Raw genomic sequence first — 227,573 nt, 5'->3', positions numbered from 1 at the left:
GCAGAAATCGAAGCCGTAGACGTACTGCAGATGAGCAACGGCGAAACCCTCTACCGCCACTGCAGCTCCGATGCACACCACCACCACTTGGTGTGCATGCGCTGCGGCAAGACCGAAGAAATTGAAGGTGGCCCCGTCGAGCAGTGGGCCAAGGATGTCGCAGCCCAGCACGGCTACCAAATGACCGGCCACGACGCCGAAATCTACGGCCTATGCAAGCCGTGTGCGGAAAAAGAAGCCTAAAGCCAAAGCCTTCTTCTTTAGGCCACAGCCACCCCGAAGAGGTGACCGAGTCCGAAGGTCACACCCGCAGCCCCCAGCCCAATGGCGAGCTGGCGCAAGGCGCGCTTCAGGGGTGGCTTTCCGCTGAGAATTCCCGTGATCGCACCGGTGATCATCAACGTCAGCCCCACCGCCACCAAGGCAATCAACGATGCCACAAGCGTTGAGATATTGAAGAAGAAGGGGATGATCGGGATCAAGGCACCAGAGGCAAAGAAGCAGAAACTAGAAATAGCAGCCTGCCATGCCCCGCCCACGGTGGTGCGATCTGTGGCCTCGATACCAGAGACGAAAGACTTCGCGCTGGGGTGCTGCATGCGGGTAAACACCTGCTGGGCTTTGTGCTCGGCTTCCTGCTCGCTCATTCCCCGAGCACGGTAGACCAAGGCGAGCTCATTGGCATTCACATCAAGTTTCGGGATGGCCTGATCCGCCTCAGGGTGCGGCGTAGAGGCCTCAAGCAGCTCATCTTGGCTTTTTACCGAGATGTATTCGCCCGCACCCATCGACAAGGCACCGGCTAAAAGGCCAGAGACGCCGGTAATCAACACCACGCCAGGGCTGACCCCGGAGGCCATCACACCGAGCACCAGGGCCAAATTAGACACCAGGCCATCATTGGCGCCAAACACCGCGGCGCGGAAGCTGCCACTCATCTGTTCACGCCCGCGCGCGGCTAAACCTCGCACCACCTCAGCGTGGATCGCCTCATCGGCTTTCATCTGATCCGTAGCATCAGCATCTTGGGCATAAGGGCTGCGCTGTTCTGCTGTCTGCATCAATGCGAGCGTGAATACCGAGCCAAAATTCTTAGCCAAAAACGCCAACATCCGGGTAGAGAAATCCGGCTGCTTGGGCAAGCCCACATCTGCGCCTAAAAGGTTGCGCCAGTGTTCTTCATGGCGCGACTCAGCCTCGGCCACAGCGAGCAGAATCTCTCGCTCCTCACCCTGCTTGCGCTTGGCCAGCTCTCGATACACCGCTGCTTCTGCGCGTTCATTGGCAAGATACTGCCGCCAACGTCGAATCTGGGCTGGGGTGGGTGAGGTGCTCATTTTGTGCCCCCGAATCGCCTATCCCTGCGAGCGTATTCTTCCACCGCGGCAAAAAGGTCATCCGGGGTGTAGTCGGGAAAGAGCTTGTCCTGATACACCATCTCGGCATAGGCCGATTGCCAGAGCAAGAAATTTGAGGTGCGCTGTTCTCCCGAAGGGCGCAAGAACAAATCCACATCGGGCATGTCGGGCTCATCTAAAAACTGCGAGAAGCTCGACTCGGTAATCGCCTCGGGGCGCAACTTCCCCGCTGCCGCCTCGGCGGCGATCGCACGGGCGGCATCGACGATTTCCGCGCGGCCACCATAATTCACGCACATGGCCAAGGTCATGGCGGTGTTGTCCTTGGTCAATTCCTCCGCGGCCTCGAGCTCACGAATCACGCTGCGCCACAGCCGTGGCCTGCGCCCCACCCAGCGGATGCGCACATTGTGCTGGTGAAGATACTCGCGTTGGCGGCGCAGCACATCGCGATTAAAGCCCATCAAAAAGCGCACCTCATCGGTGGAACGACGCCAGTTTTCAGTAGAAAAGGCATAGGCCGAAAGATACGGCACCCCCATTGCCAGGCAGGCATCCACCATGGACAGCAGCACTTTCTCGCCGCGCTTGTGCCCCTCGGTGCGCTTTAAGCCGCGCTGCTGCGCCCATCGCCCATTGCCGTCCATGACTAAGGCAATGTGCTTGGGTAAAAACTCAGCAGGAATATCTGGCACGTTCATCGCTTCACTCACGTGGAGTATTGTGCCATTTTCACACTTCATCCAACACCTGCAGGCTCTTTAACCTGCGTTCAAGGTGGTATTGCAGATAGCTTTTGAGCAATTGGTGCCCCTGCGCACCACGTTGAGGCGTAAGCACCTGGCTTGGTGAATGCCCATGGGCTAAAAGCCACAGCAAATGCAGCGTTTCTGGATCCACCTCGCTCGATCCAGGCGGCCTGCAGTGCACGCACACCGCCCCGCCGGCTGCAGGATGAAAGGCATGATGCGGCCCACGCGCTGAACACTGGGCGCAATCAAAGAGGCTTGGCGCCCAACCGGCAAGCTCCATGGCCTGCAAGAAATAACCATCCAGGGCCACAATCGGATCGGGATCCTGGGCGATCTGTACGATCGCTTTGACGCTGAGATCGTATAACGCAGGGTCTTCGTGGGCCTGGGATAGGGACTCGGCTGCTTCCAATACTGTGCAGGCGGCGGTGAAGCGACGTGGGTCGTCGATAAGTCCTGAAGCAAAATAGGACACGGTATCGGCCTGGGTGATCAGGCTAAGGTTGCGGCCCGGGTAGAGCTGGACGTCTAATTCCACAAAGGGCTGCAGCCTGGAACCAAAGCGGCTTTTTGCACGCCTCACACCCTTGGCCACCGCACGGACAAGCCCTTCTTCACGGCTGAGCAATACGACGATGCGATCAGCCTCGCCAAAGTCATAGCTGCGCACCACCAGGGCGCGCAGCCTGCGTGCAGGTCTAGGCAAATCCCAAGCGCCCCAGCAACTTAGGATCCTGCTGCCAATTCTTCAGCACCTTCATGCGCAGATCCAAGTAGACGTTTTGGCCAAGCAGCTCAATAATCTGCGGGCGGGCCGCATGCACAATGCGCCCCATGCGCTTACCGTCACGCCCAGCGATGATGCGCTTTTGGCCTTCTCGTTCCACATAGATCAACGCGTGCACATCGAGCACGCCTTCGCGCTCTTCATTCGGAATGATCTCATCGACCTCCACTGCCACCGAGTGCGGCAGCTCATCGCGCAAACCCTGAAGGGCGGCCTCGCGGATCAACTCTGCGATTCGGGTGTTGGTGTCATCATCAGTGACGTGATCATCGGGATAAAACTTTGGCCCTTCAGGCAACAGATCCACAATCACATCTAGAAGCACATCGCGCTGCTCGCCGGTCACCGCCGATACTGGCACGACCTCCGATTCGCCACCGAGCATCTCGTGCACGGCCAATAATTGCGCGCCCACCTGGTCACGGGAGGCTGCATCTGCCTTGGTCACGATCCCCAGCACCGGAGTGTTCGGCGCAAGTTTGCGCACGGCATCAAGGATCCAGCGATCGCCAGGGCCGATCTTCTCATTTGCAGGGATGCACAGACCAATCAGGTCCATGTCCTGGTAGGTGTCTTTGACTACGTCGTTGAGACGCTCGCCAAGCAAGGTGCGAGGGCGGTGCAGACCAGGGGTATCCACCACGATCACCTGCGCATCAGGGCGGTGCACAATACCGCGAATTGGGTGGCGGGTGGTTTCTGGCTGATCGGCAGTAATGGCAATTTTTTGGCCAACCAGCGCATTGGTCAGGGTGGATTTGCCGGTATTTGGCCTGCCCACAAAGCTGATAAACCCAGACTTAAAGCCCTCAGGTGTGTCTTGGAAGCTCACGCGTCTCCTCGTTGTAGTTGGGGCGCTTAGCGGATTCGCTCGGCGCTAAAGGTTTGAGCAGGTGCAACGAAGGCCTCTTGGCCAGCAATAAGGGCAAGCTCGCTCTCCTGCTGTGTAAAGGTGTAATCAATCAAGTTGAATACGCTGGCGGTGGTGCGCTCCAAAGCCTCCTTGATGCTGCCAGTTTGCACCAGGTGCCCACTAAACAGCGCGGTGGTCACATCACCAGTACCAGTGAGCTTGGTGCCCACCCAAGGGGTCTGCACCATGTAGGCGGCTTCGCCATCAGCAGCGATCATCTCGATGGTGTTCTCCGGAGCCTCGGGCCGACGCACCGACGTCACCAGCACCACCTCAGGGCCCATGGCGCGTGCGGCGTCAATGGCCTCAAGGGTGCTTGCAATATCGCTTGCCTCAACGCCGGTGAGGTAGCCCAACTCGAATTGGTTCGGGGTGATGATATCGGCAACGGGCACGACCTTATCGCGCAACAGCGGCGGGATGGCGTCGTCGACAAAGCAGCCAGTGGTCTTCGAACCCATCACGGGATCGCAGGCATAGACGGCCTTGGGGTTGACCTTCTTAATCTCTGCCACTGCGTCGATAATGACCTGCGCAATTTCCTTGCCACCCTGGTAGCCAGAAACGATCGCATCAATCTGCTCGAATCCACCTCGACGCCCAATGCCCTCGATCACGCTGCGAATCTGATCGGCAGGGATGAGGTCGCCACCCCAGTCCCCATAACCGGTGTGGTTGGAAAAATTGACGGTGTACACAGGCCATACTTCAAGGCCGATGCGCTGCAAAGGAAACACTGCCGCCGAATTACCAACGTGGCCGAAGCTCACATGCGACTGGATGGAAAGGATACTCATAACTCCATCATGCGCGACTGCGCTGCACACAAACAACTTGGCACACCCAGCGCCTGAAGTTTATTGCTCCGGGTCTTCCTTGTGCTCGTGCACCCGAACGATCACCGAGCCAACGCGCACCCGGCCACGACGGTCGCGGCCTCCTTCGGCACGCAACTCCAGCCTGCCTACTCGTACCGTGGATCCGGGCAGGGGCACACGGCCCATCTCAAAGGCGAGCAGCCCGCCGACGGTATCAACCTGGTTTTCTACCTCTTCAGAAAAATCGAGGGTAATACCAAGGTCTTCTTCGACGCGCTCGCCAAGATCATCCAGGCTCAAACGCGCCACCACGCGGTAGGTGGAGGGTTGCTCAAGGGCCTCGATGGGGGCTACTTCGCGGGCGTCGTATTCATCTGCGATCTCGCCCACGATCTCTTCGAGGATGTCTTCAATGGAGATCAGGCCTGCGATGCCGCCGTATTCGTCGACAAGCATGGCAATGTGGTTGCGATCGCGCTGCATCTCGTGCAACAGGGCATCGAGGTTCTTGGAATCGGGAACGAAGGTGGCCTCACGCATCACATCATCGACGGCCACGCTACGGCCACCATCGGTGCTGTAGTAGGTCTGCTGCACTAAGTCTTTGAGGTAGACCACGCCGATGATGTCGTCGACCGTCTCGCCAATGACGGGGATGCGAGAAAACCCAGAACGCACACACAAGCTGGTGGCTTGGCCGGCCGTTTTTCCTGACTCGATCCACACCATCTCCGGGCGAGGCACCATCACCGAACGCGCGGTGGTGGAGGCAAGATCAAACACCGACTGGATCATGCGGCGCTCTTCTACCTCTACTACCCCACGTTCTTGGGCAATATCGACCATCTCGCGCAATTCCACCTCGGTGGAATAAGGGCCGTCTCTAAAACCAAGACCAGGGGCAAATAGGTTGCCCACGCGGATAAGCAAGCTGGAGATCGGGCCTAAGATTTTGGCCACGATATTCAGCAGCAGCGCGCTGCCCAAAGACACGCTATAGGGGTTCTTTTTACCCACAGTGCGCGAAAACACACCGACTACCGCGAAGGTCACCAGCGAGGTACCAATGATGGCGGCGGTAAGCGCCCAACCAACATGGTGGATCAGCTCCAAGCTGACCAGGCTGGCAAACACCGCAGCGGTAGCATCAAGCAGCGTTTTCAGCAGCACCAGTAAGTTGATGTACTCGGCGCGATGATCCAGCACGCGCAGAAGGCTGCGGGCATTGCGCTGCTCTTCTTCTTTGACCATGTGCTCCACCCGCGCGCGGGAAATGGAGCTTACTGCCGCCTCAACGGTGCCGATCAAACCGGACAGCAGCAGTGCTGCCACGGTAATCAGCCCGGCAAGTGCCATGCTCATGAAGGCTCACCAATTGCAGGGATGCCGCCGCCTGGAACTTCCTTATCCAAAGCCGCGCGCTGCTGCGGGGTGGGAAAAGCACCGGCATTCGAAGGCTTTGGTTGGTATTCAACCTCAAGCTGGGCGTACCAATCCTTGAGCAAAGCATTCTGAAGAGCGAACATCTTTTGTTCCTCTTCAGGCTCAATATGGTCATAGCCCAGCAGGTGCAAACAGCCATGGGTGGTAAGCAACGCAAGCTCATGGCCTAGATCATGGCCTGCCTTAATGGCCTGCTTTGCGGCGAATTCTGGGCAAATGATGATATCGCCAAGCATCTCCGGGCCAAAGGGCTGCGCATCGGGGCGCGGCTGGCCGGGGCTGAGCTCATCCATAGGAAAGCTCATCACATCAGTAGGGCCTTCAAGGTCCATCCAACGCAGGTGCAGATCGCTCATCGTCGGGGTATCCACCAAAGAGATGGTGGCCTCGGCGTCGCTATGGATATCCATGGCAGCTAGGACGAAGCTCGCGACGTCGACAAGCATCTCCTCGTTGACGCCATCGAAGGCTGATTCATTAATGATCTCGATGCTCACTGCTGCTCCTCGAATTCCTCATAGGCCTCCACGATGCGGCCGACGAGCTGGTGGCGCACCACATCTTCGGCGCCCAACTCGGCAAAGTGGATCCCTTCAACACCTTGCAAAATGTCTTTGACTACCCGCAGGCCAGAACGCTGACCACCCGGCAAATCCACCTGGGTCACATCCCCTGTCACCACCATCTTGGAACCAAAGCCCAAACGAGTTAAAAACATCTTCATCTGCGCAGGTGTGGTGTTTTGAGCCTCATCCAAAATGACAAAGGCATCGTTTAAGGTGCGCCCGCGCATATAGGCAAGCGGGGCGACCTCGACAATCCCAGACTCCATCAACTTAGGAATGATCTCTGGATCGACCATATCGCGCAGCGCATCATGCAGCGGGCGCAAATAGGGATCGATCTTCTCATTCAACGTGCCCGGCAAAAAGCCCAGCTTTTCTCCCGCCTCCACAGCAGGACGAGTCAAGATGATGCGGCTTACTTCCTTCGCGTGCAACGCCTGCACCGCCTTGGCCATAGCCAAATACGTCTTACCCGAACCTGCAGGGCCTAAACCAAACACGATGGTGTTTTCGTCAATAGCATCCACATAGCGCTTCTGACCATAAGTTTTTGGCCGAATCACCTTGCCGCGGCGGGCCAAAATATCGCTACCGACCATGGTGGCCACCGACTCGGGGGCCTCCACGCTGACCATGGTCACGGTGTGTTTGACGGTATCTGGAGTAATCACATGGCCGCGACGCGCGACCGACTGCAGTTCTTTTAAGACCCGCACCGCACGAGCCACCTCGTGTTCAGCGCCGGCAATAGACACCGCATCGCCGCGAGCAAAGATACTGACATCGAGTTGGTTTTCTAGGACCTTGAGGTTTTCATCATGAATCCCCATGATCGTTTGCAGGTGCTGGGCGTCCACCCCGACAGTGCGGGTGGTGGAGGCATGCTTTGCCAAATTGATCTACCTTCACAGAAGTTTGGGAACAGAAGCAGGATCGCTTTCGCGCCACACCTTACCAGCGCGAAGTCTTCATGCCGATTGCAGCAAGAGCCACCATGCCCGCAGTAGCCGTGCGCAACACCTCCGGCCCCAGCTTCAATGCGAGCGCTCCACGGGCTGAAAACGCCTCGAGTTCTTCGGGGCTAATGCCACCTTCAGGGCCAATAATTAACGCCAGCGACGCTGCGGCACCAAGCTCACAATCCTTGATGCCAACCGTGGCCGATTCATGCAGCACATACACCGCATCAAAGGCATCTAAGCGTGCGGCGACCTCTTGGGTGCTGTGAGGTTGTTCAATGCGCGGCAGCCTGGCCCTACGCGATTGTTTGGCGGCAGCACGCGCGGCCTGCTCCCACTTGGCCACAGCCTTGTCGCGCTTTGCGCCCTGCCACTTGGCCACGCAGCGCGAGGCTTGCCAGGGCACCACCACATCCACGCCTGCTTGGGTGAGCAAATCGACGGTGAGTTCAGAACGTTCTGATTTTGGCACTGCTTGGAAAACCGTCACCGAGGGCTTGGGCAAAGGTTCTGTGCCGCGCTCAAGCACACGCGCGATGAGGCGATCTTTGGCAGGAAGCTCGATGACTTCACAGATGGCGAAGGCACCGTTGGCGTCGACAAGCTTGATGTGCTCGCCCACGGCGGTGCGCTTGACCGTCACTGCGTGTTTGCCCTCGGGGCCATCCAGGCTGAGGGTGTCGCCCTCGAGGGAATCGGCGATAAAAACCTGAAGGGACATTAGCGGCGGAAGCGGTTTCTAAAACGTCCGAAAAAGCCGTCTTGCTGGCTGCGGCTGCGCACCTCGGCATGATCACCGTTGTGCTCACGCAACTGCTCGAGCAGGCTGCGGGTTTTTTGATCAAGCTGCGCCGGGGTGTGTACCTCGATGCTGGCTACGAGATCGCCGCGGCCGTCCTGGTTGATCTTTGGCATGCCCTTGCCGGCGATGATGACGCGCTCGCCAGGCTGGGTCCCTTCAGGAATTTCCACATCGATGGGCTGCTCGTCTAAGCCCATCACCTGCACGGTGGTGCCCAACGCGGCATCGGCCATGGGGGTATCGATCTGCACATGCAGATCATTGCCGTCGCGCTGGAATACGGCATGGGGTGCAAGGTGTACTTCCACATAGAGATCGCCTGCAGGGCCGCCGCCGTGGCCAACTTCGCCCTGGCCGGACATGCGCACGCGCATGCCATCGGCAATACCTGCGGGGATATTCACCGTGAGATCACGACGAGCCTTCACACGGCCTTCGCCGGCGCATTTTTCGCAAGGATCAGGCACGATCTCGCCCACACCACGGCACTTGGGGCAGGTGGAGGTGGTGAGCACATTGCCGAGGAAGGAACGCTGCACCTGCTGCACCTCGCCGGCACCGCCGCAGTTATCGCAGGTAATGGGCTTGGCCTTGGTTTGAGAGCCGCTTCCCTCGCAACGATCACACAAAATGGCCGTATCGATGGTCACCGGCTTTTTCACGCCATTGAATGCTTCTTCTAAGGTGAGCTCGGTGCGCAAAAGGGCGTCGTTGCCGGGCTGCACGCGCGAACGCGGCGGGCGACTTGCCCCACCACCTTGGCCAAAGAAGGCCTCGAAAATATCGCCCAAACCGCCGCCGAAGTTGGCGCCACCAAAACCACCGGCGCCACCGCCGCCTTGGGCCATTGGGTCGCCACCCATATCCACGATGCGACGCTTTTCTGCATCCAGCAGCACCTCCTGGGCCAGCGAAATCTCACTGAACTTCGCTGCTGCCTCCTCGGTGTCGTTGACATCCGGGTGGTATTTGCGGGCTAATTTGCGATACGCCTTTTTAATCTCGTTCTCGCTGGCGTCACGGTCGACGCCCAAAATGCCGTAATAGTCTCGAGCCATAAGTCTCTAGCGGTCCTAACACCTTGTGAATTGTCGCGTACATCAGCGAATTGGAAGCGAAACGATAATACTACTCGCCGCCTAAAACGCGGGATACGTAACTTGCAACAGCATGCACCTTGGACATTGTTCCCGAGTAATCCATAAAGGTAGGCCCAACCACAGCCAAACCACCCAACGTGGCTCCTTGGGCACCATATCCAGTGCTCACCACCGAAGCCCCGGGCAAGCCGGCCTCGGAATTTTCCTGGCCAATATGCACCTGCACCTGGCCTAATTCCTGCACATTTGCCAATAGGCGCAAGACCACCACTTGTTCCTCTAAGGCCTCAAGCAATTCATGGGAAAGGTGCTGCGTGGCCTTGGCCAACTGTGATGCCCCAGCCACGATGATCTTGTCATTCGGCTGCTCTACGAGCGTTTCGACGAGCACCGTAATGCACCGCAACGCAATCATCTGGATCTCTGGATCCAAGGGCATGGCAGTATCGGCAGGATCGGCCAGTTGGGTAAGGGAGACGGAGGCGTCGGCAAGCGTGCGCCCCTCTAAGGTCTTATTCAGCACATCGCGAAGCATGGCCACTTGCTCGGCATTACAGGGGCGATCGAGCTCCACATTCCTTTGATCCACCCGGCCGGTATCAGTGATGAGCACCAACAACAGGCGAAGCGGGGTCAACGCCACCACCTCTAAGTGCTTGACGCGCGCGACCGCCAAATTGGGCAACTGCACCACCGCGGCTTGGCGGGTGAGCTGGGAAAGCAGGCGCACGCTGCGATGCAGCACATCTTCGAGGTCTACTCCCCCTTCAAGAAAATTCAAGATGGCGGTGCGCTCTGCCTGGGATAGGGGCTTGACGTCGTGGATGGAATCGACGAATTCCCTATACGCCCGCTCAGTGGGGATGCGACCGGAACTAGCATGCTGCTGCACGATATAGCCCTCGGCCTCAAGCGCTGCCATGTCATTGCGGATCGTGGCAGAAGAAACATTGAGGTTGTGGCGTTCCAATAATGCCTTGGAGCCCACTGGATCTTGGCGCGCAATATAGTCGGCCACGATGGCATGCAACACCTTCGTGCGACGCTGACTCGTACTACTTGCCACCTGCGCTGCCCCTTTCCTTTTCTTGGCTACCTAGCGGTGAGGATATCGGCGATGATCCCATCTGCCAACAATCTGCCAGCCTTTCTCACACGCACCCGCTGCCCCACTTCTACCAAGTCCATCGCCTCATAGCGAGCAAGCACCTCACGCTCGGAGGCATTAAAAAGCTCAAGCGGCACACCTTCGCGGATACGAAGCCCCAGCATCACCCGTTCTTCATGGCGCTGCTCGGCACTTAAAAGCTCACGATCTTGAATGGGCAATGCGCCTTGGGCCAACTGCGCGGCATAGGTGGCGGGGTGTTTGACGTTAAAGAAGCGCTCATTGCCAATATGCGAGTGCGCACCAGGACCTGCGCCCCACCAATTGCCGTCGCGCCAATACAAAAGATTGTGTTCGCACTGCCCGCCCGGCTTGGCCCAGTTCGATACCTCGTACCACTCAAACCCTGCCTCTTGCAGGCGCGCATCGATCATGGCGTAGCGATCGGCATACACATCTTCATCCGGTGCATGCAGCTCCCCTTTGCGCACCTTCCTAGCCATGGCCGTGCCATCTTCCACGATCAGCGAATAGGCACTGACATGATCCACGCCAGTTTCCAGCACACGATCAAGTGTGTGGGCTACGTCCAGGTCGTGCTCATAAGGGGTGCCGTAGATCATGTCTAAATTCACATGCTCAAAGCCCGCAGCCTTCGCCTCGGTGGCCGCCTCAAAAGCCCTGCCAGGGGTATGGGCGCGGCCGAGAATTTCTAAGACACGACTGCTTGCAGATTGCATGCCTAAAGAAATGCGCGTGAAACCGGCCTCGCGGAGCTGCTGGAAAAACAGCGGCGAGGTGGATTCCGGGTTGGATTCGGTGGTGATTTCCGCCCCCGGCTGGATACCCACCTCACGCCTGATCATGCCCAAGATGCGCACCAACCCCTCCCAGCCAAGCATGGAAGGAGTACCACCGCCGATAAAAATGCTGCTCACAGGCTGGGTGTGGGCTAAGGCAAGTTCTTGTTCGAGCGCGTCAAGGTATTGCGCAGGTGAGGTGGCGCTGCCAAGCTCACCGGGGGTGTAGGTGTTGAAGTCGCAGTAGCCGCAACGCGTGGCACAAAAGGGCACGTGGATATACAGCCCGAAGGGTGGTTTATCCAACCGATGCTCCAGCGGCGTGGCGCTTGGCAGCTACTTTGGCTACCACAGCGTCAATGCGAGCGCGCTCGTTGAGAAACTGCGGCGGATTCGTCCCTCGCATGGTGCGCGCATAGCCGGGGTGCTCGAGTGCTACGGCTTCACGCCAGGCTTGGACGATGGCGCACACAATGTCGTGGCAGTGCGCATAGAGCCTGGATAGGTTGAGTACCTGCAAGTCGCGGGCACCGCGTTCAGTTTCTGCCAGTACCCACTCCACGCAGCCTTCGAGGGCGTCGATCACGGCCGCTGCGCGGGCGTCGAGCGAGGAGGTGAGCTCGCGAACCACCACCGGCTGCTGCTGAATGGGATAGGCCATGCGCAGTGCTGCTGCGTGGAAGAGTTTGGGTTCGGCTACGCGCTTGGCCGGTGCCGTTGTTGTTGCGATCCGGCCCGATGCCACCCCGGATACGAGGGCTTGGCGCAGCCCGAGGAGTTCTGCGCTGACGCTTCTTGCGTCATTGCGTGCGTCCTGGGCGATCTCTTCGAATTCGGCCACGCAGTCGTCGACAAGCTCAATATCCCAGTCGCGGATGGCCTCGATCAGATTCTCGATATAGGTGGCCATTTCATCGCCGATGTTAAAGAGCTCTTGAGTGAGCTCGCGGTGCCGCAAGGTGGCATCCGTAACCTGCATCCGCGTCGGCCTTTCCAATAGAGACTCGTATCAAACCTTCATGCGCGCCTTGAGGGAAGCGCTGCATGCAACCTTAAAACTTTCTGTGCCATTCCCGCGCGCGCCACGCCCGAGCAATACAAAACTCGCCCGAGCAAACCCGAAGATCTCCAGGTAAGCGCAGGCGAGCAGTGTTTTTTAGCTTATCGACGATACAAGCGGTCGATCGCATCCGAATAGCGTCGAGTGACGACGTTGCGCTTCACCTTCATCGTTGGGGTCAGCTCGTCATCTTCCTCGGTGAGATCGCGATCGAGGATGATGAACTTCTTAATGGACTCCGCATGAGAGACCATGGCATTAGCCGAGTTCACGGCGTCTTGGACCTCTGCCCTTAAGAAGGGATCATCGCTTAAATCGCGCACCGTCTTGGAGGCAGGAATGTTGCGGTTAAGCTTCCAGCGCTGCAAAGCCTCCTCATCCAAGGTGACCAACAAACCAATAAAGGGCTTGCCGTCGCCTACCACCATGGCCTGGCTGATCAGCGGGTGCGCGCGGATGGCGTCTTCCAAAGGCCCTGGCGAAACATTCTTGCCGCCTGCGGTAACGATGAGCTCTTTCTTTCGGCCCGTGATCATCAAATGGCCAGAATCGAGCAACTCGCCCAGGTCGCCGGTATTAAACCACTCGCCTTCCATCGACTCCTGGGTGGCCTCATCGTTTTTCCAGTAGCCATCGAACAAGATATTGCCCTTGACCAAGATCTCGCCGTTTTCATTGATCTTGATGCTGGTACCACCCACCGGCAAACCGACGGTGCCGATCTTCTGATTGTCATAGGACACCGTGGCAGCAGCACAAGTTTCTGTAAGCCCATAGCCCTCATACACCGGCACACCGATGCCCCGATAAAAGTGCAAAAGATCAGGGCCGATGGCAGAACCACCAGAGATGCAATACTTCACCGCCGAGCCCATAGCCGCGCGGATCTTCGAATACACCAGCTTGTCAAAGGTCTTGTGCTTGAGCTGCAAAGCACGAGACGGCCCCTCAGCAGTATCGAGCGCGCGAGAATACTCCTGCGCCACCTGCTCTGCCTGCTTAAACATCGCAGCCTTGAGCGGGCCGCCGGACTGGGCATTCGCCGCCGCAGAGTTGCGCACCTTTTCAAAAACGCGCGGCACACCCAAAATCATGTTCGGCCGAGCACGCTGGAACTCCATGGCAATGGTGGAAAAATCAGACCAGTGCGATTGGGTGGCGCCACCGATGGCCACCGCAAGCGCGACCGCGCGCGCCAGCACGTGCGCCATGGGCAAGAAAGTGAGCACGCGAGTACCGGGCACTGCGATATGGCCAATGGAGTTGGTCAGCAGCGCCTGGGCCTCGGAAAGCCAGTTGAAGTGCGTGAGCTTGCAGCCCTTAGGCCTGCCAGTAGTGCCTGAGGTGTACACCAAAGATGCAAGATCCTTGGAGTGGGTATTAGCGATGCGGGCATCAACCTCGGAAGAATCGACCGTGCGACCCTCAAACTTCAAGGTTTCAATGGCCGAGGCGTTGATCTCGAGGATGCGACGCAGCTTCGACTCGGACCCCTTCAAGGCCGGCTCGCCGTCTTCTTGCAGCACCAGGTGGCTCATCAGCTCAGTGTGATCGCGCGTTTCCGTGATGGCGAACACCGCACCTGAATCTTCAATGATCCACTCGATCTGCTTGAGCGAAGAAGAATCATAAATCGGCACGCTCACCGCACCGGCAGCCCAAATGGCAAAATCCAACAAGGCCCACTCATAGCGGGTAGAAGAAAGCAACGCGATGCGATCACCTTGCTCCACACCTGCATTAATAAAGCCCTTCGCTACCTCAAAGACCTCATTGATAAATTCCGCAGCCGTGACATTGACCCACTCGTAATTCTTCGGCCGAGTAAACATCACCCCATACGGCCGCGCCTTGGCGGTGCTCATCAGGGCAGTCAGGCAGGTGTCATGCTCACCTACCGTGTACTCGGCTTTCGTGCTCACTTCTTGCACGGCGCTTTACTCCTTCAAGGTCTTTTCAAAACAATCACTGCCCCACCAGGACCCACTCAACAATGCGCCCTCAGCGTTGCCACGCCTTGGCTATGAGTGCGCATCGGTTTTTGGTGCGCCTTTAAGCTCGATGCGCCTTTAAGCGTTGTTGGGCCTCCTGGCTGCCCCAAGGAAAAAACTTGAGGCAAAAAGCAGCGTTTTGTCCGAGGGTACCGCGTTTTAGTTTCGCATTGGTTTTGTCTTGGTTTGTGGCTTGGTTTCTGGCTTGGTTTCTGGCTTGGTTTGTACCTTGGTTTTGCTGCCAAAAAGCACCACCGTGTACGCACGCATTGAAGAAGTAGCCGTTTTTCACAGCCAATCGTGTGCTGCACTTCCGACACTTCCGGGCTGACATGGCACAATGTTGCCTTGTGACATACATGGATACGCTGCGAGCCCTGGCCGATGCCCACAACATTGCGTGGTCTTATCAAGACACCGCTGGCCAAACCGTGCACGTGAGTGAAGACACGCTGCTGAAAACCCTGCGCGCCTACGGTGTGCACTTTGGCAACGAGCCAGAAGGCTGGCAGGATTCGGTCTTTGCCGTAGAGGCGGAAAACCCCAGCCAAGAAGCCCTCGAGGCAGCACTTGCGCGGGTAGAGGCAGATCGTTTTAGCCGGCCGCTGCCCCCATGCGTGGTAGCCACCCATGGCTATCCCTATGTGGTGCATGTCCATGTCCATGATGGCGCGAGCGCCCGGGTGAACGTCACGCTCGAAGATGGCAGCGTATGCGAAGCAGAGCAGGTAGAAAACTGGACCCAGCCCCGCGAGATCGACGGCGTGGTGTGGGGCGAGGCCTCGTTCCGTTTGCCCGAGGATCTGCCCCTGGGTTGGCACACGCTGACCTTAGAATCCGACGACTTCACCTCCAGCGGCTTCCTTGTCGTTACCCCGCACCGGATTCCTACTTCAGATGCCTTTGTTGAGCGCCCGGCCGCCGGCGTGATGGCGCAACTGTATTCAGTCCGTTCCAAGCACTCCTGGGGCATGGGTGATTTCAGCGACCTTGGCAGGCTTGCCGCAACCGTGGCCGAGGATGGCTTCGACTTCCTGTTGATTAATCCCCTGCACGCAGCCGAGCCCTACCCGCCAGTAGAAGACTCACCCTATTTGCCTACGTCCAGGCGCTTTATCAACCCCATCTATATCGACATTGATCAGATTCCCGAGCTGCTCACCTTAGATGAGGCCACCCGCGAGGAGATTGAAGAAATCGGCGCGGATTTCCAAACCCTCAACACCACCGCGGCACAGATTCGCCGCGACGATATTTACGCCACGAAGCTTCAGGTGCTTCGAGAAATCTTCGCGGCCGGCCGCGAGCAGGCCCGCGAACAAGACTTCCGTGACTTTATCGCCCGCGAAGGCGAAGGGCTTCAGCACTTTGCCACCTGGTGCGCTAAGCGCGAAGCCGAAGAACTCGGTGTCGATGGCAATCACGCCCAAGCCCCAGACATTGATGAGCTGGCCGAGTTTTATATGTGGCTGCAGTGGATCTGCGAGCAACAACTTGGCGCCGCTCAATCAGCAGCCACCGACGCCGGCATGCGCATCGGCATCATGGCCGATCTTGCCGTGGGTATTCACCCCGGCGGTGCCGACGCCCACAATTTGGCAGATGTGCTCGTCCAACAGGCCTCGGTGGGTGCACCACCGGATGCCTATAACCACCAGGGACAAGACTGGTCCCAGCCACCATGGCACCCAGAAAAGCTGGCAGAAGCTGGCTATATTCCCTGGCGCGATTTGTTGCGCACAGTACTTAGGCACTCCGGTGGCATCCGTATTGACCACATCCTTGGGCTGTTCCGCCTCTTTTGGATCCCCCGCGGCCAAGCACCCACCACCGGCACCTATGTGCGCTACGACCACCAGGCGCTCATCGGTATTTTGGCCCTCGAAGCCGAGCGCGCAGGTGCTGTGGTTATTGGCGAAGATCTGGGCACCTTCGAGCCTTGGGTGCAGGAATACTTAGCAGACCGCGGCGTGATGGGCACCTCCATTGTGTGGTTTGAAAGCGACTGGGAGGGCAATCCGCTGCGCCAGGAGCACTATCGCCAGCTCGCCCTCACCTCCGTTAACACCCACGACCTGCCACCTACGGCTGGGTATCTCGGCGGCGAGCACATTGAGCTACGTCACCGCTTAGGCCTACTCGAATCCGATGTGGCAACCGAGCATGCCCAAGATCTGCACTGGCAGGCGCAAGTATTAGAGCGAGTAGCCGAACAAGGCGGCTTCCGAGCCGAAAACGCCGAAAACGCCGAGCATGCCGAAGATGCTGCTGCTCCGAGCGCTCAGGCAGGCCGGGTGCCCGAGCACTTCCATGGCCTTGAGCGCGAGCAACGCGGCGACCTCCACACCCTCATCGAGGGGCTCTACCGCTTTATCGCGCACACCCCATCCGCACTGAGCTGTGTGTCTTTGGTGGACATGGTTGGTGATACCAGGGCTCAAAATCAGCCCGGTACAACAAAAGACCAGTACCCCAACTGGTGCATTCCCCTATGCGATGGCGATGGCCAGGCGGTACTCATTGAAGATCTTCAAACCTACCCGCTGTACCAGCAGGTAGCGAGGGCTTCTCGTCGATAAGCAACCAACTTGGCCATTTCCTGCTACCTAATGCGGTAGCAGGGCGCTCGGGTGGTGTGGGGAGGCAACGTCGCACAGCCGCGCGCTGCCCCAGTCAAAGTTCACTGCCGGGGGTAAACCTTAAAAGGCAGTTACATTGCAGAGATAAGCCAGGCCAATATCATCAACGCAAGCAGCAGGTATAGGGCTTGGCGCACACGCGACTGTGGGTATTTGCGCTGGCCTTGTGCGCGCTTTTGATCCTGCTTGCGCAATTCCTCAGGGTTCGCCATGTTTAGCCGAGGCCACTCTTTCTGCATCGTTGCGAGTCATTCGATCCAGACTAACCTTAGCCTGTGCCCGCGCCCGTGCTCTAGCACCACCCCGTGCAAGCAAAGAGCCCACACGGTCTACCACTCGCAGCCACAGCAATGCCAACACCGCGCATAGGGGCACGGCCACGGCGATCACTAAGGTCACCTGCAACCACAGCGGAGAGGTTGTTAAAAACTGTGCGGTGCGATCGCCCAGGTCAGTGAGCCATTCCCACATAGCAACCTCCTTTAGATGCCTCGCTGTTACGCCCGCTTCTTCAATGCGTGCGCACGCTTTTGTGTATCTCGCTAGCTATCCTAGCGCCGCAAACGCTACCTGCCCGCGCGGTAGCATCGATGCCGTGAGCACCAATGCGAAACCTTGCCAATCACCAGGTACGAACGCCCGCGGCCAACGCTTTCATGGCTATATTGAGCCATCTCGCGATCAAGCCGAGGCGGATGTGGCCATTTTTGATCACATCGCCTACGCCAGCGTGGAGCAACCCTTTGATGCCCCCACGATGCGCACAGAGATCTCCCAACACGTTGGCAGGCCTGATCAATGCCCCTTGCTGTTGAGGGTGAGCATTCCGGCAGATGCCGAGCTTGGCGAGGATCTTCCCATCGTCGCCTTTATCCACGGCGGCGGTTTTGATTCCGGTTGGCGCAATGAGCACTGGTTTCATGGCGGCGGGCTCGCAGCGCAGCGGGTGATGATGGTGAGCATCGACTACCGCCTCGGCGTGTATGGCTTCGCGCGTTTTCCTGAAGATGAGCCCGATTCCTACCGGGGTATTAGCGACTGCCAGACTGCACTAGATTGGCTCCAGGGCAATGCCGAGGCCTTCGGCGGTGACCCCACCAATGTCACGCTCATTGGGCAGTCCGCCGGCGCCACCATCGCGTTGTGGCTGTGTAGGAAAGACCATTACAAAGGCACGTTTCGTCGCGCGATAGCGTTATCGCCTGCGTTTGCCCGCAAGAGCTTTGAGCAGCACAAACCCAGGCTGCGTTTCGCGCTTGGCCGCGCGATTACCCGCAAAAGTTTAAGTAAGCTTTCTGCCGATAAGTTAAGCCGCGGCTATCGCAAGTACAAGCGCTACGTTCCCACCGACCTGGCCATGGGACCTACTGGCCTTGATGGCGCAGAGCTGGCCGACGTGCCGCTGATTCTGAGCTGCACTGAGCAGGAGTGGTTTGCTTCTCGACGCACCGCTCGCATCGACGCGCGCCTGCCCAAAGCCTTACGCCCGCTCGTGGCGCGGCACTTTCACGCCAACGCCAATTACGTAGAGCACGAAGCAGAAGAAGCACGCTTCATGGCCAAGGTCGTTGGCGATTCAGCTATTCGACGCCAAGTTGACCACATCGCCGCTGCAGCCCAACCCCGTACCTGGGTGATCCATTACACGGGAAGCAATGAGCAACCCGCGGTGCATTGCTGCGATATTCCTTGGGTGCTGCAAAGCGAAGCCTATGTCGAACCTGGCACTGCAGAACATATTGAGCACCCAGCCGAGCACACCACCGCAAGAGTTGCCCAGATTGTGCAAGATTTTCTGCACGGCCACCTGCCCGATTGGCCAAGCTACCCAGAGCACCGCGAGACGCTCGCATTGAATGTGGCAACGGGCGCAGAGTCGATCAGCCGTGATCCTTTTGCCCATCTGCGCGCAGGCTTTAGCACCCCATGAGCAGCATACATATCGCCATCGGCAAGGCGCAGTGGGCGCTTCAAGCAGCACCTGGCTCAAAGCAGCACGCCCAATATGAACAAACGCTTCGCGCCGGGCAGCATGACTGTTTTCAGCAGCCCGCATACGTCCAGGGCTTGTTGCGTGCGTGGCGTGAGCACCCGGCGATACAGTTTCATGGCGATAGGCGGGTCGTCGACAAGGCAATGGAGCAGCTTGAGGCAATAAGCGGGCAGCAAACCAATGCCTCGCTGCATACCGCGGCGAGCATGTGGAAGTTTTATCGCAGTATTAGCCCAGGGGTGCATCCTGATGTGGAGATTCCTCAAGTAGTGCGCGCGCATGTGCCCGCCTACCAGGCGCATGTGAGCATCGAGATCGCAGGCCAAAACTACACACTGGCGGTGGCCACGCAATTTATCCCCAACGCCACCGATGCCTGGAGCCTTGGCACCTCACACAAACGCGCGCTGCTGCTCGATCACAGCGCAGACATGGGCCGCGCCCTCAAAGACATCCACCACGACCTCAGAACAAAGCTTCCCACCAGCACGGTGGCAGGGCGCGAACTTGCCCAACACATGCACGCCCGCGCCGAAGCACACATAGCCCAAGCCCCCGAGCTTCGCCCCTATGCCGAGCGCATACACGCAAGCTTCGATGCACTCGAAGGCAGCATCGCCACCCAACGCATCCACGGTGATTTACACCTTGGGCAGGTGCTCTGGGCCAATGGGTGGCATGTTGTGGACTTTGAAGGCGAGCCCGACCAAAGCCTCAGCCAACGCACCGCGCTGTTACCTGTGGCCTATGACCTGGCGGGGCTTATTCGATCCTTCCACTACGCCGGCCTGGATTATCCCAGCGAATTGCTCGCGGCGTACGGTCGCATTGACGAAATTCTCGTGCACGCCTGCGTGGTGGATCGCTTTGCCTATGAAGTGGCATACGAAAAACGGCACCGCCCCGATTGGGTGGCAGTGCCGTTACGTGATGCTGATGCGTTGTTTGCAGATGCGTTGTTCTAGTGCCTAGCGTTGCTGCTCGCTTTGGCTAAGAAGCGCTTGGCGAAGCTCTGCATGCCCGAGCTGTTCGACCATCCAGGGGCTAAAGGCGAAAGGTGTTGCGTCTACCGCTGCGATGAGTTGGGCTGGGCTTGTCCAGTGCAGCTCGGCTACTTCTTCGCGTTCGGGCGCCACGGTGGCGTTCGTGCGGGCGATGAACACGGGACAAATTTCCCACTCGACAATGCCGCTGGCGTCTACCGCTTTGTAGCGGAAGTCAGGAAGCACGCAGGTGACGTCGAAAAGCTGGCTTTGTGGGATTCCCAGCTCGAAGGGCACCCGGCGTGCCACGGCCTCGGCGGCGCTTTCTTGTGGCGCGAGGTGCCCGCAAGCGGAATTGGTCCACACCCCAGGCCAGGTCTTTTTGGCTAAGGCGCGGCGGGTGAGCAAAAGTTGCCCCTCGCCGTTGAGCACATAGCAGGAAAAAGCCAGGTGCAGGGGTGTTTCGGTGCTGTGGACGGTGGCTTTTAAGGCGGTGCCGGTGGGCTTGCCTTCAGAGTTAGCAAGTACGACCAATTCCTCTGCATGCATGCGAGGATCCTAACACCGCCTCGGCCGCGACGTTATTGGCGAACCCACGCCCCAATCGCCCGCGGCACCACCGGTTCCTGCTGCCCAAGCAGCATTTTCAGGTTGTGGTTCTTTTCCACCGCTTGAGTAATGCCTTTTACCTTGGTGTTCTTGCGCTCACGCCCACCTGGCTGCGCCCCCATCATCGGCGCAAGACCGCCAGTGCTTCCACGCATCGCGCTTGTCGACGCCCCACCGCCAGCACCCCCGGCGCCCGCAAGGCCATTGGGTGCGGTAGCAGCAGAAGGCCCTGCCATACCACGCATGCCACCAGCATTGCCGGCCGCACCGCCGGGATAGCCACCAGCGTGTGCCAAGCCTGAGCCACCAAGCCCGCCCATCCCCATCGCCGCCCCACCAGTAGCCAGGGCTCCCAAGGCGGCAGCGCCGGCGTGTTTCGCGCGACGCGAAGTGTGCGCGCCGCTCACACTGCCCTGCGAAGACGGCGCACCTGTTGCCAGCGATTGCTGATGCACCGGGGTGCCCAACCCCGCGATAGGGGCACCAGGACTGTGCGAAGAAGGCTGCGAGGCGGCCGAAAGTGGTGCTGGTTGCCCAGCGCCCGCACCGAGTTGCTGGGCGCTCGCCTGCGCAAATTGCCCAGGTGCTTGGGCAACGGAGGCTTGGGTGGTGGCGGCATCACCAAGCACCTGCGGACTCGCCTCACTTGCACCGGTAGCCACTGCCTCGAAACTGCCACCAGGCGTGTGCACCGACGCACGCAATGGCTCAGAAGGTGTACCCGTTGCGCCCAAACCTGCGGTATTGAGCTTTCCTTTCCCAGGAATCACCCCCATGCCCGTGCGAGCCAGGCCTCCACCAAGCCCCGCCACTGCGGGTGCCACCAAACTACGGATCATGGGCATACCAGTAGGAAGATCAGCAGCAATAGCTGGGTTGAGCTGCGCTAGGGCAGATTGTTCTGCGAGCATCTTGGCCCGAGGATCACTCGCTGCCTGCACCTGTGCCTGCGCAGCTAATACCTGGGGCAGGTGGCGTTGGTGGATGCCCACCATCGAGCTCACACTTGCAGCCATCACCTCACAGTTGGCCGCAAAGTTGCCTGCTGTTGCGGCCACCTCACTGATCTTTGCCGCAGCACGATCAAAGGCGATGCCTTCAGTCGTGGCCAGCAATTGGGCTGCGACCGACTCAAGCGATGTGGCCAGGCTTGCCGCGGCCGCACCGAGCTGCGTCCACTGCCTTGCCCCTTCAAGGCCGCCAGCCTCGTTCGTGGCGTTAAATTGTGCAACGAGCTGCTCAACACTCGTAGCTGGCACCATCACCGGAGGCGCGAAAGAAAAACCCGGAATGGTTGGGATAGGACGCATAGGAAAAAGGGCGGCCATGTCCCCCACATAGCCGCCCTCATCTGCAACGTCCATTGCGCGCTGAACGAAGTCATTTTGCATGCCCAGGCTACTTGCGGTTGCTTTAAGCGCCTCATATAGCCAGGCCACCTGGTGTGAAAGTGACTTAGCGACGCTCGCCGCGGAGCCCGGTGCTCCTGCCAACACCAGCGCATGCTGGGCACCAAGCTGATCAAGGCCAGACACAGGTGAGAACGTGGCGAGCGCCGGTGCGGCGCTTGAAATAGTGGTCGATAAAAATGATGATGCTGTGATTGTCTGAAGCGCCGCTGCGGTGGAAGCAAGCTGCGACGAACTGAATTGAACCTTCATTGGTCCCCCTTCGAGATGGCAATAATCTGGTGCAGGATTCCCGCATTCTGCCGGCATTGCTTTTCTAGCTCAGTATTGAAAATCCCATAACTTCCAGAAACTGCAATTCTCCCCCGCGAGGTATCAACAGATACTTCACACATCGATTCGAAGTCCACCGGATCTCCGAAATACCTGGCATCCGGAAGCGCATCATCATGGAACTGGAAGAACTCTTCCCTGGCAAAGGCCTCGCGAACTTCATTGCTTTGAAGCGTCGACATGAAGCTCAAAGTCCCAATAGGATCAGGCCCTGGTCCTCCCATGAAATAGCTACACATCGCCACTCCCCTGGCCGGGTTATGCGACGGGTGTTGCATTTCTTCTGGAGCCAACGTGAGCTTGTATTCCTGCAACAAGGACTCTGGCACCGCACTGCACACGTCAAAGAAGTCAGTCTCATTTACGTTGGGCGCAAAAACTTCCCCGAGATAAATTCTTTTACCATCAGCCGTAAATTCGCCTGCTTGCCCATCAGTACCGCCAGCACGATCATCGCCAACACCTTGCAGCCCCTTAGCGACACTGCCGCTTGAGGTTTCTGTTCCTGCTCCTCCTCCTGCACCCAAAGCGCAACTGGTGAGCATGAAAGCCAGGCAACCAAGACTCCATAAGCTTCGCCGGGCATAGAAGGCAGGTTGCGTGTTGCCGTTATGTAGACCCAATTTCTGCACGGGAGGTTTCCTTCCGTATTCAACAATGTCGGCAGGGCAGAAAACCCTGCTACTTCTGTTAGACGAAATTCCGGGCGAACGGTTCCCTCAAATCCAAAAGTTTTTCTAAAGCACTACCCCCGAGGGGCTAGCCAAGCAGTGACGTCATGATTGCCAACACAGCACCCACGAACAGCACACCTGCTGCATATCGGCGCTAAGAAGGGTGGATGGCAGAGGGGGTGGGTGCGGTGGCGTCGAAAAGCTAAAAACCTTGCCCCAAAAGGAAGCACGGCTGCGAACACCCCGCAGCGGCCCCGTCGAAAAGCCCCCTGCAGCTCCCCCAAGCTGCCCCACTTTTTCGACGCCCCCGAACCACCTGCCGTGAAGGCCTCGGTGGTCTCCTTGGGCTCAGGCTGCGGTTGCTTCAAGCGGTGTCGCAACCGTGCTCACTATATGTTTGACGTAAAAACGCAGCCCGAGGATCCCACCTCATTTCCTCGGCCCACCCCCGCGCCAGCACAGAATGACGCATTGATACAGCTCAAGGCATGCAAAAGCCCCGCCGCGAGCCACCCCCGCGACGGGACTGCAAAAGCTTAGATATTGGTGAAGTTGCCCTTGAACTTCAGGTTGCCGATCTGGAATTCAGCATCGCTTAAATTGCCGAAATTCACATCGAAAGCATAAGCGAGGTTGGTAGAAGCGTGAGCCTCAAGCGGAAGCTCAAGATCAACGGTGCCGTTTTCTACCCGATCGATGCTTTCCCCATTGACGGTCAAAGTGGGATCGGAGAATGCGTCGGCAGGCAGCGGGGCATCATTGTCGTTGGTGAGCAACACATAAATCACCGAGCCTCCACCCTGGCTGTTGTAATTCGCGCTCTGCAAACGAACGGTGGTGTTCAGGCCATCGTCGTGCTCAGCGTCGCGGGAAACATCAACCGTTGTAACGTCTACGTCCTTCGCCTCAAACTCCGGAGTAGCCGGCGCATTAGCGCTAATCGACGCCGCAGCGTCATCCGTCTCCGAACCACCGCAGGCAACTAAAGCCAACGACAGCAACGCCGCAGCGGACGTAGCTTTGAGCAACTGTGTGCTTTTCAAGACGTATTCCTCGCAGTTCTTCGCGTGCATCAACACCTGCAACTCTAGCGCCTGAATTGATTCGACAAACAATCCCAAAGTGCCATTTGCCGCAATTTGTGTAAAGATGAGCCGGTTTTCTAATCGTTCGCAGCGTTTGGGGCTGGCCGACGCCCTTGTGGTCGAGCGCAGTGTCAAAGCGAGCGTCCGCAACGTCAAAGCGAGCGCTACGGCGGCAGCGACTGGGCGAGGCAGCGACTGGGCGACCGCTACGGCGGCAGCAACCGCTACGACCGAGCGACCGCAACGTGCGGCGCTGCTTCTAAGAAGCCACAACCGAAACGCAACAGATACGCAACCGAAACACAACCGAAGGAGCCTCCTTATGCAAGCAATCGGCAAAATTTTGCGCTCTGCCTGGGTGCTCTGGCCTTTTTATCTTGGCGTGGTGCTCAATGCGGTGCTGGTTTCGGTGCTGGCGCTGCTTACTCCTTTCATCATTAAAAACGCCACGGATACTATCGTCGCTGCCACTACTGGCGAGGTTGATGCTTCTGATGTGAGCACTCATGTGATTTGGTTGGCGCTTGCGCTGTTGGCGGTGCAGTTTGCCAATACGTTGTTTAACAACATTGGTGGCTATATCGGTGATGTGATGGCTGCTCGTTTGCGGCAGATTCTTTCTACTCGCTACTTTGCCAAGCTGTTGGGCATGCCTCAGCGCTATTTTGATGATCAGGTCACTGGCACCATCATTGCTCGGCTTGATCGTTCGATCACTTCGATTACGCAGGCGCTGCAGGCGGTGGCGAATAATTTCTTCCCCATGATCATCACCATGGTGGCGGTGTTGGGTGTTTCGGCTAGTTACTATTGGCCGCTGGCTGTGTTGTTGGCAGTGATCATTCCGATTTATATGTGGCTGACTTCGCTGACTTCTAAGCGTTGGCAGAAGATCGAGGGGCAGAAAAACCGTCAGATCGACTTGGCGGGCGGTCGTTTTGCCGAGGTCGTCGGCCAGGTGAAGGTGGTCAAAAGTTTCGTTGCGGAGGTGCGCGAGCTCAGCAGCTTTGCTGGGCGTTTCCGTGAGACGGTCACTTTGACTAGGCGGCAGTCTTCTTGGTGGCATTTCATGGATACCTTGCGTGGGGCGTCGATGAATCTGATCTTCTTCGGCATTTATCTCACGCTGTTTCTTCGCACTTTGCACGGTTATTTCACCATCGGCGACATGGTGTTGCTGATCCAGTTGGTCAATATGGCTCGCATGCCCATGACCATGATGAGCTGGGTTGTTGATACCACTCAGCGCGCCATCGCCGGTTCGAAGGACTACTTCGAGGTCATGGATTTGGAACTCGAGGCCACGGTGAATCCCGAGATCGCCGCCGCTACCCATACCGATGATGTGCCCGAGCTTGTCGACGCCCACGTCGCTCCCCTTGCCCTGCCCTCATCGCCGCACAGCGAGGCCAAAGTCCCGGCGGTGCAATTCGATCACGTCTATTTTGAGTACTCCGAGGGCGAACCGGTGCTCAAAGACATTTCCCTGCGCGCAGCAGCAGGCGAGCGCATCGCCTTGGTGGGCGAATCCGGCGGCGGCAAAACCACCATGATTAATTTGCTGCTTGGCCTTTATCGCCCAACCCACGGCCACCTTTCTTTATGCGGCCGCGACATCAGCGAAGTCTCCGCCGAGCAATTGCGTGCCTCTGTTGGTGTGGTGTTCCAGGAATCCAGCCTCTTTTCGGGCACAATCCGCGAAAACATCGCGTACGCACGCCCCGATGCCAGCGATGAAGAAATCATCGCCGTGGCCAAGCGCGCCAACGCCCACGACTTCATCTCTGCATTCCCCGATGGTTACGACACCGTCATTGGCGAGCGTGGTTTGCGTCTTTCCGGTGGCCAAAAACAACGCGTTGCCGTTGCCCGCGCCATGCTCAAAGACGCCCCCGTGCTCGTGCTTGACGAGGCCACCTCAGCGCTCGACACCAAAAGCGAGCTCGCAGTCCAAGCCGGTTTGGATGAACTGATGCAAGGTCGCACCACCATCATCATCGCGCACCGCCTTTCCACCATCGCCGATGTAGACACCATTGTCACGCTGAAGAACGGCCGCATTGACGAAATTGGCGCCCCAGCCGATCTGGCCACCTCTGGTGGCATCTACGCCGAGCTGCTCGAACTGACCGCCAATAGCAACGAAGTATCTCGCGAACGCCTCAAGGCTTTCGGCTTCCAGGCCTGATCGCACGCCGGCTGCTTTGGCGCATCGCTGGCTCCACGGCCTGCACCTCACGGCTTGAACGAGCTAGTGAAACCTCTTGGGGTGGCTTTGGCTACCTTGGAGGGTATGGATTTTCCCGAATATGAACGTCTCCGTGCCCGCCACACCATGAAATGGACTCGCCACGACGAGGATGTGATCCCTTTGTGGGTGGCCGAATCTGACTTCGCCACCTGCCCTGAAATCCACCAGGCTTTGCGCACCGCTGTGGAAGAAGAACGCTTTGGCTATCCCCCATCGGCCGAGGGCTTGCAGCAGGCCTGCGCGCAGTTCTACCAGGATCGTTATGGTTTCCCTGCGCGCCCGGAGTGGATCTTCCCGCTGCCTGATGTGGTGCGCGGTTTGTATATCGGCATCCAGGAATTTAGCCAACCGGGCTCCAAGGTGGTCGTGCCCGTTCCCGCCTACCCGCCGTTCTTCCAGGTGCTCGACGCCACTGATCGCGAGGGCATTTTCTTGGATGTCAGCAACGGCCTTGACTTCGATGAACTCGAGCGCGCTTTCAAAGCGGCCGGTTCGATGCTGCTGTGCAACCCTTATAATCCGCTCGGTTTTACCTTCAGCCGCGAAGAGCTCGAGCGCATCGTGGAACTCGCCGCTGCCAATGATGTTCGTTTGCTTGTCGACGAAATCCACGCGCCCCTCGTCTACGAAGACACCCACATCGTTGCCGCCGGGATTTCCGAACTGGCAGCCAAGCAATGCATCACCATCACGGCTACCTCCAAGGCTTGGAATACCGCTGGCTTAAAGTGCGCCCAAATTATTTTCAGCAACCCTGAAGATGTGCAGCGCTGGGAGCAGCTCAGCCCTGTGACCAAAGATGGCGTTTCCACCCTCGGTTTGCTCGCCGCCGAAGTTGCCTATTCCAAGGGACGCGAATTCTTAGATGAAGAACTGGCGTATCTTCAAGCCAACCGCGACTTCCTTGTCCGCGAGATTCCGAAGCGCCTGCCCGGCGCGAAGGTTCGCAACATTGATGCCACCTACTTGCTGTGGATCGACTTCCGCGATTGTGGTCTAGAGCAGCCGGCGGCGTTCTTCCTCGAGCACGCTCGCGTAGCGCTCAACGAGGGCACCATGTTTGGCGAACTCGGCCGCGGCTACGCGCGCCTTAATTTCGCTACCTCTCGCGAGATTCTCGAAACTGCACTCGAGCGCATGGCCAAGGCTTTGGATCAGCGTTCATAGATCGCATGTTCTTCATCGAGGGCGGTGCTAGGTAGAACAGGCCGCCCTCTTTTTCAATGCGTGCGTTTAAAGAAACGAAAGAAGGACTCTTGTGCGACGTTCTGCTGGCGTGATCATTCCCACCGCGCTTACGTTATTTTCGATGTTCTTTGGTGCGGGCAATCTGATTTTCCCACCCATGCTCGGACAAGCCGCCGGTGAACATTTCCTCCCGGCGATGCTCGGGTTCTTATTGGGCGGCATCGGCTTACCTGTTTTAACCATCATCACCATGGCAATGACTGGCTCCGATGTGCGAAGCCTCGGTGCCCGCGCCGGCAAAGTATTCAATATCGCGTTCTGCGTGGTGGCCTACCTTTCCGTCGGTGCGATGTACGCCATCCCACGAACGGGCGCGGTGAGCTATTCGGCGGTCGTTGATCCGGTGCTCGAGCCAGTAGGCGAATCGAGCGCGATGGTGGCGCATGCTGGCTTTAATGCCTTGTTCTTCTCACTAGCGCTATTGCTTGCGCTGTATCCCGGAAAGATCGTGGCCAACCTAGGCAAGGTGCTCACCCCCATCCTGCTTGGTTTATTGCTTTTGTTGCTGGGGTTGGTGCTGAGCAATAAGTCCCATGTGCAGCCCCAAAGCCCGCAGCCGCCCTATGATCATGCGCCTTTAAGTGCGGGCTTTTTGCAGGGATACCTCACCATGGATTCCATTGCTGCGCTGGCTTTTGGCATCTTGGTCATTGCTGCGTTGCGTTCACAAGGCAAGCCCGCCGAGGCATCAGAAGGCGCTGGAAGTTCGATTGTGTCTCGAGCGGTGATCGTTAGTTTGATTGCCGGCGCGCTGCTTGCCACGGTGTATGTGGGGCTTGGTTTGATTGGTTTGCACACCACCGAACACTTTGACGATGGCGCCGTGATGCTCGCCCAAGCAGCCCATGAGGTTCTAGGCCCATACGGCCAACTTGCCTTCGGCCTGACCGTCCTGTTGGCATGCATGACCACAGCCGTTGGCCTTCTGGCTGCCACCAGTGAGTTTTTCCACCGACTCATCCCAGGGGTGAGCTACCGTGCATGGCTCTGCACGTTTAGCTTCATCTCATTTGCCATCGCAAGCCTTGGGCTTTCAGCCGTTTTGCAGATCGCTGCGCCAATTATCGCCTTTATCTACCCCATCGTGATCACCCTGGTCGTAGCCACGTTGGTCGGTCGCATCTTCAAAGCGAGCGCTCGCCTCAACGCTGATCCAACGCTGTGGGCGTTTCGTCTTTCGGCTTGGACCGCGGCTTTCTTCTCGGCCTGGGCGTTGTTGGAACAGCTTGGAGTAATCGATATTGGGCTTGGGGCGTGGCCCTTGGCGAGCCAGGAGTTGGCATGGGTACTGCCGGCCATTGGTGCTTACGCAGTAGGCTTGGCGGCCGATCTGATTCAACTTTCGAAGAAAGGTGGGCGCGTTCATGCGGTATAGGACTTCACTGCTGGAGTTCGCCAGCGTGTATGAGCAAGATTCTGCGGCTTTGGCGTTGCGTCGAATAGCTCAAACTGCGCAGATGGCCGAAGCGCTTGGCTATCACCGACTCTGGTTTACCGAACACCACAACATTCCCAGGGTGGCTGCTGCAACGCCTGCGGTGCTCATTGCGCATGCCGCGGCGCACACTGAGCGGATTCGGCTAGGTTCCGGCGGGGTGATGCTGCCGAATCACGCCCCGTATGTGGTGGCTGAGCAATTTGGCACGCTTGAGGCGCTGTATCCCGGTCGCATTGACGTAGGGATCGGTCGTGCACCGGGTACAGACCCGCTCACCTTGGGCCGCGCTTTGCGTCGTCAACCTGGGGCTGCGGGCTTTGACCAGGATGTAGAGGACTTACAGGGCTTTCTTGCCGGGCGTTCCCCAATCCCGGGCGTGACGTGTGTGCCGGGCGCTGGCAGCAATGTGCCTTTGTATTTGCTTGGTTCTTCGCTCTATAGCGCAGGGTTGGCTGCGAAGATGGGGCTGCCCTATGTATTTGCCTCGCATTTTGCCCCGGATCATTTGGATCAGGCTTTGAGCTTGTATCGGCAGCAGTTCCAGCCCAGTGCTCAATTGGATTCGCCCTATGTGATGGTGGCGATGAATGCGCTGTGCACCGAGCAGCCAAGCGATATTGAGAAGGTTCGCGAACAGCATGTGGCTGCCTTCGCAGGGCCTCATGCAACACCGATGGCGCGTGCGCGCGCATTGACGATGCTCGAGCATTTCGCCTGCGGTGATGCCCAGCAGGTACGCGAAAGCGCCGGTGCGTTTATGCAACGCACCGACGCTGATGAGCTCATGTTGGTTATGCGCGCCCCGGATGCAGAGACTGCGCAGCGCTCTTTGCGTGATTGTGCTGAGGCCTTGGCCGACTAATAAGCAATGCTGCCCTCGTCGCGATGTTTCGGTGCGGGGGCAGCATCGGTAGCTGTGGGGTTTAGGCGTGTGCCTTGATCTGTGCCACCAGCTCTTGTAGGCCTTCGCGCAGCAGCGCTTCAGGGATGGTGAGCGGAGGAAGCAGGCGGATGACGTTGCCGTCGAGGCCGCAGGTCAAGATGAGCACACCGTTTTGCTTGCAGGCGGCGGCTGCCTTTGCGGTGAGCTCGGCGTTGGGGGCGCCGGAGGCGTCGACAAGCTCAAGGGCCATCATGGCGCCGTGGCCGCGCAATTCGGCTACCACGTCCAATTCGAGCAGCTCGGCAAATTCTTCGCGAACGATCTGCTCGATTTCGAGTGCGCGCGCATTGAGGTCGAGGTCGCGCATCTGGTCGAGTGAGGCCAAGGCTGCGGCACAAGCCACGGGGTTGCCGCCGTAGGTGCCGCCGAGGCCACCGGGGACGGGAGCGTCCATGATTTCAGCGCGGCCGGTCACAAGCGACAGGGGCATGCCGCCGGCTACACCCTTGGCGATGCACACCAGGTCGGGTTCGATGCCGAAGTGCTCGCTGGCGAACCACTTGCCCGCACGGGTCAGGCCGGCTTGGATTTCGTCGGCAACAAAGACCACGTCGTTGGCTCGACACCAGTCCACGATGGCGGGCAGGAAGCCCTCGGCGGGGACGATGAAGCCGCCTTCGCCCTGGATGGGTTCGATGACGACGCAGGCGAGGTTTTCGGCGCCGACTTCCTGCTCGATCATCTTGATGGCGCGATCGGCTGCTTCTTTGCCGCTGAGGCCATCGCGAAGCGGGTAGCTCATGGGCGCGCGGTAGACATCGCCGGCGAATGGTCCAAAGCCGGTCTTATATGGCTTGTTCTTCGCGGTCATGGCCAAGGTGAGGTTGGTGCGCCCGTGGTAGCCATTGTCAAAGACCACCACGGCGTTTTTCTTGGTGTAGGCGCGGGCGATCTTCACGGCGTTTTCTACTGCCTCGGCACCGGAGTTGAGCAGCACGGACTTCTTATCGAAGTCGCCGGGGGTGAGTTCGTTGAGTCGCTCGGCTACAGCAACATAAGACTCGTAGGGAGAGACCATGAAGCTGGTGTGGGTGAAGTGGCGTGCAGATTCTGCAATGGCTTCAGCAACGTGCGGGTTGGAAGCGCCGACGGTGGTGACAGCGATGCCTGAAGCGAAGTCGATAAAGGAGTTGCCATCGGCGTCGACAAGCACTCCGCCATCAGCGTCGACGACAAACCCCGGCAGGCCAGGAGCCAAGGCTCGAGCGACGGCAGCTTGTCGACGTTCATCCAACGCCTTGCTTTGCTGACCGGGCAGCTCAGAGGCTACGCGACGCTCCTGCGCCAAGCGGTACTCCAGATCTTTCATTCCACGCCTTTCTTGGGTGTTTATGGTGCACAAACGGCACCACGGGTGAGGTGTCCTGATGAGTGTATAACTAAACACGCAAAAACCGTGACATAATCGTCAAAATTTGTTTTTCGTGCCCTACCCCATAGCCTCCGAGCGCCCCCACAAACCCCAAGGACCCCACCATGGACACACCCCGCACACTCACGGTCACCGCCGTCCAAGCCAACCCCCTGCTCATTGGCGAACCCCTCGAGCACTTCAAAGAACAAGCCCAAACAATCCTTGAACAACACCCCAAAACCGAGCTGCTCGTCTTTCCTGAACTGCACCTTTTTGGCGACGGCAACCCCGACCAAGCCCGACGCAGCGCACTCGAAGCAGCAGCCGAAGCACTCGACGGACCCCGGGTACAAGCGCTCAAAGCCATCGCAGCCGAACTCGGCATCTGGCTCGTACCCGGCAGCGTGTGCGAACGCGGAGCAAACGGCGAACTCTTTAACACCCAACTGGTGTTATCCCCTCAAGGGGAACTCGTTGCCAGCTACCGCAAAATTTTCCCCTGGCGCCCGCACGAACCCTACGACATCGGCGATACCTTCGTTACCGCCAAAGCCGCAAACACCACCCTCGGCCTGCATATCTGCTACGACTCCTGGTTCCCAGAAACCACACGCCACCTCGCGTGGATGGGAGCAGAAATCATCCTCAACGTAGTCAAAACCACCAGCGAGGATCGAGCCCAAGAACTCATCTTGGCCAGGGCGAATGCCATCGTAAACCAAGTGTTTTTCGTCAGCGTGAACGTCGCAGCGCCCACCGGCAAAGGCCACAGCATGATCGTCGCCCCCGATGGCGATGTCATTGCGAGCGCTCGGGGCGAAGGCCCAGAGGTGCTCAGCGCCACGTTGGATTTGGATGCGCTACGCCACATCCGCGACCACGGAACTGCGGGAGTAAATCGCCCCTGGGCTCAATTCCGCGACACCGACCCGGTGGTACCGCTGCCGCTTTACCAGGGAAGGATCGACCCGGCCACCTGGAATATTGAACCTGATGAGCCAGGTAAAACAACCGATTCCGAAGCAAACCCATCCTGAATTGCTTGGCGCATACCTCTAACCAAAGGCGACCCCAATGAGTGAAGAATCGTTTCAACTAAAAAGGACGCTCAAGACGAAGGCCTTGGTGCTTTTCGGCTTGGCGTATCTCACGCCGATGGTGGTGCTATCGATCTTCGGCGTGATTTCGGTAGCAACCCACGGTGCAGCCCCGGCGGCCTATCTGGTGGCGATGATTGCCATGCTCTTTACCGCCCATTCCTACGGGCGCATGGCCAAGGCGTACCCAGTTTCAGGCTCCGCCTACACCTATGTGCGAAAAACCATCCAACCGCACGCAGGCTTCATGGTGGGGTGGGCAGTGCTGTTGGATTACCTCTTTTTGCCCATGGTGATTTGGCTCATTGGCGCTTCCTACCTAGGTGCCCAATTCCCCGCCGTGCCCAAGCCTGTGTGGATTTTGTTATTCATCGCTTTGACCTCGGTGCTCAACATCGTGGGAATCCAAGTGGCAGAGCGCGCCAATACCCTGCTCATGGCGTTCCAGGGCCTGGTCATCTTCTTCTTTGCTGTGCTCAGCATCCGCTTTATCCTCCACAGCGACGCCACCGCCTTTAGCCTCGACCCTTTCATCAACGATCAGTCCGGGCCGGGCTACATCGTGGCAGGTGCCGCCATCGCCGCGTACTCATTTCTTGGTTTTGACGCAGTCACCACGCTGACTGAGGAAACGATTGAGCCAGAAAAGCGCATGCCCCGCGCAATCTTCTTAATCGCCCTGATTGGCGGGCTGATCTTTATTGCCCTGGCCTACCTGGCGCAGTTGGTTCACCCCGGTTTTAGCTTCCAGGACCCCGATTCCGCCGCCATGGATCTTGCGCTCAACATTGGTGGCACCGCCTTCGGTGCGGTGTTCCTTGCCGGGCTTGTGCTTGCTCAATTCGCCTCCGGCATCGCAGCACAGGCCAGCGCCTCGCGCCTGCTCTACGCCATGGGCCGCGACGGTGTGTTGCCCAAAGCGGTATTCGGGCGCCTTTCGCGTTTTTCCACCCCGGCGGTCAACGTGCTAATTTCCGCCGCCGTTGGCCTCATTGCGATCGTCATGAGCGTTTCTACCTCAACGTCTTTTGTAAACTTCGGCGGATTCGTCGCCTTCGCTTCTGTCAACCTTGGCGTGATCTTCTACTTCTTCCGCCAACGCGGCCAGGGCACCACACTCAACGTCTTTTCCTACGCCATCGCACCAGCTATCGGCGCAGTGGTGTGTATCGGATTGCTCACCCAACTCGACATTCACGCCAAGACCATCGGAGTGATCTGGTTAGGCATCGGCGTGGCCGTCCTCGCGGTCGTAACCAAGGGCTTCAAACGTCAGCCACCAGAAATGAGCGAGGTATAGCAAAAGCTCCCGGCCGCATTGACGATCCGGGAGCTTCAGTGATGTTTAGCTTTGCTTGTCGACGTCCCCCTGTACGCCAAGATCACCCTCAATCACCACATTGCCGGGGATGACGATATTGCCCTCAGCATCCTGCTCCAGAGCCACCACGGCGAGTTCGTTGCCTTCCTCGTCGTAGCCCGGAGCTGGCATTGCCTCATGTGCTTCCAGCTTCTCGGGAGTATCTGTCTTCTCCCAGCGGCGGGTCTTAATCGCGCGTTCTGCCGCAGAGTCGTCCATCATGCCCTTTACCAGCGAGTACATCATGATGAATTGGGTGATAAAGAAGGGGAAGGCAACGATGATCACCACTTCCTGGAGGGTCTTAATGCCCACACCAGGAGAGATGATGAGCAAGGCACCAGCCACCGCACCGATGGCAACCACCCACAGCACGCGATACCAGGTGGGGGTCACGGCCTCTTCGCCAGTGGCGAACATGTCGTTAATCATGCCGGCAGAGTCCATGGAGGTGACGAAGAAGATGATCACCACCACCAGCGCAAGCACACTTACAGCACCGGTCCAGGGATATTCCTGAAGGAAGCCGAACAGAGCGAAAGGCACGTCGCCTTCTTCAACCACCGGGATCGAGAGTTTGCCTGGATCGCTGAGCTCAATTTCTACGCCCGCACGGCCGAAGATGGCGAACCAGATCACCGAGAAGATCGCCGGCAACGCCAACACGCCACCGATGTACTCGCGCACAGTGCGCCCGCGCGAAATGCGGGCGACGAACATGCCCACGAAAGGCGACCAGCAGATGGTCCATGCCCAGTAGAACACCGTCCACTTGCCCTGCCAACCGGGGTTATCGCCGAAGGAGTCAGTCCAGAACATGATTTCTGGCAATTGATCCGCATAAATGCCGAAAGACTCAGCGGCAAAACGCAACAGCGTAAGGGTTGGGCCTGCGATCAACACGAAGATCATCAGCAGCACGGCAAGACCAATGTTGAGATTGGACAAGGTCTTAATGCCACGGTCTAAGCCCACGGCCACCGAAATGCAGGCCACGCCAGTGATAATCACGATGATCATCAACTGAGCCCAGCTCACCACCGGCACATCCCACAGCATGTTCAGGCCAGCATTGATTTGCAGCACACCCAAACCAACCGAGACTGCGATACCGAAGGTGGTGGCGATGATGGCCAGGACGTCGATAAGCTTGCCGGGAACGTCGTAGATCTTCGAACCCAGAATCGGGGCAAACACCGAGCTCACACGCGGCGGCAGCTTGCGCTTATAAATGAAATAGCCCAACGCAAGGCCCGGCAGCGCCAAAATGGCCCACATGTGAATGCCGAAGTGATAGAAGGTGTAGGCAAACGCCTCACGAATCGCAGCTTCGCTCATCGGATCCGCATCCTGACGAGGCACATTCACCGCGTGATTCAAAGGCTCAGCAACGCCCCAGAACATCAACACAGCACCCACGCCACCGGCGAAAAGCATGGAAAACCACGCCGGCAAACTGTACTCGGGCTCGCCGTCATCATCACCCAAGCGCAAACGGCCATAGCGAGAAACGAACACGGCGATCAAGAAAATGAAGATCACGCTCACGCCGGAGATATACAGCCAGCCGGTGGTGCGCATCAGCCCCTGCGCCACGGTGCTAAACGCATCGCGAGCGGTCGTGCCCAGCAGGATCGTCAGCAAGACGAAGACGACGATAAAACCCAAAGAAGCAAAAAAGATGAAGGGATCCGACTTCACACCCCTGCGCTTCTCCGACTGGCGCACACCAGCCGTATCACTCTTTTCAGACAAAATAATCAACTCAAATGGTTCAAACGGTCGGTTACGGTTGCTAAAGATTACGCCAAAACGTTCATCATTTCTTATCGAACCCCCAAAGGCACACCCCATCGACACCCCAGGTATGCGCGCTAATTTTGCCCACGAAGCAATTATTGGCTCAAGGTTTTCCACCGGCCTGGAGCGCAAGGGATTGGTGGGGTTTTGGGTGGGTTCTGGGGCGGGTTCTGGGGTGATTGTTGGGGTTGGGTTCTGGGGCTGGTTCTGGGGCGGCGATACCTCCATCTGAGGCACTCCCCACTCCCCTTTTCGCTGCCTGAAGGGCAAAGGGATATCCTCAAACGCATGCCTCAACTCCGCACAGCCGCAGCGGCACTGGCACTGACCTGCGGAATCGCAGCCTGCAGCGCTGGCGAAACCGCCACACAAACCAGCCAATACAGCGCCGATACCCCCGGCACCGTCGTCATTGGGCTTAGCACCGCACCCGCATCCCTCGACTTCACCACCACCGCGGGCGCGGCTATTCCTCAAGCACTCATGGACAACGTCTATGAAGGCCTCGTGCGCATCTCGCAGACCGGTCGCATTGAAGCAGCGCTCGCACAGCGGTGGGAAATTTCAGATGACGGAAAGACCTATACCTTCCACCTCCGCCAAGGAGTGACCTTCTCAAACGGTGAACCATTCGACGCGAATACCGCCAAGTTTTCCATCGACAGGGTGCGCTCCGATGCGTGGAGCAATGGCTTGAAGTCGAAGATGGATGTGGTGGACTCCACCCGGGTGATCGACAGCAACACGCTCGAAGTCACACTGAAACACCGATCCAATGACTGGCTTTGGAACATGGGCACCCTTGTGGGCGCGATGATGCACCCGGCGGGCGTCGACAAGCTTGAAAGTCAACCAATCGGCACCGGGCCTTATGAGGTGGAACGGTGGGCGGTTGGCGAGTCGCTCGCATTGAAGGCGCGGGCGGATTACTGGGGCGAACCTGCGGCCAATGAACGCGCGGTGCTGCGGTATTTTGGCGATGCCACGGCGCTGAGCAACGCGGTGCGCACCCACGATGTCAATGCGGTCGTAGGCTTGCAGTCGCCTGAGCTTCTCGACGCAATCCGCGCCGACGAATCGCTAAGCGTGGAAGTCGGCACGACCAACGGCGAAGTGCTGCTCAGCATGAACAACCAGCGCGCCCCCTTTGACGATGTGCGCGTGCGCCAAGCGGTGATGTACGGGGTGGATCGTCAAGCCATCATCGACACCACCTGGGAAGGCTATGGGGTCGATACCGGCGGCGTGCCCGCAGCACCGACGGATCCTTGGTACTACGAGTCGCAACGCTTTCCATACGACCGACAGCGTGCGCTCGCATTGATGAAAGAAGCGAACGCCATCGGCACCAGCATCACCATCTCCGTGCCCTCACTGCCCTATGCGCAAACAGCATCCGAGCTGCTGTACTCGCAACTCAGCGAGATCGGCTTCGACGTCCACATCGAATCCGTGGAATTTCCAGCCGTGTGGCTATCAAAGGTGTATCAAGGCAAAGACTACGACCTATCACTAGTCGCACACGTCGAAGCCCGCGACATCCCCACCATGTTCGGCACCGCCGAGTACTACCTCGGATTTAACGACGCAGAAGTACAACGCCTGCTCAACCAAGCCGACACCGCCGCCGAAGACGACTACATTCCAACGATGCAACAAGCCATCGAACGCATCGTGGACCAAGCAGGAGCAGACACCCTGTACAACCTGCCCAGCATCATCGTCACAAAAGACGTCAGCGGCCTTCCCGTCAATGCGGTCGGCGACGGACTCGAACTCGCCCAAGTACGCAAGGAGGATCGATGAAACTTCGCGCCGTGGCCAAGCACCTCTCGCGCTACGCCATCACCCTCATCATCGCCAGCGTGCTCATCTTCCTCGCGCTTCGCATCATCCCCGGCAACCCCGCCGAAATCGCACTCGGCGTCACCGCAACCGAAGAAAGCGTGGCCAAACTCGAAGCCGACATGGGCCTCGACCAACCCGCCTGGCAGCAATACCTGCACTGGGTCACCGGCATGCTCCAAGGAAACTTCGGACAATCCATCGTATCGGGCGCCGACATCTCATCAATGGTGCTCGACCGGCTTCAAGTCAGCCTGATCCTCGTCACCATCGCCATGGTGCTTGCCTTAATCATCGCAGTGCCCATGGGCATGTGGGCCGCGCAGCGGAGCGCTCGCATTGACGGCGTGCTCGTCAGCGCGCTCAGCCAAATCGGCATCGCCATACCCAGCTTCCTCACCGGCATCCTGCTCATCGCCCTATTTTCTGTGCACCTTGGCTGGCTGCCACCCAATGGCTGGGTGGTGCCACGAGAAGACCCAGGCGCCTTCCTCGCCCGCATCATCTTGCCGTGCGTAGCGCTTGGCCTGGTCCAAGCAGCAATCATGACCCGCTACGTGCGCACCGCGATTCTCGACATCCTCCACAACGACTACATGCGCACCGCCCGCGCCATCGGCCTAAGCCCCGTGCAAGCACTATTCCGACACGGCCTGCGCAACGCCGCCCTACCAGTGCTGACCGTCGCCGGCATGCAACTGACCTCGCTGCTCATTGGCGCCGTCGTCATTGAAAAAGTGTTCGTCATCCCCGGCCTGGGCTCAATGCTGCTGCAAGCAGTAAGCAACCGCGACCTGCCCACAGTCCAAACGACAGTCATGATGCTTGTCGTGCTCACCATCTTCGTCAACGCGCTTGTCGACGTCACCTACGCCCTCGTAGACCCACGCACCAAAAGGAGCAGCCGATGAAAAGCCTCAACGCCAACGCTAAGGCCGGTCTCTTCGTCATTGCGTGCGTACTGGCCGTCGCACTCCTCTCCATTTTTTGGACCCCCTACGACCCACTCCACGCCATCCCGAACGAACGCCTTGAAGGATCCAGCGCACAACATTGGATGGGAACCGACCGTTACGGCCGCGATGTGCTTTCTCAAATCATGGTCGGTTCGAGGATTTCACTGCTCGTGGGTGTCGTTGCCGTGACAGTGGCCGCAGTAATCGGTGTCCCGCTCGGAATCGCCGCTGGGATGAACCGCGGCGTGTGGGATGCAGTGATCATGCGCCTATCCGATGTGCTGCTTGCCTTCCCAGCGCTTCTGATGGCCATCGTTGCCACGGCAATGTTTGGTTCGAGCACCACCACTGCAATGGTGGCCATTGGCATTGCGAGCGTTCCGGCCTTCGCGCGAGTGACCCGAGCCTCAACCATGCGAATCATGTCTCAAGACTTCATCTTGGCCGCCAAAGACGCCCAGCGCAGCACCTTCTCCATCGCCATCCGCCATGTGCTGCCGAACATCCTCGGGGTGGCCATCGTCCAGGCTTCGATCGCGTTTGCCCTGGCCATCTTGGCCGAAGCGGGGCTCAGCTTCCTCGGGCTTGGCACTCCGCCACCAGAGCCATCATGGGGACGCATGCTCCAAAGCGCACAGTCTTCCTTATCGTCTGCCCCCTGGCTTGCGATTTGGCCCGGCGCTGCCATCGCGCTGACCGTCCTCGGCTTCAATTTGTTCGGCGATGGTCTGCGTGATCAAGTCGATCCCCGACACGAAACGAGCGTACGCGCATGAAGCTTCTCGACGTCCAGCGCTTATCAATTGCAGGCATCGTTAAAGACATAAGTTTCGTCGTCAAGCCTGGTGAACGCGTAGGAATCATCGGTGAGTCCGGTTCTGGAAAAACCTTGACAGCCCTCGCGATCATGCGACTGATGGATCCGGATGCCGGCAAAATTTCACTCGACGGCGCAGATTTGACCGCATTGAAGGAACCCGAGCTGTGTCGCGTGCGCGGGAAAGATATGGCAATGGTGTTCCAGGAGCCGATGACCGCGCTGGATCCGCTCATGCAGGTTGGGAAGCAAATTCGCGAGGCTGCGAAGGTGCATCAACGGCTCAGCAGGAAGGAAGCGAACGCACGAGTTGAACAAGCGCTCAAAGAAGTCGAGCTCGACGCCTCGATCGCGGGGCGGTATCCGCACGAGCTTTCTGGTGGTCAACGCCAAAGAATCTTGATCGCCATGGCGTTGATCAATAATCCTCGCCTGCTCATTTGCGACGAGCCCACAACAGCATTGGATGTGACGTCGCAAAGGGCCGTTGTGGAACTGATCTTGCGTTTGGCTCAAGACCGCGGCCTACTTTTCATTTCGCACGACCTCGGACTCATTGCCAACACCTGCGAGAAAATTCTGGTGATGCGCAAGGGAGAGATTGTCGAGCGCGGAACCACACAAGAAATTCTTCACAATCCGCAGCACGAGTACACGAAGATGCTGATCAGCGCCTCCACATTGCAGTCCGCGCGGCCGGCCAGATATCAAGACACGATCGTCACCGTGGATGGGGTGAATCGTCAATTCGGGCGTTCGACGGTAGTCAAGGACGTTTCGCTAGAAGTTCGCCGTGGTCAGAGACTCGGAATCGTCGGCGGGTCAGGCTCAGGTAAAACCACCCTCTTGAGGATGATCGGCGGTTTACTAGAACCAACTTCAGGTTCATTGCGCGTTCAAGGAAGCACCAGGACAGTATTCCAAGACCCGATGAGCTCGCTCGATCCGAAAATGACCATCGCCCAAATCCTGGCGGAGTCTGCACCCGAAGCTAGCACCGCTGAAATGCAGGAAGCCCTGGCCGAGGTCGGCATCGAACCGGACGCATTGACGAAGTTCCCGCATCAGTTTTCCGGCGGCCAACGGCAGCGAATATCTATTGCGCGCGCATTGATGGGGCGACCCGACATCCTTCTGGCTGATGAGCCCGTCTCAGCGTTGGATGTGTCAGTGCGCGCGAAGGTGTTGGGTCTGTTGGACCGTTTGGTGGAGAGTCACAACCTGACCATGGTGTTCGTGTCGCATGATTTATCGGTCGTGCGCGCGGTGTGCGATAGCGTCGCTGTCATGCACCAGGGTCGCCTGGTGGAATACGGGCCGACTGAGGAAATTTTCCAGTCGCCAGGGCATGCTTATACCAAGCAGCTACTCGAGGCGATTCCTCGACTGGATTAGGCGGCTGAGCGCCTCTTTTGCACTCGCTTGGCTTCGTGGCGCTGCCAGGATTGGCCGAACATCGGCGCTATTGCGGCTTCGCCTGCTGGGCGGGTTGTTTTGGTGTTGCCGTTGGGGAAATGCCATGTGGTTACGCGGTGTTCGTCCATGGAGTATTGGACGCGTCCTGAGGTTTTTTGCGTGTGGTGGAAGCGACATAAGCAGGCGAGGTTCGCTGCGGTCGTTTTGCCGCCTTCGTCGTAGTTGATCACGTGGTCGAGGTCGCACTGGTCTGCAGGAGTTGAGCAGCCCGGGTAGCGGCAGGTGCCGTCGAGAAGCTGGACGGCGGTGCGAATCTCAGGAGTTGGCCGGTATTGATCGGTCTCAGCGTTGTGGTTGATTGACCGTTGCTTGTCGGCTTCCAGTGCGCCTGCGAGCCCACCGGAAATAATATGCTGAACGCCTGTCGGGTCGGCGAAGGTATTGAGCGTGATGGAAGTGAGTGTTTTGCTTTCAAGCAGGCGCACAAAACCATCGGCGCTTGACTCATCATCGGCGCGTTCATGCTTGCGTATTCCCAGCTCAAGTCGCTTCGCCTCGGCGTCGCTCAGCGTTGCACTAAACCGCGTTAAACCGTTGTGGCAGCGCGTAAAACGCGCCCGACGTTTAGTTTCCTGCGGCTTCATTGCGGCCTCGGGGTCTAACGTGGCAATAAACGCCCGGAGATGTTTCGCCACAGTTTGAGCCTGCGCCAGCACCTCGTCGGCATGCTTTGGCGTGAAATATTCTGTTAAAAACTCATCTAATGCATCATGGAATTCTGGTTTTACCGCCATCACTTGCTTTTCGACGACCGCAAGCCTGTGAAAATTCACGTGATACCAAGCGCGCAAACAGGCTAAGAATTTAGGGAATCGGCGAAGCATCTCCCCAATTCTCAACGCCTGCCGCGCTTCACCTCGGCTGATATTCATCGACGTGGCGACGTCGGCAAGCTGGGTATGAAAATCCTGATCACCATGCGGCGGATGCTGGACCCAAAACTCGATGGTTTGCCGGTTGATCTCGCGCTGAAAATCCGCGAAATCCCCAGATTGCATGTGAACGTAATTCCCCTGCTGCATAGTGGTTCCCCCTCAATGACCACGAACATTGCCTTACAAAACCGAATACTAGAACAACTTTTCGATTCGCGCAATAGATAGACCAAAAAGGCATTTAAGCAGGTAAAAGGTGCGGAACGATCAACAAAACAGGCACAGACCAAGCCACATGAAACACCGCGCAGCCGACCACATTGTCAAAGCGACCGCGCAGAAAAGCCGCCAACAACCCCAACACCGCGGCAGCGAGCATGAGCACGAGCATGCCCGAAGCACTAACGACAGCAACGTACGTCACCGTGCTGCCCAAGATCGCCGCAGAGCGAGGGAACGCATCGAAAAGGGCGCCGCGGAAATAGAGCTCCTCCGCGATACCACCGACCGCAGCAATCAAAGCGAGCGTCCAAACGCTCGACCCAACCAATTGCGACACCAGCGCCACAACGCGAGATTCCAACCAAGGCAACAACGGCACAACAAGCGCGCCAACAACGGTGACGCACAGCAGAACCAACGCGGCAAGGATGTGCGGCAGCAACGCACGGACCTGAAAGTCCGAACGAGAAATCCGCACTGGGCGAATGGCCACACCGAGCAACCACACACCCGCCATACACAGCGCAGACACACTAAAGCGAAGTGAGCCGAAATCACTATGCAAAGCGATGCCGAGACAGATCGCTCCTGCGACAAGCACCAGTGCATGCATCAGTCCATGCATCAGTACCGAGAGGCGCAAATTGTGTTGTGGTGTCATTTTTCTGCCTACTTATTGTTGCTGCGGTCCGGTCGCATTGAATCAGTGGTCGGTCATAAGCGCCCGGAGTCGCGCGAAAATTGCTGCACCATCAGCGCGGATCCCGTCATGTTGATAGGTGTTGGTGATGTAGGGTCGCAAGTCTTTGTAGGTGCGTGCAGTCTCCATGGATTGCTCAAAGGGGACGAAAATGTCGTCGACGTAAATCGCCGCCGCCGAGGTTGCGGCGTGTTCTCTGATCGCCTCGGCGTCGTATGGGGATGCAGGCCATGGGTGTTCGGCCAGGGCTTGCGCGCTCGACTTGAAGGGGCGAAGTGCGGGGTCTTCTTCAAATTGCCAGGGGAAGATGTGCTCGCCGGTAAGGAAAAACGGTTCTTTTGCCTTGGGGTCTGCGTCCTCTTCAAAGCCTGGCATCGTGGCACGCACGCGGTGGGCTGCCCAGTTAGTCGGAGCGCCCGCATTGACGATGCCGCCGTAAATCGACTCATGGATCGCTGCATAAAGAGGCGCTCCAGCGAAGGACACTTGCTGACTTATTGCTTGCAAGAAGGCGGAGTCGAGGCGCTTTTCGCCTTTGCACACACTGAATGGTTGCTCGAAAAGGTAGGCCAGTGTGTGAAATCCGGTGCCTCGGCCGAGGTTGATGCCAAGGGTTCGCAGGCGTCGTGAAGATAGCCGCTCGCCGGTTGGGAGGCGTTCATCCGAGCAGTCGAGGTGGTGGCACACCTCACGAATCCGATTTTCGATCCACGGGTACTCGCGATAGAACTCCAGATGGCGTCGACGAAGCTTCTCGAAGGTCGTTTTATAAAGCTGATCAGCACTATCGAACAGCGCCGGCAAACCACCGGTGAGGTAGGCGTTTTCAATGGACTCAGGAAACAGTGATTGGTACGTGGTGATACAAAATCCACCGAAACTTTGGCCGTAGAGCGTCCACTGCTTCAATGCGAGCGCTTCGCGGAGCAGTTCAGCGTCGCGAACAATGAACTCCTGGCGCAACAGTGGCAGAAGATCCCCACGAAGGTTTCGATCATCGATCCTGGCCGAACGCCCGGTGCCGCGCTGATCCAACAAGATCACTCGGTAGTGCCGAAGCGCTTCGCCGATTAGACCTTGGATGCTCTCGGGTCGCGGCGCGGGAAAACCGGGGCCGCCCTGGAAGTACACCATCACTGGCAGGGTTTCGCCGCCGGCCGGGATGAGCTCGCGGGCGAATAAATCGAAGGTTTCGGAGGGATTGTCGTGGTCCCAGGGCACGCTGAGTCGGTGTTCTTTGATGGTCAGGCCGAGGTGGCGGGATGTGGTCGTGCGCAGAGTCATAACCTACGAGTCTAGGTTGAGCGATTCTTATGGCGTTTTAGACTTGCTTTGTGATCACTTTGGATGAAATTCGCAGGAATTACGAGGATGTGTGCGCTCGCATTGAAGATGCGAGCGCTCGCGCCGGCGCCAAGGAGGACGTTCGCCTTATCGCGGTGACCAAGACGCACCCCATCGAGCTTGTTCAACTCGCGCGCGAGGCGGGCATGCACACCTTCGGCGAGAATCGCCCCCAAGAGCTCGCCGCTAAGGCGCCGCAGCTTGTCGACGCCACGTGGTGCGCCATCGGCCAGCTTCAGAGGAATAAGGCCAAAGATATTGCCGCGCACGCTGATGAGTTTCACGCGCTTGATTCGCTAAAGGTTGCCGATGCTTTAGAGCGCAGGCTCGAGCGCACCTTGGATGTGTTCGTCCAGGTCAATGTTTCTGGCGAGCAGCAAAAGTCCGGCGTTGCTCCTGAAGATGCGGCGGAGTTTTTAGCGGCGCTTACTCACGAGCATCTGCGGGTGCGGGGCTTGATGACGATCGCTCGCAATGACGATGAGGCCGTAGTGAGGAAGAATTTCGCTGATTTGCGTGAGCTTCGCGATGCTTTGCTTCCGGATTTTCCTCAAGTACGCGAGCTGTCTATGGGGATGTCTGGGGACTTCGAGTGGGCGATTGAGGAGGGTGCTACCTCTGTTCGCGTTGGGAGTGCGCTCTTTGGGCGTCGACAAGCTATGTAAAGAATCCTTGACGGTTTGTAAAGTTTGGTTTACATTTTGGGTATGAGCGAATCCGGGAACAATGTCAAAGCTTCAAGGCGAGCGCTCGGCATGAGTCAACAGGCGCTCGCAGAGGCGGCCGGCGTGTCCAGACAAACGATCGCCAACATCGAACGCGGCAGCTACGCGCCCTCGGTGTACTTGGCACTCAGGATCGCCCGAACGCTCGCATTGACGGTGGAAACACTCTTCCCCATCAACGCCGACGAAGGAGACCCACAATGATCCAGCAAACAATCCGTGCGACAGAACGCGCATTGGGCGACGAGTTTCACATCCGCAAGTACCACGAAGCCAGCACCTACACGCTGACGCTGTCGATGTACCTAACCCTCATCGGCTGCATCGCCATCGCCGTGCTCGCAGACAACCCATGGCTTTCATTTATCCCCCTCGCAACAGTCGGCATCGCCAATAGCATCGGCACATCACGCATGCGCAAAGAAATTCCCGCGCCGGTGATTCCGAAACCTTTCAGCCCGGCGATGCGCAAACACACCATCGTCACGCTCATTTTGACCTTCATTTGGCTTTTGATCTTTAGCTGGAAGCTTGGCGGTGATTCATCCTTTATCATCGGCGGGATCGTCGGCGTTGTGGTCGTGCTGCTTATCGCGCCGGTTTATAGCCGCAAGCAACACAAGCGCGATACCGCTCGCATTGACGCTGAACTCGAGGACTAGCCGCCCGCGCCTCGCCCAACATCGCCCAACATCGTCCAACCTCGCCCAACCCCAACCCAAACCTCCGCCGCAGCCAGCAGGTTGCGGCTTTTCGCTAGCGTGGTACCGAGAGCAACATCAGAACGGAGCCCCGCATGAACACCGACGTGCTCGCCAATCTCGCGCGCCCCATCGTCCTCGCCCCCATGGCGGGTGGCCCGTCCACGCCCGAACTCTGCGCCGCGGTGTGCAACGCCGGCGGCTTCGGCTTCCTGGCCTCCGGTTATCACAGCCCCGACGAACTTTCCGCCCAGATCGCCCGTACGCGCGCATTGACTTCTCGACCGTTCGGCGTGAACCTGTTCGTGCCTGGAAAACGCCACGACGACACCGACGCATGGCTGCAATATCGCGAGCATCTTTCCCAGCTTGTCGACGCTCCCCTGCCCCAATCCCCAACGTGGTCGGACGATGATTACGAGAAGAAGGTCGCCGTCCTTGTCAATGCGAGCGTCCCCGTAGTCTCGTTTACCTTCGGCAATCCCACCCCCGAGGTCGCCGATCGCTTGCGTGAACAAGGCTCCTTGATCGCACTTAACGCCACCACGAGCGAGGAAGTCGCTGCTGCCGCCGAACTTGGCGATGTGATCATCGTCCAAGGCAAAGAAGCCGGCGGACACCGAGCATCACCGCTTGATGAGGCTCACGGAGCCAACTACAGCACCAAAGAACTACTAAACATGGCCACCGACTATGGCCTACCGGTGATTGCAGCAGGCGGGGTGGCCACCGCCCAAGACGTCCGAGCACTCATCAGGCTTGGAGCCAAAGCAGTGCAAGTTGGCACCCGATTTCTCACCGCCGAAGAAGCGGGAACAAAATCTACCCACCGCGCAGCACTGCTGAACTTGGAGCGCGAGACTGTGCTAACCCGGTCGTTTTCTGGCCGAACAGCTCGCGCCATTCGCAACGAGTGGACGGACGCATTGACGAAATTCTCGCCATCGCTGTACCCGGAGGTGCACTACCTCACGGCTGAGGCTCGCAAGCAAGCGAACGCACAAGGCAACTTTGAGCACCTGAATTTATGGGCCGGCACTGGATACCGTTCGTGCACACAAGCAAGCGCTGAAGAGATCGTGCAGGAGCTGTCCGCTGAGCTTTAGCAGCAAAAAGCCCCTTTCGCCGCGAAGCGAAAGGGGCTATAAAAGCGCGGAGGTAGGTTATGCCTCGTCGGTAGATAATGCCGCAACGAAGGCCTCCTGCGGCACTGCCACAGAACCAATCGACTTCATGCGCTTTTTGCCTTCCTTCTGCTTTTCCAGCAGCTTGCGCTTACGGGAAATATCGCCGCCGTAACACTTGGCCAGCACGTCCTTGCGCAGAGCGCGGATGTTCTCGCGGGAAATGATCTTGGCACCGATAGCTGCCTGGACGGGCACCTCGAATTGCTGGCGAGGAATAAGCTCTTTGAGCTTCTTGGTCATCTTGTTGCCGTACCACTGGGCATTGTCGCGGTGGACGATCGCACTGAAAGCATCGACGGGATCGCCCTGGAGCAAGATGTCCACCTTCACCAAATCTGCCAGTTGTTCGCCGGCTTCCTCGTAGTTGAGGGAGGCATAGCCCTTGGTGCGAGATTTCAGTTGGTCGAAGAAGTCAAAGATGATCTCGCCAAGCGGCATGGTGTAGCGCAGCTCGACGCGATCTTCGGAAAGGTAATCCATGCCGCCCATTTGGCCGCGCTTGGATTGGCACAATTCCATGGTGGAGCCGACGAATTCGCTCGGGACGATGATGGTGGTTTTCACGATCGGCTCGTATACCTCGCGAAGTTTGCCACCGGGCCAGTCGGAAGGATTGTGCACGCGCGTTTCTGTGCCATCTTCAGCAATCACGCGATAATTCACGCTCGGTGCGGTCGAAATGAGGTCGAGATCGAATTCGCGCTGCAGACGGTCACGGGTGATCTCCATGTGCAACAGGCCTAAGAAGCCACAACGGAAACCGAAACCAAGGGCAACAGAGGTTTCGGGCTCGAAGGTCAAAGACGCATCGTTGAGTTGCAGCTTCTCCAAAGCATCGCGCAGATCCGGGAAATCTGCCTGCGAAATTGGGAACAGACCCGAATACACCATCGGCTTGGGCTCCTCATAGCCCTGCAGTGGTTCTTCTGCACCGTGGTGCGCCCATGTGACCGTGTCGCCCACCTTTGATTGGCGCACGTCTTTCACACCGGTGATGAGGTAGCCGACTTCGCCCGGGCCAAGACCGTCGCACTTTTTGGGTGTGGGCGAAACGATGCCGATCTCGAGCAGTTCGTGTACCGCGCCGGTAGACATCATCTTGATCTTTTGGCGCGGCGTGAGCTTGCCATCGATCATGCGGATATAGGTGACGACGCCACGGTAGGTGTCGTACACCGAGTCGAAAATCATTGCGCGGGCGGGCGCATCGTCAGAGTGTGCGGTCGTCGGCGCGGGAACGAGCTCCACGACCTTATCTAGAAGCTCTGCCACGCCCTCGCCGGTTTTGCCGGAAACACGAAGGACTTCTTCAGGTTCGCAGCCGATGATGTGAGCGATTTCTTCGGAATACTTCTCTGGGTCTGCTGCGGGCAGGTCGATCTTGTTGAGCACCGGGATGATCTCAAGATCGTTCTCCATGGCCAGGTACAGGTTGGCTAGTGTTTGCGCCTCGATGCCTTGCGCGGCGTCGACAAGCAAAATGGCGCCCTCACACGCCTCGAGCGCACGGGAGACTTCGTAGGTGAAGTCGACGTGGCCGGGGGTGTCGATCATCTGCATGACGATTTGTTCGCCCTCGAAGGGGCCGGAGCGCGGGATCCAAGGTAAACGCACGTTTTGTGCCTTGATGGTGATGCCGCGTTCGCGCTCGATATCCATGTTGTCGAGGTATTGATCGCGCATGTCGCGCGCATCCACGACGTTGGAAAGCTGCAAGATGCGGTCGGCAAGGGTGGATTTGCCGTGGTCAATGTGGGCAATGATGCAGAAGTTGCGGATCTGCTTGGGATCCGTGAACGTCTTCTCCGCAAATTTCTCAGCCATCGTTTTTGATTCCACGCACCTTTCATCACACGTCACAAACACACTACCCGACGCACGCATTGACAAAGCACTCCGCCAAACCACAACCCCCGGCCGAGCCCACCGCCGCTGCGAGCGAACCCACAGCCGCTGCGACCGAACACGCCGCCGCTGCGAGCGGCCGCGAACCCGCAACCCCCAACCGAGCCCCGCAACCCCCAAATGGAAAACTTCACACATAGCGAAACATCACGGCTGCAAAGCTAGATAGACTTGAAAGAACAATCGCTTGGCACATAAGGGTGACACTATGAGGCACGCAGCACGCAAGAGGCCTTCGCTCATTCGGCGAATAAGCAGTTCGCTGCGCGCTCAGGACCCAATCGAAGACGGCCTCAATGCCTTATCCGAGCGGCTTGGGCTCTGCGAACATCAAGAGGCCAAACCCGATCACCTGGCATGCGAAGTGCACTCTGCAAGCGATATCCCAAGCAGCATCATTTACGCGCCCGATATGGACGGCCAAGTCGACCCCGGCGAGGTCGTGTGGTTTTGGGCGCCTTCAGACCATTCGCCCCAACACGTCGTTGAACGCTCGCTCGTAGTAGTCGCGCGCACCGCCGAGTCGATCTATGGCCTTCTCACCTCTCCTAACCCGGATCACGAGACTGATGACCACTGGATGGACATCGGTTCAGGCCCCTGGGATGCAAGTGGCCGCCAGTCCTGGGTGCGGGTAGACAAAATCGTCACCGTGCCCGAAACCCACATTCGACGCCAAGGCATCGTGATGCCGCAGCAGCGCTTCGAGAGGATCGCGAATCGTTTGAGGCAGGAATACGGCTGGCGCTAGTCGTCCCCTGCGCCCCTCCCACAAAACCCCGCCAATCCAAGCACCATCATTGGGAACGTGAAGCGCGGATTATCATTCCCACCTCACCACCTGCTAAGGTAGACAACCGCTGTCGATCAGATGCACCTAGTGCTGTTCTTATGGTGAACAAGACCTTGGGTTCACAACCGAACATCACTCCTTACAGCAGTTTCTGTATTGAGCGGGCGTAGATGATCATTCGAAAACGATCGAGAACCAAGAGGTACTCCCATGGCAAACATTAAGTCCAAGAAGAAGCGCATTCTGACCAACGAGAAGGCTCGTCTGCGCAACAAGTCCGTGCGTTCCGCTGTTCGCACCGAGATCCGCAAGTTCCACGAGGCTGTTGAGGCTGGCGACAAGGCTGCTGCCGAGACCCAGCTCCGCGTAGCTTCCCGCAAGCTCGACAAGTCCGTTTCCAAGGGCGTGCTGCACCGCAACAACGCAGCCAACAAGAAGTCCAACATGGCTCGCGCCCTGAACAAGATGGCCTAAGCCTTCTTAGCTTTTCGACGCCACGTCTCCCATCGGGACGTGGCGTTTTTTCATGCCCTCTGCCCTGCACCGTCCAGCGGCTCCATTTGAGCGCCCCCGGCCTCAGTCTGCTCGCACGAGCTCCTATTGAACTCAAATCCGTTTTAAACAACACTGAAGAGCACAGTGAAACGATGAGAGGAACCAAATGAGTCTGGGCATTGTCGAACTCGCGTTAATCGCGGTCTTAATCGCGATCCCCCTTGCAATAATCACTGCAGTGGTCATTTTTGGAGCAAAAATCTACAACACCTTAAAAAGCATCAACCACGAATTGAAGCTGGCAAGGCAACACCGATCAGGCGACGTAGAACACTGACCCTCTACTGCCGCGCTACCTCACGCGACCTTAAAGAATTCAAGTCGCAAGCTAATGCGACCTCAAAATCCAGCGGTGTTTAGGCAATGCCTTCGGTGAAGTCTCCAAAATGCACTTCAGTCAGCGCCTTCGAACTAGAGCAAAGGCTCGCATAGACCTTCGCCTTTCGACGCTCCCCTTCCCCACCGGGATCCACAACCCACGTGCAAGAACCGTTCGAGGTTAGCCAATTGAGTGCAATTGCGCGGCCTGAAAAACTGCAACATTAGAAGCCCAGGCGACCAGGGTGCTCAAAAATGGCCCTCAGTGCGTGAACGTTGTGTGTCCCCGCGAACGCGGGGAACACTGCATTTGGTGGTGGAATTTCGATGCCCTGACGGGCTCACCCCCGCCAACGCGGGGAACGCTAGTGCTGCATGACCCAAATCTCTGCGACGTTGGGCTCATCCCCGCCTTCGCGGGGAACACTTATTGGCTCACCCCTCCTCAACCACGGGGGTGGGCTCATCCCCGCCTTCGCGGGGAACACGCTGTCGAACGCATCTTGAACGAGCCGGGTGTGGGCTCATCCCCGCCTTCGCGGGGAACACTTCACAGCCGCGACCATTGCGCACACATCACCAGGCTCATCCCCGCCTTCGCGGGGAACACGATGTGGCCACCATGTCGCAGTTGAATGACAAGGGCTCATCCCCGCCTTCGCGGGGAACACTCCAACGACATCAAAATGTTCGGCGGCGGAACCGGCTCATCCCCGCCTTCGCGGGGAACACCCCGGTAGAGCTACCGCCCGAGCCCACCAAGGCGGCTCATCCCCGCCTTCGCGGGGAACACGATACTGACCCTGTCGAATGGGCATTGGGTCAGGGCTCATCCCCGCCTTTCGCGGGGAACACCCACGGCGCGGGCGTGGTGTCTTTGAGTAAGGCGGCTCATCCCCGCCTTCGCGGGGAACACGTCAATATCGTGGCCACCGGCCAAACGCTTAACGGCTCATCCCCGCCTTCGCGGGGAACACTCCGGCATGTATTGGTCGGCGGGTGGCAAATTCGGCTCATCCCCGCCTTCGCGGGAAACACTGCATTGATCAAGTTGGGCCTTCCGGTCCACTGGGCTCATCCCCGCCTTCGCGGGGAACACGCTGCACCTTCAAGGCCGTGGTAGCCTGGCAGCGGCTCATCCCCGCCTTCGCGGGGAACACAAAGCGAATTCCGGGGGCTACCGGCGGGGCGGGGGCTCATCCCCGCCTTCGCGGGGAACACATTTGCACCGCCCGGGGTGCCTACCCGCCTTCGCGGGGAACACGAGGGCGCGCTTCGTGGTGAGATCACGGCGTCGGGCTCATCCCCGCCTTCGCGGGGAACACCGGCAATGGCACGCACTGCCTCGGGTGCTAGAGGGCTCATCCCCGCCTTCGCGGGGAACACCACCGCGCCATGGCTTCAATTTGCTTCGGGTGCGGCTCATCCCCGCCTTCGCGGGGAACACGAAATGACTGATGATCCAGAGCGCTGCGACATGGGCTCATCCCCGCCTTCGCGGGGAACACGCAAAGTGCCCATGCGCAGGCCGAAGCTGTTCGGGCTCATCCCCGCCTTCGCGGGGAACACACGCCAGGGCACCCGATTCATTGTCGCTGACTAGGCTCATCCCCGCCTTCGCGGGGAACACAATGTGCAATCCACCTTGGATAAGGTTGATGCGGGCTCATCCCCGCCTTCGCGGGGAACACGTATGTGGGGTGCAAGAGGTAAACGACTATGTGGGCTCATCCCCGCCTTCGCGGGGAACACTTCTGCGTAGGCACAATGGCCTGCATCAGCGCGGGCTCATCCCCGCCTTCGCGGGGAACACGAGGTCAAAGCGGCCTTGTTGTGCGGTGCCGAGGGCTCATCCCCGCCTTCGCGGGGAACACAAACGCCCAGCAGCACTGATTTGGGTCATGACGGGCTCATCCCCGCCTTCGCGGGGAACACCAAAATGATCGAAGCAGGCCCCGTCACCGTCCAGGCTCATCCCCGCCTTCGCGGGGAACACTCCCTGTAATTACGGGCCGTTGTGCCGGATTTGGGCTCATCCCCGCCTTCGCGGGGAACACGTGGCGTTTTCCGACACGGGCATGCTGTCCAGCGGCTCATCCCCGCCTTCGCGGGGAACACTGGACGTCGGAGACGGAGACGCAGCCGTGGGTGGGCTCATCCCCGCCTTCGCGGGGAACACCGAGCCATGACATTCGCGCCGTGCAGCAACTCCGGCTCATCCCCGCCTTCGCGGGGAACACTTGAGGAAGTCGCATTCCCGCCCGGCACAAAGGGGCTCATCCCCGCCTTCGCGGGGAACACTTGCCCATGTAATCAGCGACATACTGATAGATGGGCTCATCCCCGCCTTCGCGGGGAACACCCGGCCGATAAGATGCCCACTTTCCCCTGGTCGGGCTCATCCCCGCCTTCGCGGGGAACACCATCCACATCGCAGGACGCGCATCAACGTAGCGGGCTCATCCCCGCCTTCGCGGGGAACACGCGTGGTCGTACACCGAGGACTCTGTGATGGAGGGCTCATCCCCGCCTTCGCGGGGAACACTCATCCAACGACGGCGCGGCTACCTCCATAAAGGGCTCATCCCCGCCTTCGCGGGGAACACCCCCCAACGGCAAGCCGACAGGCAGGCACCCCGGGCTCATCCCCGCCTTCGCGGGGAACACACCAGCGACTTCTTTCCCTTGGTACGTTTCTCGGGCTCATCCCCGCCTTCGCGGGGAACACGGGCGTTGGTGATGTCCTCGTTGATCTCGTTGGGGCTCATCCCCGCCTTCGCGGGGAACACGTAGCCAATTCGAGCGCTGCGCGCACGGGAGGGGGCTCATCCCCGCCTTCGCGGGGAACACACTTCACTACCAGCACGTTAGGTTGAGCCAGGCCCATTTTACATACAGCTTGGTTTCACTAATCACGCCTCCAATGGACTCGAGTGCGGTCTACTGGCTTCTTACTAAGCTCTTCAGTTAACACTTGCGAGGGAGAATCGGGCTCGGCTCCCATACTGCCCATCATCCAATGGCCATGCCTCACCGTCGCTGTTTTCTTCGTAGGTTACGTGCAGTGGACCATCCTGTTCTTCGCGGATTCTTTTCATGTTTCGAGCTTTTATCGGGCCGCATCATGAGTGTTATCCCGTCAAAGTCGACCGGTTCCCAGTCATGGCGGTGGGTTCGAAATTCCATTCCTTGCTCATTATTCGTTGAGAAAATGAGCAGCGCACGCCCGTCCTTGCATAGTTCAGTGGTGCGTTGCCAGAGCAAGTCGCGAATCCGCGCGGAGGGATTCCCGACGAAAACCCCTGGGGAAATCTCGGTCAGCCACTTCCCAAGGTCGCCACGCAAACCGGCAGGCACTGCGGTGACATTTAAAACCATCATTGGGCAACACTGTCCCCATCCGCCCAGTTCATTCCGGCGGCGATGACTTCCAGCTCACTCCATAAGAGAAGGTCAACATCCGTGTAGGTGTCTTCCTCAGGAATCTCCATGAGATTCTGCAGATCCTGGACCATCCTTTGCATGAGTTTTGTGCTCACTACTCGATCACGGATCCGTTTTCGAACATTGAGGTCATCTCCGCTTGGCAGTGCTGCGACGGCTTCAAAAGCCGCGGGGATTGAGATCTCAGCTTTATACAGATCCGCTACGTCGTAGACGAATGCCCTGTCGGTACCGGTGTGGATGATGCCAAGTGATGGAATGAAGCCCAGCCCAACGATGACGGCATGGGCGATGCCGTAGAGAGCGGCCGATCCTTCGGTGAGTGCCCGGTTAATTGGATCGCCAGACTCGAAATCATTCGGATCATAACTGCGCCTACTCCACGCAACACCAGTTCGTTGCGCTTCTTGGCTATACACTCGCTTCATCCTGGCACCCTCCCTGCCACGCAGTTGTGACATGGAGAGCCCGGATACATCTTCACCAGGAAAGCGCATCGCGTACATTTTCCGGGCACAGGCTAGGCGGGAACGTTGATTGGACCAGATTTTGGCATGCGCCTCGGCAAAGCGGGACGTTTTGGCTGGTGGGCGACCATGAGCGTAGTATCGTACACATTTTTCGCCCACCCAGACTACCGATGCGCCTGCGTCGCCAAGCAATGCCATAGCCGCATAGGTGACTTTGGTTCCAGGTCCAAGCAGCAGCACAGCCAACTGTGTGGCAGGAACGTGTGCGATTCCACGGACGTCTTGGATGGTCAAGGCATTGCCATCACGATGCACCACCGCCCGCTCCACATAAAGAAACGAAAGGCGATCCTCTAGCCGTGGCAATAACAGCCGGTCAAGTGGTGCACCCGATGGAGTCTCAGCCATGTTCTAACCCTTGATTTGCGCCAATGTGAGCAAACCGCAGCCGTAGCCTTTTGCTCGCCCTACCCCTTTTACTAGCGTCGCTTGGAGTTTTTCCGCATCCACAACCTCCAGCGTGCCTGCGTAGCGGGCTGTAACGATGTGGACTCGGGCTCCTTCACTGCCGTCTGCACGGGTTTTGCGAAAATCTAGCGTTTTGCGCTCGATGATCCTGGCGGTGCTATCGCCAAGATCACCAAAACTCACGCCCATTGTTTCGGCCTTCTTGTGCAACCACTTCATTTGCTCTGCGTTACTGAGGTGAGCCACCACCTTGCCACGTTTGTCTCGGCCCTGGTTAAGGGTTTTCGTTGGGTTGGCCAGCAGCTCAAAGTTCCACCTTTGGCCTTTTTTCAGTTGGGATAAAAAGCGGCCATAGTCAGCGGTTTGTTGTGGCCTTGTATCCCAGCCGGCTTCTTCGACAATGTGCGCGGCCGTAGGCTTTTCTGGCCCGACTATGTATAACGCATGCTCATGTCCGCGCTGGTCGAGGCGCCAAAGAATCCGCTGATCGTTTTGGTCCACGTCATCTGGAAAACAGTAACGGACCGCTGCATGGAGCGCATTTGGATTCAACAGATACTTGCGGCCTTTGCGGCGCTCAGGGTTGATGAGCACTTTTGTAAATGTGGTCATGAAGAAATCACCGCCTCGAAGAAGGGATCGTTGTTGGTGCCTAAGTCGTTTTCGATCGTCTTAGAACCTGCGTACACGACGGTTCTCCACCCATATTTCCTATGCTTTTGGTCATAAGAAATGGGAACGTCTTGGCGCCGATTTCCGTATTCGCCCGGTTTTCCATCCCGATAAATCGGCAACTCGACGTTTCGGGCGCGTTCTTTTTTGTGCACCGTGGTGGCATGCCAAGTGTCATAACCAAGAAGTGCCTCCACCACTGGAGCATCGAAAATTCCGAGGTCGAGATTGGCAGGTGCGGGGCAGGAACGCCGACCCAAAAACAGTGGATACGCCGGGGTCCGGAGGTTGCGTTGGAGTTCTTCTAAAAGTCCACGGTCATCCGAACCGATGGCGGCCACAAAGGCGGCATCTTCAAGAAAATACCGGGTTACCAGCTTCGCATCTGCGTGAGGATTTTTCTGCCACGGCTGCGCAGTCTGATAATCACGCAACAAAGATCCAGCCTGATCCACACGAACAGCAAACTCAAGATCAACCAGATCTTCAACGGGATCGCTACGCCGACGTCCCTGCGCCGCGGCCAACATGCCAATCACGCCCGATAACAGGGGCAATATCGGTGATCAACAAGTCGGCGTCAATATCCAAACTCTGTTCAGCAACTTGGGTTGCCACCACAATGCTTCGCCACGGGCGGCCCTTTCCCCTTCGCGCTGCTGGCCCCAAAGCCTCTCGCAGCGCATCTTCCTTTTCACTTCGTTGAACGGCAAGAAAAGCCGAGTGATGCAGTTCCACTTCTCCCGGATACTGCCGATCAAGAGCCGAAAAGGCTTCCTGAGCTCGCGCGATGGTATTGCAAATGATCAAAGCGATGCCACCCTCAGATAATTGCGAGCACACAGTCGAGCACAATGCATCGATCGAATCTTCAATGCGAGCGGTCGCAATCTCAACATCCGCAGCTCCGGCCTCTACTTCAATTGCCCGGATACCGCTGGCGTCTGCCACGCTAATCAATGGGTATCCAGGAAGATCGATGGCCTCTGCTGCTTGCTCCGGCTTATGGATCAACTGCGAGGCATAGGCTGCAGCCAAGCGCTTTCTCTGCTGGGGCGGCAGTGTTGCAGACATGAGGATCACGCTCGCCCTGTATCGCGCCAGCCATTCCAGGGTGAGGTACAGGTATTGAGACATGTAGGCGTCATACGCGTGCACCTCGTCAATGATGATGATCTTGCCCGCCAAGCCGGTATGGCGCAGCATGGAAAAGCGAGTTTGAAGCGCCATCATCAATACTTGGTCTACGGTGCCGACCACGAAATCCGACAAGATGCCTCGGTTGCGGCTCGATAACCATTGGGTAGCCACCACCTCTCCCCTTGCTGTGCGCGAATCGGAACCCGATGCGTGTTCGTCTTCTGCAATTGAGGAATACCGCAGCGCTTGATACTGCTTCGAAAGCTTATTTTTCGAATGAGCCAAGTACATCGAAGCAACTTCCCCGCCGCGGGAGCTGCGACGAGCCCACTGTGATGCACGTTCGAAAAGACCATTGGCCGTTGCCATCGTGGGTGCAGCCAGAAATACGCCCTGGGCACCAGATTTGGCACCAAGGATGTGTGCTGCTGCTAACCCAGCTTCTGTCTTTCCCTCACCCGTTGGAGCCTCGATGATCATCAATGTGGCGCCAGTAGCTGCGCGGGCGACCTCAGCCGCGGCGCGTTGGACGGGGCGCACGGAAAAATTATCCGGCCAGCCGAAGGTGTTTCGGAATAAGTCGTGTGCCCCTTCAGGAATTTCCACCGGTACCCAAGGCTTTGGAAGAGCGATATATTCCATCGCCTTAGCCAGCCGCTCTGGGGCTGGCTGTATCAGGTGGTAGCAAAAAGCATCCTCATTTGAAGCGATCCAGTCAGCCATGATGACCAAACCAGTGGTGATTTGGAGAGCATCAGCATCAGGCGAAGCGTTCCAAGCGAGTTCCTCCAAGACCTCGTGAACCTCGGTCAGTTCTGCCATCGAGTCCAATAGTTCGTAGGCAATATCATCGAAGATCGATGTCCTGCCCTCGGTCGCATCGGTGAGGTTTTTCACCATCATTGGATCGCTGGTGAATCCGTGGTGCGCATCGACAATTGAGGCCAGGGCGTTTCTTCTGAGTAAATCCAGCTCCGTTTTTTCTAGCCACCTTCGCAATAGCAAGGCCGAGGCCGTGCCGTGCGGAAACTTGGTTTCTGCACTTTCGCCCTGCGGCCATTCCAGTGAAATGCCGGCATCGATAAGCGGGCCAAGCAAATATTCAGATCCGCTTCGGTGCTCGACTAAGCGTTGAAATGACGCTGAAGCTTTGCCCACATCGTGGATTCCAGCCAGAAAACAGTAGAGCCTGGCTACTTCATCTTCTTCTAAGCCCCACAGCCGGCTCAGTTGAGCTTTGAGCGCATCGGATACCCAGTGCTCCCACAGCCATTCTGCAACTGACACGGCATCGGCCAAGTGCTGCACCAGGGTGAGGTATGCATCCTCGCGTCCGGATTTGGCCCACAGTGCGCACGCTTGAGCACTGCGCTCCTGCTTCCACGCATCAACCCGCTGGAAAATCACTTGTGCCTCTTTCCCCGGACGGCCCCATCGTCATTGCGAGCGCAGCATCTTCTCAAAACGCTCCCTGTACATCGGGGCCACGCAATCGGCCTCGAGCACAGCCGCCATGGCTTCGCGATCCCCCATATTCGCTGCGAAGAGCGTCCGCATTGTCAATGCGTGCGTTGGGGCGTCGAAAAGCTCGATGGAATCACCTGGTCGAATATCCCCAGGCTCGATCACGCGGAGGTAGGCGCCGCAATCGCCATGATCTGCAAAGCGTTTGACCCATCCGCGCTGCTCAAGCCATGAGGCGAAGGTTCGACAAGGCTGGCGCGAAATGGATACCTCAAGCACCGCGGTGCCGATGCGCATGCGTTGGTTGATCAGTTGCGCAGACCAATCCACGCCCGTGGTGGTGAGGTTTTCGCCGAACACCCCAGGGGGCAATTCGCGGCCGAGCAGCTCCTGCCAATAATCCAGCTCCTCGCGGGCGAAGGCGTACACCGCTTTTTCGGCGCCACCGTGATGCTTGGTATCGCCAATCACATCTGATTCCACACCCGAACCATCCCCGTAGGAAGGCCCGGGGGTAAACACGCGGATGCACTCGCGCGGCTTCTTATCAATGCCGCTCACACGATCCGCGCCACCAGGATCAGCTTGGGGCACGGCCACATTGGTGCTGAGGATCTTCATGCCCCTCATACTAATAACTCCAAAGGGCAGATCCTCCGCTTTATGCCCCGCTTTATCGCAGGGCACTACCGCAGGCTTCGTCGCAGGGCACTACCGCAGGGGCCGATCGCGAGTAGTTAGAAGAAACCGCGGATGCCGGCAATCATCAAGGCAATCGCGGCGAACACAAAGAATGCACCCGCAACGCCATCAATATATGGCCCGGCCTTGACCATCCGTTTGCGCAGGAATTTCGATCCCACCGCCAATGCGATCAGCCCGAAGCCGATAAGCGCGGTAAAGAGCAGCACGAAGATGAGCTCAACGCTGAGCCCCAAGCTCGGATTTGGCGGCAAAAACGGCGCGATCACAGCAGCGAAGTACAGCAGCGCTTTAGGGTTAGCCAAGTTGGTGAGCAGCCCCTGACGGTAGGAACGCCACGGTGATCCCAGCACGCCCTCGAGCTTTAAGTCAATGCGTGCGTCCGCTTTGAACTGTTCTCTGGCCTCGCGAAGCATTTGCACACCCATATACCCAATCCAGGCGCCGCCAAGCAGTTGAATGGCGCTCAGAATCGACGGGTAGGCAGTAAGCAGCGCTGAGGCGCCGGTGACGGTGAGCGTCACCCACACCGCGAGCCCGGTCACAATGCCTGCGACCGTGGCCAGACCATGTTTGCGCGATTTGGTGGCCACGCGCATCACCAGGAAAATATCGGGTCCGGGGCTGATCATCCCAGCCAGATATAAGGTGACGAGCGTGGCGATCTGGTTAAGCTCCATGGCCTTCGAGCCGTTGCACAAGCTCGTCTTGGCCAAACATACGCGCCGTTTCAATGGCGTTTGGCTGCCCCAGGGCAGGGTCAGCGCCGGCTTGAATGAGCTTTTCGACGACCCCCTGTTCCTTCTTAAAAATCGCCCCGGCCAGTGGCGACTGGCCTCGATCATTCAAAGCATCAACATCGGCGCCGCGTTGAATCAGCACCTCAAGTGCTTCCTCGTTGCCGCTATAGGCAGCCAACATCAGCAGGCTATTGCCCTCATGGTTTTTTAAGTTCGGATCAACACCGTGGTCGAGATATTCCGCCAGGTTGCGCGGATCTCCAGAACGCGCAAGCTGAAATAGCTTGTTGGCTAACGCTTGCACGTCTTCAGGTAGTTCGGATGACAGCATGCGTGACAGTTTAGCCAGCAAGTTGGGAAACGCGCCTCACCGCATCCTCAATAGCAAACTCAGGGTCGCCGCCTTGGCCTTTGACGGTGGCATCAAGTTCGGCCATGAGGATCACGGCCTTGCTCACCGCATCGCCTGACCAGCGTCTTGCCACCTTCGAGGTTTTTTCCACAATAAACGGCGCCATTCCTAACTCTCCGGCTAACTCACGAGAATTAATTCTCCAACTGCCATAGAGCCGCGCCACCGCACCCACCTTCATGCTCAGGGCGGTAGCCAGCGCCACCGGCGATACACCGAGCTGCAATGCGCGGCGCGTGCTGGCCACGGCGCGGGCGGTTTGTCCACTCACAGCGAGGTCTGCAATATCAAAGCCCGAAACTTCGGCAATGCCGTTATAAAACGCTCGCACTGTCGATGCGTCCACACCATCAGGGTTATCTGAAACGAGTTGAGACACGGCTGAAGCAAGCTCGCGCAGATCAGACCCCACGCCGTCGAGAAGCGCATGGATTACATCAGGGGTGGGGTTTACGCCGTGGTTTCTAAACTCCGCTGTGACCCATGCGGGGCGCTCGTTGGGTTTGAGTTTGGCCACCTCATGGACTTGCGCAAGCTTTTTCAGCTTCGGCACCATGGCCTTTTGGCGTCCGCCACCGGCGTGGCAAATGATCAGGTACATCCCGTCGATGGGGTTGCTTGCAGCTTCGAGCACGAGCTGCGCTGGTTCCTTGCCCGCATCTTCAAGGTGTTCGATCACAATGACGCGTTGCTCAGCAAAAAGTGAGGGGCTGAGCAGCTCTAAGAGCTCAGATTGTGTGATTTCGCCGGCGCGTACTCGGCTGACAGTTGCCTCGGAGTGTTCGGCAATGCTGCTCGTAATGGCGATGCGGGCGCGCTCGCGCAAGAATTCATCATCACCGAGGACGAGATGGACGGGGGCAATTGCTTGGCTCACGGCACTAATGGTGCCACACCTAGGCCAGCAACATGAGCACGCATCCGACGCTGAGGGACACGAGGATGATCACGGTTGGGCGTCGAGAAGCTAGGGCAAAAAGAATCCAGGCCACCGCCAGCACCATCCAGGCCAGCGTGAGCGGATCACTTTGGACGTTCACACGCGCAAAGGGCAGGCTGTAGCCATAGTAAGCAACCCTGGCAATCCAATTGGCCAAGGGAGTGATCGCGCGAATCACCACAGCACCTACCACGGTGGGTTCTAACAGCACAGCACATAACCCAGCCACAGTAATGATCGGCACCACCGGCGCCACCAGCACATTGGCCGGCACCGCCACCAAGGACACCCGCTGAGACATCGCCACCACCAGCGGCAAGGTGGCAAGCTCGGCAGCAAGCGCCACCGCCACCATGCGGCTGAGCACATCCGGCCAATAGGGCGTTGCAATGCTGCGGTAAATCAGCGGATAGGCGGCAATGATGCCCGCGGTGGCAAAGCTGGAAAGGCTCATGCCAAAGGACGTGGCCAAAGAGGGCTCATACAGCAATAACACCAGTATTGCGATGCTCAACCCATGAATCGGCGGAGCGCGCGTCTGCGCCATCATGGCCACAAGGGCGAGCGATCCCATCACTCCAGCGCGCAGCACCGAAGGCTCCGGGCCGACGATGAACACAAAAGCGCCCAGGCTCAACAGTGCCGCTGTCAATGCGAGCGCTCTGCTGGCACCGAGCAGCGTGGCAATGGCTAGTACCGCGGTGGTGAGCATGGCCACGTTGCCTCCGCTGACCGCACTTAAGTGCGCAAGCCCAGTGGCGGCGTAGCGTTGTTTGGCCTCTGTGTCTTGCAAGGAGGCATCGCCAAGGATCATCGCCGGCAATAAGCCGATGGCCTCGCCATTGGAGTGCTGCTGCACAAGTGCCTGAAAGCGCAGCTTGATCACCAAGGAAAGATGCTGAAGCCCACCTTGTGCACCGAGGTAGTGGATATCCTCTGCCACATACAGGGTTCTGCCGAGCCCTCCGCTGGGGCTTGCTTTGCCTTGAAGGATCAGCAAGTCGAATTGCTGGATCTTTGGTGCCTCAGTGGTGATCACGGGCAGTTCACCAGGAAACCCCGCCACTTTCGCGCGAAAGAACCACCCATGTTCCGTGCTGTGGGGCATGCTGGAGACTTCAGCGCGCAGCGGTTTGGAAAAATCGAAGCGATCCGCCGCACGCACACTGTGCCAAGTGCGAAGCGCACCCGCGATTGCCGCTGCACCCACGGCGATTGCTTGGGGCTTATGCCACAACGCCAGTGCCACCGCGAGACACAAAGCGAAGCCCAGCCCCAACGCCAGCGACCTGCTCCAAGTCACCACCACTGCAACACACCAAAGGCTCAGTGCCGCAGGTACTAGGCGAAGATCACTCATAACGCAACGTCTTCGGCTATGGCCGCATATTTTGCAGGACCGATCCCCTTGACCTCTTTGAGCTGCTCCACGCTTTGGAAACCACCATTGCTCTCGCGGTATTCAATGATGGCCGCCGCAGTCTTTTCTCCGACCCCCGAAAGAGAGGTGAGCTGCTCAAGGCTTGCGTGGTTCAGCGAGATTTTTCCACCAGCATCTGCTGCCACACCAGGGCTTTGGGGCGCCATGATTGCCTCCCCGATGCGTGGAAGGGTGATTTGTTGGCCGTCGACAAGCTTTTCAGCCAAATTCACCCCTGCCAATTCCGCATCGGGCTGCGGCTTGGCCTTTGCTAAAGCATCAGCGACCCGGGAGCCAGGCGCAAGGGTGAAAAGGCCCGGCTGCTCCACAGCGCCGACCACCGCAACAACCACCGGCTCGCTCGAAGGCTGCGTACTCGAGGCCTCGGGATGCGGGCGGGTATCCAGCGCGGCTTCTTGCATCAGTGGCTGACTCTGCGGGCGAAACAGCAAAAGGATTACCGCAGCCAGCACAACGGCAAGCACGATGGCCTGCTTCTTGCCTATACCCAGCCGCGGCTTTGGGTATTGCACTTTGAGCCGCTCGCTTTCCTCGGTGGTGCGCAGCAGCTCGTCCAGTCTTTGTGTAGCCCTCCCCATGCCCGCGAGGCTAAGAGCACCACGCCGGCCCGGCAAACAAGGACGCCATCAGGCTGTGGATAACGCGATGCCTAACGACAACGCTGTGGATAACCTAGTCACGTTGGTACACAACAGACACACCAATCGCACCAGGGCCTGCGTGCACCGCCGCCGTAGGTTCGAGCGGACAGCTAAGAAAACTCGAACCTGAAGCAAGCTGACGCTCCATCTGACGCTGCAGCTCCGCCGCCTCGTTCGCGGCATCGAAGTGCTGAATCATCACAAAAACCGGTGCCGAAGCAGCTCGTTGCCGAATCGCCTCCACCAGGCGCGCAAAGGCCTTCGACTGGGTTCGCGTTTTGAACGCCAATTCAAGGCGACCGTGCTCAACACGCATCAAAGGCTTCGTGGCCAGCGCCGAAGAAACAACGGCAGTAGCAGCCGAAATACGACCGGACTTCTTAATGGCATCTAAACGATGCAAATACAGCCACGTCTCGCTGCGACCCAGCACATCGCGGGCAACCTCAGCACAGGTATGAACATCAGCCCCCTCAGCAGCGACTTTTGCAGCAGCCATCGCTGCAGCACCCACAGCCATACCGATGGTTTGGGTATCGACCACATGCACCAAACCATCAAAAATAGCTGCGGCCTGGGTGGCAGCAGACCAAGTAGAGGAAAGCTCTTTAGAAAGGTGCAAGGCAACAACACCCGCATCGCCGCCGCGTTCGAGCTGGCGCGCATAGGCCGCTGTCAATTCGAGCGCACTTAAACCGGCAGTACTTTGCTCCCCGCTCGATTGCATCACATGCAAATCCACCACCGTGATGCCCAATTCTTGGGCAAGATCAACCGGCAACCCGGAAGATGAGTCGGTGACAATGCGAACAGCCATGGTTGAAGTTCTTTTCTTAACAAGTCATGCAATCGGCCGCGGAACACTCATGCGCAAGAGGCACACCGCGGGAAAAGGGGTTATATCTGCAACCCTAGCGTGCAGCGGGAAGGCTAGCGTGCAGCGGGAAGGCTAGCGCGCAGCGGGAAGGCTAGGACTTAAACCCAGCCCACCAAACCCGGCGCCCAAAGCCCGGCCCACCAAACCCGGCCCACCAAACCCGGCACACCGAACCCGGCACACCGAACCGGCACACCGAACCGGCGGCGCCCAAAGACCCAGCCCACCAAACCCGGCCCACCAAACCCGGCGTGCTAGAGCACTTGGTCAATATTCCAGCCTTCGACGTACCACTGCACGGCCTTATTGCCGTGTACGGGGTAGCCTTCTGGCACATCACGACCAACGATCTGCGCGAGCCGGGTGTTGCCGAGGTTCGAAAATAGCGGGTGCTTGGAATCTGCGAAGCCGAGCAGCGCGGAGGTCAGTGCGGAGATCGTGCCACCGTGGGCAACGAGGAGCACCGTGTTGCCCTCCCATTGTTCTTCTTGTTGCAGAAGATCTTCAACCACCGTGAAGGCTCGGGCGGCTACTTCTTGGCGAGTTTCAGCATTCGGTGGGGCCCAGGTGGCGTCGAAACGCCAGCGAGCACGCGCCCCTGGCAAGGCCTGGTCTACTTCCTCGTGGGTTTTGCCTTGCCAATCGCCAAGATCGGTTTCGCGCAGGCGTGGATCGAGGCTCACGGGAAGCTCTAGGCGATCAGCGATGACTTGGGCGGTATCTTTTGCCCGCCGCAAATCGGAGGCGACGATCTTGATAATCGGCTGGCCGCTGAGCATCTCTGCTGCGGCTTGGGCCTGCTGCCAACCCGTGTGCGAAAGCTCGGTATCGAGGTGTCCCTGCATGCGGCGGGTGGCGTTAAATTCAGTTTGGCCGTGCCGCAACAGTAAAAGACGTCGAGACATCGGCGCCTAGAACTCCTCTTCTGGCTGCGCTGCCAGCGGAATATCGTCTAAGGATTCCACGGTGCGGGTATCAACTTCGTCCATCTCGGGACGCTGTGGCAGCTCAATGCCTTCGACCTCGATCAGTGGGCAGTCGCGGTAGAGGCGGTCAAGGCCGTAGAAGTCGCGCTCGGTATTGCGCTGCACGTGGATGACTAACATGCCGTAATCGAGCAGCACCCAGCGATTCTCGCGGTTGCCTTCGCGGCGCTTTGGTTCTTCGCCGGCTTCGGTGAGGGCGTCTTCAATTTCTTCAACGATGGCGCGCACCTGGCGCTCATTGTCTGCCGAGGCCAGCAGGAATACCTCGCTAATTGCCATCACGTCAGAGACGTCAAGCACGGCGATATTGGTGGCGAGTTTCTCGTCGGCGGCTTTCGCGGCGATCTCCGCGAGGTGGATAGTGTCAGCGGTTGCTGTCATAAACTTTAGGTTTCCTTCGTGTGGGTTGGGTTGGAAGTTTAATTTGCTACTAGCAGTCTTCCACCCTCCTAACTTTTCGCAAAAATTAAGAGTGAAGCGCCACCCCCAACCAAAAACCCCAGCTACCCGGCACCAAACCCCGCGCCCCGTTCGTCCTGATCCCGCACAGATCCCGCAAACCCATCAATCGCCACCCGCAACGAATCCTGCTGATCCGGCAAGAAGTGCGCATAGGTCTGCATCACCATCGTGATATTGCCGTGCCCCATCAGGCGCGCCACCACCGGCACCGGCACCCCATCAGCCAGCAAGCTGCTCGCAAAAAAGTGCCGGTAGGCATGGAAACGCGGCGCCATGATCCCCGCCGCCGTGAGCACCTCCCTGTGCTGCCTCGCCAGCCACTCAGCAGACAACACCCGCCCACCAGGAGCAAGCACCGAATCACCACGATCCGCGCCACCACACCACTCAGACAATGCGAAGATTAGCCACTCAGCGACCGGCACTACCCGGCGCGATCCCGAGGTTTTCAGCCCCGCATAGCCGCCCAGCGCCGAAGAATATTGGCGCTCAATGTGCAGCTCGCGTCGAAGAAAATCAACATCACCCACCTGCAAGCCAGCGACCTCACCCACGCGAAGCCCACAAAACGCCGCCAACTCAACCCCAAGCGCCACCCCGGGGTGATCCGCGCGCAGCACCTCCACATTGCGCTGCACCTCTGCAACGCTAGGGATATCCGCCCGCGATAACGCACCACCGCGCCGGGTGGGCACCCGAACACCCTCAGCCGGGTTCTTGGAAATCAGCCCATCAATCACCGCTGTTTGCAGCACACCCCGAACCGCAGCAATCACCATACTGGCAGTCGAACCAGACAACGGCGCACCGCCCGCCCAAGGCCTCCCCGTAGTAAGCGTCGTGGCAAGTTCTTGCACCATTGACCGGCGCACCTTCACCACCGGAACATTGAGTAGTGGGTGGGCGTTATCGGCGGATCGTCGCCGTGACGCCCGCGTATTCGGCTTCTGAGCCCGCGCCACCCACTGATCCAACAACACCCCCAGCGTCACCGTAGTATCGCGGGGATCGACCCATTCGCCCCGACGTAGGGCGCGCTCTTGCTCCTGCACATGGGCTTTCGCTTCGCGTTGGGTGTCGAAGCTGCGTGAGTGCTCTTTGCCTGCCGCGTCCCTGTACCGTGCTACCCAGCGGGTTTTCCCGGCTTTGGTGGTACGTTTTTGAATCGCCATCGTGGTATCCTCACTGGTGCTGGCTGCTTTTGGTGGCTAGAAAAGTGCCCCGCGCTGAGATTGTGGTGAGCCCCGGCGCGGGGCTTTTGCTGTCAAATGACTATTTCATGTGCTCGACGCCGTACTGGGCTTGCTCTGGGGTGAAGCCGTCGAAGGTGAGCTGATTGATCAGCTCGTCATTGCTCATCGGCAACGTGTCGTTGTACTGCTCGGCCTTCTTCACGGCTTGCTCATTCCAGTCGGCATCCACATTTTCGACTGCGTAGGCCACGGCGTCAGCTGGGTAGCCGTCGAATTCGAGCTGCTTTGCTAGGCCATCCTTGGAAAACGGCATCGTTTTCAAGTACATTTCTGCTTTTTGTTTGGCGTTTTTCTGCTCGCGGGTCACCTCGCCTTCGGCTGCAGGGGCTGGGGCGTCCTGTGCCATGGTGGTTTCCTCGACGGTGGTGGTCTCGGTCTCCTCCTGGGTCGCTGTTGTCGTGGTGGTGGCTGTGGCGGATTCCGACGCGCCAGTGTTGGTGGTGTCGGTGTTGGAGCCGCATTGCGCTGCGAGTCCGAGCAGGATCACGGCTGCGATGCCGCCGATGATGATTTTCTTCTTTTTGCTGCTCTTTTTCTCTGGCTGGGGCTGCTGCGTGGGTTGGGCTGGGTATTGCTCGGTGGGCTGCTGGCCGTATGGGTTCTGTTGGTCTGTCATGGTATCTCCTATGCGTTGATGGGGAGGGATTGGAATACGAGGACGAGGTGTGCTGTCACGCCCAATTCGCGGCCCAGGAGCGCCGGGTGCGCCCCGTATTCCTGCTCGCACCGAGCGTATTCGCGGGGGTCAATGAGCAGGCGTGCGGCGAATCGGTCTGCGCGGGCCTCTTGGATGGTATCGGTGCCGTGGGTGTCTCCATGATGGAAATGGCCCATTTCGTGTGCGAAAGCACACAAGGTTTGGGCATCGTCCATGCCTTCGCGGATGCTGATCGTGTTGGTGGCTGGCATCCAGGCGGCCTTGGGTCCGCCTTTGTGCCAGGCCACGGTGATGCCGTTGTGCTCGGCTTGGGTGATGAGCCTGTTAATCAAATAGGTTTTCACCTCGTCTTTCGCGCTCGGCTTGCTCGTCTGGGCTACTGTCCGCTGCGTGGAGTGTGGTGTCATCCCATTCGCGGACGGTGCCATCGTAAGAGGGGACCTCCGAGCGGGTGCCCCCGTTTGTTCGACGGGACGCTAGCTCGTCGACGGGGGTGTCGAGTGCTCCGCCGTGTTCGACTCCGAGTTCCATTCGGCGTAGCACTTCGTCGGCGAGTTGTTTTTCGGTGACGGAGCGAAGGGCGCGGGCTGGGTCTACCTGCTCGGCCCATTTGGCGTCGAGGTATCCGGTGTCCACGAGTGCGCCGACGGGGTGGTGGTCGTAGGCCACGGCGATCGCGATGACGTTCTCCGGGGATATACGCCCCTTTTCCAATTGAGTCGCGAGGGTGCGTGGCGCTACGTCGATCTTTTTCGCAGCAGACCGTACGGAATCCTCGGTTATTTGCTGCATCCATTGAGCATGTTCCATGCCCATGATCTTACCCGACACGGCATGACTGGGCAACTTTTCGCACACTCTTGACCTGCAAAAACAAGAAAGTTTGCACAAAAGTTTGCAATATCTCGCTAATGTATGCTTAAATAAGCACAGGCAAGCGAAGAACCGCACACCAAGGAGGTGAACACGATGCGCCTAGACCCCGCCGTAATCAGGGAAGCGATGGACCGCACCGGATGCCGCTCCATCGATGAACTCGGATGGAAATTCCTCAACAAAACCGGCACCACCGTCCGAAACTACCGCGACGGCAAAAGCGTCCCCACAATCCCCACACTCATGATCCTCAAGCGAATCACCAACCGCCCCCTGGACACCATGATCCTCGAAGGCCAAGCCCAAGCCGCCTAAGGAGAATCCCAATGACTTGCGATGAACAGAAACTGCTCTCGATGAGAGTTGACAAGATCGTTATCGAAGCGCCGCGCGACGGCCAGTGGGTGACGCTCCGGGAGGAAAGCAGTCAGGACGACATGCTTGTAGTCCATGAGTGGCACCTCCCGAAGCTCATCGAAGCGCTCAAAACGGCCGCAGTGCTACTCGACTAGCCGAACTCGATGGAGAACGGAACCCCTTCAGAAAGATTCACCAGAATCCGGTTTCCGCTCTCGGTGGTCAGCTCCACGACACCGGGCAGCACCCCGGCGCGCAGAGAATCGAGAACCTCATCGTTGTCGAAAGAGTCGAGCAAGAAACTCTGACCAGCATAAACAAGCTTATCCATGGTAATCACCTCCTTCCCGGGGCCAGCTGCCCACGGGAATAAGGATACCGACCAACAGCATGAGAAAAGCCCCTGCTGGAACAGGGGCAAAACCAAAGAAACCTATGAAAGAGCATACATCATGAACAATCTGATTCCGATTCAACACCATGATAACGGCGTGCAAGCGGTGATGGGGCGCGACCTCCACGCTTTCCTCGAAGTGGGCGCCGAGTATCGGCATTGGTTCCCACGCATGGTCGCTTACGGCTTTGAAGAGGTCAAAGACTACGCGGTCAAAAATGACCGGGTACAAGACTCCCTCGGTCGACAGCGTGAAGCCCTAAACCACGTCATCTCATTGGATATGGCGAAAGAAATCTCCATGATCCAGCGCACCGACAAAGGTAAGCAAGCCCGCCAGTATTTCATCGAGTGCGAGAAGCGCGCCAAGGCATCACCGTTCGACCCGGCGACACTCACCCGCGCAGAGATTCTCCAGATCGCGCTCAACGCCGAAGAAGAACGCCTCGCCCTGGAAGCGAAAAACAAGGAGCTAGAACCGAAGGCTGAAGCCTACGACACATTCCTCGACGCCTCCGGCAAATACAGCGTAGGCGCGGTGGCGAAGATGCTCGGCAAAGGCCAGAACTGGCTATTCCGAGAGCTCCGCAACCGCGGGGTGCTCATCACCAAGGGCGCGATGCGTAACACGCCATACTCGCAGTACATGCATCATTTTGAGGTGCTACCGCACAACTACGAGCGCAAGGACGGAACGCAGGGCACGAGCTACACCACCTACGTCCAACCCAGTGGGATCGACTTCATCCGCAAGAAACTCGGCCTGCAAACCATCGACCCACTACCAACCAGCTACGCAGCATAAGGAGAAAAATCATGCATCTTTTCACCGGAACCGACAGTATTTGCGTCCGAACAGGCTCGGATTCAATCGTGATCGCGGAGCCAGACAGCAAAAAGGAAGTCTCGGTCGCTATTCACGATCTTGAGTTCTTGATTACCGCCTTGAACACGGTAAACAAGCTTGCCAGGGCGCACCGTTCCACTATCGCGCAGAAGGAATTTGCACAGCGGAACGGCCTCCCTGCGCTGCCTACTGAGACTGTGATTCAACCGTTCCCAGACGACGCTCCAGTGATGCAATAGCGCGCTCGGTAGCGAATCCAAGCTCGGCAACCACTGTGGCTAGTGATCGGTCGACGTTGGATTCACTCACAAATAGCGCAGCGTGCTTCCAAGCTTCAGACGCGGCCAACGCGAATGCTTTTGCCTCATCGCAACCATCAAGATTGCTCAAACCAATCTTGTGCGCTTCGGAAGCCTGCTGGCAGCTCTGGCTGATTGTTTCATCTTGTCCAAACATTTTCCTCACCTCCTTTCCTGGGCAAGTAGCCCACGGGAATGAGGATACCGACCAACAGCATGAGAAAAGCCCCTGCTGGAACAGGGGCAAAAACAAAACGTACAGAAAGCATAACAATGGACTTGCAAAAATTCGACTTTAAAGGGCACGGCGTCCGCGTGATCGCGGATGATCCCCATAACCCCCGCTGGGTAGCCAAGGATGTGGCCGTCGCCCTCGGGTATAAGAACCCCGCCGATGCCGTATCGCGCCACTGCCGTGGGGTCGCGAATCACGACCCCATCCAAGACAGGCTAGGACGGACTCAAAACGTCCGCACGATCACCGAGCCAGACCTATACCGCCTCATTGTGGGCAGTGACCTGGAAACCGCACAGGAATTCGAGCGGATGGTATTTGAGGAAGTCTTGCCCACTATCCGCAAGCATGGCACCTATGCCACCGACCAAGCGCTAGATGAGTGGCTGAATGATCCCGATTCGATGATCCAAGCCCTTACCGCCCTCAAAGACGAGCGCGAGAAGCGCCGGGTGTTGGAGCAGGAGGCCGTGGCCAACGCGCCAAAGGTTGAATACCACGACGCTTTTGTGGCCGATAGCGACCTGATGACCTTCCGGGATTTCGCTAATCGCGCCGGGGTGAGTGAAAAAGCACTGCGTGAGGTGCTGATGAAGCGCAAGTGGATCTACGCGCGCACATTTGAGCGCTGGTCAAACAAAAAGCGCGCCAAAATCCACGAGTACCAGTACCGCGCGTATGCCGATAAAAAGAACTATTTCCAATTAGTAACGCACCATGACGCCCCTCGCGTGAATGGTGAGCCGCGCCGAACTTTGAAGCTCACCCCTGCTGGTGCTGCTGCTGTGAACCGCCAACTGAAGATCTGGGGGCTGGTGTGATGGCAACGCTTGTTTTCCTGCTGGTGGTGTCGAATCTGCTGGTGCTCGCTCTTTGGGTGCGTGCGCATCGGCGTGCTGCTTATGCGGAAGATGACCGCGATGATTTGGTGCGGCTGCTGGCTGGTGTAGCTATCGGCGCGGTTGATCTGAAAGGTGCGCTTATCAAGTTGCGTGATTCGGAGATTGAAGAATCACCGTGACGAAAACGCACTGGTAAATGGCCTGAATGGTTTTGGGTGGGTTCGATTCCCACCGCAGGCGCAAAGCCCAACCTGATTGGTTGTGCGAAATGTTGTTTGAAAACTTGATAGTGAATTGTCGCCGCAGAAGATATTGGCCGGGGCGAGCGCTGGTGTGTAGATGCGCCATGACCCCCAACGGCAAGCCGACAGGCAGGCACCCCACTTCGGTGGGAGGGAACCACGAGGCGACGTAAAACACTGGATCGAAATAGCTACTCCCCGGGGTGCGAGTCCCCGGCGCGCCACCAGGGGTTGAGGGTTATGCGGGCTTTTCCCCTTTCGACGCTAAGCGCACCCCATGACCAGCCCATTCCCTTCGCTGTGAGGGTGTTGCTGCCCTCAACCCCCACCCCAAAACGGAAAAGCCCCGCGCTGCTTGCAGGCATGTGCGCGAGGCCAATCACTCCATAGGAGCACTTATGCAAACCCTATCAGAACCGGCGACCTATAGCGCCGTGCAAGTAGCCAGGATGCTGAATATCCCGCGCTCCACGATCTACTGGAAAGCCCAAACTGACACCGCGTTTCAAAAAGATTTTGGTGTGATCCGCGTAGGCGATCGCGTCCGCTTCAAGAAAACCACCGTCGATAAGCACATCTACTAAGGAACCAACATGCAAACAAGAACCCCCCATGACCGCGCCGTCCCCGGCGAAGTCGTACAAAAAATTGTTGATGACCAGCGCCATTTCATCGCCCTCACCGCCTTTGTGATGCTCATGCTGGGCATCGTCATCGGCGCAACCTTAAGCAATGTTCTAGCCGTGTGGTGGGTGGCATGAGCAACAAACTCATTCAAGGCCACATCTCCACAATCGCCAACAACATTCAAAAGGACGTAGCGAAACTCCGAAAGCTGCCGCTTACCGCTGGCATGCACCGTGATCTGACCACTATCAGCAGGGCTGCTCAAAACGTGGAACGCAAAGCTACGGTGAAGCCGAATCGCATACCGGAAAGCTACCGGCTCCAGGTCAATCAACTGCGGGTCGCGGATTACATCCGGGGCGAGACTATGGAGCTTTTGGAGTCGCCGTTGCTCACCGTGCCACTGCGAAACGCGGTCGCTAACCTGCACGAGATCGCCATCAAAGAAGTGGCGCGCTTGAAGCGGGTGCCCCTCAATGATTGAAGGGCGTGGCGCGGGGTGGTGGCGCGCCCAAGGCTTAGGGGATCACCGTGACCCTGCATAGCCGTTTCCTGCGCTTGAAGGAGCCACCCAGGATCATTTTCCAATTCCCGTATTGCAGCGCGTGCTGCATCAACCTCACAGATCTTGGGGAGGTGTGGGAGTGCCCCTCATGTGGGCACCAGTGGGGAGAAGAAGCAGAGCCGCTAGAGGTCGGGGTGATGCGCCACCCCGATACCGAATTGACCCGCAACCCAGTGCAGCACCTGGATGACATAGCCAAGCCAGGCACCACCCGCCGCAAAAACCTCATCAAAAAACTCAACAGGAGCCAACCATGAGCACCATTGTCAAAAACCCGCCCAAGCCGGGCACACCAGAATGGCAACAACTTATCACCGCCTCCAAGGTGCCCATCATCCTTGGCCTATCGCCACACCAAACACGGGGTGAGCTTTGGACGGTCATGTCCGGGCTTGCGGAACCCGCGCACCTGGAAGGTGATCACCTGGATTTTGGCCACGATATTGAAGATGGACTCGTCAATTCTTGGAAACGCAAAAACCCAGGGTGGCGAACCAACAGCACGGAAATTGCCTACAAAGATGAAACGCTGCCGTTCCCCAATCTGGTGACGCTGGATCGGCGCGCGGTGCGTGGCCGGGCATTTGCCATCATCGAATGCAAAGCCAGCTCAAGCAACGCCACCTGGGGCGCACAACAAAGCGAATACTCGCCGAATGACCTGCCCCCGGTGGTTGCAGCGCAGGTGCTCGCCCAGCAAGGCATCTCCGGCATACACCAGGCGCATGTGGTCGCCCTCGTGGGCTACGACAAGCCGTTATCGCCCCGCCACTATGAGGCAGCGTGGGACGCCGATTTGTGGGACGCCATCGTGCATGAGATCGATGTGTTCTACAAGTCTCTTGGGGACGCGGAGCCACCAGCACCATCACAAGACGTTATCGACGCCTTGCTGGCAGCACAGGGCAGCGTGGGCGAAGGCAAAACCGAAGCCCAGGCGGAACTAGCCACCCACTATTTCGCAGCCAAGGCCACATTTGAGCAAGCCAAGGCCGATCTGGATCAAGCACAGGCTGATCTTGTGGGCAGCATGGGTGACCTCAAGGCCTTGACCTGGGACGGCAAAACGCTCGTGTCCAAGCAGGCGGGGCGTTTCTCCCAATCCAACGTGCCCGAAGAGTACAGGCATCTGCTGAAAACCAATGATGTTTTGACCCCGAAATTCGACGCGAAGAAATTCAAGGCAAAACACCCCGACCTGTACCAAGCCGCCACCGGCGCACCAACAACCCGCTTCTACCAATAAGGAGAACCACCATGAGCCAAGAACTCGACACCACCACCAACAACCTTCCACCAGCCCCAGCCGTGGCGAACACCGGCCAAACGCTGATGCAGAAGGGCGTAGAAAAGCTCCGCCAACACGCCGAGCTCAAAGCAATGGCGATGGACTACGCTGACTTCATCACGCAGACCGGGAATTGCCCGGACATTTACCGTGGCAAGCCTGCCGATGCAGCAGCCGCCATTATTCGTGGCACCGCGCTGGGTTTTGACCCAGACGGGGCGCTAGAGGCCTTTTTCGTGATCAAAGGCAAGACCGGGATGTATGCGCGCGCCATGATCGCCGTGGCGGAAAACGTTGGATGCCGCGTGTGGGAACAAGAAGCAACCCAGGGTGAGGACGGCAAACCCAGGGTGACCTGGTGCGGTACGCGCCCCGGATCGAACAAAGTTGAGACAGTGACCTGGGACATGAAGCGCGCAGAAGCCGCCGGATATGCCACAAACGGACGCTACAAAACCAATGGCATCGAAATGCTTAGGGCGAAATGCCAGGCCGAGCTTGCTCGCATCATCGCCCCCGGCGCACTCATGGGCTTGTATTCCGAGCAGGAGCCAACCGCATTTGAGCGCCCGGAGCCAGTGAAGGCCACCGCAACCCGCCTGGACGCTGCACCAAAACAAGGTGGCCTGGATGGGGTGCGTGCTGCACTTGGGCAGAAGCAAGAGGAGCCGGTGATTGACCAGTCGGTTGTGCAGGGCTTTTTGCAGAAGATCGAAGATGCGAAAGACCGCGCCGAACTCAAGGCTGTTTCTACCGCTGCGAAAAAGGCCTTTGATGACGATGTGCCCAATGAAGTTTCCGAAGCAGCGAACAACCGCTGGAAGGCCTTGGGTGATCAGTAATGAATCCTGTGCAAACTTATGCCGGCAATCTCGTGGCGGAACCCGAGCTGCGCTACTCCCAAACCGGCAAGGCCGTGCTGAACATGCGCGTGGCTGTGAATGACTCCCGCAAAAACGATATGGGCGAATGGGAGAACAGCAACAATTTGTTTTTCAACGCGACGGTGTGGGGTGATCAGGCCGAACAGCTCGCAAATGTGCTGCACAAGGGCATGCGTGTGCTTGTGCAAGGCAAGCTCACCACACGCACCTACGAAAACAAATCTGGTGAAACACGCCTATCGGTGGACATGTCCGTTTTTGACGTGTGGTTGCAGCCCCACCGCCAACAACAGCAGCAGGGGCAGACGCCCTGGCAACAACAGCCCCAAAACAACACCAGCGGGGGGCGCGGAGGCTTCGGACAAGACCAAAATGAAGAACCACCATTCTGATCTCAAAGTGGGGAGCCTGTTCTCTGGCTATGGCGGACTCGACCTCGCTGTGGAGCACGTTTTCGGTGCCACCCCAGCGTGGTTCGTGGAATTCGATGAGGCTCCATCAAAAATCCTCGCGCACCACTGGCCAGACGTGCCAAACCTTGGAGACGTCACCAAAATCGACTGGTCAAAGGTGGAACCCGTAGACATCATCATTGGCGGCTCACCCTGCCAGGATCTTTCTGCAGCCGGTAAGCGAGCAGGTATGACCGAGGGAACCCGATCAAACCTCTGGGTAAACATGCGCCAAGCCATAGACCAACTCCGGCCACGGTATGTGATCTGGGAAAATGTACAAGGAGCATTAAGTGCAGCAGCCACAAGCGATAGCGACATGGAACCCGGATTCGGACAGGTGGGAGACAGGGGGGCACGATCTCTTCGGGCACTCGGTCGCGTATGTGGCGACCTGGCCGAAATCGGGTACGACACGCGGTGGACAACTCTACGAGTCTCCGACATCGGAGGATGCCATCACCGCGCCCGGATATTCCTCCTCGGAACACGCCAAGATGTTACCAACATCGGTAGCAGCCGAATGGAAACGAACTGATAGCCCAGGCGAATTTCGCCGTGACACTCCTGGGCTCTCAGCCGTCAGCATTCACTTCCCACAGGGGCAGCGTTACCTCCCGACACCGAATGCGCGTGATGGTGGGGGAGGTGGTGCACAGCACCCCGATATTCTGCGCGCCGGTGGCCACCAAGTACACCTCACCGATGTGGCTGTGGAACTGGGTACAAAGTGCCTTCCTACACCGAAAGCGAGTGATGGAGTGATGGGTAGGCCACGCACTAGCGGGAGGCCTATCGAGAAGTCCACTCACCTGGGCACCATCGTGACCCTGCTCCCAACGCCAAACACGATGGACAGCCTTCCCGTAAGGGAGGGCGAGGCCAGGAAGAAGCAACTGCATCGTGGCGACCTCAATTCGCCTAAACGCAGGTTCATGGGCAACCTCCGTGAGGACATTGTTCACGAAACCACAGCATCAACCTATGGAGTCTACGAGGCTGCTGTTCGCCGATGGGAGGAGGCTACCCGCCCCGCTCCACCACCAACAGTTCCAAATCGGAAGGGCAAACCCCACCTAAACGTGGCGTTTGCTGAGTGGATGATGGGGCTACCCGAGGGGTGGGTCACATCGCCAAAGATTGGACTCACCAGGGCGCAACAACTCAAGGCGATTGGCAATGGTGTGTGCCCACAGCAGGCAATCGCAGCCATCGGAACCCTGTTCCAAGACAACGCACTGTAAGGAGGTGAGTGTTTGAGTATCCGCGCTGTGGCGTGGGTGAGTGACGAAGTGGACGATATTTCGCCCACGGAACGGGCTGTGCTGTATTTCCTCGCTGACAAAGCCCGCGACCACAGCGGGACTCAGCAAGCATGGCCTTCAACCGTGTTCATGGCGGATCGTCTCGGAATGAACCGCAGCACCGTGCAAAGGAGCATCAAAAAGCTACGCGATTCTGGGCTGATTGTGCGTGGGGATCAGTCGCTTGTGGCGCGGCGTGGAGGTGGCCGACGCCCCGTCGTGTGGGCGCTAAATGTCCCGTCTAAACCCCAGGGCGAATGATGCACCCATGCACCATTTGCCCATTTTTGAATGGTGCACCCACGCATCATTCAATGGTGCACCCATGCACCATTCAATGGTGCACCCATGCACCATAAAGACAGTAAGTAACAGTAAGTGAACCACGAAGGGCGTGCCTTACTTTTCAGTAACCCACGCCCTTCTGTAACTGGGGCTAGCGCCCCAGACCCGAACCGGTAATGCTCCGCAATGTGGCATTCGCCAACATAGCGGCATCGGTCATCAATGCGAACTGATCGCCATTTCAACAACCACACCACTAGAGGGCACCACCAATGCTCATCATCAACCACATCAAAGCCCAACACCACAACACCGAACTCGCCGACATGCGTTTCGCGGCGGATGACACGGGGCGCACCCTGATCCGCAAAGTCGGGTGCTGGCACCTCGCACTCCCAGGACGCGCACCCCAACCCGTCGCCAATCCCCGCATCGCCATGCAACTCGCACAAGCACACGAAAGGAACCACATGACCACAACCGGCACCCTCATGCTCAAAGCCACCAGGGACGGTGTGCCCATCATCCGCAAAATCGGCGACCGCTGGGTGCTCGCACACCCAAACACCTCGACGCCGCACACACACACGAATTTCCAATCCGCGCTGCGCCAAGCCAACCGATTCAACCGAAAGGCCACGAAATGACCCCCATGCCCTACATCACCAACCGATACCCTCTCCGCAAAGCCCACGCGGATGATGCCGCCTACGACCTGCACAACACCGGCAAAATCACCACCATCCCACCCCACCACACCACAAAAATCCCCACTGGTATCCACGCCGCCATCCCACAAGGGCACGTCGGGATCATCAAAGACCGCTCCAGCATCGGAGCCAAAGGCCTCGCCGTGCGCGGCGGGGTGATCGACCCCGGCTACACCGGAGAAATCATCGTCCTCATCCAGAACAATTCCCCGCGCAGTCAGGTGATCCAGCCCGGCGACCGGGTAGCGCAGCTTTTGGTGATCCCCACCTCGCCGGTGACCCCCGTCGAGGTGAAAGTCCTCCAAGACACCCAGCGCGGCGATGGTGGATTCGGAAGCACAGGAGCCTAAACCATGGATCCGCAAAAATGGCGCGTCAAGCAACACGCCCCGGATGACCCGCAACGCCGGTGGGTGGTGTACCCACCCGGGGTGACCGACCGATTCGCACAGCAAGCCCAATGGCAAGCGAAGGGCGGGCGCGTATTCCGAGGCTTCTACGCACGCCGGAACGCCATGCGCTACGCCGAAGAGCAATACGCCAAGACACACCCACCACGAACCACCGTGGAGCTCGCGCACCGCATCGCCCACAACATCGACCGTGGTAAACCATGGGCGTTCACGAGAACCGATGCCCACACAGTGATCCGCGAACTCCACCGAAAAGGCCTCATCCCCAACAGGCAGGTGGGGAAACCATGATCATCATCACTGTGGAGGGCACACCCGCGCCCCAGGGCTCCAAAAAGCATGTGGGGCATGGCCGCATGGTCGAATCCTCTAAAAAGCTCCCAGCGTGGCGCACAGCGTTGATTCAGGCGTGCAGGGAGCAATACCACGGCCCGCCACTGGATTGCCCTGTGATGGTCACCGGCACCGTGTGGATGCCCCGCCCAAAACGCCCACGCTTCCAACACCCCGCCGTCATGCCCGATCTGGACAAAATCCAACGCGCCATCGGGGACGCACTCCAATACGGCGGCATCGTCAAAGACGATGCCCGCATCACCCACTGGAACATCCAAAAAACCTACGAAACCCCCACACACGCACCAGGTGCCCAACTCACCATCCAGGAGATCACATGACCATATTCGACCAGGCAATGGAACTCGCAGACCACATCGCCGAAACCGGCGGAGGCGAACGCGAACTCATCCGCCAACTCCACCGTGGCGGCATGCTCAAAGGCCCATCCCCGCTTGACATCACCCTCGGGCGCGACCAATCAGAACACCGCCCCACATGGGAATTCAACAGCGACCTATTCACCGCCGAAGTCACCGCAGGCAACACCCACCTGCACCTATCCGCCTGCGACACCACCACGCGACTTGCCCGCATCCGCATCAACGAAGCAGACACCCAAGCCCTGATCGACCTACTCGAATCCGCCCTGACCTACCTCAAGGAGCACAAAGCATGAGTGAACGCATCCTCGGCATCGTCCAAGCCCCCAAATCCGGCCACATCTGGCACCGCACCGAATTCCAAGACATGGCCACCGCCCAAGCCTGGGCAGCCCAAGCCCCAGCCTTCCGCCACATCACCACCCAAGAACAGGAGAACACCAAATGAATATCCGCGATGAAGTCCAGTACCGGATTGAGCGCGCTCTAGCCCCCTTCGGGCTTGACGGCTACGCCGATGGCGTGATGGACAGCCTCGATACCGTAATCGACGACTGGGAAGAAGAAGTTGGTGACTACCTTGCCTAAAACCCTGGCGGACATGACCCAAGAAGAACGCGACCAGTGCCGGGGCATGTGGTGCGACTTCGGCTACCTGAAAGGCCTGGATTGCCTCGCAATTTTTGCTGGCATGAGCAAACGGCACCACGGCTACGCGGACGTCATCTACGACGGCGAATGCGGGATGATAACCGTCCCCGGAACCCTCACCCCGCGCTTCGATCTGCCCCGCGCGTGGAATGCGGATGGAACACCACCCAAAATGAAAACCGAGTTCGCCCGCGTCGAGTGGGACTACATAGACAAATTCATATCCGTATTGCCAGACGGCGATGAGTGCATCGACGAAGAGAACTTCATTCACCCCAACCGCACCTACCGAGATGGCGAAGCGGTCGCAGCTCGCTTCTGCACTGAATGGGAACCGTACCAAGAACAGGAGCGCACTAAATGACCCTCATCGACCTATTCGCCCTGCTGCTCACCGATTCGGGTTTTGCTATCGGCTACCTCGGCGAAGCCCTCAATCACCTGGTGAACGGGGTGCCACTATGACCGGCCAACTCACCCTGTTTGGTGGCCGCTACCAGTGCCCAGCATGCGGTGTGCAAGAACCCAACGACTATGTATATGGCCTGAATCACAGCATCCCAACAGGCCAAGACCAATGCATCAGCCTGATACTCAAAGCCCGCCACCGCCAACACGACAAGGAACAAGCAGCATGATCACCAAGGAATACCTTGTGCAAGTACTCGAAACCCTGGGGTGGCGCATGAATACGGTTGCGCCCGCCTGCGAGGAAGAGATCTGGGTAAACCTAAACGAAGCCGGGCATATCCGAGTACCAATGCACGACGAAGATGACAACGACAAGCCAAGTGACTACCAGCACCGACTCGACGAGGCTGCACTCGAAGTCCTACGAACCCCGCGCAACCGAATGGTATGCGACCTCTACCTAGACATGGAAGGGCAGCGTGAATACACGGTACAGGTGTATGTTGCCGGGCGCTGGGCCTACTACAAGAGCATGGGGCACACCGGGGGCGTACTCACCACCGCATGCCCACATGCCGCCACCTGGTTCAAGACCAAAGAAGAAGCCGAAGAACATGCTGCCACCAGCGCCTACCCAACCGCCATCTTGGTGCGCACCGTACACCAGCCGGAACTCGTCGACGCCACCCGCGAGCAGAAGCCCCGGGCACTCGACTAACTACCCTGGAGATGGACGAATGATCACACCAGATAAAGCCCAAGCGTTGCTTAAAGGCGCCACCCCAGGGCCTTATGAACTCGAAGAGTCTGGGGAGCAGTGGGCTGACTGCCCACCCAGTCATAGCATGCAAATAACAAGCCGCGACGGACACGCACTAGTCCAGAAAGAGGTATCCGAAAGGGTTGCCGATGAGTGGCACGCCACATTTGAGCTCATGGCCACCGCCCCGGACATGGCCAAGCAGATCGCCAACATGCGCTGGGAATATGCGGTGGAGCTGCAATACGAGCCAGACCGCTGGGAGCTCTACAAACACACCAACCTGTTTGCCCTGATCACCACCGAAGTGCCCGCCAATGGCAGGTGGTTTGACACCATCAAGCAGGCACAGGAACACGCTAAGACCACGAAATACCCGACCCGCATCGTCCGCCGCCTAGCGTCCACCGAATTGGAGGTAATCGAATGATCCTCACCCACCTCACCGTGAAACAGCACCTTGAAGCGCTTGAGGACGTGCGCGCCCTGATCAAGCACATGCAGTTCGAATTCGCACCCCAGTACCGATGCGATGAGCCTTACAACGAATGGGTGTACATGCACCGCAACAGGTTCGCTATCACCACCGACCCCACCTACGCATCGTGGCATGTCGATCCGGAAGAAATTGCCGGCATCCTTGAGCGGTGGGAGCAGGAAGGCCTCCGCGTGCGCATCATGTGCCGCCTCGTCACAAAACCAGTCGAATACTAAAGGAGGCTGCGCATGCAGCTAAATGAGCAGGAAGCCCGCCAGCTCATCCGAACATCAATCGCCCTCCACCAAGAACTGGAGCACAAAAAACACAGCCCCCCACCCCAAAAAGAAAAGATCGGACACACCCCACCCCATCCAGGACCCAGAACCCCAGGTGGCCGCCTCACCGATATCAGCATCGATCTCGCAACCAACCTCGCGGAACTCATCCGCGACCTAGCCCACCGCGTCACCCCAGGCCGAGAACTCCCCGCCGAAGCCATCCCCCTACTCAGGTGGCTACAATTCAACCTCCAAGCCGCCATGCAGCAAGACTTCATTCAGGATGTACTGGATGAGATCGAACAGCAGCGCAAGCAACTCACCGGCCTGCTTCAACCAGCGGAACCGGCGACACAAAGCGCCAAGACTTTCAACACCGCAACCGCTGTGCTGCAGGTGCTGCAGATGCATGGCCACCTCAAAACAAGGGAGGATCTGAGGAATTGGGCGAACCGCGGCTACATCAGTCGAGTGAAAGACAGGCAAGGTCGCTCGCTGTATTGCGCAGCAGAAGCCATACAGCACATTGAGCATCAGCGATGCACTGCAAAACACTTGATAGACTGAACGGTCTAATGCTATAATCGACGTGGTGGTAAACCACACCCTCGATACACACTAGGTTGGTTTACAAAAAACAACCCCCGGCCTACCCGCTGGGGGTTTACCCGTATCTACACCAGGGGGTGCCCATGCTGCATATCGTCACCGGGCCACCAGCCGCAGGAAAATCCACCTACATACGCGAGCAGCGACACGATGGTGACGTGACCGTGGACTTCGATGACCTCGCCAACACCATCGCAGGTAAGACACCATCGAATCACGAGCATGTGCAGCACATTCGCGCGATCACAAAGGCGATGCGCAAAACACTCATCGATGCCGCGATCAAGCATGCGGGTGAGCATGATGTGTGGATCATTCACTCAACACCATCCGAAGCAACGCTCGACAAATACCGTGCGCATGGTGCGACGGTGCACGAGATTGACCCCGGCAAAGACGTGGTGATGAAGCGCATCAAGCAGGAGCGACCAGAAGCGATGCTGAAAGTCGCTGGCAAGTATTACAGCAATCAGAAAAGCGGTAAGCGGAAGCGCACCACAAAGGAGCGTGGCTATCATCACCAGCACCAAAAGATCCGTAAGGCGATGCTCACGAACATGACCCAAGGGCAGCCGTGCTGGTGGTGTGGAAAGCCCATGTACCGGGAAGCCGAGCGCAACCCGGATGGTAAGCCCCTGGCTGCTGATCACCTCCAAGCCGGGGGCGCTGGCCTCAACCAAGCAGCAGGACGGTTGTTGCATTTCAGTTGCAACTCGGCGCGCCAAGATGGAAAGCGTGACCACCTTCGGCCTGCGTTGGCGAAAAAGCCCGTCGAACAACCCCAAACGGAAACGGGTTTCAAGTGGGGATGAGGTGCCCCGCCCTGTGACCAGCGCGAACGCTTAATGAAACCGTCCCCCAATAATCTTAGATGGATGGCCACGCCCGACCCCCCTCGATTGCACAGTCTGGCCTTCTCTCTCCTCTGGATTATTTTCGGCTCTAAACCGCGTCCTAATGCGCGCTGTGAGCCTTTTAGGTGTGCGGTGTGGCCTAGTACTGGGTTTTGGGGTTGGTCGCCTTAGATGGGCTTAGATTGCGTGGTGCAGATCGCTTGTTTTGGGCGTGTAAAAGTGGCAAAAACAGTGTGTGACCTGCTAGAATGGATAAAAGTAAGGCCGTTGCGGAAGTGGAGTTCCCAACGGCGTGGTTGCTGAAAGAAAGGATTCAACAACATGACCGATTCTAGCAAGCTCGCCCGCGTTTTGAAGCGTGTCGCCAATGATGAGGGGTTGGAGCTATCCAATGCGATGGTGAAGCACCTTGCGGAGTCGCTGGCAGCGCACCCTGAGCCTGCGCATGCTCGCCCGGCGCGTAAGGCTCACGCCAGGTTCTCAAAGGCTGGTGTGGCTGCGCAGTCTATCGCGGGTTTTGATCACGGCATGGACGTGCTCGGTTTGACGTATGGGCAGTTCTCGCTGATTGATTTGGTGCAGGCCACCTTGGATATCACCGGCCCTGCTGATGTGACCATCGCAACCTGGTCTGCGGGTTTCTATGACTTGGAGGCCGCGAAGAATTTCCGGGATGATGGGCGCATCCGGTCGATTCGTTTCATCATGGACTCGGGTAGGCAGAAGAAAGGCCAAGCTGGGGTGCATGAGATCGATGCGCTGTTTGGCGAGGACGCGGTGATTACGATCCGGACTCACGCGAAGTTTGTGCTGATCCGCAATGAGGATTGGGATGTGTGCATCACTTCTTCAATGAACCTCAACAAGAACATTCGCTGCGAACAATTCGAGATGACGGACGATCCAGAGCGCTGCGATATGTTCGAGGATTTTGTTGGTGCCGCGTTTCGTGAAGCCCCTGAGTCAAGGTCGTTTGGTCGCGTGATGCCTGGGCTGCGGTCGGTTGATCCGGCAAGGCAGGTACTTTCGGTGTCTGGTGTTGCGCGCCATGTCGGTGCGGTGCAGGTTGGACAGGTGTCGCTTGCCCGCGAAGCCGGTTAAAGGAACAAACATGCTTGCCCCACATTGTGGGGCTTTTTTCATGCCCAAAAGGAGGTGATGGTGTTGTCTGCATTTGATGATGAGGTCGAGGCGCTCCGAGCCGGGCGGGATCTGAACCACTTTGACCTGGCAGCAGTGGAAACAGTCGCCGGGCTGATTCTCCGTGTCCGTGAAGCGCAGGAGGTGATCCAACGTGAAGGCACCATCGTGGACGATGGTAAGGGCTTTCCGGTGGAGCACCCCGCGTTGGTGATTGAGAAGCGGGCTTCGCAGGAGATTCGCGGGTGGGTGCAGCAGCGCCCTGATCTTTTTGGGCAGCAGAAGCAGTCACGGCGTGCGCGTGGCGGATCTGGCCTAAAGGCCGTCTAAACAGGGGGGGGTGATTGGTTGTGGAGTCGCAGTTGATTGGCTCGCGGTATCCGCGACTGGCACATATCCCCGAAGGTGACGCTTCTCGTGGTGATCGCGCTGTCGCGTTTGCCCGTGGTGCTGGCATGACGCTGTTTCCTTGGCAGGAAGATGTGCTGCGTGCCATGTGCATTACCGGCGATGATGGTAAATGGGCTGCGTCGGAGTCTGTGATTTCGGTGCCGCGCCAAAACGGCAAGGGCGAAATTCTGGTGGCCAGGGAGTTGGCCGGGATTTACCTGTTTGGCGAGTCGGAGATTCTGCATACGGCGCACTTTTTGGATACGGCTGTGGATGCTCGTGATCGTCTGTGGGATGTGATCGAGCACTGCGAAGATCTGATGTTTTGGTGGGAGGATGACCCCGAAACGCCTGGGGTGCCGCAACTGGTGCGCTCTAACGGTAAAGAGTCCATTGTGTTTCCGACTGGGCAGAAGGTGAAGTTTCGCACCAGGACGGATAAAACAGGCCGTGGTTTGTCCATTGATCTGCTGGTGTTTGATGAGTGCTTCAACCTGCCGAAGCAGACCCATTCGGCGATCTCCAAAACAACTCGTGCTAAGCAAAATGCCCACACGATTTATATTTCTTCGCCGGTGGACAAGTCGGAGCACATGCATGGTGCTACGTTTTCCGCGAAACGCTGGGCTGGCATTGATGGTGCGCCGGGGCTTTTGTTTATGGAATGGTCTGCTGATCCTGATCAAGTGGACATTTACTCGCGTGAGGCGTTGGTGCAGTCCAATCCGAGTTTGACGCTTGAAGGGCCTGGTGCCCAGTTTCGTGATGCGATGCAGGACGCGAATAGCGCCAAGGTGTCCGAAACCCTGCGTGATGCCTATTTGGTGGAGACGTTGGGCATTGGTAATTGGGTGCCGCGTGATGGTGAAGAAAGCGACTTCACGCCAATTATTGATTTCGATGTGTGGGGAGCATTGCAGGATGATGCCCCGGCTGTCACGAAGCTGCGCGAATCCGCGCTGGGTATTGACGTGAATGTCAATGGCGATGTGTGCGCAATGGTCGCTGCTGTGAAAACCCGCAAAGGTGTGCATTTGTCGCTGGCTGATCGTGTCGAATTTGATCGTGATGCGCTGCTCGCAGATCTGGGTAAAGCCGTGGAACTCAATGACCCGCTGGCTGCTGCGATTGATGTGCGTGGCCCCGCCTCAACGATTGAGCGCGGTATTAGTGATCTTGGGGTGGAGCCAACGATCATGCAGGCCAAAGACGTGGCCAAAGGCTACATGCTGCTCCAGCAGCTCATCCACGAAGGGGCATTAACTCATGATGGTGATCCGCGTTGGCTAGACGCCCTAGGAGTTGTTGAAGAACGTGAGATTAGTGGCATGGGGCGTGCTGTGAAGCGTGTCCGTGGCGAGGGTTGCCCCTTGGTGGCTGCGACGTTTGCGATTTTGGCGTTGGACAAAACCGGGCTGCAAGAGGTCGTGCCGATGCCGCGCCGTGGCGGTTTTACTCCGGTGGCTGTGCCGTCTGCTGGTGGTGGGCGTGCTGATTTTGATTTTTAGGAAGGTGGTGATTGGGCATGGCTGAGATTGGTCACGCATCACCGCGTGGTGTTACCGGGCTGGTTGCCGAAGATAATTGGCAGCTCACATTCCCGAATTCCACGCGGGTGTATTCCAAGATGCTCAGGCAAGATGCACAAGTGCAGTCCATCTTGAAGGCTGTGACGTTGCCTATTCGTCGATCCACCTGGCGGATTGATCCGAACGGCGCACCGGATGCTGTGGTGCAGCACATCGCTAGTGATTTGCGGCTGCCGGTGCTTGGGCAGGAGCGCGGTACGGTGCCGAGGCGTCGTGGCCGTGTGTCGTGGGATGCGCACCTGCAAAAAGCGTTGTTGGCGCTGCCGTATGGGCACATGTTCTTTGAGCAGGTCTACCAGGTGGGTGACGATGGGTTGGAGCATCTTGTGAAGCTCGCGCCCAGGTTGCCTGGCACGGTGTCGAAAATCAACGTTGCTGACGATGGCGGTTTGGAAAGCATTGAGCAGCATGCGCTTGGGCACGGTGGTAAGCCCCCCGTGATCCCGGTGTCGCGCCTGGTGGCTTATTGCTTCGAGCCGATGGATTCCACTTGGTTGGGGTCGAGTATTTTGCGCCCTGCCTATAAGCACTGGAAGTTGCGGGATCGGTATTTGCGCTTGGAGGCGCAGGTGCTGGAGCGCAATGGCATGGGTATCCCCACTTATGAGGCTTCGCCGATGCCGGAGGATGCGCGCCGTGAACTGCAGGATGGCCAGGCGATTGTGGAAGGCATCCGGTCTGGTGCTCATGCCGGCGTGAGTATTCCCAACGGTGCCCGTTTTGACCTTAAAGGCATTAGTGGGCAGGTGGCCTCGCCGCGTGAAGCGATTGATTATCACGATGCGATGATGGCCAAGGCCGTGCTTGCTCACGTCCTGAACTTAAGTGGCAAGGGCGGTAGCTACGCGCTCGCTGAAACACAAAATGATCTGTTTGTGCAGTCGTTGCAGTCCATTGCGGATTGGATCATCGACACCGCCAACCAACACATCGTTGAAGATCTTGTGGAACTGGCGTGGCCTGATTATGACGGCCCCGCGCCCCTGCTGATGGCTGACCCTATCGCCTCCAAGAAGGAACTCACTGCCGAAGCGCTCGCCCTTTTGGCAAACGCGAAGGTGCTGCTGATGGACCCGCCGACCGAGGCCGAGGTACGCAGGCGCTACCAACTGCCCGAGAAGGATCCGGATTACATTCCCGAACTCAAGAATGGAGGTGGCGACGATGCCGAAACATCAGAAGCGCCCGCTGGCACTGATTGATAGTGCTGATGGGCCGGTGCTGGAAATTTATGACGAGATTGGCAATTGGGGTGTGACTGCGCAGGCGGTTGCCCAGCAGCTCGCCGGTGTCGATGGTGACCTGACGGTTCGGTGCTCGTCGCCCGGTGGTGATGCCTTCGAGGGCGTGGCCATTATGAATCTGCTTCGAGCGCACCCCGGCCGGGTGACTGGTGTTGTGGAAGGCTATGCCGCTTCTGCAGCGTCGGTGCTGATGGTTGGTGGCTGTGACCACCTGATTATGCGTCCTTCGGCTGAGCTGATGGTGCATAACGCTTGGGCTTGGGTTGATGGTGGCGCGGATGATTTCCGTGAGCTGGCGGATTCCCTGGATCGCATGAATGACAAGATGGCCACGATTTACGCCGAAAAGTCCGGTGGCTCCCCCGAGTCGTTCCGTGAGGCTATGGCGCGGGAGACGTGGTACACGGCTGACGAGGCCGTGGCTGCTGGTCTGGCTGATGAAGTGCGTGATGGTCGTGAGGTGCCAGCCGCGCCGGAGCTGATGAGCGCCCGGCTGCGGGCTGCGTTCAAATATCGGGGGCGTGCTGATGCCCCCGCCCCTGATACACGAGGAGAAAACATGGATTTGCAGGCTTTTGCACGCCGTTTGGGGTGTGCTGATGATGCCGATGAGGCAACGATTTTAGCGGCGCTTGATGAGGCGCTGGCTGAGCAGGTCGCCGAGGGTGAGCCTGTGGAAGAAGCCCCTGCCAAGGAAGAAGATGAGGGTCAGTCGGAGCCGGTGGCGGATTCTGCCCCGGAGTCGGAAGAAACCCCTGAACATGAGCCGGAGTCGGAGTCGGTGGTTGAGGGTGAAGCTCCCGCTGATGATGAAGCCCCTGCTGATCATGAGCAGGAGCCGGTGGAGTCGGAAGAGGAGTCCGAACCGCTGGTGGTCACCATTGATGCGAAAGACCTTGAGGCGCTGCGTCGCCAAGCCGCGTATGGCATTGCTGCGAAGGCGCGTGACGATCACGCAGCACTTGAGGCGTCGGTTGATCAGGCGATCAAGGAGAACCGTATTTCTGCTGGTTCCCGTGAGCGTTGGATCAAGGCGATGGAGGCCGATCCGGAGGGCACCCGCGAAAAGCTGGGTCGTATCCCCAAGGATCTGATTCCGCGTGCTGAGGTGGGTCATAACTCCGCTTCGGTTGATCACACTGTTAAACCCCAAGCTGCACCTGGTTTCGGTGCTGTAAGCGTCTAAGGAGGCGTAAATGTCTAATCCCACTTTTGTGCAGGGGCCTGTGACTTGCAAGGTCAATGCCGAGAAGATCGAAAAGTACCGTTTGGTGAAGCTCACCTCGGATGGCATCGAATATGCGGGTGCTGATGCGCCGGTGTTTGGTGCTGTGACTGAGGCGGGTGCGAAGCCGGTGGAGCGTGAGCCGGGCGATCTGCGTGTTGGTCTGCCTGATGTTCTGGCTGTGCATACTGCCCCGTCTGTGGTGCCTGTTGCCTGCGATGCGCCTGAGTCTGTGAAGGCTGGTGCGCCGGTGTATGCCGCTGCTGAGGGCAAGGTGTCCAATGATGGTTCCGTTGTCGTGGGTGTTGCCCTGCGTGACGGCGCCGAAGGTGACGCTACCGTTCGTGTCCGTTTGCTCGCCCCGGTGGCGAAATAATCCGCTGGCCATACAGATAAGGAGCTTTGATTATGGCTAATACCCTTTCGTCCACCTACGACGGTGGCGCCCTGACCGTTTCGGACATTAAGAATGATCCGACTTTCTTACAGACCCGCATCACCGAAGAACTGGATGGCGCTTTCGTCGAAAACCTGCTTTTCCGCGATGGTGGCCAAAACGCCTCCGGTGTGGTCGCGTTCCGTGAAGCTGCATCGGCTGTGCTTGCTGATGCACCCGAGGACGTGGCGGAATTCGCCGAAATTCCCACCTCGGTGCTTGGCCTTGGTGCGCTGAAGTCTGCTCACGCCCGCAAGCGTGCCCTGGGTGTGCGTATCTCGTATGAGATGCTGCATGAAAACAAGCTTGATCTGCTTTCGCAGCAGGTCACCGCGCTGAACAAGACGATGGTGCGTGACTCTGTGCGTACCGCGCTGGCTGCGCTGAATGGTGCTGTGGCTGGCAATGAGCAGGCAGCTACCGGCGCCTGGGGTGGCGGTTCTGCTGACATCGTGAAGGACGTTTTTGACGCGATTGAGCGTGTGCAGGGTGCGCATGTGGATGGCAACCCCAACGAGTTGTACGGCTATGACCCTGACACCCTTTTGGTGCACCCTGCTGTGCTGTCGAAGCTGATGCGCAACGACAAGATCATGTCGGCGTATGTGGGCGATATTGCCCACGAGAACCCCGTCTACAAGGGACTCACCACCAACACGATCTTTGGTCTGAATGTGGCCACCTCGCGTTTCATGCCGCTGACTGAGGCGTGGGTGCTCGAGGCCGGAACCGTGGGCTTCTACTCGGACACGATCCCGCTGACTGTGACCGAAACCTACCCCGAGCGCGGTAACTCGTCCTTGGGTGGTTCCACGATGGCGTGGCGCACTGATGCGGTAATCAAGCGCGCCGTGGCTATTGACAACCCGAAGGCGGTCGCGAAGATCACCTCCATCGGCAGCTAAGGGAGGTCGTTGTGAAGATTCGCATGGTGCGTGGCACCTGGGATCAACGCATCGCGCCCTATGAGTATGTGACCCACCGTCCTGGTGATGTTGTGGAGGTGTCCGATGAGGATGGCCTGCGACTGATCCAGGGTGGTAGCGCGGTTGATGCTGATGCGGTGGTCGTGGAACAGGAGAAACCTAAGCCTGTGAAGCGTGCTGAGAAGCCCGCTGTGGTGAAGCAGGTGCCGAAGAAGCCTCGTCGTTCTGCCCCGAAGGCTGAATGGGAGAAGGTGGCCACGAAGATCGGTGTTGGTACGCAGCGTGCTGATGGTGAGCCGATGGAGAAAAACGAACTCATTGTGGCTGTTGAATCCCGCTTGGCTGAGTTGTCCGACTAGACCGTTAGGGGGTTGCTCATGTTGTTTTCGCTGAAAGACCTTGAGCCGCGTTTCCCCAGGGCACTGAGTGATCATGAGCGGTCGCGTAGCGTCGTGCTGCTGCGTGATGCCGAAGAAATGATCGTGGCGGAATTCCAGCGCGAAGGGCGCGATTTTTATGCCGAGGCCGAGGCCGAGTGGCTGCTGGTCAATGCGCGCCGTGTGGTGTTCGAGCTGGTGTCGGCTGCGCTTTTGACTGGTGATGCTGCTGGTAAGCGCCAGCACTCCATTACGGTGGGTGGTGTGACTGAGTCCTCTACTTGGGCTGATGTTCATGCTGCGCCGTGGGGTGTTTTGGCGTTGTCGGATGCGCAGCGTCGGTTGCTGGGGTTGTCGGTGGCTGTGGGGCCTCGTGGTCGGTGGCCTCGTCCTGGGCGTTGGCCTGAGAGGTGGTGCGACTGATGTGGGCATCTACATTGCGTGTGGTGAAGGCGGGGCGTGAGCCTGACCCGTATAAACCCCGTGGTGGCATGATCACGCTTGACCCGGCGCGGGGTGCCCAAGTCATGCCTGAGCGGTATCGCTGTGAGGTGCAGCCGGTGGAACTCGTCGAAGATGACGGCGGGGGCATCAGGGTGCATACTCGCACCTCGTGGCGCGTCATCACCATGCCGGGGTGTTTCATTGAGGGGCTTCGCGCTTCTGATGGTGTCCTGGTCGATGGGATCGACGGGGTGCTTGAAGTGGTTGGCGAGGTTGGCCAATGGCAGCACCCAACCCACGGTCATTCCGAATTCACGGTGAGGCGGTGGCAAGGCTAATGGCTCGTGCTGACTTTGATGCTGATGCCATCTTCCAGCAGGTCATGGCGCAACCCGCCGTCAAAGCAAAGCTCATGCAAAAAGCCTCGCGTATCGCCACGTTGGCGCGTAAAGACATGGTTCGAGCCAAGATTGATGGCAGCGTCACGATCAAGCAGCGGCATTTATCGACGGGGCGCGCGTCTCTGGATGTGCAGTGTTCGGTGAAGCCGGAGGATGAGCGTCGCGCCGGGCGGATTATGCGACGTGCAGGAAGGGGTGGACGATGATTCGTGTCCCTGACATGCTGAAATTCGTTATCGACTTCCTGGGCGAAGCGATGCCTGATGTGTGGGTTGCAGACGCGCTACCACCTGACGCTGAACTCGCCGATGCGTTGCCGTGCGTGGTCGTGGACATGCTGCCCGGCGAAGAACTGAAACACTCCTGGGGTGGCGAAGGATTCCCGGTGCGCCTCGATGGTGTGGCCTTGGACGTGGAAGTGTTCGCCGCGTCTCGTGGTCGCGCTGTGCCTGTGGCTGACCAACTCCGCGCCCTTATGCACCAACTGCCCCATATCGCCGGGTCGCAGGTGGTGTCGGTTTCGTGCCCTGCTTTTGGGTCGCGTGAGGATCTGAACCCGAGGGTGAAGGTGCTTGGAGGCGTGGTTGATTTGGCCACTCATTCCTAGAAAAGAACAAGAACAAACAGCCCCCCAACCTGGGGGCTTTTTCTATGCCTGTAGGAGGCAAAAATAATGGCTATTTCTGATGTGCTCACCGGCTTTAATGCCGGTGCTGCTCGCGTCGCCCTGACTGGTGCTGTGCGCACCGCGCCGATCGGTCTCGAGATGAAACCCATCGGCGAAAAATACGGCGACGAGTACACCAACCTGGGCTATATCTCCCCGGATGGTGTCGAAATTTCCTTCGACGAGGATAAGCAGGAATACATTCCTTGGCAGGAAGTGTCCGCGATCCGCACGGATATCACCAAGGCCGCGAAGGCGATCAAGTTCACCCTGTGGGAAACCGATCCCGCGAAGATCGCCATGTTCTTGGGTGTGCCCGCCGACCAGATTGAGGACATTGCATCCGAAGGTGGTGTGGCGTTCTGGGAAGAAGGTCTGCCTGTCTTTGAGCTGCAACAGCTCCATGTGGACATGGTCGATGGCGATAAGCACAATCGCGTGTCGTTCCCGTCCGCGAAGATCACCGAGCGTGGTGCGCTGGTGATGAAGAAGGATGACATTTTCGGTCTTGAGGTGACGTTCACGACGTTCCCGGCTGGTGCTGAGTATGAGGGCACTCCGGCGCGTGGCAAGACCGCGTATTGGCAGTTCAACAAGGCGTTCGCTGAGGCTGCTGATGTGTCCACGTCGGTGGATGGTGTCGCACCGCTGCGCGTGACCACCGAGTCCCTGCCCGCTGGCACCCAGTCCGAGGAGTACAGCGGCAAACTTGACGCGACTGGCGGAACCCCCGGTTACACCTGGACGGTGTCCGATGGCACCCTGCCGCAGGGTATCGAGCTGGATACGAACGGCACTCTGTCCGGCACCGTCGATTCGTCCGCCGAGACTCAAACCGTGACGTTCAAGGTGGAGGACTCCAAGAAGCTGCCCGCAACAAAGCAGCTCACCATCACCATCAACTAAGCAGCAACACCTTTGGGGTGGGTGCGGGTTTCCTTGGCAGGGCTCGCCCACACCCACCGTCGCTGCGTGCCGCTTCAATAGCCCTGCCAACCGTTCTTTCCAATAACTCCATAGATAAGGAGCCTTGCCATGACCGCTATTGATCTTGATGCAATTCTCGCCCAGCGCGCAGAAGCCACCGGCGCGGAAGAAGGCCGCATCCCATTCATCTTCAAGGGCGAAACGTTTACTTTCCGTGATCCCGTGACCCTGTCCGATGAAGATCAGGAAGAGCTTAATGAGCTTGGCGAAAGCCAGGATGCTCGATTCTCTGACGTCGCGGTGTTTTGGATGGGCGAAGAAGAATGGGAACGCTTCGAAGCCGCTGGTGGCACCGCGCTGATGTTCCGCTTCATCGTCGAAGAAAACGCACGCCGTGAGCAGGAAGTCAATGCGGCGGGAAAATCGTCTGCACGTATGAATCGCTCGCAGCGTCGTGCGGCGGGCCGGAAGCGCTAGAAGCAGCGTTGTGGCGCACCTATGGCTTTGATGCCGTGGGTGCGTTTTTCCGTGGCGATATCACCCTGCGAAAACTGCGTGTGCTCGCGGACGGCCTGCCGCAAGCAGGGCCACACACACGCCACACCACGAACGGCATCGAATACACCTATACCGATTCGCTTTTGTGGGCGCTGATGTGGGGTCTCATGCAAAACACCGTCACCACGGCGCAAGCCGCCGGGTCGAAGAAAGCGAAAATGCCCGCCGATCAAATGCCCCCATACCCGTGGGCACTGCAGGACAAAAAGCAGGCGCTCGGTGGGTCTTTGGGTGACCACACACAAGAGGAAGTCCTGGACTTCCTTGACAGTCTCTAGGAGGGGTTTTATGTCCGGTGTTTGGATTCCGGTGCTCGCGTCCATGAAAGGATTCATCGCCGAGGTGAACCGCGGGGCGGACACCGCCGCGAAATCGGCTGGGCAAAAACTCAACAAGGGATTGTCGGAGGCCACGAAGGATGGTGGCGCTGATGCTGCCGCGAAAGTGGCGAAGGCGGTTGAAGCCCAGACGGTGAAAATTTCGACGGCCAGGAAAGCGCAGGCGCAGGCCGCTGCTGATGTGCAGGTGGCCGAGCAGAAGCTCGCCAATTTGCGTGAGTCGGGCACGGCGAAGGCATCGCAGATCGCCAAGGCTGAATCGCAGCTGGAAACCGCGAAGGTCAAGCACAAGAATGCCACGGCGCAGTTGCAGCGTGGCGAGCAAGACCTAGAAACGGTGCGCAACGGTGGTGAAGCCACCGCTTCTTCGTTGGCGCGTGCCGAAGATGGGCTGGCCAGTGCGAAGGCTAAATCTGTGGCCAAGCAAGGCGAGCTGCGTACCGCTGAAACGCAACTCAATGAAGCCCGCGATAAGGCCAAGGGCGCTTCGGAGGCTGTGCAGCAAGCCGAATTAAACCTCATTAACGTTCGTGACCGCTACGGCGCGAACACCCGGGAAACCGCGTCTGCTGAAAAGCAGCTTGAAACCGCGAAGAAGCAAGCCGCCACGGCTGATAACCAGGTCGCTACGGCTGCTGGCAAGGTCACGAAGGCGCGTGCTGACGTGGCAAACGCCACCGATAATCTTCGCGCTAAGACGATGACCCATAAGGCTGCGCAGGAGCAGGTGGCGAGGTCGGAGCGGAAAGCCGGTGACGAAGCGGCTAGTGCTGGCAGGAAGATTCGTGGCATGGGCACCGATATGGAGTCCGCCAACCCCAAGGCCAAGAACCTGACCGGTTCGCTGATGGGTGTGGCCACGAAAGCCGGTGTGGCCGCTGGCGCGTTCCTTGGCGTGCAGGGTGTCACCTCGGTTCTTGGTGCTGGTTTTGATCGTCTGCAAAATATTGAGCGGGCGGAGATCGGCTTTAAGAACATTGGTCTGACGGCTGATGAGACGAAAGCCCAGATGGCGAAGCTGACAGAGCAAGTTACTGGCACGTCTGTGTCCTTGTCGGACGCTGCGAAATACAGCGCCATGTTTGCCCAGTCTGGTGTGCAGATGGGTAAGCCGATGGACGATACCGTAAAGGCGTTCACGAACTTGTCTGCGGCTGCTGCTGGTTCTGGTGTGGACGTTGGTAACGTCATGACCCAGATTTCGGCTGCCGGGCGTCTGCTCGGTGGTGACGCGATGCAGCTCCAGCAAGCCGGCATCAACATTTATCAGTACGTCGCTGATTACATGGGCAAATCCGTGGCCGAGGTCAAGAAGCTGGGCGAAGAAGGCAAGATCAGCTTCGAGGATGTTGTGGGTGCTGTGAATAAGGGCACCGGCGATTTGGCGAAGGACATGGGCGAGACGCTGTCGGCGAAGATGGCGAACATGAAAACCGCCTTGGCTTCGCTGGGTGCTGCGCTCATCGAGCCATTGATGGGGCCACTTACTACGGCTGTGACAGCGGTGACGGGGGCGCTGAAAGCGCTGATCGGCCCGTTGAAAGTCGTAGGCGGTTGGGCGTCGGAGCACCAAACCACCATGACGGTGCTCGGTGTGGCGTTTGGCTCCCTGGCTGCTGGTGTCGCCGCCTATAACGTGCAGGCCAAGATTGCTGCGGCTGGCGGGATCGTGAAAATGCTGACCGGCATGGCGAAGGCGTCGAAGCTGGCTGCTGTGGGTCAGTGGGCGTTAAATACCGCGATGTGGGCGAATCCGCTGACATGGGTTGTTGCCGCGATTGCTGCGGTGGTGGCCGGGTTGGCGCTGTTTTTCACAAAGACGGAAACCGGGCGGAAAGCCTGGGAGACTTTCACGAATTTTCTTTCGAGTGCTTGGCAGGCCACGGTTGATGCGCTGAAAGCAGCGTATGAGACTTTTGTGAAGCCTATTTGGGAAGGCCTCGTAAATGGCGCCCAGTGGGCAATGGAAACCCTCACCCCCGTGTGGGAAGGCATCAAGGCCGGGTTTAACGCGGTGAAGGATGCGTTTTCGACTGGTGTTGATTGGATCAAGTCGAAATGGGATGAGCTGGGCACGGGCCTTGGGCAGTTCAAGGCGACGTGGCTTGATCCTATTGGTGCTGCGATCCAGGCGTGGGTGAACACGATTGTTATGCCGGCGTTTGATTTGCTGGGGCAGGGCATCAAGCTGGTGTGGGATGTGCTGATTAAGCCGGTTTTTGACACGTTTATGTCGCTGGCGCAGTTGGTGGGCAACATTATCATGATCGTGGTGAACAACTTGATCATTCCCGCGTGGAACACCCTGGGGTCGATTATTTCGAGCGTGTGGAATGGCATTATCCAGCCGGTGTGGGAGCTGATTAAAACGGCTGCTGGCATCCTGGCGGATATCCTCACCGGCAATTTCGGCAACATCGGTGATCGCTTCTCGTCGATGGGTCAATCGATTAGCGACATTGTGCACGGTGTGATCAACACGGCGATGGAATTTTTTAAGGGCATTGTTGAGATGGTTGGCAATGCCTGGGAGACATTCCGGGACATTGTGGGCACGGTCGTGGATTTCGTGAAAGAACGAATCCAGAAGATGATCGATAACATCGGCGAGATCCCCGGCAAGGTTCAATCCTTGTTTGAGGATGCCGGGTCGTGGCTGGTGAATGCTGGTCGTGACATTATCAGTGGCCTGTGGAACGGCATGAAAGAGAAGTGGAATTCAGTCAAAAATTGGCTGTCTGATCACTTGTCGTTCTCGTCGATCGGTTCGCTGGTCGGTATGTCCGGTGGTGGCATCATTTCGTTTGCTGCGGGTGGTATCACAGAGGCCTATGTTCAGGGTGGTATCCGCCAGCTTGAGGCATACGCCAATGGTGGTGGTCGTGAGGATCACCGGGCGCAGATCGCCCCGGCTGGTGCTTGGCGCGTGTGGGCTGAGGACGAAACCGGTGGCGAGGCTTATATCCCGCTGGCATCGTCGAAGCGAGTGCGCTCCACCGCGATTTTGAATGAGGTCGCAACCCGCTTTGGATACCAACTCATAGATCGCAACGGCGCGCCTTACGCGGGTGGTTACAACGGCAACCTGGGGCCACAACACGTTACAGCGTTCGCTGATGGCGCGGTTGTAGGCCCCGATGCGCTGGTGAGCTTCGTGCATGGCCGTGGCGCATCACGCCCCCTGGAAGGCGCACCGTATATCTTCGGCGGTTCCAACTGGGGCGACTGCTCCGGCACACAATCCGCTGTTGCCGCGAAGGCCGTTGGCCTTGACCCGTTCCCCCGCAAATTCGCCACCATGAACGAAGGCTCGTGGCTGGCTGCTCATGGGTTTAAGCGTGGCCGTGGCGGATCTGGTGATCTGCGCATCGGCTACATGAACGGAGGCCCAGGCGGTGGTCATACTGCTGGCACGCTGCCTAACGGTGTGAACATCGAAATGGGCGGTGCCAGGGGTAATGGTCAATACGGTGGCCAGGCTGCGGGTGCTTGGGATTCGTATTTCACAGATTTCTACTACCTGCCAATGAAACCGGAGTTTGACAAGGTAGCGCTTGATGGGCTTGGGGATCTTGGTGATGATGATCTGACGATTTCCACCACCCCGATGGGTATCCCGGATACGCCTGGTGATGCTGCTGCCGCGTCTATGGGCGCGGATACCACTGGCAACACGGGCACGAATGAGAACACGATTTCTGGGATGGCTGGCAACCTCGCTAAGGAAGTTGTGTCCGGCCACGTGTCGGACATTTTGGGTGTGTTTGGTGTTCCTGACACGCTGCCGTCGTGGCTGACTGGTATGCGTGACCTGAAACAGGAATACGACAAAGCTCACTCGGATAACGCCACTGGCAACCCGCGTACCTCGCTGGCTGAGGATCACGCTGCGCAACTGCATGATGATGCTGTGACTAGCATGACGCCTGCGGAAATGAAGCGCGACCCGCAATTACGCGGCGCGGATACGTTCGATGTGGTGGAGCAACCAAAGGTGCCTGAATGGGGCCCGGAGTTTTTCGTGCATGAGATTGCGCGTCAAGCCAAGGCCATGAATTTGGGTGCTGATGGCGCGAAGATTGGTGTGGCTACGGCACTGGTTGAGTCCGGTGATCCGTTGCAAATGTATGCCAATAATTCGGTGCCTGAGTCGCTGAAATTCCGCCATGATGCGGTGGGCAGTGATTATGACTCGGTTGGCCTGTTCCAGCAGCGCAATAACGGTGCGTGGGGCACGGTCGCGGAGCGCATGGACCCGTTTAAATCGGCTGGCATGTTCTTCCGTGAGCTGGTGAAGTTTGATTGGCGGGGCATGCAGCCGGGTGATGCTGCCCAGAAGGTGCAGCGTTCGGCGTTCCCTGACCGCTACGCGGGGAAGATGGGGCGCGCCGAAGAATTGGTGAACAATGTTGGCTTGTTTGACCAGGGCGGGGTGCTGAAGGATAAATCTTTGGCACTCAACTTGTCTGGCAAGCCGGAGGCGGTGCTCACCAATGATCAGTGGGGCATGCTCAATGACCTCGGCGGGTCGCTGCCTTCCATCGTGGGTGGTTTGACGTCCTCGGCGGTTGGTAGCGCAGGCATGGCCGGTATCGCCGGTGTGAACTCTGTTGTGCCTGGTGCTGGTGCCGCGCTTGAACCGCTGGTGGGTGTTGCCGCTGACTATGCCGGTGGTGTCACCTCGGGTTGGGCACAGGCGTTTGTGACTGCCGCTAATCAAACGGCGGATATTGTCGCGGAGCCGGTGCGCGATACCGTTGGGGAGTTTGCGCAGCCGGTCGTGGACATGGCCAACCAGGTGCAGACCGGGGTGCGTGAGGTTGCTGGCAGGGCACAATCCACTGCCCAGCAGGTACAGGCGAAAACGCCTATCAACATCAATGTTCAAAACATGGAACAAGCCTACGAAGCAAAAAGGCGTCTTGAGGCGCGCGAATTGGCGGGTTTCATGTGATCCTGTGAGGAGGGGTCTTGTGCGGCGCGAAAAAGTAGACATCCGAATTTACGGTGTGGACGGTTCCCGTTGGCGAATCACCGGAAAAAAGGGTGGCGACCAAGGAGTGTGGATTGACCAGGGACAAGTCGGTCTTGTGGCCGATACCCCTGTGGAGACTATCTGGCAGTCTGGCGTTGGCCAGGTTGGTGGCACATTCCGAGGTATGAATTTCGCGCCGCGTGAAATTTCTCTTCCTGTGATGATTTTGGATCACGATGGCGAGTCTTGGGAGTCGATCGATTCTAGGTGGCGTCGCGCTTGGTCGTACACCGAGGACTCTGTGATGGAGTTGGAGGTTGAGGGGCAGGCGCGCCGGATTGGTGTGCGGTTGAAGGCCACCCCGGAGCAACATTTTGAGGAGTCATCGGGGCATGAGCGTGGCGCATCCAGGATGCTGATGCACCTGATCGCTGGTGATCCCCTTTGGACGTCGGAGACGGAGACGCAGCCGTGGGTGTTTGATGGTGTGCACTGGACGGGTAGTGTCACCGTGACGAATCCAACTGATATGCCGATGTGGCTTAAATGGACGGTGACGGGGCCTGCTTCGATCATTTTGCCGGATTTTTCGTTTGAGACTCGTGAGGGTTATCCGGGTTTTGAGCAGCAGCACCGAAAGATCGTGCTGCCTCACCTTCGTTATAAGTGGGATGCCTTGGTGGACTCTGATCCTACGCATGAGCAGTTGGCGGTGGTGGGTAAACCGAATTTCTGGATGCTGTTGGAAAAGCCGTTCCTGTACCCTGTTCCGCCTCACACCCCACCAACTCAACTCCCTATCGCCGTGAACCCCCTTCCCCTGTTGCCGGAGGTGTGGAAACGGCTGGATGTGCCGTTTGATATTCCGGTGGAGTTTTTGGTGAAGATGGCCGAAATCCTGGAGAAGATGCTGGTCGGTATTGGGCTGAAAACGCTGGAGCAGTTTTCGGCTGATCAGATCGCCGCGAAAACCCGCGAAGCGCTAGAGCAGGCAGCGGATTGGGCACGCGGTATCGGCTTGATTGGTGAGTGGCTGGGGCAACTGCTCGATAAGTTGTCGCGATCACGTTTGGCGGAGTTGATTGGTGATGCGTGGGGTCATACCTGGGGGCAGGCTTTTAATTTGCCTGGTGCTGGGGTGCAGGTGCGTATGGAGCGCCGGTGGACGAGGCCCTATGGGCTTGATTAGGGAGGTTTTGTGGCTACTGCAGCAGCGTTGAAGCGGCTCGATGCGCATTTGTCTGAGGTGTATGGGCGGGTTGATGCGGAGCGGAAGGCACGCGATGCACAACGCGCCTGGACGCCACTGGTGCGCTTGTGGGATGGTGATTGGAATCTGCGCGGCGTTGTGGGTGGCGCGCTGGATATGCAGTGCGAATGGAAGTACAACGAGGTTGGCGCTGCGTTTATCACCCTGCCCCATGACCATCATTTGGCGAAGTGGGCGTTGGATCATCGTGGCCGAAAGACGAAGAACATCCATGTGACGTTTGATCGTGCTCTTGATGGGCAGGATGCGCGTTGGGGTGGCCGGTGCCAGTCGGTCACGCTGGTGAAAAACAGCGATGGCACGCGTCATGTTGAGTTGAAGTTTTTGCATGACCTGAAAGAGCTGGAGCATGTGCTCGTGTGGCCGAACCCCTTTTTACCGGCTGGGGTGCAGTTCCCGAAGGCGTTTGCGCTCGCTGGGCCATTGCGCACGATTTTGAAAACCACATTGCTAGTGAACCTCATGCGCCTTCACGGCAACATGTGGCAACTCCCTGATGATCCGCTGAATCCGAAAACGTGGGGTGAGGGCTTCACCCCGTGGAATTGGTCGATCATCGTGGCGCCGGGGTCTATTCTGCTTGATGATTCGCAGTGGGGTGTGGTGTCCTCCCGCATGAAAAATTTCATGGAAGTGGCCGCCCCTTCCCTGGATGATGCTGGGCTGATGATCACTTGCCGCCGGTGGCTGCGGGGTGACCCGAAGCCCAAGGGCTGGCTGGGGCCTATGCGTCAAGGCCAACTCGTGGTGGATATTGAGGATAAGTCGGGTGTGTTTGAGCAGACCGCGATTGGTGGCACCATCTTTGGTGGCATGGTGCGCACGGTCACGAAAATGGCCGATAACGTGGTGGATGATGTGGTCACGGTGGTGGCGAATCCTACTGTCCCGGTTGAGCACGCCGTATCCCGTTTCCTAGGCACGCACCCGCGTTACCCCTGGGTGGTGTTCCGCGACGGTGAATTTACCCCGGTGGAATCTGGTTCGTGGACGTGGCAACCTGCGACGGTCGCCCAAATTACTGCTGGTGGTAGGTCTGCCCCTGGTGTGAATTCGGCTGTGTCGATGGTGACGCAGCTTGTGGGCAATTTGATCGGGTCGATCTTTTTGATGCCGTCTGCTGGTGGGATTGTGGATACCGCGCTGAAACCCCTCTATGAAGATGTTTTCCTTGCGTTTGGGTCGGTGAAGTCGCCGCTTCGCACAATGATGGCCGGGTGGTCGTACTACCACGAAGGTTGGGCTGAGGGTGGCGAAACCGCGTGGTCGTTTAGTGGCCTGGTGGCGATGCGCGAGGCCTTCTATAAGACCCGCGCGAAGGATTACGCCACGGTCGCTATCAGGGACGGGGCACCCTACATCATTGGTGACATGGGCCGTGGCCATATTTGGTTGGGTGACCGCGCCGGTGTGCTGCTTGAGGGCATGCCCGGCGGCTACTACCCGGTTTTACAGATGACGCAGGTGACGATGGTGTGCTCGCGTGATGAGCCGGTGAAGCTCACGGCTTCATTTGGTGACCCGCGCGCCGATCAATCCCCCTTGGCGCGCCTTTTTGGCCAGTCCAAACAATTTTTCGAAGTTCTGAAAGAGCTAGGAGTGTGGGCGTGATCCCAGTAGACCAGACCAAAGCAGACATGTCGGATCCGGAGCAGCATTTCGGGTGGGCGGTCGCGTCCATTCCCCCGGTGGGATACAACCCCGACCTGCCAAATATCGTGTTCCCGCTGCTGTACCTGCCGTGGCTGTCACAATTCCTGTGGGATTGCGGTTTCCGCCACCACCCGGAGCTGCAGGTGATTCGCCAGCGGGTCGATGAGTCCGCGCCGTTGCGGAATGCCGGTGTGCAGTGGGAGCGGATTCCCAATGGTGAGGCCGTGGCCACGCCGCAACCAACGGGTGTTGATCTCACCACCATGTCCGATGAGGACGCGCAGGCGCTCCTAGAAGCACTGAAAGCGAGGCTGAATCTATGACCGCGCCACATGGCTCAATGCCTGAGGGTTTTATTGGCATGGGTGGGCTGCAAGATTTGCAGCGCATGACTGAGGACGATGTGCGCCGCCGTCTGCGTGCCCCTGTGCAGCGCGCCGTGGACGATGCCCGCTCAAAATTCTTGGAGGGGTTGAAGCGGGATGTGTTCGCCCCGCTGATCAGCATTTTCAAAGGTGCCACCCCACCAGGGTTTGAGCGGGTGGCGGAGGCGTTTCAGGATGGGCAACTCGCGCTAAAAAACCGGCTCGACCTGCTCTCACCACTGCTGGATTACGGCAGCGCTTACATGAAGGAGCAGGGTGGCTTCCTGCAATTCGGCAATAACCACGGGCGCATGCGATTTGATCAGCAGCTCGGGCCGATGCGCGGCTGCGAACTGGTGGACGGTGGTATCCGTCTGCTGGATAAGGGCTTGTGGGATATTCGCGCCCAGTTGGCGTTTGGTGGCAATGCGCTCGGTTTGGGTGCGGGCTATGTGAAGTGGATGGTGCGTGTTTACCGGCCTGACGGCTCGCTGTTTTCGGAGCAGGTCGGTGTGGAGGACAACCAAAACACGATCACGTCCACGATCGTGTCGTCGGTGGTGGTGCCTGAGCCCGAGTACACGGTGATCGTGGAGGTCGCGTGGATTCACGGTTCAAGGCTGCTGCTTGGTGGCCCCTCCAATACGCGCCTGGTGGTGCAACACATCTCGCGCAAAACAGATGTTGGTGCCACGGGTGCCGAAAACTCAGATGAAATTGAAGGAGGAATCCAGCCATGACGATTTTGGTGTGTGATTTTCGGTCGATTGTGGGTGACCGCGCCCAGGGCACGGTGACGGTGGAGTCTGTGGTTGATCGTCCGGCTCATGGGATCCCGGGCGCGGTGATTCTGCCAATGCGGGAGACGTACAGGCTGGTCGATGGCCAGTGCGTGATTGATGGCATTGACCCAGGGCCGGTCGCGCTCGAGGTGCACGCCGGTGGTGTGTTCCGCCGCTGGGAGATCAACATCCCGGAGGATGGGCGGCATAATTTTTCGGAGATGTTGGAGCATCAGGTGCAGTGGTCGCCTGCGGTGGTGTCGCGTGTTGAGGAGTTGGTTGCTGAGGCTTCGAGGGTGGCTACGGCTGCTGGGAAGTCCGCGAGTGCTGCGAAGCAAGCCGAGGGCAGGGTGGCTGCTGTTGTGGCTGATGCGGAGGGCGCGTTGCGTGGTGAGATCACGGCGTCGTTGGAGGCGGTTGGGGCTGCGCGTGATGAAACGGTGGCTGCGAAGGATACGGCGGTTGAGGCGCGTGGCTTGGCGGAGTCTGCGCGTGATGCTGCCAGGGGTTTTCGTGATGAAGCCCAAGAAGCTAGGGATGTTGCCCAGGGTCATGCTGTAACGGCTGGTGAGCAGGCCGGGGTGGCTGAGGGGCATGTGACCACGGCGCGGGAGTGGGCTGAGAAGTCGGAGGCTGCGCGCGAGGCCGGTGTCGCCCTGATCGTGGAAGGGCGCTCGCTGTCGGAGCTGGGGCATGCTGACGCGGATCGTGCGGAGGCTGCGCGTGATGAGGCGGAGGCGAAAGCCCGTGAGGCTGGTGAGCATGCCACGGAGGCTGGAGAGTCCGCGAAGGCTGCCGCTCGGTCTGCGGAGTCTGCTGCGCAGGGTGCCCCGGAGGGTGGTTGGACGAAGGCACAGCTGCATGTGAACGTGCAATCACAGTTGGATAAGGTCGATAGCCTGCCTACGTCGCAGGCGGTGCAGTCGATGATCTCCGGCAAAGCAGATACTACGGCTTTGCAAGAAGGCCTTGCCCGCAAGCTGGACAGTATGCCCGTCTCTGAAAACGCCACACAATCCACCCTGGTGAAGCGCACTGGGGAGGGCAGGATCAAGGCCGCGAACGGGGTTGCGGGTGATGATGTAGCCACCATGTCACAGCTCAATGACAAGCTAAGCCTTGGGCACCAATGGAACTCCGTGTATGCGATGGATGACATTTCCGACACGATGATCCCGTATGGGGAGCCCGCGAAGCCGAACAGCATTCCGTTGCGTGGTGCGGGTGGTGTTTTGCAGGTTGGTGACCCCACGGCACCGGCGCACGCTGCGAACAAAAAATACGTTGATGCAGCCCAGTTACCGAAGGGGTGGCAAACACACCCGTGTGAGGTGTGGGACACCCAACGCATTAGGGTCGGGTCGAACGGCAAAGAATCGTTCCAATATTGCCGGGTTGGTGGCCAGATTTATCTGGTGGGTGAGATTGTGATCGGCTCGGAAGGCGCTATGGCTGGTGGTGGTGATGTGCTGGTGAAGAACCTCCCCGGCACCCCCAACTACCCGGCTGGTGCGCGCCTGTTTGGTGCTGGCGAAGCCTACATCGCCGGGGTGAACCGGTTCGCTATCACCCCCTACATGCTGGGTGACCAGATCAAATTCCTAGTGCCATACTCAATCAGCTCTGCCCAGACCGTGCCGTGGCGACTGTTTTGGAATAGCCAGGGTGGGTATCCGATTGAGTCGAAAATTTATGAGCAGCAGAAAGCGAATTATTTCCGCTTTTCGATCACCTACCCAGCCAACTAACCCCCGCAACATGCGGGGCTTTTCTTTTAGGAGGATGAATGACCATTTTCGGTGTTGATGTGTCCGAGCACCAATCAGGCATGAGCCTACGCAGGGCAAAAGGTGAGGGCATTGAGTTTGCGATCCTGCGCCTGTGTGATGGCACCTACCGCGATAAGGTGTTCCGCTCGCATTTGGCTGATGCTGAATCGGCGGGGCTGCTCGTGGCCACCTACTGGTATTTGCGCGCCCCTAGTGAGGGCACCACCATTGCGCAGCAGGTGGATGTGATCGATGCGCAAATGGGTGGGCGTCGTGACCTGCCGGTGTGGATTGATGTGGAATCTGTTGACGCCAGTGGCCGGAAGTTGCTTACGAAGGACGATGTGCATGCCGCGAAACGTGAGCTTGAGAAACGCGGCTACACCGTGGCCGGTGTGTATTCCGGTGCGTGGTATTGGGAGCAGATGCCAGGTGGTGAGCCGTCGATGCGTGGCCTGGGTGCCCTGTGGGTGTCGAATTATGGCAAGAATCGTACCCTGCCCTACAAGGACGCTTATCTAGCTGATGGTGCAGACAAGCATGCTGGCTGGGGTTATCCGTTGGGTGATCGTAAGCCGGATATTCTGCAATACGGCTCCAATGGCTTGGTGGCGGGCTTCAAGGTTGATGTGAACGCCTATAAGGGCACCCGCGAGCAACTAAAACAGCTTTTTACTGGGCGTGGTGACAAGCCAGCCCCACCCGTGGCACACACCATCACCACCGTGGAAAAAGTGCTCGAATACCCCCGAGACCAAGTAGTACAAGACACCTACTACTACTGCGGCCCAGCTTCGACACAAACTGTGGTGCGCGCGGCTACGGGGCATTTGATTGGTGAGCGTGACCTCGCGCGCCAAATGCAAACCACCACCAACGGCACCAACAGCATCTACAACATTTTGCCGGTGCTGCAGCGTCATGTGCCCGATGGTGCATGGAAGGCCGTGGAGATGCCGAATGACCCACCGACCAATGAGCAAAAAACCCGCCTGTGGCAGGACATTGTGCGCTCCATTGACGTGGGCAGGGGTGTGATTGCGAATATCGTTGCCCCGCCGTCGAACTATCCCCGCGCATCGTACAAATCCAACATTAACCCTGCGTATGGCGGTGGGGTCGTGTACCACTATGTGGCTGTGATGGGCTACGCGGTGGACAACACCGGCCAACGCCATGTGTGGGTGGCCGATAGCGGGTTCCGCCCTTATGGGTATTGGTGCACGCTTGACCAGCTCGCCACGCTGATCCCCCCGAAGGGCTATGTGGCAGCAACGAAGGGCATCACCCCGAAACAACAGCAGCAGCGGGAGGAGGTGAAGAAGTTGGCACAGTCGCTTGATGATGTGGTGAAAACCCTCGTTGATGGCAGTGATTTTAAGGACGCTCGCGGGAATTTCATTCTGCACGCTGATCGCAACGCGTTTTTGGCGATGAAGAATACCGAGCTGATCTTAAAAGCCTTGGAGCGTCTTGATGGGCGTGTGGCTGCTTTGGAGAAGCAGCTTGCAGCACCGAAGCAGTAAACCCCCAACCCCTATCCGTTTTCCCCGCCCGCTTGTGGCGGTTTTTATGCCCTTTAGGAGGCAATTCATGTTTGACCAGATCCGTAACACTATTCCCGCTTCGAGCCGTGGCACCCTCTACGCCGTGGTGGCAGCACTCGCCCCTGCCCTGATCGCCTGGGGTGTGCTGGGTGAAGAACAAGCCGCTGCTGTGGTGGGTGTCCTCACCGCCGTGGTCACCCTCGCTTTCGCTGTGGTGCACTCCACCAGCTCCGTGCGCACCGCCATCTATGGTGTGGTGGCTGCTGTGACCGCTGCGCTTGCCGTGTGGGGTTATGGTGACCCCGCCCAGTGGGACACCATCCTCGGTATTGTCGCCCCAGCACTTGGCATGGGCGTGGCTGCTGCTAACACCCCCGTGGTTGAGGAGGGGTGAGCCAATAATGCCGATTGAGCACCTGCCGATGCGTTGGCGTCCTGCTGCAAGGCGGGTGCGCCAATGGGCAATGACAGACAGCATGGCAGCACTCATACTCGGTGTTGGCATGCTGTTACGCGGCTGCTCGTATATTCCCGGTATTTTGGGTGCCCCACCCACCGGGGGTTCGCACCCTGCTGAGGGCACGTTGCCGATTAGTGCTTGGGGGTGGGTGTGGATCACCACCGGCACCGCGTGTGTTGTGTTGGCGTTTGTGCGCGCCCCCCGGTGTGAAGCAATTTTCCTCTCTATCGGTGTTGGCCTGCATGTGCTGTGGGCGTGCTCATTTTTGACCGCTGCGCTATCCGGCGAATCACCACGCGGCTGGGTGTCCAGCTTGTCCTACTTCATGGTGGCGTTTTTGGCGTTGTGGGCGATCTGGCGCGGTAAGCGCGGCGATGCACCGATGGAGCGTGACTACAAAGGGGGTGGGGAATGAGCGGATCACTCATTAATGTGCTGCTCGCTGCTGCTGTGCCGGGTGCGTTTTCTATCTGGGTGGCCTGGCTGAACCTTCGATCCAAGCAAAAATCAGACGCGCAATCAGCCCAAGGTGACTATTACCGGGGGTTGGAAACCCGCATTGACGCTTTGCAGTGCCGCATGGACGAACTGCAAGCCAAACTGGATGAAGAAATCGAGAAACGCCGCGTGGCGCAGGATCGAAACTTCATGCTCAAACGCGCTTTGCAGCAGTATGTGGCGTTTGCTCAGGCGATTCGGCAGTGGATTGACAATGGCAGTATCCCGCCCCCACCGGAAGCCCCGACGGCTAATATCTCTAAACTTTTGGAAGGATAACTACCTTGACTACCGTAATCTGTCGTTTTGTGGGTGTGGACTCCGCGCCGGGTGAGGGCACCGCCCGTATCCAGGTGAAAACTGCGCATCCTGGTGTGGATGGCATGGTGGTGCCATCCTGCATGGAAACCCCCATCGTGGATGGTGTCGCCAAGTTCGTGGGTGTGCAACCCGGACAGGCTGAAATCACCATCACCCCACCCACCTCCCAGCATTGCCACACCTACGCCTCGTGGCAGGTGACGATCCCCCAGGCGGAGGAAATCACCCTGGTGGAACTCACCTCCGGTGGGGATTGGGAACCACCCCAGGTAACCCAATTGCAGGCCTCGTTGGCTGAAGCGCGTGAGCTGCTCGCGAACCTGCCTGATGGTGACACCCTCGGCAACCAAATCAAGGCCGTGGAAGGGCGCGTAGACGCCTTGGAAAACAAGGTTGAGGAATACCTCAACACCCCCCCCCTCTGAACCAGTAGACGAATGGGAAGAATGGGAAACCAGCGACATTCTGGTGTATGTAAGCTACAACAATTTTGAGAAAGCCGACTTCTGCACCGGAACTCTCACCGTGAAATTCAACAGTCAACATGTGTACTACAAGTTGTCTGCGAAGATCACCGATGAGGAAGCCATGGAGGCCTACCGAAAAAAACAAGAAATGTCGAGCGATCGCGTTGATGGGCATATCGGTGTGTATGTCGATATGGGCGAGATCCTTGAAAAGGTTGGTAAAAACGCGCTGCCAATCCCGCTAAAGACGCCTTGGAACAGCCCCGGCTATGCGCTGATCGGTTTAGATGGTCGCCATGCTGTTTTCTACATGCCGTTGGCTGATGGTAATCACCAATTCCATGCGTACTACTCCCCGAACACCGAAGTGAGTTACGCCTAACCCCCGTGCCCTGCTGCCTCCGCTTGTGAGGTGGTGGGGCACCTTTTTGCGTTTAGGGGTCTAACACTAGGTCAAGTGGGTGGCAATCCAACGCCACGGCTGCGAGCCTCAGCAAGGTTTCATCATCTGGATTGGTGGGGATAAGCGCGATCATTTGGGCGCGTAACTGTTGTCTCGTGCCTTCCCAGGTGAAGCAGTCGGTGCTGATCTTCATGTGAGCATTGTGGCCTTCTTGGGGTGAAAGAAAACAGCCCCCTCATGCACGATCTTGCTGGCGCATGAGCCGGTGACTGTGTTTATGGCACCCACTCTAGCACCCGTGGGGTGGTGGGCGATCCCGCAAAAATCCCGCACCCCGCATTGGAGCCACTGGACTAGCTGGACTCACTGGACTAGCTGGACACCTGCGACCAGCACAAACACCAAAACCCCAGCACAGAAACCCCCAGTCCTAACTTTTCGCAAAAGTTAGGAGGGGGTGGGGTCTAAGTCATCGTCGGCGCCGCAAGGCGAATACAGCTTCCGCTTATTGATGTACTGCACCACCCCATCGGGCACGAGATACCACACTGGCATGCCGTTTTTGGCTCGTGCGCGGCAATCTGTGGATGAGATGGCCATTGCTGGCACTTCGATGAGTTCTACGCGGTGTTGGAAGCGTTGGGGAATATTGCTTTCTTCGAGTACGTATCCGGGTCTGGTGACGCCGACGAAGGTGGCGAGCTCAAACATTTTTTCCCAGTCTCGCCAGGATAGGATTTTGGCTAGTGCGTCGGCGCCGGTGATGAAGAATAGTTCTGCGTTTGGGTATTGGCTTTTGAGGTCGTTGAGGGTGTCGATGGTGTAGGTGGCGCCTTGGCGTTCGATGTCGACGCGCGAGACGGTGAATTGTGGGTTGCTTGCTGTGGCGATCACCGTCATGAGGTAGCGGTCTTCTGGTTCGCTTACTTCGCGGTCGGCTTTTTGCCAGGGTTGGCCGGTGGGGACGAATACGACGAGTTCGAGTCCGAAGCGTGCGGCCACTTCGCTTGCGGCTACGAGGTGGCCGTGGTGGATGGGGTCGAAGGTGCCACCCATGATGCCGATGCGTTTGCTCATGCGCGGGTGTGCCCTTGGCCTTCGAGGATCCATTTGCTTGTGGTGAGTTCGGGCAGTCCCATTGGTCCGCGTGCGTGGAGTTTTTGGGTGGAGATGCCGATTTCTGCGCCCATGCCGTATTGTTCGCCATCGGTAAAGGCGGTGGATGCGTTGATCATGACGGCTGCGGCGTCTACGCCTGCTGCGAAGGCTTGTGCGGTGGCGGTGTTGCGGGTTGCAATGGCCTCGGTGTGGCCGGAGCTGTAGCGCCTGATGTGTTCGATGGCGCCGTCGAGGTCTTCGACGATTTGGGCTGCGATGTCCATGCTGAGGTATTCCTCTTCCCAGTCGCTGGCTTCGGCCTGGATGATGTTTTCTGCACCGATTGCTTCTAGCTTGTCGACGTCCCCATGCACCTTCACCCCGGCGTCTTGGAGGGCGCGGATGATGCGCAATTGTTCGGTGGCTGGCAGGCCTGCGTCAATCAGCACTGTTTCTGTGGCATTACATACGGAGCATCGGCGAGTTTTGCCGTTGAGCAGCATGGCGATGGCTTCGTCCATATTGGCGTCGCGGTCGACATAGAAGTGGCAATTACCGGTGCCGGTTTCGATGGTGGGCACGGTAGCTCCTAGAACTACGGCCTCGATCAGCTTCGCACCTCCTCGAGGAATCACTACATCCACAAAACCGCGGGCGGTAATGAGCTCTTGGACGCTCTCGTGGTTTTCGCAGGGCAAAAGCTGCACGGTATCTGCGCTCAAGCCGTGTTCTTGCACCACTGCTTGGAGCAGCTCTACCAGCTTGGTGTTGGTGTGCACGGCTGATTTGGAGCCGCGCAGTAGCACCACATTGCCGGATTTTAAGGTCAGGCCAAAGGCATCCACGGTGACGTTGGGGCGGGCCTCATACACGATGCCCACGACCCCAAGTGGGACTCGGACTTGGCGCATGAGCATGCCGTTATACATCACGCCGCCACCGATGACTTCTCCAACGGGATCAGGCAGCCCTGCCACCAGGCGCAAACCACCGGCGATGCCGGCGATGCGCTCGTGGTCGAGGCGTAGACGATCTAAGAGGCCCTCGTTTAACCCGGCGTGCTCGCCTGCGCGCAGGTCTTGTTCATTGGCTTCTAAGATTGCCTCGCTGTGCTCAAGCAGGTACTCGGCTGCTCGTTCAAGCAGGGCGTTTTTCTCGCTGCTTGATAATGCTGCGAGCTTCGGTGCTGCTTTTTTGGCGGCTTTGGCGCGTTCTAATACCGTTGGCTGTTTCATACCGCCTTAAACTAGCAGCTAGTAGCCTTTCGCGGGTTCAACTTCGGTGAGCATCGTTTCACCTTGCGCGAATCGACGCGCGTTTTCTACAAACAGCGGGCCTAAAAGGTGCTGCATTCGCTCGCTGGTGTTGGCCACATGGGGTGTGATCAGCACATTGTCCATCTGCCACAAAGGGTGCCCATCGGGCAGCGGTTCGGGTTCGGTCACATCAAGGGCCGCACCACCGATTTGGCCTTGTTCCAGGGCAGCTACTAAATCCTCGGTGCACACCAGCCCGCCTCTGCCAACATTGATCAGCACCGCGTGGTTGGGCAGTTGTGCGAAGACGCTCGCATTGACCATGTGCTCGGTCGCCTCTGTCAGTGGCGCAAGGAGCACCACATAATCGGCCCTGGGCCAGACTTGCTCTACCTGCTCGATGCTGAAGGTTTCATCGGCGCCTTCGACGGGCTTGCCGCTGGTGTTCACGGCGATGGTGTGCAGTGGGAATCCGGACACAAACTCAAGCAGGCGGCCAGCGATACCGCCGGCGCCGATGATGGCGAGCGTTTTATCGTCGTAAAGCCAATTGGTGTGCTGATCTGGCAGGGGGCGAATGCCCCAAGACTTGGCGTTGATAATCGCCGGGTACTTATGCCCCACCGCAAGCAACATGGCAAGGGTGGATTCGGCCACCGTATCGGCATAAAGGCCTGCGGCATTGGCCCAGCGCACTCGGGCATCCAGCACGCCTTGTTTGCGCAGCGCATCCATGCCGGCGAAAGCGACCTGCACATATTGGATATTCTCCGGCAGCTCGGGAAAATCCTCGGTGCCGTTAAAGACGAGGAAGTCGGCTTGATCCAACTCAACTTCCTCGTGGCCGGCGTCGATCAAAGCTTGGGCTGGCATATCCCAGCGTTGTGGCATCATGGCAAATTTCATGGCAGCGCTCCTTAAGGTTTTTTAAAACGATCAGGCAACCCAACCAGGCCTTAGAACCGTGCAGCCTGGAAGGTGTTAGGCGCGCGAACCAGACAGGTAATCGGCGTGCACCACTGGTCGCTGCATGCCCTCAGGTAGGTCTGCGGATTGCTTGCCCACCATGCCAACGAGGGTATCGGAATCATAGGCCACCTCGCCGCGGCCGATGATCTGACCTTCAGGGCCTAGGATCTCCACAATCTCTCCTGAGTGGAAATCACCAATCACCTCGGTAATGCCCACCGCGAGTAGAGAGTTACCGCCTTGTTGGATCGCACGGACCGCGCCGGCATCAATTCTTAGGCCACCGCCTACATCGGCGGCGTATAAGGCCCAGAACTTCCAGGCAGAGAGCTTATTTTCCTCCGGGTAGAACACCGTGCCCACATCGGCGCGATCGAGCGCATCTTCAATGCGAGCGGTCGCCGTGAGCAATACCGGGATCCCTCCGCGGGCTGCCAGGCGCGCAGCAGATACCTTCGAGGCCATGCCTCCGGTGCCAACCACGCCCCCATCACCTGCCACCACACCTTCTAAGTCGCGTGCGTCTCGGACTTCGCTAATAAAGTGGGCGTTGGGGTCGCTGGGGTTGCGGTCGTAGAGGCCATCGACATCAGAAAGCAGCACGAGCGCATCGGCGGCGATGAGGTTGGCGGCGATGGCGGCCAGCCGGTCATTATCACCGAAGTGCATTTCGGAGGTGGCCACGGTGTCGTTTTCGTTAATGATGGGCACGCACCCTAATTGGCGCAGGCGGTCGATGGTGCGCTGGGCATTGCGGGCGCGTTCGCGCACGCCTGCGTCTGCGGCGGTGAGCAGCACCTGGCCGGTGGTGCGCCGATAGCGCGCGAAGGAGGCTCCCCAAGCGTTGGCCAGGTGGACTTGCCCAACACTGGCGGCGGCTTGTTTGGTGGCAAGATCTGCTGGGCGTCGGTGCAGGCCAAGGGGTTTGAGCCCGGCGGCGATGGCGCCGGAGGATACGACGATCACATCGGAGCCTTTGCCCATGCGTGTTTCCAACGCGTCGACGATGCGGTTGATCCGCTCGGGGCTCACGGCAAAGTCTTCGCCTGTTAGTGAGCTCGAACCAATTTTGACCACCACCCTTTTGGCAGCAGCAATGTGGTGGCGGAGGTCTTGGGGGTTTCCCGACGCTGCGAAAGTCATAAATTGAAATTCTAATCCAGGCGCTTTGGGGGCGTGGGGAGGCGTCGAAAAGCTTGAGCTGCAAAAAGGTTTTGCTTTTCCCTCCAATAGATTATTAAGATTTAGCAGACAAAATTTATAGTGTGCCAAAAGCAAACTACTAGCCCTTCCCCTCATCTGACCTCGCACTGGAGTTTTTTGCGCATGAAAGACACCGCCACACCCGCCCCCTCACGCAAGCGTGCACTGCTGATCCGATCGATCATCGTGACCGTCCTTGTGGCTCCACTGCTGGTCACAGCCGCTTTCATGTGGTCGCTTTGGGATCCCTCCCACTACCTCCAAAATGTGCGCATGGCCGTAGTTAATGAAGATGCCGGCGCCCAAAAAGATGGCCAGAAGGTCAATTTTGGCGACGACGTGGTCGAAGGCCTACTCGATACCAGCTACATGGACTTCACCGAACTATCTGCCGAGGACGCCAATGCGGGGCTGCGCGATGGCGACTTCATGGTGGTGCTGTCGATTCCAGAAGAATTTTCCCAGGAAGTAGCCAGCGTGATCGACGAGCACCCCAAGCAGCCCGAAGTGGTGATCTCTTTTAATGATCAATACGGCACCAACACCCCGCTGCTGACCTCCGGGCTTGTGCCGGGAATCCAAAAAGGTATTGCCAAAGGTATCGCCGAAGGCTACAGCTCCGAAATTCTCGGCGGCATGAATCGCCTAGGCGCTGGCCTGAAACAAGCCGCCGATGGCGCCAAACAACTCGACGATGGTGCCGCGCAATTAAAGGCCGGAACCGCACAAGGCCTCGATGGGGCACAGCAACTCAAAGATGGCTCCTCACAGCTTTCCGACGGAGCCACGCGACTCGACCAGGGCATGAGCCAATTGCTCGATGGCACCAATCAACTTGGCCAAGGTGCCGCCCAAATTGACGCCGGCGTAGGCCAGCTCACCGACAAAGTGATCCCCCTGCTCCAGCAAGCCGGCACCACCGTGGAGATGCTCAAGCCCATCGCCGATCAGCTCGACATGCTCGGCCTGCACGCCCAAGCACAACAAATCCGCGATCGAATCTCCGTGCTGGATACCTCCAACCCCGATGCGCTGGCGAACCAGCTAGCCAAGCTCAAAGACGGCACGGCGCAAATGAGCTACAACCTCAATGATCCCGCCGCGCCGTACCTCCAAGGTGCCCTCCAGCTCAAAGATGGCACCTCGCAGCTTGCCGACGGAGCCGCGCGCCTCGACGACGGCATGGGGCAGCTTCTCGACGGCACCCACCAACTCGACGCCGGCGTAGCCCAACTCAAAGACGGCACCGCACAGCTCGACGCGGGCCTAAGCGAAGGCGCGCAACAAGCACCAGAGATTAAAAATATCGAGGCATCCTCACACCAAATCGCCGTACCCGTGGCCTATGAGGAGGACTACCGCCACGCAGTACAAGAGCTCACCGACGAACACGACCCAACCTCCAAGGTGCTCTCCGGCGGCGTGACCATGATCCTCATCCTCGTCTTCGGTTACCTGCTCATGGCGCTGGTAAGCATGCTCGCCCCGCACATCTTGGGCACCCGCAAGCACACCTCCACCCTGGCCGCGGTACTGGCAGGGTTTGCCGTAGTAGGCGCCGGCAACACCGCCTTGCTGGGCCTGCTCACCGGCGCAGGCATGGCAGCCGGCTTCCACATCGCGCACATCGGTGCCTACTGCCTTGCCATGGTGCTCATTGCAGCCCACGGCACCAGCATCTTCCAATTCCTCCGCCTAGCCTTTGGCAGGCTCGCAGGCGGCGCACTGGCACTGGGCTTTTTCGCCTACGGTGTATTTGCCTTCGGTGGCGTCTGGCCCATCCAACTCACCCCGGCCCCCATGCGCGCCATGCACAGCCTGCACCCCATGACCTACGCCAAGGACGTCTTCGTGCGCACCGTGGACGGCAACTTCGATAGCACCTACTACATCGCAGTGGCAGTACTCGTGCTCAGCACCATCTTCTTTATCGCGCTTTCGGTGTTCGCACGCAATTACAAACTCCGCAAAGCCAGCGAAGATCAACAACAAGCAGAGCTCATCCACAGCTAACTTCGCCACGGCCGGTTCAACTACCAGCCCTACAAACCCCAACACCCACCGCCTAAAAAACCACCCCCAGTGGCCACAGGCGGTGGGTACACTAATGCTGCCTTCAAATAATCCTTTTCATTTCCCCCTCTAGAAGAAGGAGCCCTCCCGTGGCAGCCTCTCGCACCCGCATCGCCGCAGGTCTTCTCGGCGCAACACTCGGACTCAGCCTCGCAGTGCCAGCCAATGCCATCGACCTCGGCATCACCCAAGGCCTGACTCCCCTCACCGATGCGCTCAACTCCATCGAGCAACCAGCCGAAGACATCGCCCCCACCGTCCCAGCCCCGCTAGAAGAAATCGGGCTCACCGGCACCCGCATCACCGCACCCTATGAACAAGCGCCCGGAAAAATCCGCGAAACCTTCGGCGCACCCGGTTCGCACCCAGTCGCTTCTACCGTGCCCACCATCGACTGCGCCCCCATCTACGCGCTCTACAACCAAATCTTGCGCTTCAACCACGGCAACAACGTGCCACCGGAGTGCTACGGCGTTACCCCCGAAGGACCCAACCCCGCCATCGGCTTCCAATTCATCTACCCCACCGACCTCGCCCAAGGCCAACGCGCACCACTGATCGTGCTCTCACCCGGCATCGGATCCGAACCCGGCATGGTGCACCACCACGCCGAGTTCTACGCCTCCCACGGCTACGTCGTCGCACTCGGCTACAGCGTGGCCAACTGGTTTGGCGAGCAGATGAATATCGCCGCACTTGGCGCCAACCAAGCAGACCTCGACCCCCAAAGCCCCCTCTACCAACGCATCGACTTTTCCAAGATGTTGCTCGTCGGCCACTCCGCCGGCGGCGGATCAGCACTGCGCGAAGCCGGCATGATCGACAAATTGCTCCAATCGACCGGCCGCACTGAAGCAGCGGTCCTCGGCGCAGTGGGCATCAACCCCGGCCCCTCCGACTTCGGGCTCGCCTCTCCCCCATCACCAGTACCCACCCTGGTGCTAGCAGCCGAACACGAATCACTCGTGCCCTGGCCTTTATCCAAGATCGCCTATGACCGCGCCACCGGCCCGAAGTGGTGGGCAATCGTACGCGGCGCCGAACACGGCCTCTACCTGGACGCAAGCGACGTCAGCATCTACGACTCACTCGTAATCTCCTTCGCCGACTACACCATTCGCCACGATCCCGAGGCGGCGAAGGTGTATGTGGGGCCAGATAATTGGCTCTCGAAGGATTCCGAGCTTCGCGACGTCACCTCCTCCTAACTTTCTATAAAAGTTAGGAGGGGTTAGCCCTGCCAGCGTTCACGATCCGCCTCCTGGCCATCGCCAAAGTCGTACTCATCAATGAGTCCGCGGCGAGCCTGGGAGGCGCGTTTGCGTTCTGCGGCAGAAACGCGGGTATTGGGTGCCAGTCGGGGGTCGGTGCCACGGCCGGTCAGAGGCGTTTCGGCGCCTGCGCTCATGGTGGGTTCCCATTCGAATGACACTTCACCGATGGTGACGGTGCAGCCTGGGCGCGCGCCCGCTTTGAATAGGGCGTCTTCGACACCCATGCGTGCGAGCCTATCGGCGAGGTAGCCCACGGCTTCGTCATTTTCGAAGTCGGTTTGGATGATCCAGCGGGTTGGGCGCTCGCCAAGGACGATGTAGCCGTCCTCGATTTCTGGGTCTTCGATGATCTCGAAGTCTTGGCGTTGCTTCTTGGAACGCTTATCCACGGCCTCTGGTCTAAGGATTTGGCGAGGTTGCGCCTCTGGTGCCGGGCGTTGTGCGCGCGCTTGGGAGACTAATTCCATCAGCTTGTAGCGCAGTGGCTCCAGGCCTTGCTGGGCTACTGCGGAGATGATGAAGACGGGCCAGCCAAATTGTTGCTCGAGGTCTTCTTTAAGAAATTCGGCCAATTCGCGCGCTTCTGGGATATCGGCTTTGTTCAAGATGATGATGCGCGGACGTTCACGCAGATCCCCTAAGCCGGAATCTTGATCCAGGTCGGATTGGTAGGCAGCAAGTTCTGCTTCCAGCGCTTCAATATCAGAGGCCGGGTCGCGCCCCGGTTCTAAGGTGGCGGTATCCACGACGTGGGCAAGCACCGCGGTGCGTTCGATATGCCTTAAGAAGTCCAGGCCGAGGCCCTTGCCTTCGGAGGCGCCCGGGATCAGGCCTGGCACATCGGCGATGGTGAAAGATTCGTGGCCGACGTCCACCACGCCGAGGTTGGGCTGGAGGGTGGTGAAGGGATAATCGCCAATCTTGGGCTTGGCGGCAGACATCACCGAAATGAGCGAGGATTTACCCGCCGAGGGGAAGCCCACGAGCCCCACATCGGCCATGGACTTTAATTCCAGCACCACATCGTGCGCCTCGCCGGGCTCGCCTTTGAGCGCAAAGCCTGGTGCTTTGCGGGCAGCAGAAGCCAAGGCCGCGTTGCCGAGGCCGCCGTAGCCACCTTTGGCTGCGATGAATTCCATGCCCAGGGTGGTCATATCGGCCAGCACGTTGCCATCGGTGTCGAGCACCACGGTGCCTACTGGCACGTCCAAGATGAGGTCTTCGCCGCGGGCACCGTTGCGGTGATCGCCTGCGCCGTTGGCTCCACGCTTGGCGCGCAGGTGGGGGCGGTAGTGCAGTTCCAGGAGCGTGTGTACCTGGTCGGACACTTTGAGGATGATGTCGCCGCCGTGTCCGCCGTTGCCACCGTCTGGGCCGCCGAGGGGCTTGAATTTTTCGCGGTGGATGGAGGCACAGCCATGGCCGCCGTCGCCGGCCTCGAGGTGTAGCACTACGCGGTCGATGAATCGCGCCATGGTGTTTCCTTTCTTAACTTTGCTGAAAAGTTAGGAGAGCACCGACCCCCGGAAGGTGCGGTGCTCTCCTAAAAAGTGTTGCTTTGCGTGAAGCGTTTAGACCTCGACGGCCTCAACGATGTTCACGGTGCGACGGTTGCGCTTGGTGGCAAACTGCACGGAGCCTGCCTTGAGCGCGAACAAGGTGTCGTCGCCGCCACGGCCGACGTTCTCGCCGGGGTGGAACTTGGTACCGCGCTGACGAACGAGGATTTCACCTGCGTTCACGCGCTGGCCACCGAAGCGCTTGACGCCTAGGCGCTTTGCCTCGGAGTCACGGCCGTTGCTGGAGCTGGATGCACCCTTCTTGTGTGCCATGTGGTTTCCCTCCTAAAAAGGTCTTGCGTAAGGCCGTGTGGCTTACTTGATACCGGTGATCTTCAGCAGGGTCAGCTTTTGGCGGTGTCCCTGGCGCTTCTTATAACCGGTCTTGTTCTTGTACTTCAGGATCTTGATCTTCGGGCCTTTGACCTGCTCGACGATCTCAGCGTTGACGCTCACCTTAGCGAGCTCATCGGCCTTGGTGGTCACATCGGCGCCGTCGACGAGCATGATCGGGGTGAGTGCAACGGTCGAACCCTGCTCACCCTCGATCTTCTCGACCTTGACGAGGTCACCTTCGGCAACCTTGTACTGCTTGCCGCCGGTCTTGACGATCGCGTACATACGAGGGCTACCCCTTAATCTCTACTCGGCTCAGGCATCCGGTGATATTCCAGCCGCCTGAATGGTGTTTATTGGTTTCCTAAGCTGTTCAACGCGCAGGCACAAACCTGCGCAAAACAGCGACTGTCAAAGACTACCCTTTAGCACAGCCGATTGCCAAACTTGGCTTATCGACGTGCCCTGCGCGTCGCACGCCGACGGCCCCGCCGGGGGTGCTGCACCTGGGAAGTTTCGGGCTTTTCCTGCTCAGGGCTTTGCTGTTGCGGGCGCGCTGCCTGCTGGGGCTGGCTGCGTCGAATAGCGCGACGACGCCCCTTGCGCGAAACCACCTTCACCTCCGGGGTGTGCTCCTCCTGCGGAGTTGGGGCAGCAACCTTCGGCTCGGGGGTGTCCGGCTTAAAATCTTCAGGCTTTGGCTCGTGGTCTGAGCGGGAATTGCCACGCACGCGCCGCTTGCGCCTCGGGGAGGCTTCAAATTGCTGCTTCGCCTCCTCGTAGGTGCCAGGCAAATGATCGCGGCCTGAAGGCTCATCGGGCTCTTCTGCCTCGGCCTTATCCAAAGCGGCGTGAGCAATTTCCTCGGCGCTGGCCTTTGGAGCTTCGCTGCGCTGGGTGCGACGGTTGCCGCGGCGCTTGCGCTTGGAACGCTTCGTAGTTTGTTCCTCCTGCTCTGCGTCATCTTCTACCAGCACGACGGCGCTGGCGAGCTCTTCAAGGGTGGGCTTGTCTTCTTCTTCCTTGTGCATGGCCACCACGGCGGGGTGACGCTTGGGATCCTGGTGGCGCACGCCATGATCGTGCTTCTTGCGGGCCTTCTTCGGCTCTTCTACTTCCTCGATGGGGTCATCGTGGATGATCACGCCGCGGCCTTCGCAGTGCTCACATTCGGTAGTGAATGTTTCAAGCAGCCCGGTGCCCAAGCGCTTGCGGGTCATCTGCACCAAGCCGAGTGAGGTCACCTCGGAGATTTGGTGGCGGGTGCGGTCGCGCCCGAGGGCTTCGGTGAGCCTGCGCAGCACGAGGTCTTGGTTTTCAGGCAAGACCATATCGATGAAGTCCACCACGATCATGCCGCCGAGATCCCTCAAGCGCATTTGGCGCACGATCTCTTCTGCGGCTTCGAGGTTGTTGCGGGTAACCGTTTCTTCCAGATTGCCGCCAGCGCCGGTGAATTTGCCGGTGTTGACGTCGATCACTGTCATCGCTTCCGTGCGGTCGATCACCAGGGTGCCGCCGGATGGTAGCCATACCTTGCGCGAGAGCGCCTTTTTGATTTGCTCATCTACGCGGTATTCCTCGAATGCATCGCGACCATCATGTTCGCTGCGGTCGAAGTGCTCGAGGCGCTCCAGTAGTTCTGGTGCCACGGACTGCACATAGGCGTGCACGGTATTCCAGGAGCGTTTGCCATCCACGATGAGTTTGTGGAAGTCCTCGTTAAAGAGGTCACGAACCACCTTGACCAGCATGTTCGGCTCTTCATAGAGGGTGACAGGCTGCGAGGATTTGGCTTCGCGCTGCGTTTCGGCACGCTGGGAAAGCTGGTTCCACAGCGTATCCAGGCGCTTGACGTCGGCTGCGATTTGATCCTCATGCACGCCTTCGGCGGCGGTGCGGATAATGGCTCCACCATGTGCCGGCATGACTTCTTTGAGGATCTTCTTTAAACGCGAGCGCTCCCCTGCCGGCAGCTTGCGCGAAATGCCCGCAGAACGCCCACCGGGGACGTAGACGAGGTAGCGCCCGGCCAAGGAAACCTGCATGGTCAATCTCGCGCCTTTATGGCCCACTGGGTCCTTGGATACCTGCACCAGGACTTGATCGCCTGGGTGGAAGGCTTGTTCAATTCGGCGCCCGCGGCCACCAAGGCCTAGGGAACGCCAATTGACTTCACCGGCGTAGAGCACGGCGTTGCGCCCCTGGCCGATATCAATGAATGCGGCCTCCATCGAGGGCAGCACATTTTGCACGCGCCCGAGGTAGATATTGCCCACCATCGAGGCCTGCGTTTCGCTGGTAACGAAGTGCTCAACCAGCATGCCATCTTCTAGCACGCCCACCTGGGTCACCGTTCCTGGGTGATCTGTACGCTCGCGCTCGCGCACCACCATGGTGCGCTCTACGGATTCACGTCGCGCGAGGAACTCAGCTTCGGAAACGATATGGCGCTTCTTTCGCTGCTCGTCGCGCATCTCTGCGCGGCGGCGGCGCTGGGCTTCCAGGCGAGTAGAGCCCGCGATGGCTTTGGGCTCTTCAATCTGCTCGACTTCTTCGCTGCGCTCTTCTTGTTTACGCCCACGTCCGGTTCCGCGGCGGCCGCGGCGACGCTTCTTTGCTGCGGTGTCTTCGTCTTCTTCCTCGGCTTCTTCTACCACCTCAAGTGGCTGCGGCGGCATAAACACCGGGATGGCGGCAGCGACAGGGGCAGGCTTTTCCACCTCAGCCGGGGCAATGATCGGCGCCTGCTCCGGTGGGGTGACGACCTCTGCTTCGAGTTCGCGATCAACTTTTTGCTTGATCTGCTCGATTTCGTTTTCTACGTTCTTTTCCACGCGGTGACGCAATTTATCGTCATCGCCGGGTGTGTGCCCATCGCCTGCAAGGTGATCGAGCAAACGGGTTACTTCTGCCGGGGTGAGTGCTGCTTGGGCCACCTTGACAATGCCGATGGCGTGCAAAGCCTCAACCACATAGGGGGAGGTGGCATCAAGCTCGCGGGCCAAGGCCCAGACGCGAGTTTTTTCTTCGATGCCTTCACGATCGAATTGCTTGGCTTTTGCTGCAACTTGCTGTGGGTCTACCGCCTTGGGTTCAGGGCGAGTTCTTGGGCGACCTGGTTTACCTTGAGCCACGTGCCTTTAGCCTTCTTTCATCTCTTCGGCGTCCCGGGCGCTGAACGATGCACTGTGGTTGATCGCCGCCGCCGCGCAGGTGCCGTGTTGTTGTAGTTGTAATGGAAAAACTCAAGCGTGATGTTCTGCGATCTCGCCTGCGTACACACAACAGGTGGAGCGAAGCATCAAAGCTTTCCCCCGTATTCTTCCATACCCCCTGCCCAACAATGCCAAACGGCACCACCTTGAAAAATTGGTGGTGCCGTGGGGTGTGCAAAAAGATTGCTGCTTTAGAGGTTCGGGAACCAGATGCTGATCTCGCGGGCAGCGGATTCCTCGGAATCGGAGCCGTGGACCACATTGGAGGCCACCTCAAGGGCGAAGTCGCCGCGGATGGTGCCTGGGGTTGCCTTGGATACCGGGTCGGTGCCACCGGCAAGCTGGCGCCAAGCCTCGATGGCGCGAGGGCCTTCCACCACACCGGCGATCAGCGGCGCGGAGGTGATGAACTCCACGAGCTCACCAAAGAAGGGCTTATCGGCGTGCTCTGCGTAGTGCTTTTCTGCGGTTTCGCGGTCGGCCACGCGCAGATCCAAAGCGGCCAGTTTGAGGCCCTTGCGCTCAATGCGGGCGAGGATCTCGCCTACCAGACCGCGCTCAACACCATCGGGCTTAATCAGAATCAGGGTACGTTCAGTCATGTTCAGTTACTTTAGCCAAAGCAACCGAAACAAAGCTTCGGTGGCTACCCCCGAACGTCGAAAAGCGCAATAATGATGCCATGACCGCAATCGAGCGCATCACCTCACGCAAAGTCCCCCTCGGCGGACCACGCGCCATGACCGTCCACCGCACGCTGCCGCACAGGCAACGCCCCACCATCGGCGCCTGGTGCTTTGCCGATCACTACGGCCCCGATGAACTCACCATGGACGTGCCCCCACACCCACACACCGGGCTGCAAACGGTGAGCTGGCTTTTCGAAGGTGAAATTAAACACGATGATGCCGGCAATAACCACGCCATCGTCCACCCCGGCGACCTGGTAATCATGACCGCCGGCCACGGCATCTCACACTCCGAAGTATCCCAATCCACACGCCTGCACGGGGTGCAACTATGGACGGTGCTGCCAGAAGAACACCGCGACAGCAGCCGCCGCCTCGACGTGTACAAAGTGCCACGCACCGAACTCGACTGCGGCTACGCCCACGTATTCCTCGGCTCCCTACTAGGCCAAGAATCCCCAGTGCAGACCTTTACTCCCCTGCTCGGCGCCGAAATCGTGCTCAACCCAAAGGCCACACTCCGCCTCGAACTCAACCCAACATTCGAACACGGCGTGCTCGTTGATACCGGCCGCATTGACATTGAAGGCGAACACATCGCCCCCACCGAGCTGGCCTATATGGGCATTGGCGAAGATCACTGCACCATCAACAACACCGGCGATCACCAGGCGCGCATCGTCATCCTCGGCGGCGAACCCTTTGAAGAGCCCTTCGTCATGTGGTGGAACTTCATCGGCCGCAGCCACCAAGAAATCGCACGCTACCGCGAACAATGGCAGCACCAAGACCCCCGCTTTGGCAGCTTCGAGGGCTACCAGGGCAAAGGGCCTGCGTGGCTTCCCGCACCCGCCCTGCCCAACGCCGAGATGCGAGCGCGCGTGCCGAGCAAACCGCGAGCACAGGTAGAAAGGTAAGGCATGAAGGTTTTTGATTATGCAGAGGTTCAAGCAACGATCTCGCCCGCCCGCGCCCTTTCCCTCCTAACTTCCGCCCTAAAATCAGGAGTGGAACCGGCCGAGGATCCAGCGCGCAGCATCACCGCCGTGCCAGCCGGCCAAATCCTTTCCATGCCCGCCTCCATCCCCGGTTGGGCTGGCGCGAAAATCATTGGTTTGGCTCCCGGCAACACTGATTTGCCCAGGATCGATGGCACCTATGTGCTTTTCGACGGCCAAACGTTGCAGCTTCAAGCCATGATCGACGGTGTGGCGCTGACCAATATTCGCACGCCCGCCGTCAGTGCGCTCGCGGCCTCGAAGCTGCTGGCACCCGGCGCGGTGGACAAGCTGGTGGTGTTTGGCACCGGCCCGCAGGGGGTTGGCCATGCCCGTGCGCTGGCGGATTTGCGTGAGGTGCGCGAGTGCGTGCTGCTTGGCCGCGATGCACAAAAGGCGCAGGCTGCCGTGGAAGAGTTGGCGCAGATGGGCATTCAGGCGCGTGTTGGCGAGGTCTCCGATATTCGCGACGCCGATGTGATCGTGTGCGCTACTTCTGCTGGCTCTGCCCTGTTTGAGGCCGCAGATGTGCGCGATGATGTGTGCGTTTTGGCTATCGGTTCCCATGAGACTGATCGTCGTGAAGTACCGGCCGAATTGATGGGGCGTTCGCTCGTGGTGGTCGAAGATGTGACCACTGCCCTGCGCGAAGCCGGCGACGTGGTGATGGCGATTGAGGACGGTGCGTTGGCCGAATCTGAGCTTCGCACGTTGAAGGATTTGGTGCTCGGCGAGGTCGAGGTGGACTACACCAAGCCGCGCGTATTCAAAGGCACCGGCATGAGCTGGGAAGATTTGGCTGTTGCTGTGGGCATGATGAGCACGCAGTAGCGTTTCCACGAAGCGCAGCACCCTCAAAGGATCAGTGCGATCCTTTGAGGGTGCTTGCTATGGGCAGCTAGTGGCTGTATTTGTCGATGTCTACCTGCGGCGTTGGTTGCAATTGGCCTGCCGGGTCGTTGCTCACGGTGGGGTTGTGCATATCTACGTGGGTGTCATCGGGCATTTCCTCATAAGGAATCTTGCCGTCGAGCACGTCGTAGACGCGCTGGCGATCCACGGTGTGGGTCCACTTGCCTACCAGCAGGGTGGCAACGGCGTTGCCGGAGAAGTTGGTAAGCGCACGGGCCTCGGACATGAAGCGGTCGATGCCGACGATGATGCCCACGCCGTCGAGAAGCTCGGGGCGATGCGATTGCAGGCCGGCGGTCAGCGCAGCTAGGCCACCACCGGTCACACCTGCGGCACCCTTGGAGGCGATGATCATAAACAGCAGCAGTGCGATCTGCTCGCCCATGTCCATGGGCTTGTTCATGGCATCGGCAATGAAGATCGAGGCCATGGTGAGGTAGATGGCGGTGCCATCGAGGTTGAAGGAGTAGCCGGTGGGCACGACGATGCCGACGGTGGACTTGTCCACGCCCACGTGTTCCATCTTGCGCATCAAGTTAGGAAGGGCCGATTCAGATGAGGAGGTGGCCACGATCAGCAGGAATTCACGGGCTAGGTACTTGACCAGCTTGAAGATGTTAAAGCCGGCGAAGATCTTCAAGATCAGCCCCAACACCACGAACACAAACAAGAAGCAGGTGATGTAGAAGGCGACCATGAGGATGGCCATCTGCTTCACGGATTCAATACCCGTTTGGCCAACCACGCCGGCGATGGCACCAAAAGCGCCGATGGGGGCGAGCCAGAGGATCATGTTGAGGATCTTGAAGGAAAGCCGCTGCAGGTGTGCGATGGCACCGAGGATGGGCTCGCCACGCTTGCCCATGGACTGCACAGCAAAGCCGGTAAGCAAGGCCACGAAGAGCACCTGCAGGATATTGCCGCTGGTAAATGAGGAGAAGATCGTGGTGGGGATAATACCCAGCAGGAAGTCGATGGTGCCGTGGCTTTCGGCGGCATTCTTTGCCACGAGGGAATCGGCGGCTCCCCTAGAGGCCTCGATATTTAATCCGGAGCCGGGTTGGATGAGGTTGCCTACCACCAGGCCTACGGCAAGCGCGAAGGTGGACATGGTGATGAAGTAGGCAAGCGCCAAGCCGCCTGCTTTGCCCACGGTGGCTGCGGCGCGAACGGAGCCGATGCCGAGCACGATGGTGCAGAAAATCACCGCGGGGATCATCATGACGATCAGATGCACGAATGCGGTGCCGAGCACTTTGAAGCCCTTGGCGGCGTCCGGTGCCACGAGTCCGAAGATGATGCCTGCGATCACGGCGATGATTACGCCGATGTAGAGCCAGTGGGAGCGGTCTTTGTGGCCACCCTTTGGCTCTGGGATTTTGGGGGAACTGGAGATTTTTTCCATGCTTGTGCTTGTGCCTTTTCCCTTGAGATGTGGAGCACTCGGTTACACCCGCGCTCGGTTTCAGCGGGCTACCTCCACCGCCCAAAAGACTAAAGCTGGTTTAAGGCGCTGAAAAAACCGCTGTGCCTGCGAAAACCCCCTGGCGCATCGATGCGTATGAAACTGTTTGCAGGCGCTTGGGTTTTAGCAGCTTCTGACGTGGCGTTTTTCCGCCCACACACCTGCAAATCCAAACATTTACTAAAACGCAACATGTGTCTTTTGGGGTGAGCTAAAAGTTTGATATAGGCGAAAACGGCTGCTCCTAAAGTAAAAGCCTTCCTGCAATGAGGAAGGCTTCTACAGGCTTTATCAGCTACATGTGCTGGGTGGTAAGCAGGCCACGCTTCATGCGCTCAATTAAGTTCTTGCGCAAGTAGAACAAATACCACCACACGGCGATAAAGATGATGGCCATGATGCCCATGGAGACGTGCACAAAGAAGCCAAGCAGTGCAAAGACTTGGATGCCGATATTGGCCTTTACAGCCCAGGAAAAGCGCTGCATAAAGCTCAGCAGCAGCATTGCGGTGGCAACGGCGGTGACGTACACCCAGTTGAAGGTGGTCCAGTAGGCTCCGCCATCAACGCGCAGGATCACGGTGAGCACCAGATAAAAGGAGATCGACTCCATCATCATGGTGCCTGCCATGACCCCTCTCAGGCCTTTCATCGGGTCCTTGGCCGGAGCATGGCCTGGGCCTAGCGGGCCGTATTCGATGGGTTGCTCGGACTTGCTCATGCGGGGTCCTTTCCAAACAGCGTGCGGGCTTCCCCGGCGGTGACCACCGAGCCAGTAATGATCACACCGGCACCGGATTGAATATCGGTATCTTCGGCCAATTCCACCGCCAGCTCTACTGCACCGGGCAAGTAGGGCTCGACGTGGACGCGTTCTTCGCCAAAAACCTCGCGGGCATATTCGGCAAGTTCCTCGGCCTCTAAAGCCCGAGGCGAGGAGTTTTGGGTGCAGACCACCTCGGCAAGATAAGGCTCTAGGGCCTCGAGCACGCCGCGGGCATCTTTATCACCCAGCACGCCCACCACACCGACGAGCCTGGAAAACTCGAAGTCGCGGTCAAGGGCCTCTCCTAAAGCCTTGGCACCATGAGGATTGTGGGTGGCATCAACGAAGATGCTCGGGGTGGTGCGCACGCGCTCTAGGCGCCCTGGAGAAGAAACGGTGCCGAAACCTTCTTGGACGGTATTCAGATCCAGCGGCTTGCCTGGGGCTGCGCCAAAAAAGGCCTCCACGGCAGCCAGGGCCACGGCAGCGTTGCGCGCTTGGTGCGCACCGGATAGTGGCAAGAAGATATCTTCATAATCGCCGGCGAGGCCACGCAGCGTGAGCTGTTGGCCACCCACGGCAATCTGGGATTCAACGACCCCAAATTCTTGGCCGAGACGAGCCACGGCAGCGTCAACGGAGACGGCTTGTTCCAAAATCACGCGCATCGCAGCCGGATCCTGATCGGCCACGATGGCGATATTTTCCGGAGGCGTGAGCAGATCATCGGCATCCCAGCGCGACTTGATAATGCCCGCTTTTTCCGCCGCGATCTCCTCGATCGTCTCTCCTAAGTATTCGGTGTGATCAGTACCGATTGGGGTGATCACGGCAACATCGGCGGAGATCACGTTGGTGGCATCCCAACGCCCACCCATGCCCACTTCCACCACGGCCACATCGACGGGCGCGTCGGCAAAGGCTGCATAGGCCATGGCGCTAAGCACCTCGAATTTGCTCATCTTCGGCCCGCCTTCGGCCTCCGATTTGGCATCGATCATCTCCACATAGGGCTTGATCTCTTCCCAGGTGCGCACATAATCGCGCGGATGAATGGGTTGGCCATCAATGGCGATGCGCTCGGTTACAAGCTGCAGATGGGGGCTGGTGGTGCGCCCAGTGCGCCGGTGAAAGGCGCGCAGCAGCGACTCGATCATGCGCACCGTGGAGGTTTTGCCATTCGTACCGGCAATGTGGATTGCCGGGTAGGCGCGCTCGGGATTACCGAGTAAATCCATCAAGGCCTGGATGCGATCCAAGGTGGGGTCGATTTTTACTTCAGACCAGCGTTGATCAAGTTCGGCCTCCACTGCTGCAAGGGCCGCTAGATCTTCTTGCGTGATCTCTTCGCTGGGCACCTCGACGTGCTTATCGTTGACGTCGATAGGCAAGGAAAGCCCGGTGGCGTCGAGTTCAACTTCGCTCATGCAAGCTCCTTTAAGCGCGCGGAAATGCGCTCGACTTCATCCTGAGCCACCTTCGCACGCTGGCGAATCTTTTCCACCACGGCCTCAGGAGCCTTGGCCAGGAAGTTCTCATTACCGAGCTTCTTGGCGGTGGTATCGACTTCCTTTTCAGCTGCGGCAAGGTCTTTTTCTAGGCGCTTGCGCTCTGCTTGCTTGTCGACGGTCCCCGACGTATCCAACGCCACCTCAAGCGGGCCTTCTGCAAGGCGAACCTCGATGCTCGCGCTGGCAGCAAACCCATCCTCGGGCTCGTCCACGCGGGCAAGGGAGCGCACCAGGGCTGCCTGCTGCTCAAGGTCGGCGGCTGCGAAGTCAATGCGAGCGGGCACACGCTGAGAAGGCTTCACGCCCTGATCCGAACGGAAGCGGCGCAGCTCGGTGACGAGCTTTTGCACATCGTCCATGCGCTTGGCTGCACGCTCATCGCTGGCAGCTCCACCATTGGTGTGCTCTGCACCCGGCCACTGAGACACCACGAGGGATTCCTCACCAGTGAGGGCCTTCCACAGCACCTCGGTAACAAAAGGCATGGAGGGGTGCAGCAGACGCAAGATGGCGTCGAGGGCATTGCCCAACACGATCTTGGTGTTCTCGCCTTGGACGCTTTCACCCTCGCGCGGGATTTGCACCTTGGCAATTTCGAGATACCAGTCGCAGAATTCACCCCAGGTGAACTGGAAGAGCAGCTCATTAGCCTTGGCAAATTGATAGCGATCTAAGTAATCATCCACCTGCTGGCGCACCTGCTCGAGGCGATCGAGGATCCAGCGGTCGGCATCGCTTAAGTCCTCGCGTGCGGGCAGCTCACCGGTGCGAGCACCATTGAGCAGGGCGAACTTGGTGGCGTTAAAGAGCTTGGTGGCAAAGTTACGAGAGCTCTGCGCTGCGTCCTCGCCCACCGGCAAATCCACGCCGGGGTTCGCGCCACGCACGAGCGTAAAGCGCAAAGCATCGGCACCGTAGTCGCGCACCCAGTCCATGGGGTTAATGCCATTGCCAAGCGACTTGCTCATCTTGCGGCCATGCTCATCGCGAACCAGGCCGTGCAAGAAGAGATCGTGGAAAGGAATCTGAGGGCGGCCATCCTTGCCATCACCAAGCAGCTCGGGGGTGTTCAGGCCTGCGAAGGTGCCGAACATCATCATGCGAGCAACCCAGAAGAACAGGATGTCGTATGCGGTAACGAGCACCGAGGTGGGATAGAACTTCTCTAGCTCCGGGGTCTTATCCGGCCAGCCAAGGGTGCTAAAAGGCCACAGAGCTGAGGAGAACCAGGTGTCTAACACGTCCGGGTCTTGCTCGTAGCCAGCCGGGGGCTGCTCGTCTGGGCCGCAGCAGACCACTTCACCATCAGGGCCGTACCAGATGGGAATGCGGTGGCCCCACCACAACTGACGCGAAATGGTCCAGTCGTGCATATCGTCTACCCAGTCAAAGTAGCGAGGCTCAGAACTTGACGGGTGGATGGTGGTATCGCCCTCGCGCACAGCATCGCCGGCCATCTTGGCCAATTGCTCTACCTTGACAAACCACTGCAAGCTCAAGCGGGGCTCGATGGGCTCACCGGAGCGCTCCGAGTGACCAACGGCGTGCACATAGGGGCGCACCTCCTTAACAATGCGACCCTGCTTAGCCAAAGCCTCGCGGATTTTCACGCGAGCCTCAAAGCGATCCATGCCATCGAACTCAGTGCCGGTATCGGCGATGCGGCCCTTGGCATCCATCACGATGGGCATGTCCAGGTCGTGGCGCTGGCCCATGGCGTAGTCATTGGGGTCATGGGCCGGGGTGATCTTCACCGCACCGGTGCCGAATTCTGGATCGACATAGTCATCGGCGATGATCTTCAGCTCACGGCCTTCAATAAAGGGGTGTGGCAGGCTGGTACCGACCAGCTCGCGGTAGCGATCATCATCGGGGTGAACGGCCACGGCGACGTCGCCAAGCATCGTTTCTACGCGCGTAGTGGCAACGATGACGTGGGGTTGATCGTCGACAAGCGAACCATAGCGAATCGAGACCAACTCACCTTCAACGTCCTTGTGCACCACCTCAATATCCGAAACGGCAGTTTCAAGCACAGGAGACCAGTTAATCAAGCGATAATCGCGATAAATCAGGCCCTGATCAAACATCTGCTTGAAGATGGTCTGCACCGCACGAGACAAACCCTCATCTAAGGTGAAACGCTCACGCGACCAATCCACCGAATCGCCAATCGCACGCATCTGCTGACCAATCGTGCCACCATACTCGCGCTTCCAGGCCCACACATGCTCAATGAACTCCTCACGAGAATAATCCCAACGGGACTTACCCTCGCGCTCCTTCAACATCGCCTCAACCTTCGACTGCGTAGCAATGCCAGCATGATCCATACCCGGCAACCACAGCACCTCAAAGCCCTGCATACGCTTACGACGCACCATCGCGTCCATCAACGCATGATCCAAAGCATGACCCATGTGCAACTGGCCAGTCACATTCGGCGGCGGCAACACAATGGAAAACGCCGGCTTCGAACTGCTGGCGTCGGCGGTGAAATAACCCGCATCTACCCACGACTGATACAGATCAGCCTCGTGGTCTTGGGGCACCCAAGATTTTGGCAGGCGGGTAGCGGGGTCGGATGGATTCGAAGCATCAATGTTGGCAGTCACTCCCCTATCCTAACTTTTGCCAAAAGTTAGGAGAAAAGCGCCCGCAGGCACAGGCCCACGAGCGCTTGAGAAAGAAGGAAAGTTTTACTTCAGAAGCTCAGCCACAGCCTCGCGCTCTTCTTGCAATTCCTTCACATTGGCCGCGATGCGCTCACGCTGGAAATCGTTGAGCTCGAGGCCTTCAACGACCTCCCACTTGCCATCGCGAGCAACGGTGGGCAGACCGAAGATCAAGCCCTCCGGCACACCATAGGAGCCATCGGAAGGAATGGCCGCCGATGCCCAGCGCTCAGTGCCGTTGATCCAATCGTGCATGTGATCAACCGCAGCAGAGGCGGCCGAAGCGGCCGAAGACTTGCCGCGCACCTCAATGATCTCCGCGCCACGCTTAGCCACGCGCGGAATGAACTCATTGACGTACCAGTCATGCTCTAGCTTGTCGACGATCTTCTCGCCCCCAGCGGTGGCGTAGCTGATGTCTGGGAACTGCGTTGCAGAGTGGTTGCCCCACACGGCGAGGTGCTCGATCTCGGTGGTCTCCACTCCTAACTTTTGGCCAAGCTGAGAAAGGGCGCGGTTGTGATCCAAACGCATCATGGCGTTGAAGCGCTCCGCAGGGATGTCCTTGGCGGCGTGCTGGGCAATCAGCGCATTGGTGTTGGCGGGGTTGCCGACGACCAGGACGCGCACATCATCAGCGGCGTTATCGTTGAGCGCTTGGCCCTGGGGGCCGAAGATCTTGCCATTGGCGGCAAGAAGATCGGAGCGCTCCATGCCCTTGCCGCGCGGCTTCGCGCCGACGAGGAAAGCTGCGTTGGTGCCGTCGAAAGCCTTGTTGGCGTCATCGGTGACGGTGATGCCACGCAACAGCGGGAAGGCGGAGTCGAGCAGCTCCATGGCCACGCCCTCGGCAGCGGTGGCTGCTTCAGGAATTTCGAGCAACTGGAGGTGAATCGGGGTGTCCTTGCCGTACACATCGCCATTGGCAATGCGCCACAGTAGCGAGTAGGCGATTTGGCCAGCAGCGCCAGTAACGGCAACCTTTTTCACATCATTCATGTGTGCAACTCCTTCAAGAAGTATTGTTTGAGATTCGCAGCACCATCAACGCCGCGACAACCATCGCCCACCAGGGTAACGCGCAAAGCGATTGCATGCCCTAAAGATTCCGCTTCAGCGCAGGTCAAGCCCCTGCGGAATATCTCACACGTGACTGAACACACAAGCTCAATCCTGGCAGCAGCGCGGCGCAAACCACCCCCAAAAGGACATAAAAGCCAAGCTTCAGATGACTCACATGTCACAGTTGAGGACAATCGCACCCCACATCTTTAGGATCAATGAAGAGCAAACCTTGCAACTCTAACGATTGCAATGCGAAACGCGAGTACACAGGAGGCAAAAAGCAGTGACGGGCAACGGCGACAAGAAGAAAAACGCCAATCAGCAGGTACACAACGAAAATGTCACACCAGAAGACGTGCTCGACACCGCACTCGCAATGTTCTCCGCCAAGGGCTTCTCAGACGCCAAACTCGAAGCAATCGCCAAAACCTCCGGCATGTCCAAGCGCATGATTCACTACCACTTTGGTGACAAAAAAGGCCTCTACCGCCGCTGCCTCGAAACAGCCGTCCAAAGACTCCGCCCAAGCGCCGAAGAAATGCAACTCGAATCAGCCGTACCCGTCGACGGAGTAAAAAAAGTCGTCGACGCCGTCTACCGCACCTACGTGGCCAACCCCGAAGCAGTACGCATGCTCCAAATGGAAAACCTCCACCACTACGGCAAAATCGCCGAAGCCACACCCCTATCCGACCAATCAGCCATCACCCTGCAACTCGACAAACTCCTCATGCTCGGCCAAGACTCCGGAGCATTCCGCCCCGGCATCTCAGCCCAAGACGTATTCACCCTCATCGCCTCCCTCGCCGTCTTCCGCATCAACTCCCGCTCCACCACCATCAACCTCTACGGCATCGACATGATGGACGAAGAAAACACCCAAGGCATGAACCGCCTCGCCATCGACGCCGTCCTCGCCTTTTTAACCTCCACCCTCAAAACCACCTCCGCCACCAGCTACCTCAGCGGGGCCGAGCAGCGGGAGGACGAGGAAGCGGAGAAGTCCGGCGACTACGAAATCTCCTCCGACCTCTTCTCCTAACTTTCTAGGAAATTTAGGAGAAAGGGCCGTTGCAGCAATGCTGCAACGGCCCTGAGTCGTCTCTACGCCTTAGGCGGTTTTCTCTGCCTCGCCACGCTGGACAAGCTTCGGTTCGCTCTCGCCCCTCGCAGCCTCGGCGGTGATGATCACCGACTCCAAATCCTCGCGGTCCGGAATGTCGTACATGACGGGCACGAGAATTTCTTCCATGATTGCGCGCAAACCACGCGCACCCGTGCCACGTTCAACCGCCTTATGGGCGATCACTGCAAGTGCTTCTTCTTCGAATTCCAAGGAAACATCGTCAAGCTCGAAAAGGCGCTTGTACTGCTTGACCAAAGCATTCTTTGGTTCGGTGAGGACACGGATCAAGGCGGGCTCATCAAGATCACGCACCGTGGCCACCACAGGCAGACGACCAATGAATTCGGGGATCAGGCCAAACTTCACCAAATCCTCAGGGCGAACCTCCTGGAAATCCACCGCATCGGGATTGTGCTGGCCCTCTCCTAACTCAGCGCCAAAACCAATGCCGCGCTTGCCGCGTCGTTCAGCAATGACCTTTTCCAAACCAGCGAACGCACCAGCGACGATGAACAACACATTGGAAGTATCAACCTGGATGAAATCCTGGTTCGGATGCTTGCGGCCACCCTGTGGAGGGATGGATGCAACGGTGCCTTCGAGAATCTTCAACAGCGCCTGCTGCACACCCTCGCCAGAGACATCTCGAGTGATCGAGGGGTTGTCCGACTTGCGCGAAATCTTATCCACCTCATCGATGTAGATAATGCCGCGCTGGGCGCGCTGCACATCGAAGTCAGCAGCCTGCAAGAGCTTCAGCACGATATTTTCCACGTCCTCGCCAACGTAGCCGGCCTCGGTCAAGGAAGTGGCGTCAGCGATGGTAAACGGGACGTCGAGAAGCTTAGCGAGCGTCTGAGCCAAATACGTCTTACCCGTACCCGTAGGCCCCAACATCAAAATATTCGACTTCTGCAGCTCAGCATCGTCCTCATTCGGACGTCGCCCAGACTCCAACACACGCACACGCTTGTAGTGGTTGTAGACGGCCACAGCCAAAACACGCTTCGCCTCATCCTGGCCAACCACGTACTTATCCAAAAACGCCGAAATCTCAGAAGGACGCGGCAAACGATCATCCGAATCGCGCTGCTCACCAGCGCCGGAGGCCAACTCCTCCTCGATGATCTCATTGCACAACTCAATGCACTCATCGCAGATATACACACCGCCACCGGCGATCAGCTTCTTCACCTGCTTTTGGCTTTTGCCGCAAAAAGAGCACTTGAGCAAATCAGCGCTTTCCTGAATACGAGTCATAAAAAGAAGAAACTTCCAATCCGAAGGTCGAAGAAGCCGGGAGGTTTAAGAAACACTCTAGTGCTTACGTCAAATTTCCCCTCCTAACTTTCGAAGAAAGTTAGGAGGGGAAACAAACGCCAAGGAAAATCCCTAGCCGTTCATCTTGCGATAATCAAAAACCTGATCAACGATGCCATACTCCACTGCCTCTTCAGCGGTGAGAATCTTATCGCGATCGGTATCTTCGCGGATCTGCTCCGCGCTACGGCCGGTGTGGCGCGCCAGCGTGTTTTCCATCAGCACGCGCATGCGCTCGATTTCTTTGGCCTGGATTTCCAGGTCAGATACCTGGCCTCGGGTGCCTTCGGTAGCAGGCTGGTGGATCAATACGCGCGAGTTAGGAAGGCAAGCGCGCTTGCCGGGCGCACCTGCAGCTAGCAGCACTGCTGCTGCAGAGGCGGCCTGGCCCAGGCAGACGGTGCGCACGTCGGGGCGAACGTACTGCATGGTGTCGTAGATGGCCATCAGTGAGGTGAAGGATCCACCGGGAGAGTTGATGTACATGGTGATCTCTCGGTCGGGATCGAGCCCTTCGAGCACCAAGAGCTGCGCCATGATGTCGTTGGCGGAAGTGTCATCGACCTGGGTTCCTAGGAAGATGATGCGTTCTTCGAAAAGCTTCGCGTAAGGGTTGGTTTCTTTGGTGCCGTACGCCGACTGCTCAATGAAGGAAGGCAGGACGTAGCGCGATTGGGGCATTTGCATACCGTTTTGGTTCATGTTGATTCTCCTGCCTTAGTTTGCCAGCGGCTTTTGGGCGGTTTCGATGACGTAGTCGACCAGACCGTATTCCTTGGCCTGCTGGGCGGTAAACCAGCGGTCACGATAAGAATCCTTCGTGATCTGTTCGAAGGTTTGGCCAGTGTGCTCCGCAATCAGCTCAGCCAATTCGTGCTTCGTCTGGGCAAATTGTTCTGCCTGGATGGCGATATCGGCCGCGGTGCCGCCAACGCCGGCAGAAGGCTGGTGCATCATAATGCGGGCATGCGGCAGCGCGAAGCGCTTACCCTTGGTGCCGCCAGAAAGCAGGAACTGCCCCATCGACGCGGCCAGGCCCATGCCGTAAGTAGCGATATCGCATGGGGAATACCGCATCGTGTCGTAAATTGCCATGCCGGCGGTGACCGAACCACCAGGGGAATTGATGTACAGGGAAATATCGCGGGTGGGGTCCTCGGCCGACAGCAGCAAGATTTGCGCACACAGCTTGTTCGCAATCTCGTCATTCACGTCGGTTCCTAGGAAGATAATGCGCTCGCGAAGTAGACGCTCATAAACAGAATCGCTGAGATTCATGCCGGCGCCACCCTGTGCTTTGGGGGTGAGATCAGACATTGGTGGGTTTCTCCTTCATCACATCCTGCCTCCGCCCAAAAGTTAGGAGGGAGGCGATCGAATGGCACCTACGTTACCTCTCCCACCGCCATTCGGTGTTGCCTGTTCGCTAACAGCGAGCCTTGTTCATTCCAGCCTCTGGATGAGTGCGCGCATCTTGTTGTTGGCGAGTTCTTGCCAGGCCGGGTCATTTCGATATTCTTCGAACATTCGGTGTGCGATGGCTCTGCCTGAATTTTCTACAGCGGGGCGAGGATTGCTGCGAACCTGCCCTGCCCCTGGGGCCTTGTGCCCCGCTTTTCCTGTGCGCGGGCAGCGCTCATAGCGCCCGTTGCGCGGCCGCTCGGGGTCGTCGTCATTGCTGCCGTGGTGCGTGGCGCATACCGCGACGAGGTTTTCTTGGCTCGTCTTTCCGCCTTTCGACGCCGCCTGTACATGGTGCAACTGACAATTCACCGCGCGCCGGTGACATTCGGGATCTGCGCACAGGACTTGGTCTGCTTGCGCTACCAGTCGCTGGGTGTTGTTGGCGTAGCGATCTGGATTGTCGTGAATTGGTTCGAAAGGCACGATGCCAACGGGTTCCGGCACACCGGTGGTGGCATTTTCACCATAGAAAAGCGCCAGGCCATGGTCGTGCAGGAGGGCGTCGGCAAGCTCAGAGAAGTGGATTTGAGCGCCGTCGGTGGTGGATAGCAGCCCGTGTTCTGCGTGGCGGGCGCCGGTGATGGGGATGATCACCATCGGCCGGCGCTGTTCCTGCCTCTCCTGATTTTGGCCGGAAGTTAGGAGGGAGGTGGCGGCATCGGCCATGGCTTGGAAGTGGCTGAGGCTGGGGTCGCGTTTGCGCAGGCCGCGGGTCTGGCGGTGCAGTGTGGATTCGATGTCGGCCATGGTGGCGTCGGCAAGCGAAAGGTGCATGTGACGCTGGCCGCTGGCGTCGGCTGTGGCGGAGATTCTTAAGGAGCGTCGCCAAGGGGTGTGCTCTTCGCCGTTGAGCTCGCGCACCCGCGCCGTGGCGTGCGCCTTGACCTCTGCGACACTTCTGCCTTCTGCCCATTGATAAAGCTCAAGGCGCAATTCCTCACGGCCCAAACTGCTCGCGGCCGTCAAAGAACGCACCGATGCATTAATGGCCTTCAACACCTCGATGCCGAGGAGATTTCTTTCAGCAATCGCGATGGCGCGTTCGCGCAACATGGGAGATTCGCTGAAGCCGAACAGCACCTTACCCAAAGCCAAGACACTACCTACCCACGACTCAGTCAGCCCTGTTGCAGCCGCGATCTCCGATCGCTTCCGCCCCGATTGCTGCTGCTCGTAGAAAAACCGCGCCACCTCAACGCCGCGCGAAGCAAAAATTTCAACCGCCCCCGAAATCAACATGGCTGCATTCTCAGTCGATGTTGAGGCTTAACGCAACACAGACCCACGCTGGAGGGCGTGGGTCTGTGGATAACTTGGGGTTAGCGCGCGGATTTAGCTCAATCTGTGGATAACCCCTCCTAAGTTTGCTAAGAAATTAGGATTCTTCGGTTTCTTCTTCGCCGTAGTAGTCGGCGGGATCCACCTTGTTGCCGTCCTCATCGGTCACGCTGGTGCGGCAGATGGCGGCTGCGAGTGCTTTGCCGCGGCGGACGTCTGCGAAGACGTTGGCGATTTGGCCGGACTGTTGGAGTTGCATGACGAACTCGTTGGGGTCCATGCCGTAGCTCTGGGCGGTGAACAGGATGTGGTCGGTGAGTTCCTGTTGGCTGACCTCGGGCTGCTCTTCTTCGGCGACTGCGTCGAGGAAGAGTTGGGTGCGCACGGCTTCTTCGGAGTTCTTGCGGTTGTTGTTGTCGAACTCTTCGCGGTCCATGCCTTGGGCTTCGAGGATGGAGTTGAGCATCTTCTCGTCGCCGCCGAATTGGCCGAGGATCTGGTGCAGTTGTGCGTGTACCTGCTCGTCGACGACGCCCTGGGGCAGTTCGAAGTCGGTTTCGGCAAGGGCTGCCTTGAGCACTTCGTCGCGGATGGCGCCGGCCTGGGTGGTCTTTGCTTGCTGCTCGACCTGCTCCTTGGTGGCTTCGCGAAGCTCTTCGACGGTGTCGAATTCGGAGGCCATTTGGACGAATTCCTCGTCCAGTTCGGGCAGCTTGCGCTCCTTGGTTTGCTGCACGGTCACGGTGACGGTGGCTTCTTCGCCAGCGTGCTCGCCGTTTTCGAGCTTGGTGGTGAAGTCGGCGGATTCGCCGGTCTTCAGGCCGCGCAGGGCGGTGTCGAGGCCCTTGATCAGGTCATCGGAGCCAACCTGGTAGGACATGCCCTCGGTGGTGGCCTCGTCGATGGTTTCGCCATCAACGGTGGCGGAGAGGTCGATGACGGCGAAGTCGTTGGTCTTCAGCTTGCGCTTGGTGTCTTTGAGCTCACCGAAGCGCTCGCGGAGTTGATCAATTTGCTTGTCGACGGCCTCGTCGTCGATCTTCAGCGCCGGCACGGTCACCTCGATCTTGGAGAAGTCCGGCACCTTGATCTCGGGGCGGATATCAACCTCGGCAGTGAACTCAACGAGCTCATTGTCTTCAATCTTGGTGATGTCAATGCTGGGCTGACCAACCACAGCGAGCTCGTGCTCCTCACAAGCCTGCTGGTAGCGGGAGGGAAGCATGTCGTTGACGACCTGCTCGAGCACTGGCCCACGGCCTACGCGGGCGTCGATAAGCTGACGCGGCGCCTTGCCACGGCGGAAGCCGGGGATGTTGATCTGCTGCGATAAAGCGGCATACGCCTGGTCGATTTCCGACTTCAGCTCCTCGAAGGGAACCTCTACGGTGAGCTTGACGCGGGTCTCGCTCAGCTTTTCGACGGAACTCTTCACGAGTCACACTCCTGCTCAAATTGATTTCGTTGAAAATCCCCCCACGCTAAAAGCAATGGAGGGACCTTTGTCGGGACGACAGGATTTGAACCTGCGACCCCCTGCTCCCAAAGCAGGTGCGCTACCAAGCTGCGCCACGTCCCGTGAAGCCCTAACAAGGCCTGGTTCAGCAGTGTACACAGACAAAGGCGAAACTACTGAATCGCCCCTCCTAACTTTTATAAAAACGCAGGTAAATGGGAGGTTTACAGATGCAGCTTGCACCCGATAGGGCAAGCAACCTAGAGTTACTCAGCAGGCAAGGCAAGCCGATGGGAATGTCGTATAGTGGCTAATACCTCAGCCTTCCAAGCTGAAGACGCGGGTTCGATTCCCGTCATTCCCTCAAAACAACAACCTCCGACCGAGCACAATCGGCCGGAGGTTTTGTCATTAAAGGCTTCAACACTAAGCGCTAAAAGCTGCAAAAGTGCAGTTCAGGGTAATAATGGCCATGAGCAGGGCGAGTACCCTTTTTTCAATAAGCGCCCTACTATATGTAGCATGACACCGAAGATCATTGACGCGGACACCGGTATCGAACTCTGGACGGCCGTGGACTGCGCCGAATATTCCGGCACCGCCCGCGGCACCTTCACCAGCTACGCGGGACGAGGCCGAGCACCAGCCCCAACCGCAAAACTTCATGGACTAACGCTTTGGAATTCCGAGGAAATTAAAGCGTGGGTCGAGCAGCGGGCTCAAGGCCGCAAACCCTCCTAACTTTCGCAGAAAGTTAGGAGGGGGAAGAAAGTTAAACTTTGCGCTCCCCGACTCCAGAATCTGTGGATAACCATCGGCCACTTACCCACACTGTGGATAAGTGGCCGAATCTTTTTTCTTTTTTTGGCTTTAGGCCTCGGGCTGGATGCCGTCTTCTTCGTATTTGCTCAGGATATCGATGCGACGCTGGTGCCGCTCCTCCTGACTCCAGGCAGAAGTTAGGAAGGAGTCGACGATGGCGAGCGCTTCTTCCTCGGAGTGCATCCGCCCACCAATGCCGATGAGTTGGGCATTGTTGTGTTCGCGTGCCAGTTTGGCTGTTTCGGGCGACCAGGCGAGTGCGCAGCGTGCGCCTTTGACTTTGTTGGCTGCGATTTGTTCGCCGTTGCCGGAGCCGCCGAGGACGATGCCGAGGGAGCCTGGGTCTGCGACAACGCGGGTGGCGGCGTCGATGCAGAAGGCGGGGTAGTCGTCGTTGGCGTCGTATTCGTGGGCGCCGCAGTCGATGACTTCATGGCCTTGGGCTTCGAGGTGCTTGGCGATGGCATTTTTTGTTTCGAACCCTGCATGGTCCGCTCCGAGATATACACGCATGGGGGTTATCCTACGCGTCGAATCGGGGGTTTTCGGTGCGTGAGCGCTTCAGTTCGAAGAAATGGGGGTAGTTGCCGAGGGTGACGGAGGCGTCGAAAAGCTTGCCGGCCTCCTCGCCCTTGGGGATGCGCGTGAGCACGGGGCCGAAGAAGGCTGCGTCGCCAAGTTTGAGCACGGGTGTGCCCACATCGTTGCCCACCGCGTCCATGGCTTGCTGGTGGAATTCGCGCATTTGCTTGTCGACGTCCTGCGTATTGGCCACCTGCGCAAAACTTGGGTCGAGGCCGAGCTCATCGAGGGTCGTGGCAATCACCTCGTCATAGGCACCGAAACCGCTTTGTCCACCTTGGCCTTCATTGTGCAACTTGGTGCCAATCGCGGTGTAGTAATCGTCCAGGCGATCAGGTGCTTGCAGCGCAATGATGGTGGCCACGCGGGCAGGGCCCCAGGCGGCCTTGATGTGCTCGCGATATGCCTCGGGCAGTTCATCGCGACCCTCGTTGAGCACGCCGAGGCTCATCGGCACCCACTGCACCTGCACGTCGCGGACTTGTTCTACCTCCTTCATCCACCGGGAGGTGATCCAACAAAATGGGCAGGTGGCATCGAACCAGAACGTTACTTTTTCACTCATGGTGCTCCTTGTAATTCCTTGCGTAAGTTAGGAGGGGAATGTGAAACCAATTGTAGGAGGAGAAGCACAAAGGTGTCTTCGATTAATCTCACCCAAGCAGAAGCCCAGGCGCGCGCTGCGCTGCTCAGCGTTAGTAATTATCACGTCAGCCTCGATCTCACAGCCTCGGAGAAGACCTTTCCTTCGCGCACGTTAGTGTCCTTCGAAGCCTTAGAAGATGGCAGCACCTTTATCGACCTGCGCGCCGAGGACGTCCACCGTGTCGTGCTTGACGACGTCGACATCACCGACGCCGCCGTGCCACGCAAAAATGGCACCTACCAGGAAGCAGAAGGCATCTCCCTGGATCTGCGTGCAGGCGCCCACGAGCTGATGATCGAAGCCACCGCGCGTTATTCCAATTCCGGGCAGGGCCTGCACCGCTTCGTTGATCCTGAAGACGACAAGGTCTACCTCTACACCCAGTTCGAAACCGCGGACGCCAAGCGCATGTTCGCCTGCTTCGATCAACCAGACCTCAAAGCCACCTACGACTTTGAAATCACCGCGCCTTCGCACTGGAAGGTCATCAGCAACGCCGCCGCCGAGATCACCGAAGCCGGCGATCACAGCGTGCACCGCTCGCGCATCGACTATCCCCTATCCACCTACCTCGTCGCCGTATGCGCAGGCGACTACTACGAAGTCTCCGATACCTGGTCAGGCACACTCACCCGCTACGACACCACGCCCGAAGATCAGCCGGAGAACCTTGAGATCCCCATGTCGATCTTCTGTCGCGCCTCGCTTGCGCAACATTTGGACGTCGACAAGCTATTCAAAGAAACCAAACAGGGCTTCGACTACTACCACGCCCACTTCGGCATCGCCTACCCATTCGGCAAATACGACCAACTCTTCGTACCCGAATTCAACATGGGCGCCATGGAAAACGCCGGCGCAGTCACCTTCCGCGACGAATACGTCTTCTCCTCCAAAGTCACCGAATACCGCTACGAACGCCGCTGCGACACCATCCTGCACGAAATGGCCCACATGTGGTTCGGCGACCTCGTCACCATGCGCTGGTGGGGCGACCTCTGGCTCAACGAATCCTTCGCCACCTGGTCAGCAGCCATCAGCCAAGCCGAAGCCACCGAATACACCAACGCCTGGGTCACCTTCGCCAACGTAGAAAAATCCTGGGCACTCCAACAAGACCAACTCCCCACCACACACCCCATCACCGCAGACGCAGGCGACATCGAAACCGTCGAGCAAAACTTCGACGGCATCACCTACGCCAAAGGCGCATCCGTACTCAAACAACTCCAAGCCTACGTCGGCCGCGAAGCCTTCTTCGCAGGCGTACGCCAACACTTCGCCACACACGCCTACAGCAACGCCACCTTCGACGACCTACTCGCAGCACTCGAAAGCGCCTCGGGCAGGGACCTCAGCGGCTGGGCCGGGCAATGGCTCAAGACCACCGGCGTCAACCCCCTCTCTCCTAACTTTGAGCAAAAGTTAGGAGAGTATACGAGCTTCGAAATCCACCAAGGCCCCGCCGCCCCCGGCGCCGGCGAACTGCGCACCCACCGCGTGGCCGTTGGCCTCTACCGCCTCGAAGGCGATCAGGTGCGCAGATTCAAGCGCGTCGAAGTAGATGTCGAAGGCGCTGTGACCCCCGTGCCCGAACTCGTTGGATGCGAGGTGGCGGATCTGGTGCTCGTCAATGATGACGACCTCACCTACTGCCTGATGCAGCTTGATCAGGCTTCGCAAGGCTTCGTGTTGAACAACATCGACAAGATCGACGACGCCATGCCACGCACCCTGTGCTGGTCAGCCGCATGGGAAGCCACCCGCGCCGGCGATATGCGCGCCCGCGACTTCCTCGCACTCGTCGAACGCGGCGCCCCAGCCGAAACCCACATCGCCGTGCTCGAACGCGTACTCATGCAAGCCCGCCGCGCCCTGCACGCCTACGCCGATAAAGATTGGGCACGCGAGCACGGCAATGCGCAGCTTGAACGCATTTGTTTGGATGGGGCGAAGCAGGCAGCGCCGGGCAGCGACCGCCAGCTCTCCTTCCTCCTAACTTTGGCCAATATTCAGGTTTCGGAATCCACCGCTGCAATCTTTGAGCAATTGCTTGCCGACGACACCACCAGCATCCCAGGCGTGATCGTCGATACCGACCTGCGCTGGCAACTGCTGATCGCCCTGATCGCCAATGGCTTTATTCAAGGCGAAGACGTGAAGCGTCGAATCAACGCGCTGCTGGAATCGGACCCGACTTCTGCGGCCAAACTTTTTGCCATCAAGGCAGAAGCCGCGCAACCCGATGCTCACGTCAAGCAGGCTACGTTCGAAGAACTCGTAGACCCGGACAATGCCATGTCCAACCTGTATCGACGCCACAAGATTGAAGGCCTGCGCGCACCGGCATCTACCCACGCGCTAAGCCAGCTCAACTACGCCATATACGATCGCGCCGAGGATCTCTGGCAAGCCATGTCCTCCGAGGTGGCACTGGTGACAGTGACCGGCCTCTTCCCCGGCTGGGACACCACCGAAGAAGGGCAACAGCGCTCCGCTGCATTCCTCGAACGCTCCCTGCCCGCCGGCCTCAAACGCGTGATTGCCGAAGGCAACGCCGAGCAACAACGCGCGCTGCACAACCAGCGCGTCGACCGCGGCTAAGCCGCCAGGCGCGAAAAAAAAGAAAAAACTTTGCCCCACTTATCCACAGGTTGGATAGTGGGGCTTTAGTTATCCACAGTTTGGGGCTTTTCTCCTCCTAAGTTTGCTCAAGAGTTTGGAGAGAGGAGGAGATGTCTTCGAGCAGATCCTCGATATCTTCGATCCCCACCGAAATCCTCACCAGTTCTTTCGGCACCTCGAGTGTGGAGCCGTTGACGGATTGATGGGTCATGCTGGCTGGGTGTTCGATGAGTGATTCGACGCCGCCGAGGGATTCTGCGAGGAGGATGAGTTTGGTGTTGAGGCAGAAGTTGCGTGCGTCGGCTTCGCTGTGGAAGAGCACGGAGATCATGGCGCCGGGGCGTCGCATTTGTTTTTTGGCGATCTCGTAGCCGGGGTTGGAGGGCAGGCCTGGGTAGTAGACCTTGGCTACGCGCGGGTCGGCTTCGAGGTATTCGGCGATGGTTTGGGCGTTGTCGCAGTGGCGATCCATACGTACTGCCAGTGTTTTGATTCCTCGTGCGGTGAGGTAGGCGTCGAAAGGCGAGCTGATTGCGCCGGCGTCGCCTTGGAAGCCGTAGACGAGTTCGTCGAATTCGGCGTCGTTGCTGAGCAGGGCGCCGCCGACGACGTCGGAGTGTCCGCCGAGGTATTTGGTGGCCGAGTGTAGGACGATGTCTGCGCCGAGTTCGAGGGGTCGTTGCAGGTAGGGGGTGGCGAAGGTGTTGTCTACGACGAGTTTGGCGTTGTGGCCTTCGATTTGCTTGACGACGTCACCGATGTCCGTGATGCTCAAGGCGGGGTTGGTGGGGGTTTCTAGCCACACCACGGCCGTGTTGTCTTTGAGGGCGTCGCGCACGGCGTTGGGTTGGGTGGTATCGACGACGGTGAATTCGACTCCCCAGTCGCCGAATACTTTGTCGATGAGTCGGAAGGTGCCACCGTAGGCGTCGTGACCTAGGATCATGTGCTTTCCTGGGCGCAGCAGGGCTCGCAATGCTACGTCGGTGGCGGCCATGCCGGATGCGAAGACGCGGCAGTAGGTGGCTTGTTCGAGTGCGGCGATGGTGCGCTCTAGCGCCGCGACGGTGGGGTTGCCCACGCGTGAATATTCAAAGCCTCCACGCAACTCATTGATGCCGTTTTGGGCAAAGGTGGTTGATGCGTAGATGGGGGTGTTGACAGGACCGTAGAGGTTGTCGGGGTGATAGCCACCGTGAATTGCGGCGGTGTGAAAGCCCTGGCTCATGGAACATCCTTATGGGTCGGGGGCAAAGATATGTACGCACATACTAGACCAAGCTGTTCACTCATGCGGTGTCGCATGAATAAAAATGCCCCTCTAGGCTAAAACGCATGAATAACGAGTCCGTGTACCAAGCAATCGGCGGCGAAGCCACCTTCCGCGAGGTAGTCCACCGCTTCTACCAGTCGGTACGCACAGACGACATCATCGGCCCGATGTACCCCCAACAAGACTGGGAAGGAGCCGAAGATCGCCTCAGAATGTTCCTCGCCCAATACTGGGGCGGGCCTAGCGACTACTCCGAACAACGAGGCCACCCCCGCCTGAGAATGCGCCACGCCCACTTCCGCATCGACTCACAGGCCGCCCAACGCTGGCTGGAACTCATGGACGAAGCCATCGACAACACCGACATAGCACCACCCCAACGCGAAGCCCTACGCGAACACATGCAAAAAGTCGCCTACATGCTCATCAACACCGCCGGCTAATGCTCATTGCCATCGGGATCCTCGCCGGGGCCATCGTGCCAATCCAAACCATCGCCAACACCCGGCTCAGCCGCAGCACCGGCACCGCACTGTCAGCATCACTGCTCAGCTTCAGCGTCGGCAGCATCGCACTTTTGGCAATCACCACCCTGACCGGCACACTGCCCCACCTCGATCAAATCCTCGCACAACCATCATGGACGCTCATCGGAGGAGCACTCGGGGTGATCGCACTCAGCGGCAACATCGTGCTCTACCCAAAACTCGGCGCCATCCAAACGGTAGTGCTGCCCATCTGTGGGCAAATTATTGCCGGATTGCTCATCGATAGTTTCGGGCTTTTCAACGCACCCCTGATCCCTCCTAACTTTCTTCGAATCTTAGGAGCTGTGGTGGTTCTAGGCGGGGTGATCGCCTGCGTATGGCGCCCCAACGTCAGCAATACGCACCACCACCTCCCCCTCCAGCTCGCCGGAGTAGGTTTTGGCATGTGCCTTGCTACGCAGTCTGCAATTAATGGCCAGCTCGGCCGAGGCCTAGGTTCTGCGCTATCGGCAGCCCTTGTCTCCTTTGTGGTGGGAACAGCAACACTGGTGCTTGTCAACTGCTGGCCGCGCTGGCGCCCAAATCTGTGGATAACTCGGCTCAAAGGGCCGTGGTGGATGTGGATCGGTGGAATTTGCGGCGCAAGTTTTGTTTCCGCCAATGCCCTTTTAGCGCCGCAAATCGGCACCGGGCTTACCGTCATGGCCGCATTAGGCGGCATGATGGCGGCCAGTGTGGTCGTCGATTGGGTTCGCGGCGCGCGGGTAACTGGGGTGCAGGTGTTGGGCCTGCTGCTGTTGGCAGCAGGCGTCTCCCTCCTAACTTTGGGCAAAAGTTAGGAGAGGGCGGCGGCGACCGTTTCGTTGAGGAGCTGGCCGTGGCGCGTCATTAACCCATCTTTAAGCCCCGGGAAGCGCTCGAATGCTTGGTCTACTCCCCCGGCGGCGATGGCGCGCACGTAGGGCAGGGTGGCAGATGATAGGGCTCGGGTGGAGGTGTTGGCGACTGCGCCTGGCATGTTGGGCACGCAGTACATCAGGGAGTTGGCCACTTGGAAGGTGGGCGCTTCGTGGCTGGTTTTGCGGGAGGATTCGAAGCAGCCGCCTTGGTCGATGGCGACGTCGACAAGGACGCTGCCGGGTTTCATGTCGGCGACGAGGCTGTCTGGCACGAGCACGGGGGCTTTGGCTCCGGCGACGAGGACGGCGCCGATGACGAGGTCGGCGTCGAGAAGCTCTTGGCGGATGGAGGCGGGATCGGAGACGATGGTGCGCACTTGGCCGTGGTAGAGGTCGTCGAAGTGTGCAAGCGTGCGTGCATTGACGTCGAGGACGGTCACTTGGGCTCTGAGGCCGTGGGCCACGGCAACGGCGCTGGCTCCGACTTGGCCGCCGCCGATTACTACTACCTTGGCGGGGCTGGTGCCGGGCACGCCGGAGAGCAGCACACCTCGCCCACCTTGGGGGCTGAGCAGGTGGTGAGCACCTTCGATGGTGGCGAGCCTGCCGGCTACTTGGCTCATGGGCGCAAGCAGTGGCAATCCGCCTTGGGCGTCGGTGACGGTTTCGTATGCCACTGAGGTGGTGCCGGCGTTGAGGAGGGCTTCGGCCACATCGGGGCATGCTGCGAGGTGGAGGTAGGTGAACAGGATTTGATCACGCAGGTAATCGAACTCTTCGGGCTGGGGTTCTTTGACTTTGAGAACGAGCTCGGCATCCCATGCATCGGCGACGTCGACAAGCTGGGCTCCGGCGGCCTGGAATTCTTCATCGGGCATGGCAGCGCCTGCGCCGGCGCCGCGCTGGACGAGCACTTCGTGGCCGTCGTTGACAAGCGCTTGGACTCCGAGGGGACCTAAGGCAACGCGGCCTTCTCGGTTCATGACTTCTTTGGGGATTCCGATTCGCATGGTGTCTCCATTGTTTGTGTGCGCCCTGGGTGCGACGCAAAGTGATACAGAACACCGTCATTGAATCATGTGAACCAGGGAACTACAAGAGGGGGAGCCCCCGCGAAAAGTATGCGCTTGCCACCACCGTATCCACGCGCAACCAACGCCCAGCAGCGCTCACGCGCACCTGACGCGGGGCGCTAGAAGCAGCAGGCGGGATTAGCCCGTAGACATCGCAGGCAAAAATCACCCGCATTGGCACCTCACGGCCTTCAACATTGAGCACCGTTTGATCTAGAAGGCTCGGCGGCACCCCAAGCGGGCCGCTATGCGCTCGCGCCAAGGTGCGCCCATCTTCGGCCAACTGCGCCACCACTTCCCCAGGGACCTCGTCGAGCAAAGAAAAACCTTCGCTAGGCGGCAACGCACCTGGCCACTGAGCCTGCCTTTGTACCAGGCGGCCTGCAAGAAGATCACCAACACCAATGACGCCTTGCTCAAGCGGCAAAGCTGGGGGCACATCGATTGCTAGAAGCGCCTCGAAGGGGGTGGTGAGAAAGGCCTGGGCCGGGCGATCCTCACGCTCGCGGATCCGCAGCAGCGATTGCGCATCGAGGCGTTGGGCGCGGTGAAGCAGGGCGGAGAAGTTTCCGCTTGGCACGGTGGGGCGATGCTGACCTTCTAACATTCCTGCAATCTTAGGAGGAATGTCCGCGGGTGAGCACCTTCATTTCTTTCTCGGTAATTTGCCTTGGCCGAGACGTGGGCAGATCGATCGCCACCTGCACGGTGTGCACGGTGGCGCACACATGCCCTTCGGCGTCGTGGAGGGTTTGGCGGGTGGTAAATGAGGAGCGCCCAATATCGGTGACGACCGTTTCAACGCGCACGTTGTCGGTAGAGGGCATCATGGGGCGTAAGTAATCCACTTCGATTTTTCGCACGAATACCGGCGGAATGTCATAGCCTTCGGCCCCGAATTCATCGTGCGCCCAGCGCAGCCGCGCCTCTTGGGCAAGTTCGATATAGGCGGCGTTATTGACGTGCCCATAGCGATCAAAATCACCCCAACGCAAGGGGATCAGGCTTTCGTGAACAGTGGCGTAATCAGAAGAAGACATACGGAGAACAAGTTCCTTGTCATATACGAGCAATAGTGTTCCACCAAGGTGAACTACACCACCATAGCGCGAAAATTACTTTTTGCAACAAAAGTACGCATGGTTGGCGGTGGCACCTGGCGCACAAATGCCACAACCCCTCCCGAGGCAATATTGCGGGAGGGGTTGCAAGCCAAGGCTTAGCGGCTGAGCTTGCGGTGCGTCACGCGGCTTGGGCGTGCGGCCTCAGCACCAAGGCGCTCGACCTTGTTCTTTTCATAATCTTCGAAGTTGCCTTCGAACCAGAACCACTGCCCTTCTGCCACATTGCCTTCCCAGGCAAGGATGTGGGTACAGGTGCGGTCGAGGAACCAGCGGTCGTGGGAAATGACCACGGCGCAGCCGGGGAACTTCTGCAAGGCGTTTTCCAGCGAGCCCAAGGTTTCAACGTCGAGGTCGTTGGTGGGCTCGTCAAGCAGGATCAGGTTGCCGCCCTGCTTCAGGGTCAGCGCCAAGTTCAGGCGGTTGCGCTCACCACCGGAGAGCACCTTCGAAGGCTTCTGCTGATCAGGGCCTTTAAAGCCGAAGGCCGAGAGGTAGGCACGAGAAGGCATCTCGTTTTGGCCGACGTGGATGAAGTCGAGGCCATCGGATACAACCTCCCACACCGTCTTTTCGGGATCGATATTCTCACGACCCTGGTCCACATAGGACAGCTTGACGGTTTGACCAACCTTGACCTCACCTGCATCAGGCTCTTCCAAGCCCACAATCGTCTTAAACAGCGTGGACTTACCCACACCATTCGGGCCAATCACACCGACGATGCCGTTGCGCGGCAACGTGAAGCTGAGGTCTTTGATCAAGGTACGGCCATCGAAGCCCTTGGTCAGGTTTTGCACCTCAACCACCTGGTTACCCAGGCGCGGTGGGGTTGGGATCTGGATTTCTTCAAAGTCGAGCTTCTTATACTGCTCGGCCTCGGCAGCCATCTCCTCATAGCGAGCCAGACGGGCTTTGTTCTTGGCCTGGCGAGCCTTGGCACCAGAACGAACCCAAGCCAGCTCATCTTTCAGGCGCTTTTGAAGCTTCTGATCCTTCTTGCCAGCCACCTCAAGGCGCTCAGCCTTCTTTTCCAAGTAGGTGGAGTAGTTGCCCTCATAGGGATACAACTTGCCGCGGTCTACCTCACAGATCCAGCCAGCGACGTGATCCAGGAAGTAACGATCGTGGGTCACAGCGAGCACAGCGCCCTTGTAATCGGCAAGGTGCTTTTCTAGCCACAGCACGCTTTCGGCGTCCAGGTGGTTCGTGGGCTCGTCGAGCAGGAGCAGATCAGGTTCGGAAAGCAGCAGCTTGGCCAAGGCCACGCGGCGGCGCTCACCACCGGAGAGGTGGGTAACCGGCTCGTCAGACGGCGGGCAGCGAAGCGCTTCCATGGCCTGCTCGATCTTGGAATCAACCTCCCAAGCATCGGCGTGGTCGAGGTCTTCTTGGAGCTTGCCAAATTCCTCCATGAGTTCATCGGAGTAATCGGTGGCCATTTGCTCTGCGATTTGCTCGTAGCGCTGCTTTTTCTCGAAAATCTCGCCGAGGCCTTCCTCAACGTTTTCGCGCACCGTCTTTTCTTCATTCAACGGCGGTTCCTGCAGCAAGATACCCACGGTGGCACCGGGGTCCAAGAACGCCTCACCATTGGAAGGCTGGTCCAGGCCGGCCATGATCTTCAGAATCGAAGACTTACCAGCACCGTTAGGCCCAACCACACCGATTTTGGCGCCGGGATAAAAGGCCATGGTGACGTTGTCCAAAATCACCTTGTCACCGATGGCTTTGCGCACATTTTTCATCGTGTAGATGAATTCGCCCATGTGTTGTTTCGCCCCTTAGATCTTTGTTGAAATTTTCTACCGACCTCACAGGCTACCGCATGAAAGAAGCAATGCTGAGCGGGCAAAGCAAAACGACGTGCAAAGCAAACCCTTGCACGTCGAAAAGCTAGCTAAAACGGCGCCGCAGCCAATTCCTGCTTCCGGTTCGATTCGATCACCCGATCAGGCTCTGCAACATCGGCGAAGGTGAGATCCTTATCTGGCACATGCTCCTGGGCATCGGTGCGCTTAGACCCCACGAGGTAGCGGCTGAGCTCAAAGGCGACGTGATTGGCCCGCAAGACAATCGCTGAGCGACGCCCCTCCCCCTCACCCCAACTCTGGGTGATCAGGTGGCCAAGGCACACCACCGGGTGGCCTTTGCGCAAAGAACGCTTCACATTGAGCGCAAGCTCGCCCCAGCATTCGACGCTAATAAAAAGCTGATCGGCATCCTGCCACTCCTCTTTGCCATTGACCTGGCGCAAGCGACGCCTGCTGGCAGCAACGCGCATGGAAACCTTGTGGCCTGGGTCTTCATCGGAGTTATCAAAGCGGACATAGGTTGGGTCATCGACAAGATTGCCGATGATGGTGGTTTGGGTGTGCATGAACAATTCCCCTCTTAAACATCTGGTGCCCGAGGCCGAATTTGCCTCGGTAGCCACATCATCACCCCTTGCGCCAACCCCATGCCAGCGATGCGCGCTGTACTAGCGCCAGGCTGTGAATAACTAGGCCTGCAACCCATTGCCCGGCGCGAAGTTATCCACAGCCAAGTTTTATTGGGAAGAATCCTTGTGCCCAAACTCCTGCTCGTGATATTGGCTCACGGCATCGGTTTTGCCCTCATGCATGCTGGCCAACATGGCGTTATAGGCATCGAGCTCATCCTCGCCTTCTTCACGTACATGCTCTTCATAGGTTTGTTCTTCCTGGCGATCTTCGCGCAGCCATTCCAAAAACAGGGCACCGAACACGACCAGCAGCGGGAAGGCGCCAGAAGCCCAGGCAATGCCGCCGCCGACGTTTTGGTCTTGCATGAGATCCATCTGCCAGGGCAAATCGAGGCTTTGATAAAAATCTCCGGCCAAGACGGTAGAAAGCTGCATCAGATACACACCGAAGTAGAGGTGGAAGGGCATGGAAAAGACCAGCCACCCCAAACGCGAAAGCACTGAGTTTTTCACCGGGCGAGGATCGGGGCTGATCATCTCCCAGTAGTAGATATAGCCAGACAGGAGGAACAGCCAGTTCATGGAAAGGTGGCCGGCGTGTTCAGACACCATCAACTCATACAGCGGCGTGACGTAGAGCAGGTAGAAGATGGTGATGAACTGGATGGTGTTGAAGGCCGGGTGCATGATCACGCGCATGGTCTTGGAGTGCACGAAGGCCTCCAACCATTCGCGCGGGCCGGGTTCTTCTTCAGTGCCGGGGCGCAGCACCTCTAATGCCAGGGTGATGGGTGCGCCAAGGACGAGGAAGACCGGGATCACCATCGATAGCACCATGTGGGTGACCATGTGCATGGAGAACATGGCCGGCATGTACAGGCCAACACCGGAGCTCATGGCAAGCGCTAGGCCCAAGGAGCCGAGAAGGAACCAGAAGCTGCGCTGCCACTTCCACTGCTTCTGTTGGGCTTTGAGCTTATAGAGGCCATAGATATAGGCACCGGCCATGATCAGCCCCAGGGTGGAGAACATGATGTCGAAACGCCACACCGTCCACACACCCCAGAATGTTGGAGGTTTGCTTAAGTTGTAGCCCATCTCCAGTGCCATCGGGCTGAGATCCACCACGCGCGGTGGCGGCGGCGGGGTGCGGCCTAGAGAGACAGCCACGCCGGAAATAGCGGCCATTACTAGCATTTCGACGATCGCCACACGGGTAAATGCCCGGCCGCGAGTATCTGCATTGCGCAGTTTTGGCATGGTCATCTTGCGGTGAATCAAGCCGAAAAGCGCCAGGATAATGGTCAGTACTGCCTTGCTGAGGATCAGGCGGCCATAGCCGGAGGTGAAGAGGTCTTCGAAGCGAACGCGGATGGCGGCGTTGACCACGCCAGAAAACGCCATCACGATCACAGACCACAAGGCCACGGTGGAATAGCGGCGTACCGCGGTGGGAAGGCCAGGGCCTAAGCGGCGCGCGTGGGCAATCAAGGCCATGAGCCCGCCTACCCACAACAGCATGAAAATGAGGTGCCAGAGCAAGGAGTTGGTGCCGTAGTCGTGATCACCACCGGCAGCAGAGTGCCCTTCGAGTCCGAGCGGGACGATGATCAAGATGGATCCGAGGAACCAGAGGAATTGGGTGCGCCACGCCCTGCTGCTCAAAGAGGCAATGCCGATGATGAAAGCGAAGATCGCTGCCCACATCCAGGCGAATGCAGCAGAGACGCGCTCGATGGCCATCGGCCACATATCGGGCTGGACTGCCTCGCTAAAGGGCTGGCCGGAGACGTCGGAAAGCACCAGGGGGATCATCAATACGGCGATGCAGCCGAAGCAAAGGGCGGCCACGGAGCCGGTGCGGGCAGCCAGCGCGCCGTCGACAGAAAGCCTGGCTTTTAAAAGATTCCGCGCCGGCTGCGGGGAGATAAAGAAGGTCGATGCCATGAAAGACCCAGTGGCAAGCGCCGCCAGCATCCAGGCGACTGCGCGGAAAAATGGCAGGCCTGCGGTAGTAAAGGGGCCTGGATCGGGGATGCCTAAGGCGGCGAGGGATTCCGACAAAAAGCCCCAAGAGATCAGTGCACCTACTGAACCGGCAACCAGGAAGAACAACAGGTACAGCGGCCACATTGACCGAACGTTGGAGGCTTGTTGCGCAGAAAGCATGCTCACTAGCCTAACCCTTGGGTACTCTAGCGCTGCGTTTGCTCATGGTCATGGGAGATTTTTTAAGGCCTTCCAGCCCGCTTTGGCCGCGCTGAAGGCCTGCGAGCGCTGAAGGCCTGCGAGCCCGGCAGACAATGCGACGCGGCAGGAGCACACGGGATGCGCTGCGATGCGAGAAGCCCAAAGCGCGGCTTGGGGTATGTCAAGGCGAAGAAAACCCCCGCGCCTTAGGCCACGGGGGATATACCTCTCATGTGCGCCCCCAGCAGGATTCGAACCCGCGACCAATCGGGTAGAAGCCGACTGCTCTAATCCACTGAGCTATGGAGGCATTGCGCACAGCATCCTACCGCAGAGAATCGGAAGGCTTCAAAACAGCCAGTTGCCTAAAACGCTGCCGCGCGATGCCCAAAGCCGCGCGGTACTCAATGCCACGCGGTGATTGAACACACAAAGGCTCGACTCACAAAGCTAAGCCTGCCCTAGTAGGCTCAAAAGCATAAGCAAGTGTAGCCCAGCCTAAATAAGCTCAGGGTTTTCCACATGGTGCCAAAAACAGCGCACCAACTAAGGAGCACAGTCATGTTTGGAGCACTCGCAAAGACGTTTCAGCGTCCATCACGCGAAGCCCAACAACGTTGCACCAATGGCATCGACGACACCCAATCGTGCCCAACATGCCAGGGCGAAGCGGAAACTTTCACACTCAACGCAGTTCCCTGCGGACGTACCTGCACAATCTCAAGCATTGCCCAGCACAAGCTTTCTCAAGCAACGCAGCGGCGTTTAGCGGAGCTAGGGCTGCGCGCAGGCATGCACGTCACCATTAGCCAAAAGACCAGCGCAGGCGGCCGAGTGCTCAAGATTGGCACCACCCGCTACGCCATTGATGGCGCCACCGCAGCCGAAATGCTTGTGCACGTGGCCTAGAGCCCACGCCCCGACCCAACTACTGCCCTACTTTTCACAAGGGATGATCGAGCATGTCCACCTCCACCTGCCATTGCGAAAGCCACGGTTCAAACCCCGCACCCAAAGGCGCACCAATTATCGCCCTCGTCGGTGCGCCCAATGCGGGTAAATCCACGCTTTTTAATGGGCTCACCGGCGCCAAAGCCAAAATGGGTAACTGGCCTGGCACCACCGTCGAAGTCAGCCGCGGCGCTTGGCGCACCAAAGACGGCACCTATGATGTGATCGACTTTCCCGGAGCCTATTCCCTTGATCCGATCAGCCCCGATGAGGAGCTCACCCGGGAATTGGTAGTGGAATGTGCCCCGGAGGATCGCCCCGATCTGGTGTTGGTGGCCGTCGATGCCACCGCTTTAAGCCGCAGCCTGTATATGGTGGCGCAGCTTGCAGAACAAGATCATCGCATCGTCGTGGTAGTAACCAAGGCCGATGTTGCAGCCCGCTATGGCAGCACGGCGGATATAGACAAGCTCGCCGAGATGCTCGGGGTTCCGGTGCTTGCCGTGGATCCTCGCCGCCGCTCTAATTTGGCTGCCATTGAGAAGGCGGTAGCCAAGCGCCTTGAGCAACCAAAGCACACCTTGCGCGAAACCTCCTTGCAAGACACCTTCGAGCTTGCCGACGCCCGCTTTGCATGGGTTGAAACCGCCGTAGCAGCAGCCCTGGATGCCAAAGAACAGCAAAAACGAAGCGCCACGGAAAAGATTGACGCCGTAGCCTTGCACCCAGTGTTTGGCCCGCTGCTCTTTTTGGCCTGCATGTGGCTGGTTTTTCAGATCACCACCACGGTGGCAGCCCCGCTGCAGGATTCCCTCGAATCCTTCTTTAGCGGCCCGGTCAGCGACGCCGCCCGTTCCTTCCTTGAGACCATTGGCCTATCGCAGCCATTTTTCACCGGCCTGATCGTCGATGGCCTCATCGGCGGTGTGGGCATGGTCTTGACTTTCGCACCACTGATGGCGCTGATGTTTTTGATCCTCGCGGTGTTAGAGGATTCGGGCTATATGTCGCGTGCCGCGGTGGTCACCGACCGTTTGATGAAGGCCATTGGCCTGCCCGGCAAAGCTTTTATCCCCTTGATTGTGGGTTTTGGCTGCAATGTGCCAGCCATTTCGGCCACCCGCGTACTAGGCCAGCCTCGCCAGCGTTTGCTCACCGCCTTACTGATTCCCTTTACTTCCTGTTCAGCGCGCCTGACGGTGTATGTGATGCTGGCTACCACCTTCTTCCCGGATCACGCAGGCAGCGTGGTGTTTGCCATGTACGTGATTTCCATTGCCCTGGTTATTTTGGTGGGCCTGGGCATGAAGCACACCCTGTGGCGGCGCATGGGCACCGAGCCTTTGGTCATCGACCTCCCCGTGTACCAACTCCCCGGCCTGCGCTTGGCGTTTTCGGTGATGTGGGTGCGCCTCAAAGGCTTCCTGCACACCGCCGGCGGCATCATCGTTGCCACGGTGACGGTGGTCTTCCTCCTACAATCCACACCGATGGTTGGAGGCTATGGCTTTGCCGACGAAGACCTGCCGCCCCAAGACAGCGTCTACGGCCGCGTCTCTGAAACCATCGCCCCCGTATTTGAGCCCGCAGGCTTTGGCTCCTGGTCAATTTCTGGCACCTTGCTCACAGGCTTTGTAGCCAAAGAGGCAGTGATCTCCTCCTGGGCACAGACCTATCAGCTTGAGGACGTCACCGACGAAGACCCCAACGAACAAGCCTCCTCGCCTCTTGCGCAGGCAGTGCGCCAAGATTTCAAAGAAGCCTCCGGCGGGCACACCATCGCGGCCGTGTGGGCCTTTATGATCTTCCTGCTCTCCTACACCCCCTGCGTTGCCACCCTTGCTGCACAGAAACGAGAAATCGGCACCAAGTGGATGCTCTTTGGCATGGTGATTCAGTTGACCTCTGCCTGGATACTGGCCGTGGCCACCTTCCACCTGCTTAAGGTGTGGTTCTAATGGGGCCACTGTCGGCTGTCACCCAAGCAATGCGCGAAGGTGCTCGCACAGCACCAGAAATTGAACGCGCCACCGGGCTATCTCGCAGCACCATCAGCGCGGTGCTCGGCCACCTGGTCGATAGCGGATATTTAGCAAGCAGCCGCGATAGCTCCGCATGCACGAGCTGTGCCATGCATTGCTCCCATGAGGGCGCTACCTGCGGACGAGGGCTGACCACGCTCACCCTCAAAGCCCCCGGCCCAAAGCACTAGGATGTAGGGCACCGTCACAACCGCTGATCAAGGAGCTTTCATGGCATTGCCCAAACCAAGCATCAACGCCTACGCCGTTATCACCGGCGCCAGCCAAGGCATCGGTTATGCCATGGCAAAAGATCTGGCACGAATGGGCTACAACGTCATGCTCGTTGCCCGCAGAAAAGCAATGCTCGAGACCTTCGCACAAGAACTCCACGCCGCCCACGGCGTGGATGCGATCGCCTACCCCTGCGACTTGGCAGATAGTAAGCAACGGCAGGGGCTCGTCGAAAAGCTAGCAAACACCGAAGTCAATATCCTGATCAACTCAGCAGGCATCGCAAGCTTTGGGCCATTCAAAGATCAAGACTGGGACTACGAAACCAACCAGTTCGAACTCAACGCCACCGCCGTCTTCGAACTCACCCACGCAGTGCTACCCCAAATGCTCAAGCGCAAAGAAGGCGCAATCTGCAACGTCGGCTCAGCCGCCGGCAACGTCCCCATCCCCAACAACGCCACCTACGTCTTTACCAAAGCAGGCGTCAACGCCTTCACCGAAGCACTGCACTACGAGCTCAAAGGCACCGGCGTGCACTGCACCCTGCTCGCCCCAGGGCCAGTACGCGAAGCAGAAATCCCCGAAGCAGAACAATCAGTAGTAGACAAAGTCGTACCCGACTTCCTTTGGACCACCTACGAATCCTGCTCACGCGAAACACTCGAAGCCATTGCCAAAAACAAACGACGCGTTGTACCAGGGCCACTATCTAAGGCGATGAATGCGATCTCTGCAGTGGCGCCGACGGCGGTGCTCGCGCCGGTGATGGGCAAGTTCTACTCCAACCTCTCCTAACTTTGGCAAAAAGTTAGGATAGTGAGTATGTCTGAAACGCTTTCGCCCAAAGATAACCGCCTGGTGTGGATCGACCTGGAAATGACTGGCCTTGATCCGCAGCGCCACGTCATCGTGGAGGTGGCAGCCCTTGTCACCGATGCGGACCTGAATATTCTTGGGCCGGGCGTGGATCTGGTGGTGCACGCAAGCGAGGAAGAACTCGCGCAGATGGATGACTTTGTCACCCGCATGCATAACGATTCTGGGCTCACCGAGGAAATCAAAGCATCGTCGATCAGCATCGCCGAGGCCGAAGATGCCGTACTTGAGCTCATTGCGAAGTACTGCCCAGAGGATCAGCCTGCTCCCCTAGCCGGCAATTCCATCGCCACCGACCGTTCCTTCATCCGCGAACACATGCCGCGTCTTGATGCCGCCCTGCACTATCGCATGGTGGATGTTTCTTCGATTAAGGAACTGGCAAAGCGATGGGCACCCAGGGTGTATCACCGCCAGCCAGAAAAAGGCATGGCGCACCGCGCCCTGGCCGACATTGTGGAATCTGTGCGCGAGTTAGATTATTACCGCCGCAGCCTGTTTCGCCTTGATGCCACAAGCGAGGAAGCAGCACAGGCAGCCGAAGAGAGTACCGCCTGTTACCAGCAGTTTTTGTAAAGTTCAGGCGATGCGTTAGTATTGCTATCGCTGCTTTTTACAGCAGCAATGGTGGCTGTAGTTCAGCTGGTAGAGCACCAGGTTGTGATCCTGGGTGTCGCGGGTTCGAGTCCCGTCAGCCACCCCTAAGATGAAGGGCTGAAAGTTTAACTTTCAGCCCTTCTTTTTGTTTTCTTCTCTCTTTGGTCTTGGCTGGTTCAGCTTGCCTGAGGCTCCTGGCTTTCTTGTTCTGTGCTTTCCTGTGCCGTGTTTTTCCCGGTGGCGCGTCTCATGGGGGGGGGCTTTGGCAGGGGCCGTGTGTTTGGCCGGGGCCGTGGATGAAAAGGCAAAGGGTGGAACCGTGCATCGGTTCCACCCTTTTTTGCTTGCTGGCTATTTTGCCGTGTGCTGTGTTTAGCCTTGGTCGGCGTTGCCCTTCTTCCAGGTACCCCAGTCGATGTTCCAGTCGCCGAGCCCGTCTGCGCCGTTGAGTACGCCGCCGATGGTGTTTTTCACGGTGACGATATCGCCGCGCTTGACGTAATCCTGGAACCATTTGGCGTATTCGGTGGTGACGTTGATGCAGCCATGAGAGGTGTTCTGGCTGCCTTGCGCCCACACGGACCAGGGTGCGGCGTGCACATAGATGCCCGAATAGGACATTTGCGTTGCGTAATTCACCGTGAGGCGATACCCACCATTGGAATGGGCAAGACCATAGGTTTCAGAGTCCATGATCATGGTCGGGTTTTTATCGCCAATGATGTACACGCCATTCGGCGTTGGCCACTGATCCGAACCCATGGAAATGGGGATGGACTTTACCAATTCGCCATTGTTATAGACGTTCATCGTCTTGGTGTTGTCATCTGCCACTGCCTCGACGCGATTACCGATGGTGAACTCGGTGGAATTATCGGCCTCACCATAGACGCCGCCACCTAGGTTCTTGCCGTAGAGTTTGGCGTCTACCTTGACCTTGGTGCCAGGCTCCCAGTAGTTCTCTGGGCGCCAACGCATCTCATAGGGGCTCAGCCAGTACCAGGCGCCTTCTACGGCCGGTTCAGCGCTCACCGTGACGGCATCTTGCGCCGCTTTGCGATCTTCAATGGCATAGGGGAAACGAACAGCGATGGTTTGGCCCACGCCAACTTCCGAACCTTCGATCGGAGATAGCGCACCGTAGGCGGTATAGGCCGGGGCGATAGTGGTGAAGGAAGATTTGGTGGTCTTGCCGTTCTTATCCTTTGCCTCGATGGTGTAGGTGCGCCCGTAGCCGAGCACCTCGTCGGTGCTCCAGCTTTCATCGTCACCAGACATCTTGCCTTTGACCTTCTTGCCCTCTTCGTTGGTCATGGTGACCTTTTCAAGGCCATCACCCTCGGATTTCACCTCAACGGGCTTAATGGGGCTGACGTCTTCGGCGTCGTCTTTCACGCTCACCACAGGAGGATGTTGCTTTTCTACTTCCTGCTGTTGCTCTTGGGCCTCATCGTTAGTACCGATGGTGCACGATGCGAGCAGTAGAGCAGCACCGACTGCACCTACCACCTTTAAAAATGCGGTTCGCCCACCACGTGCATTTGGCAATTTCACAACTTCCACACAAGCCTTCACTATTCGCTGTCACTTCGCGCGGTCTTGACCGCAGCGTTTCCTATCGTAAACCCGAGTACCGAAAACAATGCACTCCTCGCGCGAAGCGTTAGCACATTGTTATTTTCTAGAAATATTCACCCGAAACTGCTTTGAGCTGCAGAAAAACTATTCCATTAGAGCTTTATCGCAGGATGCGGACACCCTAGCGCGCCTATATCAACCGGCCTCCTTTTTCGCTTTCGACTGCCTCATCCTTACACCACACCCCCGATTCCAATACCTCAAAGAATCGAACAGGTGGGCGATAATTATTTTGAAATCTTGTGGCTATATCAACACCGCTAAGGGTGAAAAAATTCCAGCACCAAAATGCAGAGGAAAAACATGGGTTAAGCAGGCGATTTTACAAATAGACGGCAGCGTTGTTATATTCTTCTTCGTTGCACAGCGCGGCTAGCACGCCGATCTGTACAAGATGCGCCATTAGCTCAATTGGTAGAGCAACTGACTCTTAATCAGTGGGTTCGGGGTTCGAGTCCCTGATGGCGCACAAATAACCCCCGGTCAAAGCGTTTTGCATTTTTTGGCCGGGGGTCTTTTTTGTCTGATTCCATCTGAAACCCATCTGTTATTTTTCAAGGGCTTTTCGACGCCCTTTTCTCGGGTTGTTCCGTAGCACAGAACCGGCGATCATGCGGGGCGGGGGTAAAGGGGGCAGCAAAGGTGGCGGGAAGGGAGCGCAAAGGGAGCACCCAACGCAAGCCTGTGACCAGGGAAGAAGTGTAAGGGTGCAAGAATGCAAGTGTGTATAGGTAAGCGGGGTGCATTCTTTACCCCCGTTCACGCTTAAAAATGGCCGCTACGGCGTCGAGATCGAGTACCACGGCGCGCCCCGGTTGGTAGGTGTTGGCGGTGACAACGATGAATTGGCCGCGCCGGTAGATAGCGCCGGTGGCTTTGCCCCCTAGTGAGCCTTGGAGGTGGTTCCCGGGGTCTCCGTAGCCCCAAATATGCAACCCGTCGCCCGATTGGGAGCGTTCGACGTATGCGCCCTTGCAGGCGGCTAGTACCCGGCGCGCGTGATAGTTCGGGTGGCCACGTTTGTCTAGGCAGTGATCGAGGTCGATACAGACCACACCCCGGCCGGTCATCATGCCTACCCCGTTGCCAGCAGCGCCCGGCGCGGTACAAGCCGCGTAGGTGTTCCAAGTGTCGGGGTCGGTAGAGCTTGCAGGGCGTCCGCTTGGCGTGATTGGGCGTTTGCGGTTCGAGCATGCCCATTGCGGGCGGTCGAGCAAGTCGGCCGGGAATTGGGCGCGGGGTGATTGTGCCAGCTTTTTGCGTGCCCTGTAGGCCGCTTGGCGGCATGCGTTGGAGCAGTAATCAGCAGGTCGCCCGGGGCGTTGGAGGTCGATCCATCCACCGCATTGCTTACACCGTGTCTGCATGATTCTAGGGTATCATTTTTGCGTTACGAAAGACATTGTTTTACCAGGGGGGAAATTACACCTTTTATATCGGCGCGTTACGGCTGTTTTCCGCGTGGTCACGCCGGTTTTGTTGGTGCAGGTCATGGCGGTAAGCAAGGGGGCTTAAGGGGCATTTTTAGGGCGTGAACAGGGAAAAAGGTGGAACCCGTACCTAGTGTGAGCCCCTATGCCGTTAGTGCTTCTCGCGGCGCGGGGAGGGGCTTCCCCTCCCCCGGCGTCACCATGTTGGGCAGTCCCACCCGAACGAGTCGCTAGTCTTGCGCCGGTTTCGGCTCCCTGGCCGCCCGGGCGCGGGGCGGTACTTGCTTTGCCGTGCCCGGCCACGATTGGCTTCAAGGGCACTCTTCGCGGCGTGGCAGGTATGACAGACCGCTTGGAGGTTGGCTAAGGTTTCGCGGCCTCCCTCGGCATACGGAACGATGTGATCTACTTGCGTGGCCGTGCCTGTACAGCCGTCGCCTTGAATCTGACACATGCCCTTAGCGCGGTACATGATCCGCTTGCGCATGCGGGCGGTGATCCGCGAGTTCGTGCGCGTTGGCTTTCGGGTATGGATAAACGGGTAATCGCTCATGGCTTGATGCTTTCGATCATGTTTTCTAGTTTGCTTGTTACTCTTTGCTTCGAACATTTGAGCGTGAATGGTGTGTACGTTCGCATGGCCATGAAGCAAGGTGCGTTCATGGCCATGCTTGGCACTCATTCCCGATTAGCCTGCGAGCTTGATACGCACGATGCTTGCTTCATCAATGAAGCCAAAGCCTGCGCGCATCGTTGCACGAACGGCAATGCGATCCGACGTGAAGAACGGCGCGTCGCTGACGTCGATAGTCGCTTCCCTGCCGATCACCATGTACACCCGGTCACGCGGGATGCCCCAGACAGTACCGGGGGTCACGTACTTGGAGGTCTCAAGCGGAACACCGTTGAGCATGCTTCTCGCCGGTTGCGTTGGATCAGCGGCCAGCAGCGGTTCGTTGGAGGTCTTTTGCTTCTTGAGCGTGGCCAGTGCCAGCGCATCGGCCGGGTTGGCCACAAACGTTGTGATGGTCGCCCCGCGTTGCGTGGCCGTCGAAACGGCTTCGGCAAACGGATCAAGGTTCGCCCATGCACTCCCGGCGCTGACCTCCGTGGGGGTGATGGTCTCCAACCCATCGGGGGCGGGGGCATCAACGGAACCAAAGTAGGCCGCGTCAATCTTTGCCCCAATGTCTCGAACGAGTGCTTGGCCAACGATCTGCGATACCGGACTGTCCGAATCTTCGATCATTTCCCGGCTAATCACAGTCAAGCCAGCAACCTTGGCGGGGGTTACAACAATCTCCCCAATAGTCGGGGCGCTCGGGGCTATCTCTTCACCCTCTTCCACCCATGAGGCGGCGGGGTCTTCCGACACTTTGGGGAAATGTACCGCGTTGTCCATCGTGCGGTGAATGGTCGAAATGCGCCCCGCTAGCCCCTGTTCAATGGGGAGGATCAGCACTTCATTCACGCGCTCTTCGGGTACGAGCGCCGGGGTAGTTTTGGTGGTAATACCAGTCATGAGTATTTCCAATCTGTAGAAGATGTGAAGCAACTCTTCAGCGTCTCGCCTCCCCCGTAGCCCCCCCCCTCACCTCATGGTGCATGGCCGCAGACCAAAGCACCGCCCCGTTCAACGGGTGGCGTGCGACGATCACGGCAACGAGTGGCGATAATGCCTGGTTGCTTTATGACAGTTGTTCGCACGCCACCGGGGCGGTGCTTGGCTCGGCACCTGCTACCTGACAGTCCAAACCATGAGAAAAGACGTGCCACACGAAAATGAAAACAACATGGTGCGTGGCACGCCCTCATGCTAACACCGGGTGCAACCCGGCTTAGAGTCCTTTGCCTTGAATCGCCTCCTGAATCCAACGCTCCGCGCCGGGCGCTAGGTTCGGCCGCGATCCCGCGTTTTCCCCCGGCACGGTAGGCGCGAACGGGACGAGTGTGTTTACCCACTCAAGTAGCGCCTTGGCATGCGCTTGCATCTGCTCCGGGGTGGCACCGCGAATCACCTCCGGGGGAACCAAGTCGCCACCGGCGACATGCGCGGCGTGCTTCGCGGCGTCGCTTACCGGATCAGCGCTCGCAAGGCCGTGGGTATCCCGTAGGGCGGTGGCATCATCATGGGCGCGTTGGAGGTCTACCGCGCCCGTTGCCGGGTCTACGTAGGCCGTTGGATCAAAACCCAATGCCTCCAACGTGGCCACGTTCGCGGCCACCCCGGCGACGTGCTCACGCACTTGGGCACCCAAGACGGTGCGTATCGTATCCGCGCGCGCCTCAAGGGTCGCTTCGGCCTCACGTAGCTTCGTGCGATACCCCGCCGCCTCACGGCGTAGCCGTTCGATCATGTGGGATTCCCCCTGCTTGGGCTTGGCCTCGGGGGTGTGGGGGTTGTTGCCGGCCGACGCCTGTTGCATCGTGTTGCCGGCGCCCGTGGCCGTGTCGCTACCCGTCGCGTCGGGCGTGGCCGTGGTGTCGTTGGTGTCGTCGGTCATAGTTAGCCTCGCTTGCGGTAGGTTTCGTCAATATCGCACGCATCTTCGATAGCGCGTTCAGCGTAGAGCCGCAGTTGATCGAGCAGTGCTTCTTCCTCGCTAATGTTTTTGAGGTGTGGGGCGGGTTTTGAGCCACCGATTTGCGGGGACTTGGCTTCGTTCACGATCCGGCGGTACACGCGGCGCGGTAGCATGTCGGCCGACATGGTTACGGGGTCAAGGCAGTCCATGGCCGTGATGGTGTAGCGCTTTCCCGGGTTGCGTACCCCCATGTAGCGCATGAGGTCACGTTCATGGGGATAGGCGTCACGAATGACGAATGGAAAAAGCTGTTGCCGGGCGAACACGGCGTAGTCCGCGGCCTTGGCTTCGGCATCTGCTTGGCGGATACTGCATTGATCAACATGCCCAAAGTCAAGATCATGGATCCAATCGCCACCGCATTCAGGGCAATACCAATCCCGGCGCGCCCCAATACGCTTGCCCATGCGCTCCCCCGGCGCGGCGACTTCCCCCATAAGGTCGCGCTGTTGCTTAGTAAACATTGGTTGTCCTTTCGGTTCGGTGGTGCGCCACGCGGCGCGGTTGGTGGTCATGGTTGTGGCCTTGCATGCCGGGCGCGGGCTCGGCCGGGTTCGCGGTACGAATTCAATGCACGTACCCATATCGTGTCGATGTGCTCCCCCGCCGCATCACGGGTTTGCATGGCATCGGCAACAATCACTGTTGCTTCTTCCATGATTGGCCACCCGATTGCGTGCAGCAGCTTGAGTTCATGGGGGCGCGCCGGGCGGAAGAACACCGGCGAATGAAGCCTCTTAAAGCGTTCAAGATCAGCAATGCGTAGCCCATCATCGGCCGCGCCGATTTGGCATGCGGGGGCGTGATTGAACTTCAGATCATTCACCCAACGCCCGCCACACTCGGGGCATGCGCGCCGGTCACGTTCAACGGGTGGGGCTAGTGGGGTGCTCATGCGTTCGTGTCCTTTCGATCAGGGGTAGGCGGCGTTGAGGGCGCGCCGGGGAGGTGCCAGTACCAACCGTGGCCGTCGCGGTCTGCTTTGATCCCAAGGCGAATCTTGGCGCGCTTAATTTGGTCTTGTGACCAACCCGCGCCCTTAGCATCTTCGAACAAGGTTTTGGAGCGCACAGCGCCCGGGGTGAGTGCTTCACGTAGCCAAGCGTCCACGCCCTTACGCGCGGCGCGGGTGTCGTCCTTATCGGCGTCCATGAGGTCGCGGGCGTCCCTATCGGTTTCTTCTCCCCACTCAAGTTTGGACGTGGCGATCAGTAGCCCCGGCGCGCCAATGTGCGCGGTTTCAATGGTCGCGGTACGAGAGACAACACGGCGCGCTAGGTTCGATTTCGTGTTCGTGACGATCAGCCCGCCGCATGATTCATCATGCGCCACGGTCAGCACGCTGCGGGGCACCTGTGACCACGCGCGAGAACCTAGAATGGCGCGCGCGGCGTCGCCGGTCGATACCTTGCCGTGGTGGGCGATAGCCAACACGATCAGGTTGCGAGCCACCGCAAGGCGCGTCAAGGGCGTGAGGAATGCTCGCACGTCTTGAGCACTGTTCGCATTCAACTCCGTGGCCATGAGGTCGCCTACCGGGTCGAGAATGACGGCCTCAATATGGAACCGATCAACCAACGCTTCAAGCGCGGCCATATCGCGCGGCAACGTCATGGGGCGTTGAAAACCGGATTGATCCACCAGCATGACATTGCCAAGATCAGCCCCGGCCGCGATCAGCCTCGGAACCGTCGTTGAAGCGGGATCATCTTCCGTAGACACATACAGCACCCGCATGGCGCCCGCGCCGGGTACGCGCCCGGTTGATAGATCAGCGGCGAAACGCGCGGCAATGGTTGATTTGCCGATCCCCTCGGAACCGGCGATCAGGGTTAAGGCGTTGGCCGGTACCCAATCATCAATGATCCACCGGGTTTGCCGTGGTTGAATCTTCGTCGCCGGTACACATGCGATACCCGGCGCGGCTTCGGGGGTCGTGGTAGTCTCGCTCATGCAGATACTCCTTTCATCAGGGTTTTCCGTTAAGGCGTCTACTGGCACGTTCAGGGTGTTGCCGGTAGGCGCTTTTTCGTCACTGTGACAGCTTTTTGACATAGTTCCCGATTCCTTGAATGAAGCCTTGGCAGAACTCCCACTTATCCACATCGGGTGATCCTTTCTCGGGCACGGGCATGAGGACGCTTAGGCCGTCGTTTTTGCCGGGTTCGTCTTCTCGCATCTGCACAATGATGGATCGGGGTTGCCACGCGCCGGTATGCCGGTTGTGGGCGTACAGGTTCAAAATGTTTGTTTCAGATTGGTTACTCGGCCGAATACCGATAATGGATTGTTCAACCGTGACAAGTTGGTAGCTCAGCGTGACGCCGGTTCTCATCATCACTACGAGCATGGCCATGAACACCCCGGCGCGATACGGGGTATCCGGGGCTTCGCTTTGCAGGTTCGGCATTATGCGACCTCCGGCGCGGGCTTATCGAATAGCGCAAGCGCGCGGCTTGGGTTCGTCCCGATCGAGGCACATACGAGGCGAATCAGCTCCTTGGACAGATCACCCCAATCAACGGGGTTGCCGTCCACTTCGGCCGTGTGAGTGGCTTTGTCAATCTTCACGCTATTGGCGTTATTCAGCACCACGAGGGCAATTTCTTGCATGCTCATGCTTCAAGGTCTCCGGTGGCTAGTAGCTGGTCAAGTTGGGCGCGTGGGATCAGGTAGCGTTTACCGGCTTTCACGACGGGCGCGGGGAACGTACCCGCGTTAATGAGGCGGTACACCGCCCGATCACTCATGTTCAGCAGTGCAGCGGCTTCGGCAACCGAATACACGGCGGGACAGTAATCCCCCATAGTTCTAAATTCCTTTCGTTCGCAACTCATAGTTGGGCACTCAATACCGTTTAGTGTGCATTGGTGGGCACTTTTGGCTTTTAATGCCCATGTTTGCGATATTAACCCATTCCTTGCCAATTGTCGCCAGATTTGGCGCTACACTGCGCAATATGGCACGGAATAACCCAGATTGGGGCAAGCACCTAATCGCATCTGTAGGCAAGAACATTGATTTTCGGCGTACCGCGCTAGGGCTTTCAGCTCAAGCGGTTGCCGATCGAACGGCAGAACTTGGCCACCCCATCAGCAGATCAACCGTTGCGGGCATCAGCAGCACTAACCGGGCTTCTAAGTTGTCGGTTGCGGATTGGTTGGTGATTGCGGCGGCGTTGGATTGCGCGCCGATTGATTTGTTGATTGGTGGTACCCCGGGCGGGGAGGTTGAGGTGATCCCGGGGCGGGTGATGCCAGCGGCGCGGGCGCGGGGTTGGGTTGATGGCACGATTGCGCCTCCGTGGGGGCATGCGGGTACACCGTGGGCGTCGTTGTCGTTTGTGCTCGGGGAATACATTGGGGCGATTCAAGACGCGGCGATCAGCCGGGCAGAACGAGACGATTTGGAGGAAACGGGGGCGTCTCGGGCGGATTTGCATGCGGCGGATCGGCGGCTTGCGAGGTCGGTTGAGCGCATCGAGGCTACCGGGGCGCTTGGGGCTAAGGTCGCCGCTGCGATTGGTCTTGAGTGGCAACCGGTGGAGAACTTGGGGGCGTTTACCCGGGGGATTAGTCTTTTTGACGGCATCGAGGACGGGGAGGACTAGCGGGCATGGGTCGCCCCGGTTTACAGCCCGGCGAGTTCGGGCGCATGTTTTTCGATCAGGTGAGCACGGGTGTGCGCGCTCGGGTGCGCTACCGCGATTTGTCGGGCTCGATCAAAGTCGTTGAGCGCACGCGCAAAAGCAAAGCAGCGGCCGGGCGAGCGCTCGGGGAGGTGATCGAGCAGATGCAGCGCGAGGGGCTACCGGTTACACCCCGGCGCGAATCGGTTGGTGAATTGGTGGCCGCGTATCTCGCTTGGGGGCGTGTGCATAAGTGGAGGCCGCAAACGTCTGATTTGTACGAGCATGTTGCTGCTAAGCACCTTGAGGCGGTGGGCGCGGTTCGGGCGGATCAGGTGACTACGGCACTTGCAGAGCAGTGGCTAGCGGCTATTGAAGCGGCGTCTGCGAGGCGGTGCGCGCGGGTGATTTTGCAAGGCGCGTTCGCTAAGGCGTTGCGTGAGGGACGTGTTTCACGCAACCCGATTCCGGCGACGTCTACGGTGGTCAAGCCACGGCGTGAGCCACGGGCGCTTACCCCCGGGGAGGTCGAGGCGGTGCGCGCGGCGATCAAGGCGTATCAAGACAACGAGCGCCCGGGGAAAGCGGTGCGCGCGGCGTTTTTGTTGCCGTTGATTGATCTGCTTGTGGCCACGGGTATGCGCCCGAATGAGGCGTTGGCATTGACGTGGGGCAACGTGGATACCAAGGCGGGCACGGTGGAGGTGTGCGCCACGGTCACGCGCCATAAGGACGATTCCGGGCGTTCGCATTTAGTGAGGCAACCCGCGCCAAAGACGGCCAAGGGGCGGCGTGTGCTGTTGGTGCCAGATTGGGCAATGGCTTCGTTGGCCACGCAAGCATTGGATCCGATCACGCGGGCTGTTGGGTGTATGCCGGATCAGTTGGTGTTCCCGTCAAGCTCGGGCGGGTTGATGGATTTAAGCAACGTTCGGCGCACGCTCCGCGCGGCGTGCAAGGGCACACCAGCAGAGGGCTTTCACCCATACCTGTTGCGTTCCACCGCACTTACGGCCGTGGCAGACGTCTACGGCATCATGGCCGCGCGTGACGTCGCCGGGCACGCATCAACGGCGATCACTGAATTGGCCTATATCGAGCGCACGGGGCACGCTCCGGGTATTGAAGCGGCGGTAGCCGATTACCGCCCCCGCTAGCGCGCTCACGCCCCGCCATAGCGCCCCGGTTGGTCTCTTACCCGCCGGGGCGTTGTCGTTCGTCTACGGCGCTTACAGCCGTCGAATTGAGCCGTTTTGCGCTTTACGTGAGCACTTTTTACTTATCCGCGCTCACGGGCGCTACAACGCCCCCTACCCGGCGCGCTAGCCAAATTGGTTGCTGTGGTGTGGTTTGGGGCTGTAGCGGGGCTTAGGGCGCGGTGTTTGGTGGTGTTGGTTCGCTCTTGGTGGTGGGCGTGGTGGATATTGTGCCTAGCTTCTAGGCGGATTGACTGGCTCTCGCGCGCGCGTATACGTAAATAACATACACTTCTTCTATCTCTTTGCAGGTCAGGGCACACTTCTTTGGTTGCACTCTTTGCACTCTTCAAGCGCTCCCTTAGCCATGTCAGTAATGCCAGCGGTGGCGGGGTACGGGTCTTATTGGGCAACCAAATGGCGTGAGCCATTTGGGCGGCAGCGCTTTCGATCCGGTGGTGTGCCCATCTGAAACCCATCCGGAATGAGCGACACTAGCGGGCATTAGGCGGTACTAGTGGCAAACGCGGACTAAACTAGGTGCAGGTAAACGGCGCGAATCGGGGGGTTCGGTAGTTCCCCTTTTATTCAGTGGGTTCGGGGTTCGAGTCCCTGATGGCGCACAGAAAACACCCGGTCACAGCGTTTTAACACGCGGTGGCCGGGTTCTTTTTTGCCCAAACTCCCCCGAAACTCCCCCGTTATTTTTCAAAACCGGGTGCCTGCGCGCAGCAAACCTCCCTGCTTACCCCTTCCCTACTGCTTGATTCAGCCTAAAATCTGGCACCACCGTGCAAGGTGTTCACGGACCAATCGTTGTGGCCACAGAGCCCGCAATGCCACGTAGGCTTAGAACTTCCAAAGTTGTGAAGAAAGTTAGGAGGGGCGATGCGCGCCCTAGTCGTAGTCGATGTCCAAAATGATTTCTGCCCTGGCGGCTCCCTCGCCACCGAGCGTGGCGCTGAGGTAGCGGCAGCCATCAATCAGCACATCCTCGATCATGCGGATCGCTATAGCGCGATTGTTGCGACGAAGGATTGGCACATTGATCCGGGTGATCATTTTTCTGATTCGCCGGATTTCAAGGATTCTTGGCCGGTGCATTGCAAGGCAGAGACTCCGGGCGCGGCGTTTCACCCCAGCTTGGATGCTGGGAATATCCAAGAGATCTTCCTCAAAGGCCAGTACACTGCGGCCTATTCGGGCTTTGAGGGTGCGGCTGATAATGGCAGCGATCTCGCTAGCTGGTTGCGCGAGCATGATATCGACATTATCGACGTCGTTGGTATCGCTACCGACCACTGCGTCAAAGCGACCGTGCTTGATGCTCTTGCAGAAGGCTTTGAGGTTCGGGTGCTTACAGAGCTATGCGCACCGGTAAGTGAAGAGGCCGCGGAGCAGGCGTTCCAGGAGATGGTTGGCACCGGCGCGCAGCTTGCCTAAGTAGCTCGAAAGTGGGCAGCAAAAAACAGCACGGAGGCGTCTGGCGTTCTCCGTGCTGTGATAGGCCCTGAGTTTAGCGCTCAGCGAGCAGGCGCTGAAGCTCCTTGAGGTCCTTGTTCTTCTTGCGGCCGCGCACAACACCGAGGATGACTAGGCCGGCTACTGCTGCGCCGATGCCCAGCAGAGTCTTTTGCACCTGCGGATCCTTTAGCTTGGCGCTTGCCTGGTTCTTGGCGTCGTCGACAAGGTTGGATGGCTTGGAGCGGTCTGCAATCTCGTCCAGGGTGCTGGCGAGCTGACGGCGGGTGCGCTCGATGTCGCGCTGAATATCATCAATGTTGCGTGCCACTTGAGGGACTCCCTAGGAAAAGTTCGTTGATTGAGATCTCCTTATACCTTAGTACCTCAAGAGCAATTTCCACGAAGCCGGTACATTTAAAGCCATGACTGAACAGATTCGCCTCCAAGTCGGCGACCCCGCACCTGCCTTTTCATTGCCCAACGACCAGGGCGAAACCACCAGCCTGGAGGATTTCCGCGGCAAGAAGGTCATCGTCTACTTCTACCCTCGCGCCAACACCCCAGGCTGCACCAAAGAGGCTTGCGACTTCCGCGACTCGCTCACCCAACTCAATGACCAAAACATCGCGGTGGTGGGAATCTCGCCCGATAAGGTTGAAAAGCTGGCCAAGTTCCGCGAGGACCATGAGCTGACCTTCCCCTTGCTTTCCGACGAAAACAAGGACGTGATGAAGGCCTATGGCGCTTTTGGAGAAAAGAAGAATTACGGCAAGGTGGTCCAGGGCGTGATTCGCTCGACCTTCCTGATTCAAGAAGACGGCACCATTGGGCTGGCCCAGTACAACGTCAAAGCCACCGGCCACGTAGCACGGCTGATTCGGGACCTGCCCTCCTCCTAACGTTTTTTGGCCAAGGTGCATTGAGTATGAGCGAAATTTTGGTGCCTCGGCGGCGCCCAGCCCAACAGCGCAGCCGGGAGTCCTTTGAAAGAATCCTCACCGCGGCACGAGCGGTGCTGGTAGAGCAAGGCTTTGAGTCTTTTACCTTCGATGAGGTTTCGAAACGCGCGGGCGTTCCCATTGGCACCATTTATCGCTTCTTTGCCAACAAGTACGTACTCATCTGCGAACTCGACCGCCAAGATACCGCCGGCGCCATTGCAGAGATGCAACGTTTTGCCCAGCAAGTCCCCGGCGTGCAGTGGCCTGTGGTGTTAGATGAGCTCATCGATCACCTGGCGCTAATGTGGCGCGCAGACCCTTCACGCAGGGCGGTGTGGCATGCGGTGCAGTCCACCCCTGCGACGCGTGCGACGGCTGCTGCCACTGAAGCCCCGCTTTTAGAGCTGCTCGGCCAGGTTATTCAACCCCTTGCCCCGCAGCGTAGCGACGCCGAGCGTGGCGATCTTGCACGCATCTTGGTGCACACCATGACCTCACTGTTGAATTTCGCGGTCATCGATGACGCTCGCTTTGACACGACGGTCCGTGAAATCAAGCGCATGATCCTCGCCTACCTCTTCGACGCAGCGCAGAATTAGCCCACCTCGAGCAAACACTGTGCAATCGCATAATCACCATCATGCGAGATACTCAAGGCCACCTTGGCCTGCGAAAGATGCTCGGCTACGTGGCCGTGAAAGCGATACGCCACGCGCCCAAACGCATCCGGTATCACCTCAATTTCGGCCCACACCGATGGTGCATCTTCAAGCAGTGGCGGCTGGCCATAGCGTGATTGCCCCCAGGCTTTGATGAATGCCTCTTTCGCTGCCCAGCGGCCGGCGAGGTGCTGGGCGCGATCAGCCTTTTGCCCTGCCACTCGAAGTTCCTGGGCGCTAAATACCGCCTCAAATCGACTTCCGGGCACCTCGAGCTGGCGGGCAAACTCGGGAACGAACACCAAATCTGTGCCAATGACCATGCCTGTAGTGTGGCACAGTCAGTTTTTCACCAAAAGGAAAGGCCCCACCCGGCGGTTGCCTCAAGGTGGGGCCAAAGCATCAAAGGCCTAGTGAGTTCTCAGCACGCCTTCGATCAAGCGGGCTTTTTCATCCAGCAAGATGGCTGCCTCTCGTTCCTTTTGCTGCTTGGCGCTCACATTGCCAAGGTTGCGGTCTTTGGGGCGCTCATACAGCGTTGCTACCCCATACATGCCTTCGAGCACGGTTCTAGCACCCTGGTACAGCCTTGCATGGGCGCGTGAACGCCATTGCTGCAGTGCTTTGTCGCCGCGTTGGGCAAGCAATGCTGCCTCGAAAGCACCAGCGTGCACCACGGCAATCAGCGCAGAGACGTGACCGAAACCAAGTGAGGTAACAAAACCTGCCTTGGGCGCTTGGTGTGAAAGGTCGAGGGGGTGACGCAACCACACCAGGTGCTCATTTTCTGCAAGCACCGGATCCACACAATCCAGGCTCATATTCGCCGGCACCATGCCCGTGGCCAGCACCTGGGTGAGCCCCACGAGCTGGAAGGCCGCTGCCCCACCCTTGGCGTGGCCGGTGAGTGTCTTTTGAGAGATCACATACAGCGGGTTGCCCTCGCTTCGGCCAATGGCACGCGCGATGCGCTCGTGCAGATCGGATTCGTTGGGGTCATTGGCGTTGGTAGACGTATCGTGCTTGCTCACGATCTTTACGTCGTCTGCGCTCACACCTACCTGCTGGAGTGCCCGGGCAAGGCGGGAATCGCTTCCGCCTCGTGCCGCGCCCAGGGCACCGAGGCCTGGGGCAGGGATGGATTGGTGGGCACCATCGGCGAAAGATTCTGCAAAGCCGATCACGCCAAGCACCGGCAGGCCAAGATCTGCTGCCACGGAGCCGCGGGCAAGCAGCACGGTGCCGCCACCTGCGGATTCAACAAAGCCTGCGCGCCGGCGATCATTGGCCCGAGAGAAGTAGCGTTCTTCAATACCCTTGGCTGCGAGTTCATTGGAATCGGCCGTGGCTGCCATATCACCGAATCCGGTGATGCCCTCGATGGAGAGATCATCGTAGCCACCGGCTACCACAAAGTCGGACTTGCCGAGCTTGATCTTATCCACGCCTTCTTCCACCGACACCGCGGCCGTGGCACATGCCGCCACGGGGTGGATCATCTGGCCATAGCCACCCACATAGGACTGCATCACATGTGCTGCCATCACGTTGGGCAGGGCTTCTTGGAGGATGTCGTTTTGGCGAGGTTCAGCCAACATGCCGTCGATATACAAAGAACGCATCGACTGCATGCCGCCAAGCCCCGTGCCCTGGGTAGAAGACACGCGCGCCGGGTGCATGGCTGCCAGAAGCTCTGCTGGGCTAAAGCCTGCGCTGAGGAAGGCATCGACGGTGCACACGATGTTCCATAGCGCCACGCGGTCGAGGTTATCCACCATATCGGCGGGAATGCCGTAGACGGAAGGATCGAAGCCTTCAGGGATCTGGCCGCCCACAAAGCGGCTCATGGCCATGCGCCTTGGTACGCGAACAGCAGAACCCGCTTTGCGCGTCACTACCCATTCGCCAGAGGTTTCGTCGAAAAGCGCGGTGGTGCTTTCCGGTTCTGATTCCACGAAGCTGCGCGCGGCGGCCTCATCGGCGACGTTGAAGCTCAAATCTCGGTCGAGGTAGACATTCGTCAGCTCGGGCGCGAGGTTATCGACCATGCCAAAGTCATTGTGGTAGCGGCGCACACCAACCCGGGCGAGCACCTCATCGTGGAAGCGCTGGTAGATTTCGGCCTCTTCAACCGGTTGATCATCTTGGTCGTACCAGCCGGGCTTCGGGTCCTCATCCCAGTGAATTAGCCCCATGGTCCAGGCCAATTCGGCCACACCCGCAGCAGAAAGGTCACCGTGGAGCTCGGCTTCGAAACGCGTGCGCGCCGAACCCCAAGGCCCGAGCTCGCCTGCTCCAACAATCACCACCATATCTTCGAGCGACTGGCTGACTTGCCCCTGGAAGTCTGGGGCATTGCCGGTGAGCACTTCTGGAAGATTCGGCAGTGCTTGAATCTTTGCTTCTAGCTTTTCGACGTCCCCCTGCTCGCCAAGTTGGGCACGCACCTTTTGGGCAAGCTCAGACAAATTCACATCCGATTGCCCAAGGCCACCTGTGGCATCTACTACTACCGGCGTTTTTGCTGCTTGAGCGCGCACCTCAGGGCTGATCTGCTGCACGAGCTTCTCGGCCATTTCTTGAGTGGAATAGGTTTGCACACCTGCGGCTTCCACGGCCTCGACCAGCGGATCGTTGCCGCCCATGAGCCCTGTGCCACGAACCCAACCGATGTGCATGTGCACCAAGGAGGTGTGGGGCTGCCAGGAGCTTTCTGCATTCCAGCGATTCACCAGCGCATCAAGGGCAGCCTTGGATTCGCCATAGGCACCATCGCCGCCGAAGCGACCACGGTTAGGCGAACCGGGCAGCACCACATGCAGGCGTTCGCCCACGTGCGTGCCGTGGCCGATCCCGCTGAGACCAGCGATGAGGCGTTCGACCGACCAGAGCAAGAGGCGCATCTGTAGCTCAGATTGCGCGCCTGCCTGCATCAGGGAACCAGATACGCGAGGTGCTGCAAATGGGAAGAGCAGCGTGGGCACCAACGCAGGCTTGAGCACCTTGGATGCACCATTGACGGTGACTACCTGCTCAGTACCAATCCATTCCACCAAGGCGTCGAGATCGCTAAAGGAGGAAAGATTAGCCGGCACCACCCACAGCGCGGCCTGGCCTTGGGCTGCGCCACGATAGAGCTGCTTATAAAACTCCAGGCGATCATGGTTGAGCGAAGAGGTGCTCAGCACCACCGTTGCCCCACCGGCGAGCAGGCGTTCAACCACGGCGGTAGCAATGGAGCCAGGTGATGCACCGCTAACAACGGCTACATCATCGGCGTAATCCAGCTTCGAGTGATCGCGGGCCTGCTGCGCTGCCCAATCAAGGCCTAAGTACTCGGCTTGGACAGCCACGATCTCGCCTGCGCCACGGAAGGACACATCGAGTTGCTCGCCTGCTGCAATACGGGAGAGATCCTCTCGGGCACTGGCCCAGCGATCGTCGATGAGCGTGGCTTTCTTGGCATCAAAACTTGGGGCAACTTGGCGCAGCCAATCTGAGCCGAGTTCCTTAGTTACGAGCTCTACTACCGCTGCATCGCCATCGTTCGGGTCGAAGTCATGGCTGGATGCATCGTTGAGGCCAAGGTTTTCCAAGATGGTGCGCGCCGTTGCTGCAAGTACGCCTTGTTCGCCAGTGACCTGCTCGGCAAATGCGCCCAGGGCTGCAGAATCCACCACGCCACCGCCTGCACCACTGCCGCCGGGAAGCGACACCTGCACGCCGTGGGCAGCGGCTACGGTTTTGACGGCTTCGTCGATAAGCGAATCCAGCTCGGAGGCACTCGAAGGCGCGGCTGGGCTTAAGGTGGCAAGATCGCCACCTCGCAGCGACGCGCCCTCGCGGGCACCAAGCACCACTGCCGCAGTAACGTGCTGAACCCAGCCGGGACCTAACTCCCACGTCTGCCCGACGCGCTCGGCAATATACCCAGGGCGCTTGCCGGTAGGGCCGGTGATGCGTCGAAGTGCATCGCTAATGGCATCGCTGAGCACTGGACCAAAGGGGCTATAGCCCTTGGCCATGCGGTTGAGCGTGGCTTTCAGATCCGCTAATTCCGCATCGGCGGCACCATCGATGGCACCAAGGCCAAACTCCACGCCGAGGTCCAAGAGCAACTGGTTTCGGCGAGAAGATACGCCTTCTACCAGCGCCTCGATGGAATCATTGGGCGCCATTTGATCCGGGCGCACCTTCGTCCACAGCGCGATGAGCATCGCCGTTGCTTCTGCAGGGCCAAAGCTGAGATCTTCTGGGCGCGCCGCGCCACTTGGTGCCGCCGGGGCCACCTCGGTGGGCTGCTGGTTTACAGCTTGCACCGCAGCATCTGGCTCGGGGGCAGTGGTGTGTTGCTCTTGCCCAGCCTCCGGGGATTCGCTCACGGCGCGCTGTAATTCATCGGTGGCAAAAACGATGGCGCGATCGCGCTCCACGTTGAGGATCTCAACGTGGGCATCACGGTGCTTTGCAAGCGCCTGGGTTTGAGCAAGCAAGTTAGACAAGGTGGGCGCATTGGCTACGCCAACTTCAACGAAACGCTCGACCCCAAGGCCGCCGGCTGCTTCGGCATCCAGCAGCAGATCTTGGGTTTCAATCCAGCGCACCGGCGAGGCAAATTGCCAGGCCAGCAATTCCACCAGCAGCGTTCTGCCCAGCTTGACGGGGTTGTTGGCCCAGGTATCAAAATCTTCCATGATGCGGTGCAGCACCGGGGCATCCACCACATCGCACATGGCCTGAATGAACTCCTTGCTGAGCTCGAAGGGGCGAGCCACCAAGTTGGGCACATAGTGCCCAACCAGCACATCAAGATCGACGTCTTCGGGGATGAGTTGATCGAGGTGCTCGCGGAAATCATCCACACCATCGAGCAACTGCGTGGAGTGGAAGGGCACATCGATGCCGGGGATCTGGATAAAGGCGCGCGCACCAGGAGCCCGGGATTCAGCATCAGCGGCCAGGGCGCGAAGGCCCTTGGCTGTGCCCGCCACTGCGTACTGTTTGCCTTCGAGGTTGAAGTTCACAATCTCGAGGAATTCGCCCGAGGCTTCGCTGCACTGCTGGACATATTCAAAGACTTCTGAGGCGCTCAAACCCATCTTGTGGGGACGCAACGCGGCAAGGCCATAGTTGGAATTGCCCTCTTCATCGCGCTGCACCAATCGGTGCATGGTAAGCCCACGGCGGTAGACAATTTCCAGTACATTTTCCAAGCTCAACACGCCTGCGAAGGCCGCAAGTGCGTTATATTCGCCCACCGAGTGCCCGGCAAAGAATGCACGTTCTTGCAGCACGCCGGCTTCGCGCATTTCTGCCACCTGCGCAACGCCGAGCGTAGCCATGGCCACCTGAGTAAATTGCGTAAGAAACAGCACTCCCTTGGGGTGGGTGAAAGTTTCTCCTTGCACCCTTACCTCAGTGGGGTTGTGTTCCACGATGTGCAGCACAGAGAAGCCGAGCTGGTTGCGGGTATGCGCATCGGCACGCTCCCACACCTCGCGGGCGGCGGCACTGCGAGCGCGTGCCTCCATGCCCATGCCCTGGTGTTGAATTCCTTGTCCAGGGAAGGCATAGAAGGTGCGTGCCTGAGCCATCACTGCGGTGGCACTGAGCACTACCGTGCCATCGACGGTGGCGGTAACTTCTCGTACTTCCCCACAGCCAGGGCGGGTATCAATGCCACTGCGTTCTACCACAAACTCGATTTCTTGCCCGGGCAGCACGGGGGCAAGCATGGTGGCGGTAAATTCCTTGATCTTGGCAGCCGGGGTGCTCACAGTCTCATCTGCATAGGCGCTCGATGCCACCAGTTCCGCCATGGCGGAGGTCCACATGCCATGCACAATCACACCCGGCAAACCGGCAAGTGCTGCTGCGGTATCTGAGGTGTGGATGGGATTGTGATCACCCGATACTGCCGCAAACGCATGCATGGATTGTGGTGCGCGGAGTATAGCTTGGGCCCTAAATGAGCGCGGTGCATCGGCCACACTGGGAAGCGCCGAGGTATTTGTTCTAGCGACATCGGAGCCGCGGCGTCCACGAATGGCCATGCGCTCTGAGAGTTTGGCGCATAGCGTTTCATCCACGAAAAGCTCCGCGCGAATCAGCACGAGGCGCCCAATGGTGGTGTCGTGTACTTCTTCCGCGCGTGCCTGAATCTCAATATGCGATCCTGGGTGCACGATACGGTCGTCGAGCATGGTGATGTGGTGCTCGAGGTGCACCAGGTTGAGCATGCCCTCTACTGCGCGCGCTGCGTCGTTGCCGGGGACGCGAGCAGCCGCAACTGTTGCGAAAATCGCAGGCCAGGCTTTGCCCACCAGCACATCGGGGGCTACACCTGCCGCGGTGATGCCTGCGGGCAGGTGGGATTCAGTGACATTGCGGTAATCGGCAATATCGGTTGCTGAAAGCTCGGCTTGCCAATTGGCGCTGACCACGCCGTCGTTCAAGCTGACCTTTGGTAGCTGCCCGCCTGCGGCGATGCGGCACAGCTCATCCATGGCGGCTTCTGCATCTTCGCGGCTGAGCAACGGCGCGCCGCCAGGAACAGGATTGAGCGTCAACGGCAAGGTAAGCGCCGCGGATGCGTTCAGGGGCACATCTAAGGCCGCCCGTTCAGGCCCGGTGAGACGCAGCACCGCGCCACTTGCAGGGTGGGTGGCTTCTTCTTTGCCAAGATGCCACTGTTCGACGCCACCAAGGCGGTGCACAGGGTTGGTGCTGATCCTGCCTGCCCAGGAAATATCCGGGGCTTGGATAAAGGCCTCGAGCGCTGAGTCTTGGGAGGCTTCTTGGCCTTCAAGCCTTTGTTGGGTGGCCTGGATGAAGCGGGCAAAGAGTTCTGCTACCGGCTCATTGGCTCGATCAATGCCGGCCACGGCCTCGATGCCGGGGATAATTGCTACTTGATCGGCGCTATAGCGCTCATCGTGGGATTGCCACAGGGAGTCTGAGCGCCACCAACGGCGCACATCTTGATCAATCACGGGCACAAAATTCACCGGCTTGCCGGGGGTGCGTGCTAATTGCAAGAACCATGCCACATCTGCTGGGTGCAGCTGCTGTGAGGCAGCACCCGGGTAGTGCTCGAGCAGGGACTTGAGGCTGGCGTGTGGATCATCCACATCGAAGGTGACCTGGGCATCAAATTCCCCGTGATCCTGGGGGTGCAGGCGTGCCTCGGTGCGTTCGAGCATCTTGGCAAAGCGATCAGCCCAGCTTTGATCGGTCCACTTGCCTTGGTAGGGACCTGATAATTCCAGGTAGCGTTCCAGCCACTGCTGGTAGGTCATCGCGTGGACGTCGCCAAAGTAGGGTTTGGCAGTTTTGGCAATGGCTTCAATGATCTCTTCGCGCTGTTGCTCCACTGCTTCTGCATCGCCGGCAACCTGGTCCAGTAGGCGCCCGGCGCGGGCGAAGGAATTATCAATCTCGTGGATATCGGCACCGAGTTGGGAGCGCCCTGAAGCCATGCCGGATGCAGCACCTCCTGCTGGCACCCACTGGCTTGAGCCGGGGGTTTCTACCAGCAGTTGCTTGACGGCTTCAGAGGTCGTTGCTTCTTTGGTGGCCATCGCTGCGGTGCCAACGAGGATGCCGTCTACGGGCATATCTGGCAGCCCGTAGCGCCTGGCCCAACTGCCGGTGAGATAATCGGCGGCGCGTTCTGGGGTGCCGATGCCGCCGCCAACACACAAGATGGCATTGTCATGGGCGCGGATATCGTCATAGGAACCGATGAGCAGCTCGTCTAGGTCTTCCCAGGAGTGGTGCCCGCCGGCTTTTCCGCCTTCGACGTGCATGATGATCGGCACGTCGGGCACATCGGCGGCGATGGCCAAGACCTTGCGAATATGCTTCAGCGCACCTGGTTTGAAGGCGATCCAGGGGAAGCCCTCGGCGCGCAATTCGCGCACTAGCGCTACGGCATCATCGTGTTCTGGCAGGCCAGCGGTAATGACAATGCCGTCGATGGGGGCACCGTTTTTCCTGGCCTTTGGCACGAGGCGTTTGCCACCGATCTGCATCTTCCACAGATAGGGATCGAGGAACATCGAGTTGAATTGGGCATTCACGCCCGGCTCGAGCAAGGAGCTGAGCTTTTCAATATTGGCTTCGAGGATCTCGGGGGTCACTTGCCCACCACCAGCCAATTCGGCCCAGTGCCCAGCATTGGCTGCGGCTGCCACGATGCCGGGATCCACGGTGGTAGGTGTCATGCCGGCCAGCAAGATGGGGCTGCGGCCGGTGGTGTTGGTGAACTTTGTGGCGATTCGCACGCTGCCGTCTACTGCGCGATGAAGTTTCGGGGCGAAGGCACTATATGGCACGGGAAGTGCTGGGGCTTGGCCGGCGTCGAAAAGCTTTGCTTGTCCGGCTTGGGTAGCAACGGCGAGGCTGGCTGCCCCACTGCCTTTGAGAATTTGGGCGCTGAGCGCGCTCACGCCTTCGGCTGGGCCTACGTCGAGGAACCAGCGCGCACCACCTTCAAGCTGGGCGTGGATCTGCGCGGGCCAGTCCACGGGGTTGAGCATCACGGCCTCTGCTGCTTGTCGGGCAAGCGCGGAATCGATACCGGCTGCTGATGCCCAGGCCACGACCTGCTCTACGCCTTCTGCCATGAGCGGGTGGTGGAAGCCGACTTCGATGGGCAGGGCTTGGATCTTTGGCGAAAATGCGCTGCCGCCGCGGAGCTTTTGCTCAATTTCTGCCTGGGAGCGTTTGGCTTGGGCCTGGAGGTGTTCGACCACTCGCTGGTTATCTTGGGGACGGCCGACCAGAACGTAGCTATTGGCAGTATTTCGCAACCCGATCACGGGGCGTTGGGATGGCTCGATGTGTTCACAGGATGCCTCGATGGCCTGCTGCAGTTGCTCCTTGCTGATTCCTGCGATGGAGATCATGGGGGCGAGCTCGCCTTGGCGGAGCAGGCCACAGATGTGGGCATGCCGGCTGATCGCTGCGCCGATGAGTTCAGCGACTGCGAGCACTTCGGCGGCATTGGAAAGATCATCCACGGCGAGTTTGCCCAGCACGCCCTGGGAGTGGCCGATCACGCCTTGTGCTGCATCGATATCGAGGCCTTGGCGTTCCAGCACATCAAGGGTGGCAAGTTGTGCCACCAAAATGCCGGGCACGCTCAGCGCTGCGGCATTCGGGTCTTGGGGTGCAAGCTCTGCTTGCTTGGCCCAGTCCAAGGGGGCAAAGCCGAAGGGGCGGGTGCCGATGATCTGGTCTGCAACGTTGGTGAGTTTTTCGGCTGCTGCCGACACGATGGGTTCGATGGTGCGGGTAGCGCCTTGTGCCAGAGCCTCGCGCAGCGTTTCCAACCAGTCCACGCCTTGGCCTGCAAATACGAGGGCGAAGGGGGTATCGCTTAGTGTTGAGACCAAACGGGGGGCATCGTGGGCGGTGTTGGCTGCGAGTTTATGGTCGTTCACCAGCAAATACTCCTGTAGTGATGGGTGGCGCTTTCTCGAGTTTAGAGCCGTTGTGGCGAAGCTAAGCTCAACAAAGCACCCAAAGTACGTTTGTTTAGGAATACAAATATGCCATAAAAGGTGAGGGTTTTGTCATATTTCGCCCCCGGCCGGGTCAGCATCTTTCTTGCACAACCGAGAATCCTGCTGGAAAATTCCCTCGTCGTCTCCCCTCGCATCAGCGCCAGAATCCTGCGCAAGCTGCGAAAACACGAAATCTGAGGCTCGCTCAACTGCCTCAGATGCATCTTCTACCCCCTGGGCGGCGCAACCATATTCAAAATCGAGCTCGCCAAAGGTGGACTCCACATCCGGCACATCGCGCGTTGCCACATAGGCGTCGAATACCCGAGAAATACTCATGGCTCATACTCTAGCGACCCACCCCCGATTCACCGTTTTAACAGCCGAAAGGCGGGCTGCACACACAGCCCGCCTCAAGCGAAATCCACATCACATACTTAAGCCCCTTCACACACCAGCAGCTACAAGCACCGGCCGCTGCCAAACGGCAAACAGCAAGCAGCCAACACCAAACAGCAAGCAGCCAGCACGGGACCCAAGTGCTGCTCAGGCGCTACTCAGGCCTAGAGCACTGCAGTTACTACCAGCCCTTAGGCAGTAACTGCAGCAGTGAACCAAGGGAATAGCACAGCGCGATCGCACCTTCGAGCAGCAACAGGCCCTGGATGATCCGCGAGCCCTGCCAGGTCACTTTCCACACAGGTTCCTGATCACCATTGGCGCGCGCCTTGCGCAGCAAGAGCACCGGCACTGTGGTCATAATTGCTCCGGCAAACCCGCCGGCGTAGCCCAGCGCATCGGCAAATCCGCCAAGGTTGAGCAGCGCGATAACAAAGGGAGGGATCACCACCACGCCAAGGCTGAGCCAACGCAAAGGGCCGTGCTCATCCCAGCGCCCAATATCAATCACGTTGCGCATCGCCGTGTAGCCAATGGCGATAAAGGAGGTGAACATGGCCAAAAGCGCGAAGATATTGGCCGCGTAGTAGGCCACAGGGCCTAGCGCCTCACCCCAAGAAACGGTCACGACCTCGGAGACGTTCTTGCCCAGGAACCCGAGGGCAGCAAAAGGCACCAGCGAGATAACCAGGCCAGTCACACCCATGCCGGCGGTGATGGTTTTGGGCACCACGCTTGGGTTGGAGTGATCGAGGCCTCGGGCAAGTTCAGGCACGATGTACTGGGCCATGAAGGTGAAAATAGCCAGGTTCACAATCGGGATGATGAAAAATGGGTGCAGCACCAGCAGGTTTTCAAAGTTGATGCCAGGGCCGAGAATCGTCCAGAAGCAGAGCACGAAAATGATCGTGGCCATACCAGCGGTGATCATTGCTTCTACCCAACCGGTGGCGTGGAGGCCTTTGAACATCACAAACGAGCCGAGGGCGAAAAAGACCACGGAGCCAAGCAGCGGCGGAATACCTAAGAGGTTGTGCAGGATCAATCCCGAACCCGAGGCGTATGCGGTAAGTGCTCCGATCGCATTGATCATCACCGCTGCAAAGACCAGCCAGCGCCCCAGGCCTCCGAGGTAGCGTTCTGCAAGACCAGCCAATTGCAGGGGCTTGGAGGTGCGCAAGGAAACTTCGGCGATATAGAGCATGGCGATGGTGGTGAGCGTTCCCGCCAGCAGTAGCGCGATAATTAGCGCTAAGAAGCCACCGTTTCTTGCCGCATAGGGCAAGCTCAAAATGCCTGCACCGATATTGGTGCCAAAAATGAGTGCGACGCCCTGCCCCATGCTGAGCGTTGGGCTTTGTCGCTGTTGGGTTGCCGTCATCGTGCAGCGTATCCCTTTCCATCCATGGTTGTGATTCAGATAACCAAGGTGAAAATTACTGCACAGCCACGCTTTCTAGGAAACTCACCCACGCAACACCTACTCCGAGCCACCCCCGGCGCGCCGGGCTCCCCCACAGCCAGCGAACACACCCAGCGAACACAGCCCCCACAGCCTGCGAACACGCTCCCCCTCAAGCACGAAGCCGCTTGAGCACCTGCTTATACGCACCTCGGCCATTGACGGAATCGAGCGCACTTTGGCTGAGCACCAAACCGGGGTGTTGCATCAAGGTCAGCGATTTCGGCTTCTTGCCAAACTTGTGCTGCAGCTTGGGCACCATCTCGTACCACTCTTGTTGGCGCCTGCTTACGATCACCAATGGTGGGTGCTTTTCCTGCTTGGCGCGCTTGAGGCCGAGTTTTACTAGCGCTTGTTGGTAGCGCTGGCTTGGCAGCCACTGCCCGTCTTGGTGCGCAAACGCCTCCCGGGAGTAATCCACTGCGTAGGGGAAGAGGTTGATCAGCATGAAGTTCTTATATAGCTTGGCCGCGATTTCTTCTCGGACCTGATCGCTTGCGTGATTAAAGCCTTCTTCGCCCATGCGCTGTGCCAGATCATTGAGCAGCGGGCTGAGCATTCCGCCTTGGGCGCGCTGGGTTTTGCCCGATTCGCTTTCCTCTTCTTCTACCCTGCGCACTCCGAGTAAGGGCTGCGCCCCTGGTAGTTCGAGGGTGTCGAGGCTTTTGGCGTAATAGAATCCGCCTTTGAGCCCGCCGGAGTTGAGGTTTTTGCGGTAGGCCTTCTGCCAGGTTTCGTTGGCCAGTGCCTCGCCATTTGCCAGCACCGTGGGGTGTGAGGCGAGCATGATCACGGTTGCCGAGTAGATATTGCCGGCAAAAGGCTCCGGTGGCACGCTTAAGTCTGCCCGGGCGGTGGAGCCTTCGGGCAAGTCGGCGTGGAAGGCATCGAGTGCTTCTGCATCGCTTTGGCTATAGAACGCTTCGCGTTTGTGCCAGTCGGCGTCTTTGCTGCCATCGAGCTGGAAGAGGTCGGACCAGGGGTTGCGCACTTTTGCCATAGCAACCAGTGTAGATGGAAAAAACCGCCGTCTCAGCCTGAAATTTCTTTCAAGCGTAAACGGCGGTGCTGTGTGGTGCGCCCGGAGAGACTTGAACTCTCACGTCCTAAGACACTGGAACCTAAATCCAGCGCGTCTGCCAATTCCGCCACGGGCGCAAGTACAACTGCGATGTTGTTGCTCGTTGGCATGGTACACCCTTGAGCCCTCAATGCACCAAATGGCCACACCAACCTTTGTTGCACATGGCCAACCACCGAAAGGGTAGACTCTGCAGCCGTGAGCACCGAGAAACCTAGCCCTACCGATTCTGCGCAGCCGCGTCGATTTCGCGTGCGGCTTTGGCACATCCTTTTTCTCATCCTCGCCGTGATCGCTACCCTTTCGCTGGCCTGGTGGCAATGGACTCGCTTCCAGTCGGGCTCTGGCACCTTCCAAAACCTTGGCTACGCTCTGCAATGGCCGTTCTTTGGTGCCTTTTTTGTGTATGCCTACCGGAAGTTCGTCGAGTTCGAGAACCAAAAACTTGCCTCCGATGAGGAGCTTTTCGACGCCACCGCGCAGCCCACTTCCAGCGACACCCCACAGACGATCACCGAGATCGATCAATCCTTCCTCCCCCAGCGCGAACAGCTCAGCGTGGAGGAGTTTAATCAGCTCCAGCAGCCGCGACGCCGCCGCCGCGGTGAAGATCGCTAAAACCACATTGCCGAGGAATTTCATGACGAACACTCCCCAAGTCCATCCCGAACGCCAAGCTCGCGTGCGCAAGGCGCTCAATCTCTTTTCCGTCGCCGCCTGGGTCACAGGTGTTTGGCTGCTGATCCTGTGCGGGCGCATGGTGCTCGAATACCTCGTTGGTATTGATATGCCCAGTTGGACTCGCCTGATTGGCCAGCTCCACGGCCTGTTCTACATGCTCTACCTGGTGGCCACCCTAAACCTCGGCACCAAGGCCCGCTGGGAGCCCACCAAGTGGCTGATCACCGCCTTGGCCGGCACCATCCCCTTCCTCTCATTTTTTGTTGAGCACTGGCGCCGCCAAGAAGTCAAAGCACAATTCCAGCTTTCTTAAGCCAGCAAGCACAAAGCCCGCCTTTTTACCGGCGGGCTTTTGCTTTTTCTTGCTTAGACCAGGGACTGGATAATTGGCACAAGCTGGGCCAATGCACGCCCGCGGTGCGAGATCGCGTTTTTCTCCTCGGGGCTAAGCTCAGCGGCGCTGCGTTTGGTTCCAGCGGCGTCTTCTTCTGCCGGAACAAAGAGCGGATCATAGCCAAAGCCATGCTCACCCTGGGGTGCGCTGAGCAAACGGCCAGGCCAGCGACCTTCCACCACATGCTCGGTGCCATCTGGGGTCACGAGTGCGCACACCGAGATAAAGGCGGCACCTCGGCGGCTTTCTGGTACATGCGCCATCTGCCCCAGCAGCAGCTCGTTATTGGCTTGGTCATCTCCGTGTCCACCACTCCACCTGGCAGAAAGCACACCCGGCATGCCATTGAGTTCTTCGACGGCGATACCGGAATCATCGGCCACCGTCACAAGCCCCGTGTGGCGGGCACCGGCGCGCGCCTTAATCAAGGCATTATCGCTGAAGGTGCGCCCGTCTTCTACGGGCTCTTCATAGGCCGGCACATCGCTTAAGGCTAGAACCTCAACGCCTTGGATACCGGCTTGATCCACAATGGCTTGCAGCTCGCGTAGTTTCTTGGCGTTATTGGAGGCAAGCAGCACCTGCATTTAGCGCAACTCCCCTGCCAAGGCGGCCTTTTGGGCGGCGATGAGCTCGCGGCAGCCCTTTTCTGCATAGTCCAACAGGGCGTTGAGCTGTTCGCGATCAAAGGTGTTGTGTTCGCCGGTGCCCTGGATTTCTACGAATTTCCCCGACTCGGTCATAATCACGTTCATGTCCACATCGGCACGCGAATCTTCCTCATAGGGCAGATCGAGGCAAACGTGGCCGTCGATAAGCCCAACAGACACCGCAGCAACCGGGGGCAGCAGGGGCTCGCCTGGAACCACGCCTTCTGCCTTGAGGTGCGCGATGGCGTCGGCAAGCGCAACATAGGCACCGGTGATGGAGGCGGTGCGCGTGCCACCATCGGCCTGCAGCACATCGCAGTCGATATTGATGGTGTTTTCGCCAAGCTGCGAAAGATCCACGGCCGCCCTTAAAGAACGCCCAACCAGGCGGGAGATCTCGTGGGTGCGGCCTTTGACCTTGCCGGCCATCGATTCGCGGCGCATGCGGTCATGGGTGGCGGCGGGAAGCATGGAGTATTCGGCGGTCAGCCACCCCTCGCCGGAATCCTTTTTAAAGCGCGGCACGCCCAGCTCAACGCTGGCGGTACACATCACGCGGGTATTGCCGTATTCGATCAGCACGCTGCCCGCCGGATTGGTGGTAAAGCCACGGGTGATCTTTACAGGACGCATCTGATCAAGGGCGCGCCCATCGGCACGCGAGAAAGTTTCACTCATAGCTTCCAAGCGTACCCGGCGCCCCAATGCACTACCCCAAGGTGGCAACGTTCTAGCAGTCGATCTCCATGCCGGAATAGGAAACCTCTACAGGCCCTGAGAATTCTTCCCTGGCGGCAGCCAAAGCGGCCTCCGGGTCACCCCACGGCGGAATATGCACCAACACCAGCCGCTTTACCCCGGCCTCGCGTGCTATGCGCCCAGCCTCCGCGCCGGATAAATGCATATCGGGTGCTTTGCCCTCGCTACTTGCGCCCCAAGTGGCCTCGCATAAGAGCACGTCCGCATCGCGGGCACATTCGATCAGCTCGCTGGTCCAGGCGGTATCACCCGAATAGGCCAGCACGGCGCCAGTGCGGTGTTCCTCAATGCGCAAGGCATAGGTTTCCACCGGGTGGATCATGGGATAAGGAGTGATATTGACCGAGCCGAGGATCTCCGTTTGATGCGCCTTCCAGGCACTAAAGGCGAAGGTATCAGACATATCATCGATCTGATCTGGCTCATCGGCGCTTAAACGCCCGAGGTGATCAAAGGTAGCTGCAGGGCCAAACAGCAGGTTGCGCCCGGCCGCTGGAGCCTGCGGGTGGTAACGCCGCCATACCATGAGCGAGGGGAAATCCAGGCAGTGATCGGCATGGAGGTGAGAAAACACCACATGGGCATCGTTGGGGTCGTGGTGGCGCTGGAGTTGGCCGAGTACCCCAGGGCCGAGATCCATCAGCACACCCGCGCCAGTTGATGGAAGGATGAGGTAGCCAGAGGCTGGGTTCTCAGGCGCGCCAACGCTACCCGAGCTACCAAGAACGATCACCTTCATACTGGCAACTTTGCCACGGTGGGCACACAAATATAAAACCAATGCGCCTGCAACGTTGAAGGAATCACGTTGTGGCGATGCGTTCCACGTTGCTCACATGCGGGCCTAAAAAGCGCGTAGCTAATTGGGCGAAGGTGTCTGGATCACCGGTGGAATGGAAGTGATGGGCAGGTGTGTGCTGCTCACCGGCGAGCATATCGGCATCGCTGAGCACCCTCAGCACATCTTTGGCCGTCTCCTCGGCAGAAGACACTAAGGTGACGTGATCGCCCATGGCCAATTGGATCACGCCAGTAAGCAGCGGGTAGTGGGTACAGCCCAGCACGAGCGTATCTACGCCTGCGGCCTGCAAGGGTTCGAGATAGCCCTGTGCCACACCCAGGATCTGCCTGCCGGCAGTAATGCCGCGTTCCACGAAGCTGACAAAGCTGGGGCATGCAGCAGCCGTGACCTCTACCGAGGGGCTGGCAGCAAATAGTTCTTGATAGGCACCAGAGTTGATCGTGCCCTCGGTGCCGATCACGCCCACTTTGCCATTGCGGGTGGTAGCCACTGCTCGGCGAACAGCCGGCAAAATCACCCCAAGCACCGGCACGTCATAGCGTTCGCGGAGGTCTCGAAGAGCCGCTGAGGTGGCGGTGTTGCAGGCGATCACGATCATCTTCACGCCGCGTTCCATCAGCTCATCTCCAATAGCGATGGAGCGTTGCCGCACCTCGGCTATGGGTTTAGGGCCGTATGGGGCAAAGGCGGTATCGCCGATATAGTGCACGGATTCATGCGGGAGCTGCTCCATAATGGTGCGCGCCACGGTGAGCCCGCCAAGGCCGGAATCAAAAATGCCGATGGGTGAGGATGGGTCTGGCATACCTGGCAGTGTATCGAAGGATAACGTCTTACAGATTGCGCACCAGCGCTGCAGTTGCTCCGCGCAGCGTTTAGCCCTGCCAGCTTTGGAGGCGGCGTTGTTCTTCGCGGGCGCGCTTTGCCTGCAACGCCGGTGGATCATCACTGGTGATGATGGCCCCAGCGATCACACCACCGATAGCGCCAAACAGGTGCGCCTGCCAGGACACTCCTGCATCAGTTGGCAAAACGCCCCAGATCAAGCCGCCATAGATAAATGCCAGTGCCACACCGAGTGCTACCTGGTTAAAGCTGCGGTTAAAGATTCCTCGAACCACCAAATAGGCAAGCCAGCCGTAGATTAGACCAGAGGCACCGATATGCGACGTGCCTACCCCGCCAAAAAACCACGTTCCAAGACCACTGACGATGCAGGTAATGCCCGTGACCTCCCAGAAGGCCCTGGCACCGCTAAAGCCAATGAGGAAACAGAAAATGGCGCCAGGGACCGAATTAGCCACCAAGTGGGCAAGGGAGCCATGCACCAGCGGGGAGGTGAAAATGTGCCACAGGGAAGACACATCGAGGGGCTGCACACCGAAGTACACCAAGGTGCCGCCGAAGAAGAAGACGTTGATAATGTGCACTGCCCAGATGGTGAGGAGGTAGCCAATGGCTAGCCCGATGCCGGTGCCGAAGCCACCTCTGCGAACCACTACCGGTTGCGGTGTATATCCCTGGTACATATTCATGATGCTTTGCAGCGTAGCGAGCGATAGCTCTCAAGCCCAAAGCCTGCATCTGCATTCACTACCGCTTGCACAATCGCTGCTTGCACCGCATCAGCCGCGGCCATGGAAAGCGAAAGCAACGCCTCGGTGCTCACACCAGAGCCATCGCCGGTAGAAAGCGCAAAGAGCGTATCGCCGTCGAGCGGCGAATGCGCGGGGCGGATGGCTCGCGCCAATCCATCGTGGCCGACCATTGCAAGGCGCTTGGCCTGGGCTTTCGTCAGCGGGGCATCGGTAGTGATCACACCGATGGTGGTGTTGAGCTTGGATTCCAGGCCTGCTAATTGCCCATAGGCCACCGGATCCACCGGATCCATCCAGGGCGCACCCCACAGCCTGCCGGTGGAAGGATCCACCACATGGCCTACCGGGTTGGCCACGATATGGGCTTGCACCTGCCAGGAGCCTGCTTGCACGCTGGCGCTGCCAAAACCGCCGCGCAGCTTCCCAGCACTAGCTGCCATGCCCGCACCAATATTGCTTGAGTAGTGGGTCTCGTGCTGGGAGTTGGCAGCTTTATCCTTCGGCGCATTCAGGCCTTTGGGTTGAGTAGAAGGGGGTGCTGGGGCGTCGAAAAGCTGCTGTGCCAAAGCCTCCCGGCAGGCACTGGCACCGGCGTCTTCACCTGGGCGGCAATGGGCATCGCCGAGCAGGAGATCAAAAATGACGGCCGCGGGAACAATCGGCACCACAGGCCCTGGGCGATCAGGCCCAAGTACTGCAAAACCGATGCCTGCTGCTTCAAGCTCCCTCATCACTCCCCCGGCGGCCTGCAAACCAAACGCCGAGCCGCCACAAAGGGCAATGGCGTGCACCCGCTCGACGGTATTGTGCGCCTCGAGCAGATCAGTTTCCCTGGTGCCAGGCCCGCCGCCGCGCACATCCACCGCGGCGATGGCTCCCTTGGGGCACACCAAGACGGTGCAGCCGGAAGATTCCAAGGTGGTATGCCCGATAGCGATGCCGGGAAGCGGGTTGATGTGCACGTACTACTCCGATTATTCCGATTGCCCCGATTACTCCGATTGCTCCAAGGGACCCATCATGGCGGTAAGCAGGGATTCTTGGTTATAGGCAAGCCATTCCACCAAGTTGAGGCGATCATGATCGGCATCGGGGTTTTCTGATTCCGCGGCAAAAAGATACAGGCGGAGATCATTAAGCGCCGCAAGCCACTTATGAGCCTCTTGTTCTGTAATGCTCACCATCACCGAACCATCGGGGCCTATCGCATCGCCGATGGCTCTTAGGTTTTCCAGCTTTGCCTTGGTGATGTCTTGTTCATGCAAGGAGCGCAGCAGAGAATTATCGCCTTCATATTCTTGATCCTCCGCGCGCTCAAAGTCCGGCAGGAGCCGCGCCAGCGAGGGATCTTCGGGGGCCTCGGTGTGCCCTTGGGCCATGCCGGTGAGCTCAGCCAACTCATCTTTTGGCGCAGACTGCGCCCTGGCGATGAGCGCCTCGCTGATATTGGCGGCCAAATCGCCGAGGACTTCTCGCTCGAGCGGTTCCAGCACCGTCTCGTATTTGGCGCCACGCAGCAGGCTTTTCTTCTTCTTCCACGGCTGCATCGTTTTCTAACCCCCTTGCTGCATGGTGGCCCACAGGCCTGCGGTATGCAGCTTCTTTACATCGGCTTCCACCTTGTCCTTCTCGCCGGAAGACACCACGGCTTTGCCCTCGGTATGCACCTGCTGCATGAGTTCGGTGGCGCGTTTTTTAGAAAAACCAAGGATGGTTTGGAAAACGTACACCACATAACTCATCAGGTTCACCGGATCGTCCCAGACGATGCACATCCAGGGCAGGTTCTCTTTGGCGGCAACATCGACTGCGAGAGCTTCATCCAGCTCCGGGGTGGCCATGGGCGAACTCATCGCCTGCACCGGCGGCGTGCTCGCATCGGATACGTGAGGGTCAAGCATCATGCCAAATAGCCTACCCACCTTGGGCTCGGGCTTGGGGCTACACTTGGAACTCGTGACTTCTCTAGACTCCACCGCACTGCTAACAGACATGTATGAGCTGACGATGCTGCAATCGGCGCTTGCCGACGGCACCGCGTCCAAGCAGTGCACCTTCGAGGTATTTTCCAGGCGCCTTCCCAATGAACGCCGCTACGGCGTTGTTGCAGGTACTGCGCGCGTACTAGAAGCAGTAAAGGCCTTTCGCTTCCACGAAGCCCAGCTTGAATCTTTAAGCTTCCTCGACGATCGCACACTCGATTTCCTGCGCAATTATGAGTTCAAGGGCGATATTGATGGCTACCGCGAAGGCGAGCTCTATTTCCCCCACTCGCCCCTGCTCACAGTGCGCGGCACCTTCGCAGAATGCGTGATCTTAGAAACGGTCATCTTGTCCATCATGAACGCAGACTCCGCCGTTGCCTCCGCCGCAGCGCGCATGGTCACCGCCGCCGATGGCCGACCGATCTTTGAAATGGGCTCGCGCCGCACCAATGAACAAGCCGCCGTCACCGCTGCACGCGCAGCCTACCTGGCAGGCTTCGTATCTACTTCCAACCTCGAAGCGGTATATCGCTACGGCATCCCCGGCACCGGCACCGCAGCACACGCATGGACCTTGCTGCATGTAGAAGACGACGGCACTCCAAATGAGAAGGCCGCCTTTGCCAGCCAGATCAACACCCTTGGCATCGGCACCACCTTGTTGGTAGACACCTATGACATCTCCCAGGGAGTACGCAATGCCATTGAGGTAGCAGGCCCCGAACTCGGCGCTGTACGTATTGATTCTGGCGATCTTGGTGTGATGACCTCCAAGGTGCGCCAGGAATTGGATGATTTAGGTGCGCATAACACCCGCATCGTGGTCAGCTCCGACCTCGACGAATATGCCATCGCCGGGCTTCGCGGCAATCCCGTAGACGCCTTCGGCGTGGGTACCTCGGTGGTAACCGGTTCTGGGGCTCCCACCGCCGGCATGGTGTACAAGCTGGTAGAGGTAGAAGGCAACCCCGTAGCCAAGCGCTCGCGCGGCAAGAACATGACCGGCGGCACCAAGCGTGCCGTGCGCACCCACCGCGCCACCGGCACCGCCGTAGAAGAAATCGTGTTCCCCTACGAGCACGAAACACCAAAGATTGGCCAGCTCACCTCCTATGAGCTCACCGTGCCGCTGATGCGCGAAGGCGCGCTCGTCCAGGGGCTTCCAACCTTGGAGCAATCCCGCGAATACCTGGCCAAGCAGTTGGTTACGCTGCCGTGGGAAGGCCTGGCGCTATCGAAGGATGAGCCGGTGCTTTCGACCCGCTTCATGGGCTTCGAATAAATGGAGGCGGTGCCAGCAACCACCGAGCTGCTTGAAGCCGCAGTAGCAGCCCTTGGGGGTAAAAAGCGCGAAAACCAGGTGCACATGGCCAAGGCCGTGACCAAGGCGATGGAAAAAGAACGCCACCTTGCCGTGCAAGCTGGCACAGGCACAGGCAAATCCCTGGCCTACCTAGTCCCGGCCATCCGCCACGCTCAGGCAACAGGTAGCACCGTGGTGGTGTCAACTGCCACCATTGCCCTGCAGCGCCAGCTGGTTGGCCGCGACTTGCCAAGGCTTGCCGATGCCCTAGAACCGCTGCTGGAACGCCGCCCTACCTTCGCCATTATGAAAGGCCGCTCGAACTACCTGTGCCAAAACAAGATGGGGGTAGAAGAGCCCGGTGATGCGCTGCTCGACGAAGACTCGCTGACGTGGGTTGGCCGACACGTGGCCAGGCTGCACGAATGGGCCAATGAGACTGATACTGGCGATCGCGATGATCTAGACCCAGGCGTTCCCGACCTGGCCTGGCGAGCAGTCAGCGTGAGCGCTAGGGAATGCGTGGGCGCATCGCGTTGCCCTCATGGCGATACGTGCTTTGCAGAAGCAGCGCGCAAACAGGCCCATGATGTGGATGTGATCGTCACCAATCACGCCCTATTGGCTATCGATGCGCTGTCAGATGCCCAAATTTTGCCCGAACACGATGTGGTAATCGTCGACGAAGCCCACGAGCTCGACGGCAGGATCACGGCCGTGGCCACCAATGAAATTGGCGTCACTACACTCACGCTTTCGGCGAATCGCGCCCAAAAACTTGGGGCTGAGGAACGCTCCAAGGAGCTCAAAGAGGTAGCCCAGGAGTGGGAAGAAGAGCTGCTTGGCGTAGAGGCCGGAAGGATCACGGCCTTGCCTCAAACGCTCCAATCCCAGTTGGAGGCCGTGCGCAACGCACTGTGGAGGCTCAAAGACGCCATCGCCCAAAGCCCCGAGGGCGAACAAACCAACGCCCCCGAGCGCTTTGCAGAGCGCCTCGCGCTGAATAATCACCTGCTTGATCAGCACGATTCTGTAGTCCGCATCTTGGAGGTGTTTGAAGAGCCAGACCCTTCCAAGCACGAGGATGTGGTCTGGGTGCTTCACGACGAACGCCGCGGCACCCAAATCAAAGTGGCCCCACTGTCGGTGGCGGGATTGTTGCACACACGGCTTTTTGGCGAAAACACTTGCGTGCTCACCTCCGCCACCTTGGCTATCGGCGGTAATTTTCAGGCCATGGCCGCCGCCTGGGGGCTTCCCCGCGGCAGCTTCGAAGCCATCGATGTGGGCTCACCTTTTGATCCAGCCACCAAAGGCATCCTCTACACCCCCACTCACCTGCCCGAACCTGGCAGGGATGGTTTGGATGAAAGCTGGTTAGACCACATTGCCACGCTGATCCTTGCCGCAGGCGGAAGAACGCTCGGACTATTTTCTTCTAAACGCGCCGCAGTGCAAGCTGCCGAGGCGATGCGGGAGCGTCTGCCCTTCGAGATCTATTGCCAGGGCGAAGACTCTACGAGCACCTTGATCGAGGCCTTTGCCAATAACCACAATGCCTGCCTTTTTGGCACACTCACCCTCTGGCAGGGCGTCGATGTGCCAGGCCCGTCGTGCTCGCTGGTGATTATCGACCGCATCCCCTTCCCCCGCCCCGATGATCCCCTGCTGCAGGCAAGAAAGATCGCCGCTGATGCCGATGGGCGCAATGGCTTTATGGAAGTAGCAGCAACCCACGCGGCACTGCTGATGGCCCAGGGCGCCGGCAGGCTGTTAAGGAGCGTGGATGATCGCGGCGTGGTGGCGATCCTAGATAAGAGGATCGTGGAGAAACGCTATGGGCGCTTCCTGCTCTCCTCCCTACCGCAGTTTTGGTCTACCACGAGCGCTGAAACGGTAGAAGCCGCACTCAAGCGCCTGGTAGCCACAAGCTAGCAGGCCAGGCCTGGCTCGGGCAGGGCTGGCTCGGGCAGGACAGGCTCGGGCAGGGCACACACCGTGGGCGTATTCGGGGCGATCTCGGTAAACCCCGCATCAACGACCGTGACGGCACCGGGGTTCGCGCAACGAGCTTCAAACTCCTCTTTTCCCACCTCACACAAGCTTAAGGCAAAATCTTGCGCTGCCCAGCGCTCGGCCCATGCCAAAGATTGATGCCCGGCAAGCAACATGGATGCATGCCCTACTTGCGCCGCGGTTTTACCGGCGCTCATGCCTAAAGAGGCATCCACATACAACACCGGCACCCCAGGTTGCGGCTCTGGTTCTTGGCTTGCGGGAAGATCCGTGCCGGCGATCTGCAGTTTGGCAATAGGCGCCGGCACTTCGCTTACGGCACTGGGAATGAAGGCCCGCGCGGTGTTCTCAACACTGACCCCGGCCAAGTCTTGTACATTGCGCCATGCGGCATTGCGGGCACGGCGGGTGACTTTGCGGATCCGGTGGCGATACCACGTATCCAAAGCCCTGGCGAAGTAGCCGTGTTCGGGATCTTCAAAATCAGCACCAGCGCGCGGATCAAGGCATACTGCCACCGCCGCCCTAGCGGCGGCCTGCAGCACCGCATGCCGCTTGGGAGGATCCTGCTTTGGCAGGTGCAGCACAATCTGCATGGCCTGCACGGTGGAGGGATCGGATTGATCCTCCGGGTCGCGCTCCCAAGACCTGCCATCCACTGCCTTGGCTAGGCGCTCGAAAGCCAGCGCGAAGGCCTCGTTTTTAGCCATCGAGGGGCTTTCTGCGTGGTTCGCCTTCGAGCTCTGCTTGTACCTGGTCGATTTCCGAGCGCGGGATGCCCAGCATGTGCACTACTTCATCTAAGAAGGGCGAATTCACGGAAGTATCCGCCACGCTACGCAGCGCCGGTTTGGCGTTAAAGGCAATGCCTAAGCCTGCCGCAGAAATCATGTCGATATCGTTGGCGCCATCGCCTACGGCTACGGTTTGCGACATCTCCAAACCAGCATCGGCTGCAAACTCGCGCAGGAATTCTTCCTTGGCGGCGCGATCCACCACCTTGCCAATGACATTGCCGGTGAGCTTGCCATCTTTGATCTCAAGGGTATTGGCGCGCACATAATCCAAGTTGAGCTCTTCTGCTAGACCTTCGAGCACCTGGATAAAGCCACCGGAGACCACGGCGGTGGTGTAGCCAACCTCTTGGAGGGTGCGGATGGTGGTGCGTGCACCTGGGGTGAGCACGATATCGCGGGCGACTTCATCAATCACCGAGGCATCCAGGCCAGCTAGGGCTTTGACGCGTTCGCGCAGCGATGCTTCGAAGTCGAGTTCGCCACGCATGGCACGTTCGGTAACTTCTGCAACCTCGGCTTCGCGCCCGGCGTGGGCGGCGAGCATCTCGATCACTTCCCCGGTAATCAGCGTGGAGTCGCAGTCGAAGCAGATCAGGCGCTTTGAGCGGCGTTGCAGACCATCGCGCTCGATGGCGATGTCTACTCCTAACTCTTGGGTTAAAGCAGCAAGGGCTTTGCGCAGCGGGATGCCTCCGCCTGGTTTGGGGTTAGGCACCGTGAGCTTCATTTCTAGGCCGGTGACGGGATAATCGGCAATGCCTCGGATGGTGTCGATATTGGCGCCGTAGTCGGCCAGGGTTTGGCCGATCCTAGAAATTGCGGCGGCAGGAACGGGGTTGCCCAGTACGACCATCACGTGGGTTGAGCGCGGCCTGGAGAATTCGGGTTCATCGGGAATCTCGAGGGTGACTTTGAGGTGGGCGGTATAGAGGGAATCCCTGAGGCCTTGGAGGATCACTTCGCGTTCTTCGGCTTTAATGCCTACGAAGGCGGCGAGGTTGAGGTATCCGCGGAATTGGGATTGTTCGACGTCGAGCACTTGCACGTCTTGGGCGGCGAGCACTCGGAAGAAGGAGGCGCTCAAACCTGGGCGGTCTGCACCGGAGACGGTAATGACGGCGGGTGAGAAGCCTGGGGTGAGTCCTACGGTTGGCACTGAGGGTTCTGTTTGCACGCGTTGCATTGTCTCATGGCGCAGACACTACTGCCCTCTTTTGTGGGGTAGGCGTTTTGGGGTGGAACATGCACAAAGCCGCGGTCGTTATCTACGACCGCGGCTTCAAGCCAGGATGTGTGTTCCTCTACGTAGGCTTTAGGCCTTTACGTGGGACTTATTTTCTTCCAGCGGGTGTTGCTTGTGCTTGTCGTGGCCAACGTGGGCCTCGGCACGCATGCGCTCCACCATGTGCGGGTAGTGCAGCTCGAACGCGGGGCGCTCGGAGCGGATACGCGGCATGGAGGTGAAGTTGTGGCGAGGAGGCGGGCAGGAGGTTGCCCACTCCAGGGAGTTGCCGTAGCCCCAGGGATCGTCAACGGTGACGATCTCGCCGTAGCGCCAGGACTTCACAACGTTCCAGATGAACGGCAGTACCGACATGCCGAGCAGGAAGGAGAAGACGGTCGAGATCTGGTTGTAGATGGTGAAGCCGTCAGACTCCAGGTAGTCGGCGTAGCGGCGGGACATGCCCATGTTGCCCACCCAGTGCTGGATGAGGAAGGTGCCGTGGAAGCCCACGAAGGTGAGCCAGAAGTGCACCTTGCCCAGGGTCTCGTCGAGCATGCGACCGGTCATCTTCGGGAACCAGAAGTACACGCCTGCGCAGGAGGAGAACACCAGGGTACCGAAGAGGGTGTAGTGGAAGTGGGCGATCAGGAAGTAGGACTCTGCCAGCTGGAAGTCCAGCGGCGGGGAGGCCAGCATAATACCGGTCAGACCACCGAAGAGGAAGGTGACCAGGAAGCCCATGCTCCACAGCATCGGGGTCTCCCAAGAGATGTGACCGCGCCACAGGGTGCCGAGCCAGTTGAAGAACTTCACGCCGGTAGGCACCGAGATCAGGAAGGTCATGAAGGAGAAGAACGGCAGCAGGATGGCGCCGGTAACGAACATGTGGTGTGCCCACACTGCCATGGAAAGGGTACCGATGGACAGGGTTGCGAATACCAGGCCGATGTAGCCGAACATTGGCTTACGTGCGAAGACCGGAAGGATCTCGGAAACGATGCCGAAGAATGGCAGCGCCAGCACGTACACCTCGGGGTGGCCGAAGAACCAGAACAGGTGCTGCCACAGCACTGCGCCGCCGTTGCCGGAGTCGTAGATGTGGCCGCCGAGCTTGCGGTCGTAGAGCACGCCGAGGGCTGCGGAGGTCAGCAGCGGGAAGATCATCAGCACGATCACGGAAGCAACGAAGATGTTCCAGCAGAAGATCGGCATGCGGAACATGGTCATACCAGGTGCGCGCAGGCAGATCAGGGTGGTGATCATGTTGATGGCCGAAGCAATGGTGCCCACACCGGTGGCGCCAACGCCGACGATCCAGAAGTCGCTACCAACGCCGGGCGAGTGCACGTGGTCTGCCAGCGGCAGGTACATGGTCCAGCCGAAGTCAGCGGCACCACCTGGGGTGAGGAAGCCTGCGAGCATGCAGACGATACCGATCTGGGTGATCCAGAAGCCGAAAGCGTTCAGACGTGGGAAGGCCACGTCGGGAGCGCCGATTTGCAGCGGCAGCACGTAGTTAGCAAAGCCCCACACGATCGGAGTGCCGAAGGCGAGCAGCATGATGGTGCCGTGCATGGTGAACAGCTGGTTGAACTGCTCGTTGGACAAGAATTGCAGACCCGGCGAGAAGAGCTCAGCGCGGATCAAAAGTGCCATTAGGCCACCAACGAAGAACCACACGAAGGACATGATGATGTACATGATGCCCAGGAGCTTGTGGTCAGTGGTGGTCAGCATCTTCCAAGCCAGCGAACCCTTGCGGGCCCCGCCGGTTGGTGCGGGCCTGGTTGGCTCGGAGTAATTCTCCAGCCGTGGCTCCACAGCGGTCATACGTTCCTCCTGACTTGTAGGTTGCTTCCCAGCCCGCGTGCGCGTGCAGAAAAGCCACCGAAATTACACTGCTCTATCTTAAGAGAGCGTAAGTCTTCTTCCAACCAACTCTGGTTGGGGTTACTTTTGACCTTAATGGGGCGTGAATAGAAATGTAAGCGCGTGAGCTGCCATTTTCCCGGCAGGTTGGCGTGGCGCTGGAGACTTGCACAAAAAATCGGCCTCATAAGTGACTACCACCACAGTTTTTGATACGGCGCGCCACCACCGGAAGGCAGAAGCGGGCCTAAAACCCACCCCCGCCGGGTGTCATTCTTAAGGTTGATCCACCCCCTCCGGGCAAAAAGAAACGCCGCCCCGAAGGGCGGCAGATGACAAAGCGGGCGAAGGCGTACAACCAACCTTGCGGCTGGCTTAGAAGTCCCAGTCTTCGTCGGTGGTGTTCTCGGCCTTGCCAATGACATAGGAGGAGCCGGAACCAGAGAAGAAGTCGTGGTTCTCGTCGGCGTTCGGGGAAAGGGCCGAAAGGATTGCCGGCGATACCTTCGTTTCATCGGCCGGGAAGAGCCCCTCGTAGCCGAGGTTATTCAGTGCCTTATTGGCGTTGTAGCGAAGGAAGCGCTTCACATCTTCGGTCCAGCCGAGATCGTCGTAGAGATCTTCGGTGTACTGCGTCTCGTTGTCGTAGAGATCGTAGAGCAGATCGAAGGTGTATTCCTTGAGCTCGTCGCGGCGCTCTTGGCTCTGCCGCAACAGGCCTTGCTGGTACTTATAGCCAATGTAATAGCCATGCACTGCCTCATCGCGGATGATCAGGCGGATGATATCGGCGGTATTGGTCAGCTTGGCGTGGCTGGACCAGTACATGGGCAGATAGAAGCCTGAATAGAAAAGGAAAGATTCCAGCAGCGTTGAAGCCACCTTGCGCTTCAGCGGATCATCACCTTCGTAGTAGGAGAGGATGATCTTGGCCTTCTTTTGCAGGTTCTCGTTTTCCTCGGACCAGCGGAAGGCCTCGTTGATCTCCTTGGTGGAGGCCAGCGTCATAAAGATATTGGAGTAGCTTTTCGCGTGCACGCTCTCCATGAAGGCAATGTTGGTATAGACAGCCTCTTCGTGCGGGGTGAGCGCATCGGGGATCATCGAGACTGCACCGACGGTGCCCTGGATGGTGTCGAGCATGGTCAGGCCGGTAAACACACGCATGGTGGTTCGCTGCTCGAGCTCGTTGAGCGTTTTCCAGCTCTTAATGTCATTCGACACTGGCACCTTTTCGGGCAGCCAGAAGTTGCCGGTGAGTCGATCCCAAACTTCCAGATCTTTATCGTCTGGAATGGTGTTCCAGTTGATGGCCTCGACCGGTTTCGGATGTTGGTCGATATAGGACTCGTAACTGCTCACGAACGTCTTCCTCCAGGGATGCTTCTTGGGATTTTTGCGCGTGGTTGCCTTCAAAGCAATCGCATCAAGTTCTGTGCAGAGCTTACCCGAGCAAGCTCTGCGGGCACTATGACGATAGGTACACTCCCCTCCCCCACGGCGTTGCCATAGCAAGAGCAAGGGCAATTTTTCGCTTTTCGACGCCCCCAATTTGTATTCTTCGTCACATTTTCAGGGGCTACGCGAGCGGGGCTCAAAGCGTCAAAACCCGAGTTTTTGGCCCGAAAAAATGCCATCAGCCTTATCATTTAGACCGCCATCTGCGCGTGTTTTAAGCCCCTGAACGGCAACGTTAGGTTCGGCTTCATTTAGATGCCAAATTGATTAGCTCTACTTACAGTGTGAGTCATGGAGATCAACGAGAAACTCGCAACCGCACTGAACAATCAAGTCACTGCCGAGCTTGAGGCAGCCATGATTTACCTTCAGCTTTCTTATAAGCTCGAGGAACTCGGCCTGTCTGGCATGGCTCACTGGATGCGTGCACAGCACGCCGAGGAGCTGGAGCACGCTCAGCGCTTCGCAGACCACCTGCTCGACCGCGACTACACCCCGCAGATTGGCGACATCGCTCCCCCGAAGGTCGACGTTGCCACCCCGCTTGACGCTTTCGAGGCTTCCCTGGCTCATGAGCAGAAGGTATCCGGCATGATCCGCGAACTGGCTGAGCTTTCGCAGTCCGTCAAGGACTTCGACTCCCGCCCGCTGCTGGATCGCTTCCTCGACGAGCAGATCGAAGAGGAGTCCTCTGTTAAGGACATCATCGATCGCCTCAAGCTGGCCGATACCGGCACCGGCGTATTGGTCATCGACGCCGAGCTCGGCGAGCGCTAAACCCGCGTAGCTTAACAAGCCTGAAGGCCCATGGCATTTGCCATGGGCCTTCATTGTTGTGTGCTACCGATTGGCAGCACACACGCAGGCGTTTAGAGCATGCAGCTCACGCAGCCCTCTACCTCAGTACCCATCAAGGCCACCTGGCGCAGGCGGATGTAGTAGAGGGTCTTAATACCCTTGCGCCATGCATAGATCTGCGCGCGGTTGATATCGCGGGTAGTCACCGAATCCTTGAAGAACAAGGTAAGCGACAAGCCCTGGTCTACATACTTGGTGGCCACGGCGTAGGTATCGATGACCTTTTCATAGCCCACCTCATAGGCATCCTGGTAGTACTCCAGGTTGGAGTTATCCATGTGGGGAGCCGGGTAGTACACGCGGCCAATCTTGCCTTCTTTGCGGATCTCGATCTTGGAGGCAATGGGGTGGATGGAGGAGGTGGAGTTATTGATATAGGAGATCGAACCCGTAGGCGGCACTGCCTGGAGGTTGCGGTTGTACAGTCCGTACTCGGCAACCGATGCTTTCAGCTCCTCCCAATCCTGCGGCGTTGGGGTGTGGATCGTGGAGGCGTCGAAAAGCTGCTTGACCTTCTCGGTCTTGGGTGCGAACTCGGCTGGATCGAAGCCATCGAAGTACTCGCCGCTTGCATACTTGGAATCTTCGAAGCCCTCGAAGGTTTCGCCGCGTTCGCGGGCGATCTTATTGGATGCGCGCAGGCACTGGTACAACACGGCGGCAAAGTAGGCGTTGGTAAAGTCCAAGGCCTCCTCGCTGCCATAGAAGATGTGCTCGCGGCCAAGGTAGCCGTGCAGATTCATCTGGCCAAGGCCGATGGCGTGCGCGGCGTTGTTGCCCTTGCGAATACTCGGCACCGAATCGATGGAGGTCTGCTCAGACACGGCAGTCAGGCCGCGAATGGCCGTTTCCACCGTGGCGGCGAAATCGGGGGAATCCATGGTCATGGCGATGTTCAGCGAGCCGAGGTTACAAGAGATATCCTCACCAACCTCCGCGTAAGTGAGGTCGTCATTGAGCACCGAGGGGGTGTTTACCTGCAGGATCTCCGAGCACAAGTTACTCATGTTCACACGACCCGCAATGGGGTTGGCCTTATTGACCGTGTCTTCGAACATGATGTAGGGATAGCCCGACTCGAATTGGATCTCGGCGATGGTCTGGAAGAACTCACGCGCCTTGATCTTGGTCTTGCGGATCCGCGGATCCTCCACCATCTCCTCGTAGTGCTCGCTAATCGAGATATCGGCGAAGGCCTTGCCATAGACGCGCTCGACGTCATAGGGGCTAAACAGATACATGTCATCGTTGCGCTTTGCCAGCTCAAAGGTGACATCGGGGATCACTACACCAAGCGAGAGGGTTTTAATGCGGATCTTTTCATCGGCATTTTCACGCTTGGTATCAAGGAAGCTCAAGATATCCGGGTGGTGGGCATTGAGGTACACAGCACCGGCACCCTGACGAGCACCAAGCTGGTTGGCATAAGAGAAGGAATCTTCGAGCAGCTTCATCACGGGGATCACACCGGAAGACTGATTTTCAATCTTCTTAATCGGCGCGCCTGCCTCGCGCAGGTTAGAAAGCAGCAGTGCCACACCGCCACCGCGCTTGGAAAGCTGCAGCGCAGAGTTGATCGAACGCCCGATGGATTCCATATTGTCTTCGATACGCAGCAAGAAGCAGGACACCGGCTCGCCGCGCTGGGCCTTGGCGGAGTTTAAGAAGGTGGGCGTTGCAGGCTGGAAGCGCCCCGTGATGATCTCATCAACCAGGTGCTTTGCCAAGGCCTCATCACCTGCGGCCAAGGTCAGTGCCACCATGCACACGCGATCTTCGAAGCGTTCGAGGTAGCGGCGGCCATCGAAAGTCTTGAGCGTATATGAGGTGTAGTACTTATACGCCCCGAGGAAGGTCTTGAAGCGGAACTTATGAGCATAGGCCTGCTTAAACAGTGCCTTAATAAAAGGAAAGTCGTATTGCTCGATAACTTCGGCTTCGTAGTAATTGTTGCTGACCAGGTAGTCGATCTTTTCTTCCAGATCGTGGAAGAACACCGTGTTCTGGTTTACGTGCTGCAGGAAGAACTGGTTGGCAGCCTCGCGGTCTTTATCGAACTGGATATTGCCTTCGTCGTCATAAAGATTCAGCAGTGCGTTGAGTGCGTGATAGTCGAGCTGCTCTTCGCGCGAGACGGGTTCAGCGACGTTCTTACCTAATGGGGCCACAATGGTGTCCTTTGAAAGAAATGGTGGGTATAAGTACTTGAAGTTCAATGGCGCGGAGAGCCCTAAGTATTCCCCGCGGCCGCGTTGATGCCTGCTGCGCTTAGGCGCATTCTTTATCCATATACAGCCCCAACTCTTCCGCGTTAGCTTTGAGGCCTTCTTGGACGATCCTCACATCTTCCTCAGTGCCCAGCAACTCATAGCGATAGACGTAGGGCACCTGGCATTTCGCCGAGATTACGTCGCCGGCCTTGCCAAAATCGGTACCAAAATTGGAGTTGCCGCCAGCGATCACGGCCCGCAGGAGGGATCGGTTGTGCGCATCGTTGAGGAATCGGATCACCTGCGATGGCACGGGGCGGGTATTGCCTCCGCTTATCGACGCTCCCCCGCCGTAGGTGGGACACACCAGCACATAGGGCTCTTCGACTCGAAGGGGCGCATCGTTTTTCCTTAAAGGAATGCGCTCAGCCGGGAAGCCGAGTTTTTCTACAAAGCGCTTGGTGTTTTCCGTGGCGGAGGAGAAGTAGACGATGAGCACGAGATCGATCCTCGGATAAAAAGAAAACCGGCACTGAAACCTTGGGCGTTCCTGTACCGGAGTGATGGGCTAAGCCCTTAGGCAACCTGGGCAGCAAGTGAGCGAATGCGCTCGGGGCGGAAACCAGACCAGTGATCGCCACCGGCCTCCACCACGGGGGCCTGGAGGTATCCCAGGGCCATGACGTAGTCGCGGGCTTCTTCATCAAGGCTGATGTCTACCAGCTCGTATTCCAAGCCAGCGCGGTCGAGTGCCTTCTTGGTGGCGTTGCACTGCATGCAGGCGGGCTTGGTGTAAACGGTGATCGACATTGGCGTGTTCTCCTGCGGCGTAGTCATAGCCGGTGGCCCGGCATGGCGTTCGTGTTGGTGAGTATCTAGGCCAGCTCGGGGTGAAACTTCCAGCAATGGCTTTGCCTCTGCTGCCGACCCCGGCGACATGAAGAAACACTATACCTAGGGCAAACTCGGCGCAACTGCACTATATGTAGTAGTTACACGGAGGGAATTCCCAGCATGAGAGCAACCACGCGCACAAGATGTAGCCCTCAAGACCCAAATTTGGCCTCCACGGACTCACACTGATGTAAGTCACATCTAGGTTTATGCATAGTGCTAGCAACCTAGCCCTACCCGCATGAATGCACCCAAAGCGGGCGAAAAATGCCTGAAAATATTACTGCTAAAAATTCTTCCCAAACGGGGGTTAGCGCCACCCCCACCTAACAAAAAGAAACCCATCGCCATTACTGGCGATGGGTTTGGGTGCAGAATGATGCCTGCACACCTCAAGCGCTAGGCAGCAATTAGCCCTGGCGTGCCTTGAAGCGGGGATCCTTCTTGTTGATCACGTACACCTTGCCGCGGCGACGCACAACCTGGGCGCCCGGCTTGTTCTTCAGCGACCGAAGGGACTTACGGACCTTCATTCGGGCGCTCCTTTCTTTTCTACGAAAGTCAAAGTGAAAGACTTTACTTTGCTAATAACGACTACTCAGCAGCACTTGAGAAGCGAAGCTTCCAGCGCAAAGCGTTCAGCAGTCATGACACGAGGAGTTATGTTATCGCAACGGCAATTCAAACACCAAACTACGATGGCTGCCATGAACACTTCTCAACAGCAAGAGATTCTGAACGCCCTGGGCACCAAGCCCAGCATCGACCCGGCTCAAGAAGTACAAGCCCGAGTAGATTTCCTCTGCCAATACCTCAAAGCCTCCCACACGCGCGGCTTTGTGCTTGGCATCTCCGGCGGCCAAGACTCCACCCTGGCAGGAAAACTAGCGCAGATGGCCTGCGAACAACTCAGAGCAGAAGGCATCGAAGCTGAGTTCTGGGCCATGCGCCTGCCCTATGGTGTGCAGGCCGACGAGGCCGATGCGCTTCGCGCCTTGGAATTTATCGGCCCCGATCACAGCGTCAGCGTGAATATCAAGCAAGCCACCGACGCCATGGATGACGCGGTAGCAGCCACGCTGGATCGGCAGGATTTAGGCGATTTCAACCGCGGCAACGTCAAGGCCCGCCAGCGCATGGTGGCCCAATATGCCTTGGCCGGGGAATTGGGGCTTTTAGTAATTGGCACCGATCACGCCGCTGAGAACGTCACCGGGTTTTTTACCAAGTTTGGCGACGGCGCAGCCGATGTCTTGCCACTGTTTGGGCTTTCTAAGCGCCAAGGCGCTGCCCTGCTCCGCCACCTCGGCGCCCCAGCATCGACCTGGGAGAAGGTTCCTACCGCAGACCTGGAAGATGATAAACCCATGTTGCCCGACGAGGAGGCCTTGGGCGTGAGCTATGCGCAGATCGATGATTACCTCGAAGGCAAAGAGATAGAGGCCAACGCACAAGAGCGCATCGAGCACCTTTGGAAGGTCGGCCAACACAAACGCCACCTGCCCGTAGGGCCTGAAGATACTTGGTGGCGCAAGTAGCCCCAGCCTGCCACCTAGCCCTTGAGCAGCGCAATCGTGGCCTGGGCGAGCTCTTCTAGGTGCTCGCCATAGGCACGACCATGAGTAACGGCGTGCACTGCTACCGGGTGAAGTTGGTGGATGGGAATCAGTGAGGCATCAAGCACCTCAGCATCACAGTGTTCTTGATAGCCTCGCCAGATTTCTTCGCTATAGGGCGCGCCAAAAAGCTCAAGCATGGCTAGATCTGTCAGCGGATGCCCGCCGTGCGCTGCTGGATCAATAAACTTTGGCCCTTGAGCACCAAACATAAGGTTGCCGGCCCAAAGATCACCATGGATACGCGCCGGTGCCTTAGGTTCTAGCTCGGGGCTTTGCTGGATTAACGCACAAGCACGCTCAATGTTTGCGCTCGAGCCGAGGTTGCCGCGATCTTTAGCAGCGCGCACAAAAGGCAGCACGCGCTGGCGCACATAGAAGCTAGTCCAGGACGCTTCGGGGATACAGGACTGTTCTTGGGTGCCGATGTAGTTTGGCCCTTCCCAACCTGGCGGCGGGCAGCCATAGGCATGCGCACCTGCGGCGTGGATGCGCGCTAATTCAACACCGGCTGTGCGCGCATCCTTGGGGTTGGGTGCCACGCTTTGTACACGCCGGGTACTAATGCTTGATGCATCTGCGTGCACCACTTCCACCACTGCTGTGCTGGCTTCGCGCAGCCAACGCAGGCCTGCGGCTTCTGCCAGCGCAGATTGGGGCTCGGCTGGCCGCTTTTCAAATACAGACAAACGCCTAGACCCTAGGTTTAGTAGCGCTCTGGTTCTTCGCCCAGATCAAAGGCGCGACCGGAAAGGGAGTCGATATCAATGCGCACGTAGTTGTACTTCAGCGTCGGCACCCAGGGCTTGAGGTCTAAGGTATCGGCGTGACGGATCTCCGCGAAGGTCTCTACCACGGTGGCTGTGCCCTTGAGCACCACCGACCAGGCATGCTCCTCGCCTTCGAGGTGGTCAATTTCAAAGAGCACGTCATGGTTGAGGTTCACGCTAAAAAGCTTGGAGCCTTCTGCAGAACGGAAGTACACACACGGTGCTTCGCCTGATTCATCGAGCACGAAGTTCACCGGGAAGATATCCATATCATCCTTGCGGCGCACCACCAGGCGCCCCAGCTTTTCTTCGCGCAGCTTATCCAAGCAGGCTTGTTGGTCTAGGACTTTGATTGCATCGTTACTCATGTGTCCATTCTTCCCCTGAAACAAGAAATCGGGCAGGACCTACACCTAAAAATGGGGGTGGTGTCGAGCACATGCAAAGCTCGGGCACACAAAGCCCCGCACCTTCGAAGGTGCGGGGCTCAAACAATTATCTAGCGCACAGGGCCGGATTCACGGCCTTTGGGCAGGATGTCTTCGTAGTAGGTGCCCTTGAGCAGACGACGAAGCAACTTACCTCCGGGCAGCTTGCCATCATTCATGGCCGAAGCAGAATGCAGCATGGAACGAATATCGTATTGCGTAGGCCAAATCGGCTGGATATCGCGTTCGATTCCAAGCAGCCCATACACCGCCATCTGGCCGGTACGCGCCGAGCCTTCGGTGGTAAAGACGCAATCATCCGGCGTCTCTACAAATTGGCCAGTAAAGCCTAGGTTCTTTGAGCCTTCGGGCACAGGCCACGGGCGATCGCCTTCACCGCGCGGCATGAATTCTGCGGTAATCCAGGGCATCGTGGCCAAGCGAACCTTGGTCATGGCGATGGTCTTTTCTACATCTTCTACCCCGAAGTGGTAGCAGAATTCTCGCAAGACCTCTTCGCCGGTGCATTCGAGCATGGGCTTAGCAGTAACACTGCCCTTATTCCACCAGTGCAGGCCATAGGCCCATGCCACGCACAGCCCATCTTCTTGGCCAATGAATTGTGGCTGGCGGTGCACAGTTAAAGAGCACAACCAGGGAGAATCATCGGCGGTGATGATGCCTGCTGTGACCGTCTTGCCGCTGAAGAGGTCATTGCGCGAAAGCTCGCGCAGCTTGGCATTGAAGGGATTGTCGTAGCCGCCGTAGAAGTTGAAGCTCACCGATTGCCACACCGTCTTGTCCGGGTCGCTGCAAAAGACTTCTGGGCGCCCACAGTTCGGGGCTTTGGCCGCGATATTCTTCCACAAATCCCATGCTGGGCCTGGATCCTTTTTAAAGGGTGCAGGCGTGGTGTTGTCGCCATATCCGGTGGATTCCGTGAGCGAGCCATTGGTGACGATCACGATGTCTTCAGGGCGGACGTCGATAAGCTTTTCTTTGCCCTCGTGGATGCAATGAATTCCGGTGACCTCAAAGGCATTGCCTGCGACTTCGATATCCAGGTCTTGGACCACCGTGTCGTATTGGAAGCGCACACCTTGGCCCTTGAGGTAGTTCACCAGCGGCTCGATAAAGCTCGTGTACTGGTTATAACGAGAAAAGCGCAGGCAGGAAAAATCGGGGAAGCCGGGCAGGTACTGCAAGAAGCGGTGCATATAGCGCTTCATTTCCGTCAGCGATTGATAGTCCTGGAAGGCGAACATCGATCGCCACAGGGTGTAGAAGTTTGATTCGAAGAAGTCTTGATCGAACCAATCCTCGATCGTCTTGTAGTAGGTCTTTTCCTCTTTGACCGCAAGCAGCTTGATCATCTTCAACTGCGAGCGCTTGGAAAGCCCCATCTCTGGCATACGCAGGCGGTTGCGGGCTTGATCATTGATCAAACGGCAATTCGAGATATTCGGATCCGTCTCGTTATACATACGGAATTCATCCAAGACGGTGTGCGGTGCGGGAAGATCCACGGCTGGAACGTCCTTCATGATGTCCCAGAAGCACTCGAAGTGCTGGCCCATCTCGCGGCCGCCGCGGGCGATGAAGCCGTCTTCATTGTTGCCGGCGCCGTCGAAGGAACCGCCAGGTACGGCCATTTGCTCCAGTACCGTGATGTTTTCGCCCGGCATCTGGCCATCGCGGAGCAAGTAGCCGGCGGCGATGAGGTTGCCGATGCCCCCGCCTACAAAATAAGCCTTGCGCTGCTCAATATTTTTCGGGGCCTCGGGGCGGATTTCTAGGTAGCGTCCCAGATCGTTTTGCACGAAGCGATTGCCGTAATAATCGGTGGGATAGCTCTTTTGATAGGGCTGCATGGTGGTTGAAACCTCGTTTCAGTTTTTTGGTGCCAGCCTTGGATATCGCTGGGATATCAGGGGGCTTGGGGTTGCCTGCCACTTGGGTCTTTTTACGCCTTGAAGGTGGCGCGAACTGACACTGAAAGCGGCAGTGTTGGGCTTTTTGCGCGGTGTTCGCTGCCTCGTGCCAGCGCTGACTGGGAATCACGCTTGGCTAAGTTGGCAGAGGAAACCACCCCCGCGCGCGGGTGGAAAACCGAGCACAGGCTTAAGGGCTATGGCTGTGCACGAGGATGCAGTTCTGGCTGTTCCTGCCGTATTTTTCAGCGGATACATCACCAATCATTGTGACGATCGCCTCACTTTCAAGATCAAGCGCAACGTGACAGCGTGCCGCTGCGATATCTACAGTGAATTTTTAACAATCACGAGCTTAACACTTTTTAATGTTTTGTAAGAAAAGGTTTGGCTTGTGAACTATCTGCCGGTCAAACACTTTGAGGAGCAGGATGTCCAATCGCTACACACTCGCAACCCGAGTGGATCGAAGCGTGCCCAAACGTGAGGTTTTTCGTCAGCTTCGCTTCTTTTTAAAGAAGATGCGTGAGCGCGACATGATCGCTTCAGGGGGAGCGCAAGACCTCGCTGAAGATCTAAAAAATATTCGCCGCTGGGGCGGGCTCGAAGCCACCATCATGGCCCGCGGCGCACGCCAAGTACCCGATAAAGTAGCCCTGGTCGACGATGACGGGGAACTTACCTATTTCGAATTTTTCCAACAGGCTGATCGCCTCGCCCGAGCACTGCATGCACGCGGGCTTCACTCAGGCGCCAACGTAGCCGTCATGGCACTCAACGGCCGCGCCGCCATTTTGCCGCTGACCGCCCGCTCAATGGCCGGCTACAACATCTTCATGATCAACGGCAATGCCTCTGCCGCACAGATCGAAGAGTATCTCGACTTCCACAACGTTCAGGCACTGATCGTTGACGAGGAATTCCTCCCCCGCATCACCGAACGCGCACGCAAGCGCGAAGTCATCCTTGGCCACCTCGAAGCCGAAGCGGTAGAAACCGGCGAACACGAAGGTCGCGCCTATGAATCACTCGATCACGTGATTCACACCGCCAATGTGCACCATCCGCTGCCCAAGAAGCCGGAAAAGAGCATGCACGTGGTGATGACTTCCGGCACCACCGGCATGCCCAAGGGCGTGGTGCGCAGGCAGTTGAACTCCCCGCAGGGCTTTGCATCGGTAGCAGCGGCCATTCCGCTGGAACGCAATATGAATGTGCTGCTTACCGCCGTGCTCTTCCACGCCTATGGCTGGGCCTATATGGGCTTTTCTTTCCTTGCCCAATCCCGCGTAGTAACGCGCCGCCACTTCAGCGCCGAGCAGGTACTGGCCGATTTCCGCGATTACGACATCACCACGTGGATTTCCGCTGCTACCCGCATCCGCACCGTGATTAGCTACATGGACGAACACGGCATTGAGCAGCACGAGGGCTTAAAGGTAATCACCAACTCCGGCAGCCCGCTGCTGCCGGTGGAGATTCAGCGCGCCAACGACAAGTTTGGTCCGGTGCTGTGCTCGATGTACGGCTCTTCCGAAACCTCAGCCGTAGCTGTTGCAGGTGCCGAGGATCTGGTTAACGATCCCCACCTCACCGGCCGGGTGTATCCGGGCTGCATGGTCAAGATCTTCGATGAACACGGCAACGAAGTGCCAGAAGGCGAAGAAGGCGTGGTGGGCATCTCCTGCTTCGACCTTTTTGCAGGTTATACCGATCCCGCCATCGAAGCCCCCATGGTCAACGGCATGTACTACATGGGCGATCGCGGCTACCTCAAAGGCGATCGCCTCTACGTGCTCGGCCGCGCCGACGACCTAGTGATCACCCAATTTGCCGAGAAGATCTACCCGATTGAGATCGAAGACGAAATCTTGCGCGATGAGCGCGTAGAAGACGCCTTCGTTCAAGGCGTGCCCGATGAGCACACCGGTCAGGCACTGCGCGCCTATGTGGTGGCCAATGAGGAGATCACCCCAGATGAGATCCGTGAGCGCGTGCGCCAGCAGCTCTCGGAAGCCCACGTCCCCCGCGACATCGTCTACGTGGAGGATTTCCCACGCGGACCCACTGGCAAGGTGATCGCTCGCGATCTGCCAGAGCCCGATCAACACAATCAGCGCGAATCCTAACCCCGCCTTACAAAGCAGAATTGAGACTCCCATGAAGCTTCGCTATCTCAGCGCCCTGTGCGCCGTTGCCTGCTCAGCAGCATTGGCTATGCCGGCAGCAGCCCAAGGCATTAGCCCCAATAACCCCTTTGCCAGCCAGGGCCGCGAACTGCCCCATATCAATATGGAAGCAGCCCTGGATCAGGCCACTTGGGTAGATCCCAGCGTCCCCCAGACCGTAGAACCTGGCAACTTGGTCACCTTCGGCGATTCCATCATGGCCAACATGACCGCCGGTGATGCAGCCTTCTCCATGGCCACCAAGGGCGCACGCAAGGCCAACCCGAACGCAGCCGCAACGATTTCTACCCTGGATCCCAATATCAACCTTCACGGTTGCGCCCAGGGCACCCCGAGCCTTCCTAAGAAGATCGCCGCCGATTTGGGCGTGCCGCTCAATGATTACTCCTGCCCCGGCGCCACCATGTACACCCCCAGCGCTGCTGCATTGACCATTCCTGAGCAGGTTGATGCCGCTATCGCCGATGGTGCGCTGAACCCCCAGACCCGTTATGTCACCCTCCAGGGCGGCTACAACGACGTCTATAACAACTACTTCACCCTCACCGGTGAGGGCGCAAATGATGCCGAGATCGCAGCTCGGATCAATCAGCCCACCCAACGCGATATGTTTGCTGCTGCCATCGACGGTGCGATCTCCAAGATCAAGCAGGCTGCCCCGAACGCCAAGATCGCATTGGTGGGCTACCACGAGATCACCGAGAACACTCCTGCCGGCTGGCAGTGCCTGTACCACATTGGTGAGGGCTACGGCCGCGACAATGTGTGGGGCGCAAGCTACGCAGTGCCGATCTTCTTTGATACTCAAGGTGAGATGAATGTGCAGAAGTGGCTGGCCGAGGCCGCTCAGCGCCACGGTGTGCAGTTCGCTGATGAGCGCGCGTTTTCTGCCGGCCACGGTGAGTGTGCAGCTCCCGCTGATCGCTGGGTGGCAGGCATTTTGATCGACACCACCACCGGTGAGCACAATCTTGCGTTGCACTTAACCGATGAAGGCGTCGATGCGATTGGCTCCGACGTGGCCAATAAGATCCGCTAATCCCCCAAGCCCCACTGAATATAAGGAACTCCATGCTGTTTTTCGACCACATCCCCGCCCCCATCGCTGCTTTCGCTGAGCAGTGGAATGCCGTGACCTTCGAGTTGATGGGCCGTATTGATCAGCTCTCCGCTGGCCTGCCAGAGCAGTGGGCCCAGCTTTTGGGCATGCTACCTCACTAATCTGCAGCTCCGAGCTGCCACCTGATGCTTTGCATTCGGGTGGCAGCTTTTTCATTTTCACCCCCAAGTAAGGGGATGGTAAAAGCGGAGGAAAAGTGTTGCTTGAGTGAATGAATGTGCTGCGTGTGTTAATTGATACGGAAGTGAAAACGTTTTTTCCTAGGTTGATTACGTATAGATAACAACCGCCAAGTAACCCTTGACATTTGGCGCACGATAGGATGTTCAGGCAAACACTTAGGCTAGCCCCTTTCGGTTTTAGTTTTCTACGCTAAACTATCTAGGGGCTGCCGGGGTTATACCCAGGCAAATGGCGCGGCACGAAAGGCCAAGCGCCACCACAGCAAGGAAGACGCTGCACTCCCGCGCAGGATCGCTCGGGATGCCGGGGCAACCCGGCGCCACAAGGAAGATCACAAAGGAGAATCAATGTCCAGGTACACACTGAGCGCACGTGTGAAAACGAATATCGCACGCCGCCACGTGGCTCATCAGTTCTTGCACTTTTTGCAAAGGATGCGCCAACGCAAAATCATCTCCTTTGGCGGCCCCAAGGAAATCCTCGCCGATGTCCAAAACATCCGCCGGTGGGGCGGGCTGGAAGCCACCATCGTCAGCCGCGCCGCACGCCAGGTTCCTGACCGCGTAGCGCTTATCGACGACGACGGCCAGCTCACCTACAAGGAGCTCATCGAAGAGGCGGAGAAGCTCGCCCGCGCCCTGCATCAGCGCGGCTGCCACTCCGGTGCCAATGTCGCAGTGATGGCACTAAACGGCCGTGGCGTGATCTTGCCGCTCATCGCCCGCCAAATGGCAGGCTTTAATATCTTCTTGATCAACGGCAACTCCTCTGCCGTTCAGATCGAGGAGTACCTCGACTTCCACGACATTAAGGCCATGATCGTGGATGAAGAATTCCTCGAACGCATGACGGAATCTGCCCGCAATCGCACCGTGCTCCTGGCGCACTTAGAAGATGAGCCGGTAGAAACGGGCGATGTTGATGGCCGCCCCTATGAGACCATGCAGCACGCCATGGACACCGCGGACATGAGCGTTGATCTTCCCGCGAAGCCTGCCCGTAGCCACCATGTGCTGATGACGTCCGGCACCACCGGCATGCCCAAGGCCGTGATTCGCCGTCACCTGAAGTCGCCGCAGTCTTCCGCCAATATCGCAGCCGTGGTGCCCTTCGAGCGCAACATGCGAGTGCTGCTTTCCGCCGTGCTCTTCCACGCCTATGGCTGGGCATACCTGGGCATGGCCTTAATTACCCAGTCCACCATCGTCACCCACCGCCACTTCGACGCAACGAAGGTGTTGGATGACTTCAAGGAGCACGACATCACCTTGTGGGTGGCCGCAGCAACCCGCATCCGTGGCGTGGTGGCCTACATGGACGATAACAACATCGACCACTACGAAGGCCTCAAGGCCATCACCAACTCCGGCTCGCTGCTGCTGCCGGTGGAAATTCAAAAGACCTACGAGAAGTTCGGCCCCGTGCTGTGCTCCATGTACGGTTCCTCCGAAACCACCGCGATCTCTACCGCAGGTCCTCACGACCTCATCCGCGATCCGCACCTCTCGGGCTTCATCTACCCCGGCTGCATTGTCAAGATCTTCGACGATAACGGCAATGAGCTTCCCGACGGCGAAGAAGGCGTAGTAGCTATCTCCAGCTACGACCTCTTTGCTGGCTACACCGACCCGGCTGTGGAGCCACGCATGATCGACGGCATGTACTACATGGGCGATCGTGGCTACAAGAAGGGCAACCGCCTGTATATCCTCGGCCGCGACGACGATCTGGTGATCACCCAGTACGCAGAAAAGATCTACCCCGTCGAGATCATGGACGAAGTCATGCGCCTAGACCAGGTACGCGATTGCTTCGTGCACGGCGTACCCGATGCCCACACCGGCCAGGCACTGCGCGCCTACGTCATTACCAAGGACGAGATCGCACCGGATACGATCCGCGAGCACGTGCGTTCGCACCTCTCCGATGCCCACGTTCCTCGCGACGTGGTCTACGTAGACGACTTCAAGCGCGGCCCCACAGGCAAGGTGCTAGCACGCTTCCTTCCCGAGCCCGATGAGCACAACCAGCGCGAAGAAGCCAACGCCACGCGCTAGATTTCATTAGCAAAGGCAGCATCACCAAAAGGTGGTGCTGCCTTTTTGCTGCATCTTAGGCATCACAATAGGCACCATGACACCAGAGAAGTATTTCAAGCCAGCAGCGAAATCCCCCACGTCACCGCGGGGCTGCGTGGGGGTTTCGTCGAAAAGCTACAACGTGCGAGAAAGCCACAGGGATCTAGCGCAACAACACCCTTGGCCCATCAACTTCGGCAGGTTGCACGCAGCTTTGCGGCAGGGCAGCGAAACTGCAGAGCGCGGGCTGGCGATACAGCGGGCCTTGGGCGCCACCATCGGCAATGATGCGACGGTATTCCTCTACCGCTGGGGTGGCGTGGCGGGTGAGGGTGGGGTCATTTTTCACGTCCACAGTCCACAGCCCAAAGCGTGCGCTGTAATCGCCCCACTCGTAGTTATCCACCAGCGACCAGTGGTTGTAGCCAATAATCGGTACGCCATCGGCGATGGCCCTCTGAATCCAATAGATCGTGTCGTGCAAGAACTCCTCGCGCGGATAACCATCGGCGCGCGGCTGCGCATTATCGGTGGGCTGGCCGTTTTCTACGATGTAGATCGGCTTGCCGGGGAAGATCTCCGCGTATTGGCGGGTGGCGTAGTAGATGCCCTCGGGCTCCGGGGTCACTGCGGCAAAATCGGCGAAAGCCGCGTGGATGGCAGAGAGGTTGGTGGCCGAAACCGAGTAGTAGTAGTCAATACCCGCGTAATCCATGTGAGGGTTGAGGCGCTCGAACAGCAGGGCGCGTTGCACGGGGGCGATGGTGGGCAGGAAGGCGAAGTTGGTGCCTGAGAGCGTGTTCGGGTCTTTTGCATGGGCAGCCTCGTAGCCGATGCGGTTGAAGTTCACGATCATGTCCAGGTATTCGGGCAGTTGGGTGCGCTGGGCAAGGTGAATTTCTACGTCGTGGCCAAACCACACGAAGGGCTCATTGAGCGTGACCCACATGGTGCCATCGCCACCCCAGCGGTCAGTAATAAACGCTGCGTAGCGGGCAAAAGCGTCTTCTGCCTGCTGGCTTAAAATGCCGCCTTGATCCACAATCCAACCGGGGTAGACGTAGTGGATCATGGTGATCATCGGGGTCATGCCGTGTTCGCGGATCAGCCGCAGCACATCGTCGTAGTAGGCAACTTCTTCCATGTCGAAGTGGCCTGGTTCAGGTTCGATGCGCGACCATTCGATGCTCAAGCGGAAGGTGTTTACGCCAAGGGACGCGGCGTTGGCAATGTCTTCTGCGTAGCGGTGGCGGAAATCCACAGCGTTGCGCACACCATCGATGTGCTTGTCGCCGTCTTGGCGGTCCTCCGAGGCGTAGCGGCTCCAGTTGGAATCGCGGTTCGAGCCTTCAATCTGGAAACCCGCGGTGGCCACGCCCCAGTGGAAGGGCACCTCTTTGCTTGGGGCTTGGGTTTGCTGAGACGCTGCAGGAGAGCCTTCGGGTGCGGCAGAGCCTTCGGGCGCGCCGCTGCCAAGTCCTTCGGGGATGGGCAGGTTGTCTGGCAGCGCCTGCTGGAGCTGCTGGGGCAGCTCGGTGAGCTGGGTGAGCTGGGTGAGCTGTGCTTGGCCTGTTGCAGGCAGGGCAAGTTCTTGGGCGTTTGCACTCGGTGCGGTGGCGCCGGTGCAGGCCAAAGAGATTCCCAATAGCACTGCTGCTACCTTCTTTAGGGGGTGAGGGGAAATTGTTCTCATAGCAGAGAATTTAATGTCTCACGCTGGCGCTTTTAACATCTCACCCCCACCTGTAACATGTTTAATTTTCGGAAACCTTGTAACGCTTTAGCCCAAACAAACGATGTGCAGCGCAATTCTTTCTATAACGATCCACTGATAAAATCAGCGCTCAAACAATCGAAGGGATCCCATGAAACAGAGCATGTCCATCGCCATGGCATTCGTTGGCCTGCTAATCGGCGCAGGCTTTGCCACCGGCAAGGAAATGATGCAGTACTTTGTCTCCTTTGGCTCCACCGGCATGTGGGGGCTCGTGGTCACAGGCGTGATCATGGTCGTTTTCGGCGCCGTGGTCCTACAAATCGGCAGCTACTTCCTCGCCGATGAGCACGGGGCGGTGCTCAAAAACGTTGCACACCCACGCCTTTCCTGGCTTCTCGACGCCGCAGTATCCATCACCATGGCAGCCATGGGCATGATGATGCTCGCCGGCGCAGGCTCCACCTTCCAACAGGCCTTCCATGTACCCGCATGGCTCGGTTCCCTGCTGATGGCCGTGGTGGTGTACTTCGTCTGCTTCCTCAACCCCGATAAGGTGGCAAAGGTCATCGGCGCAGTCACACCGCTGATGATCGTCGCCATCATCGCGATCTTCATCTACTCACTGCTGCACATCCCAGAAGATTTCTCGCTTTCCGCCGCCAACGCCGTGGCACAGCAAGAGCCCTCCCCCGTGCAGCCCTGGTGGTGGTCTGCCGTGAACTACTCCGGCATGAGCCTGATCTGCGCCGTTGGTATGTCACTGGTGATCGGTGGTTCTTATACCAAGCTTCGCGACGTCGCGATCGGCGGCATGCTCGGCGGCATCATCTTGACCGTGATGCTCACCTTTGAAACCTTGGTGCTCTTCCTCAACGTGGATGCAGCAGCAGGCAAGGACATCCCCATGGCCGCCATCGGCAGCGATATCCACCCCATCGTCGGTGTGTCGATCTCTGCACTGATCTTGGTCATGATCTTTAACACCGCGCTTGGCGATGTCTACGCATTCTCCAGGCGCGTCAACGTCCTTGCACCCCGCCACCCCAAGATCAACCTCTTTATCATCCTCTTTATTAGCTGGCTGATCAGCCTGGTGGGCTTCGGATCACTGATCCAAATCATCTTCCCCATCCTGGGCTACATCGGCATGGTCATCGGCGTCGTCTTCGTGGCCTGGCGCATCCGATGGTCCAAGCTGATTGCTGGCGAAAAAGCTCGCCGTAACCGCATCCGCCAGCTCACCCGCGTGCATATCCACCCCGAGATCTACGTGGATAACTCCCTCGAACTCAACCACGAGCTTGAGGGCTCCGAAGCCGACAACGATAAGTTGCTGGCCACCGTGGCAGAAGAGGAACGCCCCAACCTCGAGCTCGACGCCGAAGAATACAAAGAGCCCGGACAGTCTTAATTACTGCCCAGGCCCCCTTGCTCCTGTGAAGCCCTTATTGGGCGTCAAACACAGGAGCAAGTTCGCTTTCAGGCACAATCTTCTTACCCGGTGCCTGGATAGAAAAGCTCTTGCCATTGGATTCACAACGCAACAGATCAGCATTCTCCGCGGTGCACACACCGGCACCAGCAGCGATGCGCTGGCCTGGCTCTAGATCCTTTTGTGCAGGCGGCACCCCTTCAAAAATGGTGTAGTAGAGGCCATTTTCACCGGCTGCGATAGCTCCTGGTTTCTGACGAGGAAGCGGCGCCATTTCTACCTCTGGGGCATCCTCAGGGGCTTGGCCGGTGCAAGCCACACCCTTATCGCTGATGTAGCACTCGCCGCTTTCGCCGCCGACGGTATAGCGGAACATGTGCGACTGGCCTTGCACATAGCCCTCTGGGTCTACATCAATAATCTCACCGCTAGGCGCAGGCTCCTCGGCAGCCTCTTGAGGCTCTTCACTTTGAGGCTCCTCGGCAGGCGCTTCGGAAGAAGGCTCAGATGAAGCCTCGGAAGCTGCTGTGCTTTCTGCAGATTTCAACACCGCTGTGCTTGAAGGCGACTCAGCCTCTTGCTCTCCCCCACATCCAACCAGTGCCAGGGCAGCCACGAGTGCGCTTAAACCTACTGTTCTTTTCACCGTCATTCTCCTTCGTTCAACCACATCGATGATGTAGCTCCTAGCCTAATCCCCACCCCAGCGAGCGACTCAAGGCTTTGGAATATCAGGGCGGATACCTGCTTGAAGAGCAGCAATGATGAATTCGGTTTTGGGCGCGACCGTGTGCTGATACAGGTCTTGGGATTGCTCGATCTTAGTGATCTCTTGGGGCAGGTTTTGCTCTAGCAGCTCACGGTTTTTGGCAAGCAGCTTGTTGCGCTGCTCATTGCGTGGCTCGATTCTGTAGCTTTGCAATCCAAGGCTGAGGGTGATGGCGGTATCGCCGATGAAATCCAGGGCATAGAGCACGGTATCGCGGTCAAGTCCGGAATCCTCGAAATCTTCCAGCACATGCCCCAGCAGCCTCATGCCATGCACTTGAGGGAAGGGATAGGTGTAGAGCGTCAATGCCAATCCTGGGTACGCCTCGCACACATCCCAGCAGTAGCGTGACCAACGCTTGAGCTTGTCTGGCCAAGAAAGATCCGTTTGCTGCCAGGGGTTTCTGGCAAGAATCTCTTGAAGGCAAGCCCCGACGAGGTCGTCGCGGCTTGCAAAGAGGCGATACAGGCTCGGAGCACCGACGCCCACCTGCGTCGCCACGGCGTTCATGGTGAATCGGTCGATGCCGATCGAAAGCGCGGCATCGACCACGTCGTGGGTGGAAAATTTGGGCTTAGGCCCGGTTTTTCGCCCCGGGCCTGCTGGTGTCATGTCAGTGACCATCCTTGAGCTGCATGTCTGCGTTGCCAGAACTGTTGATACGTGCCGTCTTGATGCAGCAGCTCCTCGTGAGTTCCCTGCTGACTGATGCGGCCTTGATCATTAAGCACCACAATATTGTCAGCGGATTCAATCGTGGAGAGCTTGTGGGCAATCACCACCAGTGTAGAGCGTTGACGAAGGTACTCAAGAGCCTGGACCACTCGCCGCTCATTGGCCGGGTCGAGGGCGCTGGTGGCTTCGTCGAACAAGACGATGGGGGCGTCTTTGAGAATTGCCCTGGCAATAGAAACGCGCTGGCGTTCCCCACCGGAAAGCGCGCGGCCACCCTCGCCTACCGGGGTATCCCAGCCCTGGGGCAATCGCTGGATGATCTCGTCCACGCCTGCAAGACGGGCCGCGTGCTGCAACTGCTCTTCACTGGCATGGGGGTTGCCCACCAAAATATTGGCCCGAAGGGTGTCATCGTAGAGATACACATCTTGGAATACCCACGCCAATTGGCTCATAAGCTGGGCCAGTGCCTGTTCTTCTACACGCACCCCACCCACGAGCACCTCGCCGTGATCAACGGGATAAAAGCGCGCGATCAGCCGGGCGATCGTTGTTTTTCCGCTGCCGGAGGGACCGACGATGGCGTTGAAGGAATGGGGAGGGAACGCAAAGGAGACATCCCGAAGCACGGGGCAGTCCTTGGTGTAGGAAAAGCTCACATCGCGCAACGCGATGGCACCAGGCTGGTTGATCCCTCGGGTGCGTACGGGATCTTCGATGATTGGCTCGTCGAGAAGCTCAAATACCTGCTCAAGCAGCGGTTGCGAACCCTGCACGCCCATGCCCAACTGGCCGATCTCATTCAAGATGGTGGTAAAACGCAACATGATGCCGATGAACACGATGGTGGCCACAGCATCTTGAAGCCCCGTGCCAACGCCTACGGCAAGCACCATGGCGAGCACAGCGACGTTCTGGGCGGCGGTGCCATGAATCAATTGACCCAGTAGCCCCCACCACAGCGCCTTCGAGCTTCGCTGTTCGCTGGTGTTGATCGCACGCTCAAGGGGCTGGAAAGCCTGGGCCTTACCGCAGGCTCTTAATATCGCTTGATTTTGGGCAAACTCAACCAACCGGCTGGCCACTTGCCTATTTGGCGGATCGGTCAGTGCAGAAGAACGACGTTCGCAACGATTTGCCAGATACGCCGCGAGCACCACCAGCGGCACCGTTGCGCTGAGAATCAAGCCCATCGTTGGCGCCCACACCCAGGTGCCTATGAGCAGCACCAACATGGTGCAAGCGTGCATGATCATCGGGGAATACATGTGGGCAAAAGACTCGCCCAAGTTGAGCATCTGACGCGAAACCAAGCGGGAGAATTCACCTGCGCTCTGCGGCTTGAAATAGCCCAACGGCAGGCGGGAGACGCGCTGGCCGATTTTCAAGTGAATGCTTGCCACCACGTCAATGGCGACGCTGTAGTTAGCAATTGCCAGGAAGTATTCCAATACCGCCGAGGTGCAGGCCAAGAGCGCCAATACGAGCAGCCACTGGCTAAAACGAAGTTCCCATACTGGATCCCCGCTGACCAAGCTTGCAGCTCCCGGCAAAAAGGCCACAAGGGCGAGGCCGCGAATGACACCGCAGATCAGCGATAGCACGAGCATTCGACGCAGGTGCTGTTCACCCTCGACGGAAAGCAATTGGGCAACGCGGCGGAGAAAACTGGGCGAAAAATGTTGGGTAGTTATCATCGTGCGCTTCCTTCCCAAAGAGCCATGTAGAGCGGTTGTTCACTGACTTCTTGTGGTGTGCCCTGGGCGCTGATCTTGCCGTTTTCCATGATCACCACTTGATCGACGTGCCGAACTGAGGCCGGACGGTGCGCAATCACCAGCACTGTCTTGGGGTGCTGGGGGTTATGGACTAGGGCGCTTAAGGCCTGCTGAATCTGTGCTTCGGATTCGGGATCGGCAAAGGCAGTTGCCTCATCCAAGATCAGCACCGGGGTGTTCAACAGCAGCGCCCTGGCGATGGCGAGTCGTTGACATTGGCCACCCGATAGGTGCGTGTCGACGCCATAGATCGTGTCGAGTCCGTGCTCCAATGCCCGAATCTCTTCGGCTACCTGGGCGCTTTCGAGTGCCTGCCAAATTTCTTCATCGCTGGCGTCCTCTTTGCCAAGCGCAACATTGTCGCGGATAGAAAGACTCAGGATCTGTGGATCTTGCAGCACGAAACCCACGTGCCGATACAGCTTTTCTGCCGGCCAATGACGCAAGTCCACTCCCCCGATGCGGATGCATCCTTCATCCGGGTCGCTAAACCGGGCTAATAGCGTTGCCAGTGTTGTCTTGCCTGAACCGGAAGGCCCGATCAGGGCTGTGGTGGTACCGGCTTCTAGGTGCAACGAGACGTGATCGATGGCCTTATGGGCGCCGTAGCTATAACTCACATCCTCAAAGTCCACGGATTGTCCCTTGATGCCTTCGGGGAGGGCATCAGCACTGGCTGCGTCCTGAGAGATTTGGGGGATATTCAAAATGTTTTGAACACGAAGTGCCGCGCTGCCAGCAATTTGCAGCGACCACGCCATGTTGGCCAAGGTTTCGAAAGCCTGCGGGATGGCTAAGGCGACGATGGTGGTGGGGATGAGGTCTGTGGCTTGGGCATGGCCGCTGCGAATCAGCAGTGAGCCTAGTCCGAGATTGACCAACACGAGCACCGAGGTGGAAATGGCGACATACGACATCGCAGAGATCCGCAGCATCGGGCCACACCAAGCAAGATAAAACTTGTGAAAGTCTTTGGTGGCGCGATCGTACCTGGCGTGTGCCTGACCGGTTTGGCCAAAGGCTTTGACCACCGAAATGCCCGTGACAAACTCCACCATGGTGGCCGAAACGTGGCCGAGACGGGTATCCATCTCCGCGGTTTTCTCGCCCATGCCCCTCATAGTGAAGGCCATGAGGCCGAGGTACACCGGAAGCGTGATGATGGCGAGTATCCCCAGCATCAAGTTGAGATAAAACACATAGGCCAACAGCGCCAAAGGACTCACGATGGCCACGGTGCTATCGACCGGAGCGTGTGCAACCACCGCGTGAATTTCTGCGGTGTCGTCTTGGACTGCCTTTCGCACCTGACCGGAATTGGTGCGCGAAAACCACGAGAGCGGGGCTTGTGAGAGGCGCTGGGCGATCTGGCGTTGCAACAGGTGCCGCAATTTCACGTCTGCAAAATGCGAAACCGTTAAGGCCACCAGATACACCACCAGCCGGGCAAGGAACAGCCCGATCAGCAGCGTGAGCGCCGATTTCACTTCGCCTTCATTACTGCCCTGAGCTCCTCCTTGGCCGAGCAAGGCCTCAGCCAACCACACCAGGGCGATATAGGGTCCGACGCTGAGCACAGCGGAGATGAAGGCCAGGATCCTTGCGATGGTCAGCGCTAAGGAGATTGGACGTATGAGTCTTTGGAAGGCTTTTCTTCCCGCCTTATCTTTTTCCCGGCTACTGATCACGTCGCGCTCGTCATAGGTTGTGTCGGGGCTCATGCTGCCGGTACTTGTGGTGCTTTGTATGGTGTCGCTGCTCATGCGCCTTCACTCTCATCCGAAGCCTGCCATTCCGGTGCGCCATAGCGAAGGGGTATCGCCTTCCCTTAAACTGAATGGCGTTCATTATTAGCTTAGCCCTGCCTAACTCTTAAGGCTATTAATTGTTATCCGTCCCCCCCCAACGTGGCCATAAAGAGCAGACCACGGCATCACCTGAAGAAGGCGCTTGGCCACACGCCGCTACCCACGCAAGCCAGCAGCAAAGCCCGCACACACCTTCAACCGTCTAGCCCCCTAAGACTCCCCGCCCGAGCCGCAACCCCTACCTTCCCCCGCCCTCTCCCCTGCTCTCGCCTACAAGCCACGCACGCTGGCTAAAGGTGAAAACAAAGAAAACCCCTGCTCCTTTCTAAGGAACAGGGGTTTTATTCTGTGGAGCTAACGGGATTCGAACCCGTGACCCCCACACTGCCAGTGTGGTGCGCTACCAGCTGCGCCATAGCCCCGTGCTTGTGCACTTGCAACATCATACGCATGCCCCCACCAATGTACAAAACCACTGGTGAGGGCATGGAAATTGCTTAAACGTTATTGACCCATTCTGCAGGGTTGCCCTCGATGTGCTTGCCATCAACAAACACCTGCGGGGAGGAAACCTTGTCCAGCTTGCTCTCGAGCTCCTTGGCGTTAGCGGCTGCGTGCTCAACGAGTTCTTCGCGCAGGGCGTAGTCGCGGATCTTTGCTACTGCGTCTTCGGAGGCACCGATTTGAGCGGCGGCATCGGCAAAGTCATCAGCGTTCCACTTGTTGTAGATGCTGCCCTGCTCCTTGTACAGCAGGTCGCGGTATGCCCAGTAGGTCTTGGCGTCGCCGTCTTGGGCGATGGCAAGTGCGGAAGCGCCAGCGAGGGTGGAGTTGCCGTCGGTGGCGGGCTCACCATCGGCACCGTTTTTATCATCGAGGAAGTTCAGGTCGCGGATGTTCAAGATGACCTTGCCTTCGTCGAGAAGCTTGCGGGTTTCCTCGTCAGTTTCGATGGCGAGATCACCGCAGTGGGGGCAGGAGTAGTCCTCGTAGATATCGACTACCTTGGCGTCCTTGCCTGCCTTATCAGACTTCAAGGTGATGGCGTTGTTATCCACTGCCACGTTGAATGCCACGTCCTGGACCGGGTGATCAGCAAATTCATTCTTGCTATTGGCGCGGCCTTGCATCACGATGTAGCCAACCACGGCCACCACCACAACGATCAGTGCCACGAGCGCCCAAAGGAAGCTCTTGGACTTTTCGTTCGGATTCTGAATCTTGTTCTTATTACTCACAGGTAAGTGCTCTTCTTTCCTCGGAATGTCCCGCCCATTTTAACCCGTGCGCAAACGGGGTGAAAGGCAGCTTATGTGTACAGCGCGAAACGTCGATAAGGCCGAAGCACGCAGATCATCGACATAGCAATAAAGAGGAGGTCGCGCAGGATCGTCCAAAAATAATCCATGTGCCCGGTGGCCGAAGCGCCGAAGCAGCCGCAATCAATGCTCAAGCCCCTGGCCCAAGCCTGGGAGATGCCCACAATAAAGAGCACCAGCACCACGGCAGAAAGCTTGCCTGCTTGCCTAAGGAAGATACCAAGCAGCAGCAACACGCCACCGGCAATTTCAAGCGGGCCAATTACTTGGGCAATCCATTGAGCCCAGGTGGGGCTGAAAATGTCGTAGCCTTCGATGGATTGCTGCGTGCCAACCGGGTCGGTGGCTTTTTCAAAGCCCGCAAAGAGCCAGATAAAGGCCAGGCCAAAACGCGAGATAAAGCTCAGTGCCTCAAGGATCCACTGAGCAGCAGGCGCACGCCCTTTGTTATCGGCGTGGCTTGATGTTGCTGCCACTCGATCCTCCTTTCCTCAATTTGTTGATCTAACCACAATAGCTGCTGGCGCCAAAACTCTGCCCGCTTCAAACCGCAACGATACCGTGCGGCTCAAGCGGGCAGACGAGCCAAAATTTCCAGCTAGCTTTGGCCAAGCACCTCAGATACAAGGTTCTGTGCTGCTTCTTGCACCTGCTTGAGGTGCTCCTCGCCACGGAAGGATTCGGCATAAATCTTGTACTTATCCTCAGTGCCCGAGGGGCGAGCAGCAAACCAGGCGTTTTCGGTGGTGACCTTCAAACCACCAATGGGAGCACCATTACCCGGCGCCTTAGTCAGCTTCGCGGTGATCTTCTCACCAGCCAATTCCGTAGCACTGACCTGATCCGGCGAGAGCGCCTTCAAGATTGCCTTTTGCTCACGGTTGGCCTCTGCATCGGTGCGCGCATAGGCGGGTGCTCCATATTCTTCGGCCAATTCCGCATAGCGCTGCGAAGGCGTCTTGCCGGTCACGGCGGTAATTTCCGAGGCAAGCAGATCCAAGATGATGCCGTCTTTATCAGTGGACCACACCTGGCCATTGTGGCGAAGGAAGGAGGCGCCGGCGGATTCTTCGCCACCGAAGCCAATGGAACCGTCGATAAGCCCAGGAACAAACCACTTAAATCCCACGGGAACCTCGACCAGCTTTCGCCCAAGATTGTCCACCACGCGATCAATCATGGAAGAAGACACCAAGGTCTTGCCCACTGCCGTGTGCTCACCCCAGCCCGGACGGTGGGCAAACAGGTACTCGATGGCCACAGCAAGATAGTGATTGGGATTCATCAGCCCAGCATCGGGAGTAACAATGCCGTGGCGATCAGCGTCGGCATCATTGCCGGTGGCGATGTCGTAGCGATCGCGATTATGCACCAGCGAGGCCATGGAATGCGCCGAGGAGCAATCCATGCGGATCTTTCCGTCGGTATCCAACGTCATAAAACGCCAAGTGGCATCAACCAGCGGATTCACCACCGCCAGGTCGAGGCCAAATTTCTCTCCGATAGCACCCCAATAATCCACCGATGCACCACCCATAGGATCGGCACCAATAGAAAGCCCGGCCTGCTTAATGGCCTCGATATCAACCACATTGGGCAGATCCGCAATATAGCTATCCAGGTAGTTGTACTTGCGGGTGCGCGGATCGAGCACACCACTGACACTGCTGCGCTTGACCCCATTGAGCCCGCCACGCAGCAGCTCATTGGCACGCTGTGCAATCCAATCGGTGGCGTCGGTATCTGCCGGCCCACCATTGGGCGGGTTGTATTTGAAGCCACCATCGCGCGGCGGGTTGTGCGAAGGGGTAATCACGATGCCATCGGCGCGCTTGGGATCACTGCCCGTCACACCCCCAGAAAGCGCGGCATTGTGCTGCAAAATGGCGTGGGATACCGCAGGGGTTGGGGTATAGCGACCGCGGTCATCGACAAGCACTTCAAGATCATTAGCCAGCAGCACCTCAAGGGCCGAGATCATCGCAGGCTCGCTCAAGGCGTGCGGGTCGCGGCCAATAAAGATCGGGCCGCCAATGTTGTGCTTGAGGCGATAATCCACGATGGCCTGGGTGGTGGCCAGGATGTGCTGCTCATTAAAAGCAGTATCCAAAGAGGAACCTCGGTGCCCGGATGTGCCGAAAGCTACCTGCTGATCAGGGTTTTCTGGATCGGGAATACGGGTGTAGTAGGCGGTTACCAGCTCGGCAATGTCAATCAAATCTTCGGGCTGGGCCACTTGACCTGCGCGGGGATGTGCCATGTCTGCTCCTTATGTGTGGCACCGGTTGGTCGTATTGAAGATGAGCAACCGGACGCACCAACGTCTGCGATCACTTCCCCATCTTTCCCGCTTTTGGCTTTTCTTGCATGGCTTTGAGCACCCAACCCAACCATAAGTTTGGCCACATCGGCTCTAGAATGATTAAGCATGCGCATTCTTAACTCGCCGGCACTGGGCATTGCCCTTGGCGCGGCATGCGGATCGGTTTTGCGCGCAGAATTGCTCTTTGTGCTGCCCGGCCTGTGGACCTTGGCCTTTATTAACGTCCTTGGCAGCTTCCTCATGGGCAGACTCGCCCCACCAGCATGGCTTGGCACCGGATTCCTTGGTGGCTTTACTAGCTTTTCGACGTTCACCGCGCTACTCACCAGCACCGACTCACCTTTTGTTGCCGGTTTCTATCTTGCAGGCACCACCGCGGGGTGCGTGTGCGCATGGCTTATGGGATCCGCATTGAGGCAAAGAACATGAGCGCGCTGAGTGTTTTGGCCATCGCCCTTGGCGGAGCCCTCGGCGGGTTGTTGCGCTGGGCATTGAGCCTGCTTGGTCCTGTTCGCGGCACCTTGGCCGCCAATACCTTGGCCTGTGCGCTACTCGGGGCGTGCCTGGCTATTGGCATCGATGGTTTCTGGGGCTTATTTTTAGCCACTGGCGTTGCCGGCGCCTTTTCCACCTGGTCTACCTTGGCCAAAGAGCTGGGAGGCTTGATCCAAGCAGCCAAACACGCCAGCGCCGCCTTGACCCTGGTGCTCAACCTCCTAGCAGGAGCCTTGGCGTTGTGGGCAGGCGGCGCGATTGGGGCGTGGGTGCTTTAATCCACCATCGCCTCTAAGGGCGGTGTGCTGGCTGCGCGCTGCGCCGGCCAAAGCGCAGCGATCACTCCGACGATTGCCGCACCGAAGAGCACCCAAAGAATCTGGGTGACTGGGATAGTCAGCGCATCAAGGCCTTGGCTTGCCAGCACCTTTAAAAAGGCTGCACCGATGCCAACACCAAGGCCTACACCAAGAAGGGCACCATAGAGGGCGATTTGGACCGATTCGAGCGTAATCATGCCCCTGAGCTGGCGCTTATGCATACCCACCGCGCGCAGCATGCCGATTTCTTGGCGACGCTCAATCACGTTGAGCGCCAAGGTATTAATAATGCCGATCACGGCGATGATCACCGCAAGACCAAGCAGACCATAGAGGATGTTCATGATGTTTTTCACCATCCCCGCTTGCTGATCAGCAAACTCTTCAGGGGTTTGCACCCGCACATACAGCGATCCGGCAACAGCTTCTTCGAGCCGCTGGCGCAGCTCTTCCTTACTCAGGCTTCCATCACCATTGACAAACATGGCTACCACCGCTGTGGTGGCAAATTTGTCGTTAAACGTGGACTGCGAAACAGTAATCGGGCTTGCCACCTTCGAGGTGGCAAACGTGCCACTCAGCTCCACATCGCCAATGGGCACACCATTGCCATTAAAGAGCGGCACACGCTGGCCGATCTGCCAATTGCGCTGCTTAGCCACTTCCTCGCTTGCCACCATTCGGTTTGGCTGGCTTAAGTCCGTATCGCCCTCGATGCCGTCCATCACATACACCTCAGCCGGATTGCCATCCATGGTGGATAGGAAGCCAGTGGGCCCTTGCATCATCGGCTGCGCCGGTGGCTCTTCCAGGGTGGCCAATGCATAGGACAGCTCGCTGACGTCCGCTACACCGGGGACCTCCTTGACCTTCTCGATGGCATCCTCCGGCAGCGGCAATTCGCCAGTACCTGGGCCCATCAGAATGTAATCGACCTTGATCTCGTTTTCTGAAAGATCCCGGATGCTGTTATCCAAGGTGGCAGAAAACATTGAAATCAGCGTTACCAACGCCACGCCCAAGGTAAGCGCAAAGGCGGTGGTGGCGGTGCGCTTGGGAGTCCTACGCGCATTGGTTTGCGCCAAACGCCCCACCGAACCGAAGGGAGCACCGACCACTTTGCCAATGCCACCAACCAAGGGGATGGATGCCGCAGCCGAAGCAAAGAACACACCAACGATCAAAGCAAAAGCACCAATGCCCACCAGGATGGCCCTGGTTTTGGTGGGCTCTTGATCCAACACAACACCGGCGAGGGCAAAGGCAATGCCCACAACTAGCAGCACTGCACCGCCGATGGTGCGCTTATGCAGGCGCTCATTGGCGCCACTGCCTTGGCGCATGGCCTCAACTGGATGTACCGCGGAGGCTCTCCTAGCCGGAGCCCAGGCAGAAATCACCGTGACGAGCACACCGAGCACCAGGGGCACGATCACCGAACGAGGGGTCACGCCAAAGCCCATCCCGGAAAGTTCCACGCCAAAAGCGCTCATTAACGCGCGGATTCCCGCCACTAATCCAATGCCGCCGAGTACACCGAGGATCGAGCCGCTGATGCCAACGATGATTGCCTCGAAGGTGACCGAGCGGCGCAGTTGCCCGCGTGAAATGCCTAAAGCGCGCAGGAGCGCAAATTCCTTGGTGCGCTGGGCTACGAGCATGGAGAAGGTATTGGCGATGATAAAGGTGCCTACAACCAGTGCAATCAACCCGAAGGCGACCAGAAAGTAGGTAACGAAGGCCATGGATTCTTTGAAGCTGCCGGTCACGTCATCTGCAAACTGCGTGCCGGTGCGCACATCAAGCCCAGGGAAATTCTGCTTGAGCAAATCCACGGTAGCGACATCTGAAAGCGCATCGCTTCGAACCAGCAGCGTAGAGATTCCGCCGGCATCATAACGGTCTAGATAAGCCGGTTCTGCCATGAGCAACTTAATGCCGGGTTCGCCTACGCCTTCATCGCTATAGGTGCCGCTAATGGTGTAGGTGAATTGCCCGTTGGCACTGACGGCAATGAGCTCATCGCCCACATCGAGGCCAAGCATGGCCTGTTGGGATGCAGGGATCGCCACCTGGTTTTCGCCTTCAGGGGCTGCACCACTTTGAAGCGTGACGGTATCTACCACTGCCTCATCGCTATTGGGGGCGGCTTCGTACCACACCCCCACCGAGGTTTGCATGCCGCCGGTTGGCAGCGGGCTATCTTCCCCAGCTTTGGCAATCACCACCGAGGTGGTGTCGTGAACAAAGACGGTGGATACTTCAGGCAGCGCCCTTGTTCGGTCCAGATCTTCTCTGGAAATGGGCTGTTGGTTGCCCTTGACCACGGCGTCGATGTTATAAAACGCCTTGTTTAAAGCCTGATCAAAAGTGGCACTCAGCGCGCTGGTAAACATCAGGGATCCGGCCACGAAGGCGGTGCCGAGCACCACCGCGATGACAGTGAGCCCGAAGCGCACCTTGTGGGCCATCACCGAGCGCCATCCCACGCGCCACATGGCTGATTGGGATGACACTTAGATCAGCTCCTCGAGGCGAGCCATGGTGCTATAGACCTGCTCTGTTGAAGGGGAGCGCAATTCGTGCACGATCTTGCCATCGGCAAGGAAGATCACGCGATCGGCAAAGGAGGCAGCCTTGGGATCATGGGTCACGATCACCACGGTCTGCTCATATTCATCAACCGCCGTGCGCAGGATTGAAAGCACCTGATTAGAAGAGTTCGAGTCGAGATTACCCGTGGGCTCATCACCGAAGATGATCTCGGGGCGAGCCACCAAAGCCCTGGCGCAGGCCACACGTTGTTGCTGGCCACCGGATAGCTCCGAGGGGTTGTGCTTGAGGCGCGAGGCTAAACCGAGGCGCTGAGTGATCTGCTCAAACCACTGCTTATCTACTTTCTTGCCTGCGATATCAAGCGGCAGGGTGATGTTTTCTGCGGCGTTTAAGGTGGGAACAAGGTTAAAGGATTGGAAGATGAACCCTAGGCGATCGCGACGCAGATTGGTCATGTCGCGGTCTTTGAGCGAGGAAAGCTCCGTATTGCCGAGATACACCTTGCCGCCGGTCGCGGCATCGAGGCCGGCCATGCAGTGCATCAGCGTAGATTTACCGGAGCCGGATGGGCCCATGATGGCGGTAAATTCGCCTTGGTTG

Annotated in this window: 229 protein-coding genes, 7 tRNA genes and 3 CRISPR repeat arrays (2 of these 239 cut by a window edge); of the genes, 110 read left to right on the top strand and 126 right to left on the bottom strand. The window is 58.4% G+C overall.

Going from position 1 to position 227,573, the window contains the following annotated elements; translation table 11 throughout:
- Positions 1-243 carry the 3' portion of a Fur family transcriptional regulator gene (locus CPPEL_RS03300; protein WP_123959803.1) on the top strand. 186 nt of this gene lie to the left of the window's left edge, so the window shows 243 of its 429 coding nt (coding positions 187-429); its start codon lies off the left edge, out of view; it ends in the stop codon at positions 241-243.
- 17 nt (positions 244-260) lie between these two features.
- Here CPPEL_RS03300 and CPPEL_RS03295 read toward each other — a convergent pair whose 3' ends face one another.
- From CPPEL_RS03295 to CPPEL_RS11205, 15 genes are all read right to left on the bottom strand, one after another.
- Positions 261-1,337 carry a VIT1/CCC1 transporter family protein gene (locus tag CPPEL_RS03295; RefSeq protein WP_123959802.1) on the bottom strand — a complete coding sequence of 359 codons (1,077 nt, stop codon included), beginning with the start codon at positions 1,335-1,337 and terminating at the stop codon, positions 261-263.
- The gene (locus tag CPPEL_RS03290; RefSeq protein WP_425453820.1) at positions 1,334-2,059 is read right to left on the bottom strand and encodes an isoprenyl transferase; all 726 of its coding nucleotides are present in this window, start codon (positions 2,057-2,059) and stop codon (positions 1,334-1,336) included. The genes CPPEL_RS03295 and CPPEL_RS03290 overlap by 4 nt, the downstream gene beginning before the upstream one ends.
- 31 nt (positions 2,060-2,090) lie before the next feature.
- Positions 2,091-2,816: a DNA repair protein RecO gene (gene recO, locus CPPEL_RS03285; RefSeq protein ID WP_123959800.1), complete on the bottom strand. Its 726-nt coding sequence runs from the start codon at positions 2,814-2,816 to the stop codon at positions 2,091-2,093.
- Positions 2,809-3,729, bottom strand: coding sequence for a GTPase Era (gene era / locus CPPEL_RS03280; RefSeq protein WP_123959799.1), 921 nt, complete (start codon positions 3,727-3,729; stop codon positions 2,809-2,811). Before era ends, recO begins: the two co-directional genes overlap by 8 nt.
- A gap of 26 nt (positions 3,730-3,755) precedes the next feature.
- Positions 3,756-4,607 (bottom strand): pyridoxal kinase PdxY, encoded by an 852-nt coding sequence (gene pdxY / locus CPPEL_RS03275; RefSeq protein WP_123959798.1) that lies wholly within the window; start codon positions 4,605-4,607, stop codon positions 3,756-3,758.
- A gap of 60 nt (positions 4,608-4,667) precedes the next feature.
- Positions 4,668-5,990, bottom strand: coding sequence for a hemolysin family protein (locus tag CPPEL_RS03270; protein ID WP_123959797.1), 1,323 nt, complete (start codon positions 5,988-5,990; stop codon positions 4,668-4,670).
- A complete protein-coding gene (gene ybeY, locus CPPEL_RS03265) occupies positions 5,987-6,568 on the bottom strand; it encodes an rRNA maturation RNase YbeY (RefSeq protein ID WP_123959796.1) in 582 nt (193 codons plus the stop codon). Before ybeY ends, CPPEL_RS03270 begins: the two co-directional genes overlap by 4 nt.
- On the bottom strand, positions 6,565-7,467 hold the full coding sequence (locus CPPEL_RS03260; RefSeq protein ID WP_123961203.1) for a PhoH family protein: 903 nt from the start codon (positions 7,465-7,467) through the stop codon (positions 6,565-6,567). Before CPPEL_RS03260 ends, ybeY begins: the two co-directional genes overlap by 4 nt.
- A gap of 121 nt (positions 7,468-7,588) precedes the next feature.
- Positions 7,589-8,317 carry a 16S rRNA (uracil(1498)-N(3))-methyltransferase gene (locus CPPEL_RS03255; RefSeq protein WP_123959795.1) on the bottom strand — a complete coding sequence of 243 codons (729 nt, stop codon included), beginning with the start codon at positions 8,315-8,317 and terminating at the stop codon, positions 7,589-7,591.
- Complete coding sequence (dnaJ, locus tag CPPEL_RS03250; protein WP_123959794.1) at positions 8,317-9,456, bottom strand: molecular chaperone DnaJ; 1,140 nt, start codon at positions 9,454-9,456, stop codon at positions 8,317-8,319. Before dnaJ ends, CPPEL_RS03255 begins: the two co-directional genes overlap by 1 nt.
- Before the next feature lie 70 nt (positions 9,457-9,526).
- Positions 9,527-10,564, bottom strand: coding sequence for a heat-inducible transcriptional repressor HrcA (gene hrcA / locus CPPEL_RS03245; RefSeq protein ID WP_123959793.1), 1,038 nt, complete (start codon positions 10,562-10,564; stop codon positions 9,527-9,529).
- 26 nt (positions 10,565-10,590) lie between these two features.
- Positions 10,591-11,712: a radical SAM family heme chaperone HemW gene (hemW, locus tag CPPEL_RS03240; protein WP_123959792.1), complete on the bottom strand. Its 1,122-nt coding sequence runs from the start codon at positions 11,710-11,712 to the stop codon at positions 10,591-10,593.
- Positions 11,705-12,385 carry a hypothetical protein gene (locus tag CPPEL_RS03235; RefSeq protein ID WP_123959791.1) on the bottom strand — a complete coding sequence of 227 codons (681 nt, stop codon included), beginning with the start codon at positions 12,383-12,385 and terminating at the stop codon, positions 11,705-11,707. Before CPPEL_RS03235 ends, hemW begins: the two co-directional genes overlap by 8 nt.
- Positions 12,386-12,567: 182 nt before the next feature.
- On the bottom strand, positions 12,568-14,397 hold the full coding sequence (locus CPPEL_RS03230; protein WP_123959790.1) for an AMP-dependent synthetase/ligase: 1,830 nt from the start codon (positions 14,395-14,397) through the stop codon (positions 12,568-12,570).
- A 121-nt stretch (positions 14,398-14,518) separates the two neighbouring features.
- A complete protein-coding gene (locus CPPEL_RS11205; protein ID WP_123959789.1) occupies positions 14,519-14,749 on the bottom strand; it encodes a hypothetical protein in 231 nt (76 codons plus the stop codon).
- Between the two features lie 58 nt (positions 14,750-14,807).
- Here CPPEL_RS11205 and malQ point away from each other — a divergent pair, with 58 nt between their 5' ends.
- Positions 14,808-17,036: a 4-alpha-glucanotransferase gene (malQ, locus tag CPPEL_RS03220; RefSeq protein WP_123959788.1), complete on the top strand. Its 2,229-nt coding sequence runs from the start codon at positions 14,808-14,810 to the stop codon at positions 17,034-17,036.
- Between the two features lie 131 nt (positions 17,037-17,167).
- On the opposite strand, the gene CPPEL_RS11130 is transcribed toward malQ, so the two are convergent.
- Both CPPEL_RS11130 and CPPEL_RS03215 read right to left on the bottom strand, forming a co-directional pair.
- Positions 17,168-17,308: a hypothetical protein gene (locus CPPEL_RS11130; RefSeq protein WP_164470368.1), complete on the bottom strand. Its 141-nt coding sequence runs from the start codon at positions 17,306-17,308 to the stop codon at positions 17,168-17,170.
- A complete protein-coding gene (locus CPPEL_RS03215) occupies positions 17,295-17,567 on the bottom strand; it encodes a hypothetical protein (protein ID WP_164470323.1) in 273 nt (90 codons plus the stop codon). Before CPPEL_RS03215 ends, CPPEL_RS11130 begins: the two co-directional genes overlap by 14 nt.
- A 124-nt stretch (positions 17,568-17,691) precedes the next feature.
- On the opposite strand from CPPEL_RS03215, the gene CPPEL_RS03210 reads away from it, so the two are divergent.
- Together CPPEL_RS03210 and CPPEL_RS03205 are read left to right on the top strand one after the other, a co-directional pair.
- The gene (locus CPPEL_RS03210; RefSeq protein ID WP_164470367.1) at positions 17,692-19,026 is read left to right on the top strand and encodes a carboxylesterase family protein; all 1,335 of its coding nucleotides are present in this window, start codon (positions 17,692-17,694) and stop codon (positions 19,024-19,026) included.
- Positions 19,023-20,054, top strand: coding sequence for a phosphotransferase (locus CPPEL_RS03205; RefSeq protein WP_123959786.1), 1,032 nt, complete (start codon positions 19,023-19,025; stop codon positions 20,052-20,054). The genes CPPEL_RS03210 and CPPEL_RS03205 overlap by 4 nt, the downstream gene beginning before the upstream one ends.
- Positions 20,055-20,057: 3 nt before the next feature.
- Here the strand turns inward: CPPEL_RS03205 and idi are convergent, their stop codons facing one another.
- The 4 genes from idi to CPPEL_RS03185 form a co-directional block, all read right to left on the bottom strand.
- Positions 20,058-20,621 (bottom strand): isopentenyl-diphosphate Delta-isomerase, encoded by a 564-nt coding sequence (gene idi / locus CPPEL_RS03200; protein ID WP_123959785.1) that lies wholly within the window; start codon positions 20,619-20,621, stop codon positions 20,058-20,060.
- Positions 20,622-20,653: 32 nt separating this feature from the next.
- Complete coding sequence (locus tag CPPEL_RS11320) at positions 20,654-22,342, bottom strand: hypothetical protein (RefSeq protein ID WP_123959784.1); 1,689 nt, start codon at positions 22,340-22,342, stop codon at positions 20,654-20,656.
- On the bottom strand, positions 22,339-23,055 hold the full coding sequence (locus CPPEL_RS03190; protein WP_123959783.1) for a hypothetical protein: 717 nt from the start codon (positions 23,053-23,055) through the stop codon (positions 22,339-22,341). Before CPPEL_RS03190 ends, CPPEL_RS11320 begins: the two co-directional genes overlap by 4 nt.
- 578 nt (positions 23,056-23,633) lie before the next feature.
- Entirely contained in the window at positions 23,634-24,140 is a 507-nt protein-coding gene (locus tag CPPEL_RS03185; protein WP_123959782.1) for a hypothetical protein, read from the bottom strand.
- 364 nt (positions 24,141-24,504) lie between these two features.
- On the opposite strand from CPPEL_RS03185, the gene CPPEL_RS03180 reads away from it, so the two are divergent.
- From CPPEL_RS03180 to CPPEL_RS03165, 4 genes are all read left to right on the top strand, one after another.
- On the top strand, positions 24,505-26,370 hold the full coding sequence (locus tag CPPEL_RS03180) for an ABC transporter ATP-binding protein (protein ID WP_123959781.1): 1,866 nt from the start codon (positions 24,505-24,507) through the stop codon (positions 26,368-26,370).
- Between the two features lie 105 nt (positions 26,371-26,475).
- The gene (locus tag CPPEL_RS03175; RefSeq protein ID WP_123959780.1) at positions 26,476-27,600 is read left to right on the top strand and encodes a MalY/PatB family protein; all 1,125 of its coding nucleotides are present in this window, start codon (positions 26,476-26,478) and stop codon (positions 27,598-27,600) included.
- Positions 27,601-27,691: 91 nt separating this feature from the next.
- Positions 27,692-29,056: a branched-chain amino acid transport system II carrier protein gene (brnQ, locus tag CPPEL_RS03170; RefSeq protein WP_245990494.1), complete on the top strand. Its 1,365-nt coding sequence runs from the start codon at positions 27,692-27,694 to the stop codon at positions 29,054-29,056.
- A complete protein-coding gene (locus tag CPPEL_RS03165; protein WP_123959779.1) occupies positions 29,046-29,981 on the top strand; it encodes an LLM class flavin-dependent oxidoreductase in 936 nt (311 codons plus the stop codon). Before brnQ ends, CPPEL_RS03165 begins: the two co-directional genes overlap by 11 nt.
- 61 nt (positions 29,982-30,042) lie before the next feature.
- Here the strand turns inward: CPPEL_RS03165 and gabT are convergent, their stop codons facing one another.
- Positions 30,043-31,371 (bottom strand): 4-aminobutyrate--2-oxoglutarate transaminase, encoded by a 1,329-nt coding sequence (gabT, locus tag CPPEL_RS03160; protein ID WP_123959778.1) that lies wholly within the window; start codon positions 31,369-31,371, stop codon positions 30,043-30,045.
- Positions 31,372-31,538: 167 nt separating this feature from the next.
- Here gabT and CPPEL_RS03155 point away from each other — a divergent pair, with 167 nt between their 5' ends.
- Together CPPEL_RS03155 and CPPEL_RS03150 are read left to right on the top strand one after the other, a co-directional pair.
- Positions 31,539-32,453, top strand: a complete 915-nt coding sequence (locus CPPEL_RS03155) for a carbon-nitrogen hydrolase family protein (protein ID WP_123959777.1) — start codon at positions 31,539-31,541, stop codon at positions 32,451-32,453.
- Between the two features lie 37 nt (positions 32,454-32,490).
- Positions 32,491-33,813 carry an APC family permease gene (locus tag CPPEL_RS03150; protein WP_123959776.1) on the top strand — a complete coding sequence of 441 codons (1,323 nt, stop codon included), beginning with the start codon at positions 32,491-32,493 and terminating at the stop codon, positions 33,811-33,813.
- Between the two features lie 45 nt (positions 33,814-33,858).
- Here CPPEL_RS03150 and CPPEL_RS03145 read toward each other — a convergent pair whose 3' ends face one another.
- The gene (locus tag CPPEL_RS03145; RefSeq protein ID WP_245990493.1) at positions 33,859-35,628 is read right to left on the bottom strand and encodes a BCCT family transporter; all 1,770 of its coding nucleotides are present in this window, start codon (positions 35,626-35,628) and stop codon (positions 33,859-33,861) included.
- A gap of 333 nt (positions 35,629-35,961) precedes the next feature.
- Between CPPEL_RS03145 and CPPEL_RS03140 the strand changes: the two genes are divergently transcribed.
- Genes CPPEL_RS03140 through CPPEL_RS03125 form a run of 4 tightly spaced genes read left to right on the top strand, consistent with a single transcriptional unit; the run spans position 35,962 to position 40,686 of the window.
- The gene (locus CPPEL_RS03140) at positions 35,962-37,479 is read left to right on the top strand and encodes an ABC transporter substrate-binding protein (protein WP_123959775.1); all 1,518 of its coding nucleotides are present in this window, start codon (positions 35,962-35,964) and stop codon (positions 37,477-37,479) included.
- Entirely contained in the window at positions 37,476-38,429 is a 954-nt protein-coding gene (locus CPPEL_RS03135; protein WP_123959774.1) for an ABC transporter permease, read from the top strand. Before CPPEL_RS03140 ends, CPPEL_RS03135 begins: the two co-directional genes overlap by 4 nt.
- Complete coding sequence (locus CPPEL_RS03130) at positions 38,426-39,250, top strand: ABC transporter permease (protein WP_123959773.1); 825 nt, start codon at positions 38,426-38,428, stop codon at positions 39,248-39,250. The genes CPPEL_RS03135 and CPPEL_RS03130 overlap by 4 nt, the downstream gene beginning before the upstream one ends.
- Entirely contained in the window at positions 39,247-40,686 is a 1,440-nt protein-coding gene (locus CPPEL_RS03125; protein ID WP_123959772.1) for an ATP-binding cassette domain-containing protein, read from the top strand. The genes CPPEL_RS03130 and CPPEL_RS03125 overlap by 4 nt, the downstream gene beginning before the upstream one ends.
- Here the strand turns inward: CPPEL_RS03125 and CPPEL_RS03120 are convergent.
- The 3 genes from CPPEL_RS03120 to CPPEL_RS03110 form a co-directional block, all read right to left on the bottom strand.
- Positions 40,683-41,789 carry an HNH endonuclease signature motif containing protein gene (locus CPPEL_RS03120; RefSeq protein WP_123959771.1) on the bottom strand — a complete coding sequence of 369 codons (1,107 nt, stop codon included), beginning with the start codon at positions 41,787-41,789 and terminating at the stop codon, positions 40,683-40,685. The genes CPPEL_RS03125 and CPPEL_RS03120 overlap by 4 nt on opposite strands.
- 94 nt (positions 41,790-41,883) lie before the next feature.
- Complete coding sequence (locus CPPEL_RS03115) at positions 41,884-42,525, bottom strand: CPBP family glutamic-type intramembrane protease (RefSeq protein ID WP_123959770.1); 642 nt, start codon at positions 42,523-42,525, stop codon at positions 41,884-41,886.
- Between the two features lie 42 nt (positions 42,526-42,567).
- Positions 42,568-43,842, bottom strand: coding sequence for an alpha/beta fold hydrolase (locus CPPEL_RS03110; protein ID WP_206608950.1), 1,275 nt, complete (start codon positions 43,840-43,842; stop codon positions 42,568-42,570).
- A 56-nt stretch (positions 43,843-43,898) separates the two neighbouring features.
- Between CPPEL_RS03110 and CPPEL_RS03105 the strand changes: the two genes are divergently transcribed.
- From CPPEL_RS03105 to CPPEL_RS03090, 4 genes are all read left to right on the top strand, one after another.
- Positions 43,899-44,573, top strand: a complete 675-nt coding sequence (locus CPPEL_RS03105; RefSeq protein ID WP_123959768.1) for a YggS family pyridoxal phosphate-dependent enzyme — start codon at positions 43,899-43,901, stop codon at positions 44,571-44,573.
- A 42-nt stretch (positions 44,574-44,615) separates the two neighbouring features.
- Positions 44,616-44,837: a helix-turn-helix transcriptional regulator gene (locus tag CPPEL_RS03100; protein WP_123959767.1), complete on the top strand. Its 222-nt coding sequence runs from the start codon at positions 44,616-44,618 to the stop codon at positions 44,835-44,837.
- Positions 44,834-45,295, top strand: coding sequence for a hypothetical protein (locus CPPEL_RS03095; RefSeq protein WP_123959766.1), 462 nt, complete (start codon positions 44,834-44,836; stop codon positions 45,293-45,295). The genes CPPEL_RS03100 and CPPEL_RS03095 overlap by 4 nt, the downstream gene beginning before the upstream one ends.
- 134 nt (positions 45,296-45,429) lie before the next feature.
- Positions 45,430-46,440, top strand: a complete 1,011-nt coding sequence (locus tag CPPEL_RS03090) for an NAD(P)H-dependent flavin oxidoreductase (RefSeq protein WP_123959765.1) — start codon at positions 45,430-45,432, stop codon at positions 46,438-46,440.
- A 57-nt stretch (positions 46,441-46,497) separates the two neighbouring features.
- Here CPPEL_RS03090 and lepA read toward each other — a convergent pair whose 3' ends face one another.
- Entirely contained in the window at positions 46,498-48,345 is a 1,848-nt protein-coding gene (gene lepA / locus CPPEL_RS03085) for a translation elongation factor 4 (RefSeq protein WP_123959764.1), read from the bottom strand.
- A gap of 289 nt (positions 48,346-48,634) precedes the next feature.
- On the opposite strand from lepA, the gene CPPEL_RS03080 reads away from it, so the two are divergent.
- Together CPPEL_RS03080 and rpsT are read left to right on the top strand one after the other, a co-directional pair.
- Positions 48,635-49,177 (top strand): type II toxin-antitoxin system PemK/MazF family toxin, encoded by a 543-nt coding sequence (locus tag CPPEL_RS03080; RefSeq protein ID WP_123959763.1) that lies wholly within the window; start codon positions 48,635-48,637, stop codon positions 49,175-49,177.
- 252 nt (positions 49,178-49,429) lie between these two features.
- Positions 49,430-49,693: a 30S ribosomal protein S20 gene (gene rpsT, locus CPPEL_RS03075; protein WP_123959762.1), complete on the top strand. Its 264-nt coding sequence runs from the start codon at positions 49,430-49,432 to the stop codon at positions 49,691-49,693.
- Positions 49,694-50,430: 737 nt separating this feature from the next.
- Positions 50,431-50,885: direct repeats of the CRISPR family, unit length 28 nt; unit sequence GGCTCATCCCCGCCTTCGCGGGGAACAC.
- A gap of 94 nt (positions 50,886-50,979) precedes the next feature.
- Positions 50,980-51,252: direct repeats of the CRISPR family, unit length 28 nt; unit sequence GGCTCATCCCCGCCTTCGCGGGGAACAC.
- 75 nt (positions 51,253-51,327) lie between these two features.
- Positions 51,328-52,942: a CRISPR direct-repeat array (repeat unit 28 nt; unit sequence GGCTCATCCCCGCCTTCGCGGGGAACAC).
- A 180-nt stretch (positions 52,943-53,122) separates the two neighbouring features.
- Here rpsT and cas2e read toward each other — a convergent pair.
- The 18 genes from cas2e to CPPEL_RS02985 form a co-directional block, all read right to left on the bottom strand.
- Positions 53,123-53,473 carry a type I-E CRISPR-associated endoribonuclease Cas2e gene (gene cas2e, locus CPPEL_RS03070; RefSeq protein WP_123959761.1) on the bottom strand — a complete coding sequence of 117 codons (351 nt, stop codon included), beginning with the start codon at positions 53,471-53,473 and terminating at the stop codon, positions 53,123-53,125.
- Positions 53,470-54,414: a type I-E CRISPR-associated endonuclease Cas1e gene (cas1e, locus tag CPPEL_RS03065; RefSeq protein WP_123959760.1), complete on the bottom strand. Its 945-nt coding sequence runs from the start codon at positions 54,412-54,414 to the stop codon at positions 53,470-53,472. The genes cas2e and cas1e overlap by 4 nt, the downstream gene beginning before the upstream one ends.
- A 3-nt stretch (positions 54,415-54,417) precedes the next feature.
- On the bottom strand, positions 54,418-55,086 hold the full coding sequence (gene cas6e / locus CPPEL_RS03060) for a type I-E CRISPR-associated protein Cas6/Cse3/CasE (protein WP_123959759.1): 669 nt from the start codon (positions 55,084-55,086) through the stop codon (positions 54,418-54,420).
- Positions 55,083-55,676: a type I-E CRISPR-associated protein Cas5/CasD gene (gene cas5e / locus CPPEL_RS03055; RefSeq protein WP_123961200.1), complete on the bottom strand. Its 594-nt coding sequence runs from the start codon at positions 55,674-55,676 to the stop codon at positions 55,083-55,085. The genes cas6e and cas5e overlap by 4 nt, the downstream gene beginning before the upstream one ends.
- Positions 55,645-57,693: a CRISPR-associated helicase Cas3' gene (gene cas3, locus CPPEL_RS03050; protein ID WP_123959758.1), complete on the bottom strand. Its 2,049-nt coding sequence runs from the start codon at positions 57,691-57,693 to the stop codon at positions 55,645-55,647. The genes cas5e and cas3 overlap by 32 nt, the downstream gene beginning before the upstream one ends.
- A 30-nt stretch (positions 57,694-57,723) precedes the next feature.
- Positions 57,724-58,371: an MOSC domain-containing protein gene (locus tag CPPEL_RS03045; RefSeq protein ID WP_123959757.1), complete on the bottom strand. Its 648-nt coding sequence runs from the start codon at positions 58,369-58,371 to the stop codon at positions 57,724-57,726.
- A gap of 116 nt (positions 58,372-58,487) precedes the next feature.
- On the bottom strand, positions 58,488-59,132 hold the full coding sequence (locus tag CPPEL_RS03040; protein ID WP_123959756.1) for a LysE family translocator: 645 nt from the start codon (positions 59,130-59,132) through the stop codon (positions 58,488-58,490).
- Positions 59,122-59,523 carry an ankyrin repeat domain-containing protein gene (locus CPPEL_RS03035; protein WP_123959755.1) on the bottom strand — a complete coding sequence of 134 codons (402 nt, stop codon included), beginning with the start codon at positions 59,521-59,523 and terminating at the stop codon, positions 59,122-59,124. The genes CPPEL_RS03040 and CPPEL_RS03035 overlap by 11 nt, the downstream gene beginning before the upstream one ends.
- Positions 59,524-59,533: 10 nt before the next feature.
- Positions 59,534-60,481, bottom strand: coding sequence for a DNA polymerase III subunit delta (holA, locus tag CPPEL_RS03030; protein ID WP_164470366.1), 948 nt, complete (start codon positions 60,479-60,481; stop codon positions 59,534-59,536).
- A gap of 19 nt (positions 60,482-60,500) precedes the next feature.
- Positions 60,501-61,904: a ComEC/Rec2 family competence protein gene (locus CPPEL_RS03025; RefSeq protein ID WP_123959754.1), complete on the bottom strand. Its 1,404-nt coding sequence runs from the start codon at positions 61,902-61,904 to the stop codon at positions 60,501-60,503.
- Positions 61,901-62,563, bottom strand: a complete 663-nt coding sequence (locus tag CPPEL_RS03020) for a ComEA family DNA-binding protein (RefSeq protein WP_123959753.1) — start codon at positions 62,561-62,563, stop codon at positions 61,901-61,903. Before CPPEL_RS03020 ends, CPPEL_RS03025 begins: the two co-directional genes overlap by 4 nt.
- Before the next feature lie 94 nt (positions 62,564-62,657).
- A complete protein-coding gene (locus tag CPPEL_RS03015; RefSeq protein WP_123959752.1) occupies positions 62,658-63,443 on the bottom strand; it encodes a DegV family protein in 786 nt (261 codons plus the stop codon).
- 314 nt (positions 63,444-63,757) lie between these two features.
- A complete protein-coding gene (locus tag CPPEL_RS03010) occupies positions 63,758-64,408 on the bottom strand; it encodes a histidine phosphatase family protein (RefSeq protein WP_123959751.1) in 651 nt (216 codons plus the stop codon).
- Between the two features lie 6 nt (positions 64,409-64,414).
- On the bottom strand, positions 64,415-64,870 hold the full coding sequence (gene rsfS / locus CPPEL_RS03005) for a ribosome silencing factor (RefSeq protein ID WP_123959750.1): 456 nt from the start codon (positions 64,868-64,870) through the stop codon (positions 64,415-64,417).
- Positions 64,871-64,992: 122 nt separating this feature from the next.
- Positions 64,993-66,123 (bottom strand): tyrosine-type recombinase/integrase, encoded by a 1,131-nt coding sequence (locus tag CPPEL_RS03000; protein ID WP_123959749.1) that lies wholly within the window; start codon positions 66,121-66,123, stop codon positions 64,993-64,995.
- A gap of 100 nt (positions 66,124-66,223) precedes the next feature.
- Positions 66,224-66,820 (bottom strand): Ltp family lipoprotein, encoded by a 597-nt coding sequence (locus CPPEL_RS02995; protein WP_123959748.1) that lies wholly within the window; start codon positions 66,818-66,820, stop codon positions 66,224-66,226.
- 8 nt (positions 66,821-66,828) lie between these two features.
- Positions 66,829-67,206 (bottom strand): ImmA/IrrE family metallo-endopeptidase, encoded by a 378-nt coding sequence (locus tag CPPEL_RS02990; RefSeq protein WP_245990492.1) that lies wholly within the window; start codon positions 67,204-67,206, stop codon positions 66,829-66,831.
- The gene (locus tag CPPEL_RS02985) at positions 67,187-67,672 is read right to left on the bottom strand and encodes a hypothetical protein (protein ID WP_123959746.1); all 486 of its coding nucleotides are present in this window, start codon (positions 67,670-67,672) and stop codon (positions 67,187-67,189) included. The genes CPPEL_RS02990 and CPPEL_RS02985 overlap by 20 nt, the downstream gene beginning before the upstream one ends.
- A 159-nt stretch (positions 67,673-67,831) precedes the next feature.
- Here CPPEL_RS02985 and CPPEL_RS02980 point away from each other — a divergent pair, with 159 nt between their 5' ends.
- Together CPPEL_RS02980 and CPPEL_RS11120 are read left to right on the top strand one after the other, a co-directional pair.
- Positions 67,832-68,053 carry a hypothetical protein gene (locus CPPEL_RS02980; protein WP_123959745.1) on the top strand — a complete coding sequence of 74 codons (222 nt, stop codon included), beginning with the start codon at positions 67,832-67,834 and terminating at the stop codon, positions 68,051-68,053.
- A 41-nt stretch (positions 68,054-68,094) separates the two neighbouring features.
- A complete protein-coding gene (locus tag CPPEL_RS11120) occupies positions 68,095-68,250 on the top strand; it encodes a hypothetical protein (protein WP_164470365.1) in 156 nt (51 codons plus the stop codon).
- On the opposite strand, the gene CPPEL_RS02975 is transcribed toward CPPEL_RS11120, so the two are convergent.
- Complete coding sequence (locus CPPEL_RS02975; RefSeq protein ID WP_123959744.1) at positions 68,247-68,426, bottom strand: hypothetical protein; 180 nt, start codon at positions 68,424-68,426, stop codon at positions 68,247-68,249. The genes CPPEL_RS11120 and CPPEL_RS02975 overlap by 4 nt on opposite strands.
- Positions 68,427-68,547: 121 nt before the next feature.
- Here CPPEL_RS02975 and CPPEL_RS02970 point away from each other — a divergent pair, with 121 nt between their 5' ends.
- Positions 68,548-69,294, top strand: a complete 747-nt coding sequence (locus CPPEL_RS02970) for a phage antirepressor KilAC domain-containing protein (protein WP_123959743.1) — start codon at positions 68,548-68,550, stop codon at positions 69,292-69,294.
- 228 nt (positions 69,295-69,522) lie between these two features.
- On the opposite strand, the gene CPPEL_RS02965 is transcribed toward CPPEL_RS02970, so the two are convergent.
- Positions 69,523-69,792, bottom strand: coding sequence for a hypothetical protein (locus tag CPPEL_RS02965; RefSeq protein ID WP_123959742.1), 270 nt, complete (start codon positions 69,790-69,792; stop codon positions 69,523-69,525).
- Between the two features lie 122 nt (positions 69,793-69,914).
- Here CPPEL_RS02965 and CPPEL_RS02960 point away from each other — a divergent pair, with 122 nt between their 5' ends.
- From CPPEL_RS02960 to CPPEL_RS02730, 52 genes are all read left to right on the top strand, one after another.
- The gene (locus CPPEL_RS02960) at positions 69,915-70,691 is read left to right on the top strand and encodes a BRO family protein (RefSeq protein WP_164470364.1); all 777 of its coding nucleotides are present in this window, start codon (positions 69,915-69,917) and stop codon (positions 70,689-70,691) included.
- Entirely contained in the window at positions 70,688-70,891 is a 204-nt protein-coding gene (locus CPPEL_RS02955) for a hypothetical protein (RefSeq protein WP_123959740.1), read from the top strand. Before CPPEL_RS02960 ends, CPPEL_RS02955 begins: the two co-directional genes overlap by 4 nt.
- Before the next feature lie 461 nt (positions 70,892-71,352).
- On the top strand, positions 71,353-71,538 hold the full coding sequence (locus CPPEL_RS02950; protein ID WP_123959739.1) for a helix-turn-helix domain-containing protein: 186 nt from the start codon (positions 71,353-71,355) through the stop codon (positions 71,536-71,538).
- A 9-nt stretch (positions 71,539-71,547) separates the two neighbouring features.
- Positions 71,548-71,715, top strand: coding sequence for a hypothetical protein (locus CPPEL_RS11115; RefSeq protein WP_164470363.1), 168 nt, complete (start codon positions 71,548-71,550; stop codon positions 71,713-71,715).
- A complete protein-coding gene (locus CPPEL_RS02945; protein WP_123959738.1) occupies positions 71,712-72,065 on the top strand; it encodes a hypothetical protein in 354 nt (117 codons plus the stop codon). The genes CPPEL_RS11115 and CPPEL_RS02945 overlap by 4 nt, the downstream gene beginning before the upstream one ends.
- A 334-nt stretch (positions 72,066-72,399) precedes the next feature.
- The gene (locus tag CPPEL_RS02940) at positions 72,400-73,392 is read left to right on the top strand and encodes a YqaJ viral recombinase family protein (RefSeq protein ID WP_123959737.1); all 993 of its coding nucleotides are present in this window, start codon (positions 72,400-72,402) and stop codon (positions 73,390-73,392) included.
- 11 nt (positions 73,393-73,403) lie between these two features.
- Positions 73,404-74,276: a hypothetical protein gene (locus CPPEL_RS02935; protein ID WP_123959736.1), complete on the top strand. Its 873-nt coding sequence runs from the start codon at positions 73,404-73,406 to the stop codon at positions 74,274-74,276.
- Positions 74,276-74,710 (top strand): single-stranded DNA-binding protein, encoded by a 435-nt coding sequence (locus tag CPPEL_RS02930; protein ID WP_123959735.1) that lies wholly within the window; start codon positions 74,276-74,278, stop codon positions 74,708-74,710. Before CPPEL_RS02935 ends, CPPEL_RS02930 begins: the two co-directional genes overlap by 1 nt.
- Complete coding sequence (locus CPPEL_RS11270) at positions 74,691-75,308, top strand: DNA cytosine methyltransferase (protein ID WP_245990491.1); 618 nt, start codon at positions 74,691-74,693, stop codon at positions 75,306-75,308. Before CPPEL_RS02930 ends, CPPEL_RS11270 begins: the two co-directional genes overlap by 20 nt.
- A gap of 544 nt (positions 75,309-75,852) precedes the next feature.
- A complete protein-coding gene (locus CPPEL_RS11265; protein ID WP_245990490.1) occupies positions 75,853-76,014 on the top strand; it encodes a hypothetical protein in 162 nt (53 codons plus the stop codon).
- Between the two features lie 12 nt (positions 76,015-76,026).
- The gene (locus CPPEL_RS02920) at positions 76,027-76,335 is read left to right on the top strand and encodes a helix-turn-helix domain-containing protein (protein WP_123959734.1); all 309 of its coding nucleotides are present in this window, start codon (positions 76,027-76,029) and stop codon (positions 76,333-76,335) included.
- Between the two features lie 296 nt (positions 76,336-76,631).
- The gene (locus CPPEL_RS02915; protein WP_123959733.1) at positions 76,632-77,006 is read left to right on the top strand and encodes a hypothetical protein; all 375 of its coding nucleotides are present in this window, start codon (positions 76,632-76,634) and stop codon (positions 77,004-77,006) included.
- Positions 77,003-77,419, top strand: a complete 417-nt coding sequence (locus CPPEL_RS02910) for a dUTP diphosphatase (protein WP_123959732.1) — start codon at positions 77,003-77,005, stop codon at positions 77,417-77,419. Before CPPEL_RS02915 ends, CPPEL_RS02910 begins: the two co-directional genes overlap by 4 nt.
- Before the next feature lie 3 nt (positions 77,420-77,422).
- Positions 77,423-77,773, top strand: a complete 351-nt coding sequence (locus tag CPPEL_RS11110; RefSeq protein WP_164470362.1) for a hypothetical protein — start codon at positions 77,423-77,425, stop codon at positions 77,771-77,773.
- Positions 77,770-78,159 carry a RusA family crossover junction endodeoxyribonuclease gene (locus tag CPPEL_RS02905; protein ID WP_164470361.1) on the top strand — a complete coding sequence of 130 codons (390 nt, stop codon included), beginning with the start codon at positions 77,770-77,772 and terminating at the stop codon, positions 78,157-78,159. The genes CPPEL_RS11110 and CPPEL_RS02905 overlap by 4 nt, the downstream gene beginning before the upstream one ends.
- Entirely contained in the window at positions 78,156-78,497 is a 342-nt protein-coding gene (locus tag CPPEL_RS02900; protein ID WP_123959730.1) for a hypothetical protein, read from the top strand. The genes CPPEL_RS02905 and CPPEL_RS02900 overlap by 4 nt, the downstream gene beginning before the upstream one ends.
- Positions 78,494-78,649: a hypothetical protein gene (locus tag CPPEL_RS11105; protein ID WP_164470360.1), complete on the top strand. Its 156-nt coding sequence runs from the start codon at positions 78,494-78,496 to the stop codon at positions 78,647-78,649. Before CPPEL_RS02900 ends, CPPEL_RS11105 begins: the two co-directional genes overlap by 4 nt.
- Positions 78,646-78,789: a hypothetical protein gene (locus tag CPPEL_RS11100; protein ID WP_164470359.1), complete on the top strand. Its 144-nt coding sequence runs from the start codon at positions 78,646-78,648 to the stop codon at positions 78,787-78,789. The genes CPPEL_RS11105 and CPPEL_RS11100 overlap by 4 nt, the downstream gene beginning before the upstream one ends.
- A gap of 13 nt (positions 78,790-78,802) precedes the next feature.
- The gene (locus CPPEL_RS02895) at positions 78,803-79,216 is read left to right on the top strand and encodes a hypothetical protein (RefSeq protein ID WP_123959729.1); all 414 of its coding nucleotides are present in this window, start codon (positions 78,803-78,805) and stop codon (positions 79,214-79,216) included.
- 97 nt (positions 79,217-79,313) lie between these two features.
- A complete protein-coding gene (locus CPPEL_RS11095) occupies positions 79,314-79,490 on the top strand; it encodes a hypothetical protein (RefSeq protein ID WP_164470358.1) in 177 nt (58 codons plus the stop codon).
- On the top strand, positions 79,487-79,981 hold the full coding sequence (locus tag CPPEL_RS02890; protein ID WP_123959728.1) for a hypothetical protein: 495 nt from the start codon (positions 79,487-79,489) through the stop codon (positions 79,979-79,981). Before CPPEL_RS11095 ends, CPPEL_RS02890 begins: the two co-directional genes overlap by 4 nt.
- A 19-nt stretch (positions 79,982-80,000) precedes the next feature.
- The gene (locus CPPEL_RS02885; RefSeq protein ID WP_123959727.1) at positions 80,001-80,453 is read left to right on the top strand and encodes a hypothetical protein; all 453 of its coding nucleotides are present in this window, start codon (positions 80,001-80,003) and stop codon (positions 80,451-80,453) included.
- Entirely contained in the window at positions 80,450-80,737 is a 288-nt protein-coding gene (locus CPPEL_RS02880) for a hypothetical protein (protein ID WP_123959726.1), read from the top strand. The genes CPPEL_RS02885 and CPPEL_RS02880 overlap by 4 nt, the downstream gene beginning before the upstream one ends.
- A 12-nt stretch (positions 80,738-80,749) precedes the next feature.
- Complete coding sequence (locus CPPEL_RS02875) at positions 80,750-81,349, top strand: hypothetical protein (RefSeq protein ID WP_123959725.1); 600 nt, start codon at positions 80,750-80,752, stop codon at positions 81,347-81,349.
- 125 nt (positions 81,350-81,474) lie between these two features.
- On the top strand, positions 81,475-82,203 hold the full coding sequence (locus tag CPPEL_RS11260) for a hypothetical protein (RefSeq protein ID WP_245990489.1): 729 nt from the start codon (positions 81,475-81,477) through the stop codon (positions 82,201-82,203).
- Positions 82,204-82,566: 363 nt separating this feature from the next.
- Positions 82,567-83,346, top strand: a complete 780-nt coding sequence (locus tag CPPEL_RS02865) for a phospholipase D-like domain-containing protein (protein WP_123959724.1) — start codon at positions 82,567-82,569, stop codon at positions 83,344-83,346.
- A 57-nt stretch (positions 83,347-83,403) separates the two neighbouring features.
- Positions 83,404-83,715, top strand: a complete 312-nt coding sequence (locus CPPEL_RS02860) for a P27 family phage terminase small subunit (RefSeq protein ID WP_123959723.1) — start codon at positions 83,404-83,406, stop codon at positions 83,713-83,715.
- A gap of 20 nt (positions 83,716-83,735) precedes the next feature.
- On the top strand, positions 83,736-85,283 hold the full coding sequence (locus CPPEL_RS02855) for a type 1 periplasmic-binding domain-containing protein (RefSeq protein ID WP_245990488.1): 1,548 nt from the start codon (positions 83,736-83,738) through the stop codon (positions 85,281-85,283).
- 17 nt (positions 85,284-85,300) lie between these two features.
- Entirely contained in the window at positions 85,301-86,566 is a 1,266-nt protein-coding gene (locus CPPEL_RS02850; protein WP_123959721.1) for a phage portal protein family protein, read from the top strand.
- Complete coding sequence (locus tag CPPEL_RS02845) at positions 86,529-87,794, top strand: head maturation protease, ClpP-related (protein ID WP_164470357.1); 1,266 nt, start codon at positions 86,529-86,531, stop codon at positions 87,792-87,794. The genes CPPEL_RS02850 and CPPEL_RS02845 overlap by 38 nt, the downstream gene beginning before the upstream one ends.
- Positions 87,795-87,804: 10 nt before the next feature.
- Entirely contained in the window at positions 87,805-88,209 is a 405-nt protein-coding gene (locus tag CPPEL_RS02840) for a capsid cement protein (RefSeq protein WP_123959719.1), read from the top strand.
- Between the two features lie 32 nt (positions 88,210-88,241).
- Positions 88,242-89,174, top strand: a complete 933-nt coding sequence (locus tag CPPEL_RS02835; RefSeq protein WP_123959718.1) for a phage major capsid protein — start codon at positions 88,242-88,244, stop codon at positions 89,172-89,174.
- Between the two features lie 11 nt (positions 89,175-89,185).
- Entirely contained in the window at positions 89,186-89,554 is a 369-nt protein-coding gene (locus tag CPPEL_RS02830) for a hypothetical protein (RefSeq protein ID WP_123959717.1), read from the top strand.
- Positions 89,555-89,572: 18 nt separating this feature from the next.
- Positions 89,573-89,995, top strand: a complete 423-nt coding sequence (locus tag CPPEL_RS02825) for a Gp19/Gp15/Gp42 family protein (protein WP_123959716.1) — start codon at positions 89,573-89,575, stop codon at positions 89,993-89,995.
- A gap of 68 nt (positions 89,996-90,063) precedes the next feature.
- Entirely contained in the window at positions 90,064-90,354 is a 291-nt protein-coding gene (locus CPPEL_RS02820) for a hypothetical protein (protein ID WP_123959715.1), read from the top strand.
- Positions 90,354-90,623, top strand: coding sequence for a hypothetical protein (locus CPPEL_RS02815; RefSeq protein WP_123959714.1), 270 nt, complete (start codon positions 90,354-90,356; stop codon positions 90,621-90,623). The genes CPPEL_RS02820 and CPPEL_RS02815 overlap by 1 nt, the downstream gene beginning before the upstream one ends.
- On the top strand, positions 90,620-91,024 hold the full coding sequence (locus CPPEL_RS02810) for a hypothetical protein (RefSeq protein ID WP_245990487.1): 405 nt from the start codon (positions 90,620-90,622) through the stop codon (positions 91,022-91,024). Before CPPEL_RS02815 ends, CPPEL_RS02810 begins: the two co-directional genes overlap by 4 nt.
- Positions 91,025-91,090: 66 nt before the next feature.
- Positions 91,091-91,990 (top strand): phage tail tube protein, encoded by a 900-nt coding sequence (locus tag CPPEL_RS02805; protein WP_123959713.1) that lies wholly within the window; start codon positions 91,091-91,093, stop codon positions 91,988-91,990.
- 129 nt (positions 91,991-92,119) lie between these two features.
- A complete protein-coding gene (locus CPPEL_RS02800) occupies positions 92,120-92,488 on the top strand; it encodes a hypothetical protein (protein ID WP_123959712.1) in 369 nt (122 codons plus the stop codon).
- A 35-nt stretch (positions 92,489-92,523) separates the two neighbouring features.
- On the top strand, positions 92,524-92,847 hold the full coding sequence (locus CPPEL_RS02795; RefSeq protein ID WP_123959711.1) for a hypothetical protein: 324 nt from the start codon (positions 92,524-92,526) through the stop codon (positions 92,845-92,847).
- A 10-nt stretch (positions 92,848-92,857) separates the two neighbouring features.
- Positions 92,858-97,861, top strand: coding sequence for a tape measure protein (locus CPPEL_RS02790; protein ID WP_123959710.1), 5,004 nt, complete (start codon positions 92,858-92,860; stop codon positions 97,859-97,861).
- A 205-nt stretch (positions 97,862-98,066) separates the two neighbouring features.
- Positions 98,067-99,071 carry a hypothetical protein gene (locus tag CPPEL_RS02785; RefSeq protein ID WP_123959709.1) on the top strand — a complete coding sequence of 335 codons (1,005 nt, stop codon included), beginning with the start codon at positions 98,067-98,069 and terminating at the stop codon, positions 99,069-99,071.
- Positions 99,072-99,080: 9 nt separating this feature from the next.
- On the top strand, positions 99,081-100,763 hold the full coding sequence (locus tag CPPEL_RS02780; RefSeq protein ID WP_123959708.1) for a Gp37-like protein: 1,683 nt from the start codon (positions 99,081-99,083) through the stop codon (positions 100,761-100,763).
- The gene (locus tag CPPEL_RS02775; RefSeq protein ID WP_123959707.1) at positions 100,760-101,128 is read left to right on the top strand and encodes a phage gene 29 protein family protein; all 369 of its coding nucleotides are present in this window, start codon (positions 100,760-100,762) and stop codon (positions 101,126-101,128) included. The genes CPPEL_RS02780 and CPPEL_RS02775 overlap by 4 nt, the downstream gene beginning before the upstream one ends.
- Positions 101,125-101,910, top strand: a complete 786-nt coding sequence (locus CPPEL_RS02770; RefSeq protein WP_123959706.1) for a hypothetical protein — start codon at positions 101,125-101,127, stop codon at positions 101,908-101,910. Before CPPEL_RS02775 ends, CPPEL_RS02770 begins: the two co-directional genes overlap by 4 nt.
- Positions 101,907-103,700 carry a hypothetical protein gene (locus CPPEL_RS02765; RefSeq protein WP_123959705.1) on the top strand — a complete coding sequence of 598 codons (1,794 nt, stop codon included), beginning with the start codon at positions 101,907-101,909 and terminating at the stop codon, positions 103,698-103,700. Before CPPEL_RS02770 ends, CPPEL_RS02765 begins: the two co-directional genes overlap by 4 nt.
- Positions 103,701-103,738: 38 nt before the next feature.
- Positions 103,739-105,247, top strand: coding sequence for a GH25 family lysozyme (locus tag CPPEL_RS11255; RefSeq protein ID WP_245990486.1), 1,509 nt, complete (start codon positions 103,739-103,741; stop codon positions 105,245-105,247).
- Positions 105,248-105,314: 67 nt separating this feature from the next.
- Positions 105,315-105,662: a phage holin gene (locus CPPEL_RS02750; RefSeq protein WP_123959704.1), complete on the top strand. Its 348-nt coding sequence runs from the start codon at positions 105,315-105,317 to the stop codon at positions 105,660-105,662.
- Positions 105,663-105,669: 7 nt separating this feature from the next.
- Positions 105,670-106,143, top strand: coding sequence for a hypothetical protein (locus tag CPPEL_RS02745; RefSeq protein ID WP_123959703.1), 474 nt, complete (start codon positions 105,670-105,672; stop codon positions 106,141-106,143).
- Positions 106,140-106,505: a hypothetical protein gene (locus CPPEL_RS02740; protein WP_123959702.1), complete on the top strand. Its 366-nt coding sequence runs from the start codon at positions 106,140-106,142 to the stop codon at positions 106,503-106,505. The genes CPPEL_RS02745 and CPPEL_RS02740 overlap by 4 nt, the downstream gene beginning before the upstream one ends.
- 5 nt (positions 106,506-106,510) lie before the next feature.
- Positions 106,511-106,972 (top strand): hypothetical protein, encoded by a 462-nt coding sequence (locus tag CPPEL_RS02735; protein WP_123959701.1) that lies wholly within the window; start codon positions 106,511-106,513, stop codon positions 106,970-106,972.
- Complete coding sequence (locus CPPEL_RS02730) at positions 106,941-107,396, top strand: hypothetical protein (protein WP_123959700.1); 456 nt, start codon at positions 106,941-106,943, stop codon at positions 107,394-107,396. The genes CPPEL_RS02735 and CPPEL_RS02730 overlap by 32 nt, the downstream gene beginning before the upstream one ends.
- A gap of 52 nt (positions 107,397-107,448) precedes the next feature.
- On the opposite strand, the gene CPPEL_RS11090 is transcribed toward CPPEL_RS02730, so the two are convergent.
- The 5 genes from CPPEL_RS11090 to proB all read right to left on the bottom strand — a co-directional run bounded on the left by CPPEL_RS11090 (position 107,449) and on the right by proB (position 111,883).
- Positions 107,449-107,610 (bottom strand): hypothetical protein, encoded by a 162-nt coding sequence (locus CPPEL_RS11090; protein WP_164470356.1) that lies wholly within the window; start codon positions 107,608-107,610, stop codon positions 107,449-107,451.
- Positions 107,611-107,864: 254 nt separating this feature from the next.
- Positions 107,865-108,527 carry a nicotinate-nucleotide adenylyltransferase gene (gene nadD / locus CPPEL_RS02725; RefSeq protein ID WP_123959699.1) on the bottom strand — a complete coding sequence of 221 codons (663 nt, stop codon included), beginning with the start codon at positions 108,525-108,527 and terminating at the stop codon, positions 107,865-107,867.
- On the bottom strand, positions 108,491-109,750 hold the full coding sequence (locus CPPEL_RS02720; RefSeq protein WP_123959698.1) for a glutamate-5-semialdehyde dehydrogenase: 1,260 nt from the start codon (positions 109,748-109,750) through the stop codon (positions 108,491-108,493). The genes nadD and CPPEL_RS02720 overlap by 37 nt, the downstream gene beginning before the upstream one ends.
- Positions 109,751-109,768: 18 nt before the next feature.
- Positions 109,769-110,677 carry a D-isomer specific 2-hydroxyacid dehydrogenase family protein gene (locus CPPEL_RS02715; protein ID WP_123959697.1) on the bottom strand — a complete coding sequence of 303 codons (909 nt, stop codon included), beginning with the start codon at positions 110,675-110,677 and terminating at the stop codon, positions 109,769-109,771.
- 75 nt (positions 110,678-110,752) lie between these two features.
- Entirely contained in the window at positions 110,753-111,883 is a 1,131-nt protein-coding gene (proB, locus tag CPPEL_RS02710) for a glutamate 5-kinase (protein ID WP_123959696.1), read from the bottom strand.
- A gap of 183 nt (positions 111,884-112,066) precedes the next feature.
- On the opposite strand from proB, the gene CPPEL_RS02705 reads away from it, so the two are divergent.
- Together CPPEL_RS02705 and CPPEL_RS02700 are read left to right on the top strand one after the other, a co-directional pair.
- A complete protein-coding gene (locus CPPEL_RS02705) occupies positions 112,067-113,956 on the top strand; it encodes a YhgE/Pip domain-containing protein (RefSeq protein WP_123959695.1) in 1,890 nt (629 codons plus the stop codon).
- A 149-nt stretch (positions 113,957-114,105) separates the two neighbouring features.
- On the top strand, positions 114,106-115,224 hold the full coding sequence (locus CPPEL_RS02700) for a poly(ethylene terephthalate) hydrolase family protein (protein ID WP_123959694.1): 1,119 nt from the start codon (positions 114,106-114,108) through the stop codon (positions 115,222-115,224).
- A 23-nt stretch (positions 115,225-115,247) separates the two neighbouring features.
- Here CPPEL_RS02700 and obgE read toward each other — a convergent pair whose 3' ends face one another.
- The 5 genes from obgE to ndk form a co-directional block, all read right to left on the bottom strand.
- Entirely contained in the window at positions 115,248-116,765 is a 1,518-nt protein-coding gene (obgE, locus tag CPPEL_RS02695; RefSeq protein ID WP_123959693.1) for a GTPase ObgE, read from the bottom strand.
- Positions 116,766-116,861: 96 nt separating this feature from the next.
- Complete coding sequence (gene rpmA / locus CPPEL_RS02690; protein WP_123959692.1) at positions 116,862-117,122, bottom strand: 50S ribosomal protein L27; 261 nt, start codon at positions 117,120-117,122, stop codon at positions 116,862-116,864.
- A 42-nt stretch (positions 117,123-117,164) separates the two neighbouring features.
- Positions 117,165-117,470: a 50S ribosomal protein L21 gene (rplU, locus tag CPPEL_RS02685; RefSeq protein ID WP_123934923.1), complete on the bottom strand. Its 306-nt coding sequence runs from the start codon at positions 117,468-117,470 to the stop codon at positions 117,165-117,167.
- 167 nt (positions 117,471-117,637) lie between these two features.
- Positions 117,638-120,220, bottom strand: coding sequence for an Rne/Rng family ribonuclease (locus tag CPPEL_RS02680; protein ID WP_245990528.1), 2,583 nt, complete (start codon positions 120,218-120,220; stop codon positions 117,638-117,640).
- Between the two features lie 374 nt (positions 120,221-120,594).
- Positions 120,595-121,005 carry a nucleoside-diphosphate kinase gene (gene ndk, locus CPPEL_RS02675; protein ID WP_123959690.1) on the bottom strand — a complete coding sequence of 137 codons (411 nt, stop codon included), beginning with the start codon at positions 121,003-121,005 and terminating at the stop codon, positions 120,595-120,597.
- Between the two features lie 80 nt (positions 121,006-121,085).
- Between ndk and CPPEL_RS02670 the strand changes: the two genes are divergently transcribed.
- Both CPPEL_RS02670 and CPPEL_RS02665 read left to right on the top strand, forming a co-directional pair.
- On the top strand, positions 121,086-122,009 hold the full coding sequence (locus tag CPPEL_RS02670; protein ID WP_123959689.1) for a pirin family protein: 924 nt from the start codon (positions 121,086-121,088) through the stop codon (positions 122,007-122,009).
- A 3-nt stretch (positions 122,010-122,012) separates the two neighbouring features.
- Positions 122,013-122,921, top strand: coding sequence for an ornithine cyclodeaminase family protein (locus tag CPPEL_RS02665; RefSeq protein ID WP_123959688.1), 909 nt, complete (start codon positions 122,013-122,015; stop codon positions 122,919-122,921).
- A 67-nt stretch (positions 122,922-122,988) separates the two neighbouring features.
- Here the strand turns inward: CPPEL_RS02665 and CPPEL_RS02660 are convergent, their stop codons facing one another.
- The 5 genes from CPPEL_RS02660 to CPPEL_RS02640 form a co-directional block, all read right to left on the bottom strand.
- Entirely contained in the window at positions 122,989-124,407 is a 1,419-nt protein-coding gene (locus tag CPPEL_RS02660; protein ID WP_123959687.1) for a cation:dicarboxylate symporter family transporter, read from the bottom strand.
- 355 nt (positions 124,408-124,762) lie between these two features.
- Positions 124,763-125,188 carry a DUF4233 domain-containing protein gene (locus CPPEL_RS02655; protein WP_123959686.1) on the bottom strand — a complete coding sequence of 142 codons (426 nt, stop codon included), beginning with the start codon at positions 125,186-125,188 and terminating at the stop codon, positions 124,763-124,765.
- Positions 125,185-126,660, bottom strand: a complete 1,476-nt coding sequence (folC, locus tag CPPEL_RS02650) for a bifunctional tetrahydrofolate synthase/dihydrofolate synthase (RefSeq protein ID WP_123959685.1) — start codon at positions 126,658-126,660, stop codon at positions 125,185-125,187. The genes CPPEL_RS02655 and folC overlap by 4 nt, the downstream gene beginning before the upstream one ends.
- Positions 126,657-129,359, bottom strand: coding sequence for a valine--tRNA ligase (locus CPPEL_RS02645; RefSeq protein WP_123959684.1), 2,703 nt, complete (start codon positions 129,357-129,359; stop codon positions 126,657-126,659). The genes folC and CPPEL_RS02645 overlap by 4 nt, the downstream gene beginning before the upstream one ends.
- 84 nt (positions 129,360-129,443) lie before the next feature.
- Positions 129,444-130,418 (bottom strand): malate dehydrogenase, encoded by a 975-nt coding sequence (locus CPPEL_RS02640; RefSeq protein ID WP_123959683.1) that lies wholly within the window; start codon positions 130,416-130,418, stop codon positions 129,444-129,446.
- Between the two features lie 421 nt (positions 130,419-130,839).
- Here CPPEL_RS02640 and CPPEL_RS02635 point away from each other — a divergent pair, with 421 nt between their 5' ends.
- Complete coding sequence (locus tag CPPEL_RS02635) at positions 130,840-131,526, top strand: TetR/AcrR family transcriptional regulator (protein ID WP_425453819.1); 687 nt, start codon at positions 130,840-130,842, stop codon at positions 131,524-131,526.
- A 69-nt stretch (positions 131,527-131,595) separates the two neighbouring features.
- On the opposite strand, the gene clpX is transcribed toward CPPEL_RS02635, so the two are convergent.
- From clpX to CPPEL_RS02605, 6 genes are all read right to left on the bottom strand, one after another.
- The gene (gene clpX / locus CPPEL_RS02630; RefSeq protein WP_123959682.1) at positions 131,596-132,870 is read right to left on the bottom strand and encodes an ATP-dependent Clp protease ATP-binding subunit ClpX; all 1,275 of its coding nucleotides are present in this window, start codon (positions 132,868-132,870) and stop codon (positions 131,596-131,598) included.
- Positions 132,871-133,002: 132 nt separating this feature from the next.
- Positions 133,003-133,632, bottom strand: a complete 630-nt coding sequence (locus tag CPPEL_RS02625; protein WP_123959681.1) for an ATP-dependent Clp protease proteolytic subunit — start codon at positions 133,630-133,632, stop codon at positions 133,003-133,005.
- 15 nt (positions 133,633-133,647) lie between these two features.
- Positions 133,648-134,247: an ATP-dependent Clp protease proteolytic subunit gene (locus CPPEL_RS02620; protein WP_123959680.1), complete on the bottom strand. Its 600-nt coding sequence runs from the start codon at positions 134,245-134,247 to the stop codon at positions 133,648-133,650.
- Between the two features lie 126 nt (positions 134,248-134,373).
- The gene (locus CPPEL_RS02615; RefSeq protein WP_123959679.1) at positions 134,374-135,633 is read right to left on the bottom strand and encodes an HNH endonuclease signature motif containing protein; all 1,260 of its coding nucleotides are present in this window, start codon (positions 135,631-135,633) and stop codon (positions 134,374-134,376) included.
- A 136-nt stretch (positions 135,634-135,769) separates the two neighbouring features.
- The gene (gene tig / locus CPPEL_RS02610) at positions 135,770-137,107 is read right to left on the bottom strand and encodes a trigger factor (RefSeq protein ID WP_123959678.1); all 1,338 of its coding nucleotides are present in this window, start codon (positions 137,105-137,107) and stop codon (positions 135,770-135,772) included.
- Positions 137,108-137,177: 70 nt separating this feature from the next.
- Positions 137,178-137,251: transfer RNA gene (locus tag CPPEL_RS02605), tRNA-Pro, on the bottom strand.
- A gap of 169 nt (positions 137,252-137,420) precedes the next feature.
- Between CPPEL_RS02605 and CPPEL_RS02600 the strand changes: the two genes are divergently transcribed.
- Together CPPEL_RS02600 and CPPEL_RS02595 are read left to right on the top strand one after the other, a co-directional pair.
- Positions 137,421-137,492: transfer RNA gene (locus tag CPPEL_RS02600), tRNA-Gly, on the top strand.
- Between the two features lie 158 nt (positions 137,493-137,650).
- Positions 137,651-137,869, top strand: coding sequence for a helix-turn-helix transcriptional regulator (locus CPPEL_RS02595; RefSeq protein WP_123959677.1), 219 nt, complete (start codon positions 137,651-137,653; stop codon positions 137,867-137,869).
- 129 nt (positions 137,870-137,998) lie between these two features.
- On the opposite strand, the gene CPPEL_RS02590 is transcribed toward CPPEL_RS02595, so the two are convergent.
- Both CPPEL_RS02590 and CPPEL_RS02585 read right to left on the bottom strand, forming a co-directional pair.
- The gene (locus tag CPPEL_RS02590) at positions 137,999-138,463 is read right to left on the bottom strand and encodes a ribose-5-phosphate isomerase (protein ID WP_123959676.1); all 465 of its coding nucleotides are present in this window, start codon (positions 138,461-138,463) and stop codon (positions 137,999-138,001) included.
- Between the two features lie 10 nt (positions 138,464-138,473).
- A complete protein-coding gene (locus tag CPPEL_RS02585; RefSeq protein WP_123959675.1) occupies positions 138,474-139,097 on the bottom strand; it encodes a mycothiol-dependent nitroreductase Rv2466c family protein in 624 nt (207 codons plus the stop codon).
- Positions 139,098-139,169: 72 nt separating this feature from the next.
- Between CPPEL_RS02585 and pepN the strand changes: the two genes are divergently transcribed.
- Entirely contained in the window at positions 139,170-141,782 is a 2,613-nt protein-coding gene (gene pepN / locus CPPEL_RS02580) for an aminopeptidase N (protein WP_123959674.1), read from the top strand.
- Positions 141,783-141,879: 97 nt separating this feature from the next.
- Here pepN and CPPEL_RS02575 read toward each other — a convergent pair whose 3' ends face one another.
- On the bottom strand, positions 141,880-143,031 hold the full coding sequence (locus CPPEL_RS02575; protein ID WP_123959673.1) for a cystathionine gamma-synthase: 1,152 nt from the start codon (positions 143,029-143,031) through the stop codon (positions 141,880-141,882).
- Between the two features lie 107 nt (positions 143,032-143,138).
- Between CPPEL_RS02575 and CPPEL_RS02570 the strand changes: the two genes are divergently transcribed.
- Both CPPEL_RS02570 and CPPEL_RS02565 read left to right on the top strand, forming a co-directional pair.
- Positions 143,139-143,519: a globin gene (locus tag CPPEL_RS02570; RefSeq protein ID WP_123959672.1), complete on the top strand. Its 381-nt coding sequence runs from the start codon at positions 143,139-143,141 to the stop codon at positions 143,517-143,519.
- Complete coding sequence (locus tag CPPEL_RS02565; protein WP_123959671.1) at positions 143,519-144,403, top strand: DMT family transporter; 885 nt, start codon at positions 143,519-143,521, stop codon at positions 144,401-144,403. Before CPPEL_RS02570 ends, CPPEL_RS02565 begins: the two co-directional genes overlap by 1 nt.
- Here the strand turns inward: CPPEL_RS02565 and ald are convergent.
- The 7 genes from ald to CPPEL_RS02530 form a co-directional block, all read right to left on the bottom strand.
- Positions 144,400-145,473, bottom strand: a complete 1,074-nt coding sequence (ald, locus tag CPPEL_RS02560) for an alanine dehydrogenase (protein ID WP_123959670.1) — start codon at positions 145,471-145,473, stop codon at positions 144,400-144,402. The genes CPPEL_RS02565 and ald overlap by 4 nt on opposite strands.
- 82 nt (positions 145,474-145,555) lie before the next feature.
- Positions 145,556-146,143, bottom strand: a complete 588-nt coding sequence (locus CPPEL_RS02555; RefSeq protein ID WP_123959669.1) for a DUF8185 domain-containing protein — start codon at positions 146,141-146,143, stop codon at positions 145,556-145,558.
- Between the two features lie 10 nt (positions 146,144-146,153).
- Positions 146,154-146,576, bottom strand: coding sequence for an acyl-CoA thioesterase (locus tag CPPEL_RS02550; RefSeq protein ID WP_123959668.1), 423 nt, complete (start codon positions 146,574-146,576; stop codon positions 146,154-146,156).
- A 179-nt stretch (positions 146,577-146,755) separates the two neighbouring features.
- On the bottom strand, positions 146,756-148,426 hold the full coding sequence (gene ettA / locus CPPEL_RS02545) for an energy-dependent translational throttle protein EttA (RefSeq protein WP_123959667.1): 1,671 nt from the start codon (positions 148,424-148,426) through the stop codon (positions 146,756-146,758).
- 131 nt (positions 148,427-148,557) lie between these two features.
- Positions 148,558-149,037 carry a single-stranded DNA-binding protein gene (locus CPPEL_RS02540; RefSeq protein WP_123959666.1) on the bottom strand — a complete coding sequence of 160 codons (480 nt, stop codon included), beginning with the start codon at positions 149,035-149,037 and terminating at the stop codon, positions 148,558-148,560.
- A 171-nt stretch (positions 149,038-149,208) separates the two neighbouring features.
- Positions 149,209-151,272 (bottom strand): bifunctional copper resistance protein CopD/cytochrome c oxidase assembly protein, encoded by a 2,064-nt coding sequence (locus CPPEL_RS02535; RefSeq protein WP_123959665.1) that lies wholly within the window; start codon positions 151,270-151,272, stop codon positions 149,209-149,211.
- A gap of 257 nt (positions 151,273-151,529) precedes the next feature.
- Positions 151,530-151,603, bottom strand: a tRNA-Arg gene (locus CPPEL_RS02530).
- 251 nt (positions 151,604-151,854) lie between these two features.
- Here CPPEL_RS02530 and CPPEL_RS02525 point away from each other — a divergent pair.
- From CPPEL_RS02525 to CPPEL_RS02500, 6 genes are all read left to right on the top strand, one after another.
- On the top strand, positions 151,855-152,202 hold the full coding sequence (locus tag CPPEL_RS02525) for a FeoA family protein (protein ID WP_123959664.1): 348 nt from the start codon (positions 151,855-151,857) through the stop codon (positions 152,200-152,202).
- 53 nt (positions 152,203-152,255) lie between these two features.
- Positions 152,256-154,202 (top strand): ferrous iron transport protein B, encoded by a 1,947-nt coding sequence (gene feoB, locus CPPEL_RS02520; protein WP_123959663.1) that lies wholly within the window; start codon positions 152,256-152,258, stop codon positions 154,200-154,202.
- Positions 154,202-154,456, top strand: a complete 255-nt coding sequence (locus tag CPPEL_RS02515; protein WP_123959662.1) for a MarR family transcriptional regulator — start codon at positions 154,202-154,204, stop codon at positions 154,454-154,456. Before feoB ends, CPPEL_RS02515 begins: the two co-directional genes overlap by 1 nt.
- A 40-nt stretch (positions 154,457-154,496) precedes the next feature.
- A complete protein-coding gene (gene cmrA / locus CPPEL_RS02510) occupies positions 154,497-155,297 on the top strand; it encodes a mycolate reductase (RefSeq protein ID WP_123959661.1) in 801 nt (266 codons plus the stop codon).
- 27 nt (positions 155,298-155,324) lie between these two features.
- Positions 155,325-155,954 carry an oligoribonuclease gene (gene orn, locus CPPEL_RS02505; RefSeq protein WP_123959660.1) on the top strand — a complete coding sequence of 210 codons (630 nt, stop codon included), beginning with the start codon at positions 155,325-155,327 and terminating at the stop codon, positions 155,952-155,954.
- Between the two features lie 51 nt (positions 155,955-156,005).
- Positions 156,006-156,078: transfer RNA gene (locus CPPEL_RS02500), tRNA-His, on the top strand.
- 269 nt (positions 156,079-156,347) lie between these two features.
- Here the strand turns inward: CPPEL_RS02500 and CPPEL_RS02495 are convergent.
- The gene (locus CPPEL_RS02495) at positions 156,348-157,529 is read right to left on the bottom strand and encodes a L,D-transpeptidase (RefSeq protein ID WP_206608939.1); all 1,182 of its coding nucleotides are present in this window, start codon (positions 157,527-157,529) and stop codon (positions 156,348-156,350) included.
- Positions 157,530-158,009: 480 nt separating this feature from the next.
- On the opposite strand from CPPEL_RS02495, the gene CPPEL_RS02490 reads away from it, so the two are divergent.
- A tRNA-Lys gene (locus tag CPPEL_RS02490) sits at positions 158,010-158,082 on the top strand.
- Positions 158,083-158,362: 280 nt separating this feature from the next.
- Here the strand turns inward: CPPEL_RS02490 and CPPEL_RS02485 are convergent.
- The 10 genes from CPPEL_RS02485 to CPPEL_RS02440 all read right to left on the bottom strand — a co-directional run bounded on the left by CPPEL_RS02485 (position 158,363) and on the right by CPPEL_RS02440 (position 164,435).
- A complete protein-coding gene (locus CPPEL_RS02485) occupies positions 158,363-158,980 on the bottom strand; it encodes a bifunctional DNA primase/polymerase (protein ID WP_123959658.1) in 618 nt (205 codons plus the stop codon).
- A gap of 259 nt (positions 158,981-159,239) precedes the next feature.
- Positions 159,240-159,497: an HNH endonuclease gene (locus CPPEL_RS11400; RefSeq protein ID WP_425453818.1), complete on the bottom strand. Its 258-nt coding sequence runs from the start codon at positions 159,495-159,497 to the stop codon at positions 159,240-159,242.
- 234 nt (positions 159,498-159,731) lie between these two features.
- A complete protein-coding gene (locus CPPEL_RS02475) occupies positions 159,732-160,565 on the bottom strand; it encodes a phage major capsid protein (RefSeq protein ID WP_123959656.1) in 834 nt (277 codons plus the stop codon).
- A gap of 316 nt (positions 160,566-160,881) precedes the next feature.
- Entirely contained in the window at positions 160,882-161,547 is a 666-nt protein-coding gene (locus tag CPPEL_RS02470; protein ID WP_123959655.1) for a hypothetical protein, read from the bottom strand.
- A gap of 2 nt (positions 161,548-161,549) precedes the next feature.
- Positions 161,550-162,143 (bottom strand): hypothetical protein, encoded by a 594-nt coding sequence (locus CPPEL_RS02465; RefSeq protein WP_123959654.1) that lies wholly within the window; start codon positions 162,141-162,143, stop codon positions 161,550-161,552.
- A complete protein-coding gene (locus CPPEL_RS02460) occupies positions 162,140-162,523 on the bottom strand; it encodes a hypothetical protein (protein ID WP_123959653.1) in 384 nt (127 codons plus the stop codon). The genes CPPEL_RS02465 and CPPEL_RS02460 overlap by 4 nt, the downstream gene beginning before the upstream one ends.
- The gene (locus tag CPPEL_RS02455; protein WP_164470355.1) at positions 162,520-163,581 is read right to left on the bottom strand and encodes an AAA family ATPase; all 1,062 of its coding nucleotides are present in this window, start codon (positions 163,579-163,581) and stop codon (positions 162,520-162,522) included. The genes CPPEL_RS02460 and CPPEL_RS02455 overlap by 4 nt, the downstream gene beginning before the upstream one ends.
- A gap of 79 nt (positions 163,582-163,660) precedes the next feature.
- On the bottom strand, positions 163,661-164,038 hold the full coding sequence (locus CPPEL_RS02450; RefSeq protein WP_123959651.1) for a hypothetical protein: 378 nt from the start codon (positions 164,036-164,038) through the stop codon (positions 163,661-163,663).
- Positions 164,038-164,247, bottom strand: a complete 210-nt coding sequence (locus tag CPPEL_RS02445; protein ID WP_123959650.1) for a hypothetical protein — start codon at positions 164,245-164,247, stop codon at positions 164,038-164,040. Before CPPEL_RS02445 ends, CPPEL_RS02450 begins: the two co-directional genes overlap by 1 nt.
- The gene (locus CPPEL_RS02440) at positions 164,244-164,435 is read right to left on the bottom strand and encodes a helix-turn-helix domain-containing protein (RefSeq protein ID WP_164470354.1); all 192 of its coding nucleotides are present in this window, start codon (positions 164,433-164,435) and stop codon (positions 164,244-164,246) included. The genes CPPEL_RS02445 and CPPEL_RS02440 overlap by 4 nt, the downstream gene beginning before the upstream one ends.
- A 152-nt stretch (positions 164,436-164,587) precedes the next feature.
- Here CPPEL_RS02440 and CPPEL_RS02435 point away from each other — a divergent pair, with 152 nt between their 5' ends.
- From CPPEL_RS02435 to CPPEL_RS02425, 3 genes are all read left to right on the top strand, one after another.
- Positions 164,588-165,238, top strand: a complete 651-nt coding sequence (locus CPPEL_RS02435) for a hypothetical protein (protein ID WP_123959648.1) — start codon at positions 164,588-164,590, stop codon at positions 165,236-165,238.
- 5 nt (positions 165,239-165,243) lie between these two features.
- Entirely contained in the window at positions 165,244-166,413 is a 1,170-nt protein-coding gene (locus CPPEL_RS02430) for a tyrosine-type recombinase/integrase (RefSeq protein ID WP_123959647.1), read from the top strand.
- A 927-nt stretch (positions 166,414-167,340) separates the two neighbouring features.
- The gene (locus CPPEL_RS02425; RefSeq protein WP_123959646.1) at positions 167,341-167,895 is read left to right on the top strand and encodes a nicotinamidase; all 555 of its coding nucleotides are present in this window, start codon (positions 167,341-167,343) and stop codon (positions 167,893-167,895) included.
- A 73-nt stretch (positions 167,896-167,968) separates the two neighbouring features.
- Here CPPEL_RS02425 and CPPEL_RS02420 read toward each other — a convergent pair whose 3' ends face one another.
- On the bottom strand, positions 167,969-168,244 hold the full coding sequence (locus tag CPPEL_RS02420) for a DUF3618 domain-containing protein (RefSeq protein ID WP_123959645.1): 276 nt from the start codon (positions 168,242-168,244) through the stop codon (positions 167,969-167,971).
- A 94-nt stretch (positions 168,245-168,338) separates the two neighbouring features.
- Here CPPEL_RS02420 and bcp point away from each other — a divergent pair, with 94 nt between their 5' ends.
- Positions 168,339-168,815 carry a thioredoxin-dependent thiol peroxidase gene (bcp, locus tag CPPEL_RS02415; protein ID WP_123959644.1) on the top strand — a complete coding sequence of 159 codons (477 nt, stop codon included), beginning with the start codon at positions 168,339-168,341 and terminating at the stop codon, positions 168,813-168,815.
- Positions 168,816-168,841: 26 nt separating this feature from the next.
- Entirely contained in the window at positions 168,842-169,456 is a 615-nt protein-coding gene (locus tag CPPEL_RS02410; RefSeq protein ID WP_123959643.1) for a TetR/AcrR family transcriptional regulator, read from the top strand.
- On the opposite strand, the gene acpS is transcribed toward CPPEL_RS02410, so the two are convergent.
- The 6 genes from acpS to CPPEL_RS02380 form a co-directional block, all read right to left on the bottom strand.
- The gene (acpS, locus tag CPPEL_RS02405) at positions 169,453-169,839 is read right to left on the bottom strand and encodes a holo-ACP synthase AcpS (RefSeq protein WP_123959642.1); all 387 of its coding nucleotides are present in this window, start codon (positions 169,837-169,839) and stop codon (positions 169,453-169,455) included. The genes CPPEL_RS02410 and acpS overlap by 4 nt on opposite strands.
- Before the next feature lie 87 nt (positions 169,840-169,926).
- A complete protein-coding gene (locus CPPEL_RS02400) occupies positions 169,927-178,962 on the bottom strand; it encodes a type I polyketide synthase (protein WP_123959641.1) in 9,036 nt (3,011 codons plus the stop codon).
- A 132-nt stretch (positions 178,963-179,094) separates the two neighbouring features.
- Positions 179,095-179,364, bottom strand: a complete 270-nt coding sequence (locus CPPEL_RS02395; protein WP_123959640.1) for a hypothetical protein — start codon at positions 179,362-179,364, stop codon at positions 179,095-179,097.
- Between the two features lie 241 nt (positions 179,365-179,605).
- Positions 179,606-180,805, bottom strand: a complete 1,200-nt coding sequence (locus tag CPPEL_RS02390) for an aromatic amino acid transport family protein (RefSeq protein WP_123959639.1) — start codon at positions 180,803-180,805, stop codon at positions 179,606-179,608.
- A gap of 193 nt (positions 180,806-180,998) precedes the next feature.
- A complete protein-coding gene (locus tag CPPEL_RS02385) occupies positions 180,999-181,886 on the bottom strand; it encodes a hypothetical protein (protein WP_123959638.1) in 888 nt (295 codons plus the stop codon).
- Positions 181,887-181,959: 73 nt separating this feature from the next.
- Positions 181,960-182,044: transfer RNA gene (locus CPPEL_RS02380), tRNA-Leu, on the bottom strand.
- Positions 182,045-182,165: 121 nt separating this feature from the next.
- Here CPPEL_RS02380 and CPPEL_RS02375 point away from each other — a divergent pair.
- Positions 182,166-182,585, top strand: a complete 420-nt coding sequence (locus tag CPPEL_RS02375; RefSeq protein WP_123959637.1) for a hypothetical protein — start codon at positions 182,166-182,168, stop codon at positions 182,583-182,585.
- 22 nt (positions 182,586-182,607) lie between these two features.
- Entirely contained in the window at positions 182,608-182,961 is a 354-nt protein-coding gene (locus tag CPPEL_RS02370) for a DUF3817 domain-containing protein (RefSeq protein WP_123959636.1), read from the top strand.
- A 53-nt stretch (positions 182,962-183,014) separates the two neighbouring features.
- Here the strand turns inward: CPPEL_RS02370 and rdgB are convergent, their stop codons facing one another.
- The 8 genes from rdgB to clpS all read right to left on the bottom strand — a co-directional run bounded on the left by rdgB (position 183,015) and on the right by clpS (position 188,755).
- Positions 183,015-183,629 (bottom strand): RdgB/HAM1 family non-canonical purine NTP pyrophosphatase, encoded by a 615-nt coding sequence (rdgB, locus tag CPPEL_RS02365; RefSeq protein WP_123959635.1) that lies wholly within the window; start codon positions 183,627-183,629, stop codon positions 183,015-183,017.
- Positions 183,630-184,370: a ribonuclease PH gene (gene rph, locus CPPEL_RS02360; protein ID WP_123959634.1), complete on the bottom strand. Its 741-nt coding sequence runs from the start codon at positions 184,368-184,370 to the stop codon at positions 183,630-183,632.
- Positions 184,371-184,422: 52 nt separating this feature from the next.
- Positions 184,423-185,190, bottom strand: a complete 768-nt coding sequence (locus CPPEL_RS02355) for an MBL fold metallo-hydrolase (RefSeq protein WP_123959633.1) — start codon at positions 185,188-185,190, stop codon at positions 184,423-184,425.
- A 64-nt stretch (positions 185,191-185,254) separates the two neighbouring features.
- The gene (gene murI / locus CPPEL_RS02350) at positions 185,255-186,058 is read right to left on the bottom strand and encodes a glutamate racemase (RefSeq protein ID WP_123959632.1); all 804 of its coding nucleotides are present in this window, start codon (positions 186,056-186,058) and stop codon (positions 185,255-185,257) included.
- A gap of 70 nt (positions 186,059-186,128) precedes the next feature.
- On the bottom strand, positions 186,129-186,788 hold the full coding sequence (locus tag CPPEL_RS02345) for a rhomboid family intramembrane serine protease (protein WP_123959631.1): 660 nt from the start codon (positions 186,786-186,788) through the stop codon (positions 186,129-186,131).
- Positions 186,785-187,813 (bottom strand): P1 family peptidase, encoded by a 1,029-nt coding sequence (locus CPPEL_RS02340; RefSeq protein ID WP_123959630.1) that lies wholly within the window; start codon positions 187,811-187,813, stop codon positions 186,785-186,787. The genes CPPEL_RS02345 and CPPEL_RS02340 overlap by 4 nt, the downstream gene beginning before the upstream one ends.
- 30 nt (positions 187,814-187,843) lie before the next feature.
- Positions 187,844-188,398, bottom strand: coding sequence for a DUF2017 domain-containing protein (locus CPPEL_RS02335; RefSeq protein ID WP_123959629.1), 555 nt, complete (start codon positions 188,396-188,398; stop codon positions 187,844-187,846).
- Positions 188,399-188,404: 6 nt separating this feature from the next.
- Positions 188,405-188,755, bottom strand: a complete 351-nt coding sequence (gene clpS / locus CPPEL_RS02330; protein ID WP_245990482.1) for an ATP-dependent Clp protease adapter ClpS — start codon at positions 188,753-188,755, stop codon at positions 188,405-188,407.
- A gap of 52 nt (positions 188,756-188,807) precedes the next feature.
- On the opposite strand from clpS, the gene CPPEL_RS02325 reads away from it, so the two are divergent.
- On the top strand, positions 188,808-190,118 hold the full coding sequence (locus CPPEL_RS02325) for a nicotinate phosphoribosyltransferase (RefSeq protein WP_281270507.1): 1,311 nt from the start codon (positions 188,808-188,810) through the stop codon (positions 190,116-190,118).
- A gap of 9 nt (positions 190,119-190,127) precedes the next feature.
- The gene (locus tag CPPEL_RS02320; RefSeq protein WP_425453811.1) at positions 190,128-192,074 is read left to right on the top strand and encodes an ATP-dependent DNA helicase; all 1,947 of its coding nucleotides are present in this window, start codon (positions 190,128-190,130) and stop codon (positions 192,072-192,074) included.
- Here the strand turns inward: CPPEL_RS02320 and CPPEL_RS02315 are convergent.
- From CPPEL_RS02315 to nrdF, 4 genes are all read right to left on the bottom strand, one after another.
- On the bottom strand, positions 192,071-192,865 hold the full coding sequence (locus CPPEL_RS02315) for an aminoacyl-tRNA hydrolase (RefSeq protein WP_123959626.1): 795 nt from the start codon (positions 192,863-192,865) through the stop codon (positions 192,071-192,073). The genes CPPEL_RS02320 and CPPEL_RS02315 overlap by 4 nt on opposite strands.
- Positions 192,858-194,135, bottom strand: coding sequence for a phosphoserine phosphatase SerB (gene serB / locus CPPEL_RS02310; protein WP_123959625.1), 1,278 nt, complete (start codon positions 194,133-194,135; stop codon positions 192,858-192,860). Before serB ends, CPPEL_RS02315 begins: the two co-directional genes overlap by 8 nt.
- A gap of 129 nt (positions 194,136-194,264) precedes the next feature.
- Positions 194,265-196,007, bottom strand: coding sequence for an aa3-type cytochrome oxidase subunit I (gene ctaD / locus CPPEL_RS02305; RefSeq protein WP_123959624.1), 1,743 nt, complete (start codon positions 196,005-196,007; stop codon positions 194,265-194,267).
- A 414-nt stretch (positions 196,008-196,421) separates the two neighbouring features.
- Complete coding sequence (gene nrdF, locus CPPEL_RS02300; RefSeq protein WP_123959623.1) at positions 196,422-197,408, bottom strand: class 1b ribonucleoside-diphosphate reductase subunit beta; 987 nt, start codon at positions 197,406-197,408, stop codon at positions 196,422-196,424.
- A 387-nt stretch (positions 197,409-197,795) separates the two neighbouring features.
- Here nrdF and CPPEL_RS02295 point away from each other — a divergent pair, with 387 nt between their 5' ends.
- Positions 197,796-198,281, top strand: a complete 486-nt coding sequence (locus CPPEL_RS02295) for a ferritin (RefSeq protein ID WP_123959622.1) — start codon at positions 197,796-197,798, stop codon at positions 198,279-198,281.
- Between the two features lie 92 nt (positions 198,282-198,373).
- Here CPPEL_RS02295 and nrdE read toward each other — a convergent pair whose 3' ends face one another.
- The 4 genes from nrdE to ykgO all read right to left on the bottom strand — a co-directional run bounded on the left by nrdE (position 198,374) and on the right by ykgO (position 201,999).
- On the bottom strand, positions 198,374-200,533 hold the full coding sequence (nrdE, locus tag CPPEL_RS02290) for a class 1b ribonucleoside-diphosphate reductase subunit alpha (RefSeq protein ID WP_123961193.1): 2,160 nt from the start codon (positions 200,531-200,533) through the stop codon (positions 198,374-198,376).
- A gap of 97 nt (positions 200,534-200,630) precedes the next feature.
- A complete protein-coding gene (gene nrdI / locus CPPEL_RS02285; protein ID WP_123959621.1) occupies positions 200,631-201,071 on the bottom strand; it encodes a class Ib ribonucleoside-diphosphate reductase assembly flavoprotein NrdI in 441 nt (146 codons plus the stop codon).
- Between the two features lie 77 nt (positions 201,072-201,148).
- On the bottom strand, positions 201,149-201,382 hold the full coding sequence (gene nrdH / locus CPPEL_RS02280; protein WP_123959620.1) for a glutaredoxin-like protein NrdH: 234 nt from the start codon (positions 201,380-201,382) through the stop codon (positions 201,149-201,151).
- A 494-nt stretch (positions 201,383-201,876) separates the two neighbouring features.
- The gene (gene ykgO / locus CPPEL_RS02275; RefSeq protein WP_003852698.1) at positions 201,877-201,999 is read right to left on the bottom strand and encodes a type B 50S ribosomal protein L36; all 123 of its coding nucleotides are present in this window, start codon (positions 201,997-201,999) and stop codon (positions 201,877-201,879) included.
- Positions 202,000-202,173: 174 nt separating this feature from the next.
- On the opposite strand from ykgO, the gene nadE reads away from it, so the two are divergent.
- Positions 202,174-203,004 carry an NAD(+) synthase gene (gene nadE / locus CPPEL_RS02270; protein ID WP_123959619.1) on the top strand — a complete coding sequence of 277 codons (831 nt, stop codon included), beginning with the start codon at positions 202,174-202,176 and terminating at the stop codon, positions 203,002-203,004.
- A gap of 14 nt (positions 203,005-203,018) precedes the next feature.
- On the opposite strand, the gene CPPEL_RS02265 is transcribed toward nadE, so the two are convergent.
- The 3 genes from CPPEL_RS02265 to CPPEL_RS02255 form a co-directional block, all read right to left on the bottom strand.
- Positions 203,019-203,771: a fructosamine kinase family protein gene (locus tag CPPEL_RS02265; RefSeq protein ID WP_123959618.1), complete on the bottom strand. Its 753-nt coding sequence runs from the start codon at positions 203,769-203,771 to the stop codon at positions 203,019-203,021.
- A 17-nt stretch (positions 203,772-203,788) separates the two neighbouring features.
- Positions 203,789-204,220, bottom strand: a complete 432-nt coding sequence (locus CPPEL_RS02260; protein WP_123959617.1) for a pyridoxamine 5'-phosphate oxidase family protein — start codon at positions 204,218-204,220, stop codon at positions 203,789-203,791.
- Between the two features lie 131 nt (positions 204,221-204,351).
- A complete protein-coding gene (locus CPPEL_RS02255) occupies positions 204,352-206,151 on the bottom strand; it encodes an oleate hydratase (RefSeq protein ID WP_123959616.1) in 1,800 nt (599 codons plus the stop codon).
- Positions 206,152-206,642: 491 nt separating this feature from the next.
- Here CPPEL_RS02255 and CPPEL_RS02250 point away from each other — a divergent pair, with 491 nt between their 5' ends.
- The 4 genes from CPPEL_RS02250 to CPPEL_RS02240 all read left to right on the top strand — a co-directional run bounded on the left by CPPEL_RS02250 (position 206,643) and on the right by CPPEL_RS02240 (position 211,760).
- Positions 206,643-208,340, top strand: coding sequence for an AMP-binding protein (locus CPPEL_RS02250; protein WP_123959615.1), 1,698 nt, complete (start codon positions 206,643-206,645; stop codon positions 208,338-208,340).
- A gap of 31 nt (positions 208,341-208,371) precedes the next feature.
- Positions 208,372-209,439, top strand: a complete 1,068-nt coding sequence (locus CPPEL_RS02245; RefSeq protein ID WP_123959614.1) for a GDSL-type esterase/lipase family protein — start codon at positions 208,372-208,374, stop codon at positions 209,437-209,439.
- A 32-nt stretch (positions 209,440-209,471) separates the two neighbouring features.
- A complete protein-coding gene (locus CPPEL_RS11085) occupies positions 209,472-209,621 on the top strand; it encodes a hypothetical protein (protein ID WP_164470353.1) in 150 nt (49 codons plus the stop codon).
- 456 nt (positions 209,622-210,077) lie between these two features.
- Positions 210,078-211,760 (top strand): AMP-binding protein, encoded by a 1,683-nt coding sequence (locus CPPEL_RS02240; protein WP_164470352.1) that lies wholly within the window; start codon positions 210,078-210,080, stop codon positions 211,758-211,760.
- A 184-nt stretch (positions 211,761-211,944) separates the two neighbouring features.
- On the opposite strand, the gene CPPEL_RS02235 is transcribed toward CPPEL_RS02240, so the two are convergent.
- Positions 211,945-213,474 carry a family 1 glycosylhydrolase gene (locus CPPEL_RS02235; RefSeq protein ID WP_123959612.1) on the bottom strand — a complete coding sequence of 510 codons (1,530 nt, stop codon included), beginning with the start codon at positions 213,472-213,474 and terminating at the stop codon, positions 211,945-211,947.
- Between the two features lie 172 nt (positions 213,475-213,646).
- Here CPPEL_RS02235 and CPPEL_RS02230 point away from each other — a divergent pair, with 172 nt between their 5' ends.
- Positions 213,647-214,909 (top strand): YkvI family membrane protein, encoded by a 1,263-nt coding sequence (locus tag CPPEL_RS02230; protein WP_123959611.1) that lies wholly within the window; start codon positions 213,647-213,649, stop codon positions 214,907-214,909.
- A 34-nt stretch (positions 214,910-214,943) separates the two neighbouring features.
- Here the strand turns inward: CPPEL_RS02230 and CPPEL_RS02225 are convergent, their stop codons facing one another.
- The 8 genes from CPPEL_RS02225 to pgm all read right to left on the bottom strand — a co-directional run bounded on the left by CPPEL_RS02225 (position 214,944) and on the right by pgm (position 223,539).
- Entirely contained in the window at positions 214,944-215,576 is a 633-nt protein-coding gene (locus CPPEL_RS02225; protein WP_123959610.1) for a hypothetical protein, read from the bottom strand.
- Positions 215,577-215,645: 69 nt separating this feature from the next.
- Positions 215,646-216,311, bottom strand: coding sequence for a TetR/AcrR family transcriptional regulator (locus CPPEL_RS02220; RefSeq protein ID WP_164470351.1), 666 nt, complete (start codon positions 216,309-216,311; stop codon positions 215,646-215,648).
- The gene (locus CPPEL_RS02215) at positions 216,308-218,071 is read right to left on the bottom strand and encodes an ABC transporter ATP-binding protein (RefSeq protein WP_123959608.1); all 1,764 of its coding nucleotides are present in this window, start codon (positions 218,069-218,071) and stop codon (positions 216,308-216,310) included. Before CPPEL_RS02215 ends, CPPEL_RS02220 begins: the two co-directional genes overlap by 4 nt.
- Positions 218,068-219,873 carry an ABC transporter ATP-binding protein gene (locus CPPEL_RS02210; RefSeq protein WP_123959607.1) on the bottom strand — a complete coding sequence of 602 codons (1,806 nt, stop codon included), beginning with the start codon at positions 219,871-219,873 and terminating at the stop codon, positions 218,068-218,070. The genes CPPEL_RS02215 and CPPEL_RS02210 overlap by 4 nt, the downstream gene beginning before the upstream one ends.
- A gap of 436 nt (positions 219,874-220,309) precedes the next feature.
- Positions 220,310-220,382: transfer RNA gene (locus tag CPPEL_RS02205), tRNA-Ala, on the bottom strand.
- 75 nt (positions 220,383-220,457) lie between these two features.
- Positions 220,458-221,198, bottom strand: coding sequence for a DsbA family protein (locus CPPEL_RS02200; protein ID WP_123959606.1), 741 nt, complete (start codon positions 221,196-221,198; stop codon positions 220,458-220,460).
- A 71-nt stretch (positions 221,199-221,269) separates the two neighbouring features.
- On the bottom strand, positions 221,270-221,755 hold the full coding sequence (locus CPPEL_RS02195; protein ID WP_245990480.1) for a DoxX family protein: 486 nt from the start codon (positions 221,753-221,755) through the stop codon (positions 221,270-221,272).
- A gap of 122 nt (positions 221,756-221,877) precedes the next feature.
- Positions 221,878-223,539 (bottom strand): phosphoglucomutase (alpha-D-glucose-1,6-bisphosphate-dependent), encoded by a 1,662-nt coding sequence (pgm, locus tag CPPEL_RS02190; protein ID WP_123959605.1) that lies wholly within the window; start codon positions 223,537-223,539, stop codon positions 221,878-221,880.
- Between the two features lie 168 nt (positions 223,540-223,707).
- Between pgm and CPPEL_RS02185 the strand changes: the two genes are divergently transcribed.
- Together CPPEL_RS02185 and CPPEL_RS02180 are read left to right on the top strand one after the other, a co-directional pair.
- On the top strand, positions 223,708-224,031 hold the full coding sequence (locus tag CPPEL_RS02185) for a CrcB family protein (protein WP_123959604.1): 324 nt from the start codon (positions 223,708-223,710) through the stop codon (positions 224,029-224,031).
- Complete coding sequence (locus CPPEL_RS02180; protein WP_123959603.1) at positions 223,995-224,375, top strand: FluC/FEX family fluoride channel; 381 nt, start codon at positions 223,995-223,997, stop codon at positions 224,373-224,375. Before CPPEL_RS02185 ends, CPPEL_RS02180 begins: the two co-directional genes overlap by 37 nt.
- Here the strand turns inward: CPPEL_RS02180 and CPPEL_RS02175 are convergent.
- Entirely contained in the window at positions 224,372-226,933 is a 2,562-nt protein-coding gene (locus CPPEL_RS02175; RefSeq protein ID WP_245990479.1) for an ABC transporter permease, read from the bottom strand. The two genes, CPPEL_RS02180 and CPPEL_RS02175, sit on opposite strands and share 4 nt — an antisense overlap.
- Positions 226,934-227,573, bottom strand: partial view of an ABC transporter ATP-binding protein gene (locus CPPEL_RS02170; RefSeq protein ID WP_123959602.1) — the 3' portion only. The gene runs 101 nt beyond the window's last position; only the last 640 of its 741 coding nucleotides appear in the window; its start codon lies off the right edge, out of view; its stop codon occupies positions 226,934-226,936.

Source organism: Corynebacterium pseudopelargi, from assembly GCF_003814005.1.
GTDB classification, from domain to species: domain Bacteria; phylum Actinomycetota; class Actinomycetes; order Mycobacteriales; family Mycobacteriaceae; genus Corynebacterium; species Corynebacterium pseudopelargi.
Note: the sequence above shows the minus strand (reverse complement) of the source record. Positions and strands in the feature narration are given on the sequence as shown.

Excerpts from the sequence above, each read along its gene's own strand:
- CPPEL_RS02210 (WP_123959607.1), bottom strand. The coding sequence starts at position 219,873 with ATGAGCCCCGACACAACCTATGACGAGCGCGACGTGATCAGTAGCCGG.
- CPPEL_RS02180 (WP_123959603.1), top strand. The coding sequence starts at position 223,995 with ATGGCTTATGGGATCCGCATTGAGGCAAAGAACATGAGCGCGCTGAGT.
- nrdH (WP_123959620.1), bottom strand. The coding sequence starts at position 201,382 with ATGTCGATCACCGTTTACACCAAGCCCGCCTGCATGCAGTGCAACGCC.
- serB (WP_123959625.1), bottom strand. The coding sequence starts at position 194,135 with ATGCAACGCGTGCAAACAGAACCCTCAGTGCCAACCGTAGGACTCACC.
- CPPEL_RS02975 (WP_123959744.1), bottom strand. The coding sequence starts at position 68,426 with ATGGATAAGCTTGTTTATGCTGGTCAGAGTTTCTTGCTCGACTCTTTC.
- CPPEL_RS02845 (WP_164470357.1), top strand. The coding sequence starts at position 86,529 with ATGCCGAAACATCAGAAGCGCCCGCTGGCACTGATTGATAGTGCTGAT.
- orn (WP_123959660.1), top strand. The coding sequence starts at position 155,325 with ATGTCTGAAACGCTTTCGCCCAAAGATAACCGCCTGGTGTGGATCGAC.
- CPPEL_RS02540 (WP_123959666.1), bottom strand. The coding sequence starts at position 149,037 with ATGCACACCCAAACCACCATCATCGGCAATCTTGTCGATGACCCAACC.
- CPPEL_RS02900 (WP_123959730.1), top strand. The coding sequence starts at position 78,156 with ATGACCATATTCGACCAGGCAATGGAACTCGCAGACCACATCGCCGAA.
- CPPEL_RS02525 (WP_123959664.1), top strand. The coding sequence starts at position 151,855 with ATGTTTGGAGCACTCGCAAAGACGTTTCAGCGTCCATCACGCGAAGCC.
- CPPEL_RS11270 (WP_245990491.1), top strand. The coding sequence starts at position 74,691 with ATGAAGAACCACCATTCTGATCTCAAAGTGGGGAGCCTGTTCTCTGGC.
- CPPEL_RS02425 (WP_123959646.1), top strand. The coding sequence starts at position 167,341 with ATGCGCGCCCTAGTCGTAGTCGATGTCCAAAATGATTTCTGCCCTGGC.
- CPPEL_RS02890 (WP_123959728.1), top strand. The coding sequence starts at position 79,487 with ATGATCACCAAGGAATACCTTGTGCAAGTACTCGAAACCCTGGGGTGG.
- CPPEL_RS02950 (WP_123959739.1), top strand. The coding sequence starts at position 71,353 with ATGCAAACCCTATCAGAACCGGCGACCTATAGCGCCGTGCAAGTAGCC.
- CPPEL_RS02355 (WP_123959633.1), bottom strand. The coding sequence starts at position 185,190 with ATGAAGGTGATCGTTCTTGGTAGCTCGGGTAGCGTTGGCGCGCCTGAG.
- CPPEL_RS02215 (WP_123959608.1), bottom strand. The coding sequence starts at position 218,071 with ATGATAACTACCCAACATTTTTCGCCCAGTTTTCTCCGCCGCGTTGCC.
- CPPEL_RS11320 (WP_123959784.1), bottom strand. The coding sequence starts at position 22,342 with ATGAAGGTTCAATTCAGTTCGTCGCAGCTTGCTTCCACCGCAGCGGCG.
- CPPEL_RS03205 (WP_123959786.1), top strand. The coding sequence starts at position 19,023 with ATGAGCAGCATACATATCGCCATCGGCAAGGCGCAGTGGGCGCTTCAA.
- CPPEL_RS11260 (WP_245990489.1), top strand. The coding sequence starts at position 81,475 with ATGCTGCATATCGTCACCGGGCCACCAGCCGCAGGAAAATCCACCTAC.
- CPPEL_RS03130 (WP_123959773.1), top strand. The coding sequence starts at position 38,426 with ATGAAAAGCCTCAACGCCAACGCTAAGGCCGGTCTCTTCGTCATTGCG.
- CPPEL_RS02445 (WP_123959650.1), bottom strand. The coding sequence starts at position 164,247 with ATGAGCATGCAAGAAATTGCCCTCGTGGTGCTGAATAACGCCAATAGC.
- CPPEL_RS02820 (WP_123959715.1), top strand. The coding sequence starts at position 90,064 with ATGATCACGCTTGACCCGGCGCGGGGTGCCCAAGTCATGCCTGAGCGG.
- CPPEL_RS02850 (WP_123959721.1), top strand. The coding sequence starts at position 85,301 with ATGGCTGAGATTGGTCACGCATCACCGCGTGGTGTTACCGGGCTGGTT.
- CPPEL_RS02230 (WP_123959611.1), top strand. The coding sequence starts at position 213,647 with ATGAAACAGAGCATGTCCATCGCCATGGCATTCGTTGGCCTGCTAATC.
- clpS (WP_245990482.1), bottom strand. The coding sequence starts at position 188,755 with ATGATGCTTGACCCTCACGTATCCGATGCGAGCACGCCGCCGGTGCAG.
- CPPEL_RS02905 (WP_164470361.1), top strand. The coding sequence starts at position 77,770 with ATGATCATCATCACTGTGGAGGGCACACCCGCGCCCCAGGGCTCCAAA.
- CPPEL_RS02485 (WP_123959658.1), bottom strand. The coding sequence starts at position 158,980 with ATGCAGACACGGTGTAAGCAATGCGGTGGATGGATCGACCTCCAACGC.
- CPPEL_RS02875 (WP_123959725.1), top strand. The coding sequence starts at position 80,750 with ATGCAGCTAAATGAGCAGGAAGCCCGCCAGCTCATCCGAACATCAATC.
- ettA (WP_123959667.1), bottom strand. The coding sequence starts at position 148,426 with ATGGGCGAATTCATCTACACGATGAAAAATGTGCGCAAAGCCATCGGT.
- CPPEL_RS11115 (WP_164470363.1), top strand. The coding sequence starts at position 71,548 with ATGCAAACAAGAACCCCCCATGACCGCGCCGTCCCCGGCGAAGTCGTA.
- CPPEL_RS02370 (WP_123959636.1), top strand. The coding sequence starts at position 182,608 with ATGACGAACACTCCCCAAGTCCATCCCGAACGCCAAGCTCGCGTGCGC.
- CPPEL_RS03180 (WP_123959781.1), top strand. The coding sequence starts at position 24,505 with ATGCAAGCAATCGGCAAAATTTTGCGCTCTGCCTGGGTGCTCTGGCCT.
- CPPEL_RS02565 (WP_123959671.1), top strand. The coding sequence starts at position 143,519 with ATGCTCATTGCCATCGGGATCCTCGCCGGGGCCATCGTGCCAATCCAA.
- CPPEL_RS02825 (WP_123959716.1), top strand. The coding sequence starts at position 89,573 with ATGTTGTTTTCGCTGAAAGACCTTGAGCCGCGTTTCCCCAGGGCACTG.
- CPPEL_RS03115 (WP_123959770.1), bottom strand. The coding sequence starts at position 42,525 with ATGACACCACAACACAATTTGCGCCTCTCGGTACTGATGCATGGACTG.
- CPPEL_RS02790 (WP_123959710.1), top strand. The coding sequence starts at position 92,858 with ATGTCCGGTGTTTGGATTCCGGTGCTCGCGTCCATGAAAGGATTCATC.
- CPPEL_RS02765 (WP_123959705.1), top strand. The coding sequence starts at position 101,907 with ATGACGATTTTGGTGTGTGATTTTCGGTCGATTGTGGGTGACCGCGCC.
- ald (WP_123959670.1), bottom strand. The coding sequence starts at position 145,473 with ATGCGAATCGGAATCCCCAAAGAAGTCATGAACCGAGAAGGCCGCGTT.
- CPPEL_RS02465 (WP_123959654.1), bottom strand. The coding sequence starts at position 162,143 with ATGACCACCAACCGCGCCGCGTGGCGCACCACCGAACCGAAAGGACAA.
- CPPEL_RS02665 (WP_123959688.1), top strand. The coding sequence starts at position 122,013 with ATGAAGGTTTTTGATTATGCAGAGGTTCAAGCAACGATCTCGCCCGCC.
- cas5e (WP_123961200.1), bottom strand. The coding sequence starts at position 55,676 with ATGTTGGCCGCGGCGCAGGGACGTCGGCGTAGCGATCCCGTTGAAGAT.
- cas2e (WP_123959761.1), bottom strand. The coding sequence starts at position 53,473 with ATGATGGTTTTAAATGTCACCGCAGTGCCTGCCGGTTTGCGTGGCGAC.
- CPPEL_RS02460 (WP_123959653.1), bottom strand. The coding sequence starts at position 162,523 with ATGAGCACCCCACTAGCCCCACCCGTTGAACGTGACCGGCGCGCATGC.
- CPPEL_RS02245 (WP_123959614.1), top strand. The coding sequence starts at position 208,372 with ATGAAGCTTCGCTATCTCAGCGCCCTGTGCGCCGTTGCCTGCTCAGCA.
- CPPEL_RS02390 (WP_123959639.1), bottom strand. The coding sequence starts at position 180,805 with ATGACGGCAACCCAACAGCGACAAAGCCCAACGCTCAGCATGGGGCAG.
- nadD (WP_123959699.1), bottom strand. The coding sequence starts at position 108,527 with ATGGATCCTCGAAGGCCAAGGGCACACCCGCGCATGAGCAAACGCATC.
- CPPEL_RS02385 (WP_123959638.1), bottom strand. The coding sequence starts at position 181,886 with ATGGCAAAAGTGCGCAACCCCTGGTCCGACCTCTTCCAGCTCGATGGC.
- CPPEL_RS03000 (WP_123959749.1), bottom strand. The coding sequence starts at position 66,123 with ATGGCGATTCAAAAACGTACCACCAAAGCCGGGAAAACCCGCTGGGTA.
- CPPEL_RS02450 (WP_123959651.1), bottom strand. The coding sequence starts at position 164,038 with ATGCCGAACCTGCAAAGCGAAGCCCCGGATACCCCGTATCGCGCCGGG.
- CPPEL_RS03095 (WP_123959766.1), top strand. The coding sequence starts at position 44,834 with ATGATCCAGCAAACAATCCGTGCGACAGAACGCGCATTGGGCGACGAG.
- CPPEL_RS03155 (WP_123959777.1), top strand. The coding sequence starts at position 31,539 with ATGGACACACCCCGCACACTCACGGTCACCGCCGTCCAAGCCAACCCC.
- CPPEL_RS03010 (WP_123959751.1), bottom strand. The coding sequence starts at position 64,408 with ATGTCTCGACGTCTTTTACTGTTGCGGCACGGCCAAACTGAATTTAAC.
- CPPEL_RS02800 (WP_123959712.1), top strand. The coding sequence starts at position 92,120 with ATGACCGCTATTGATCTTGATGCAATTCTCGCCCAGCGCGCAGAAGCC.
- CPPEL_RS02570 (WP_123959672.1), top strand. The coding sequence starts at position 143,139 with ATGAATAACGAGTCCGTGTACCAAGCAATCGGCGGCGAAGCCACCTTC.
- cas6e (WP_123959759.1), bottom strand. The coding sequence starts at position 55,086 with ATGACCACATTTACAAAAGTGCTCATCAACCCTGAGCGCCGCAAAGGC.
- acpS (WP_123959642.1), bottom strand. The coding sequence starts at position 169,839 with ATGGTCATTGGCACAGATTTGGTGTTCGTTCCCGAGTTTGCCCGCCAG.
- CPPEL_RS02885 (WP_123959727.1), top strand. The coding sequence starts at position 80,001 with ATGATCACACCAGATAAAGCCCAAGCGTTGCTTAAAGGCGCCACCCCA.
- CPPEL_RS02220 (WP_164470351.1), bottom strand. The coding sequence starts at position 216,311 with ATGACACCAGCAGGCCCGGGGCGAAAAACCGGGCCTAAGCCCAAATTT.
- CPPEL_RS02395 (WP_123959640.1), bottom strand. The coding sequence starts at position 179,364 with ATGAGTATTTCTCGGGTATTCGACGCCTATGTGGCAACGCGCGATGTG.
- CPPEL_RS02625 (WP_123959681.1), bottom strand. The coding sequence starts at position 133,632 with ATGAACCAAAACGGTATGCAAATGCCCCAATCGCGCTACGTCCTGCCT.
- cmrA (WP_123959661.1), top strand. The coding sequence starts at position 154,497 with ATGGCATTGCCCAAACCAAGCATCAACGCCTACGCCGTTATCACCGGC.
- CPPEL_RS03035 (WP_123959755.1), bottom strand. The coding sequence starts at position 59,523 with ATGCTGTCATCCGAACTACCTGAAGACGTGCAAGCGTTAGCCAACAAG.
- CPPEL_RS02805 (WP_123959713.1), top strand. The coding sequence starts at position 91,091 with ATGGCTATTTCTGATGTGCTCACCGGCTTTAATGCCGGTGCTGCTCGC.
- CPPEL_RS02895 (WP_123959729.1), top strand. The coding sequence starts at position 78,803 with ATGACCCAAGAAGAACGCGACCAGTGCCGGGGCATGTGGTGCGACTTC.
- CPPEL_RS03125 (WP_123959772.1), top strand. The coding sequence starts at position 39,247 with ATGAAGCTTCTCGACGTCCAGCGCTTATCAATTGCAGGCATCGTTAAA.
- CPPEL_RS02970 (WP_123959743.1), top strand. The coding sequence starts at position 68,548 with ATGAACAATCTGATTCCGATTCAACACCATGATAACGGCGTGCAAGCG.
- CPPEL_RS02715 (WP_123959697.1), bottom strand. The coding sequence starts at position 110,677 with ATGAAATTTGCCATGATGCCACAACGCTGGGATATGCCAGCCCAAGCT.
- CPPEL_RS02550 (WP_123959668.1), bottom strand. The coding sequence starts at position 146,576 with ATGTCTTCTTCTGATTACGCCACTGTTCACGAAAGCCTGATCCCCTTG.
- CPPEL_RS02260 (WP_123959617.1), bottom strand. The coding sequence starts at position 204,220 with ATGAGTAACGATGCAATCAAAGTCCTAGACCAACAAGCCTGCTTGGAT.
- CPPEL_RS03100 (WP_123959767.1), top strand. The coding sequence starts at position 44,616 with ATGAGCGAATCCGGGAACAATGTCAAAGCTTCAAGGCGAGCGCTCGGC.
- CPPEL_RS03295 (WP_123959802.1), bottom strand. The coding sequence starts at position 1,337 with ATGAGCACCTCACCCACCCCAGCCCAGATTCGACGTTGGCGGCAGTAT.
- CPPEL_RS11120 (WP_164470365.1), top strand. The coding sequence starts at position 68,095 with ATGAGAGTTGACAAGATCGTTATCGAAGCGCCGCGCGACGGCCAGTGG.
- nadE (WP_123959619.1), top strand. The coding sequence starts at position 202,174 with ATGAACACTTCTCAACAGCAAGAGATTCTGAACGCCCTGGGCACCAAG.
- rdgB (WP_123959635.1), bottom strand. The coding sequence starts at position 183,629 with ATGCAGGTGCTGCTTGCCTCCAATAACGCCAAGAAACTACGCGAGCTG.
- CPPEL_RS03020 (WP_123959753.1), bottom strand. The coding sequence starts at position 62,563 with ATGGGGAGGGCTACACAAAGACTGGACGAGCTGCTGCGCACCACCGAG.
- CPPEL_RS02940 (WP_123959737.1), top strand. The coding sequence starts at position 72,400 with ATGAGCACCATTGTCAAAAACCCGCCCAAGCCGGGCACACCAGAATGG.
- CPPEL_RS02935 (WP_123959736.1), top strand. The coding sequence starts at position 73,404 with ATGAGCCAAGAACTCGACACCACCACCAACAACCTTCCACCAGCCCCA.
- CPPEL_RS02745 (WP_123959703.1), top strand. The coding sequence starts at position 105,670 with ATGCCGATTGAGCACCTGCCGATGCGTTGGCGTCCTGCTGCAAGGCGG.
- CPPEL_RS11255 (WP_245990486.1), top strand. The coding sequence starts at position 103,739 with ATGACCATTTTCGGTGTTGATGTGTCCGAGCACCAATCAGGCATGAGC.
- CPPEL_RS02965 (WP_123959742.1), bottom strand. The coding sequence starts at position 69,792 with ATGTTTGGACAAGATGAAACAATCAGCCAGAGCTGCCAGCAGGCTTCC.
- rph (WP_123959634.1), bottom strand. The coding sequence starts at position 184,370 with ATGAGTGAAACTTTCTCGCGTGCCGATGGGCGCGCCCTTGATCAGATG.
- CPPEL_RS11085 (WP_164470353.1), top strand. The coding sequence starts at position 209,472 with ATGCTGTTTTTCGACCACATCCCCGCCCCCATCGCTGCTTTCGCTGAG.
- CPPEL_RS02575 (WP_123959673.1), bottom strand. The coding sequence starts at position 143,031 with ATGAGCCAGGGCTTTCACACCGCCGCAATTCACGGTGGCTATCACCCC.
- CPPEL_RS03045 (WP_123959757.1), bottom strand. The coding sequence starts at position 58,371 with ATGAAGATCCTCAGCACCAATGTGGCCGTGCCCCAAGCTGATCCTGGT.
- CPPEL_RS02740 (WP_123959702.1), top strand. The coding sequence starts at position 106,140 with ATGAGCGGATCACTCATTAATGTGCTGCTCGCTGCTGCTGTGCCGGGT.
- CPPEL_RS02785 (WP_123959709.1), top strand. The coding sequence starts at position 98,067 with ATGAATTTCGCGCCGCGTGAAATTTCTCTTCCTGTGATGATTTTGGAT.
- rsfS (WP_123959750.1), bottom strand. The coding sequence starts at position 64,870 with ATGACAGCAACCGCTGACACTATCCACCTCGCGGAGATCGCCGCGAAA.
- ndk (WP_123959690.1), bottom strand. The coding sequence starts at position 121,005 with ATGACTGAACGTACCCTGATTCTGATTAAGCCCGATGGTGTTGAGCGC.
- CPPEL_RS02985 (WP_123959746.1), bottom strand. The coding sequence starts at position 67,672 with ATGGAACATGCTCAATGGATGCAGCAAATAACCGAGGATTCCGTACGG.
- CPPEL_RS02515 (WP_123959662.1), top strand. The coding sequence starts at position 154,202 with ATGGGGCCACTGTCGGCTGTCACCCAAGCAATGCGCGAAGGTGCTCGC.
- CPPEL_RS11105 (WP_164470360.1), top strand. The coding sequence starts at position 78,494 with ATGAGTGAACGCATCCTCGGCATCGTCCAAGCCCCCAAATCCGGCCAC.
- CPPEL_RS03255 (WP_123959795.1), bottom strand. The coding sequence starts at position 8,317 with ATGTCCCTTCAGGTTTTTATCGCCGATTCCCTCGAGGGCGACACCCTC.
- CPPEL_RS02655 (WP_123959686.1), bottom strand. The coding sequence starts at position 125,188 with ATGAGCAAGTCCGAGCAACCCATCGAATACGGCCCGCTAGGCCCAGGC.
- CPPEL_RS02770 (WP_123959706.1), top strand. The coding sequence starts at position 101,125 with ATGACCGCGCCACATGGCTCAATGCCTGAGGGTTTTATTGGCATGGGT.
- pgm (WP_123959605.1), bottom strand. The coding sequence starts at position 223,539 with ATGGCACATCCCCGCGCAGGTCAAGTGGCCCAGCCCGAAGATTTGATT.
- murI (WP_123959632.1), bottom strand. The coding sequence starts at position 186,058 with ATGCCAGACCCATCCTCACCCATCGGCATTTTTGATTCCGGCCTTGGC.
- CPPEL_RS02930 (WP_123959735.1), top strand. The coding sequence starts at position 74,276 with ATGAATCCTGTGCAAACTTATGCCGGCAATCTCGTGGCGGAACCCGAG.
- CPPEL_RS11100 (WP_164470359.1), top strand. The coding sequence starts at position 78,646 with ATGAATATCCGCGATGAAGTCCAGTACCGGATTGAGCGCGCTCTAGCC.
- CPPEL_RS02440 (WP_164470354.1), bottom strand. The coding sequence starts at position 164,435 with ATGGGGGATTACTGTCCCGCCGTGTATTCGGTTGCCGAAGCCGCTGCA.
- CPPEL_RS02750 (WP_123959704.1), top strand. The coding sequence starts at position 105,315 with ATGTTTGACCAGATCCGTAACACTATTCCCGCTTCGAGCCGTGGCACC.
- CPPEL_RS02620 (WP_123959680.1), bottom strand. The coding sequence starts at position 134,247 with ATGTCTGATCTCACCCCCAAAGCACAGGGTGGCGCCGGCATGAATCTC.
- rplU (WP_123934923.1), bottom strand. The coding sequence starts at position 117,470 with ATGTACGCGATCGTCAAGACCGGCGGCAAGCAGTACAAGGTTGCCGAA.
- CPPEL_RS02255 (WP_123959616.1), bottom strand. The coding sequence starts at position 206,151 with ATGCAGCCCTATCAAAAGAGCTATCCCACCGATTATTACGGCAATCGC.
- CPPEL_RS02455 (WP_164470355.1), bottom strand. The coding sequence starts at position 163,581 with ATGAGCGAGACTACCACGACCCCCGAAGCCGCGCCGGGTATCGCATGT.
- CPPEL_RS02335 (WP_123959629.1), bottom strand. The coding sequence starts at position 188,398 with ATGCAGCCGTGGAAGAAGAAGAAAAGCCTGCTGCGTGGCGCCAAATAC.
- CPPEL_RS02555 (WP_123959669.1), bottom strand. The coding sequence starts at position 146,143 with ATGTTAGAAGGTCAGCATCGCCCCACCGTGCCAAGCGGAAACTTCTCC.
- rpsT (WP_123959762.1), top strand. The coding sequence starts at position 49,430 with ATGGCAAACATTAAGTCCAAGAAGAAGCGCATTCTGACCAACGAGAAG.
- CPPEL_RS02640 (WP_123959683.1), bottom strand. The coding sequence starts at position 130,418 with ATGAATGATGTGAAAAAGGTTGCCGTTACTGGCGCTGCTGGCCAAATC.
- CPPEL_RS03135 (WP_123959774.1), top strand. The coding sequence starts at position 37,476 with ATGAAACTTCGCGCCGTGGCCAAGCACCTCTCGCGCTACGCCATCACC.
- CPPEL_RS02475 (WP_123959656.1), bottom strand. The coding sequence starts at position 160,565 with ATGACTGGTATTACCACCAAAACTACCCCGGCGCTCGTACCCGAAGAG.
- CPPEL_RS02840 (WP_123959719.1), top strand. The coding sequence starts at position 87,805 with ATGTCTAATCCCACTTTTGTGCAGGGGCCTGTGACTTGCAAGGTCAAT.
- ykgO (WP_003852698.1), bottom strand. The coding sequence starts at position 201,999 with ATGAAGGTCCGTAAGTCCCTTCGGTCGCTGAAGAACAAGCCGGGCGCC.
- CPPEL_RS03290 (WP_425453820.1), bottom strand. The coding sequence starts at position 2,059 with ATGAACGTGCCAGATATTCCTGCTGAGTTTTTACCCAAGCACATTGCC.
- CPPEL_RS03080 (WP_123959763.1), top strand. The coding sequence starts at position 48,635 with ATGAGGCACGCAGCACGCAAGAGGCCTTCGCTCATTCGGCGAATAAGC.
- dnaJ (WP_123959794.1), bottom strand. The coding sequence starts at position 9,456 with ATGGCTCGAGACTATTACGGCATTTTGGGCGTCGACCGTGACGCCAGC.
- CPPEL_RS11110 (WP_164470362.1), top strand. The coding sequence starts at position 77,423 with ATGGATCCGCAAAAATGGCGCGTCAAGCAACACGCCCCGGATGACCCG.
- CPPEL_RS02470 (WP_123959655.1), bottom strand. The coding sequence starts at position 161,547 with ATGACCGACGACACCAACGACACCACGGCCACGCCCGACGCGACGGGT.
- CPPEL_RS02815 (WP_123959714.1), top strand. The coding sequence starts at position 90,354 with ATGGCTCGTGCTGACTTTGATGCTGATGCCATCTTCCAGCAGGTCATG.
- CPPEL_RS02720 (WP_123959698.1), bottom strand. The coding sequence starts at position 109,750 with ATGAAACAGCCAACGGTATTAGAACGCGCCAAAGCCGCCAAAAAAGCA.
- cas1e (WP_123959760.1), bottom strand. The coding sequence starts at position 54,414 with ATGGCTGAGACTCCATCGGGTGCACCACTTGACCGGCTGTTATTGCCA.
- CPPEL_RS02235 (WP_123959612.1), bottom strand. The coding sequence starts at position 213,474 with ATGAGAACAATTTCCCCTCACCCCCTAAAGAAGGTAGCAGCAGTGCTA.
- CPPEL_RS02945 (WP_123959738.1), top strand. The coding sequence starts at position 71,712 with ATGAGCAACAAACTCATTCAAGGCCACATCTCCACAATCGCCAACAAC.
- obgE (WP_123959693.1), bottom strand. The coding sequence starts at position 116,765 with ATGGCGCGATTCATCGACCGCGTAGTGCTACACCTCGAGGCCGGCGAC.
- CPPEL_RS02250 (WP_123959615.1), top strand. The coding sequence starts at position 206,643 with ATGTCCAATCGCTACACACTCGCAACCCGAGTGGATCGAAGCGTGCCC.
- CPPEL_RS02315 (WP_123959626.1), bottom strand. The coding sequence starts at position 192,865 with ATGGCTAAAAACGAGGCCTTCGCGCTGGCTTTCGAGCGCCTAGCCAAG.
- CPPEL_RS02670 (WP_123959689.1), top strand. The coding sequence starts at position 121,086 with ATGACCGCAATCGAGCGCATCACCTCACGCAAAGTCCCCCTCGGCGGA.
- CPPEL_RS03235 (WP_123959791.1), bottom strand. The coding sequence starts at position 12,385 with ATGCAGGTTACGGATGCCACCTTGCGGCACCGCGAGCTCACTCAAGAG.
- CPPEL_RS02860 (WP_123959723.1), top strand. The coding sequence starts at position 83,404 with ATGGTGTTGTCTGCATTTGATGATGAGGTCGAGGCGCTCCGAGCCGGG.
- CPPEL_RS03090 (WP_123959765.1), top strand. The coding sequence starts at position 45,430 with ATGAACACCGACGTGCTCGCCAATCTCGCGCGCCCCATCGTCCTCGCC.
- idi (WP_123959785.1), bottom strand. The coding sequence starts at position 20,621 with ATGCATGCAGAGGAATTGGTCGTACTTGCTAACTCTGAAGGCAAGCCC.
- CPPEL_RS03175 (WP_123959780.1), top strand. The coding sequence starts at position 26,476 with ATGGATTTTCCCGAATATGAACGTCTCCGTGCCCGCCACACCATGAAA.
- CPPEL_RS11130 (WP_164470368.1), bottom strand. The coding sequence starts at position 17,308 with ATGGCGAACCCTGAGGAATTGCGCAAGCAGGATCAAAAGCGCGCACAA.
- CPPEL_RS02435 (WP_123959648.1), top strand. The coding sequence starts at position 164,588 with ATGGCACGGAATAACCCAGATTGGGGCAAGCACCTAATCGCATCTGTA.
- CPPEL_RS02660 (WP_123959687.1), bottom strand. The coding sequence starts at position 124,407 with ATGGAAAAAATCTCCAGTTCCCCCAAAATCCCAGAGCCAAAGGGTGGC.
- pdxY (WP_123959798.1), bottom strand. The coding sequence starts at position 4,607 with ATGAGTATCCTTTCCATCCAGTCGCATGTGAGCTTCGGCCACGTTGGT.
- CPPEL_RS02585 (WP_123959675.1), bottom strand. The coding sequence starts at position 139,097 with ATGAGTGAAAAAGTAACGTTCTGGTTCGATGCCACCTGCCCATTTTGT.
- CPPEL_RS03120 (WP_123959771.1), bottom strand. The coding sequence starts at position 41,789 with ATGCAGCAGGGGAATTACGTTCACATGCAATCTGGGGATTTCGCGGAT.
- CPPEL_RS03025 (WP_123959754.1), bottom strand. The coding sequence starts at position 61,904 with ATGAGTGATCTTCGCCTAGTACCTGCGGCACTGAGCCTTTGGTGTGTT.
- CPPEL_RS03215 (WP_164470323.1), bottom strand. The coding sequence starts at position 17,567 with ATGTGGGAATGGCTCACTGACCTGGGCGATCGCACCGCACAGTTTTTA.
- CPPEL_RS02595 (WP_123959677.1), top strand. The coding sequence starts at position 137,651 with ATGACACCGAAGATCATTGACGCGGACACCGGTATCGAACTCTGGACG.
- rpmA (WP_123959692.1), bottom strand. The coding sequence starts at position 117,122 with ATGGCACACAAGAAGGGTGCATCCAGCTCCAGCAACGGCCGTGACTCC.
- CPPEL_RS02430 (WP_123959647.1), top strand. The coding sequence starts at position 165,244 with ATGGGTCGCCCCGGTTTACAGCCCGGCGAGTTCGGGCGCATGTTTTTC.
- CPPEL_RS02995 (WP_123959748.1), bottom strand. The coding sequence starts at position 66,820 with ATGACAGACCAACAGAACCCATACGGCCAGCAGCCCACCGAGCAATAC.
- CPPEL_RS02345 (WP_123959631.1), bottom strand. The coding sequence starts at position 186,788 with ATGAATATGTACCAGGGATATACACCGCAACCGGTAGTGGTTCGCAGA.
- CPPEL_RS02810 (WP_245990487.1), top strand. The coding sequence starts at position 90,620 with ATGATTCGTGTCCCTGACATGCTGAAATTCGTTATCGACTTCCTGGGC.
- CPPEL_RS02880 (WP_123959726.1), top strand. The coding sequence starts at position 80,450 with ATGATCCTCACCCACCTCACCGTGAAACAGCACCTTGAAGCGCTTGAG.
- CPPEL_RS02185 (WP_123959604.1), top strand. The coding sequence starts at position 223,708 with ATGCGCATTCTTAACTCGCCGGCACTGGGCATTGCCCTTGGCGCGGCA.
- CPPEL_RS03040 (WP_123959756.1), bottom strand. The coding sequence starts at position 59,132 with ATGGAGCTTAACCAGATCGCCACGCTCGTCACCTTATATCTGGCTGGG.
- ctaD (WP_123959624.1), bottom strand. The coding sequence starts at position 196,007 with ATGACCGCTGTGGAGCCACGGCTGGAGAATTACTCCGAGCCAACCAGG.
- CPPEL_RS11095 (WP_164470358.1), top strand. The coding sequence starts at position 79,314 with ATGACCGGCCAACTCACCCTGTTTGGTGGCCGCTACCAGTGCCCAGCA.
- CPPEL_RS03015 (WP_123959752.1), bottom strand. The coding sequence starts at position 63,443 with ATGGCTGTTCGCATTGTCACCGACTCATCTTCCGGGTTGCCGGTTGAT.
- lepA (WP_123959764.1), bottom strand. The coding sequence starts at position 48,345 with ATGGCTGAGAAATTTGCGGAGAAGACGTTCACGGATCCCAAGCAGATC.
- bcp (WP_123959644.1), top strand. The coding sequence starts at position 168,339 with ATGACTGAACAGATTCGCCTCCAAGTCGGCGACCCCGCACCTGCCTTT.
- gabT (WP_123959778.1), bottom strand. The coding sequence starts at position 31,371 with ATGAAAGATCTGGAGTACCGCTTGGCGCAGGAGCGTCGCGTAGCCTCT.
- CPPEL_RS02915 (WP_123959733.1), top strand. The coding sequence starts at position 76,632 with ATGCTCATCATCAACCACATCAAAGCCCAACACCACAACACCGAACTC.
- CPPEL_RS02615 (WP_123959679.1), bottom strand. The coding sequence starts at position 135,633 with ATGTTGATTTCGGGGGCGGTTGAAATTTTTGCTTCGCGCGGCGTTGAG.
- CPPEL_RS02535 (WP_123959665.1), bottom strand. The coding sequence starts at position 151,272 with ATGCTTTCTGCGCAACAAGCCTCCAACGTTCGGTCAATGTGGCCGCTG.
- CPPEL_RS03150 (WP_123959776.1), top strand. The coding sequence starts at position 32,491 with ATGAGTGAAGAATCGTTTCAACTAAAAAGGACGCTCAAGACGAAGGCC.
- CPPEL_RS03165 (WP_123959779.1), top strand. The coding sequence starts at position 29,046 with ATGCGGTATAGGACTTCACTGCTGGAGTTCGCCAGCGTGTATGAGCAA.
- CPPEL_RS02865 (WP_123959724.1), top strand. The coding sequence starts at position 82,567 with ATGACCGATTCTAGCAAGCTCGCCCGCGTTTTGAAGCGTGTCGCCAAT.
- CPPEL_RS02835 (WP_123959718.1), top strand. The coding sequence starts at position 88,242 with ATGGCTAATACCCTTTCGTCCACCTACGACGGTGGCGCCCTGACCGTT.
- CPPEL_RS03260 (WP_123961203.1), bottom strand. The coding sequence starts at position 7,467 with ATGGGGATTCATGATGAAAACCTCAAGGTCCTAGAAAACCAACTCGAT.
- folC (WP_123959685.1), bottom strand. The coding sequence starts at position 126,660 with ATGAGCGAAGTTGAACTCGACGCCACCGGGCTTTCCTTGCCTATCGAC.
- CPPEL_RS02590 (WP_123959676.1), bottom strand. The coding sequence starts at position 138,463 with ATGCGTGTATATCTCGGAGCGGACCATGCAGGGTTCGAAACAAAAAAT.
- CPPEL_RS03270 (WP_123959797.1), bottom strand. The coding sequence starts at position 5,990 with ATGAGCATGGCACTTGCCGGGCTGATTACCGTGGCAGCACTGCTGCTG.
- CPPEL_RS02410 (WP_123959643.1), top strand. The coding sequence starts at position 168,842 with ATGAGCGAAATTTTGGTGCCTCGGCGGCGCCCAGCCCAACAGCGCAGC.
- CPPEL_RS02910 (WP_123959732.1), top strand. The coding sequence starts at position 77,003 with ATGACCCCCATGCCCTACATCACCAACCGATACCCTCTCCGCAAAGCC.
- CPPEL_RS11400 (WP_425453818.1), bottom strand. The coding sequence starts at position 159,497 with ATGTGTCAGATTCAAGGCGACGGCTGTACAGGCACGGCCACGCAAGTA.
- CPPEL_RS02705 (WP_123959695.1), top strand. The coding sequence starts at position 112,067 with ATGAAAGACACCGCCACACCCGCCCCCTCACGCAAGCGTGCACTGCTG.
- feoB (WP_123959663.1), top strand. The coding sequence starts at position 152,256 with ATGTCCACCTCCACCTGCCATTGCGAAAGCCACGGTTCAAACCCCGCA.
- CPPEL_RS02980 (WP_123959745.1), top strand. The coding sequence starts at position 67,832 with ATGCGCCTAGACCCCGCCGTAATCAGGGAAGCGATGGACCGCACCGGA.
- CPPEL_RS11090 (WP_164470356.1), bottom strand. The coding sequence starts at position 107,610 with ATGAAGATCAGCACCGACTGCTTCACCTGGGAAGGCACGAGACAACAG.
- proB (WP_123959696.1), bottom strand. The coding sequence starts at position 111,883 with ATGACTTTCGCAGCGTCGGGAAACCCCCAAGACCTCCGCCACCACATT.
- clpX (WP_123959682.1), bottom strand. The coding sequence starts at position 132,870 with ATGACTCGTATTCAGGAAAGCGCTGATTTGCTCAAGTGCTCTTTTTGC.
- CPPEL_RS02295 (WP_123959622.1), top strand. The coding sequence starts at position 197,796 with ATGGAGATCAACGAGAAACTCGCAACCGCACTGAACAATCAAGTCACT.
- CPPEL_RS03140 (WP_123959775.1), top strand. The coding sequence starts at position 35,962 with ATGCCTCAACTCCGCACAGCCGCAGCGGCACTGGCACTGACCTGCGGA.